This is a genomic window from Erythrobacter sp. YT30 (assembly GCF_001542875.1).
Lineage (GTDB): Bacteria > Pseudomonadota > Alphaproteobacteria > Sphingomonadales > Sphingomonadaceae > Erythrobacter.
Genome location: NZ_LMAF01000001.1, coordinates 112,414 through 343,099, shown reverse-complemented (window position 1 = coordinate 343,099; position 230,686 = coordinate 112,414). Strand labels below are relative to the sequence as shown.

General features: G+C 56.3%; 197 protein-coding genes, 6 tRNA genes and 1 pseudogene (2 of these 204 running past the window's edge). 89 read left to right on the top strand and 115 right to left on the bottom strand.

From position 1 onward, the window contains the following. From tgt to AUC45_RS01570, 8 genes are all read right to left on the bottom strand, one after another. Positions 1-461, bottom strand: partial view of a tRNA guanosine(34) transglycosylase Tgt gene (gene tgt, locus AUC45_RS01605; protein ID WP_067597185.1) — the start only. The gene continues 670 nt to the left of window position 1, outside the view; 461 of the gene's 1,131 nt are visible here — the first part of the coding sequence; it begins with the start codon at positions 459-461; its stop codon lies beyond the left edge, outside the window. Continuing rightward, the gene (locus tag AUC45_RS01600) at positions 458-1,225 is read right to left on the bottom strand and encodes an ABC transporter permease (protein ID WP_067597182.1); all 768 of its coding nucleotides are present in this window, start codon (positions 1,223-1,225) and stop codon (positions 458-460) included. The genes tgt and AUC45_RS01600 overlap by 4 nt, the downstream gene beginning before the upstream one ends. After that, positions 1,225-2,178 carry an ABC transporter ATP-binding protein gene (locus tag AUC45_RS01595; protein WP_067597180.1) on the bottom strand — a complete coding sequence of 318 codons (954 nt, stop codon included), beginning with the start codon at positions 2,176-2,178 and terminating at the stop codon, positions 1,225-1,227. Before AUC45_RS01595 ends, AUC45_RS01600 begins: the two co-directional genes overlap by 1 nt. A gap of 9 nt (positions 2,179-2,187) precedes the next feature. Next, on the bottom strand, positions 2,188-3,225 hold the full coding sequence (gene queA / locus AUC45_RS01590; protein WP_067597177.1) for a tRNA preQ1(34) S-adenosylmethionine ribosyltransferase-isomerase QueA: 1,038 nt from the start codon (positions 3,223-3,225) through the stop codon (positions 2,188-2,190). 43 nt (positions 3,226-3,268) lie between these two features. Next, positions 3,269-3,973: a peptidylprolyl isomerase gene (locus tag AUC45_RS01585; RefSeq protein WP_067597175.1), complete on the bottom strand. Its 705-nt coding sequence runs from the start codon at positions 3,971-3,973 to the stop codon at positions 3,269-3,271. A 73-nt stretch (positions 3,974-4,046) separates the two neighbouring features. Then, the gene (gene coaD / locus AUC45_RS01580; RefSeq protein ID WP_067597174.1) at positions 4,047-4,559 is read right to left on the bottom strand and encodes a pantetheine-phosphate adenylyltransferase; all 513 of its coding nucleotides are present in this window, start codon (positions 4,557-4,559) and stop codon (positions 4,047-4,049) included. A gap of 13 nt (positions 4,560-4,572) precedes the next feature. Beyond that, positions 4,573-5,484, bottom strand: coding sequence for a polyprenyl synthetase family protein (locus AUC45_RS01575; RefSeq protein ID WP_067597170.1), 912 nt, complete (start codon positions 5,482-5,484; stop codon positions 4,573-4,575). A 4-nt stretch (positions 5,485-5,488) separates the two neighbouring features. Further along, a complete protein-coding gene (locus AUC45_RS01570) occupies positions 5,489-5,758 on the bottom strand; it encodes an exodeoxyribonuclease VII small subunit (RefSeq protein WP_067597169.1) in 270 nt (89 codons plus the stop codon). 64 nt (positions 5,759-5,822) lie between these two features. On the opposite strand from AUC45_RS01570, the gene AUC45_RS01565 reads away from it, so the two are divergent. Genes AUC45_RS01565 through AUC45_RS01545 form a run of 5 tightly spaced genes read left to right on the top strand, consistent with a single transcriptional unit; the run spans position 5,823 to position 10,774 of the window. Next, the gene (locus tag AUC45_RS01565) at positions 5,823-6,230 is read left to right on the top strand and encodes a DUF2177 family protein (RefSeq protein ID WP_067597168.1); all 408 of its coding nucleotides are present in this window, start codon (positions 5,823-5,825) and stop codon (positions 6,228-6,230) included. 22 nt (positions 6,231-6,252) lie between these two features. After that, positions 6,253-6,936, top strand: a complete 684-nt coding sequence (locus AUC45_RS01560) for a hypothetical protein (protein ID WP_067597165.1) — start codon at positions 6,253-6,255, stop codon at positions 6,934-6,936. A 16-nt stretch (positions 6,937-6,952) separates the two neighbouring features. Continuing rightward, positions 6,953-9,205, top strand: coding sequence for a phosphoribosylformylglycinamidine synthase subunit PurL (gene purL / locus AUC45_RS01555; protein WP_067597163.1), 2,253 nt, complete (start codon positions 6,953-6,955; stop codon positions 9,203-9,205). Then, positions 9,190-9,528 (top strand): DUF6122 family protein, encoded by a 339-nt coding sequence (locus AUC45_RS01550; protein WP_067597161.1) that lies wholly within the window; start codon positions 9,190-9,192, stop codon positions 9,526-9,528. The genes purL and AUC45_RS01550 overlap by 16 nt, the downstream gene beginning before the upstream one ends. A 1-nt stretch (position 9,529) precedes the next feature. Beyond that, positions 9,530-10,774 carry a TCR/Tet family MFS transporter gene (locus AUC45_RS01545; RefSeq protein WP_067597159.1) on the top strand — a complete coding sequence of 415 codons (1,245 nt, stop codon included), beginning with the start codon at positions 9,530-9,532 and terminating at the stop codon, positions 10,772-10,774. On the opposite strand, the gene AUC45_RS01540 is transcribed toward AUC45_RS01545, so the two are convergent. Next, the gene (locus AUC45_RS01540) at positions 10,771-11,565 is read right to left on the bottom strand and encodes a Coq4 family protein (RefSeq protein ID WP_067597154.1); all 795 of its coding nucleotides are present in this window, start codon (positions 11,563-11,565) and stop codon (positions 10,771-10,773) included. The genes AUC45_RS01545 and AUC45_RS01540 overlap by 4 nt on opposite strands. Before the next feature lie 137 nt (positions 11,566-11,702). On the opposite strand from AUC45_RS01540, the gene AUC45_RS01535 reads away from it, so the two are divergent. After that, positions 11,703-12,389, top strand: a complete 687-nt coding sequence (locus tag AUC45_RS01535; protein WP_067597151.1) for a nitroreductase family protein — start codon at positions 11,703-11,705, stop codon at positions 12,387-12,389. Here AUC45_RS01535 and serB read toward each other — a convergent pair. Next, positions 12,386-13,213 carry a phosphoserine phosphatase SerB gene (serB, locus tag AUC45_RS01530; protein WP_197409483.1) on the bottom strand — a complete coding sequence of 276 codons (828 nt, stop codon included), beginning with the start codon at positions 13,211-13,213 and terminating at the stop codon, positions 12,386-12,388. The two genes, AUC45_RS01535 and serB, sit on opposite strands and share 4 nt — an antisense overlap. A gap of 28 nt (positions 13,214-13,241) precedes the next feature. On the opposite strand from serB, the gene miaA reads away from it, so the two are divergent. From miaA to AUC45_RS01490, 7 genes are all read left to right on the top strand, one after another. Beyond that, the gene (gene miaA, locus AUC45_RS01525; RefSeq protein WP_067597145.1) at positions 13,242-14,201 is read left to right on the top strand and encodes a tRNA (adenosine(37)-N6)-dimethylallyltransferase MiaA; all 960 of its coding nucleotides are present in this window, start codon (positions 13,242-13,244) and stop codon (positions 14,199-14,201) included. 276 nt (positions 14,202-14,477) lie between these two features. Further along, positions 14,478-16,235 carry a biosynthetic-type acetolactate synthase large subunit gene (gene ilvB, locus AUC45_RS01520; protein ID WP_067597136.1) on the top strand — a complete coding sequence of 586 codons (1,758 nt, stop codon included), beginning with the start codon at positions 14,478-14,480 and terminating at the stop codon, positions 16,233-16,235. 32 nt (positions 16,236-16,267) lie between these two features. Next, entirely contained in the window at positions 16,268-16,786 is a 519-nt protein-coding gene (gene ilvN / locus AUC45_RS01515) for an acetolactate synthase small subunit (RefSeq protein WP_067597133.1), read from the top strand. A 38-nt stretch (positions 16,787-16,824) separates the two neighbouring features. Continuing rightward, a complete protein-coding gene (gene ilvC / locus AUC45_RS01510) occupies positions 16,825-17,844 on the top strand; it encodes a ketol-acid reductoisomerase (protein ID WP_067597132.1) in 1,020 nt (339 codons plus the stop codon). Positions 17,845-17,864: 20 nt separating this feature from the next. Next, a complete protein-coding gene (locus tag AUC45_RS01505) occupies positions 17,865-18,461 on the top strand; it encodes a DUF4329 domain-containing protein (protein ID WP_067597131.1) in 597 nt (198 codons plus the stop codon). A gap of 482 nt (positions 18,462-18,943) precedes the next feature. Continuing rightward, complete coding sequence (locus tag AUC45_RS01495) at positions 18,944-20,092, top strand: alpha-hydroxy acid oxidase (protein ID WP_067597128.1); 1,149 nt, start codon at positions 18,944-18,946, stop codon at positions 20,090-20,092. 30 nt (positions 20,093-20,122) lie between these two features. Beyond that, positions 20,123-20,572 carry a hypothetical protein gene (locus AUC45_RS01490; protein WP_067597125.1) on the top strand — a complete coding sequence of 150 codons (450 nt, stop codon included), beginning with the start codon at positions 20,123-20,125 and terminating at the stop codon, positions 20,570-20,572. Positions 20,573-20,634: 62 nt separating this feature from the next. Here AUC45_RS01490 and AUC45_RS01485 read toward each other — a convergent pair whose 3' ends face one another. Further along, complete coding sequence (locus AUC45_RS01485; RefSeq protein WP_082700959.1) at positions 20,635-21,186, bottom strand: YHS domain-containing (seleno)protein; 552 nt, start codon at positions 21,184-21,186, stop codon at positions 20,635-20,637. Between the two features lie 288 nt (positions 21,187-21,474). On the opposite strand from AUC45_RS01485, the gene leuA reads away from it, so the two are divergent. Further along, positions 21,475-23,151 (top strand): 2-isopropylmalate synthase, encoded by a 1,677-nt coding sequence (leuA, locus tag AUC45_RS01480; protein WP_067597118.1) that lies wholly within the window; start codon positions 21,475-21,477, stop codon positions 23,149-23,151. A gap of 46 nt (positions 23,152-23,197) precedes the next feature. Next, positions 23,198-23,974 (top strand): glucose 1-dehydrogenase, encoded by a 777-nt coding sequence (locus AUC45_RS01475; RefSeq protein ID WP_067597115.1) that lies wholly within the window; start codon positions 23,198-23,200, stop codon positions 23,972-23,974. Positions 23,975-24,005: 31 nt separating this feature from the next. On the opposite strand, the gene AUC45_RS01470 is transcribed toward AUC45_RS01475, so the two are convergent. Next, positions 24,006-25,679, bottom strand: a complete 1,674-nt coding sequence (locus AUC45_RS01470) for an alpha/beta hydrolase (protein WP_067597112.1) — start codon at positions 25,677-25,679, stop codon at positions 24,006-24,008. Between the two features lie 359 nt (positions 25,680-26,038). Between AUC45_RS01470 and AUC45_RS01465 the strand changes: the two genes are divergently transcribed. Both AUC45_RS01465 and AUC45_RS01460 read left to right on the top strand, forming a co-directional pair. After that, the gene (locus AUC45_RS01465) at positions 26,039-27,121 is read left to right on the top strand and encodes an amidohydrolase (protein ID WP_067597109.1); all 1,083 of its coding nucleotides are present in this window, start codon (positions 26,039-26,041) and stop codon (positions 27,119-27,121) included. A 37-nt stretch (positions 27,122-27,158) separates the two neighbouring features. Continuing rightward, positions 27,159-28,163, top strand: coding sequence for a nitronate monooxygenase family protein (locus AUC45_RS01460; RefSeq protein WP_067597100.1), 1,005 nt, complete (start codon positions 27,159-27,161; stop codon positions 28,161-28,163). A gap of 187 nt (positions 28,164-28,350) precedes the next feature. Here the strand turns inward: AUC45_RS01460 and AUC45_RS16155 are convergent, their stop codons facing one another. The 3 genes from AUC45_RS16155 to AUC45_RS01450 form a co-directional block, all read right to left on the bottom strand. Beyond that, a complete protein-coding gene (locus tag AUC45_RS16155; RefSeq protein WP_156423710.1) occupies positions 28,351-28,803 on the bottom strand; it encodes an AHH domain-containing protein in 453 nt (150 codons plus the stop codon). Between the two features lie 3 nt (positions 28,804-28,806). After that, positions 28,807-29,436 (bottom strand): hypothetical protein, encoded by a 630-nt coding sequence (locus tag AUC45_RS01455; protein ID WP_156423709.1) that lies wholly within the window; start codon positions 29,434-29,436, stop codon positions 28,807-28,809. Between the two features lie 313 nt (positions 29,437-29,749). Further along, positions 29,750-30,178, bottom strand: a complete 429-nt coding sequence (locus tag AUC45_RS01450; RefSeq protein WP_082700958.1) for a flavodoxin family protein — start codon at positions 30,176-30,178, stop codon at positions 29,750-29,752. A 156-nt stretch (positions 30,179-30,334) separates the two neighbouring features. Here AUC45_RS01450 and recJ point away from each other — a divergent pair, with 156 nt between their 5' ends. The 8 genes from recJ to phoB all read left to right on the top strand — a co-directional run bounded on the left by recJ (position 30,335) and on the right by phoB (position 38,708). After that, complete coding sequence (gene recJ / locus AUC45_RS01445) at positions 30,335-32,122, top strand: single-stranded-DNA-specific exonuclease RecJ (protein ID WP_067597092.1); 1,788 nt, start codon at positions 30,335-30,337, stop codon at positions 32,120-32,122. 108 nt (positions 32,123-32,230) lie between these two features. Beyond that, positions 32,231-32,305: transfer RNA gene (locus AUC45_RS01440), tRNA-Glu, on the top strand. A 92-nt stretch (positions 32,306-32,397) separates the two neighbouring features. Beyond that, positions 32,398-33,639: an ATP-binding protein gene (locus AUC45_RS01435; RefSeq protein WP_067597089.1), complete on the top strand. Its 1,242-nt coding sequence runs from the start codon at positions 32,398-32,400 to the stop codon at positions 33,637-33,639. Between the two features lie 128 nt (positions 33,640-33,767). Further along, entirely contained in the window at positions 33,768-35,153 is a 1,386-nt protein-coding gene (gene pstC / locus AUC45_RS01430; protein WP_067597084.1) for a phosphate ABC transporter permease subunit PstC, read from the top strand. Position 35,154: 1 nt separating this feature from the next. Further along, on the top strand, positions 35,155-36,438 hold the full coding sequence (gene pstA / locus AUC45_RS01425; RefSeq protein ID WP_067597081.1) for a phosphate ABC transporter permease PstA: 1,284 nt from the start codon (positions 35,155-35,157) through the stop codon (positions 36,436-36,438). 17 nt (positions 36,439-36,455) lie between these two features. Continuing rightward, entirely contained in the window at positions 36,456-37,223 is a 768-nt protein-coding gene (gene pstB / locus AUC45_RS01420; protein ID WP_233998526.1) for a phosphate ABC transporter ATP-binding protein PstB, read from the top strand. After that, the gene (gene phoU, locus AUC45_RS01415; RefSeq protein WP_197409481.1) at positions 37,223-37,891 is read left to right on the top strand and encodes a phosphate signaling complex protein PhoU; all 669 of its coding nucleotides are present in this window, start codon (positions 37,223-37,225) and stop codon (positions 37,889-37,891) included. Before pstB ends, phoU begins: the two co-directional genes overlap by 1 nt. Before the next feature lie 130 nt (positions 37,892-38,021). Continuing rightward, on the top strand, positions 38,022-38,708 hold the full coding sequence (phoB, locus tag AUC45_RS01410) for a phosphate regulon transcriptional regulator PhoB (protein ID WP_067597071.1): 687 nt from the start codon (positions 38,022-38,024) through the stop codon (positions 38,706-38,708). Positions 38,709-38,720: 12 nt separating this feature from the next. On the opposite strand, the gene AUC45_RS01405 is transcribed toward phoB, so the two are convergent. From AUC45_RS01405 to AUC45_RS01390, 4 genes are all read right to left on the bottom strand, one after another. Further along, complete coding sequence (locus AUC45_RS01405; protein ID WP_233998494.1) at positions 38,721-39,410, bottom strand: extensin family protein; 690 nt, start codon at positions 39,408-39,410, stop codon at positions 38,721-38,723. 63 nt (positions 39,411-39,473) lie between these two features. After that, positions 39,474-43,076 (bottom strand): error-prone DNA polymerase, encoded by a 3,603-nt coding sequence (locus tag AUC45_RS01400; protein ID WP_067597068.1) that lies wholly within the window; start codon positions 43,074-43,076, stop codon positions 39,474-39,476. Position 43,077: 1 nt separating this feature from the next. Beyond that, complete coding sequence (locus tag AUC45_RS01395; RefSeq protein ID WP_082700907.1) at positions 43,078-44,538, bottom strand: UdgX family uracil-DNA binding protein; 1,461 nt, start codon at positions 44,536-44,538, stop codon at positions 43,078-43,080. Next, positions 44,538-45,767 (bottom strand): putative DNA modification/repair radical SAM protein, encoded by a 1,230-nt coding sequence (locus AUC45_RS01390; RefSeq protein WP_067597067.1) that lies wholly within the window; start codon positions 45,765-45,767, stop codon positions 44,538-44,540. The genes AUC45_RS01395 and AUC45_RS01390 overlap by 1 nt, the downstream gene beginning before the upstream one ends. 337 nt (positions 45,768-46,104) lie before the next feature. Here AUC45_RS01390 and AUC45_RS01385 point away from each other — a divergent pair, with 337 nt between their 5' ends. From AUC45_RS01385 to AUC45_RS01375, 3 genes are all read left to right on the top strand, one after another. Next, positions 46,105-46,581, top strand: coding sequence for a MarR family winged helix-turn-helix transcriptional regulator (locus AUC45_RS01385; protein WP_067597065.1), 477 nt, complete (start codon positions 46,105-46,107; stop codon positions 46,579-46,581). Position 46,582: 1 nt separating this feature from the next. Then, complete coding sequence (locus AUC45_RS01380) at positions 46,583-47,572, top strand: S41 family peptidase (RefSeq protein WP_067597063.1); 990 nt, start codon at positions 46,583-46,585, stop codon at positions 47,570-47,572. A gap of 328 nt (positions 47,573-47,900) precedes the next feature. Continuing rightward, positions 47,901-48,470 carry a phosphoribosyl-AMP cyclohydrolase gene (locus AUC45_RS01375; protein WP_197409480.1) on the top strand — a complete coding sequence of 190 codons (570 nt, stop codon included), beginning with the start codon at positions 47,901-47,903 and terminating at the stop codon, positions 48,468-48,470. 104 nt (positions 48,471-48,574) lie between these two features. Here the strand turns inward: AUC45_RS01375 and AUC45_RS01370 are convergent, their stop codons facing one another. The 4 genes from AUC45_RS01370 to AUC45_RS01355 all read right to left on the bottom strand — a co-directional run bounded on the left by AUC45_RS01370 (position 48,575) and on the right by AUC45_RS01355 (position 52,935). Then, on the bottom strand, positions 48,575-48,913 hold the full coding sequence (locus AUC45_RS01370) for a PilZ domain-containing protein (RefSeq protein WP_233998493.1): 339 nt from the start codon (positions 48,911-48,913) through the stop codon (positions 48,575-48,577). Positions 48,914-48,975: 62 nt separating this feature from the next. Further along, positions 48,976-50,604 (bottom strand): DNA polymerase Y family protein, encoded by a 1,629-nt coding sequence (locus tag AUC45_RS01365; RefSeq protein ID WP_369815211.1) that lies wholly within the window; start codon positions 50,602-50,604, stop codon positions 48,976-48,978. Beyond that, a complete protein-coding gene (locus tag AUC45_RS01360) occupies positions 50,489-51,409 on the bottom strand; it encodes an ImuA family protein (protein WP_233998492.1) in 921 nt (306 codons plus the stop codon). The genes AUC45_RS01365 and AUC45_RS01360 overlap by 116 nt, the downstream gene beginning before the upstream one ends. A 113-nt stretch (positions 51,410-51,522) precedes the next feature. Next, positions 51,523-52,935: a sodium-dependent transporter gene (locus AUC45_RS01355; protein ID WP_067597061.1), complete on the bottom strand. Its 1,413-nt coding sequence runs from the start codon at positions 52,933-52,935 to the stop codon at positions 51,523-51,525. Between the two features lie 133 nt (positions 52,936-53,068). Here AUC45_RS01355 and panB point away from each other — a divergent pair, with 133 nt between their 5' ends. Together panB and AUC45_RS01345 are read left to right on the top strand one after the other, a co-directional pair. Then, the gene (gene panB / locus AUC45_RS01350) at positions 53,069-53,941 is read left to right on the top strand and encodes a 3-methyl-2-oxobutanoate hydroxymethyltransferase (protein ID WP_067597059.1); all 873 of its coding nucleotides are present in this window, start codon (positions 53,069-53,071) and stop codon (positions 53,939-53,941) included. A 40-nt stretch (positions 53,942-53,981) separates the two neighbouring features. Then, positions 53,982-55,052 carry a DUF475 domain-containing protein gene (locus AUC45_RS01345; RefSeq protein WP_067597057.1) on the top strand — a complete coding sequence of 357 codons (1,071 nt, stop codon included), beginning with the start codon at positions 53,982-53,984 and terminating at the stop codon, positions 55,050-55,052. Here the strand turns inward: AUC45_RS01345 and AUC45_RS01340 are convergent. The 6 genes from AUC45_RS01340 to AUC45_RS01315 form a co-directional block, all read right to left on the bottom strand. After that, complete coding sequence (locus tag AUC45_RS01340; protein WP_067597055.1) at positions 55,024-55,989, bottom strand: bile acid:sodium symporter family protein; 966 nt, start codon at positions 55,987-55,989, stop codon at positions 55,024-55,026. The two genes, AUC45_RS01345 and AUC45_RS01340, sit on opposite strands and share 29 nt — an antisense overlap. A gap of 49 nt (positions 55,990-56,038) precedes the next feature. After that, on the bottom strand, positions 56,039-57,559 hold the full coding sequence (locus tag AUC45_RS01335) for a lipopolysaccharide assembly protein LapB (RefSeq protein ID WP_082700906.1): 1,521 nt from the start codon (positions 57,557-57,559) through the stop codon (positions 56,039-56,041). Next, on the bottom strand, positions 57,543-58,907 hold the full coding sequence (gene prsR, locus AUC45_RS01330; RefSeq protein WP_067597051.1) for a PEP-CTERM-box response regulator transcription factor: 1,365 nt from the start codon (positions 58,905-58,907) through the stop codon (positions 57,543-57,545). Before prsR ends, AUC45_RS01335 begins: the two co-directional genes overlap by 17 nt. Continuing rightward, positions 58,900-61,056, bottom strand: a complete 2,157-nt coding sequence (prsK, locus tag AUC45_RS01325) for an XrtA/PEP-CTERM system histidine kinase PrsK (RefSeq protein WP_067597049.1) — start codon at positions 61,054-61,056, stop codon at positions 58,900-58,902. Before prsK ends, prsR begins: the two co-directional genes overlap by 8 nt. Continuing rightward, entirely contained in the window at positions 61,056-62,441 is a 1,386-nt protein-coding gene (locus tag AUC45_RS01320) for a TIGR03013 family XrtA/PEP-CTERM system glycosyltransferase (protein WP_067597047.1), read from the bottom strand. Before AUC45_RS01320 ends, prsK begins: the two co-directional genes overlap by 1 nt. Before the next feature lie 157 nt (positions 62,442-62,598). Beyond that, positions 62,599-63,948: a short-chain fatty acyl-CoA regulator family protein gene (locus AUC45_RS01315; protein WP_067597045.1), complete on the bottom strand. Its 1,350-nt coding sequence runs from the start codon at positions 63,946-63,948 to the stop codon at positions 62,599-62,601. Between the two features lie 159 nt (positions 63,949-64,107). Between AUC45_RS01315 and AUC45_RS01310 the strand changes: the two genes are divergently transcribed. After that, on the top strand, positions 64,108-65,697 hold the full coding sequence (locus AUC45_RS01310; RefSeq protein ID WP_369815218.1) for an isocitrate lyase: 1,590 nt from the start codon (positions 64,108-64,110) through the stop codon (positions 65,695-65,697). A gap of 190 nt (positions 65,698-65,887) precedes the next feature. Continuing rightward, positions 65,888-66,073 carry a hypothetical protein gene (locus tag AUC45_RS01305; protein WP_067597041.1) on the top strand — a complete coding sequence of 62 codons (186 nt, stop codon included), beginning with the start codon at positions 65,888-65,890 and terminating at the stop codon, positions 66,071-66,073. Positions 66,074-66,188: 115 nt separating this feature from the next. Here AUC45_RS01305 and AUC45_RS01300 read toward each other — a convergent pair whose 3' ends face one another. The 4 genes from AUC45_RS01300 to efp form a co-directional block, all read right to left on the bottom strand. Then, positions 66,189-67,907 carry an SLC13 family permease gene (locus tag AUC45_RS01300; protein WP_369815210.1) on the bottom strand — a complete coding sequence of 573 codons (1,719 nt, stop codon included), beginning with the start codon at positions 67,905-67,907 and terminating at the stop codon, positions 66,189-66,191. 157 nt (positions 67,908-68,064) lie between these two features. After that, a tRNA-Leu gene (locus AUC45_RS01295) sits at positions 68,065-68,149 on the bottom strand. A 41-nt stretch (positions 68,150-68,190) separates the two neighbouring features. Next, the gene (locus AUC45_RS01290; protein ID WP_067597039.1) at positions 68,191-69,009 is read right to left on the bottom strand and encodes an inositol monophosphatase family protein; all 819 of its coding nucleotides are present in this window, start codon (positions 69,007-69,009) and stop codon (positions 68,191-68,193) included. 6 nt (positions 69,010-69,015) lie between these two features. Continuing rightward, complete coding sequence (gene efp / locus AUC45_RS01285; protein ID WP_067597037.1) at positions 69,016-69,579, bottom strand: elongation factor P; 564 nt, start codon at positions 69,577-69,579, stop codon at positions 69,016-69,018. Between the two features lie 191 nt (positions 69,580-69,770). Between efp and AUC45_RS01280 the strand changes: the two genes are divergently transcribed. Further along, entirely contained in the window at positions 69,771-70,232 is a 462-nt protein-coding gene (locus tag AUC45_RS01280; protein WP_082700904.1) for a hypothetical protein, read from the top strand. On the opposite strand, the gene thiE is transcribed toward AUC45_RS01280, so the two are convergent. From thiE to tkt, 6 genes are all read right to left on the bottom strand, one after another. Then, positions 70,229-70,867 carry a thiamine phosphate synthase gene (thiE, locus tag AUC45_RS01275; RefSeq protein ID WP_067597033.1) on the bottom strand — a complete coding sequence of 213 codons (639 nt, stop codon included), beginning with the start codon at positions 70,865-70,867 and terminating at the stop codon, positions 70,229-70,231. The genes AUC45_RS01280 and thiE overlap by 4 nt on opposite strands. A 9-nt stretch (positions 70,868-70,876) precedes the next feature. Beyond that, positions 70,877-71,767 carry a fructose bisphosphate aldolase gene (locus tag AUC45_RS01270; RefSeq protein ID WP_067597031.1) on the bottom strand — a complete coding sequence of 297 codons (891 nt, stop codon included), beginning with the start codon at positions 71,765-71,767 and terminating at the stop codon, positions 70,877-70,879. A gap of 144 nt (positions 71,768-71,911) precedes the next feature. After that, positions 71,912-72,370 (bottom strand): PaaI family thioesterase, encoded by a 459-nt coding sequence (locus tag AUC45_RS01265; RefSeq protein WP_067597029.1) that lies wholly within the window; start codon positions 72,368-72,370, stop codon positions 71,912-71,914. Further along, positions 72,367-73,566, bottom strand: a complete 1,200-nt coding sequence (pgk, locus tag AUC45_RS01260; protein ID WP_067597027.1) for a phosphoglycerate kinase — start codon at positions 73,564-73,566, stop codon at positions 72,367-72,369. Before pgk ends, AUC45_RS01265 begins: the two co-directional genes overlap by 4 nt. A 22-nt stretch (positions 73,567-73,588) precedes the next feature. Next, on the bottom strand, positions 73,589-74,596 hold the full coding sequence (gene gap / locus AUC45_RS01255; protein WP_067597025.1) for a type I glyceraldehyde-3-phosphate dehydrogenase: 1,008 nt from the start codon (positions 74,594-74,596) through the stop codon (positions 73,589-73,591). Between the two features lie 27 nt (positions 74,597-74,623). Continuing rightward, positions 74,624-76,603, bottom strand: a complete 1,980-nt coding sequence (gene tkt / locus AUC45_RS01250; protein WP_067597023.1) for a transketolase — start codon at positions 76,601-76,603, stop codon at positions 74,624-74,626. A 248-nt stretch (positions 76,604-76,851) separates the two neighbouring features. Here tkt and AUC45_RS01245 point away from each other — a divergent pair, with 248 nt between their 5' ends. The 4 genes from AUC45_RS01245 to AUC45_RS01230 all read left to right on the top strand — a co-directional run bounded on the left by AUC45_RS01245 (position 76,852) and on the right by AUC45_RS01230 (position 78,752). Continuing rightward, positions 76,852-77,175 (top strand): hypothetical protein, encoded by a 324-nt coding sequence (locus tag AUC45_RS01245; RefSeq protein WP_156423708.1) that lies wholly within the window; start codon positions 76,852-76,854, stop codon positions 77,173-77,175. Then, positions 77,175-77,636: a cell division protein ZapA gene (locus AUC45_RS01240; protein ID WP_067597019.1), complete on the top strand. Its 462-nt coding sequence runs from the start codon at positions 77,175-77,177 to the stop codon at positions 77,634-77,636. The genes AUC45_RS01245 and AUC45_RS01240 overlap by 1 nt, the downstream gene beginning before the upstream one ends. Before the next feature lie 278 nt (positions 77,637-77,914). Continuing rightward, positions 77,915-78,490 carry a 5-formyltetrahydrofolate cyclo-ligase gene (locus tag AUC45_RS01235; protein WP_067598879.1) on the top strand — a complete coding sequence of 192 codons (576 nt, stop codon included), beginning with the start codon at positions 77,915-77,917 and terminating at the stop codon, positions 78,488-78,490. Positions 78,491-78,506: 16 nt separating this feature from the next. Further along, positions 78,507-78,752: a DUF2842 domain-containing protein gene (locus AUC45_RS01230; RefSeq protein WP_067597017.1), complete on the top strand. Its 246-nt coding sequence runs from the start codon at positions 78,507-78,509 to the stop codon at positions 78,750-78,752. Positions 78,753-78,767: 15 nt separating this feature from the next. Here AUC45_RS01230 and AUC45_RS01225 read toward each other — a convergent pair whose 3' ends face one another. From AUC45_RS01225 to thyA, 6 genes are all read right to left on the bottom strand, one after another. Continuing rightward, positions 78,768-79,805 carry a hypothetical protein gene (locus AUC45_RS01225; RefSeq protein WP_067597015.1) on the bottom strand — a complete coding sequence of 346 codons (1,038 nt, stop codon included), beginning with the start codon at positions 79,803-79,805 and terminating at the stop codon, positions 78,768-78,770. A gap of 276 nt (positions 79,806-80,081) precedes the next feature. Continuing rightward, positions 80,082-80,158 (bottom strand) — tRNA-Asp (locus AUC45_RS01220). Positions 80,159-80,268: 110 nt separating this feature from the next. Next, positions 80,269-81,543, bottom strand: a complete 1,275-nt coding sequence (locus tag AUC45_RS01215; RefSeq protein WP_067597013.1) for a dihydrolipoamide acetyltransferase family protein — start codon at positions 81,541-81,543, stop codon at positions 80,269-80,271. Between the two features lie 223 nt (positions 81,544-81,766). Then, a complete protein-coding gene (locus AUC45_RS01210) occupies positions 81,767-82,765 on the bottom strand; it encodes an alpha-ketoacid dehydrogenase subunit beta (protein WP_067598876.1) in 999 nt (332 codons plus the stop codon). A 77-nt stretch (positions 82,766-82,842) separates the two neighbouring features. Then, positions 82,843-84,156, bottom strand: a complete 1,314-nt coding sequence (locus AUC45_RS01205; protein ID WP_067597011.1) for a 3-methyl-2-oxobutanoate dehydrogenase (2-methylpropanoyl-transferring) subunit alpha — start codon at positions 84,154-84,156, stop codon at positions 82,843-82,845. 74 nt (positions 84,157-84,230) lie between these two features. Further along, the gene (thyA, locus tag AUC45_RS01200) at positions 84,231-85,223 is read right to left on the bottom strand and encodes a thymidylate synthase (protein ID WP_067597009.1); all 993 of its coding nucleotides are present in this window, start codon (positions 85,221-85,223) and stop codon (positions 84,231-84,233) included. Between the two features lie 113 nt (positions 85,224-85,336). Between thyA and AUC45_RS01195 the strand changes: the two genes are divergently transcribed. Then, positions 85,337-85,413 (top strand) — tRNA-Pro (locus tag AUC45_RS01195). 7 nt (positions 85,414-85,420) lie between these two features. Here the strand turns inward: AUC45_RS01195 and AUC45_RS01190 are convergent. Continuing rightward, positions 85,421-85,891, bottom strand: coding sequence for a DUF3429 domain-containing protein (locus AUC45_RS01190; RefSeq protein ID WP_067597007.1), 471 nt, complete (start codon positions 85,889-85,891; stop codon positions 85,421-85,423). 122 nt (positions 85,892-86,013) lie between these two features. Between AUC45_RS01190 and AUC45_RS01185 the strand changes: the two genes are divergently transcribed. Further along, on the top strand, positions 86,014-87,414 hold the full coding sequence (locus tag AUC45_RS01185) for an AarF/ABC1/UbiB kinase family protein (RefSeq protein WP_082700903.1): 1,401 nt from the start codon (positions 86,014-86,016) through the stop codon (positions 87,412-87,414). Positions 87,415-87,416: 2 nt separating this feature from the next. On the opposite strand, the pseudogene AUC45_RS01180 reads toward AUC45_RS01185, so the two are convergent. Further along, positions 87,417-89,196, bottom strand: a pseudogene (locus AUC45_RS01180) (DUF885 family protein). A 64-nt stretch (positions 89,197-89,260) separates the two neighbouring features. Here AUC45_RS01180 and AUC45_RS01175 point away from each other — a divergent pair. Then, a complete protein-coding gene (locus tag AUC45_RS01175; RefSeq protein ID WP_067597005.1) occupies positions 89,261-89,722 on the top strand; it encodes a low molecular weight protein-tyrosine-phosphatase in 462 nt (153 codons plus the stop codon). Here AUC45_RS01175 and AUC45_RS01170 read toward each other — a convergent pair. Beyond that, positions 89,719-90,210, bottom strand: coding sequence for a hypothetical protein (locus tag AUC45_RS01170; RefSeq protein WP_067597003.1), 492 nt, complete (start codon positions 90,208-90,210; stop codon positions 89,719-89,721). The genes AUC45_RS01175 and AUC45_RS01170 overlap by 4 nt on opposite strands. 212 nt (positions 90,211-90,422) lie before the next feature. Then, positions 90,423-92,486 carry an ATP-dependent DNA helicase RecG gene (gene recG, locus AUC45_RS01160; protein ID WP_067596999.1) on the bottom strand — a complete coding sequence of 688 codons (2,064 nt, stop codon included), beginning with the start codon at positions 92,484-92,486 and terminating at the stop codon, positions 90,423-90,425. A gap of 53 nt (positions 92,487-92,539) precedes the next feature. Here recG and AUC45_RS01155 point away from each other — a divergent pair, with 53 nt between their 5' ends. Next, complete coding sequence (locus AUC45_RS01155; RefSeq protein ID WP_067596997.1) at positions 92,540-92,818, top strand: succinate dehydrogenase assembly factor 2; 279 nt, start codon at positions 92,540-92,542, stop codon at positions 92,816-92,818. A 72-nt stretch (positions 92,819-92,890) separates the two neighbouring features. After that, entirely contained in the window at positions 92,891-96,397 is a 3,507-nt protein-coding gene (mfd, locus tag AUC45_RS01150) for a transcription-repair coupling factor (protein WP_067596995.1), read from the top strand. 6 nt (positions 96,398-96,403) lie between these two features. Here mfd and AUC45_RS01145 read toward each other — a convergent pair whose 3' ends face one another. Continuing rightward, a complete protein-coding gene (locus tag AUC45_RS01145) occupies positions 96,404-97,234 on the bottom strand; it encodes an EAL domain-containing protein (RefSeq protein WP_067598871.1) in 831 nt (276 codons plus the stop codon). A gap of 153 nt (positions 97,235-97,387) precedes the next feature. Here AUC45_RS01145 and AUC45_RS01140 point away from each other — a divergent pair, with 153 nt between their 5' ends. Next, positions 97,388-98,236, top strand: a complete 849-nt coding sequence (locus AUC45_RS01140) for an NAD kinase (protein WP_369815209.1) — start codon at positions 97,388-97,390, stop codon at positions 98,234-98,236. Positions 98,237-98,321: 85 nt separating this feature from the next. Next, a tRNA-Asn gene (locus AUC45_RS01135) sits at positions 98,322-98,396 on the top strand. Between the two features lie 16 nt (positions 98,397-98,412). On the opposite strand, the gene AUC45_RS01130 is transcribed toward AUC45_RS01135, so the two are convergent. The 4 genes from AUC45_RS01130 to AUC45_RS01115 form a co-directional block, all read right to left on the bottom strand. Beyond that, positions 98,413-99,168: a sulfite exporter TauE/SafE family protein gene (locus tag AUC45_RS01130; protein WP_067596993.1), complete on the bottom strand. Its 756-nt coding sequence runs from the start codon at positions 99,166-99,168 to the stop codon at positions 98,413-98,415. Positions 99,169-99,192: 24 nt separating this feature from the next. Beyond that, positions 99,193-101,964, bottom strand: a complete 2,772-nt coding sequence (secA, locus tag AUC45_RS01125; RefSeq protein ID WP_067598865.1) for a preprotein translocase subunit SecA — start codon at positions 101,962-101,964, stop codon at positions 99,193-99,195. 111 nt (positions 101,965-102,075) lie between these two features. Further along, positions 102,076-102,351, bottom strand: a complete 276-nt coding sequence (locus AUC45_RS01120) for a hypothetical protein (protein ID WP_067596991.1) — start codon at positions 102,349-102,351, stop codon at positions 102,076-102,078. A gap of 77 nt (positions 102,352-102,428) precedes the next feature. After that, a complete protein-coding gene (locus AUC45_RS01115; RefSeq protein ID WP_067596989.1) occupies positions 102,429-103,175 on the bottom strand; it encodes an energy transducer TonB in 747 nt (248 codons plus the stop codon). A gap of 89 nt (positions 103,176-103,264) precedes the next feature. Between AUC45_RS01115 and argJ the strand changes: the two genes are divergently transcribed. Continuing rightward, positions 103,265-104,500, top strand: a complete 1,236-nt coding sequence (argJ, locus tag AUC45_RS01110) for a bifunctional glutamate N-acetyltransferase/amino-acid acetyltransferase ArgJ (protein WP_067598862.1) — start codon at positions 103,265-103,267, stop codon at positions 104,498-104,500. A gap of 10 nt (positions 104,501-104,510) precedes the next feature. Further along, a complete protein-coding gene (locus AUC45_RS01105) occupies positions 104,511-105,314 on the top strand; it encodes an inositol monophosphatase family protein (RefSeq protein WP_067598860.1) in 804 nt (267 codons plus the stop codon). Here AUC45_RS01105 and trxA read toward each other — a convergent pair. From trxA to ahcY, 8 genes are all read right to left on the bottom strand, one after another. Then, positions 105,311-105,631 carry a thioredoxin gene (gene trxA, locus AUC45_RS01100; protein WP_067596987.1) on the bottom strand — a complete coding sequence of 107 codons (321 nt, stop codon included), beginning with the start codon at positions 105,629-105,631 and terminating at the stop codon, positions 105,311-105,313. The two genes, AUC45_RS01105 and trxA, sit on opposite strands and share 4 nt — an antisense overlap. A gap of 51 nt (positions 105,632-105,682) precedes the next feature. Next, on the bottom strand, positions 105,683-109,234 hold the full coding sequence (gene addA, locus AUC45_RS01095; protein WP_233998491.1) for a double-strand break repair helicase AddA: 3,552 nt from the start codon (positions 109,232-109,234) through the stop codon (positions 105,683-105,685). Further along, a complete protein-coding gene (locus AUC45_RS01090) occupies positions 109,189-112,209 on the bottom strand; it encodes a PD-(D/E)XK nuclease family protein (RefSeq protein WP_233998490.1) in 3,021 nt (1,006 codons plus the stop codon). The genes addA and AUC45_RS01090 overlap by 46 nt, the downstream gene beginning before the upstream one ends. Then, positions 112,202-112,918, bottom strand: coding sequence for a nucleotidyltransferase family protein (locus AUC45_RS01085; RefSeq protein ID WP_067596981.1), 717 nt, complete (start codon positions 112,916-112,918; stop codon positions 112,202-112,204). The genes AUC45_RS01090 and AUC45_RS01085 overlap by 8 nt, the downstream gene beginning before the upstream one ends. Next, the gene (locus tag AUC45_RS01080; RefSeq protein WP_067596979.1) at positions 112,915-113,916 is read right to left on the bottom strand and encodes an aminoglycoside phosphotransferase family protein; all 1,002 of its coding nucleotides are present in this window, start codon (positions 113,914-113,916) and stop codon (positions 112,915-112,917) included. Before AUC45_RS01080 ends, AUC45_RS01085 begins: the two co-directional genes overlap by 4 nt. Further along, complete coding sequence (gene tsaE / locus AUC45_RS01075) at positions 113,913-114,377, bottom strand: tRNA (adenosine(37)-N6)-threonylcarbamoyltransferase complex ATPase subunit type 1 TsaE (protein WP_082700902.1); 465 nt, start codon at positions 114,375-114,377, stop codon at positions 113,913-113,915. The genes AUC45_RS01080 and tsaE overlap by 4 nt, the downstream gene beginning before the upstream one ends. Beyond that, the gene (locus tag AUC45_RS01070) at positions 114,374-116,755 is read right to left on the bottom strand and encodes a PAS domain-containing sensor histidine kinase (RefSeq protein WP_067596977.1); all 2,382 of its coding nucleotides are present in this window, start codon (positions 116,753-116,755) and stop codon (positions 114,374-114,376) included. Before AUC45_RS01070 ends, tsaE begins: the two co-directional genes overlap by 4 nt. A 95-nt stretch (positions 116,756-116,850) precedes the next feature. Next, positions 116,851-118,269, bottom strand: a complete 1,419-nt coding sequence (gene ahcY / locus AUC45_RS01065; protein ID WP_067596974.1) for an adenosylhomocysteinase — start codon at positions 118,267-118,269, stop codon at positions 116,851-116,853. Positions 118,270-118,422: 153 nt separating this feature from the next. On the opposite strand from ahcY, the gene AUC45_RS01060 reads away from it, so the two are divergent. Both AUC45_RS01060 and AUC45_RS01055 read left to right on the top strand, forming a co-directional pair. Beyond that, positions 118,423-118,902 (top strand): peroxiredoxin, encoded by a 480-nt coding sequence (locus tag AUC45_RS01060; RefSeq protein ID WP_067596972.1) that lies wholly within the window; start codon positions 118,423-118,425, stop codon positions 118,900-118,902. Positions 118,903-118,931: 29 nt separating this feature from the next. Next, a complete protein-coding gene (locus tag AUC45_RS01055; RefSeq protein WP_067596970.1) occupies positions 118,932-120,305 on the top strand; it encodes a M24 family metallopeptidase in 1,374 nt (457 codons plus the stop codon). Here the strand turns inward: AUC45_RS01055 and folE are convergent. The 4 genes from folE to AUC45_RS01035 form a co-directional block, all read right to left on the bottom strand. After that, positions 120,299-120,910 (bottom strand): GTP cyclohydrolase I FolE, encoded by a 612-nt coding sequence (gene folE / locus AUC45_RS01050; RefSeq protein WP_067598854.1) that lies wholly within the window; start codon positions 120,908-120,910, stop codon positions 120,299-120,301. The genes AUC45_RS01055 and folE overlap by 7 nt on opposite strands. 282 nt (positions 120,911-121,192) lie before the next feature. Then, entirely contained in the window at positions 121,193-121,684 is a 492-nt protein-coding gene (locus tag AUC45_RS01045; RefSeq protein ID WP_067596968.1) for a hemerythrin domain-containing protein, read from the bottom strand. A 136-nt stretch (positions 121,685-121,820) separates the two neighbouring features. Then, positions 121,821-121,897 (bottom strand) — tRNA-Arg (locus AUC45_RS01040). 53 nt (positions 121,898-121,950) lie between these two features. Beyond that, on the bottom strand, positions 121,951-122,355 hold the full coding sequence (locus AUC45_RS01035; protein WP_197409478.1) for a (deoxy)nucleoside triphosphate pyrophosphohydrolase: 405 nt from the start codon (positions 122,353-122,355) through the stop codon (positions 121,951-121,953). A 112-nt stretch (positions 122,356-122,467) separates the two neighbouring features. Between AUC45_RS01035 and AUC45_RS01030 the strand changes: the two genes are divergently transcribed. Then, complete coding sequence (locus AUC45_RS01030) at positions 122,468-122,653, top strand: Flp family type IVb pilin (protein ID WP_067596965.1); 186 nt, start codon at positions 122,468-122,470, stop codon at positions 122,651-122,653. A 122-nt stretch (positions 122,654-122,775) separates the two neighbouring features. Further along, entirely contained in the window at positions 122,776-122,943 is a 168-nt protein-coding gene (locus AUC45_RS01025) for a Flp family type IVb pilin (protein ID WP_067596963.1), read from the top strand. A gap of 117 nt (positions 122,944-123,060) precedes the next feature. Here the strand turns inward: AUC45_RS01025 and AUC45_RS01020 are convergent, their stop codons facing one another. From AUC45_RS01020 to AUC45_RS01000, 5 genes are all read right to left on the bottom strand, one after another. Next, complete coding sequence (locus AUC45_RS01020) at positions 123,061-124,551, bottom strand: M48 family metalloprotease (RefSeq protein WP_067596961.1); 1,491 nt, start codon at positions 124,549-124,551, stop codon at positions 123,061-123,063. A 145-nt stretch (positions 124,552-124,696) separates the two neighbouring features. Further along, complete coding sequence (locus AUC45_RS01015; RefSeq protein ID WP_067598847.1) at positions 124,697-125,641, bottom strand: acetyl-CoA carboxylase carboxyltransferase subunit alpha; 945 nt, start codon at positions 125,639-125,641, stop codon at positions 124,697-124,699. A 10-nt stretch (positions 125,642-125,651) separates the two neighbouring features. Then, positions 125,652-126,542 carry a tyrosine recombinase gene (locus AUC45_RS01010; RefSeq protein ID WP_082700901.1) on the bottom strand — a complete coding sequence of 297 codons (891 nt, stop codon included), beginning with the start codon at positions 126,540-126,542 and terminating at the stop codon, positions 125,652-125,654. A 24-nt stretch (positions 126,543-126,566) separates the two neighbouring features. Continuing rightward, positions 126,567-128,483: a hypothetical protein gene (locus tag AUC45_RS01005; protein WP_067596957.1), complete on the bottom strand. Its 1,917-nt coding sequence runs from the start codon at positions 128,481-128,483 to the stop codon at positions 126,567-126,569. Further along, the gene (locus AUC45_RS01000) at positions 128,480-128,677 is read right to left on the bottom strand and encodes a hypothetical protein (protein WP_067596955.1); all 198 of its coding nucleotides are present in this window, start codon (positions 128,675-128,677) and stop codon (positions 128,480-128,482) included. Before AUC45_RS01000 ends, AUC45_RS01005 begins: the two co-directional genes overlap by 4 nt. A gap of 68 nt (positions 128,678-128,745) precedes the next feature. Here AUC45_RS01000 and AUC45_RS00995 point away from each other — a divergent pair, with 68 nt between their 5' ends. From AUC45_RS00995 to AUC45_RS00985, 3 genes are read left to right on the top strand one after another with little or no spacing between them, the layout of a single operon-like run. After that, positions 128,746-129,312, top strand: coding sequence for a shikimate kinase (locus tag AUC45_RS00995; protein ID WP_067596953.1), 567 nt, complete (start codon positions 128,746-128,748; stop codon positions 129,310-129,312). After that, complete coding sequence (gene aroB / locus AUC45_RS00990) at positions 129,303-130,418, top strand: 3-dehydroquinate synthase (RefSeq protein WP_067596951.1); 1,116 nt, start codon at positions 129,303-129,305, stop codon at positions 130,416-130,418. Before AUC45_RS00995 ends, aroB begins: the two co-directional genes overlap by 10 nt. Beyond that, complete coding sequence (locus tag AUC45_RS00985; RefSeq protein WP_067596949.1) at positions 130,415-131,185, top strand: cyclase family protein; 771 nt, start codon at positions 130,415-130,417, stop codon at positions 131,183-131,185. Before aroB ends, AUC45_RS00985 begins: the two co-directional genes overlap by 4 nt. A gap of 291 nt (positions 131,186-131,476) precedes the next feature. Here the strand turns inward: AUC45_RS00985 and AUC45_RS00980 are convergent, their stop codons facing one another. The 16 genes from AUC45_RS00980 to pgi form a co-directional block, all read right to left on the bottom strand. Further along, the gene (locus AUC45_RS00980) at positions 131,477-133,513 is read right to left on the bottom strand and encodes an acetyl/propionyl/methylcrotonyl-CoA carboxylase subunit alpha (protein ID WP_067596946.1); all 2,037 of its coding nucleotides are present in this window, start codon (positions 133,511-133,513) and stop codon (positions 131,477-131,479) included. An 85-nt stretch (positions 133,514-133,598) separates the two neighbouring features. Then, complete coding sequence (locus AUC45_RS00975) at positions 133,599-134,009, bottom strand: lysozyme inhibitor LprI family protein (RefSeq protein ID WP_233998488.1); 411 nt, start codon at positions 134,007-134,009, stop codon at positions 133,599-133,601. Positions 134,010-134,021: 12 nt separating this feature from the next. Beyond that, complete coding sequence (locus AUC45_RS00970; RefSeq protein ID WP_067596945.1) at positions 134,022-135,323, bottom strand: O-acetylhomoserine aminocarboxypropyltransferase; 1,302 nt, start codon at positions 135,321-135,323, stop codon at positions 134,022-134,024. After that, on the bottom strand, positions 135,320-136,048 hold the full coding sequence (locus tag AUC45_RS00965) for a DUF3445 domain-containing protein (protein WP_369815208.1): 729 nt from the start codon (positions 136,046-136,048) through the stop codon (positions 135,320-135,322). Before AUC45_RS00965 ends, AUC45_RS00970 begins: the two co-directional genes overlap by 4 nt. A gap of 59 nt (positions 136,049-136,107) precedes the next feature. Next, on the bottom strand, positions 136,108-136,581 hold the full coding sequence (locus AUC45_RS00960; protein ID WP_233998487.1) for a DMT family transporter: 474 nt from the start codon (positions 136,579-136,581) through the stop codon (positions 136,108-136,110). Between the two features lie 250 nt (positions 136,582-136,831). Next, a complete protein-coding gene (gene scpA / locus AUC45_RS00950) occupies positions 136,832-138,985 on the bottom strand; it encodes a methylmalonyl-CoA mutase (protein WP_067596941.1) in 2,154 nt (717 codons plus the stop codon). A 46-nt stretch (positions 138,986-139,031) separates the two neighbouring features. Next, positions 139,032-139,817, bottom strand: coding sequence for an enoyl-CoA hydratase-related protein (locus AUC45_RS00945; protein ID WP_067596940.1), 786 nt, complete (start codon positions 139,815-139,817; stop codon positions 139,032-139,034). Positions 139,818-139,918: 101 nt separating this feature from the next. Further along, the gene (locus tag AUC45_RS00940) at positions 139,919-140,362 is read right to left on the bottom strand and encodes a VOC family protein (protein ID WP_067596939.1); all 444 of its coding nucleotides are present in this window, start codon (positions 140,360-140,362) and stop codon (positions 139,919-139,921) included. After that, complete coding sequence (locus AUC45_RS00935) at positions 140,359-140,877, bottom strand: hypothetical protein (protein ID WP_067596938.1); 519 nt, start codon at positions 140,875-140,877, stop codon at positions 140,359-140,361. The genes AUC45_RS00940 and AUC45_RS00935 overlap by 4 nt, the downstream gene beginning before the upstream one ends. Beyond that, positions 140,877-142,409, bottom strand: a complete 1,533-nt coding sequence (locus AUC45_RS00930; RefSeq protein ID WP_067596937.1) for an acyl-CoA carboxylase subunit beta — start codon at positions 142,407-142,409, stop codon at positions 140,877-140,879. Before AUC45_RS00930 ends, AUC45_RS00935 begins: the two co-directional genes overlap by 1 nt. A gap of 90 nt (positions 142,410-142,499) precedes the next feature. Continuing rightward, on the bottom strand, positions 142,500-143,525 hold the full coding sequence (locus AUC45_RS00925) for an NAD-dependent epimerase/dehydratase family protein (RefSeq protein WP_067596936.1): 1,026 nt from the start codon (positions 143,523-143,525) through the stop codon (positions 142,500-142,502). Between the two features lie 52 nt (positions 143,526-143,577). Then, positions 143,578-144,933 carry a glutathione-disulfide reductase gene (gene gorA / locus AUC45_RS00920; RefSeq protein WP_067596935.1) on the bottom strand — a complete coding sequence of 452 codons (1,356 nt, stop codon included), beginning with the start codon at positions 144,931-144,933 and terminating at the stop codon, positions 143,578-143,580. A 75-nt stretch (positions 144,934-145,008) separates the two neighbouring features. Further along, positions 145,009-146,037, bottom strand: a complete 1,029-nt coding sequence (locus AUC45_RS00915; RefSeq protein WP_067596934.1) for a hypothetical protein — start codon at positions 146,035-146,037, stop codon at positions 145,009-145,011. 77 nt (positions 146,038-146,114) lie between these two features. Beyond that, a complete protein-coding gene (locus AUC45_RS00910; protein ID WP_067598839.1) occupies positions 146,115-147,563 on the bottom strand; it encodes a DEAD/DEAH box helicase in 1,449 nt (482 codons plus the stop codon). Positions 147,564-147,831: 268 nt separating this feature from the next. Further along, positions 147,832-148,329, bottom strand: a complete 498-nt coding sequence (locus AUC45_RS00905; protein WP_067596933.1) for a hypothetical protein — start codon at positions 148,327-148,329, stop codon at positions 147,832-147,834. Positions 148,330-148,690: 361 nt separating this feature from the next. After that, the gene (gene pgi, locus AUC45_RS00900; protein WP_067596932.1) at positions 148,691-150,220 is read right to left on the bottom strand and encodes a glucose-6-phosphate isomerase; all 1,530 of its coding nucleotides are present in this window, start codon (positions 150,218-150,220) and stop codon (positions 148,691-148,693) included. 50 nt (positions 150,221-150,270) lie between these two features. On the opposite strand from pgi, the gene lepB reads away from it, so the two are divergent. The 3 genes from lepB to era are packed head-to-tail and all read left to right on the top strand — an operon-like array spanning position 150,271 to position 152,734. Continuing rightward, entirely contained in the window at positions 150,271-151,131 is an 861-nt protein-coding gene (lepB, locus tag AUC45_RS00895; RefSeq protein ID WP_067596931.1) for a signal peptidase I, read from the top strand. Positions 151,132-151,148: 17 nt separating this feature from the next. Beyond that, positions 151,149-151,835, top strand: coding sequence for a ribonuclease III (rnc, locus tag AUC45_RS00890; protein WP_067596930.1), 687 nt, complete (start codon positions 151,149-151,151; stop codon positions 151,833-151,835). A gap of 5 nt (positions 151,836-151,840) precedes the next feature. Beyond that, positions 151,841-152,734 carry a GTPase Era gene (era, locus tag AUC45_RS00885; RefSeq protein WP_067598836.1) on the top strand — a complete coding sequence of 298 codons (894 nt, stop codon included), beginning with the start codon at positions 151,841-151,843 and terminating at the stop codon, positions 152,732-152,734. 23 nt (positions 152,735-152,757) lie between these two features. Here era and AUC45_RS00880 read toward each other — a convergent pair whose 3' ends face one another. The 6 genes from AUC45_RS00880 to plsY form a co-directional block, all read right to left on the bottom strand. Continuing rightward, complete coding sequence (locus tag AUC45_RS00880; protein WP_233998486.1) at positions 152,758-153,291, bottom strand: PleD family two-component system response regulator; 534 nt, start codon at positions 153,289-153,291, stop codon at positions 152,758-152,760. Beyond that, positions 153,279-153,611, bottom strand: coding sequence for a hypothetical protein (locus tag AUC45_RS00875; protein WP_067596929.1), 333 nt, complete (start codon positions 153,609-153,611; stop codon positions 153,279-153,281). Before AUC45_RS00875 ends, AUC45_RS00880 begins: the two co-directional genes overlap by 13 nt. Before the next feature lie 104 nt (positions 153,612-153,715). After that, positions 153,716-156,262, bottom strand: a complete 2,547-nt coding sequence (topA, locus tag AUC45_RS00870; RefSeq protein WP_067596927.1) for a type I DNA topoisomerase — start codon at positions 156,260-156,262, stop codon at positions 153,716-153,718. Positions 156,263-156,337: 75 nt separating this feature from the next. Next, positions 156,338-157,027 carry a hypothetical protein gene (locus tag AUC45_RS00865; protein WP_067596925.1) on the bottom strand — a complete coding sequence of 230 codons (690 nt, stop codon included), beginning with the start codon at positions 157,025-157,027 and terminating at the stop codon, positions 156,338-156,340. Positions 157,028-157,105: 78 nt separating this feature from the next. Further along, positions 157,106-158,224, bottom strand: a complete 1,119-nt coding sequence (gene dprA / locus AUC45_RS00860) for a DNA-processing protein DprA (protein ID WP_067596923.1) — start codon at positions 158,222-158,224, stop codon at positions 157,106-157,108. After that, positions 158,221-158,802, bottom strand: a complete 582-nt coding sequence (plsY, locus tag AUC45_RS00855; RefSeq protein ID WP_082700900.1) for a glycerol-3-phosphate 1-O-acyltransferase PlsY — start codon at positions 158,800-158,802, stop codon at positions 158,221-158,223. The genes dprA and plsY overlap by 4 nt, the downstream gene beginning before the upstream one ends. Before the next feature lie 119 nt (positions 158,803-158,921). On the opposite strand from plsY, the gene murI reads away from it, so the two are divergent. The 3 genes from murI (at position 158,922) to AUC45_RS00840 (ending at position 161,894) form a co-directional block, all read left to right on the top strand. Continuing rightward, the gene (gene murI, locus AUC45_RS00850) at positions 158,922-159,722 is read left to right on the top strand and encodes a glutamate racemase (RefSeq protein ID WP_067596921.1); all 801 of its coding nucleotides are present in this window, start codon (positions 158,922-158,924) and stop codon (positions 159,720-159,722) included. 132 nt (positions 159,723-159,854) lie between these two features. Further along, the gene (gene hemA, locus AUC45_RS00845; RefSeq protein WP_067596919.1) at positions 159,855-161,075 is read left to right on the top strand and encodes a 5-aminolevulinate synthase; all 1,221 of its coding nucleotides are present in this window, start codon (positions 159,855-159,857) and stop codon (positions 161,073-161,075) included. Between the two features lie 126 nt (positions 161,076-161,201). Next, positions 161,202-161,894, top strand: coding sequence for a nitroreductase (locus AUC45_RS00840; RefSeq protein WP_067598827.1), 693 nt, complete (start codon positions 161,202-161,204; stop codon positions 161,892-161,894). A 472-nt stretch (positions 161,895-162,366) separates the two neighbouring features. On the opposite strand, the gene AUC45_RS00830 is transcribed toward AUC45_RS00840, so the two are convergent. Both AUC45_RS00830 and AUC45_RS00825 read right to left on the bottom strand, forming a co-directional pair. Further along, on the bottom strand, positions 162,367-163,572 hold the full coding sequence (locus AUC45_RS00830; RefSeq protein ID WP_067596915.1) for a type III PLP-dependent enzyme: 1,206 nt from the start codon (positions 163,570-163,572) through the stop codon (positions 162,367-162,369). A gap of 206 nt (positions 163,573-163,778) precedes the next feature. After that, entirely contained in the window at positions 163,779-164,336 is a 558-nt protein-coding gene (locus AUC45_RS00825; RefSeq protein WP_067596913.1) for a LemA family protein, read from the bottom strand. Positions 164,337-164,425: 89 nt separating this feature from the next. On the opposite strand from AUC45_RS00825, the gene AUC45_RS00820 reads away from it, so the two are divergent. Then, complete coding sequence (locus AUC45_RS00820; protein ID WP_082700899.1) at positions 164,426-165,472, top strand: DUF3137 domain-containing protein; 1,047 nt, start codon at positions 164,426-164,428, stop codon at positions 165,470-165,472. A 243-nt stretch (positions 165,473-165,715) separates the two neighbouring features. Here AUC45_RS00820 and AUC45_RS00815 read toward each other — a convergent pair whose 3' ends face one another. Further along, positions 165,716-166,906 carry a carboxynorspermidine decarboxylase gene (locus AUC45_RS00815; protein ID WP_067596911.1) on the bottom strand — a complete coding sequence of 397 codons (1,191 nt, stop codon included), beginning with the start codon at positions 166,904-166,906 and terminating at the stop codon, positions 165,716-165,718. 72 nt (positions 166,907-166,978) lie between these two features. Then, positions 166,979-168,190, bottom strand: coding sequence for a saccharopine dehydrogenase family protein (locus tag AUC45_RS00810; RefSeq protein ID WP_067596909.1), 1,212 nt, complete (start codon positions 168,188-168,190; stop codon positions 166,979-166,981). A 64-nt stretch (positions 168,191-168,254) separates the two neighbouring features. On the opposite strand from AUC45_RS00810, the gene AUC45_RS00805 reads away from it, so the two are divergent. From AUC45_RS00805 to AUC45_RS00785, 5 genes are all read left to right on the top strand, one after another. Further along, the gene (locus tag AUC45_RS00805) at positions 168,255-169,187 is read left to right on the top strand and encodes a threonine/serine dehydratase (protein ID WP_067596907.1); all 933 of its coding nucleotides are present in this window, start codon (positions 168,255-168,257) and stop codon (positions 169,185-169,187) included. A gap of 83 nt (positions 169,188-169,270) precedes the next feature. Then, on the top strand, positions 169,271-170,485 hold the full coding sequence (locus AUC45_RS00800) for a DUF3419 family protein (RefSeq protein ID WP_067596905.1): 1,215 nt from the start codon (positions 169,271-169,273) through the stop codon (positions 170,483-170,485). After that, on the top strand, positions 170,485-171,138 hold the full coding sequence (locus AUC45_RS00795; RefSeq protein ID WP_067596903.1) for a class I SAM-dependent methyltransferase: 654 nt from the start codon (positions 170,485-170,487) through the stop codon (positions 171,136-171,138). Before AUC45_RS00800 ends, AUC45_RS00795 begins: the two co-directional genes overlap by 1 nt. A 71-nt stretch (positions 171,139-171,209) precedes the next feature. Next, positions 171,210-171,662, top strand: coding sequence for an MAPEG family protein (locus tag AUC45_RS00790; protein WP_067596901.1), 453 nt, complete (start codon positions 171,210-171,212; stop codon positions 171,660-171,662). Positions 171,663-171,676: 14 nt separating this feature from the next. Then, positions 171,677-172,159 carry an MAPEG family protein gene (locus AUC45_RS00785; protein WP_233998485.1) on the top strand — a complete coding sequence of 161 codons (483 nt, stop codon included), beginning with the start codon at positions 171,677-171,679 and terminating at the stop codon, positions 172,157-172,159. A gap of 11 nt (positions 172,160-172,170) precedes the next feature. Here AUC45_RS00785 and trxB read toward each other — a convergent pair whose 3' ends face one another. Beyond that, complete coding sequence (gene trxB, locus AUC45_RS00780; RefSeq protein WP_067596899.1) at positions 172,171-173,157, bottom strand: thioredoxin-disulfide reductase; 987 nt, start codon at positions 173,155-173,157, stop codon at positions 172,171-172,173. A gap of 59 nt (positions 173,158-173,216) precedes the next feature. Continuing rightward, a complete protein-coding gene (locus AUC45_RS00775; RefSeq protein WP_067598821.1) occupies positions 173,217-174,008 on the bottom strand; it encodes a tyrosine-protein phosphatase in 792 nt (263 codons plus the stop codon). A gap of 164 nt (positions 174,009-174,172) precedes the next feature. On the opposite strand from AUC45_RS00775, the gene AUC45_RS00770 reads away from it, so the two are divergent. Continuing rightward, complete coding sequence (locus AUC45_RS00770; protein WP_067596897.1) at positions 174,173-174,643, top strand: PleD family two-component system response regulator; 471 nt, start codon at positions 174,173-174,175, stop codon at positions 174,641-174,643. Between the two features lie 18 nt (positions 174,644-174,661). Here the strand turns inward: AUC45_RS00770 and AUC45_RS00765 are convergent, their stop codons facing one another. The 9 genes from AUC45_RS00765 to AUC45_RS00725 all read right to left on the bottom strand — a co-directional run bounded on the left by AUC45_RS00765 (position 174,662) and on the right by AUC45_RS00725 (position 190,386). Next, complete coding sequence (locus AUC45_RS00765) at positions 174,662-176,053, bottom strand: trehalose-6-phosphate synthase (RefSeq protein WP_067596895.1); 1,392 nt, start codon at positions 176,051-176,053, stop codon at positions 174,662-174,664. Further along, the gene (locus AUC45_RS00760; RefSeq protein ID WP_067596893.1) at positions 176,050-177,873 is read right to left on the bottom strand and encodes a glycoside hydrolase family 15 protein; all 1,824 of its coding nucleotides are present in this window, start codon (positions 177,871-177,873) and stop codon (positions 176,050-176,052) included. Before AUC45_RS00760 ends, AUC45_RS00765 begins: the two co-directional genes overlap by 4 nt. Before the next feature lie 9 nt (positions 177,874-177,882). Further along, a complete protein-coding gene (otsB, locus tag AUC45_RS00755; RefSeq protein ID WP_067596891.1) occupies positions 177,883-178,638 on the bottom strand; it encodes a trehalose-phosphatase in 756 nt (251 codons plus the stop codon). A gap of 59 nt (positions 178,639-178,697) precedes the next feature. Further along, positions 178,698-180,338 (bottom strand): acyl-CoA dehydrogenase family protein, encoded by a 1,641-nt coding sequence (locus tag AUC45_RS00750; RefSeq protein WP_067596889.1) that lies wholly within the window; start codon positions 180,336-180,338, stop codon positions 178,698-178,700. 78 nt (positions 180,339-180,416) lie between these two features. Then, complete coding sequence (locus AUC45_RS00745) at positions 180,417-182,456, bottom strand: proprotein convertase P-domain-containing protein (RefSeq protein ID WP_067596887.1); 2,040 nt, start codon at positions 182,454-182,456, stop codon at positions 180,417-180,419. Then, positions 182,453-187,675 (bottom strand): DUF11 domain-containing protein, encoded by a 5,223-nt coding sequence (locus tag AUC45_RS00740; RefSeq protein ID WP_082700897.1) that lies wholly within the window; start codon positions 187,673-187,675, stop codon positions 182,453-182,455. Before AUC45_RS00740 ends, AUC45_RS00745 begins: the two co-directional genes overlap by 4 nt. Before the next feature lie 22 nt (positions 187,676-187,697). Next, positions 187,698-188,801 (bottom strand): DUF11 domain-containing protein, encoded by a 1,104-nt coding sequence (locus AUC45_RS00735; RefSeq protein ID WP_067596883.1) that lies wholly within the window; start codon positions 188,799-188,801, stop codon positions 187,698-187,700. 71 nt (positions 188,802-188,872) lie between these two features. After that, on the bottom strand, positions 188,873-189,376 hold the full coding sequence (locus tag AUC45_RS00730) for a hypothetical protein (protein WP_067596881.1): 504 nt from the start codon (positions 189,374-189,376) through the stop codon (positions 188,873-188,875). Between the two features lie 29 nt (positions 189,377-189,405). After that, entirely contained in the window at positions 189,406-190,386 is a 981-nt protein-coding gene (locus tag AUC45_RS00725; protein ID WP_067596879.1) for a hypothetical protein, read from the bottom strand. A gap of 605 nt (positions 190,387-190,991) precedes the next feature. Here AUC45_RS00725 and AUC45_RS00720 point away from each other — a divergent pair. The 7 genes from AUC45_RS00720 (at position 190,992) to AUC45_RS00690 (ending at position 206,760) form a co-directional block, all read left to right on the top strand. Further along, a complete protein-coding gene (locus AUC45_RS00720; RefSeq protein ID WP_197409477.1) occupies positions 190,992-192,257 on the top strand; it encodes an EAL domain-containing protein in 1,266 nt (421 codons plus the stop codon). Between the two features lie 133 nt (positions 192,258-192,390). Continuing rightward, positions 192,391-195,507 (top strand): S8 family serine peptidase, encoded by a 3,117-nt coding sequence (locus AUC45_RS00715; protein WP_067596875.1) that lies wholly within the window; start codon positions 192,391-192,393, stop codon positions 195,505-195,507. An 86-nt stretch (positions 195,508-195,593) separates the two neighbouring features. Next, on the top strand, positions 195,594-198,077 hold the full coding sequence (locus tag AUC45_RS00710) for an ATP-binding protein (protein WP_067596873.1): 2,484 nt from the start codon (positions 195,594-195,596) through the stop codon (positions 198,075-198,077). Between the two features lie 58 nt (positions 198,078-198,135). After that, complete coding sequence (locus AUC45_RS00705; protein ID WP_369815207.1) at positions 198,136-198,534, top strand: response regulator; 399 nt, start codon at positions 198,136-198,138, stop codon at positions 198,532-198,534. Between the two features lie 335 nt (positions 198,535-198,869). Further along, positions 198,870-202,091 (top strand): S8 family serine peptidase, encoded by a 3,222-nt coding sequence (locus AUC45_RS00700; protein WP_067596871.1) that lies wholly within the window; start codon positions 198,870-198,872, stop codon positions 202,089-202,091. A gap of 64 nt (positions 202,092-202,155) precedes the next feature. Beyond that, entirely contained in the window at positions 202,156-204,735 is a 2,580-nt protein-coding gene (locus AUC45_RS00695) for an EAL domain-containing protein (RefSeq protein WP_067596869.1), read from the top strand. A gap of 186 nt (positions 204,736-204,921) precedes the next feature. Beyond that, positions 204,922-206,760, top strand: coding sequence for a DEAD/DEAH box helicase (locus AUC45_RS00690; protein ID WP_067596867.1), 1,839 nt, complete (start codon positions 204,922-204,924; stop codon positions 206,758-206,760). Between the two features lie 5 nt (positions 206,761-206,765). On the opposite strand, the gene AUC45_RS00685 is transcribed toward AUC45_RS00690, so the two are convergent. Further along, positions 206,766-209,423 (bottom strand): DEAD/DEAH box helicase family protein, encoded by a 2,658-nt coding sequence (locus AUC45_RS00685; RefSeq protein WP_067596865.1) that lies wholly within the window; start codon positions 209,421-209,423, stop codon positions 206,766-206,768. Between the two features lie 446 nt (positions 209,424-209,869). Here AUC45_RS00685 and AUC45_RS00680 point away from each other — a divergent pair, with 446 nt between their 5' ends. The 5 genes from AUC45_RS00680 to AUC45_RS00660 all read left to right on the top strand — a co-directional run bounded on the left by AUC45_RS00680 (position 209,870) and on the right by AUC45_RS00660 (position 214,123). After that, the gene (locus AUC45_RS00680; RefSeq protein ID WP_067596863.1) at positions 209,870-210,085 is read left to right on the top strand and encodes a DUF2945 domain-containing protein; all 216 of its coding nucleotides are present in this window, start codon (positions 209,870-209,872) and stop codon (positions 210,083-210,085) included. Positions 210,086-210,506: 421 nt separating this feature from the next. Then, on the top strand, positions 210,507-210,992 hold the full coding sequence (locus AUC45_RS00675; RefSeq protein ID WP_082700895.1) for a host attachment family protein: 486 nt from the start codon (positions 210,507-210,509) through the stop codon (positions 210,990-210,992). A 34-nt stretch (positions 210,993-211,026) separates the two neighbouring features. Beyond that, complete coding sequence (locus AUC45_RS00670) at positions 211,027-212,079, top strand: DNA topoisomerase IB (RefSeq protein ID WP_067596861.1); 1,053 nt, start codon at positions 211,027-211,029, stop codon at positions 212,077-212,079. Next, positions 212,054-212,632 (top strand): DUF421 domain-containing protein, encoded by a 579-nt coding sequence (locus AUC45_RS00665; protein WP_233998483.1) that lies wholly within the window; start codon positions 212,054-212,056, stop codon positions 212,630-212,632. Before AUC45_RS00670 ends, AUC45_RS00665 begins: the two co-directional genes overlap by 26 nt. Before the next feature lie 57 nt (positions 212,633-212,689). Further along, positions 212,690-214,123 (top strand): phospholipase D-like domain-containing protein, encoded by a 1,434-nt coding sequence (locus AUC45_RS00660; protein ID WP_067596857.1) that lies wholly within the window; start codon positions 212,690-212,692, stop codon positions 214,121-214,123. A gap of 18 nt (positions 214,124-214,141) precedes the next feature. Here AUC45_RS00660 and AUC45_RS15655 read toward each other — a convergent pair whose 3' ends face one another. Next, positions 214,142-214,282: a hypothetical protein gene (locus tag AUC45_RS15655; RefSeq protein WP_156423705.1), complete on the bottom strand. Its 141-nt coding sequence runs from the start codon at positions 214,280-214,282 to the stop codon at positions 214,142-214,144. A 230-nt stretch (positions 214,283-214,512) separates the two neighbouring features. After that, positions 214,513-215,010, bottom strand: coding sequence for a ferritin-like domain-containing protein (locus AUC45_RS00655; RefSeq protein ID WP_067598812.1), 498 nt, complete (start codon positions 215,008-215,010; stop codon positions 214,513-214,515). A gap of 208 nt (positions 215,011-215,218) precedes the next feature. On the opposite strand from AUC45_RS00655, the gene AUC45_RS00650 reads away from it, so the two are divergent. The 4 genes from AUC45_RS00650 (at position 215,219) to AUC45_RS00635 (ending at position 217,292) form a co-directional block, all read left to right on the top strand. Further along, positions 215,219-216,097, top strand: coding sequence for a mechanosensitive ion channel family protein (locus tag AUC45_RS00650; protein WP_067596855.1), 879 nt, complete (start codon positions 215,219-215,221; stop codon positions 216,095-216,097). Positions 216,098-216,185: 88 nt separating this feature from the next. After that, a complete protein-coding gene (locus AUC45_RS00645) occupies positions 216,186-216,464 on the top strand; it encodes a hypothetical protein (protein WP_067596853.1) in 279 nt (92 codons plus the stop codon). A 149-nt stretch (positions 216,465-216,613) separates the two neighbouring features. Continuing rightward, entirely contained in the window at positions 216,614-217,054 is a 441-nt protein-coding gene (locus AUC45_RS00640) for a PA2169 family four-helix-bundle protein (protein ID WP_067596851.1), read from the top strand. 49 nt (positions 217,055-217,103) lie between these two features. After that, positions 217,104-217,292, top strand: coding sequence for a PLDc N-terminal domain-containing protein (locus tag AUC45_RS00635; RefSeq protein ID WP_067596849.1), 189 nt, complete (start codon positions 217,104-217,106; stop codon positions 217,290-217,292). Between the two features lie 108 nt (positions 217,293-217,400). Here the strand turns inward: AUC45_RS00635 and AUC45_RS00630 are convergent, their stop codons facing one another. Continuing rightward, complete coding sequence (locus tag AUC45_RS00630; protein WP_082700894.1) at positions 217,401-218,171, bottom strand: sigma-70 family RNA polymerase sigma factor; 771 nt, start codon at positions 218,169-218,171, stop codon at positions 217,401-217,403. A 177-nt stretch (positions 218,172-218,348) separates the two neighbouring features. Here AUC45_RS00630 and AUC45_RS00625 point away from each other — a divergent pair, with 177 nt between their 5' ends. After that, positions 218,349-219,752 (top strand): mechanosensitive ion channel family protein, encoded by a 1,404-nt coding sequence (locus tag AUC45_RS00625; protein WP_156423704.1) that lies wholly within the window; start codon positions 218,349-218,351, stop codon positions 219,750-219,752. Positions 219,753-219,943: 191 nt separating this feature from the next. Here the strand turns inward: AUC45_RS00625 and AUC45_RS00620 are convergent, their stop codons facing one another. After that, the gene (locus AUC45_RS00620) at positions 219,944-220,321 is read right to left on the bottom strand and encodes a YidH family protein (RefSeq protein ID WP_067596843.1); all 378 of its coding nucleotides are present in this window, start codon (positions 220,319-220,321) and stop codon (positions 219,944-219,946) included. Positions 220,322-220,544: 223 nt separating this feature from the next. On the opposite strand from AUC45_RS00620, the gene AUC45_RS00615 reads away from it, so the two are divergent. The 3 genes from AUC45_RS00615 to AUC45_RS00605 all read left to right on the top strand — a co-directional run bounded on the left by AUC45_RS00615 (position 220,545) and on the right by AUC45_RS00605 (position 223,114). Next, positions 220,545-221,390, top strand: a complete 846-nt coding sequence (locus AUC45_RS00615; protein WP_067596841.1) for a formate/nitrite transporter family protein — start codon at positions 220,545-220,547, stop codon at positions 221,388-221,390. A 92-nt stretch (positions 221,391-221,482) separates the two neighbouring features. Further along, complete coding sequence (locus AUC45_RS00610; protein WP_233998482.1) at positions 221,483-222,253, top strand: Crp/Fnr family transcriptional regulator; 771 nt, start codon at positions 221,483-221,485, stop codon at positions 222,251-222,253. Between the two features lie 87 nt (positions 222,254-222,340). Continuing rightward, positions 222,341-223,114: a Crp/Fnr family transcriptional regulator gene (locus AUC45_RS00605; RefSeq protein ID WP_233998481.1), complete on the top strand. Its 774-nt coding sequence runs from the start codon at positions 222,341-222,343 to the stop codon at positions 223,112-223,114. A 104-nt stretch (positions 223,115-223,218) separates the two neighbouring features. Here AUC45_RS00605 and AUC45_RS00600 read toward each other — a convergent pair whose 3' ends face one another. Then, positions 223,219-223,683, bottom strand: coding sequence for a hypothetical protein (locus AUC45_RS00600; RefSeq protein ID WP_067596837.1), 465 nt, complete (start codon positions 223,681-223,683; stop codon positions 223,219-223,221). Positions 223,684-223,838: 155 nt separating this feature from the next. Between AUC45_RS00600 and AUC45_RS00595 the strand changes: the two genes are divergently transcribed. After that, complete coding sequence (locus tag AUC45_RS00595; RefSeq protein WP_197409476.1) at positions 223,839-225,674, top strand: tetratricopeptide repeat protein; 1,836 nt, start codon at positions 223,839-223,841, stop codon at positions 225,672-225,674. Between the two features lie 140 nt (positions 225,675-225,814). Further along, a complete protein-coding gene (locus AUC45_RS00590; protein ID WP_067596833.1) occupies positions 225,815-229,159 on the top strand; it encodes an amidohydrolase family protein in 3,345 nt (1,114 codons plus the stop codon). A gap of 100 nt (positions 229,160-229,259) precedes the next feature. Here AUC45_RS00590 and AUC45_RS00585 read toward each other — a convergent pair whose 3' ends face one another. After that, complete coding sequence (locus tag AUC45_RS00585) at positions 229,260-230,018, bottom strand: sterol desaturase family protein (protein WP_067596831.1); 759 nt, start codon at positions 230,016-230,018, stop codon at positions 229,260-229,262. A gap of 98 nt (positions 230,019-230,116) precedes the next feature. On the opposite strand from AUC45_RS00585, the gene AUC45_RS00580 reads away from it, so the two are divergent. Further along, positions 230,117-230,686: the 5' end (the start) of a winged helix-turn-helix domain-containing protein gene (locus AUC45_RS00580; RefSeq protein WP_067596829.1), read on the top strand. The gene runs 945 nt beyond the window's last position; the window shows 570 of its 1,515 coding nt (coding positions 1-570); its start codon is at positions 230,117-230,119; the stop codon falls past the right edge of the window.

Below are 230,686 nucleotides of genomic sequence, written 5' to 3'. Positions count from 1 at the left end.
CGATCGGCTCGCGGGCATTCATCGAACGCCATCACAATATCGGAACCTAGCAGCCGTTGAATTTCCATGGACCGTTCTGGCGTCAGCATGTGTTTCGAGCCGTCAAGATGACTTCGAAATTCGACGCCCTCTTCGGTGAGTTTGTTTAGGTCCGACAGGCTCATAACCTGATAGCCGCCGCTATCGGTAAGTATCGGGCGATCCCAACGCATGAATTCATGCAAGCCCCCCAATTTCGCGACGCGTTCAGCACCAGGGCGCAGCATCAGGTGATAGGTGTTGCCAAGGATAATGTCCGCACCCAAGGCGCGCACGCTCTCAGGCTTCATCGCTTTTACAGTCGCGGCAGTGCCCACCGGCATGAAGGCCGGTGTCCGGATTTCACCACGTAGCATTTGGATAACGCCGGTGCGCGCTTTGCCATCTGTTGCACTGACTTTGAAAGAGAAGCGCTCGCTCATTCTCTGAGCCGCCATCCCGTCTTGAAGATAAATGCAATCACGGTCACGCAGATCGCAAGAAAGCCCAGCGTCAGCCCCAGTGACACCGCAATTGAAACGTCGGATGAGCCGTAGAATGTCCAGCGCAAGCCGCTCACCAGAAACGCAATCGGGTTGGCGAGTGCAATCGTATCCCAAGGTTCAGGCAGCATATCGAGCGAGTAGAATGTCCCACCAAGGAAAGTGAGCGGCGTCAGGATGAGGACAGGAATAATCCCAAGCTTCTCAAAGCTATCCGCCCATATTCCGAGAATGAAGCCAAACAGGGAAAAGCTCGCTGCAACCAGCGTGATATAGCCCAATGCGAAAAGCGGGTACTTGATCTGGTAATCGACAAACAGTGTCGCCGTACCAAGAATGATCGCGGCAAGGATCAGGCTTTTCGTGGCGGCAGCCCCAACAAATCCGATCAGCGTTTCCGCTACTCCCACAGGCGCAGACAAAAGCTCGTAAATCGTTCCTGTAAAGCGGGGCATGTAGATGCCGAAACTCGAATTGCTGGTGGTCTCGCCAAGCAGTGTAAGCATCAAAAGGCCCGGAATGATAAAGGCAGCATATTCGACACCGCCAATCGGCTCCATTCTGCTGCCGATGGCTGATCCGAATACAATGAAGTAGAGCGATGTTGTGAGTACCGGTGCAAGGATCGACTGGAATGCAGTGCGAAAGGCACGCATCAACTCGCGAATGTAGATTGACCAAGCGCCGCGGAAATTGAAGCCCATCACGCAGCCTCCTCGGGCGCATCTTCGCTGCCAAGAAGGCTTACGAAGATATCTTCCAGCGAGCTGTCGTGAATATCGATGCCAGTGTATTCGATGCCTGCCCGGGTGAGCGCCATAGTAAGGGCTGCAACTTCAGCCTTGCCACTCCCGCTGCCATCGCCGCCGCGATAGCATAGCTCGCGCCCACCATCGCGCAGCTCAACCGGGAAAGCAGCAATCTCTGGTGGCAACTCAGACATTGCCTCGGCGAGTTCGATCAGTGCCTCGGTCGTGCCGAGCCGTTCCATCATGGCGTCCTTGTCATCCACCATTAAGATTTGGCCGCCTCGAATGATGCCGACACGATCCGCCATTTCTTCAGCTTCTTCGATGTAGTGTGTGGTGAGAATTATGGTGACGCCGCGTTCTTTCAGGCCGCTGATTTGTTCCCACATTCCTTTGCGCAGTTCGACGTCAACTCCGGCGGTCGGTTCATCGAGGAACAGCAATTCCGGCTCATGTGCGAGAGCTTTTGCAATCAGAACGCGGCGTTTCATTCCACCTGAAAGCTCGCGGATCTGACTGTCACGCTTTTCCCAAAGCGAAAGTGAGCGCAAGATCTCCTCGATCCGCGCCTTATCCGGAGCATGCCCGAACAGCCCTCGGGAATAGGATACAGCCCGCAAGACAGTCTCAAACATATCCGTGCTGAGCTCTTGCGGAACGAGTCCGATCTGCGCACGCGCTTGGCGCCAATCTTTTGCGAGGTCATGCCCAAAGGCGGTGATCCTCCCAGTAGTCGGTCGTACCAGCCCGCACACCGCACCAATCAGGGTCGTTTTGCCCGCACCATTTGGCCCGAGCAATGCGAATATCTCGCCCTTGCGGATTGATAGATCAACATTGTCGAGCGCGCGGACGCCACCCTTGTAGACCTTGGAAAGGCCTTCAATCGTGAGGATCGGTTCGGACATGAGCCTCGCCTAGGGAAGCAGCAGCGAAGAGTCACCATAGGAATAGAAACGATATTCTTTATCAATCGCGTGGGCATAGGCGGCCAGCATCCGATCGCGGCCCATCAGCGCGCTCACCAGCATCAGCAGAGTGGATTTGGGAAGGTGAAAATTGGTCATCAAGCCATCAACGCCCTTGAACCGGTATCCTGGGGTGATGAAGATGTCGGTATCGCCTTCAAACGGCGAAAAGGTCCGGTCCTCATCAGCCGCGCTTTCTAGGAGACGTAGCGATGTCGTGCCGACCGCGATAATACGACGCCCCTCAAAGCGAGCCTGATTGAGCCGCTCAGCTGTCTGAGGTGTGATAATCCCGAATTCGGAATGCATGACGTGATCATCTGTGTCATCGGCCTTGACCGGAAGAAACGTCCCCGCTCCCACATGGAGAGTGAGCGTCTCGCGGGCCACTCCGCGCTCATCTAATGCCTCGATCAAGCGGTCGGTGAAATGGAGAGAGGCGGTTGGTGCAGCGACTGCTCCCGGCTTTTCCGCGAACATCGTTTGATAGTCCTCAAGGTCTGCTTCATCCACGCCGCGTTTCTGAGCAATGTAAGGCGGCAAAGGCATAGTGCCCGCGCGATCCAGCAAAACTTCGACCGGCTCATTGCCTTCGAAGGCAAGCGTGAGGGAGCCATCCCCGTGGCGTTCCTCCGCGATTGCCGTGACGCCGCCGCCAAAGATCAACTGATCCGCGATTTTCACGCGTTTGGCATTGCGAACAAAGGCTTGCCAGCGCCTCAGATCGAGCCGTTTGTGTAAAGTCGCACCGATCTTTGCATCGCCCCCTGCCCTGCGCCCTTCCAATTGAGCGGGGATCACGCGCGTGTCGTTGAAAACGAGAACGTCGCCAGGTTGAAGGCAACTAGGTAGGTCGAGAACACCCTTGTCCTCAAATGGAGTGTTATCCCCGCGCACAACCAACATACGCGCGGCATCGCGCGGGCGCACGGGGCGAAGGGCTATCCGGTCTTGTGGGAGCTCGAAATCAAACAGGTCAACTTTCATCGCGGACCGCCTCTAAAGCGAGGCGCAATGCGTGGGAAGCCTGTTAGTCTATTGGAGCGTTCAGCAGGTCCGCCGTGATCGTCTGTTCCACTGCCGGTGCAGGCGGAGCCGGTGGGGGACGGTTATCGCTCGCAAGCGAGGCCTGCAAAATCCGCGTGGGGTTTTGCGGCGGTTCGCCCCGATTTATCGCGTCGACACCCGCCATGTTATCAATTACGCGGCCAAAATTGGTGTATCGCTTGTCGAGGCTAAATCGCGGGTAGAAAACGATGAAGAATTGGCTGTTGGCGCTGTTTTCATCCGTGGCGCGAGCCATCGCCAATGTGCCGCGAACATGCGGCATTGGGTTGAATTCTTCCTCAAGGTCAGGAAGTTCCGATCCACCCTGCCCCGTACCAGTCGGGTCCCCGCCTTGCGCCATGAAGCCGTCGATCACGCGGTGAAAGATGATACCGTCGTAAAAGCCGCGCTGGGTCAACGTCTTGATCCGCTCCACATGGCTTGGCGCCCATTCAGGCATCAAGCGAATGGAGATGCGCTCTCCATTGGAGAGGTCAAGCACCCACACATTTTCGGGTTCAACCGTGGGGTCATATTTAATAGGGGCGTAGCTGAAGGTGCTCGTTGGCGCTGTTTCCTCTTCGTCCTGCGCAAACGCGTAGGAGGGGGCAAACGTCAATGCCGCAGTGGCAAGAACGGCCAGCGAAGCTTTCTTCGTAAATATTTGAGTTTTGATTGATCCAAACATGGGCCTCTCTTTATCGGGCGCAGACTGACACTTCAATGAATGAAACCGCGCTATGCCGCAGTAATCCCCCAGCTCAGTAGTCTCCACGTCTGCCGATTTTCTCGACACGCGCATTCACATCCTTGCAGATTTGCTCGCTGACAAAGGGGGTCACATCACCGCCATAGAGTGCGATTTCCTTGACCAGCTTTGACGCAATTGGTTGCAGAGAGACATCAGCCATCAGAAAGACGGTTTCGATCTCGTCATCAAGCTGCTGGTTCATTCCTGCCATCTGATATTCGTATTCGAAATCAGCAACTGCACGCAGACCGCGCACGATGACGCTAGCACCTTGAGCCTTGGCAAATTTCATCAAGAGCGCGTCAAACCCGACAACTTTGGCGTTGTCGAGGCCCATCGCTTTGACTTCCCGCTCCACCATTGCGAGGCGTTCCTCAGTCGTGAACATAGGGTTTTTGGAAGGATTGGTGGTGACGCCAATTATGAGATGATCGACCAACTTGGCGCCACGCCGGATGATATCAGCATGGCCAAGCGTGATAGGATCAAAGGTTCCCGGATAGATACCAACGCGGGTTGTCATAAAGAGCTCCTAATCACCGATCGCGCTCAACGATGAACCGCGCCAACGCGCGCAGCATATCTGCTTCCACGCCATAGCTGCCCAAGCGGGCGATCGCCTGATCGACCAGCATCCTCGCCTGATCGCGAGCCTTTTCAGCTCCCATCAGTGTTACAAAGGTCTGCTTGCCTTGCTCATCGTCCTTGCGCAGCGCTTTGCCAGCCTTTTCCTCATCACCTGTCACATCGAGCAAGTCATCGGCGATCTGGAAAGCCAATCCAATATCGCGGGCATAGGCGCGAAGGTTGGTGCGGCCTTCAGGTGGAACGCGTCCGAGAATCGCGCCCATCTCGACACTTGCAGCGAGCAATGCGCCGGTTTTTAGCTGTTGCAGGCGCGTGATGGTGTGAAGATCGTATTCGACCCCTTCCTCATCAGCGACCATATCCATCATCTGACCGCCCGCCATTCCGTGCATTCCGCTCGCCTTGCCAAGCGTCGCGATCAGCTCCGAACGCGTAAAGGGATCAGCGCTGGTTCCAGCATCAGCGAGGATATCAAAGGCCAATGCATGCAAGGCGTCGCCTGCAAGGACTGCTGTCGCCTCGTCATAGACTTTGTGAACGGTCGGCTTGCCATGGCGCAGGTCATCGTCATCCATACAAGGCAAGTCATCATGGATGAGCGAATAGACATGGATCGCCTCAATCGCGCAACCTGCTCGCAAAGCAGCATCACGGTCCACCCCGAACAATTCCGCGGTGCTAACAACCAGAAGAGGCCGGACCCGCTTGCCGCCTCCGATTGCGGCATATCGCATCGCCTCGACAAGACGCGCGCTTGTGTCATCGGGTACGGGCAAGAAAGCGTCAAAAACCGAATCAATTTCTGCCTGGACGCGTTTCAATCCCTCACTCAGGATATCGTTTTCGACCCCCACGAGCATCGCCTCAGTCAGCCTTGTCGAAAGGAGCGGTGCCGGATGGCGCCCCGCCCGGCCCGGTTACGATCTTTTCAATCCGCGCCTGCGCAGCATCAAGTCGTTTTTGGCAAGCTTCGCGAAGCTTCTCACCGCGTTCGTAAAGCTCGATTGATTTGTCGAGCGGAACGTCGCCGCGCTCCAATTGCTGCACGATCTGCTCAAGCGCAACCAGCGCGTCTTCAAAGCTCAGTTTCTCGATTTCGCCATCATCTAAGATGGAACCGTTTCCCTCATCCATGCGCTAGAGCCTTGGACATCCATTTTAACCCGGTCAAGGCGCGACCGACTAAGGACTTCAACAAATGACCAATTACCTGATCGCATTCGGCATTGCGGCGGTCGTATTCGGGGCACTCGATGCGATGTGGCTCAGCTGGGCAGGACCAAATCTCTATCGCCCTGTCATCGGTGAAATCATGGCGGATGATTTCAACATGGCCGCCGCCGGTGTCTTCTATGTCCTCTATCTGATCGGAATGATGTGGTTCGGAGTGAAGCCTGGCCTTGAAAGCGGCGACTGGACCAAGGCTCTGCTAAACGGCGCGTTGCTTGGCGCGCTGTGTTACGCAACTTTCGACTTGACCAGCCAGGCCGTTTTTAAGGTATGGGCGACGAAAATCAGCATCATGGACATTTGCTGGGGCGCGTTTGCAACGGGCACCACAAGCGCAGTGGCGACATGGGCAACGCTAAAGATAACGGGTCAATAAGAATACAGGATCGGGGCGAACATTGTTTATTGGTCATTTCGCCCCAGCGTTTCTCGCAGCATCGGTAACGCAGCGCCGGGTCAACAGCCCGGGCCTGGCGGCCATGTTTGTCGCTGCGCAATTGGTCGATTGGGCGTTTTTCGCATTCGCGCTTGTCGGGATTGAGAAAATGCGGATCGATCCCGATGCGACCGTGATGGTGCCGTTTGACCTTTATCACATGCCATACACGCACAGTCTGCTCGGCACCTCGGTCTTTGCATCGGTGTTCGCGGTGTACCTGCTGATTAAGCACAGGGATGCCGTGGGCGCTCTGCTAGCCGGGCTGGTCGTGCTTTCGCATTGGGGGCTCGACTGGCTCACCCATAGGCCGGATCTCACCCTTACGGGAAGCGGTGAGACATATGGTCTTGGTCTTTGGAACAACCCGCTGATTGCCATACCGTTGGAGCTTGGGCTGATTCTCGTTTGTTTCGCCATTTACATCAGGCGCAGCCGCGGCCCTGTTTTGCCGCCGCTGGTGATGATCCTCACGCTGCTTGTCCTTCAAGCGATCAACTGGTTCGCGCCGCATCCAGAGGCTGTCAGCGCAGCCGTCTATATTCAAGCGCTCGTCGCATTCGGTCTTTTGACTGCACTTGCATGGTGGCTTGGGGAGAACCGCTATGTGATGCGGAGAGTTGGCTTGGCCTTACCGTCTAGCTGAATTATGGGCCTTGCCCATGACCGATCAAGCAAGCGCCATCACCCCCGATATCGTCGAACAGCACGGACTTAGCCCGGAGGAATATGAGCGTGTGCTCAAAGGCCTTGGCAGAGAGCCAAACCTCGTCGAGCTTGGGATTTTTTCAGTGATGTGGTCAGAGCATTGCTCTTACAAATCATCGCGCCTGCATTTGAAGAAGCTACCTACTGAAGCGCCTTGGGTTATTTGCGGTCCAGGCGAAAATGCTGGCGTTATCGACATCGGCGATGGTCAGGCTGCCATATTCAAGATGGAGAGCCACAACCATCCTTCTTACATCGAGCCATATCAGGGCGCTGCAACCGGCGTAGGCGGGATCTTGCGCGATGTGTTCACCATGGGCGCTCGACCGGTGGCGAATGCCAATGCATTGCGATTTGGACGGCCTGAACACCCCAAAATGAAGCATCTGGTGCAAGGCGTGGTCGCTGGCATTGGTGGTTACGGTAACTGTGTTGGCGTGCCGACGGTGTGCGGGGAGACGAATTTCCACCCAGCCTATGATGGCAATATCCTCGTAAATGCCATGACCGTCGGCATCGCTGATACGGACAAGATTTTCTATTCCGCCGCTACAGGTGTGGGCAATCCCATCGTCTATGTCGGGTCCAAGACCGGACGAGACGGCATTCATGGCGCGACCATGGCTTCGGCGGATTTCGAAGAAGATGCCGACGCGAAGCGCCCGACTGTGCAAGTGGGTGACCCCTTCACAGAAAAGCTGCTGATCGAAGCCTGTCTTGAACTGATGGCGACCGATGCGATTGTCGCGATCCAGGATATGGGCGCAGCAGGCCTCACTTCATCCAGTGTCGAAATGGCGACCAACGGCAAGGCTGGCATCCGGCTCGACATGGACAAGGTGCCGTGCCGCGAGGAAGGCATGACGCCCTACGAGATGATGCTGAGCGAGAGCCAGGAACGGATGCTCATGGTCTTGAAGCCCGGCAAAGAAGAGATGGCGGCGGCAATCTTCGAGAAATGGGAGCTTGATTTCGCGGTCATCGGCGAAGTCACGGACACACAGCACATGGTGCTCGAATTCGGCGGTGAGGTCGTGTGCGACATCCCGCTTGGGCCGCTGGCTGCCGATGCGCCTGAATATGAGCGGCCTTACCTATCGAAAGAGGATTACAAGGCCTGGGCCAAGGTCAAGCCGCTCGAAAGCGTGCCGGAATGCAGCGACGTGGGCGCGGATCTGCTCAAGCTCATGGCCTCGCCTGCATTGGCCTCGCGCCGCTGGATTTCCGAGCAATATGACAGCCAGGTGATGGGCGACACTTTGCAAACCGGCGGCGATGCAGGCGTCGTGCGCGTGCACGGGACTAAGAAGGCGCTCGCGATCTCGACCGATTGCACCCCGCGCTATGTCTATGCTGACCCTTATGAAGGCGGCAAACAGGCGATTGCCGAGGCCTATCGCAATTTGTGCGCAGTCGGCGCACGTCCGCTTGCGGTCACCAATTGCCTCAACTTTGCCAACCCGCAGCGGCCCGAGATTATGGCGCAATTCGTCCATGCTCTTGAAGGCATGGGCGACGCTTGCCGCGCGCTCGACTTCCCGATCGTGTCCGGCAACGTGTCGCTCTACAACGAAAGCAAGGCAACCGGCGGCGGCAGCGCAATCCTCCCCACGCCCGCGATTGGCGGCGTCGGCATCATTGATGATGCATCCAAGATGATGACGATGAGCTTCAAGTCACAAGGCGATGCCATCTACCTTCTCGCACCCGAATTCTGGGCAAAGCCTGATCCGACCCGCTCGCATCTCGGAAAATCGCTGTGGCTGGATGTCGTGAAAGGCGTGAGCGATGGCCGCTCACCTCCAGTGAACTTGGCAGCGGAGATTGGCGCAGGGCAGATTGTGCGCAAACTGATTGGCGAAGGATTGCTCAGCGCAGTCCATGATGTGTCGGATGGCGGTTTGGCTGTCGCTTTGGCAGAAATGGCCATGTCCGGTGGTTTCGGAGCAGAGGTCACTTCGAACAATGCCTACACACCCGCCCAATGGTGGTTTGGCGAGGATCAGGCACGCTACGTAATCACGGTGCCTGCCGAAAAGGCCGAGGCATTCAACCGCATCGTCGCCGAAGGGCCCGACATCGAAGAAGCTGAAATGGTGGGCTTTACGCGCATCGGCACAGTTGGCGGGGAGAGCCTTTTGGGCGTATCGCTGACAGACATGAAAGCCGCGCATGCGAGCTTCTTTGACGAATGGATGGGGACATAGGCCTCCTCCAACCCGTTCTTCATTATGGTGGTCACTGGCTGGTCCCGTTCGCGATCGGCTGGCTGATCTGGCGCGATAAGTGGTGGCGAGCGGGACTGGTGATCGCAAGCGCCAACCTGATTGATGTCGACCACCTTCTCGCAGATCCGATTTTCGATCCGAACCGCTGTTCGATTGGCTTCCATCTGCTCCACGGCTGGATCGCCGGTCTCGCCTATCTGGCGATGCTCGCTGTGCCCAGATGGTGGGTGCGCGCGCTTGCGATAGGAGCGCTGTGGCACTTGGCAGTGGACTATGGCGATTGCGTGATGCAGACATGGTGATGTGACTGCAACCACCTCACAAACAAGCCATAATGCAACTCTGGGTCTCGTCGCCTTCATCGTGTTTGTCGACATGATGGGCATTGGACTGATCGTGCCGGTGATGCCGTCACTGCTTGAGGAGATGACGGGTCTTGGCGAAGATCAGACGGCCAGCATCGGCGGCTGGCTCTTGTTCGCTTACGCTGTCATGCAATTCCTGTTCGCGCCCGTTATTGGCGGTTTGTCTGACCGATATGGCCGACGACCAATCCTACTGGTGACCGTTTTCCTTCTCGGTATCGATTACATCATCATGGCCATGGCGCCTGATCTTTGGTGGCTTTTCGCAGGGCGCATTCTGTCGGGTATCATGGGAGCAAGCTGGGCGGCGGCTAATTCGTGCATTGCCGATATGGCTGGACCAGAGGATCGCGGGAAGCTGTTTGGAATGCTGGGCGGAGCGGGTGCGAGCGGTTTTGTAATCGGCCCGGCGATAGGCGGTGTGCTGGGCGAATACTGGGTGCGCGCACCATTCTTTGCAGCGGCAATCCTTTGCATTGGCGGCGCTGCCATTGGATACTTTGCGCTTCGCGAAACACTCCCAGCAGACCGTCGCCGCCCCTTCACAATGGCGCGCGCCAATCCGCTTGGCACGATATTCCAGATGGCGAAGACACCGCTCGTGCTGGGATTTCTTGGCGTCATCTTCCTGATGCAGACTGCCGCACAATCGACGATGTCGGTGTGGTCTTATTACACGCGGCTCAAATTCGACTGGAGCGAATTTGATATCGGTTTGGGCGTCGCGTTTTATGGATTGATGCTGGCCTTCACACAGGCGGGCCTTACAGGCGTCCTCATCAAGCGGTTTGGCGTCAAGGCAACCGCAATCGGGGGCCTCGTAATTGGTCTACAATCCTATGTGATGATGGCATTCGCGCCCACGGGATCATTCCTCATTGCCGCCATTCTTGTGGGCAGCATTGCAGGCGTCACTTTCCCCGCGATCCAGCAAATGATGAGCGAGCGCATCGCAGAGGACGCCCAAGGCGAATTGCAAGGCGCAGTTGCCTCCACAATGAGCATCACGAGCATTTTTGGACCCGTCATGATGACAGGTGTATTTGCCGCGTATGCAGACGATCAGGGGATGTATTTCCCCGGCGCGCCTTTCTTATTGTCGGCGCTTGTAGGATACACCGCGCTCGCGTTGCTCTGGCGCGTTTCGGTGCGGGTCAAACCTGCGGCAAGCCCTGCTGATTAAGCAGCTTGCGCTTCGCCCGAAAGACCCAAATCGCTTGCCGTATTGCCTTCAGCTTCTAGTTGCTTGAGGCACTCGCGGTACAGGACGGGCTTTCCAATCCTCAAACGCTCGCGCGCTGCATCGATGTCCTCGGCCATCACCGCCTCGACATCCATATGCGCCAGTTTCGCTGCAGCCGCGCCCAAACGCTGCCCTTCGCGAACGGCGGTATAGAGCGGCGCCGATGTGCCAGTGACCTTCTTCATCTGCCGCGCTGCTGCAAAAGCGATGAATTGCACACCGCGATTGTGGTTTTGCGAATAGCTAAATCCAAGGAGGCATGCTTCGCCGAGGGCATCACGGCCATAACCCGTCAGAACGTGGAATAGATCATGCGTGTCGCGCAGGCGGTTGAAATACCACTGTGTCTGATCCTGCGGTCGGTTTTCTGGAGGCGAGAACTTGTGGCTTTCTTCGACAAGGCCAGCGGCCGTAAGCCCTTCACGCTTCATAAATGCCATGTAACGTTTGCCGACGCTGTTTTCCGGCAAATCGGCCCAACGCGCGTGGTCATCCAGCATTCCGGGAATATCGGTTTCAGCGCGCAAGAAGCGCTGTCCTTCTTCTGAAAGGATGAAGTCGCGAGCTTGCTTGTGGCTCTTTTTACCCTTCACCGCTTCGATGATGTGAAAAACCTGCTCAGTGTCCTCTTTGTCCTCAACCAGCTTTCCGAAATGGTGCAACACTTTCAATGGCGCAAAGCCTGAAGTTTTGCGGTCTGGAGCGACGATGGGGAGACCAAGTACTGACATTTCAAACACTCTTAAGAGGGCAGCGATGCGTGCATCGAATCGCTAATGGTTGATTTCAATGTCCACTACTTACACTAGTGTCAGTTAAAAGTCTACTACCGTTGACGAGCGTTCATTGAAAGCAGATAGCGCCTGCCATGCGTGAACATGAAACCGTCCCCTATTCGCTGGAAAAACTCGACGACAGCGAGAGCATTAAGAGAGCTGAGGCGCTGCGTGATCGGCTGAGAACCCGGCGCACTTGCCGCTATTTCTCCGACGAAAGCGTCCCTCGCGAAGTCATCGAAGCCGCGATCGAAGCGGCCGGCACTGCCCCCAATGGCGCCAATCATCAGCCATGGCATTTCGCTGTCGTCGCATCGCCTGAGAAGAAACGCTCCATTCGCGAAGCCGCCGAAGCCGAGGAACGCCGGTTTTACGGGGAGGATGGCGAAAACCCAAAGGCGTCGGACGAATGGCTGGGCGCCCTAAAGGACTTGGGCACCGATGCGGACAAACCATTCCTCGAAACAGCGCCCTATCTGATCGTGGTCTTTGCTCAGCGCAAAGGCGGGATTGAGGAAGACGGAAAAACGCAAAATTACTACGTCAATGAAAGCGTAGGCATTGCCTGCGGGATGCTGATTGCGTGCCTTCACGAAGCGGGTTTGGCGACGCTCACTCACACCCCTTCTCCCATGGGCTTTCTTCGTGAGGCATGCGAGCGACCCGACTGGGAAAAACCGTTGATGATCGTGGTGGTGGGCCGCCCTACCCCCGATGCGACGGTTCCAGCGCACGCACTGAAGAAAAAGCCTTTAAGCCAAATTTCGAGCTGGCTTTAGTCCATAACCCATTCAGTTTCGGGAATGCCGAGCAATCGCAGGACCGAGGTCAGATCCCCGCGATCGATCCAGCCATGGGCTGCAGCACGTGCCTTGGGCTTTGCACAATAGGCAAAGCCGTATGTGGCTGCTTCGATCATGGGAATGTCATTTGCACCGTCGCCAATGGCCAGCGTAGTGGCATCAATTCCGACATTTGCCCCTTCTCGTTCAAGCGTTTGCCGCTTGGCATCGCTATCAACGATTGCCCCTTCGAGCTCTCCCGTCAGCTTGCCGTCGATCACATTGAGCCGATTACCAACAACTCGATCAAAGCCGATCTCTTCGCCCACCGCGTCGGCAAAGTGATGAAAACCGCCCGTTACAAGAACGGTTCTGCAGCCCTTTGAATTGAGCGTCTGAACGAGTGTGCGCGCTCCGGGGGTTGGCCAAATTCGATCAGAAAGGCAGCGAGTGATCGCGTCCACTTCCAACCCTTTCAATAAGGCGACGCGCTCCTTCAAGGCCTCTCTGAAATCAAGTTCGCCCAGCATCGCTTTTTCGGTGATGTCTGCGATCTTGGCTTTCAATCCAGCGTAATCAGCCAGTTCATCGATGCATTCCTGGCCGATCATGGTGGAGTCCATGTCGGATACAAAAACCTGCGGGATGGCTATGGGCGACGATGCGATCAGGCCATCTGAGGAATCAAAATGTGCATCGATCGCGTCTCGCAATCCGGCACGATTAGCATTCACGCTAACTAGCTCAACCCCGTCCTCACCCATGGGCGATATGCCCAGCGTGCCAACCGCACCGGTCATATCATCAAGGCGTGTAGCCATTCCGTCTGCGTCTGCTATCAGCCGCGCTATGAGCACTGTTGAAGACCCTCATTCAAAACCAGTCGCGCTCATCGCAGGCCCCACCGCCAGCGGCAAGAGCGCAATGGCAGTTGACCTTGCAAAAGCGCTGAAAAAGGCAGGCCAGACCGCCGTGATCATCAACGCGGATAGCGCGCAAGTCTATTCGGACCTCGCGGTGCTGTCTGCGCGCCCAACTGAAAAGGAGATGGGCGGTATCGAACATCGCCTGTTCGGTGAATGGGACGGCGCTCAGGCATGCTCGGCTGCAGACTGGGCAAAACGTGCAAGACAGGAAATCGCAGCCTGCCATGAAGCAGGCGGAGTTCCGATACTTGTTGGCGGCACAGGGCTCTATTTCAAAGTGCTGCTCGAAGGGATTGCACCTATCCCCGAAATTGATCCCAAGGTTCGCGCTGCCACGCGGGAATTGTCGACCGAGGCCGCTTTTGCTGCGCTTCAGATCGAGGATCCAGAACGCGCGGCTGACCTCAATCCTACCGATAGCCAGCGGATTGCGCGAGCGCTCGAGGTCAAGCGATCAACTGGTGTGACGCTGGGTGACTGGCAATTGTCGAAAAGCGGCGGGATTGGAGAGGAAGTGACGCTATTCCCAGCAGTGCTGATGCCAGAACGCGAATGGGTTTATCGCCGCTGTGACGCGCGCTTTGCGGAAATGGCCGAGAATGGCGCTCTTGAAGAGGTGAAAGCGTTGCTAGCGCGCGATCTTGATCTAAATCTTCCCGTCATGCGTGCCATAGGTGTGCCGGAGCTTTCAGAACACCTCGCCGACAATCTCCCACTGACCGATGCGATCGCCAACGCGCAGCAATCGACGCGCAATTATGCAAAGCGGCAATTCACATGGTTCCGCAACCAATTTGTCCCGGATTGGCCCCGCGTTACGATCGATGAAGGAAATAAAAAGACTGATCTTAACGCAATTTTTGCAGGATTATTTCAAAAGTAGGAATTGACACGCCAGATTATATCGATAAACCGAGCGTCAATCCGCCCCTGAGCCGTACGCTCAGGGATGTATTTTGTGAAGAGAGCCCCTTGGTTCGCAGCAATAGCCGCTCAACGGCACCGTAAGATTGAAATGAAAGGCGAAAGATCATGGTTGTGGTACTCCTCGTGAGGAATTGCAGGTTGATCTGACGTCTTAACGCAATAGATTGTCTCAGTCGGCCTGATGCGAAGTTTTTGGCATCGGGCCTTTTTTGTAGGTTTCGTGGAGAGATAAATGGTGGCGCAACCCTCTGGTGCCGCAATTCTGGTCGAAGGACTGATCAACCAGGGCGTCGAATATGTGTTCGGCTATCCAGGCGGCGCAGTTCTGCCCATTTATGACGAATTGTTCGGCGATGAACGCATCCGCCACATTCTCGTGCGACATGAAGCTGGCGCTGCCCACGCAGCCGAAGGCTATGCCCGCGCAACAGGCAAGCCTGGTGTTGTCCTTGTCACTTCAGGTCCGGGCGCGACCAACGCGGTGACCGGCATCGCCGATGCTTGGATGGACTCTATCCCGCTCGTGGTGATCACTGGCCAGGTCCCGACTGCCCTTATCGGCACCGATGCATTTCAGGAAGCCGACACAGTTGGCATCACGCGCCACTGCACGAAACATAATTATCTGGTCAAAGACCCGTCCGATCTCGCAGCGACGATTGAGGAAGCGTTCTGCATCGCCACGACTGGTCGGCCGGGTCCGGTCGTAATAGACATTCCCAAAGACGTGCAGATTGCGGTGCCTTCGAAAAGCCGTGCATCCAAACTGACAGCAACACATCGCTACACTCCGCAAATGGTCGCCCCGCCCGAACAGATTGCCGAGGCGGTTGAGATGATCGCAAATGCCGAGCGTCCCATACTTTACACAGGCGGCGGCGTCATCAATTCTGGCCCAGAAGCGAGCGCCTTGCTGCGCAAGTTTCAAGACATCACCGGGTCGCCCGTCACCTCGACGCTCATGGGGCTTGGCGCATTTCCATCAGAGCATCCCGACTGGCTCGGTATGCTGGGGATGCACGGCACTTATGAAGCCAATATGGCAATGAACAAGTGTGATGTCATGGTTTGCGTTGGTGCGCGCTTTGATGACCGTGTGACCGGTAGGCTTGATGCGTTCTCGCCGGGTTCTAAGAAGATACACATCGATATCGACCGCTCCTCCATAAACAAAACAGTCCCCGTGGACCTTGGCATTGTCGGTGATTGCGCAACCGTGCTTGGGCAAATGATTGAGGCTTGGGGTGAGCGGACCGCGCAGGATATGGGAGAATGGAAAGCCCGTATCGCAGGCTGGCGCGCACGCGAATGCCTCGCTTATCCGCCCAAATCGAAAAAGCATCCAGACATGATCATGCCGCAAAAAGCAGTCGAGCGGCTGCATGCGCTAACGCATGAAAGGTCACCGATCATCTCGACCGAAGTCGGTCAGCACCAGATGTGGGCAGCTCAATATTTCGGTTTCGAAGACCCAAACAAATGGCTCACGTCAGGCGGGCTTGGGACAATGGGTTATGGGCTTCCTGCAGCCATCGGCGCGCAATTGGGCGATCCGGATGCATTGGTGATCGATATTGCTGGCGAAGCATCAATCCAGATGAACATCCAGGAGCTTGGCACCGCGTCACAGTACCGCCTGCCAGTCAAAGTGTTTATTCTCAACAATGAGTACATGGGCATGGTCCGCCAATGGCAGGAACTCACCTATGAAAGCCGGTATTCAAATAGCTATTCTGACAGCCTGCCCAATTTCGTGGCCTTGGCAGAAGCCTATGGCTGGAAAGGTATCCGCATCCATGGCGAGGATGAATTGGATGCAGGGATCAACGCTATGCTTGAACATGATGGCCCTGTAATCGTCGATTGTCTTGTTGCGCCCGACGCCAATTGCCTGCCGATGATACCATCAGGCGCTGCGCATACTGACATGCTGCTTTACGGCGACTCTGTTGACGGCACCATGGATGACGAAGCGAAAGCCTTGGTCTAAAGCGCGCAAGACATCAGGAAAGACAACCCAAGATGAAAATCAAAAGCGCCGAAACCGAGCGCCACGTGCTTGCGATCACGGTTGACAATGAGCCGGGCATTCTCGCCAAAATAACCGGTATGTTCACCGCGCGCGGCTACAACATTGACAGCCTGACTGTTGCCGACATTTCAGATGACCACGCCGTCAGTCGGATCACCATTGTCACCAATGGCCCGCCCGAAGTGATAGACCAGATTGAAGCCCAACTCGACCGACTGGTACCCGTTCACAAAGTGATCGATCTTACCCAAGCTGGACCGCATGTTGAGCGCGAATTGGCCCTAATCAAAGTTGCTGGCCAAGGCGAAAAACGGGTTGAGGCACTTCGGATCGCCGAACTCTTCCGCGCCAAAGTCATCGACACAACAATTTCTAGCTTCGTTTTCGAGCTTACCGGACCGCCCGACAAGATCGACAGCTTCATCGCCTTAATGCGTGAGCTTGGCCTGGTGTCCGTTGGCCGCTCTGGTGTTGTCGGCATGATGCGCGGCGACTCCGGCACCCACTAATCCATTTCGTTTTTTCGAGTTACAGAGGAACCTCCCAGATGAAAGTCTATTACGACGCCGATGCCGATCTTGGTTTGATCAAATCCAAAAAGATCGCCGTGCTCGGCTATGGTTCGCAAGGCCATGCACATGCTCAGAATCTGCGTGATAGCGGCGTTGGCGAAATTGCCATTGCTTTACGCGATGGTTCCGCCACAGCGAAAAAAGCAGAGGCTGCAGGTTTCAAAGTGCTTTCAAACACAGACGCCGCCAAATGGGCAGATATTCTCATGATCTTGGCGCCCGATGAGCATCAGGCGGCGATTTATGCCGACAACGTCCACGGTCACATGAAGCCTGGAAGTGCACTCGCATTTGCCCACGGTCTCAACATTCATTTCGGCCTTATTGAACCGCAATCCGACATTGACGTGATCATGATCGCACCCAAAGGGCCTGGTCACACGGTGCGATCTGAATATTCACGCGGCGGCGGGGTGCCCTGCCTGATCGCGGTTCATCAAGATGCCAGCGGCAGCGCTCATGATGTCGCCCTTGCTTACGCCTCTGGCGTGGGTGGTGGCCGCTCTGGGATTATCGAAACCAATTTTCGCGAAGAGTGCGAAACAGACTTATTCGGCGAGCAGGCCGTACTTTGCGGCGGGATCACGCACTTAATTCAAGCGGGCTTCGAAACTCTAACCGAAGCTGGATACGCGCCCGAAATGGCATATTTTGAGTGCCTCCACGAAACCAAGTTGATCGTCGATCTGCTCTATGAAGGCGGCATTGCCAACATGCGCTATTCGATCAGTAACACGGCTGAATATGGCGATATCAAAACGGGTCCACGCATTATTACCGATGAGACCAAGGCCGAAATGAAGCGAGTACTTGCCGACATTCAGGCTGGTCGTTTTGTCAAAGACTTCGTGCTCGATAACCGCGCAGGACAGCCCGAGCTCAAAGCTTCACGCAAAGCCGCCGCAGCGCATCCGATTGAGAAAACCGGGGCCGAGCTCCGCGCCATGATGCCGTGGATCAGCGCCAATAAACTCGTCGACAAGGAAAAGAACTAAGGCGATAGGCGAGCGTTCTAATGAATGCTCGCACCGCTCCTATTGTCTATGGCCTGATGGCGATCATTGGCGCTATCATTGTCGTGCGCGCCTATTTGAATGTGAAAGGTCCAGAGGATTTCGTCATCACAGTGACCCAGAACGAAGTTGAGCAATTTGCTCGGCAACAGCTCGAGGAATTGCAGGCACAATCATTCTCAGATGATGTGGAACTTTGCGGTATAATCTTCGAAGAGGCAGGTGGGACGCTTGGATCAACGCCTCCGCGCCTTGGAGACGAGGCAAGTTGCGGGATCAGCTATTTCGATGAACCGGGAATGCGGCCGGTCGCCAGTTTCCATACGCACGGTTCGTTCAGCGATAAATATGACAGCGAAGTGCCATCGGTGCTCGATCTTCAAAGTGACGCCGCAAGCGGTATGGATGGTTATGTTGCAACACCAGGTGGCAGGTTCTGGCACGTCAATGCTGAGCAGCCTTCGGCGCGGCTAGTATGTGGCGCGCGATGCCTGCCTCAAGATCGCGACTACGTGCCCTGTCCTGCTTTGGAACCGCGCCAACTGTACACTCTACAAGAGTTGGCAGAGAGACAGAGCGATCCGCTCCCAGATTGCTAAGGCAAACCAGATTAATTGCGACACCAGAAAAAAGGGTGTGACCGGCGGACTTAGGAGGAAAACCCAACCGGCCACACCCAAGAAGCATGCCGTCAGGCTTTCGGCATGCAAACACGAGCCAGCAAAATCCGCCCGGCGGATGGCCGAAGCGGTCTTTGAAAATGAGCCTGTCGAACTGGCAAGAAGTGTCTCTGCGTGTGATCAAGCATGGACTGTCCCATGCTTCCTCCAAATTGTGCGACGACCATCCGACTAACCGTCAGGACTGGGGCGTCAGGGGGAAAGGCCAGCAGGGGAAACTGACCAGTGTCCTAACTGCCGCCGAATGGCCGCGCACCCACGGTATTCGCTGGCGATACGCAATTGGTGACACTTTGATCGAAAAAATATGAAATATCGATCCGAAGCTGAAACCTGCGCCGTTCTCGACATTGAAATAGGGATCGGGCAATGCAGCACGAAACGGGTGATTGCGTTTCAATATGCGACTTTCGGACTGTCACAATATCGATGATTTTCGCGCGCTTGCAAAGGCACGCCTGCCCTTCCCCGTGTTCGATTACATTGATGGGGCGGCTGATGATGAATTGACCAAAGCGCGCAACACAATGGCCTATGATATGGTCGATCTAGTGCCCGATGTTCTAGCTGGTGTTGAGGAGATAGACACCACTTGCACGATCCTCGGACGAAAAACCGCCCTTCCCCTCATGCTTTCGCCCACTGCCGTACAGCGCGCTTTCCACTGGCAGGGGGAGACTGCCGTGGCGAAAGCTGGAGAGAAATTCGGCCTGTGGTTCGGAATATCCAGCCTCGCGACCCGTTCAATTGAAGAGATTGCTGAGCTCACGAGAGGGCCGAAGCTTTTTCAGCTCTACGTCCATAAAGACAAAGGGTTGAACACGAACATGATCGAGCGATGTCAGGCTTCAGGTTTTGATGCGCTCGCTTTGACGGTAGACACCATCGTTTCGGGCAAGCGCGAGCGATGCCTCAGATCAGGATTTACGACCCCGCCCCGCTTCACTCCCGCAGGCGTCTGGAGCTATGCAACACGGCCGCGCTGGACACTCGATTACCTTTTCCGCGAGAAATTCCAGCTTCCCAATCTCAATACGCATGTGAGCGAAGGATCAAGTAAGGCAGTGAGCATTGCGGAATACTTCAACACCATGCTCGACACATCAATGAACTGGGACACTGCGGCGGAGATTAAACAACAGTGGGGCGGCACTTTTGTGCTGAAGGGCGTGATGAGTGTTGCGGATGCCCGCCGTGCGGTAGAGATGGGTGCTGATGCCATAATGCTATCCAACCACGGCGGTAGGCAATTGGACGGAAGCCGTGCGCCATTTGACCAATTGCCCGAAATTGTTGACGCGGTCGGAGGTAGGATCGAAATCATATGCGATGGCGGTGTAAGGCGCGGCACGCATGTCCTGAAATCACTTTGCGCAGGAGCTACGGCGGCCTCTGGGGGGAGGCTTTACCTGTATGCCTTGGCTGCAGCCGGAAAAGAAGGTGTTGAACGCGCCCTAATGATACTCAAAGATGAGATTGAACGCGGAATGCGATTGATGGGAGTGCACAAAGTTGATGAACTCACTCAAGATCGCATTCGGACGCGATAACACGACTATGCAAATGGAAAAGGAGCGGTGATGCAAAAGCTCGTGAAAATTGCTGTGTCTGCCACCTTGATGACGCTGGCTGCGTGCGGCAGTCAAGCTGAGCAATCAACGCCTGCCAATGCGGCGGATGATTTCGCCGCGCGCATAAATGGCGCAAAGGAAACACCGGCGCCCGAGCCTACCGGAACGGTTGCTCCCACCGTCGCAGAGCCACTGGAAGGTGCAGCGCAAGGCCCCTATGTTGCAGGCACCGCGACCGATCCAGCCAGCGCCACATGCGGCGCGAATGAAATGGGTCAATTCATCGGGCTCGAAGCCGATGACAACGTGCAGCTTGCAATCGTAAATGTCATCGACGGGGCGAACGAGGTGCGCTTTATTGCAGCGGGTAGCGATTACATTCGTCCTGATCCAACAAATCCGCGACTCAACATCATGCTGGATGCGGCAAACATCATTCGTGACGCGCGCTGCGGATAACCGATGAAAAACCCCGCCACTCGTTCGAGTAGCGGGGCAATTCAAACCGTAGTGAATGCGGATTAGTCTTGATAGTGCTCATCAGGTGAGTGCGTTGGATAGTTCGTATCAGCCTTCGCGATGAAGCCAGGAATATCTTTTTCCCAGCGATCCTGAACATCTTCGTTGAAGTTCAAGTAGAGTGTGCCGTCGACAATTTCGTAAACCTGCGGATCTCCAGGTGCGAGAGCGTCATTGGCGCCGATGGCCCATGCGCAGTATCCGCCATATGCCGGGGCGTATTTGTCAGGGTCTTCGATAAACGCCTTGGCATTGTCTTCGTTGGCAAAACGATAGTCATATCCTTGGTACTTGACCGTAAATTCTTCGGTGCCTTCAACAGGAACGCCGTCGCCGGTGAAATAGCTGACCACGTCAAATCCCGATACGGCTAGCGTGTCGCCTTTCGCTTTGCGATAAACCGGACCGTTGGGTTCACCGCCAAGATCAGCATAGACCGATGACTCGGTTGTTGCTTCAGCCGTGGCGCCAGTGTCGGCAGGTGCTTCAGCGGCAGGAGCGCCGCATGCTGCGACGGTTGCCAAAAGTGCGATTGCAAAAATTGAACGTTTCATTGGATTACCTCCTTGGTGTGTCACGTTGCCAGCGGCCTGATCGCCGGCGACACTGGGCAATTCGCACTAGGGTTGGCGTTCGTTACACTCGATACGAAATTTCTTTAAGCGCGCGCTTGCACCCATATCAAAAATCGCACAAAAGCTAAGGTGTGATGCGAACAAACGGTCTCCTGCTACGACTTACACGCCCTTGGGCGTGACTGCACGCGTGCCAACGGCCGCTTGCTGACGTTCAAGGGGCCTCACCAGACTTTCTCATCAATTCGCACGCGAGCCAATTCCATCATGCCAATGCTGAAACAGCCTTCGACAAAATACGCGCCGTTTGGCCAGATCAATCTGCCCGATCGCCAATGGCCAAGCCGCCTAATCGAAAAGGCACCGCGCTGGCTCTCAACCGACCTTCGCGACGGCAACCAATCGATCATCGATCCAATGGATGCGGTAAAGAAAAAGCGCTTCTTCGACCTTCTTGTCGAAGTTGGTGTGAAGGAAATCGAAGTCGGTTTCCCAAGCGCCGGTGCAACGGAATTCGACTTTATCTCGGGCCTGGTAAAATCAAATGCCATCCCCGACGACGTGACGGTCCAAGTTCTGACGCAAAGCCGCGAAGATCTGATCCGAACTTCGTTTGAAAGCCTTGAAGGTGCACGTTCCGCCATTGTCCACCTCTACAACGCCGTAAGCCCTGCGTGGCGCGATATCGTTTTCCGCATGTCGAAAGATGAGGTGCGCGAAATTGCTGCTCAAGGCGCTAGAGTGATGCGCGATTGTGCCGCAGAGCGGCCCGAAACGGACTGGCGTTTTCAGTACTCGCCAGAGACATTCTCGACCGCAGAATTGGATTTCTCGATCGAGGTTTGCGAGGCGGTGATGGAAGTTATCTCCCCAACACGAGAAAGACCGATTATCCTCAATTTGCCGGCCACGGTGGAAGCGGCAACGCCTAATATCTACGCGGATCAGATAGAGTACTTCTGCCGTAACCTGCCTAATCGCGAGAGCGCGATTGTCTCACTCCACACTCACAACGACCGGGGAACGGGCGTTGCGGCTGCCGAATTGGGCCTGATGGCGGGAGCAGACCGCGTTGAAGGTTGCCTTTTCGGAAACGGAGAGCGCACTGGGAATTGCTGCCTCATAACTATGGCACTCAATCTCTACACGCAAGGCGTCGATCCCGGCCTCGATTTCTCCGATATCGACCGCGTTATCGAGACAGTCGAATACTGCAACGATCTGCCAGTTCATCAGCGCCACCCCTATGGTGGTGAACTCGTCTACACCGCGTTTTCAGGAAGCCATCAGGACGCAATCAAGAAAGGTTTTGAAGCCAATTCAGCACAAAATGACGAACGATGGCGTGTTCCATACCTTCCGATTGACCCGGCAGACTTGGGCCGCAATTATGAAGCTGTTATCCGCGTCAATTCGCAAAGCGGCAAAGGCGGATTTGCGTGGGTGCTGGAGCAGGATCAGGGGCTGAAACTGCCAAAGCAAATGCAGGCAGACTTTTCCAAGCATGTCCAGCATCTGGCCGACGAGTTGGGTCGCGAATTGAATGCCGCCGACATCTGGAGAGCTTTTCAGACTGCGTATCATGTCCAGACGGACAAAAAGCACTTTCAACTGGTGGACTACGAAGAAAGCCGAGCCGCCGATGGAACTCGCCTCTTCGCTGGCAAGATTGCGGTGGAAGGCGGCGAGCAAAGTGTTTCTGGAAGAGGCAATGGCCTGATTTCTAGCGTGGTGAGCACGTTTGAGGAGGCATTCGATCTCGATATTCGAGTGCTTGATTACACCGAACACGCACTCGGTTCCGGTCGAGAAGCAAGGGCTGCAGCGTATCTGAAATGCGAAAGCAATGGCAGGATAATCTGGGGTTGCGGAATAGACGAAGACGTTGCCACCGCAAGTGTTCGTGCAGTGTTGAGCGTTGCGAACTCAGCTGTTGCAGCCTGATCCTTGCCACGACCCTTTCCCACATACTCAAGCTTTGGAGTAGACTATGAAGAACCTGTTCGACGTATCCGGCAAGACGGCAGTTGTCACTGGCGGATCCAGCGGTATTGGCGCGATGATGGCCAAGGGCCTGCTCTCAAATGGCGCTAAGGCTTATATCACGGCGCGCAAGCTGGAGCGGCTCGAAGCGATGGCAGAAGAGCTTTCCCAGTATGGCGAGTGCGTGGCAATTCAAGCCGATATGTCGAAGGTTGAAGGGATTGAAGCGTTTGTTGAGGAAGTCTCCAAACACGAAGACAGTATCGACATTCTCATCAACAATGCAGGAGCAAACTGGGCGGCTCCACTGGAACAATTCCCGGAAAAAGGCTGGGATAAAGTGATGGACATCAACATCAAATCAGTCTTCTTCACGACGCAGAAATTCATTCCATTGCTGAAAGCTGCAGGGACGAGCGAAAGCCCTGCCCGCGTGATCAACATCGCGTCGATCAACGGCATCCGCAATTCCGGTATGCCGACTTATGCCTATTCGGCGAGCAAATCCGGAGTAATCCACCTTACCGAACATCTCGCCACGGATCTTGCGTCCAGCAACATCAATGTGAACGCTATAGCGCCAGGCCTTTTCCCAAGCGACATGACGAAGCAAATTGTCGAAAATGATGGAATGGCGGATGCCGCCATCAAGCAAATACCGCGCGGCCGGATGGGTCAGCCTGAGGATATTGCCGGGACTGCAATCTACCTAAGCTCGCGGGCATCTGCGTGGCTGACCGGCAAGACTATCGCGCTCGATGGCGGAATGATCTCCACCGCCTGACCTGATCAGATGCCACATCTAACACGGTTTTCTACATCCGCCTCTCGAAGCTTTCTTGGATGTGCCGCATAACTGTTCCGGGCTCCTCAAAGAGCATGAAACCCCCGGTATCGGGAACGAAGATCGGATCGTTGAAGCCGTACCTGACGCAGGATTTTCGCACGAACTCGGCCGGCATAGCGCGGTCATCTTCGCTCGCCAGCATCTGTATAGGAATTGAGATATTCTCGCACAATTCGCTCCAGTCAGCCGCCCAGCTGAGCATGGTGTCGATCGTGCCGTCGAACCCCTTGCTAAAGATATAGAACGCCGATCTGCGGATTGATGTCAGCATGTCCGGACTTCGCAGGGCAGCCAGTTCGCGCGGGCAGTTGCGATAGAAATTCTCGACAAAGCGATAGAACTCTCCGTCGCGAATGCTAGCCAGCATGGCTCTCTGATAAATACGAGCGAAAGCTGGCACAGTCCGCGCTAAGCGCATCTGCAATTGGTGACTTTTGGGAATAGTCGCAAAGTCGGCGCGATCAACGAAAGGCAGATAGCCGGCTGCCAAGACACCCCCGTATAACCGTTCCGGTTGATACTTAGCCATCGCCATCAGATATTGGCTGCCTGCCTGCGTAGTCAGACCAACCGCGCTCTTTATCTGGAGATAGTCGAGAAGCCTGGCGACGCGCGGTGCGAAATTGATGGCGCTTTCGATCGACCAACCCTCACCAGTTGTGTCCCCGTAATACGGCCGCCATGGCGCGATTATACGAAGACCATGATCGAGAGCTTGCTGCTGCACCTTGGATGTCAATAAGGCGCCTTCAAGGGGATGGAAGTACAGAACTGGATGGCCGTCAGGATCGCCATATTCTTCCCAGGCAATCGTTCCGAACGTCGGGTCTTCGAATGTATTCTCGCAATGGTGCGGCAAGGCTGCCAGCGAGTCGGTTGGCATCTCAATCGAATGCACAAATCCGGCGTACAAAAGCAGCAACTCTTCCTTTGATCGGATAGACAGTTTTCGCTGCAATGCTTTCAACTGATTGCGAACTGTCCCGATAGACCGCCCTCGAATCTCCGCAAAGCTACGGACTTTCCCGCCGGTGACCAAATGCTTTGTTAATGCGATCTCGACATCCGTCAGATTCAAAGCCGTTTGGAAGGCTTTGCCAGCCTGCGTGTTCCACCGTAAACGAACCGCATGAAAAACAAACAATTGCCCTTGATTGCTCTTAGTTCGAACAACGGAGAACCAGCGACCTTCCAAATCAGTATCCGACACGAATATGCGAACAAATTCTGGTTCATCATCAAGCGAGAGATTGCGCAATCTACGAAACTCTTTGGTGCCTCCTGATGGATCAAACAAATACGAAGGCGCCGGGCTGCCAGCAGCAAATCCATCCGCTTCGAACATTTCTGCGTTGCTCGATACGATCATCATGGAATCATCAAGAGCAAGGTCGCACTGAATCTCGGTCGCGCGTTCAGTCGTTATCTTGCTGTAATCACTTTGGGATGCCGGATAGACAGTGTCCAGGATCCTCGCTGCATTAGTCAAATGCGCATCAGCCTTGACCGAGAAATCATCGATCTGATCCTCTGCCGTTGCCAATTCGGCAATCAGATCAACCATACCGTCGGGCTTCGCAATTGCTGCATACGCTTTGGCGACAATCTCCTGCAGATTGTCGTCATCAGAAATACTCGACACGTCCAGTTCCTTTAGCAGTGCCTGTTCAAGCGTGGCCTGTGAGCGCTACTGCCGAGCACATGAGAATTCGACTGATGCACGTTCGCCTAATTCCCGTCTGCCGCGACAGGCTAGAAAATGCGTCTGGCAGCAATTGGAGATAAAACAATAAACACCGCAGCGAGAACACCGAAGGCCGACACAACTTGATTTGGCGTTGGACGCCAATGCCAAAACCCGCCAGCTACGCCAATGTCCCATATGGGACAGATGCCTCGTTTATCTCGGGCCGCACAACACAAGCAGTGGCTCGACTACCGTTCAGAAATCGAACACTATTGCAGCGGATTGCAGAACATAAGATTTGAGGGGAGTTTGACGTGGTAGACGCAACATCAGAGCCTGTTTTGGAGCCCGATCTCGCGATTGTAGATCCGCATCACCACTTGTGGGACCTGCGCCCACTTCTCCCGATGTTCCCCGAACCACGGCACCGGTTTATTGAGGCTCTCCTTCCGGCGGCATATTACACCTTCGACCAATTCAATGCCGAGGTTGCCGAAAGTGGCCACAACATTATCGCGACGGTCTTTATGGAGTGCGGCGCATTCTACAACGCGGCGTACGGTGATCATCTCAAACCAGTGGGTGAGGTTGAATACGTCAACGGTGTCGCGGCGCAGTCTGCCAGCGGGCTGTATGGCAATGCTCGGTTGTGCGCAGGCATTGTAGGCCACGCGGATCTGATGCGCGGAGCTGCCGCTGGTGAAGTCCTTGATGCGCTGATGGAAGCATCGCCAGAACGTTTCAAAGGCATCCGACATCAAGGCGCATGGGATGCAGACCCAGAAGTCCTTGGCCCTCCTTTTCATGCACCGCCAGACCTCTATCGCGATCCCACTTTCAGAGAAGGTTTTGCCGAGCTCGGTAAACGTGGCCTTAGCTTCGATGCATGGATATTAGAGCCGCAGATTGGCGACGTGGTAGACCTTGCTCACGCATTCCCGGACACTCCTATTTGTCTTGATCATTGCGGAACGCCGCTTGGCAATGCGAGCTATGAGGGCAAGCTTCAAGAACGATTTCCAATGTGGCGCGAGGCAATTCTCGAACTTGGCAAATGTGAAAATGTCATGGTGAAACTGGGCGGCCTTGCCATGCACAATTGCGCAATGCCAGAGAAAGGGCCTGCTGCCGGCATTGGTTCAGACGAATTAGCGCCCCTTTGGAAGCCCTACATTGAAACATGTATTGAGGCATTCGGTACTAAGCGAGCAATGTTTGAAAGCAATTATCCGGTTGATCGCTGGGGGGCGACGTATTCTGTCTTATGGAACACATTCAAACGTATAACCGCGAGTGCGAGTGTGGATGAAAAAGCAGCGCTCTATGCGGGGAACGCAAGTCGTTTCTACGCGCTTGATGAGGTGACAAAAGTGGGTGTTGTGTCGCGTCAGCGCTGAGATTAACCCGCATCCAATATTTCAGGAGACAACCAGAATGCCCCTACCCGCGCCGTTTGACCGCCTTCGCCTTCCGCTGATCGGATCTCCGCTTTTTATTGTATCTGGCCCAGAACTGGTAATCGCACAGTGTAAAGCAGGGATTATCGGAAGCTTTCCTGCTCTGAATGCGCGTCCGCAAACGCTCCTGGATGAATGGTTGCACCAGATCACCGAGGAACTGGCAAAGCACAATCGTGAAAACCCAGACAGGCCTGCGGCACCCTTTGCGGTGAACCAAATTGTCCACAAGTCGAACGATCGCGTCATGGCAGACATGGCCACTTGCGAGAAATGGCAGGTTCCCATGATCATCACATCACTCGGCGCGAGGACTGAAATTTTCGATGCAGTGCGAAATTGGGGCGGGATCACAATGCATGATGTGATCAACAATCGCTTTGCCCACAAGGCGATTGAAAAAGGTGCTGACGGTCTTATCCCCGTCGCGGCAGGTGCTGGCGGACACGCAGGCACGCAATCACCTTTTGCTCTGATGCAGGAGATTCGCGAATGGTTTAATGGGCTTGTTGCACTATCTGGCTCCATTGCTCACGGCGCCTCAATCCTTGCCGCGCAAGGCATGCGGGCTGACTTTGCCTATGCAGGCAGTGCATTTATCGCGACAGAAGAGGCGAATGCTGATCCAGCCTATAAGCAAGGCATTGTTGATGGGTCAGCTGAAGGGATCGTCTATTCAAATCTCTTCACAGGAGTTCACGGCAATTATCTGCGCAGCTCAATCGAAAACGCTGGGCTTGATCCTGACAATCTGCCTGAAAGTGACCCCTCAAAAATGAATTTCGGATCGGGCGGCAATACAAAAGCAAAAGCCTGGAAGGATATATGGGGCTCAGGTCAGGGCGTGGGCGCAGTAAAATCGGTCGGAACGGTGGAAGACATGGTCGCTCGGTTGGAAAGCGAGTATCATGAGGCCAAAGCCAAATTGCTATCCGAGTCCGGATATTCACCGTGGCAGCATCTCGCAGATGCAGCCGAATAACAAAGCGCAAAAGTCCAGATCAGTCCTATGAAGCACCTGTGCCGAAGAGCCTTTCGGCCATGTCATCAAGCTCGGTGAAGTCGTATCCTGTGCCTATGGGATCGTGTCGATTGAGAATCAATGGCCTGCAGTTCGAGTTTTGGCAGGTCCCAACGAGAAGACGTCGGCGCAGGGCTTTTTGAAACCATTAAATTCTGCTTAGCGCTACCTGATTTGCCCCCTCATTGTCTTGGCTGAAACTAGTAGACCAATCTTTCTCAATGCTACCTACACGCATAATCACCACTTCATTGTATCTCTTGTGCGGACCTCTATGGAGCGGCAAGCCCGTTTCTGCCGATCGTCTCTCGGTAGAGGGAAGCAACAGGCCATTTACCCTAGAGTCATGAAAACCAATGGCATCGCTTCCAAGGTTCGAGAACATTGGCTCGAAACATTTGAGTCCGAGCAATTGCAGCGGCAACAAATGATGACACTGACTTGAATGCTTGTATTTGGGATCGCGACAATGATTGGCAGATCGAAAAGGTATTACCTTACGATCTCTTTTAGTTGATTTTGTGCAAATATAAGAAGCTTGTACGGACAAATATGCCCGATGCGAGAACGCTCGCCTACAATCCCTTTGCCCCCTGCTCATTCATTATTCAGGCCACACTCTAATAAATTTTTGGTTACGTGATGGACGCATTATTAAGGGAATACGGTCCGGACCAGTAATTCTCTCTGCTTCTGAAATACCACCGATAAGAATGACATGATTTATTATGCGAACCGCTAGGCGAGTTGCAGCTACCTTGTCATCAGACAGGGGCTTCTCAATCCTGACTTCTTGACCGACCCAGAAATCAAGGCCCACACTGACCAAAGCGCCGTCACTCGTTTCGTTAAACGCGGTTAGTCCGAGTGCGGGAAATGCCCCGCCATCAAGCCAAGCTGTTGAAATGGATTCGAAAAATCGTCTGCCGATAACACTTTGAGATGGAGGCCAGAAGATACCTGCAATCGACTCAAAGTGATGGGTAAGATCGCGCGCAAGCGCAATCATGCCTTTTACGACGGGCATGGATGCCTTTCCGCTGATCAGATGCTCGCCCGGGATTATTCGAAGCGCCTCGAACTCGGATGGGTGAAGCTTTTCATCAAAATCAAAGCGGAAACCGATTGCAGAGATTTCATCGGCATCACCCGGTTCAAGGCCCTTCAAATCGAAGGTGAGGCCGTTGTGAAGCAATTCTACCCAGACTGATTCGCTGAGTCTGTTACGCTCCAATTGTAGCTCAGAGGCTACGGTTTCTCCGTCGTCTGACGCAAGATGCAATGGCGATCCATCGCAAGGATCATGGGATATCGAAATCGCTCTCTGGCTCTTGGCAAAGTCGCGAATTGCAAACCTATTGGGCCGATTGCCCTTGGCAAACAGCAGAAAAAGCCCTTCCGACGCAACAAGATGCCCGTCTGCGATTACAAGTGCCCCCTCTTCTGTGTGAGTGAAACCTCAAGTCCAAGGACCGGAACCACGATTGCGGCGCCTCTTAGGCTTCGAATACAATTCTGTCACTCTTTCGCTTATTACAGTATGTACACTAAAAAATCCCGCTGCGCATTCCCTCGGCCAAGCCCGCACCCAAATCGCGGCACTTCTTAATCACGTTTTCTGGCACATGCTTTTTATCAAGGATTGCTTCAGGCGTCTGCGCGTCGAAGTTGACGATCATCTCCTCCGCAACCCGTTTAAGACGCCAACCCTTTGCAATCCGATCAAGCTGCGCCTGGGCCCCTGTCCCATCTGAACCAGCTGCGATGATTGAAGCGTATGGGCGGCCTTCGATTTTACCTAAGAGGGGATAATAGAGACTGTCGAACATCTCCTTCATCAAACCACTCATGCTGGCTAGGTTTTCTGGACATAGAAAGACAAACCCTGCTGCAGCCTTTACTTCGTCCAATGTGACGTCGTCAGCTCTTCGCAAGAGACCGCATTCTCCTGCACCTTTTGCCACAGCTTGTGCCATCGCTTTGCTCGCTCCCGTTCTGCTATGCCATATGATCGCAAGCGTAGGAGATGGGCTAGGACGTTCGATCATATGTGTCGTCGCAGACAGGAAGAGCTGTCGATTGTCAATCGCCCCGCCCTGTCACGCCGCGTGCTTTTGAGCTATCGGTCTACCATGGATCTCAACTCAATTTCTGCCGTCCTTGGCGTGACGAATTCCCTTAGCGGGAAGACTTGGAGCTGGCGCGGGGGGACTGGCGAACTCAACGGCGATCCACGTGAGCTAGATCGGACAATTCTTGAACAATTGCTGTTGAGCCGAGGTGTGTCGCCGCACGATCTCGCTCGACACTCTTCGCCGACGCTTCGAGAGTTTCTCCCCGATCCTTCTCAGTTTCAAGATATGGATCAGGCTGCTGAAAGGATTGCCCAAGCCATCGTCGCCAACGAGAAAATCACGATTTATGGCGATTACGACGTTGATGGGGCGACCAGCGCTGCTCTCTTGGTTCAACTGCTTCGCGACCTTGGGACGGATGCAGCCTATTACATACCCGATAGGCTACTAGAAGGTTATGGGCCCAGCGGAGAAGCTCTCGTCAAATTGGCAGAAGAAGGTTCGACCCTGATCGTCACCGTCGATTGCGGCGCGATGGCTCACGAGGCATTGACGATGGCGCGCGACGTCGGTGTGGATGTCATCGTCGTAGATCACCACAAGTGCTCGGCAGACCTTCCCCCCACTACAGCGCTTGTGAACCCGAACAGGCTGGACGAGAACGATCTCGCGGCCTCCCACGGGCACCTTGCTGCTGTAGGCGTCGCCTTTCTTTTGGCGATTGCGCTGGTTCGTTTGTTGAGAGCGCAAGGATACTTCGCCGATCGCGAAGAGCCTAATCTCATGGGATTGCTCGATCTGGTCGCGCTTGGAACGGTGGCGGATGTTGCAGCTCTTCACGGGCTCAATCGTGCATTCGTTTCGCAGGGCCTGAAGGTTCTTGCGAGACGTGAACGAATTGGAATGGCCGCGTTAATGGATGCAAGTCGGTTGAACCGTAAACCGCAGGCATCCGATCTAGGTTTTGCATTGGGGCCGAGAATCAATGCGGGGGGCAGAATCGGCGAGTCGACCCTCGGCGTCAGGCTGCTCACCACTGAAGATCGCGACGAAGCTCGAGAAATCGCCGAGAAACTCTCGTACCTTAACGATGAACGTCGCAAAATTGAAGGAGAGGTCCAGGAGCAGGCCGAGGCGCAATTGGCTAATCAGCACAATATGGCAGTGCACGTGGTCGCCTCGAATGGTTGGCACCCCGGGGTGATTGGGATTGTTGCCGGACGGCTCAAGGAAAAAACCGGAAAGCCATCGATTGTTGTCGCTCTTGATGAGGCAGATGACACCGGGAAAGGATCTGGCCGATCCATCAGCGGGGTCGACCTCGGTGCGGCCATCATCGCTGCAAGAGAGCAAGGTCTGCTCATTGCAGGCGGAGGGCACGCCATGGCAGCGGGACTGACTGTTGCATCGGGCAATTTGAGTGCGTTCACTGAATTTCTAAACGAGCGCCTTGTGAGTGATATCGAAAAAGCTCGCGCTAGCTTGTCTATGCAATTGGATTTATCACTATCGCCCGGCGGCCTAACCCCAGAGCTTGTCACGACATTGGATGCTGCTGGTCCGTTTGGAGTTGGATGGCCTGCGCCACGCGTCGCGGTCGGTCCTGTCCGCATTGTGAAGGCAGACATTGTTGGCAAAGACCATTTGCGCATCATTGCTGCAGGCAAAGACGGGAAATCGTTCAAAGCAATCGCTTTCAGAGCGGCTGATACCGAGATGGCACAAACTCTTCTCCATCGGAGCAATGGGAGGCAGTTTTACTTCGCGGGTCGAGTAAAAACCGATGATTGGGGGTCCCGTCCTGCAGCCGAACTACACCTCGAAGACGCTGCATTTGCCGATTGATTTTTGCCCACGCTAGGCATGAGAAGAGAAAAAAGCGCACTGAGCGCTACTGAGGGGCTTGACCCCTTCTCTCGTCACCCCTAGATGCGCGCTCTCGCAAACGAGCGTGGCCCGTTCGTCTAGCGGTTAGGACGCGGCCCTTTCACGGCTGAAACACGGGTTCGATTCCCGTACGGGTCACCACTTTTCCATCACCTTCATCACATAGCTTCGCTCGTTGATCGAATTTATGCGCGAGCCTTTCCACCAAGCCTCCAAGGCGGTAGAGGGCGAGCATGGATTTCAGGCACAGCCTTCCCATTGCCGGAATTGTTCTGGCCAACATCACCATCGCTGCGCTGATTATTCTCGATGTTGATCCGATCATCGCGATTTCGGTCCTCATCGTCTGGGTCGGATCTCTTTTGCTCGCTTCTGGAAAGCCTCCGGAACCACCAGCAATCATTGTCGAGCAACCCATTTCGATAGACTCAATGCGAAAGCTGGTTGAGAACTCGTCGACGCCCATGCTTGTAACGGAACGCAATACGATCGCCGCTGCCAATCGAAATGCGCGAAAAATGCTTGGACAGCATATCATCGGGCAAGACGCCAGGGTCGCATTTCGCCAGCCCGAAGCGATTTCATTATTCGCGACTGACAGCAATGGAACTGCAATCGTTCGTGGCCTCGTTCGGCGTCAGGATATCTGGCGCGTCAACCGACAGTCGATTGATGACGATCTGGCTGTGATCGAATTGATAAACCAGACTGCAGAAGCTGATATAAGCCGCGCTCACACCGATTTTGTCGCCAACGCAAGCCATGAATTGCGTACACCGCTCGCAGCAATTCTTGGCTATGTAGAAACTCTCAGTGAAAGCTCGGAAAACCTGGATTCGCCGACAGCCAAGAAGTTTTTAAGCACGATCCAGCGTGAAGCGGAACGACTGCACAGCTTGATTAGCGACCTGATGAGCCTTTCGCGCGTGGAAGCTGAAAAGCACGATGCACCACGAGACAAACTGGAATTTGCTGAAGTTGTTGAACGAGCGGCGCGCGATGCAGCTGGCTCACAGCGAACTGACCGTCTGACACTCAATCTAGCAAGCGGCGCTTATGTACACGGAGATCGTGGTCAGCTGGAGCAAGTCGTTCGAAATCTGGTCGACAACGCGCTTAAATACGGAGCACCTGAAACCAACGTGCTTGTTACTCTCGACCGCGCACGTAGCGGTGAAGCGCGCCTGTGCGTCGAAGACCATGGCGAGGGAATCGCCCCTGAACACATCCCTCACCTCACGCGCCGCTTTTATCGAACCGATCCGGGCCGAAGCCGCGCATCGGGTGGGACCGGCCTAGGTCTTGCGATCGTCAAACATATTGTGGAGCGGCACAAAGGCCGTCTCGACATCGAAAGCAAATTGGGAAAAGGGACGCGGATCACCGTAAGGATACCGATCGCCAAGTCTGATCCAGAACCTGCCAACGTATCGAGCAGACCGCCAGAACGAGTTTGGGAAGAAGAACACCCGTGAGATTGTCTTATTTCCACAACATGTAGGTTGCATGGCGACGCGCTGGGCGCTTTGACGTTGCTTCGCTTAGACAGATTGTCAAAAGTTGCTCTCACGATAACTAGGCACAGGGGAAACGGGCCTAATTCATGTCGCCGATTACGCTTATCATCATCGCCATCGGGCTGGGCCTTGCAGGCTGGCTTGCCGGGCGGGCAAAGGCGTGGAGCTTTCAAAAAGCGAGCCCGGATACCCGTCCCGTTGCACGGCCTGTTTACCATGCATGGTATGTCGCTGTTTGGGTGGTCATCCCTGTGCTCGCATTCGTGGCGATTTGGTCGATCATCGCCCCGCAACTAATAACACAAAGCGTTCTCGCGTCGCCCGGTGCGCAAAACCTCCCAAGCTTCGGCTTTGAGCGCGACGCGTGGCTTGCCGAAGCGCGCGCTGTTGCCAGTGGCAATGCCCCTGGAGTGTTTAACGACGGAGCAGAAGCTCTCGTTGAACCGTATCGTGCGGCTATCCAGCGCTACACCTGGATTGGCATTGTTCTGACAGTTGTGATCGCATTTGGCGGCGGCGTTTTCGCCTTCTTAAGAGTGCGCCCTGATTTTCGTGCGCGCACTCGCGTTGAGCGAACTGTAATGATCGTGTTACTGCTCGCATCACTTGTCGCAATCCTCACCACTTTCGGAATTTTCGCGAGCTTGGTTTTCGAGACCATTCGGTTTTTTGGCATGGTCTCACCGGTCGATTTTCTCTTCGGCACGTTTTGGTCGCCTGACCCTATGAGCAATCCGGAAAATCCCGATGGTTCACGCTATGGCGCAATACCTCTTTTCTGGGGCACCATCTTCATCGGTGCCATCATCGCGATGATTGTAGCCATTCCGCTCGGTTTAATGAGCGCGATCTATCTGACACAATACGCCGATCCAAGATTGCGTGCTTGGGTGAAACCAGCGCTCGAGATTCTCGCTGGCGTACCAACAGTTGTATACGGTTACTTTGCCGCTCTCACCGTAGCCCCCGCGATCAGAGATGCCGCGATGGCTCTCGGAATGACAAATGCATCGACGGAGAGCGCTTTGGCTGCTGGCGTTGTGATGGGGGTAATGATCATCCCGTTCGTGTCCTCGATGGCCGACGATTCCATTGCAGCCGTGCCAAGCGCGATGCGCGATGGCTCTTACGCGATGGGTGCCACCAAGTCAGAGACCATCCGCAGAGTCCTGTTCCCCGCTGCTCTTCCGGGAATCGTTGCTGGCATTATGCTTGCGGTGAGCCGAGCCATTGGTGAAACCATGATTGTGGTCATGGCTGCGTCAACTGCTGCAAATCTAAGCGCCAATCCGCTAGAACGTATGACGACGGTGACGGTTCAAATCGTGAAGATGCTGACTGGAGAAGGCAGCTTTGATCACCCGGCCACTCTCAGCGCATTTGCATTGGGTTTCGTGCTATTCCTCGTCACATTGGCCCTCAACTTCATCGCCTTGCGAGTGGTGAAACGGTTCCGGGAGGCATACGAGTAAAATGGCAACAATCGCCTCATCCAATATCGCCGATGTAAATTCGGAAACCCGTCCAACTCGTACGCAGGCGTTCGAGAGGCATCTTGCCAAGCGATATCGGTCTGAACGTACATTCAAATTCCTCGGTCAGGCCGCCATTGTCTTCTCAGTCGCTGTTCTGATTTTTCTGCTCGGGAGTATGCTGTTCAATGGAATTGGTGGGTTTCAAAGGTCAGAACTCACCGTTCCCATCGATTTTCCGGAAAGCGGGATCACCGGAGACGAGGTTTCCTTGACAGCGCCAAGCGCCGCTCAAACACTGGAAATGCAGGGTCTGCCAGACATTGTCGAGAATTTCGCAGAAGAAGCACTCGGCGAAGCCGGTGCCGAGCAATTGAGCCGCGATGCGTGGCGCGATGTGGCAACAGCATTGAGCGAGGATCCATCGCTTATTTACCGAACGCATACATTTCAGCTTCCGGCATCATCCGATCTCGCTGCAGGCTTGGATGGAGAGGGCTCGCCTGAAATGCGGGCGCTCGCGCAGGAGCTTGCTGCAGAGGGTAAGCTTGCCGAGAATTGGGATTGGGGGTTCTTGGCGAGGTCCGATGCCACCAGCCCGCAACAGGTTGGCATTTGGGGAGCGCTAAAGGGTTCAATCCTGACCATGATCGTCACTCTGGTTCTAGCGTTTCCGATCGGCGTATTGGCGGCACTGTACCTAGAAGAATACGCACCTAAGAACCGCTGGACCGATTTGATTGAGGTTTCGATCAACAATTTGGCCGCTGTGCCTTCGATCATCTTTGGCCTGCTAGGCTTGGCAGTATTCCTAGCCGTCTTCCCCAATTTTCGCTCAGCTCCCATAATCGGAGGCATGACCTTGGCGTTAATGACGATGCCAGTGATCGTGATCTCCGGCCGCAATGCAATTAAGGCCGTTCCACCATCAATCCGGGATGGAGCATTGGCCGTTGGAGCATCTCCCGTTCAGGTGGTGTTTCACCACGTCCTCCCGCTGGCGCTCCCAGGCATGCTTACAGGCACAATCATCGGCATGGCCCGTGCCTTGGGCGAAACGGCACCGCTTCTGATGATCGGAATGCGCGCTTTCGTGGCAACGCCGCCAGACAGCTTTACTTCGCCCGCCACAGTTCTGCCTGTGCAGATATTCTTGTGGTCAGACGAGATTGATCGCGGCTTTGTCGAACGTACGAGCGCCGCGATCATAGTCCTTTTGCTGTTCCTCCTGTTGATGAACGGCCTTGCCATTTACCTCCGCAACAAATTCGAGAAAACCTGGTGACAGTCATTCACGAGAATATGGAAGACGTTGGCGCGAAAATGAAAGCGCGCGATGTCTCTGTCTATTACGGCAATAAGAAAGCTATCGATGAGGTATCAATCGATATCTCGCCCGACTACGTGACCGCCTTCATCGGCCCATCAGGCTGCGGGAAGTCCACGTTCCTGCGCTGCTTTAATCGGATGAACGACACGATTTCGGTGGCCCGCGTCACGGGCAACATCGAACTTGAAGGCGAAAACATACTCGATGACACGATGGATGTCGTGCAGTTGCGCGCGAGGGTGGGAATGGTTTTCCAGAAACCCAACCCTTTTCCCAAATCGATTTACGAGAACATCGCCTACGGGCCCAAAATCCACGGTCTGGCCGAGAAGAAAGCAGATCTAGATCTGATCGTTGAGAAGTCGCTTACTCGCGCAGGTTTGTGGGATGAGGTGAAAGACCGCCTCGACGATTCCGGCACGGCACTTTCGGGTGGCCAGCAGCAGCGCCTGTGCATCGCACGCGCGATTGCAGTCGATCCAGAAGTGATCCTCATGGATGAGCCAGCGTCTGCTCTTGATCCAATCGCCACTGCGAAAATCGAAGAGCTCATCGATGAGCTTTCGGGTCGCTATGCCATAGTCATTGTCACCCACTCTATGCAGCAAGCCGCTCGCGTCAGCCAGCGCACGGCGTTCTTCCACCTCGGAAAGATGGTCGAATATGGACCCACTTCCGATATCTTTACCAATCCGATTGAAGAAAGAACGAAGGATTACATCACGGGGAGATACGGCTGATGGCTGATCATACCGTCAAGGCCTTCGATGAAGACATCACTCGCCTGCGCGGTTTGATCGCTGAAATGGGCGGTCTGGCCGAAGTTGCCATCCAGGAGGCGCTGGATGCAATGGTGCGCGGCGATGAGGAACTGGGTGACCAGGTTGTCGCACGCGATGCAAAGATCGACGCACTGGAATCCGAAGTGGATCGCCTTGCGGTTCGCATTATCGCCTTACGCGCTCCTATGGCAGACGATTTGCGCGAAGTGATTGCGGCGTTAAAGATCGGCGGTGTTGTTGAGCGGATCGGTGACTATTCAAAGAATATCGCGAAGCGCGTTGGCATGATCGAAGGGCGGGATCGGTTTGAACCATTGACCTTGCTCCCAGCCATGGGTGAAATCGCGAGCGAGATGGTGCATGACGTGCTCACCGCCTATGCCGCGCGTGACCCCAGTTTGGCGCGTGAAGTGATCGCAACCGATGCAAAAGTCGATGCGTTCTACAACAGCATCTTTCGCAATCTTGTGAGCCACATGGTTGAAAATCCGGCGACCATATCCAGTGCAGCTCAGCTGCTGTTTGTAGCAAGAAACTTGGAAAGGATCGGTGACCATGCGACCAATGTGGCAGAAATGGTTCATTTCGCTGCAACCGGTACCTATCCCCCCGAAGAGGATCGCTAACCGAGCGCAAAGACGGGCCCGATCGCTCCTGGCCAAAAATTTTGCGTCGCCATTTCTTTAAATTGTAGTCAAACTGAAACAAGCAAACTTGGTGTGGTGATCTCCTAGAGCCACAGGAGGGTGTAAGCTCATGTCCGCAAAATTGCTTCTGGTCGAAGACGATCCGGCCCTATCCGAATTGCTAGAATATCGCTTTCAGAATGAAGGCTATCAGGTCCGATGCACCAGCGATGGTGATGAGGCGATGGTCCTCGCGAGCGAAGATGTGCCGGATCTGATCATTCTCGACTGGATGATTGAGGGAACGAGCGGCATTGAGGTTTGCCGCCGTCTACGCCGCGACAAAGAAACAGCACATGTCCCCATTATCATGCTGACCGCGCGAGAAGCGGAAGATGATCGCGTTCGAGGTCTTGAAACTGGCGCCGATGACTACCTGACAAAGCCTTTTAGTCCGCGCGAACTGCTTGCGCGTGTCGCAGCCGTGATGCGGCGCATTCGCCCAGCTTTGGCTGGCGAGACGATCGAAGTGGGCGACATCAAGCTCGATCCAGTTGCCCACAAAGTGCAGCGGCGCGGTCGCTCGCTTCAATTGGGGCCGACTGAATATCGTTTGCTTAAATTCTTTATGGAGAGCCCTGGCAGGGTGTTTAGCCGTGGCCAGTTGCTTGATGGTGTATGGGGCACCGGGAGTGATATTGAGCTGCGCACAGTCGACGTACACATTCGCCGTCTCAGAAAAGCGATCAGCGTTGATGGCGCCAAAGATCCTATACGCACCGTCCGCTCAGCAGGATATGCGTTGGAAGCGATCTGAAGTATGGCAGGATTAACGACAAACTCCCGTCCATCTTGTGCTTTGATCGAAATGAAAATGGTCTGCATGTGCCGCATTGAAATCGGGTGACAGGACGGTCGCGTAAACATCGCATGCCTCATCGCGGATCCGCCTTAAAAACTGCGCCTCCTCGTCTGATCCATCCCATCCTTTAAGAAGTGAAATCCGGCGGCCGTCAGCCAGAATGAAAGCGGATATGTCGATTGCATTGGCGGTCGCATGCTGGCTCCACCCACTGCCTGATCCTGCGCCGCGCATCCTGCGGCAATTGTAAGCGCCCATATGCTCCATTCGCACAAGTTCACTGCCCAGGATTTCGCGGGCTGCCGGCTCCACGGCTTTGCGTCGCCACATTTCAAGCGCTGCTGCCACGGGACATGTGACAGCTGGCGTGTTGGGAGCGAGCGGAATATCAGTGAGTTGCGTACGGTCAGGCCGAGCACAAGGCCCCTCGCCCACGGGCTCGAGCGCGGAGTACTCTATTCCGCTGCGATCAAGCACGGCGCGACATTCCGGAACATTGTCGCGCAAAGCGACAAGTTTGGTGACCGTTGCCATCCCCACAGGGTCATTAAGGTCAAGCGGCGCCCAAGGGTTGTGCTGCGGATTAGCTTCGAGCCAGTTCCAACCCGCAAATCCCCCGATCGCGCCAATCGTCAGCAGCAGGATTGAGCGTACCAAGCGAGAACCTGCTTTCTTCGTCCTTCGCGTGCGCTTTCGCTGTGATCTGGACATTAGTGGCCTTTAGTGAAAATCGCGCGATTTGGGCAGGATACGATGGTTGCGCGGATGCCCCTGAACATTTGGTAGCTGATCGATGATCTCACGCACCTGAACAGTTTTCTGTTCCTTGCTCGCAGAGACGTTCGCTCTGCTTGCAGGCATTTTGTGGCTGCTGATCGGCGAATTGACGTGGTCTGCGCGCGCAATGGGGGCGTTCAGCATATCGTCCGACAGCGCATACAATTTGTCCGTCGCATCCGTCATATGATGCGCAATCACGTGAATGACCTCGTCATCATATTCCACTCGTCCACGCACCTCCATCAGCCGCGCGCCCATCACGACCTTGCGCTGCTTTTCCTTGAGATCTGGCCAGACGACGAGATTGATGACGCCTGTTTCATCTTCCAGCGTGATAAAACACACGCCCTTGGCGCTGCCAGGACGCTGTCGGATCAGGACGACGCCCGACACCTGCACCACAGAGCGGAATTTGCGGTTTCGAAGATCGCATGCCCGGACAAAGCCACGCTCGGCGAGACTCGCCCGCATAAAGGACATTGGGTGCGCTTTGAGGCTCAATCGGGTGGTCTGATAATCGGCGACGACTTCCTCGGATAGTGGCATTGAGGGAAGGTACGTCTGCGCATTTTCACCCCCCTCATCGCGCGTTTCGGCAGCGCGGAACAGTGGCAGATTGGGTCCCGCAATCAGGCTGCGCGCATCCCATAGCGCCCGTCTGCGCGGCAAATGGAGCGAGGTAAAGCAGTCCGCACTGGCAAGCCGCTCAATATGGGCGGTGGGAATGCGTGCACGATCCCGCAGGGCTCGCACGTCAGGAAACGGTCCATTACTGTCGCGTTCATCAATCAGCTGCGCCGCGACATGCTCAGGCAACCCGTCGACTTGGCGAAAGCCGAGGCGGAGAGCAATCGATCTGCCGCCTTGGTCCTCGCCTTCCGAATCCTGGGAAACCTCTTCCAAGGTGCAATTCCAGTCGGATCCATTCACATCTGCGGGCAGGACTATGACCCCGTGATCTCTAGCATCGCGAACAATCTGCGCTGGGGCATAAAATCCCATTGGCTGCGAGTTGAGAAGCGCCGCTGCAAAAGCAGCCGGGTAATGACATTTCAGCCAACTTGAAATGTAGACAAGATGCGCAAAGCTCGCCGCATGACTCTCAGGAAAGCCGTACTCGCCAAATCCTTTGATCTGGTTGAAACAGCGCTGGGCGAAATCCGGATCATAACCACGATCCACCATCTTACCGACCATCAAATCCTGTAACTCATCGACCATGCCTCGACTGCGGAAAGTTGCCATGGCCTTGCGCAACCGGTTGGCTTCCTTGGGTGAGAACTTCGCCGCATCAAGTGCGATCTTCATTGCCTGCTCTTGAAAAATCGGCACGCCATATGTTCGGCCCAGGATCGATAACAGCTCGTCGGCAGGCCCCTTGTCCGGTGCAGGGCTCGGCATGTCGAAGTGGAACTTCTCACCCATCTCCCGTTTTCGGCGGCGCTGTTTGAGATAGGGATGCACCATATCGCCCTGGATCGGCCCAGGCCTGACAATTGCGACCTGCACGACCAGATCATAGAACTCACGCGGCCGAAGACGCGGAAGCATGTTCATCTGCGCGCGGCTTTCGACCTGAAAAACACCAAGCGAATCGCCCTTGCAGAGCATGTCGTAAACCGCAGGATCCTCGGATGGGACAGTTGCCATGGTCAGCGAGCGTCCATGATGCCTCTCCAGAAGATTGAGCCCCTTGCGGATACAGGTGAGCATGCCGAGAGCCAGAACATCGATCTTGAAAATGCCCAGCTCATCAATGTCGTCCTTATCCCATTCAATAAAGCTGCGATCGGGCATTGCTCCATTTCCGATCGGCACGGTCTCTGTCAGTGGGCTATCAGTGAGGATAAATCCTCCGACATGCTGGCTTAGGTGACGGGGCATACCGATCATCAGGTGGGTCAGCTTAAGAACGCGCTGCAAATGCGGATCCTCCAGATCGAGCCCGGTTTCCGCGGCGTGCTTTTCTTCAATCCCGTCACCCCATGAACCCCAAACAGTCCTGGATAGTGCAGCGGTGACATCCTCGCTCAACCCCATCGCTTTACCGACCTCGCGGATCGCCATGCGTGGGCGATAGTGAATGATCGTAGCGCACAGACCTGCCCTGCGACGACCATATTTCTCGTAGATGTGCTGGATCACCTCTTCGCGCCGCTCATGTTCGAAATCGACATCGATATCAGGCGGCTCAGTGCGCTCTTCAGAAATGAAGCGATCAAACAGGAGCTGGTGCTTTGCCGGGTCGACTTCGGTAATCCCGAGACAAAAGCATACCGCTGAATTGGCAGCACTGCCCCGCCCCTGGCAAAGAATGGGTGGATCCTGGCTGCGCGCGAAATCGATGATTTCCTTGATCGTCAGGAAGTAGCGGGCGATCTGGAGCTTGGAGATTAGGGCAAGCTCTTTCTCGATCGTCGCATGCACCGACGAAGGGACACCTTCCGAATAGCGCCATTTTGCGCCTTCCCAAGCCTGTTGTGCGAGATAATCTTGCGCTGACATGCCGCCAGGATAATGTCGCTCAGGGTATTCGTAGCGCAGTTCGCTGAGGCTGAAATTGCAGGCATCAGCCACGTCGCGCGCAGCTTGGATCGCATGCGGCCAGCGTTCGAACAGGCGGATCATATCTTCAGGCGATTTCAAGTGCCGCTCTGCATTGGCGTGGAGCAGGTCCCCCGTTTCCTCCACTGTCGTCTTATTCGCAATCGCTGTCATAACGTCCTGCAACGGGCGACGCTCGGGCGCATGGTAATGCACGTCATTGGTTGCAAGCAGCCTCAGGCTATTGGTCTGAGCGAGGGCCTCAAGACGATCAATCCGCGCGACGTCGTCTCCGCGATAGAGGTAAGATGCTGCGAGATACTGCAATGCGGGAAGTTGGCGAGCGAGGCGAGGAAGGATATCAGCGAAAGGAGCGGTGAGTTCGCTGGGGCCGAAATGGTTTACACCTTCCGCCCCCTCCTGCTTGTGGGAGCTTTCCGGTTTCGTAGACCCGCCTCTAGCCACTCCCGCAAGCGGGAGTGGAATAACATTGCTTGGAACGGTGATTGTTACGCGCTGATCTAAATCATCCGGCGGCAGCAGGATCAGCTGCACTCCCTCCGAATGCTCAGCCAGCATTGCCAGACTGATTTCGCATACACCCTTTTCCTGCCACTTGCCCGACAACGTCTGCATCCGGCCTTCGCTGATAAGGCGGCACAAGCGGCCATAAGCGGCTCGGTCACGCGGGTAAGCGAGAAAAGCGAGACCTTCGACTGTCTCAATCCGCGTCCCGATTACCGGACGCAGTTTGAGCGTCGCCGCCTCGGTGTGCATGCGCACCACGCCTGCAAAACTGTTCGCATCGGCAATCCCGATTGCATCATAGCCCAAAACGCGCGCCGTCATCACAAGGTCCACCGCGTCCGAGGCCCCTCGCAGAAAGCTAAAACAGCTGACCAAGCCCAGTTCGATAAAGGGCGCGCGTGGCGGCGCGTCAATCAGGTCGGGATCGATCTCCAGCGTGCGTTTGTCAGGGGTGAGAGGGGCTTCAGGCATATCACGCTGGCAGCGCGTCCAACCGCGCCTTCACCGATGTCAGATCACGCGCGAACAATTCGGCCTGGGTCTCGCGCGCTTCTCCATCGAGCCTTAAAAGATAGGAGGGGTGCGCCGTCACCCATAATTCCGCTCCCCCTTCAAGCGGGATGGGCGTCCCGCGAGCGCGCGAAACGCTCACTGTCTTCCCCAAAAGCCCGCGCGCCGCAGAAGCACCCAAGGCGAGCACTATGCGCGGCTTCACAACCTCGCGCTCAGCTTCGAGCCACCAGCGGCACGTATCGATCTCTTTCGCTGTGGGGGATTGGTGGATGCGCCGCTTGCCGCGCTGGACATATTTGAAATGCTTGACCGCATTGGTAACGTAAGCTGCGTTTCGATCAATTCCCACCTGCGCGAGATATTCATCAAGCAATTGCCCAGCAGGCCCCACAAATGGCCTGCCTTGCAAATCCTCCTGATCGCCCGGCTGTTCGCCCACGATCATCAGCGGTGCAGTCTCAGCCCCCTCACCCATCACACCGCGCTTGCCGCATTCAGCAATCGGGCAGTCACGGCATGCGCTGACACCTGCCGCTATCGCATCGAGCGTGGCAGGCCGTTCTTTCGCCTCCCTAGCCCCCGCTGCCACCATACCGGCTTCGCGTGCCTGCGCCCCGGCGATGAGATCGGGGATCAGCTTCGCCTCAGGCATGTTCTTCCAATATTTCTTTGGCATTTCCGCAAGCATTGCGCCCACTTTCAGCCGTGCTGGATTGAAGATCGAGGAATAGTACGATTTCCAAAGCTCCTCGACAGGATCACCTTGGGGCGCATCCTCTCGCCGTGCCGGACCACTTTCGCGCATGGTTGTGCCATCCCAGTGGAGGCAACCGCGCGGGGTCAGGATCGACCAGTTCATGTTCGCAAAGCGGCGCATGAAGAACCCGGCATTGGCGCGCACGATGTGATGATCGGGCTCAAACCAAGCTACATAGTGATCCGCGCCGCTTTCATCGCGTACTTCGCGGAAGCGGACGAAGGCGTGCATTTTGTGGCTGTCACGGCGCACGGATTTGTCGAGCTCTTCAATCCGGCGGACATTCGGATCGGCCTTGTCCTCCATGATCCGGGGATTGGATTGGAGCTTCCATAAGAGCAGATAGAGCTGCGCGAAGCGTGTTTGGTCACTGTGTAGGATTGCGTTTCTTGCAAGTCTGAGAAAACGCCGCGGTACCCGTACCTCGCGCGCATCCTTACCGGGCGACGGCAAGCGCCTGGTCCTGCGAGGCGGCCCGCCCTCTGCGAACAGATCACCCGTCCCGCCCGGTTCCACCCAGCTCACACGATCAGGCGGCACATCGCACTGGATCAGCGCCCGCGCCCGCTCCCGCCAGTAAGCGAAATCATCGGGCTGAGGCATATGGACGACGTAATGCGCTCCCAAGGAGACATTCTGCATGCTGGCGCGTTGGGCTCTCATCAAAACAGCTCCAACTGCTCTTCTTTGGGAGCAAGCAGGCTGCGCAGATCCGCCCGGTCCGTCAGCGTGGTTGGCCGCCAATCGAGCGCCACCAGAAACGGGCGCACTTTCGCGATCGACTGCGTAAGCTTTGCCACATCATCCAAACGCAAAGTCCGATGCCGCCGCGCACGCAAAATCCGCTGCACTGCCACTGTCCCCAGCCCCGGTACGCGAAGCAATTGCTCTTTCGATGCGCGGTTTACATCGAGCGGAAATTGATCACGGAATTTCAAAGCCCAGGCAAGCTTGGGATCGATATCGAGCGGAAGATTGCCGTTCTTGTCGGTCGCCTGCGCCACTTCCTGCGGCGCGTAGCCATAAAAGCGCATCAGCCAATCGGACTGATACAATCGGTGTTCGCGCATCAAAGGCGGGCGCTTCAAAGGCAGCACGGCAGATGCATCGGGGATCGGAGAGAACGCGCTGTAATACACCCGGCGCAGGCCAAAGCCTTTATAAAGGCCACTTGCCCGCCCGACGATATCGGCATCATTGGCATCATCCGCGCCCACAATCATCTGCGTCGATTGGCCCGCAGGCGCAAAGCGCGGCGCGTGTTTGAAGCGCTTCCTTTCATCCTTTGCCTCGATGATGCGAGCCTTGGTCTTGCCCATCGCCCCTTCGATCTGGGTTTCATCCTTGTCAGGCGCGAGCCGGGTCAGACCTTTGCGCGTTGGCAATTCGACATTGATCGAGACACGATCCGCATAAAGGCCGGCCTGGTGGATCAGCTCCGGATCGGCCTCTGGAATGGTTTTTAGGTGAATGTATCCGCGAAAATCGTACTCATCACGCAGGATACGCGCGCATTCGACCAGCTGCTCCATCGTGTGATTGGAGCTTTTGATGATACCGGAGGAGAGGAACAGCCCCTCAATATAATTGCGCTTGTAGAAATTGAGCGTCAGGTCCGCGACTTCCTGAGGAGTGAACCGCGCACGGCGCACATTCGAGCTTTTGCGGTTGATACAGTAATGACAATCGAAAATGCAGTGATTGGTCAGCAGGATTTTCAGAAGCGATATGCACCGTCCATCGGGCGCATAGGCATGGCAGATCCCCATCCCCTCGGTCGAGCCAATGCCCTTCCCGCCCAGCGAGTTCTTCTTGGCCGTCCCCGAAGACGCGCACGAAGCATCGTATTTCGCAGCATCGGCGAGAATTTCGAGTCTATCACGAAGCGACATCTGAACCACGGAACACCTTTTTGTTCCTTATATGTTCTGATGTAGGATTTTCAAAATGCAAAGTGTGCAAGTAACAAAAAGGCCGAGCCCTTCGGTCCGTATCTGACGGCAGCATCACGGATGATTCAGTAGAGCATCGTCACCGAATGATGGTCGCAAGCTGGGGATCTCTGCTCTTGCTCAGGTGTCCGAAATTGGGGTGGGAGCGGACTGTTTGATTTCGGCCCAAGCACGTATGATCAGACGCTGACGGCCAAAGACGGCGCTCACGACTCAACCTGATCGAGTGACCGAGATATCGCTTGCGTAGCGACAAACTCATTATATAAGCGCTTATATGACTGATGTTCATAAAACTGGCTTAGGTACCCAGCTTCGCTTGTTGCTTTTGCAGCTCGACGGCGAGCTGACTGCGCATTACAGACGCCAGGGACACCAGTTTCGCCCGCGCTTCTATCCGGTTTTCCAGCTTCTTATGCGTAATGAGGGCGCGTCGGTTTCAGAGATTGCCGACCAGCTGCAATGCAGCCAGCCAGCAGCCACCCAAACTCTCGCCGAAATGAAACGTTGCGATTTCATTGAATACGCAAAAGGTAGCGACCAGCGCGAGCGGATTGTCAGCCTTTCACAGCACGGACTCTCTACAGCGAAAGAACTACAGCCGATCTGGAAGGCCGTTGCGCTCGCAGCGTCTCAACTCGACGATGAGCTACCGTATCCCCTCTCTACAATCCTCGACGAAGCCCTTGCAGCATTGACGCTTAAGAGCTTCCCAGAGCGGATTGCAGAGTTCAGTTCACGTGAGGAAGATTAGAATGAAGCGGCTTCGAATAGCTTTCTTGATCCTCTATGCAGCGCTGGGAAGCGAGCTCGTGCTTGCTGAGAATATCGATGATGCCGACCGCGCAGAAATCATCGACAATGCCGCGACGCTGTTGAGAGCTCGTTATGTCGATCCAGAACTCGGCGCTCAGCTCGCTCAGCGGCTGCCAAAGGCCTCCCAAGACTGGCAAAACATCTCGGATCCTGAAGAATTCGGACGTGTTGTCACCCAATGGCTGCGTGAGCAATCACGCGATGGTCATCTCGGTCTGAGCTATAGCGCCACACCAATCTCTGAAGACAGTGGCGAAGCAGACTACTCTGCTGCCGAAATGGAGCGATGGTATGGTCCCCATCGCAATCATGGCGTCGAGAAAATAGAGCGTCTCGATGGCAACATCATGTTGCTAGACCTGCGGGTCTTTCCTCCGCCCTCAATGGCCGCCGACGTCATTGCAGCCGCTATGACCGTGGTAGCTCAAGGAGAGGCGCTCATCATAGATCTGCGAAAGAACAGCGGCGGGGCCGAGACGGCGAACCTCATCACGGGCTATTTGTTAGATGAAGGCGAGCACCCCCTGACTGGAACGTACAATCGCCCAAAAGACCGGCACAGTGCCAGCACATCGCCCTCTTGGGTGCCAGGCCGAAAGTTTGGAGGCACGAAGCCTCTCTACATTTTGACCTCGCACCGAACCTTCTCCGCGGCCGAAGCGCTGGCCTACAATCTCCAGGCGCTGGGCCGCGCAACGATCGTTGGGGAGGTCACCGGCGGTGGTGCGCATCCATTCGAATATCGCCGCGTCCACGAGCATTTCGCTCTTGATCTTCCGGAAGGCCGATCGATCAATCCTATTACCGGGAAAAACTGGCAGAACGTAGGCGTTAGGCCCGACATTCAAGTGTCAGAAGAGCAGGCATTGGAAAAGGCGCTCGACCTGGCGCGTGAAGCAATATCTTCAGTTGATGGTGACATTCAGTAGCGACGACGAGATCACGTCCGCTTTTGGGTCCCGGACAGGTGATGATCTACGTCCGCGTTTGGGTCGAAAGCGGATCCTGGTGCTGGGAGGGCAGGAGAAACCCAATTACATATGACTATGTCCCGGCTGATCTCCTCGCCAAGTCAAATCTCCCGACTTCGCTAAGGACATCAAATATCTAATGATTGTTAGCAACTTCCGCGATGGGTCGAAAGCCATATAAGCCACACAGCCTATGCCGATCGGGCAATACCTATCTCAGCCTACTGCGCGTACTTGAGTGGCGAAAATGCTCGAATGCGCAATCGGACTATCTGGGAGAGTATGAATGAAAAAGGCTATGACTGCTTCGGTACTCGGAGCGAGTGCATTCGCTATGGCTGCGTGTGGCGGAACCGAGGCTGCTTCCACTGGGATTGACACCAGCGATCCAATCACCGGTGCAGAGGTGGAAGCAGCCCAGCAGGCATGGGGTGAAGGCATTGTCAAAATCGGCGGCGTCTTCACCGAAGAAGGTGATTACCGGCAGGCCGCTACTGATCACATCAACGAGTTCTACGCTTACGAAGAAAGCGACACAGTTCTATTCAAGCCAACACTGGCTGCAGAGGACCAGTTCCGCGGCACTTTTGAAGGCGCTTTGAGCTACTTTGTCGGCGCCGAAGGGACCGAAGATAAAGGCTTTGCGCTAGCGCCTTACACAGCTGTACGCTGGGAAAACGAAGGCACCGTCATCGATGAAGATGGCGACAAAGCTATTGCCATGGGTAATTACTACTTCACCGGCACAGACGGCAGCGAAACCAAGGTAGAATACACATTCGGCTACATGAAGGACGATAACGGCGATCTAAAAATCACTGTGCACCACAGTTCATTGCCTTTCGACCCAAGCTGATTGACGAGCCCCCCCGAGAAGGTCGTCAGTCTGCCGAGACTGGCGACCTTTTTCTTGGGGCCGGACGAAATTTGAGCAGATATGAGCGGCAGTAGTGCCCAGGGTTAAACTTTGCGCTGCTTGTCCGCTGTGTCGGTTTCCAATGGGCCGCCTTTTGTGGCGCGCAAATGATCGAGCACGGCGGGGTGGATGTTTCCTTCGAACGAAACACCGGCATATTTACCCTCGACCCAGGCGACTTTGCCGAGCGGGGCATTCACTTCGCCGACTTTAAGAATGATGCGATCACCGATTTTCGTAAATCCGGCGCTGCCTCTCACTTTGCAACCGCCCTCGGAAATGTCGACCAGATCGACATAAACGACACGAGATTGCACCCGCCCCTTAACCATAAGGCTAAGCGGGTGGCGTTCTGCGGAACGAGGTATCGAGTGCATATTCATATCAGCCTCATTGCACAAAATGGTGAACGAAACTTAAGCGAGTGGATGTTTGTTAATCCGGATCATGCGGCGAGGCCGTGCAAATACCACATCGGCACACCGCCGCGGCCATCGCCTAAAAGACCGTGGCGATAGATCCAGTAACGCTGCCCTTTCGTATCCTCGATCCTGTAATAATCGCGCAAACGCGTTGTCGATTTTTCGCGCCACCATTCAGGGGCGATGCGTTCCGGCCCTTCCACGCGCACCACATCGCGCACATCTCCGCGCCAGCGAAAGCGCTGGGGATAGCCATCGGGTGAAGCATAAAGGACGGCGATCTGTTCGGGCCTGTCGAGCATTTTCAAAGGACGCTGGCGATTTTTGACGGCATCCGCCGCGCCCGGCGGCACAGGATCGAGGGGGGCCTGCCAATATTGTGCGCGTTCCGGCAGGTGGCTCGCGCGGGCCACGGGGCGGCGCACCGCCTGAGCCCCGAGCCTGACAGTCAGCCGATCAATACACGCAGATAGCGAGATGCCATGCCGCTCTGCTGCCGCTTCGACATCGCTTTGCGACAATGCGAGGGGTTCAGCCCAGCTTGCCCGCAGGCGGACAGTTTCTATCCCAAAGCCCGCATCGATATCCTCAAGCTTGTTCGCAAACAGGCGGATGATGTGATCAGGCGCGCGCGTGGCAGCGGCCAGTTCAAGCGCGCGCACAATCACTTCGCCGTCAACGCGCCACAGGCCCACTTCAAGCCGCCGCGCGCCCTCGCCGCGCGCTTCGAGTTCGCGCTGCATGTCTTCTGCCAGATCTTCGAGCACTTTATCGAGCAGGCTGCGATGGCGGATCGGCTCTGCCAGACGGCGTTGCACCATCGGCGCGTTATTGGGGACGACGGGGAGCAAAGGCTCTGGCAGGCGGCCCAGCAATTGATCGAGCCTGATAAGCGGATTGGCCGAGGGTGATTTGCGATTGCGGAACCGGCGGTGGAGCGAATCGCGCGCATCCGCCTCGCTGCGATCGATCGTGCCTGTCGCAATGTTACCGATGTTCTCGATGCGCTTAAGCCCCAGACGGCCCAGAATGGTAAGCACGTCCTCGTTCAGTCTGAGCGCTGCCACCGGCAAATCAGCGAGCGCTCGCATGATGCATTCGCCCTCGCCAACAATGCTGGATTGCGGGCCGTAATGCGCAAGCGCCCAGGCCGCGCCCGCGGTTGGCGCGATGGCTGCGCGGGTCATGAGCTTGCGCTGCGCAAAGGCGGCCGCAACATCGGCCAGCAAGCGCTTTTCTCCGCCAAACAGGTGCGCTGCTGCAGTGATATCGACCAGCACGCCATCAGGCTCGTCAAGCGCGCTCCACGGGCCCCAGCGCTGCGACCACAGTGCAAGTTTCCGAAGGCTCGCCAGATCGCCTGCCGGATCAGCCGGAGCGATCTGGATGGCTGGGCACAGCGTCCGCGCATCGGCCAGCATCATGCCCTCTCTTGGGCCAGCAGCGTGCCCTGCCCGGTTCAGCGCTTCAATCCGCGGGCCATGCGCTGTTTCGGTGATGAGCGCGGTGGGCAGTGTATCTGCGCCCTCGCCTTCCTCACATCCTTGCGCAAGCCGCCAGCGATCGACCGACAGTCGCGCGAACCATATGGCGAGAATCCGGCGTTTTGGCTGCGGTGTCTGCTCTGCGTTTGAGCCGGTGATGTCTGGCAAGCGCTGTTCCAAGCCCGCCTTTGAGGTTTTTGTCTGACGCGCCCGGTTTGCGGGCGATGAGGGTTTTGTTGTCATGGGTGAGCATCCATTTCCCGGGCGCATGGGCACGGGCGCGGAACAATTCGGTTTGCCATTGCGGCTCACCGGGTGCTTCGCTGTTCCAGCGGGGGCGCAGCGATGGTGCGCCTTCAACACGCCAGCGCATCCGGGCAGAGGACAGGTCGGCTTGCGCATCAAGCCGCACGAGCCACAAGGGCACGCCATGCCTTTCCGCTGTCAGGCTGAGCCTGCGTGAAGCGGTGAAATCAAGCTCTCGCGGATTGCCGACAATCTCCCCGATCACGCAGGCGAGATCACGGCATTTGAGCCCTTCTTCAAGCGCAAAGAGAGCATCTTGCGCGGTCTTCGCTTCGGCATGGATCAAACGGTCCTGCCATTCGGGCGGCAAGCCATGCAGATATGGCCGCCCGCCCCGCTCAATCGCGCGCGTTTCCTGCACCCACAGGATCTTGCGCCGGTCATCGCTCTCGGCGAGTGGATCATCCTCTGGCCGTACAGATTGCAGAAAATCCTTCGCCAGAGCGAGCGCCACCCCTGCCCCGCTGGCATTGCCGGTAGCGGCGAAAATCTCGCTATGCAGCGGCTGATCGGCAAGCCCGGGTCGCCAGCGCGCCTCACGCTGTTTGGAAAGCGCCTCGATATCCTTGGCAGAAAGGCACGCGGCATTGTCTGCGCCTGCGGGGCGCTGCGGGACAGGAGATGCTTGAAGCGCGTTTGCGCCTGAAGAGTGCGTCGATTGGGTCATAGGAACAGTCAGTGAGACTCATATAAAGCCCACTTGTTCCTATTATGTTCCACAACCTGTGAGCGATTGCAATCCCGTTTTGGCCCGTTTTGGAACCGCAATCGCCCCGATCTTCAGCTGAAGAGGCCGAACGCCATGATCACGGCCAGCACCACCGGACAAACAAACCGGACAAGCGCGCGCCACGTCTGGTGCAAAATGCCATCAAGCCCGTTCTCATCATCAATCAACCGCGCATCCGCGATCCAGCCAACAAAGATGCAGGTCAAAATCGCGCCGATCGGCATGAACAGCTTGGCCGTCACCCCATCGAGAGTGTCGAAGAAGTTTGTCTCGGCAAACAGCGGTATGAAGCCGAGCGGATAGAATTCAGCCATGTCGTTAAACGAAAGCGACGAGAGCACGCCGAGCACCGCAGCGCCTGCACCAACGATAAGGGTCGCGACCATGCGCGGCATGTTGAACTTTTCAAATACATAGGCTGTCGGCGCTTCGAGCAGCGAAACCGAACTGGTGAGCGCGGCAAAGAAGATCATGACGAAGAACAAGAGGCCAATCATCGATCCAAACGGCATCGCCTGAAACGCCACGGGCAAGGATGCAAACATCAGGCCCGGACCAGCACTTGCCGAAAGCCCTGCCGCAAACACAATCGGGAAAATCGCCAGACCCGCAAGGATCGCAACGCCCGTATCAGCGCCCGCAATAATGCCCGAAGTCTTGCCCAGATTGGTGTCGCGATTGGCATAGGCGCCGTAGGTCATCATGCCAGCAACGCCCAAAGACAGCGAGAAGAACGCCTGGCCGACTGCGGCCAACATGACTTCGCCTGTCAATTTCTCAAAATCGAAAGTGAAAAGATAGCTGACGGCATCGCTGAAATTACCCGTGAACGCGCCGTAAATCGTGATCCCCAGGAACAGGACGAAGAACAGCGGCATCAAATAGACCGCAACCCATTCAATTCCGCTGGAAATCCCGCGCGAAACAAAGAACATCGTGACCGCCAGAAAGCCCAGATTGAGGCCAATCATCAATCCGGCATTGCCAAACAATCCGGGAAGCAACCCCTCGATATCCTCAGCCGGACGACCCGCAAACGCGCCGCCTGTCAGCCCCGTTTGAACAAGGTCATTGGCAAAAATACCGATGTAATAGACCACCCAGCCACCAACGACGCAGTAGAAGCTTAGGATCAGGAAGGCGGCAAAGACACCGAGCGAGGCAAGGATGCTCCACCCCTCTCCCGCATTGGAATCTCGCGCGACCCTACGCACGCTTTCGGGCGCATTGGCCTGGCCATGCCGACCGATCAGAACTTCCGCCAAAAGAACCGGCAAACCGATCAACAAAACGCAGAAAATATAGAACAGCACGAATGCGCCGCCGCCATTTTCGCCAGCCTCTGCCGGAAAGCGCCACATATTGCCAAGGCCGACCGCTGAACCGACTGCCGCCAGAATAAATGCCGTGCGCGACGACCAGTTTTCATGACCGGCTTTTGAGCCGGAACCTGCTACTGCCATGATTGGAAATCTATCCCTCTAACGCGCATCCCCCGATGCGCCCTCATTTCTGCAACCTTTCTGCAAGAAAAGCGCGCCGTCGCCAAGGGTCTTGCTTTGCCTTTATCCCAAGCGGACGCTAAATGGCGCGCTTATGTCCACCACATTCCAGCTCGATACGAGCACCAGTAGAGCCAATCCAACGCCAAAGCCGCGCAAACGGCTGACAGTGCCGCGCATTCGCGATCACAAGAAAGACGGCGAAACCAAGGAACCTTTGGTAATGCTGACGGCGTACACCGCGCGTCAGGCACAATTGCTGGATACGCATTGCGATCTGCTGCTGGTTGGGGATTCGCTGGGCCAGGTGATTTATGGGCTCGATTCCACCCTTCCCGTCACGGTTGATATGATGATCGCGCACGGCGCTGCAGTTGTTCGCGGCAGCTATCACAGCGTTGTCGTCGTCGATATGCCGTTCGGATCGTATGAGGGATCAAAGGAACAGGCTTTCGACACGGCAAGCCGGATCATGTCAGAAACGGGCGCGGCTGCGGTAAAGCTTGAAGGCGGCGAGGCGATGGCTGAAACCGTTCACTTTTTGACCAATCGCGGCATTCCGGTGATGGGCCATGTGGGCCTCACCCCACAGGCCGTGAATGTGCTCGGCGGATATGCAGCGCGCGGACGCAGCCAGCAGGAACACGACAAGATCATCGGCGATGGGCAGGCGCTGCAAGATGCAGGCGCTTTCTCCATCGTTATCGAAGGGGTGATTGAACCGATCGCGATTGCGCTCACCAAGACTCTTGAAATTCCAACCATCGGCATTGGCGCATCCGCAAAGTGCGACGGGCAGGTGCTGGTGACCGAAGATATGCTCGGCATGTTTGAACGTGTGCCCCGCTTCGTTAAACGCTATAACGACATGGCGGGAATGATCGACAAAACGGTCGAAACGTATGCTGAGGAAGTGCGCGCGCGAACCTTCCCGAGCGAAGACCAGACCTATCAACCGAAAAGCTGACACCTGCGATTATCGCGATCTCATTTAGGGTTTTGACCTGATGCAAACGCTGCTGCGTTACTACACTTTTTCTTTGGCCTTCACCGCGGTCTGCTTTGGCCTTGCCGCATGGTATGGCTGGGTGAGCACAGGCACCATTACGGGCACACTGTCGCTTCTGTGGATCGTCATTGTGCTTTCGATACTTGAAGTTTCGCTGAGCTTCGACAACGCCGTCGTGAACGCGACTGTACTGCGCGAAATGGACCCAGTGTGGCAGCAACGTTTTCTGACCATTGGCATCCTGATTGCAGTGTTTGGAATGCGGATTGTGTTTCCGATTGCGATCGTCTCCATCGCAGCCAGCATTGGCCCATGGGAAGCGATTGAATTGTCGCTTGGTGATCCAGAGGAATATGAGCGGATCGTCTCGGGAGCACATATCGGCATTGCCGGATTTGGCGGCGCGTTCCTTGCCATGGTGGGCCTCACCTTCTTTTTCGAAGAGGAAAAGGACGTTCACTGGATCGCGAGCCTCGAAAAGGCGATCAACAAGTTCTCAACCGTGCCCGCGGTTGAAATCGGGATTGTGCTGGCGCTGGTTTACGGGGTGTCGACCATGCTGACGCCGGAAGATGCGCTGACATTCATCACGGCGGGCGTTCTCGGTTTGCTCACCTTTATCGGGGTCCATGCGCTCGGCGCGATTATCGAACAGCGTGAAGCACGCAAGAAAGCCGCCGGCGAAATCGTGCGTTCCGGGCTTGGCGGGTTTCTCTATCTTGAAGTTCTCGACGCAAGCTTCAGCTTTGATGGCGTGGTGGGCGCGTTTGCCCTGTCGAACAACATGATCGTGATTGCGCTGGGTCTGTCAGTGGGCGCTATGTTCGTGCGATCCATGACAGTGCATCTGGTTAAGACGGGCACACTCGCGCAGTATCGCTACCTTGAGCATGGCGCATTCTGGGCGATCATTGTCCTCGGCGTCATCATGTTGGTATCGGCGCGCTACCACATTCCGGAAACGATCACGGGGCTGATCGGCGCGATACTGATCGGGCTGTCGCTGTGGTGGTCGATCCGGCACAACCGGGCCGAGCGGGCTAATGCTGCTGCTGAGCCAGCCAGCTAGCAAGGGGCGCTGCGATTACCAGCTGCATCAGGTGGTAGATCAGAAGCGGCGCGATGACGAACCCAGCAATCTCGGGCGCAAACAGGATCGCGGCCAAGGGCGCGCCGATGGCGACGCTTTTCTGCGGGCCAGCGAACAGGAAAGCGATCCTGTCGCTGCGCACAAAGCCCAAGGCGCTGGCAATGCCCCATGCGGCCAGCGATCCTGCTGCAAGGAACGCAAAGCACAGTCCTATAAGGATGGCCCAATCCACGCCGGTGAACATAGCGATGAGCCCCTGCTCAACCGCTCCTGAAAACGCGACATAGACCGCAATCCCGATCACGATCCGATCAAGCCAGACAATCCTTGCCTTGCGCTCAATCACCCATTCCCGCGCCCACCCTTGCACTATTTGCCCGATCACAAAGGGCAGGATCAGGATCAAGCCAATGCGGACAATCGTGTCGGCTCCAATGGTCACCGCCTCGGTCCCTGCGAGCAGCGCAAAAAGAGGTGCGGTGACGAATACGCCAGCAATATTGATCAGCGCGGCACCCACCACCGACAATGCGACATTCCCGCCAGCAAGCGTGGTGTAGGATGTCGCCGACTGGATCGTTGAGGGGAGTGTGCCGAGAAAGACGAACCCCAGCGCCACCATCGGCGCGAGGCTGCCTTGAGCGACCAGTGACATGCCAAGACCCCCGGCTGGCATTATCGCAAAGACGAACAGCATAAGCGGGCCAAAGAACCGCCAGTTCGCCAGGCCCTTCGCGATTTCCCCACGCGCAATCCGCATTCCGTTGACAAGGAACAGCGCGAAAATGGCCGCGTTTGAGACGGTCTGCATGTGGTATCGCGCTTCACCCATTGCAGGCAAAATCACCGCAAGCATGGTCGCGATCACGAGCACCGCAATCATTGGATCGGCAAAAAGGGAAAAGGCGCGCTTCATCCGAATGCGCCCCTGCCTGCGCGCTTCGCCTGTGTCGAGTGCCTAGGGACTACTCGCGAACAAGTTTGGGCGGGCGAACCGCATCGAGCAGGCTTTCATACCGCTGCGCGTCCGCATCATTGCCAAGCGCCTGTGCCGCTTCAAGCCGGGCATTGAGCACGATTGGGTCCTGACCGCTGCCGAGCAGAGCTGCATAATCCGTTAGCTCTACCACCCGCTCCCAATCCTCACTGATGCGCGCAATTTCAATCAGAGCAATAATCGCATCGGCATTGCGCGGATCGCCGAGCGCATAGCGCGTGAGGAGCGCGTTTGCGGCATTGTCCTCCCCCGTCTGGCGAGATGCTACGATCAGCTTTTGGGTCAAGCGCCAAGGTTTGCGAACCCGAGCGCTCACGCTGTAGTTCTCGATGGCCTGCGCCGCTTCAGCGTTCGCGAACGCCGCATCGCCCGCCAGAGCCAAAACGTCTGCCGATTGCGGGAACTGGTCGACAAATCGGGCCGCACGGCCGCTTGCGGAGGCTTCATCACCCGACGCAATGGCCGAGCGTATCTGCGCTGTCTGCGGCGCAAGCGCTCCGCCTATCGCACCCGTGTCGCTGAGCGAATGCCAATCCGTATCCGGTTTAGAATACGCCTTCGCAATCAGCGGAGCGGCGGCTTCCCGGTCCCCTAGCCGCTCATGGGCTCTGCCCGCCAACATGGTCAGATAAGCCGAAGCATCCGGACCTTCGACGACTTCGCTCAATTCCGAGACCAGCTTTTCATCGCGCCCCGCTTCCCACAATGCCCGCGCATACAAATCACGCACCCGCCGATTGGCTGGCTGCAGGCGACTGAGCTCTGCCAGCGTTTCAACCGCGGTGTCGGCATTGCCCTGCTGGATGTCGATCACCGCATCGAGCAGCATTGCAGATGGCACACCGGCACCGCGCCAACCGCTGCGATCAAGCAGGCTTTTGGCAAGCACGAACTCGCCCGCACGCGCGGCCAAGACGGCGCGAAGATAAAGGCCTTGCTCGTTTTCCCTATCAAGCTCGGACAAGCGCTCCACCGCGTCCAGCATCTCGCCAAATCGACCAAGATCGCCCAATGTCGCGGCGTATTCTCCCACCGCCTCTGCATGGGTTGGATCAGCAGCAACGGCCGCCTCGAACCATGGCAAGCTTTCCGAAAGCCCGTTGGCATCGCGCACCAATTGGCCGCGCATCAAGAGAGCAGGCGCAAAGCTGGGCCCAAGCTCAAGTGCTCGATCAGCAGCATCAATCGCGCCGAAATGCTCGCCGCTGCGATATCTGAGACGGGCAATCGCGACCCAGATCGCGGGATTGCCGGGCTCATCTGCCAGGGCTGCATCCAGCAGACGGGCCGCTTCCGCCAAATTACCATCGCGCATTTCGCGCCCTGCGGTTCGGATTGCGAGCGCGGCCTCGTTGCTTTCGGAAGTCTGCGCTCCGCCCTGCGTTTCTGGCGCGTCTACCAGACCAGAGCAAGCGGCGATCAGCGCGCCCGCGCACACCATCAACGCCGCTCGCAATAGGCGCGAAGAAGAGTTAGGCACTAAGATCATACTGTTTGAGCAGATCGTAAAGCGTCGGGCGGCTAATGCCCAACAGCTTGGCCGTGCTCGAGATATTCCCTTCGCTGCGCGCCAGCGCGTGTCGGATAACCTTGCGATCAGCCTGTTCGCGCGCTGCCTTTAAATTCAGCACTTCGGTGTCTTCTTCACCATCCGCGCCAAAGTCCAAATCCTCTGCGTGAACCAGCTTGCCATCTGCCATGATGACAGCCCGCTTCACCCGGTTTTCAAGCTCACGGACATTGCCCGGCCATTCATGCGCATCAATCGCGCTCAATGCGTCGGGCGCAAAGCCGGTGACGCCTGGGTTCATCTCCTTGGCAAAGCGTTTGAGGAACGCCTTCGCAAGCAGCACCGCATCACCATACCGTTCGGCAAGGCTCGGGATCCGCACCACGATTTCAGCGAGGCGATAGAACAGATCTTCGCGGAAAGTGCCCTCGCTAATCATCGCTTCTACGTCTTGGTGCGTTGCACACACGATCCGCGTGTCGACAGCGATGGGTTTGCGCCCCCCGATCCGCTCAATCGTGCGCTCCTGCAAGAAACGCAGCAGCTTCACCTGCAAAGGCAAAGGGATATCGCCAACTTCGTCGAGGAACAGCGTGCCTCCATTGGCGCTTTCGATCTTGCCTTCGGTGGTTTTGACAGCGCCTGTGAACGCGCCTTTTTCGTGGCCGAACAATTCGCTTTCGAGCAGATTTTCAGGGATCGCAGCGCAATTGATCGCGATGAATGGACCATCGGCGCGGTCGCTGACATCGTGAAGGCCTTGTGCGAGCAACTCCTTGCCCGTCCCGCTTGCGCCCAGCAGCATCACCGAAACGCTGGTCTTCGACACACGCTCAATTGTGCGCGCGACTTTCATCATCTCGGGGGCGCCTGTGATCAGGCGGCCCAGAACCGTATTGTCCTCGGCGGCATGATTGACGAGCCTGCGGTTCTCATCCTCGATCTGATGAAGATTGAAAGCGCGCCGGACAATCAGGCCCAGAGCGTCAATATCAACGGGCTTTTGGTAGAAATCATACGCACCGCGCTCAATCGCCTGCAGCGCGCTTTCACGTGCACCATGTCCGCTTGCGACGATGACTTTGGTGTCAGGTTTGAGCTCCATCACCGCATCAAGCACGGCAAAGCCCTCGGTCGTGCCATCAGGATCAGGCGGAAGCCCAAGGTCCAGCGTCATAACCGCTGGCGCTTCGCTCCGCAGGGCGGCAATTGCGCTTTCGCGGTCGCCCGCAATGACGACTTCAAAGTCTTCATAGGCCCATTTGAGCTGCGCCTGGAGGCCCTCATCGTCCTCCACAACCAGAAGCGTCGGTTTCTTGTTAGCCATTGTTCAACCTCACTGGTTTTGGCTTATCGGATTGATTGGGATCGGAGTCTGCGGAGTGACCCGTTTCGATCAGGCTGGCGGTGTCGGACAGCGGGAGCGACACGGTAAATCGTGTGCCCAGCCCCTCGCGCGATTCCACCGATACGCGGCCAGCCATCGCCTTTACCATTTCGCGCGCTTCAAACGCACCAATGCCAAAGCCGCTTTGTTTTGAAGATACGAAAGGCTTGAACAGCCCTGACCGAACGAATTCAGGTGTCATTCCAGTGCCGGTATCGATGATGTCCATCACACCGCTCAGCCGCTCTGATCGCACGCTAAGCAGGATCGGCGCATCAGGCTCGCTCGCATCGATGGCGTTCTGAACGAGATGGATTAGCGCTTGCTCCAATGCCTCAGGATCGGCGAGGACATAGACGTCGGTCACCTGATCCGTCTTGACGGGATGAACCGCCTCAAACCTCTTACAAAGCGCTTTTGCGACATGGGACAGGTTTGTTTTCACAGGCTCTTTCGCCTGGCCCGATCCATACCGGCCAAGCCGCGCCAAAAGCGCGCCAAGTTTGTCTGATGAATTGCGCAAAGTGACGAGCATGTCCTTTCGGAAAGCCGGGTTATCCGCATGCTTTTCGGCATTGGTCGCGAGCAAGGACATCTGGCTTGCGAGGTTCTTGATGTCGTGCATCACAAACGCCATTCGGCGGTTGAATTCATCGAACCGGCTCGCATCCATCAACGCCTGTTGGCCAGCCTGTTCTGCCAAGTAACTCGCCAATTGCTGTCCGGCGACACGAAGGAGATCGAAATCCTCCCAATCGAGCCGCCGCTCGATGCGCGGCCGCGCGAGCACTATTGCCCCTACAAGGCGATCAAAATGGATAAGCGGCACCAACGCCCAGGCATCTTCCGCCTCTTTTAGCCAAGACGGGACATGCTCCAATTCGCCATGCCGATCGATCCCGCCGCGCGTTTCATCAAGATCGAGGATGTGCGCATGCCGCTCCAGCAGGCCTGCCAAAGCAAAACCGCCCGCATTCGCTGGCACTTCGATCGTTGCCCAGTTCCAGCGCGCGGTGAGCTCCAATTCCGCCTCTTCATTGGGCGTTAGCAGCAATCCGGCTGGGCTTTCGGTTATATCCGCCATCGCCTTCACTGAGCGTTCGTGAAAACTCGGCCCATTGCTGGCGCTGCGTCCCATCGTTTGAGTAAAGCGCAGCCATTCTTCGCGGTAATCGTAACGGTGTTGAAACAAGTGCTTGGTCGCCGTCACGCGAAGCCATGCGCGCAGTTTTTGCGATGGCAGCCAGACAATCGCAAACAGAACCGCAAGGACAACGAAGACAATCTGGCTCGCCCGAGCGATATCGCCGCCCAGCAGTGCGAGGGATCGCGTCACCAGCACCATGGCCAGCAGATAACTGCCGATGACGAGGAGCGATAACGTCTGGAAAGTGACCGCTCGTGACGGGTTGAAATTTCGGTTCGCGCCTTTCGCATTGGAGCTCAGCGCAATCAGCACCACCATCGCCCCACTCACCGCGGTGCGCATAGCGCTCAGGATGGCGGGCTGTTCTCCGAGGAGATACGCCAGGGTGTAAAGATTAAGGTCAAACGCGAAGATACCGGCAAGGCCAATCGCGCTCCACCTCAAGAACCGGCGCGATCCGGCGGCAGCGCCCACGTAGAGATTGTGAAGCAGCACTAGTGCGCCGATGGAAACGAGCATGCTGAGCAATGTCGCCACTTCGAAAATGAGCGCGGAAACCTCATCCAGGCCTGTCATGCGCTGATCGATAACAACCAAAAGCGGCTGGAACATCTGCACCAGCGCCAGCGAGATGAGCACGGGGCGCGTTGGCTTCAGGCTTTCGTCCCGGCCATCCGCTGAAAAGAGCCGGAAGATAACAGCGATCATCGCCAGATTGCGGGCTGTTTCCGCAACCATGGTCGCAGGCTTTGCAAACCCTATCGCTGCGCCAAGGATGCACCACACAGCAGTGAGGACAACCACCGCAAGAGCCGCGCTCCAATCAACACGCTTGCGATCGCCGAAACGGACGATCCAAAGCCCCGCAATGCCGCTCAAAACGGCGCCAATCACGGCGCAGACGGCAGCGAAATCGAGCGGTATTCCGAAAAGCTCAGCCATCACCGCGCACCTTCCGGCCACAGTATGACTCGCACCGTTTGAAGGAGGATCACAAAGTCGAGAAACGGCGTGTAGTTCTTAGCGTAGTAGAGATCGAATTCGAGTTTCTTACGGCTATCCTCAATCGACGCGCCATAGGGGTAATTGATCTGCGCCCAACCCGTGATGCCGGGTTTGACCATGTGCCGTTCGCTGTAAAATGGAATATCCTGTTCCAGATTGCTCACAAATTGAGGCACTTCGGGGCGCGGCCCGACAAAGCTCATATGGCCTTGGAGAACGCTCCAGGTCTGCGGCAATTCATCGATCCGAAGCTTGCGGATGAAATGCCCGATGCGCGTTATGCGAGGATCGTCCTTTTCCGCCCACTTTGCCCCATCCTTTTCTGCATCAATGCGCATGGAGCGTAGCTTGATGAGGTGAAACGGTTCGCCGTACAGCCCCACTCGCTCTTGGCGGAAGAATGCGGGGCCTTTGCTGTCGAGCTTCACCAGGACTGCAAAGATTGCGATTATCGGTAAAGTCAGGATCAGCAGGAAGCAGCTGGCAACGATATCGAAGATCCGTTTTGCCGCGCTTGAAAACATTCTGCCCGATGAAAACCCGTCGGAGAATATCAGCCAGCTTGGATTGACTGTCTCAAGATCCACTCGCCCAGTCTCGCGTTCCATGAAGCTCGAGAAATCATTGATGTGAACGCCCTTTGTCTTGAGCCGCAAAAGGTCGTTCAAGGGCAGCGCGTTGCGCCGTTCCTGCAGGGCAAGAACCACTTCGCTGACGCCCAGATTTTCAACATATTGGCCAAGATCCTGAACCGCGCCGCGCGGGATCGCTTCTGCGAGCACCTTTTCAGTGTCGCTCATGGCGATGAAAGACACGGTTGCAAATCCGCTTTCAGGTCGCTCGCTCAGGGTCCGCAATCGCCGCGCCCTGTCGCCTGCTCCAAGCACCATGACGCGGCGTTTGAAAGCTGAGGAACCCAGAAAGCTGTTCAACAACAGGCGATCCAGCACGAGCACGAGTATCGAAAAGCCCATGGCATAGAGCAGTGTTGAACGCCAAAAGGTGCTTTCGGGCAGCAAAAAGTCGATGAAGGCGAGAGCGATAATCCCAAGGCTGATCGCGACCAGCAGACGAGCACCCGCAAACCGGAGAGATCGCAGCGCAAGCGGGCCATAAACGCCGACCCCGATCATCGCGAGCCAGACAATAAAAGAGGAACCGATGATCGGCACCCAGCGACCAGACAGCGGCCCAGGATCCATCTCGATCTGATAGGCCCGCAATTGCCATGCGAGTTCACTCGCGAGGATCAGCAACGCAAGATCTAGCAGCCCGAGCAGCAGCACGGCATGCGGAATATAGTGTTTGAATAGCCGTATCATGCGTTTTCAATCAGGCTCTTACATTGCCCATACCCACGCGCTTTACGCGGCACAGTTTAAGTGTCGGTAAACTTTACAACCATGATTAACGCAAGGGAAGATGCCAGGCCCGTTATGCTTCGTTTAGTGACGCGGTGAGTGACGCTGATCACACACTCTATCGCGAGCGGCGTCGCCGGTCTGTGCCTGCCATTCTTTCCGGCGCGGGCGTGAGGCAATCCATCCGCCCGCATCGGGGGCAACCAACACCTAGCGGCACTGCATCGGCCCGATCAAGCGAGACACCGCGCGCCTGTGCCAATTCTCCCGCGAAACGCGCTTCAATCCCCAACACGATGGCTCTTCGCGCAGAGCAAGCGACCCCGTCCACTTCAACGGTACGAGCCATGGTGAACCAATGCTTGGCCGAAGCTTCGCCCTCACCGAATGTGACAGCCTGCGTAAGCATGGTCCCGCGGCTTTCAAACGCGGCATAGGGAGCCCAGGCAGGCCAGCGCGCGCCATCCAACGGGTAGATCGCACCACTTGCGCCGGCGGTGAAGGCAACCATTCGGCCTGTACGCCCGAAACGCGCGCTAAAGAATGGCAATCCGCGTTCTCCAACGCGTTGAAGCGTGGTGAGCCGCTGTGCTACTTGATCAAAACTCGATGCGAAACGTCTCTGGAGGATGTTCACATCGTAAGCGGTTTGCTCGCACGCCCGCAGGAAACGCCTGTACGGCATCAGCAGAGCGCCCGCGACGTAATCGGTCACATGCTCGCGGAAACGATCATACGCTTCGTCAGAGGGAAGCGATGCGCCTGCAACCAGCGCGTCGATCTCATCGCGCATTTCAAGACTGCCGATCTGCCGAGCAATCTGAAACCGCCTGGCTGCACCCGGTAGCATTTCGGAAAGCTGCAATTGGCGCGCATGCAGATCGAGCCGGTGCACGATCCCCGGCATCACCTCGGTGGGTAGTACGCGCACTGACAGCTGGTGCTTTTCCCGCAGCCTTTCGCTCAGCGCAGCACTGATATCGCCGTGCGACAGGCGCAGGGTTTCGGACAGATCCTCTGCCGCGTGATCGAGATCGGCGAAGTGGTTTTGCCACCGCTCCACCGCGACCCGCGCCTCGGCCAGCGGATCTTCAGGATTGGCAAGCGGTGCGGCTGCATTGTCATAAAGGAGAGCAAAGGCTGCTGCTGCCTGCGGTGCGGCAGAAAGAAATTCCTGCACTTCCTCTCTATCGATCCCCAAGTCCGCAAAGCGTTTGTCAGCCAGACGCCGGGCGAGGCCATCAACACCGCCAATTGCCTCGTCCTCGCGCAAGGATCGCGGATCAAAATCGAACCGCTCAATCACCTGGACCAGTACGCGCGCCGAAAGCGGGCGCTGATTGCGCTCAATCAGATTGAGATAGCTTGGCGAAATGCCCAAAGCATTCGCCATTGCAGCTTGGGTGAGCCCTTCGCGTTTGCGCAAACGGCGCAAAGCAGGACCGGCGAGTAGGGTGTTGTCAGCCATAATGGCGCTGTAAATAAATTTACAACCTTACACAAGGTTTACCCTACAAAGGCGATCATTGACAAAATATTTTGTAATTTTTCCTGTTATGTTGCGCTGCACCACGGCACACCAAGGTCATTCACTCCCCAAGGTTCACGGAGATACCAAATGACCTACATGAAAAAGATCGACGAGATGCGTGGCCTCGTCAACAGCAATGGCCCAAGCTGGGGCGCCATTGATCCTGAGAGCGCCGCTCGCATGGTGCTTCAAAACCGTTTCCCGACCGGCCTCGATATCGCGAAATACACCGCGAAGATCATGCGCGCCGATATGGAAGCCTACGATGCCGACCCTGCGAATTACACGCAATCGCTCGGCTGCTGGCACGGGTTCATCGCTCAGCAGAAAATGATCTCGATCAAGAAGCATTTTGGCAGCACCAAACAGCGCTATCTCTACCTGTCAGGCTGGATGGTTGCAGCTTTGCGCAGCGAATTTGGCCCACTGCCCGATCAGTCCATGCATGAGAAAACCTCTGTGCCTGCTCTGATCGAAGAGCTCTACACCTTCTTGAAGCAAGCTGATGCACGCGAGCTTGGCGGCCTGTTCCGCGAGCTTGATGCAGCACGCGCAAATGGCGATGCTGTTGAAGCCAAGCGCCTCGAAAACGCGATCGACAATTACGAAACCCACGTCGTTCCGATCATTGCTGATATCGATGCTGGCTTTGGCAATGCCGAGGCAACCTATCTGCTCGCCAAAAAAATGATCGAAGCGGGTGCCTGCGCTCTTCAAATCGAAAACCAGGTTTCGGATGAAAAGCAGTGCGGCCACCAGGACGGCAAGGTTACTGTTCCTCACGAGGACTTCATTCAGAAGATCCGCGCTTGCCGTCACGCCTTCCTTGAAATGGGCGTTGATGATGGCGTCATTGTTGCACGCACCGATTCATTGGGTGCTGGCCTCACCAAGCAGATCGCATTCTCGAAAGAGCCCGGCGATTTGGGTGATCAGTACAATGCTTTCCTCGATTGCGATGAAGTCGATCCGGCCAATATCACAAATGGCCAGGTCTTTATCAGCCGCGATGGCAAGCTGATGGCGCCCAAGCGTCTTCCGTCAAACCTCTACCAGTTTCGCGCTGGTACCGGCGAAGATCGCTGCGTCCTTGACTGCATCACGTCGCTTCAGAATGGCGCCGACCTGCTGTGGATCGAAACTGAAAAGCCGCATGTCGAGCAAATCGCAGGCATGGTGGACCGGGTTCGTGAAGTCATCCCGAATGCAAAGCTGGTTTACAACAACTCGCCTAGCTTCAACTGGACTCTGAACTTCCGTCAGCAAGTCTATGATGCATGGGTAGAAGCTGGCAAAGACGTTTCCGCTTACGATCGTGATAAGCTGATGAGTGTCGACTATGACACGACCGATCTTGCCATTGAAGCTGATGAGAAGATCCGCACCTTCCAGGCCGATGCATCGAAGCGCGCCGGTATCTTCCACCACCTTATCACGCTGCCGACTTACCACACGGCTGCGCTGAGCACTGACAACCTCGCTAAGGAATACTTCGGCGATCAGGCAATGCTCGGTTACGTTAAAGGCGTGCAGCGTGAAGAGATCCGTCAGGGCATCGCCTGCGTCAAGCACCAGAACATGGCTGGCAGCGACATTGGCGATGATCACAAGGAATACTTCGCTGGTGAAGCGGCCCTGAAAGCGGGCGGCAAAGACAACACCATGAACCAGTTCGAGGCGGCATAAACAGCCACTTCACACGGTTGGAGAGGGGATCCTGCTTAGCCATTCCGCGCAGATGGCGATGCAGGATCCTTAATCGAATGCTGGCAATTCCGCTCGACAGAATTTACACGGTGGAAGCCTGATATTCGACCTGTTCCGGAACCATTCGATCCGGCATAGGCTTTATCTCCATACCCAAGGAGAATTACCGATGAGCGATTCCGACACCGCAAGCCGCGAACCATCACGCGCCCGCGCGCTTCTTTCCACCGCAGATATGAAGCTGCTTCGGCGCGCTCTGGAAAGCCACGCGCGCAACACGGAAGACCGTGACGAACTTGCGAAGATCAACGCGCTGCACCACCGGCTTGGCACATATGTGCCGTCATCAAGCTAGGCGGATAAGCGTTTAACCAGTTCTCCTGGGGAGGAGAAAACGGCCGTCGGAGCGGGTGAACCCCCTGCTCCGGCGGCCGTTATTTTATGCTCGTCTACTATGGGCGCGGTGCGCTCTAGAGTCCGTACCAGAGCACCAGCAGGATCGAGAGGGTCGTCACCATCAGGACGACAAGTGGTACGCCCGTGCGGATATAGTCCGAAAATTCGTATGATCCCTCAGACATGATCAGCATATTCGTCTGGTACGCAATCGGTGTCGCGTAGCACAGATTGCACCCGAACAGTACGGCCAGCACCAGAGGTTCGGCGGGGATACCCAATTGCGCGGCAATGCCAAAAGCAATGGGCGTGCCCACTGTGGCAGCCGTCGCGTTAGAGGCGAAGTTCGTGATGAAGGTCACAAATGCCATCACGGCTGCAAGAACCAGCGCTGGCGGAAGATAGACGAGGCCTATCGACAAAGCCTCTCCCAGCCACGCAGCAGCGCCGCTGTCATCGATCACTCGACCTATGGCGATACTCGCAGCGACAAGGACGATGACCTGCCCAGATAGCGCGCGCCCTACCCTGTCGAATTTGACGCAACCCGTTACGAACATCAGGATCGCGCCCGCAAGAGCGGAAATCGCAATCGGGAACAGGCCAAAAGCAGCCGTAAGGACCGAGAACGCCATGATCGCGGCTGCCAGCAGCGCTTTTGACCGGCGCGGCAATTCACGTGCGCCATCCAGCATCAAAAGGCTGTCATTGCGGGCAAACGTCTGGAGGTCTTCCTCAATCCCCATGACGAGCAGAACATCGCCTTCCGCAATGCGCAGATCACCGCCATCCGAATATTGGTTCTTTTCACCCAAAAGCCGCTCGGGCCGGTGAATGCCGAGAACCGCAACGCTGTAGAGATCGGCAATTCCTGAGCTTGGCAATGTGCGAGTGATCAAGCGAGAATCGGCCGTCACTGTCATCTCGAACACCATCACGTCTTCGCCTTGAGCAGATGCTGTTCGCTTGATGCGGTCGAGCACCCAGCTGGGCGCCAATTGGCCTTTCAACTCGCGTGTTGCATCTTCCAAGGCCTGGTGACTGCCGGAGATATGCAATTGCTGCTGTGGTTGCAAAGGGCCGCTTGGCGGGCTGTGAAGCGTGATGCCCTTTGGAAACCTCGTTTCGACCTCGGCCATCTCCTTGCCTGCCAAAAAAGAATCGGTCCCCACTCTAAGCCGCGTGTGGAATTGCCGCTCAGCCACCTGATTTTCGACGCGGTTGTCGTCAAGCAATCGCGGCATGACGAGCCACATATATGGAATTGCCACCAGGGCCGCGAGAAGCACGATCGGGGTAAAATCGAAAACTCCCATCTCGCGCATTCCCAGATCAACCGCGATGGAAACGACGAGGATGTTGGTCGATGTGCCAATCGTTGTCGCAAGCCCGCCAATCAACGAGGCTGCGTTCAAGGGCATCAGTGTTTTCGATGTCGCCATAGCCCCGCGCTGCGCGAGCGCTGCGAAAATCGGGATCATCAGCACAAGCACCGGTGTGTTGTTGACGAACATCGACAGCACCAGCGTGATGATGAGCGAAAACAGCAAGCCCAATTGCAGATTGAAGCGGAATAATTGCTCCAGCAAACGCGCCGCTGGCTCCAATGCCCCGGTGACAACCAGCCCCCTACCCATGATCATAAGCGCGCAAATGGTGATCAGCGCGTAGTGGCCAAACCCGCCAAACGCGAGTGCAAGGCCATCAGTTGGTTTGGTGCCTTCAAGCGGGAAGAAATACAGGCCCACCGCAATCACTGCGATAGTTAGCAAGCTTATGATTTCGATGGACATTCGCCCTCGGACGAACTCCACGAACATCCAAATCGTAACCACCATGGCGGCCATTGCATGATAGGAGGGCATATCCAGCATAAGCGTGTCGATGCTGATCTCTCAGGCGAAGTGCCCGTTGGCAAGCGCGATTTTCAATTTCGGCCTCGAGAAAGAGTGGTGCCCCTGGCCGGACTCGAACCGGCACTCCCGTAGGAAAGCGATTTTGAATCGCTCGCGTCTACCAATTCCACCACAGGGGCACTGCGCTTGGCGAAGCGCGGCTGTTAGCGTTGGCACGCTATTACTTCAAGCTATTCGCCAAAATCTTATGCAATTTCGAATGCAACGCATCGTTCGCCGCCAGAACCTGTTTTGAATGGATGGGTTCGGAGCGTCCGCGGAAATCCGAAACGAAGCCGCCAGCTTCGCGAACGAGAAGGCATCCAGCAGCCGTGTCCCAATCATTAAGGCCGCTTTCCCAAAAGCCATCAAAACGCCCCTGCGCCAGATAAGCGAGATCAAGCGAGGCCGCGCCGAACCGGCGAATGCCTGCAACTTCTGGGCCGATCGCGCCAAAGATGCGGCTCCACTCTGCAAAGTCACCATGCCCCTGAAACGGAATGCCGGTTGCGATCAGCGCTTCGTGCAATTGCCTGCGGCCTGACACGCGAAGGCGCGCATCCTGAAGCCATGCGCCGCGCGATTTCTCCGCCCAATATGTCTCGTCATTGATCGGGTTGTAGATGACGCCAGCGGTCACCTCGCCCCAGCCTTTGCCGTCGAGGCGTGGCTCCTGAACAGCGATGCTGATGGCAAAATGCGGGATGCCGTGGAGAAAGTTGCTCGTTCCATCGAGGGGGTCGATGATCCAGCGCGGCTTGCCCTCATCACCTTCGATGATGCCGGCCTCTTCAAGGACGAAGCCCCAACCTGGGCGGGCCGCGAGCAATTCATCATAGATCGTACGCTCAGCGCGCATATCGGCTTTTGAAACGAAATCGGCAGGGCCTTTGCGGCTGACCTGAAGGTGTTCCACTTCACCAAAATCGCGGCGCAAACGCCCGCCCGCTTTACGCGCGGCGCGCTCCATCACGCGAACGAGGCCTGAAAACATGCTCATGGCGCGTCAGCTGGCCTTACCGACGTAGGTCTGCTCGTACACATCAACGACAATGCGCGTGCCGCTTTCGATATGCGGCGGCACCATGATGCGAACGCCATTGTCGAGGACGGCAGGCTTGTAACTGGATGAGGCTGTCTGCCCCTTCACCACTGCATCTGCTTCAACTATCTCGGCTTCGATCTGAGCGGGGAGTTGCACGCTGATGGGCTTTTCTTCCCACAGCTCGAGCATCACCTGCATACCATCCTGCAAGAACGGGCGGGCATCGCCCAGAAGGTCACTTGGCAGATTGATCTGCTCATAAGTATTCTGATCCATGAATACGAGCATGTCGCCATCTTCATAGAGGAACTGATAATCGTTCGTGTCGAGCCGAACCTTCTCAACCGTGTCAGCGCTGCGGAAACGGACATTGGTTTTGCGCCCGTCCTGCAGGTTCTTCATCTCGACCTGCATGTAAGCACCACCCTTGCCCGGTTGCGTGTGCTGGATCTTGGCGACTTTCCAGATGCCATTTTCGTATTCGATGATGTTGCCGGGGCGGATATCGACGCCGCTGATCTTCATGGGCTAACGCTTTCTGAAATGTGGTTCTGATAGAGGTCTGAAACGCGACCTCTTCGGAGATTGAGCGCGCATAGACCAGCCCCTGACAGACAGCAAGGTTGGGTCTTGAGAAGATGTAAATTGGTGCGTTCCGGCTGGTAAGCAAGTGTTTACCCTGATATCAGGCAGCGCAAGGGATCGGACGGGACACCATGCGTAGACGCCACATCATCGTGCTTACCGCTTCAGCTGCGTTTATCGCCGCGTCGTCGGGAAATATGTTTGACGTTGATGGGCCAATTCTCAAACCGCTGATCGCATTGGTTCAAGGCGGCGCTGCAAAAGCCGCTGTCCCGCAGGCACCCAGTCAGGCCGATGGCGGCCCATTGGGAACCATGCCGCATGGGACATATCAATGCGCCCTGCCAGGCGATGCGGATGGAAGCGTCATCAAAGTTGTCGAATCTGAAAACTTTCGCATTGCGCGCGCTTCACGATACAGAAACGAAGAGGGCGGCGGTCTCTACCTGATGCGCGGCAAGATGCTTACGTTCACGCAAGGCCCCAAAAAGGGTGAACGTTTCATGCGTGTGGGCGACAATCAGTTGCAGCAGGTGAAGCCTGATGGTTCGCTCAGCAAGCTGATCTGCACCCGTCTGGGTGGCACGAGCTAGACGGCCTTAATAGCGGCGACAAAATCGCGCACGGCCGCTTCTTCATCGCCATTCCAGACAGCGCCGGACACAGCGAGAAAATCCGCGCCTGCCGCGACCAAGGGCTTGCAGTTTCCAGGCGTGATCCCGCCGATTGCTACGACGGGTATCTCGAACAGTTTGACCCACCATTCGATTAAAGAGGCATCAGGGCGTTCGGCATCGGGCCCCTTGTCCTTCGTGCTTGAGGGGAAGAATGCGCCGAATGCGACGTAATCCGCCCCAGCCTCTCCTGCTTCCATCGCGAGGTGCTTTGACGCGTGGCAGGTCACTCCGATCTGCGCCTCGCGCCCCAAGGCCTCTCGCGCTTCTTTCGGATCGCCGTCATCCTGGCCCAGATGCACACCCTCTGCGCCCAAGCGCTTTGCCAGCGGAACGCTGTCATTGACGATAAATGCGCAGTCATGCGCCGCGCAGATCGCTTGTAGAGGCTCTGCAAGCCGCGCGGCCTCGTGCTGATCCACGTCTTTCACGCGGAACTGAAACGCGGCGACCAGCCCTTCGCCCGCAGCAAGCGCGCGTTCGAGCCGTTGAGGAAAATCCCCGCCCACATCGAGCGGGGAAATCAGGTAAAGCTGAGTGTCGGGTGTAGTCACCCGCGCCCCTTAACCAGCAACGCTGGCCGCTGCAATCTGATCGATCGCTTTGCCAAGAGCGCCGTTGAATTCCTCATCCGACTGGCCCTTGCGAAGATCCTGCAAAAGACCTCGAGAGAAGCTGGCAATCATGCCGGGGTTCTTCGCGAGGTGTTTGCAAGCATCATCGGTTGAATAGCCACCTGAAAGTGCCACGACGCGAAGCACACTAGGATGCTCGATTGCCGGTGTGTAGTGCCCCGGCTTAACCGGGATCGAGAGTTTCAGCATCACCTTGCGGCCTTCTGGCAGCGCATCAAGGTGCTTCATGATTTCAGCGAGCAGAATGTCTTCGCCTTCTTCGCGGTCCTCTGCCGTGATATCGTATTCCGGCTCAAGCATTGGCATCAGTCCTGCATCAGCAATCTGCGCCCCAACTTCGAACTGCTGCGCGACGATGGCCGCTATGCCTTCTGGATTGGCCGACTTGATGACCGAGCGCATTTTCGTCCCGAACATTCCGTAGCCAACCGATTTTTCAAGAAGCGCGGGAAGCTTATCGAGCGGCTTCATCAACTGTACGCCGTTCTCTTCGTCGGCGAGCCCCTGGTCGACCTTGATAAAGGGGACAATTCCGCGCTCTTTCAGCGCATCAGCCGTGGACTTGCCATCGACTTCGCCATCCATCGTTTTTTCAAACAGGATCGCACCGATCACCTTTCCGCTGGAAAAACAGGTGGAGGTGATGACGCGGCTGCGCATCTGGTGGATTTGGCCGAACATTTCCTCATCGCCCGACCACTCGCTGTCTTCCACACCGTACCCGCGAAGCGCTTTGGGAGTGGAGCCGCCCGATTGATCGAGCGCTGCGATAAAGCCTTGGCCCTCGGCGATTTTCGCGGTCATTTGTTCGGTGTTCATGGCTGTCCTCTGAGTGTTGAAAGCGAAGTGTTCCGTTTTGCGAAAAGCCCTAGCCATCCGGCTTGTGGGCGACAATTGGCCACAAGTATAAGCGCGGCGGGCCTTAGGAGGGGTGCGGCGAGCCGAATTGGGCTTTGGCAGGGGTCATGATCGGGGCGAAAATTTGCGGATGATCCCGGTAAAGCTCAAGGCAGGCGCGCCATCGCCGGTGATAATGCCGCGCACGAAAATCGTCTTGCCTCCGCCCCGCGTAACTTCGCCGCGCGCTTCGACCAGAGCCCCGGGCTGGATCGCGCCAAGGAAATCACTCGACAGGTTCATAGTCACGGCATTCGCGCCATCGAGTTCATCAGTGGCGATCGCGAACAGCGCAAAATCGGCAAAGGTCATCAGGCACCCGCCATGCATCGCGCCAGCCCCATTCATATGACGATCTTCCGCACGAAAAGCGCTGAGGTAGGATCCATCTTCCTCCCGCCGCATGAAGAACGGGCCTGAGCGTGTTTCAAACGGATCGTGGTTCCAGTGATACCACCCCGCAAACTCACCTTCTCGGCACTCGACGGCATTGCCGTACCCGTATTGCGTTGTCGCTTCAGTCATTTGGAAAGTGCAGCAACTCCAGGTAGTTCCTTGCCTTCCATCCATTCAAGAAAAGCACCGCCTGCCGTCGAAATATAGGTCACATCATCGGTTACGCCTGCCTGCGCGAGAGCAGCGACCGTATCGCCGCCTCCTGCAACTGACGTAAGCGATCCTTCCTGCGTGAGTGCTGCAACATGGCGGGCAAGCGCCATCGTTGCCGCATCAAACGGTTCAGTTTCAAACGCACCGAGCGGACCATTCCAGACCAGTGTGCGGCAGGTCTTGAGAACATCTGCCAGCGCTTCTGTCGCGTTAGGCCCGATATCAAGGATCATCTCATCTTCGGCAACCTCGTGAACGTTGCAGGTGCGCAGGGATTCGGGGTTTGCGGCAAATTCCTTCGCCACCACCACATCGTAAGGAAGATGCACTGTACAGCCAGCGTGATCGGCCTCATCCATGATTTTGGAGGCTGTGTCTGTGAGATCATGTTCGCAAAGCGATTTGCCCACGTTGAGCCCGCGCGCGGCGAGAAACGTGTTTGCCATCCCGCCGCCAATGATCAGGTGCTGGACCTTGCCGACGAGGTTTTGAAGCACGTCAAGCTTGGTCGATACTTTCGCCCCGCCCACAACCGCGGCCACTGGCTGCTCGGCATTGCCCAGAGCGCTGTCGAGGGCTTTCAATTCTCGCTCCATCGCACGCCCTGCATAGGCTGGCAGGTATTGGGCAATCCCCTCTGTCGTCGCATGCGCGCGGTGCGCTGCCGAAAACGCATCATTGACATAAAAATCGCCATGCGCCGCGATGGCTTGCGCGAAATTGGGATCATTTCCCTCTTCACCCGGCCAGAAGCGTGTGTTGTCCAAAAGGCCGATATCGCCATCGCGCAGGATGCCGATGGATTGCTCCACGACCGGCCCTGCGACTTCGGGGATGAACATCAGCTCCTTGCCAAGGACCCCCTCGACATCGCCTACAACCATGCTGGTGGAAAGTACGCTGGAACGCTGGCCCTTGGGCCTACCGAAATGCGCGAGAAGCAGGACTTTCGCGCCCTTGTCTGACAGTTCCAGGATCGTTGGCTTGACTGCTTCAACCCGCGTAACATCAGTGGCTGAGCCATCCTTCATCGGGAGATTGAGATCGACCCTGACGAGCGCAACCTTACCGGTCACATCACCAAGATCATCAAGCGTTTTGAAAGCAGCCATTGCCCGGCCTTTCCGTCTCAGATCAGAGGAATTTCGCCATCACACCCGCAGTGTCGATCATGCGGTTGGAAAAGCCCCATTCATTATCATACCAGCTGACCACGCGGCCCAATTTCCCTTCCATCACGCCCGTTTCGAGGCTGTCGATGGTCGAGCTTGCGGGGTGGTGGTTGAAATCCTGCGAGACGAGCGGCTGTTCGGTGTAGTCGAGCACGCCTTTCATTGGGCCTTCGGCAGCTGCCTTGAGCGCTGCGTTCAGCTCTTCGGCGGTGGTGTCGCGGCTCGGCTGGAACACCAGATCGATCAGGCTGACATTGGGTGTCGGCACACGAACCGATGATCCGTCGAGCTTGCCTGCGAGTTCAGGCAAAACCAGGCCAACAGCGCGCGCCGCACCGGTTGTTGTCGGGATCATATTCTGCGCACCGCCGCGCGCGCGGCGCATGTCGGAGTGCATCTGATCGAGCATGCGCTGATCGTTGGTGTAAGAGTGGATCGTGGTCATGAAACCGCGCTCAATTCCAACCGTATCGTGAAGCACTTTCGCAACCGGGGAGAGGCAGTTCGTGGTGCAGCTCGCGTTAGAGACGATCACGTCATCAGCGGTGAGCAAATCGTGGTTCACGCCGTAAACAACGGTTGCCGATACGCCTTTTGCAGGCGCGGAGATCAAAACGCGCTTTGCCCCCGCTTCAAGGTGCGGGCGGCAAGCTTCATCGCTTTGAAAAAAGCCGGTGCATTCCAGCACGATATCAACGCCCTGTTCGCCATGCGGCAGATCGCCGGGATTGCGCTCAGAGGTTACGGCGATGCTCTTGCCGTTAACCACCATCGCGCCGTCTTTTACATCGACAGTGCCGGGGAATCGCCCATGGGTGGAATCGTATTGAAACAGCAGCGCATTTGATTTCGTGTCAGCAAGATCATTGATCGAGACAAGCTCAAAATCATGATCGGTCCGCTCCAGAAGAGCGCGCGCCACAAGCCGTCCGATACGGCCAAAACCATTGATCGCAACTTTAGTCGCCATGTGAAGAACTCCTGCGTGTATTCTGTTTTATTGTGATAGTTTTGAAAGGATTTGCGGAACGATCTTGTCCGCAGTGAAACCGAAATGCTCGAACAGGTCCTTAGCAGGTGCAGAGGCACCAAAGCTGTCTATTCCGATATTCAGGGCCTTTAATCCGGTGTAGCGCTCCCATCCGAAAGTCGAGCCTGCCTCGATCGAAACTTTCATAACGCCGCCGGGAATGATGTCGGTTTTATAGTCGTCATCCTGTTCGTCGAACAGTTCGGTGCACACCATCGACACGACGTCTGCCCCAACCCCTTGCTCCTCAAGAGCGTCTGCGCATTCGAGAGCGAGGCTGACCTCCGATCCGGTTGCGAGCAAAACGACTTTGCGCTCCGCTTTGGCTGATCGGACGCGATAGCCGCCTTTTCGCGAGAGGTTTTCGCTCTCTTCCGACAAGCGGAATTGCGGCAATCCCTGGCGTGAGAGCGCAAGAATGGAGGGTCGATCTTTTTCGAGCATGGCCGCTGCCCAGCATTCCGCCGTTTCCACCGCATCGCCGGGGCGAAATACGAGGAGATTGGGCATCGCGCGAAGCGAAGCGAGATGTTCGACAGGCTGGTGCGTCGGTCCATCTTCGCCAAGGCCAATACTGTCATGCGTCATCACATAAATGACGCGCGTTTCCTGGACAGCCGACAAACGGATCGCGCCGCGTGCATAATCGGTGAAGACTAGGAACGTACCGCCATAGGGCACCACGCCGCCATGCAGCGCCATCCCGTTCATGGCCGCAGCCATGCCGAACTCGCGAATGCCGTAATAGACATAGCGGCCCGAATAATCATCGGCGGTGAAAGCTTCGATGCCGCCAGCCTTGGTGTTGTTTGAGCCTGTCAGATCCGCGCTTCCACCAATCAGTTCGGGCAGAAGCGGGTTCATTTGCGCCAGTGCCATTTCGCTCGCCTTGCGGGTTGCGACTTTGACAGGTTCGGCGATCAGCGATGCGATATAATCTTTGGATGCGGTGCTTACAGGCAGATCACCCGCCATGCGGCGCTCAAATTCTTCCTTGTGCTCTGATCCAGCAAGGCGCGCAGCCCATTCGCCGTGAATATCGCGCCCTCTTTCTCCCGTGGCGCGCCAATCCGTTAGAATGTCCTCAGGAACGACAAATGGCTCGGCATCCCATCCAAGCGCCTCTCTCGCCCCCGCAATCTCTTCTGGCCCTAGGGGAGCACCGTGCGTTGCGCTCGTGCCTTGCTTGGTTGGCGCGCCTTTTCCGATAACAGTGCGGCATGCGATCAAGGATGGGCGCGGGTCGGCCTTGGCTTCGTCCAGCGCCCGATCAATGTCTTCAAAATCATGGCCGTCGCATTCGGTGACATGCCAACCTGTCGCAGCATAGCGGGCCTTCACATCCTCTGAGGTTGAAAGATCGGTCGAACCATCAATCGTGATACGATTGTCATCCCAAAGAACGTTGAGCCGCCCGAGATTCAAATGCCCGGCAAGTCCAATCGCTTCGTGATTGATCCCTTCCATCAGGCACCCGTCGCCTGCGACCACCCAGGTGCGGTGATCGACCAGGTCATTGCCGAAGACGCTGTTCAAATGCCGCTCCGCCATGGCCATCCCCACCGCCATCGCAAGCCCCTGACCAAGCGGCCCGGTGGTGCATTCGACGCCTTCCAGCAGGAAATTCTCAGGATGCCCTGCACAAGGACTACCCAATTGTCGGAAATTGCGAATGTCCTCCATCGTCGGCTTCGCATAACCGCTGAGGTGCAGGAGGCTGTAAATCAGCATCGAACCATGCCCTGCAGAAAGGACAAAGCGATCCCGGTCAGCCCAGTCGGGGCGAGCGGGATTGAATTTCAGGTGGTTGGAAAACAGCACGCTCGCAACATCGGCCATCCCCATCGGCATGCCCGGGTGGCCGGAATTGGCGGCCTGCACGGCATCCATCGAAAGAGCGCGGATGGCATTAGCCATGGGCTGAAGACGGGCTGCGTCAGTTGACATGCGGGCAAAACACTCCTGCTGATCCCATTTCATTGCCGTGGTTTTGGAAGGAGTGTGCGCTCCGAATTTTCAGCGGCCACGCACGATTGGCAATGAGCGATTCGACTTGTGTGCCTGCCATCGCCGAGCCTCAATACGAGGTCAACCGCGAGAGGCCATCTTACCCCTTTCATTCGCTCGGTTGTTCAGGGCTTTGCCGACACTGGCCGTAAGGTTCATTGGCAAGGCTTCGATGTAAGGTGTTGTAAATGAGCGACCGACCGCCCTCACTTATCAACAGTAGGGCCCAATATGGACGCATCACAATTTTGCTATGCCTGCATCGTCTTGATAAGAAAGTGCGCATTATGGGCGGGAGGCACATAGATATTGCGCTTGAGCGGCTCGAAGCTGCCTTGACCAGGATTGAGGCTGCCGAGGCCCATTCTACTACGAAATCTGATGCTGCCCCTTCCCCTTCAGAGCCAAGCTCAGAACGCGTCACTGCGCTCGTCAACGCACATGAAAAACTGCGCGAAGAAGTGAGTGAGACGCTACGCGAACTCGATCAATTGATTGAGGATCACAGCTGATGAGCACAGTGCAAGTCACGATCGGACCGCGCACCTATCCCGTTGAATGCGCAGACGGCGAAGAAGAACACATCCAAAAGCTCGCCGATCTGATCGATCAAAAGTACGCTCAACTGGGCGAAGCGCGCGCACCACAGGAAACGCAGAACCTTGTATTCGCAGCATTGTTTCTGGCCGACGAGTTATCAGAAGCACGCGGCGCGACTGGCTCTAAAGATGCTGACACGCCAAAGCCATCGGGTAAAAAGGCCGAATTGAAAGCGGAGATTGAGAAGTTGCGCGATGAGAATGCAGCGCTTCAAGCGGAAGTCGCCAAGGTAAGCGAGGCTGCGAAATCTCCGGGCGACTTGTTTAGCACGGATCAAGGCGATGATGCCGAACTTGCCGCAAAACTGGAGGCATTAGCCGCGCGCGCCGAAGCGGCAGCAGACGCGCTTGAAGCCGCAGCATCAGACGCTTAGATAAGCAATCGGCGGGGCTGCCCGGAACGAGCCGATCGAATATCCCTGAGGCTATAAGCATTCCTACGGGAGCTGTCCCTGCTCTGGAACATGGGCCACTGCATCTTCGGATGGAACCTGGGGACCGGAGTATACGGCGCCCACCTGACGTTTTCGCGTCAGAGGATTTCCGTGCAAACGACCCATGGTGGTCCCGTCATCTTCTTGTTTTTCCTGCTCGATATGCAGTGAATTAAGGGCGCTTGGCCGTCCTGATGGATCAGTTGGGACCGAAATTGATGACAGTCACAAAGTCGGCCTTGCGAAAGATCCTGCGGGCGACACGAAAAGAGCACGCCGCGGCCCAACCTGATGCGGTTCGTGCGCTGCTTTTCAATCGGCCGCCGCGCCCTCTTCTCGCCCATATAGAGGGGGAGGCCATCATCGGGTTGTATCATGCGACCGGTTCCGAAGCGCCAACCGGCGGCTATGCGCGGTTTTTTGCTGAGGAAGGTCACAGAATCGCGCTTCCGTACTTCGCGACGCAGGATGCACCCATGGCATTTCGCGAACACACCGATCCTTTTAGCCAAAGCGATCTGACAACAGGCGCTTTTGACATCAAACAGCCCAGCAAGGCCGCTGCTCAGCTCACTCCCGATATCGTGTTCGTCCCCCTCATTGGTTTCACCGCGCAAGGCGACAGACTTGGCCAGGGCGGTGGGCACTATGATCGCTGGCTCGTGGAACATCCCAAGGCGATGACCATTGGAATGGCGTGGGATGTTCAATTGGTCGAGCATCTCCCGACAGAATCGCACGATGTCACGCTTGATGCCATCGTCACCCCAACCCGCCTCTATGGCCTTGATTAAGAGAGACTAAGAACCGATGCGCGAGACCCCGACATGGCGAATCCCAGTGGGCATCGTGGGCCTTTTCCTTGTACTCATGGTCTATGCCATTTTGATTGCCCGCTATGCGCCAGAAGTAATTGGCGGATGGTCGGGAGGCGCACAGACGGTCGTATACCTGATCCTCGGAGTGATCTGGCTCCTGCCTTTGCGCAATTTCCTCATCTGGATGGAAACGGGGAGCTGGACGGCTCCCAGTGCGCCGCCGGAAGAAAACGAGTAGCACTAATTAAATCCACTATCTTCGGGTGAAAGTCCGCCCATCAATGACGAGCAAATTTCGTCCTTCACCGGGCCAGAAAAATGCAGTGTGAGCCGATCGCTGACCAGCATATTCAAGCTCGAGCCGGCAGTTCTGCCAGCGGTAACGGCCGTTTTCACCTGAATTGGCTGTGCCCGCGCCAGAGCTGCCAGAGGTACGGCCAGACACGGCGCTTTGGGACGCTGTGTAAATCCGGCCATCGTTTGTGAAACGCATCGCGCGCGAAGAGTAGATGCCAGCTTGCACTGGCACACCAATTCCTGGACCAACCGATTGCGATGTGGTCGCCTGGTATTCGCCGCTCAAGCGGACCGCACCAGGTGGGCATGCAACTTCGCTAAGCTTTGTCCCGCGCAATTCGAGTGAATTTTGTCCTATCTTGTACGTTTCATTGGCAAACGGCCCGGTGCGTTGGGGCCATTGCACTTGAATGGTCTGGTCCGATTGTCGCCAGTTGCCAACGCGCCGCTGTGCATGCGTTTCGAGACTTGCCCTGCTCGGTCGCAATTCGCCTTTGGGCGGCACGCCTGAATAGGCGGTTCCATCCGGCAGGAGGAGCAAATTGTATCGCGTAACGCCGCTCCCTCCTGCTGGCATGGAAGCTGGACGAAACTTCACCCCGACGAAGAGCCGCGCATCCCTTGATCCGGACGCTTTCTTCAAAGCTGCACCATCACGAGCAAGGCTCGATCGTGGTGCAATTGAGCGAACGGCATTGCCGACCATGCGAAGAGCCGCTTCATCGCTTAAACCGCGATCTGAGGTGATCAGCACAGCAAGCGCGGTCGTGCCATCGCGGCGTTTCACCATCGCTTTTGCTCTGGGCGCGCCATTTGCTGCTGCGAATTGATAGATTGCTCCATCGCGCAAAGGCGTCTCCCGCGTTAGCTCAACCCCCGTGCCAATCACGCCTTGGATAAATGTCTCTATACGAGCGGCGTTGAGAACCTCACCTTCGGGACGCAATCCTAGGAAAAGGGCGCTCGATGCGCCTGATTGCGGCTGTGCGATCAATAAGCTTGTCTTGCTATTCCATCGACTTGTCCAATTCGACGGTATTTCAGCATCAATTGGGGCCGTTTGTTGCTGCGCGAGTGTAGGAGACACCCAGGTCAGTGCGAGCACTACGGCCGTAGCGAAGAATGATCGGTGAAGTTTCATATCAGCCTCAAACGCATTTCTGCAGAAGAGTGATACGTTGGTGTATTATTCTAGCAATACACACTCGATCGACGCACAAGATCCGGCGATCAACACCAGACAAATCACGACAAACTGTTTCGAAAAAAGTGGCGCGAGTGACGGGACTTGAACCCGCGACCTCCGGCGTGACAGGCCGGCGCTCTAACCAACTGAGCTACACCCGCGCATGGGTGGTTCCTGAGCGAGCCTGAAAGGCACTGTTTCGCTCCGGGAGCAGCGCCATTAGGCCGCGTGTGAGAGGCTGTCAACGCCCCTCACCAACTAACCTGCAAAATTAATCCGCCAGCAGCAAAACCGGCGTCTCAATGAGCTTCTTCATCTCTTGAATAAAGCTCGCAGCATCATACCCATCAACCACGCGGTGATCGCAAGAAATCGAGATATTCATCAGCTTGCGCTTCTCTATCCGCTCACTGCCATCAGGTCCGGTGACGAACATCGGGCGCTCGATAATGCGGTTGGGGCCGATAATGGCGACTTCGGGGCGGTTGATAACGGGAGTGGTCGCAACGCCGCCCAAAGGACCAAGCGAAGTGATTGTCAGAGTGGAGCCTGAAAGCTCTTCTGACTTTGCCGATCCATCGCGCGCTGCATTGGCGAGACGGCCGATCTCGCTCGCCAACTGCCACAGATTGCGGCTCTCAGCATTGCGAATGACGGGCACGATCAGTCCGCTATCGGTCTGCGTTGCCATCCCCAGATGCACTGCGCCATGGCGCGTTACCACGCCTGCTTCGTCATCATAGCGCGCATTGATCATCGGAAAGTCGGGGATGAGCCGCGTGATTGCGGCAATCATAAGCGGCAGCATGGTGAGCTTTGGCTTTTGCCCGCGCGCGGAATTGAGATTGGCGCGCAAGGCCTCTAGCTCGGTCACATCGCATTCTTCGACATAGGTGAAGTGCGGGATGTGGCGCTTTGATGCTGCCATGTTCTGCGCAATACGCTTTCGAAGGCCGATAACCTTGATCGCTTCATCTTCGCGCGTTTTTCCGGGAGCTGCAAAACCGCCGCCCGCATTGTAGGCGAGGAATTGATCGAGATCGGCATGACGGACCCGGCCATCTGCAGCAGGCTTCACTTCGCCCAGATGAATGCCGAGGTCTTTGGCGCGCTTGCGCACGGCTGGAGATGCGAGAACTTTGTCCGCTGTCGCAACAGGAGCAGGCGTCGGGCTGGGTTCAGGCGAAGGGGCTGGCGCAGGAGCTGGTTCGGGTGCCGGCTCTGATTTGACTTCGGGCTCAGGTGCTTCATCAGGCTCCGGAGCAGGAGCAGGCGTTTCTTCGGCAACCTCCTCCTCAACTTCCCCCTCAACCTCAATCACCAGAAGCATCGATCCGACAGCGATCGTATCGCCCAATTCGCCCGCCACTTCGGTAACTTTGCCAGTAACAGGGCTTTCGATGTCGATCGTCGCCTTGTCGGTCATCACATCGACGAGGTGCTGGTCCTCTTCAACGGCATCGCCAACCTTTACGTGCCATTCGACGATCTCAGCCTCTGCCACGCCCTCGCCCACGTCGGGCATGTTGAATGTGAATTTCGCCATCGTTCAATTCATCCTTGTTGTGCGGTCAGCGCACGAGAGGCCTTGCGAAGTTGACAAAGGTGACAGCCTGTCACCCGGAGATTTCGACCTCAAATATTTGTTTTTCATCATAAAAACGCCAAAAATACGAAGTTGACACTTATCCAAATTTTTCCATTCCTTAGAGCTATCAAGCTTCATGGCGGTGGCACCCGAAACGCCTGTAGGAAACACCTGCTCGCGCCTAATCACTAAGAATCTTGTCGATGGCCTCGCCGATCCGGACGGGGCCAGGGAAATACGCCCATTCGAGGCTGTGCGGATACGGCGTGTCGAAGCCGGTCACGCGCTCAACAGGAGCCTCTAGGTGATAGAAACAGCGTTCCGTGACGAGCGCGGATAGCTCCGCACCGAAGCCCGACGTGCGCGTCGCTTCGTGCACTATGAGGCACTTGCCGGTCTTTTTGACGGACTCCTCAATCGCCTCAATATCGAGCGGCACCAGCGTTCTGAGATCAAGGATGTCGGCTTCAACGCCCTTCTTTTTGCAGACCGCTTCGGCCACATGAACCATCGTGCCATAAGCCAGCACGGTCAGCTCTTCGCCCTCGCTCACATGCCGCGCTTTGCCGAGCGGGATTTTGTAATAGCCTTCAGGAACTTCGCTGTCGGGGTGCTTCTTCCACGGCTCGACAGGGCTGTCGTAATAACCTGTGAAGGGGCCATTATAGATGCGCTTGGGTTCGAAAAAGATGACCGGGTCATTGTCTTCGATTGCCGCGATCAGCAGACCCTTCGCGTCATATGGCGTTGCCGGGATCACCGTTTTCAATCCTGCGACATGCGTGAACAGGCTTTCTGGCGATTGCGAGTGCGTCTGCCCGCCAAAAATCCCGCCGCCAAATGGCGAGCGCACCGTCATTGGTGCAATGTATTCGGTGGCTGAGCGATAACGCAGCCGCGCAGCCTCGGAAATCAGCTGATCGAGGCCGGGGTAGATGTAGTCGGCAAACTGGATTTCAGGCACGGGGCGGAGGCCATAGGCGCCCATCCCCACAGCCACGCCGATAATCCCGCATTCCGAGATCGGCGTGTCGAACACGCGCGTTTTGCCGTGCTTTTCCTGAAGGCCAGCAGTGCAGCGGAACACCCCACCGAAATATCCGACATCTTCACCCATGACGATCACGTCATCGTCGCGCCCAAGCATCACATCGAGCGCTTCGTTGATCGCTTCGATCATGTTGATGCGTCTGCTGCTTACCGCAGGGGTGTCCGGGGCCTCGCCTTCAACTGGCGCTGGAGTATTTGTTTGCGCGTTCATTTTCCCGCTCCATCCATGGGATGCTGATCGGGCCATTTGATCTTGCGCTCTCGCGTGGCCTGCTCGGCCTGTTCTTCAAGGTGCCAAGGCAGCTCCTCGAACACGTCTTCAAACATGGTGTGGAACGGGTGATGGAGACCGTGACCCAGAATGCCATTCTTTTCGGCTTCCTTCGTCGTGGCTTTGACCTCTTCAGCGCATGCCTTGTCCATCGCGGCCTGACGGTCTTCATCCCATTCACCGATTGCAATGAGGTGATCCTTGAGGCGCGTCACTGGGTCACCCAGGGGCCATTCCTCGCGTTCCTGTGCGCTGCGATAACCGGATGGATCATCCGAGGTCGAATGCCCCTCTGCGCGGTACGTGAAATACTCGATCAGGGTCGGCCCCTGATTGGCCCTCGCCCGGTTCGCTGCCCATTGCTGCGCTGCATAACAGGCAAGCGCATCGTTTCCATCGACGCGAAGCCCGGCAAGGCCATATCCCAGAGCGCGCGCGGCAAAGGTTGTCCGCTCTGCGCCAGCAAAACCGCTGAAGCTCGAAATCGCCCACTGGTTGTTGATAACATTGAGGATAACCGGTGCATTATAAACCGTCGCGAAGGTACAGGCGCTGTGGAAATCGCCTTCTGCGGTTGATCCCTCACCAACCCATGTCGCGGCGATCCGGCTGTCGCCTTTGCTCGCCGATGCCATCGCCCAGCCCACCGCTTGCGGGGTCTGTGTAGCGAGATTGCCTGAGATCGAGAAAAACGAATGCTCGCGGCTTGAATACATGATTGGAAGCTGGCGGCCTTTCAGCTTGTCGCCCTTGTTCGAGTAGATCTGGTTGATCATTTCGATCAGCGGATAACCGCGCGCGATCAGAATTCCCTGTTGGCGGTAGCTCGGGAAGACCATGTCGTCTGATGCAAGCGCCATAGACGCGGCAACACTGGTCGCCTCTTCGCCCGTACATTTCATGTAGAACGAGGTTTTGCCCTGCCGCTGTCCGCGGAACATCCGCTCATCAAAAGCGCGCACCATCGCCATATGGCCGAGCATCGTGCGAAGGGTTTCAGGATCGAGTTTCGGATCCCATGGCCCGTGCGCCTTATTGTCATCGCCCAGCACGCGGACGAGACCATAGGCGAGCTCTTTCATGTCTTCGGGCTTGGTCGCTTCATCAGGGCGCGGCTGAGCACCGGGTTCGCTGATGTCGATATCGGAGAAGTCCGCCTGATCGCCGGGGCGAAACTTGGGCTCTGGCACGTGTAGTGCGAGCGCGGGGCGGTTATCTCCTGAAGGCTTCGGATCGGCCTTGTCGGCCATAGCTATGCTCTCCCAAAAGCAGCGTTGCAGGCATGCGGGTATGCCAGCCAAAACCCTCGGTCAAGCGCGGGGAATCACACCGCAACAGGTGCCTTGATTGGGGGCAGCGGCGCGTAATCATTCACCTCAAAATCCTCGATTTGGTAATCGAAAATTGTTTCAGGCTTTCGCGTGATTGCGAGAGTGGGGTTGCCCTGGGGCTGCCGAGTCAGCTGTTCTTCGATCAAATGCGCGTGATTGAGGTACAAGTGCACATCGCCGCCCGTCCATACGAGTTCGCCCGGTTTCATGCCCGTCTGATCAGCCATCATGCGCGTGAGTAACGCGGCTGACCACAGATTGAACGGGAGGCCCAAAGCGACATCGCAGGACCGCTGATAGAGCACGCAATTGAGGCGAGCATCCTCGCCGCTTCCGCTGACATGAAACTGATAGGTTTTGTGGCACGGCGGCAAGGCCATCCGGTCAAGTTCCGCCACATTCCAGCCCTCGATTATGTGGCGGCGGCTTCCGGGATTGGACTTGAGGCTTTCGACGACTTCGGCAACCTGATTGATGCCCTCACCCCTCTCGTAAAGGCCATCCTTCCGATATCGATAGGTTGGCCAATCGACCCATTGCTTGCCATAAACAGGGCCAAGATCGCCCCAGCGCTTTGCAAACGTCTCGTCATCGGCAATGCGTGCGACGAAATCATCTAGGCTGATGTCCTCGCCAGTTTCCTTGACGTAGCGGGCATGCGGCCATTCATTCCAGATTTTGACGCCTTGCAGCACCAGCGGTCTGATATTGGTGTCACCAGTAAGGAACCAAAGCATCTCGCGCGTCGCCGTTTTCCAGTAAACACGCTTTGTGGTCAGCAGCGGCATCGCGCCATCAGCGAGATCGAACCTCAACTGCGCCCCACACACCGAACGCGTGCCAACGCCGGTGCGATCAACGCGCTCATCACCCTCTTCCCAAATGCGCCGCATCAGATCGAGATATTGCCATTCGGGATGAGCGCCAGGATTGTCTGAGCCGTGCAGTTCGGAAGGTATAGTTTCAGGTGTGTGCAGAGTCGCCATAAGGCAAACTATACGCGGCAAAACCTGCCTTGCCACCCCGCCCATCCACACTTAAAGACACGCGCCTTGCCTCGGCCCTCATACAAAGGCGATTGCGTGGGGGTCAGCACGGTCGGGGAGTAGCTCAGCCTGGTAGAGCACTGTCTTCGGGAGGCAGGGGCCGGAGGTTCGAATCCTCTCTCCCCGACCAGTTATCTTCAAACAATCGATTGCGCGACGAACCCCAAGGCAACGGTCATCACGCCGAGCCCTGCCGATAATTGTACGCGCAAAAGCAGGAAATCGCGTTCTGAGAAGCCCAGCGCGCGGTCAATTGCGGGAGACATCGCGATAAATGCGCCAAGATACATCAAAGCCGGCCCCGGCCATTCCCAGCCAAATGTCCATGGCAGGAAAAGCGCGACGGCGATCAGACTGGGCATAACAGCAATCACATAAGCACCCGCAGTCGCCTTGCCCGACTGGATGGCCTGTCCCCACCATAATCCGCCAAGAAAGCTGAAGATGGCAGCGGCATAGGCAAAGCCGCCTGCAATCGCGGTGTAGCCATATTCGTGTCCGCTAAGCGCAAGACCAAGACACAAAGCCTGCGGCAGCAAACCGGCATAACCCAAGAGCCGCGCTGCGGTGGTAAGTGAAGTGTCGGAACTGTTGTTTTCCTCGTCCATGGCCACAAAAGCGTTTCGAGGGCTGCACGGTTCCCGCTTGCACTCGGAACAGGGCGCACCACTTTGAGTTTGTTGAATACACTCAACGCTAATGCTTTCGAACAAAAGGTGCGCAACACAACGTGTCTGACGATTTCTCCGATCTGCCCGAATCCGAGCGCCCCCGTGAAAGCGGGCGTGAGGCGCGCTCTCGCCATCGCGCAGTGCCCTCTGGGCGGTTTGCTCGTTTTTCGACGTTCGGAAAACTTGTCGGCGGGGTTGCTGGCGGAATGGCTGCCGAGGGCGCAAGAAGGCTCACCAGCGGGGAGCGCATTTCAACGCGTGATCTGATCCTTACACCGGGCAATGCAAAACGCCTTACCGAGCGTCTTTCCCACCTTCGCGGTGCTGCGATGAAGATGGGGCAGATGATCAGCCTAGATGCGGGCGAGTTTCTGCCGGAAGAACTTGCCAAGATCATCGCGACCCTGCGTGATCAGGCGCATTTCATGCCTGCAAAGCAATTGGACGGCGTTCTAAAATCCGAATGGGGCAATGATTGGCGTCGGCAATTCAAGTGGTTCAACCCGCGCCCAATCGCTGCTGCCAGCATTGGGCAGGTGCACAAGGCGCTGACCCGCGATGGTCAGCTGCTGGCAATCAAAGTGCAGTATCCAGGCGTTGCCAAGAGCATTGATAGCGATGTCGACAATGTCATGACCTTGCTCAGGGTCGCGGGCTTTGCCCCGCCCGAACTCGAAGTCGACAAATTGCTCGCCGCTGCAAAGAAGCAATTGCACGAAGAAGCCGATTACGAGCGCGAAGGCCAGCAAATGCAGCTTTACCGTGACAAGCTCGCCGACGAGCCGGGCTTTGTCGTCCCTCGCCTTCACGAAGATCTGACGCGCGGATCAATCCTCGCCATGTCATTTGAGGAAGGCGTCGATATCGAGGAATTGGGCAAAGAACCTGCCGAGCGCCGGGATGAGGTGTTTGGTCACCTTCTTCGTCTTGTCGCGCGAGAATTGTTCGAATTTGGCGTGATGCAGACCGATCCAAACTTTGCAAACTTCCAATATCGCCGCGACACCGGTGAGATTGTGCTGCTCGATTTTGGAGCCTGCCGCCCTGTCGATCCTGATGTGGCGAATGGATATCGCAAGATGCTAAAAGCGGGCCTCGTCGGAAACCGCGATGAAGTGCGTCAGGCGACACTTGATGCGGGCTTTATGCAGCCAGTGGTCGTCGAGAAGCACGGCGAGCGGGTCGACAAGATGATCGACATCGTCGTCAACGAGATGCGCCGCGATGCACCCTTCGATTTTGGCGACCGCGCCTTTATTCCGGAACTACGGGAGGAAGGCTTCGAAATTGCGCAGGACAAGGACACTTGGGCCTTCCCACCGATTGAAACGCTGTTCGTTCAGCGCAAGGTATCGGGCACAGCGCTTTTGGGCGCGCGGTTGAAGGCGCAGGTCAATATCCGCCGGATAGTCGAAGACGTGCTGGCATCGACCGAGCCGATGAAAACAAAAGCGGCGTAGCTTTAGCTTTCGTCTAAGGGTGCTTCCGGCAACTGACCGGTAATCCATCGATCGACATACGCCTCAAGAACATCGAGCGGCACCGCCCCATTTTCCAAAACCGTATCGTGGAAGGCGCGCAGGTCGAAATCACTGCCCAGCGCTTCTTCGGCCCTGCTGCGAAGCTCGCGTATCTTCAATTCACCCACCTTGTAAGCCAAGGCCTGCCCCGGCCAAGTGATGTAGCGATTGACTTCGGCATCGATATTGGCGGGCGAAAGCGCGGTGTTATCAAGCATGTAGTCGACCGCCTCTTGCTTGCTCCATCCCTTTGAATGAATGCCGGTGTCCACCACAAGCCGGGTCGCGCGCCACATTTCATAACTCAGCCTGCCCATTTGTTTGGCGGGCGTATCGTAAAGACCCATCTCAATGCCGAGCCGTTCGGAATAGAGCCCCCAGCCCTCAACAAAGGCGGTGAAGTACGTGCCATTCGCGCGCAGTGGATGGATATCGAGCTCTTGTTGCAAGGCGATCTGGTGATGATGGCCCGGCACAGCCTCATGCACGCCAAGCGCTGGCAATTCCCACAAGGGCCGCTGATCAAGTTCGGTGAGGTTCAGCCGGTAAATGCCAGCCTGCCCTGTCTCCAACGAGCCGCGCTCATAATAGGCGGTGGTGTTGCCCGGTGCTTGTGCTGCGGGAATGGGCAGGACGGTGTAAGGCAGGCGCGGTAGCTTGCCGAACAGCTTGGGCATCCACAGATCGATCTCTTTTGCGAGCGCCTGCGTAAAGCGCAGATATTCCTGCGGATCCGTCATGTAATATTGCGGATCGGTGCGCAGATGCTCGATGTAAGCCTCGCGCGTGTCATACCCCGCAGACGCTGCAACTTCCTCCATTTCAGCGCGGATACGGGCGACCTCGGAAAGGCCCAATTCGTGCACCTCATCAGCGCTCATATCGGTCGTGGTGAAGCTTTTTACGCGGTAATCGTAATACTCTTTCCCACCGGGTGTCGCGAGCACGCCGGGCGTGCCAGTGCGGCAGTTTGGCGCGTATTCCTCGGTGTAGAATTTGAGGAGAGCGCGGTATGACGGCACGATCGAGTTATCGATTGCGATGCTGACATCGTCTTTGATCTGCTCCCAATCCTCTGGGGTGATTGAGGCCGGTCGCTCGCCAGCGACCGGCGCCCAAAATGGCGATGCCGCGTTGTCGTCAACGATCTGCGCTGCAATGGCTTTTTCAACGCCCTGCATCGGCTCGCACGCATGGGTCAGCCCGCGCGCCACGGCCTCACGGCTGCGCGCAATGCCTGCTTCATTGACCATACGAAAGGCTTCGAGCCTTCCGACATAACTTTCAAAATCAGTCTTGGTGAAAAAAAGGTGACCGATTGGGAAGCGAGACGAGATTTGTGAACCACCCGCCGCGATTGGTGAATACCTGATAGCGGGTGTGATCATACTGCGCGCCGCTCAATTCGTCCTGCAAGCTGCGGCGCAGGATGGCGTAATCGACTTGCAAATCCTGAGGCAATTCATTTTCATTGATCTGATAGAGCCGCGCCAGATATCCCTCGCTCTCAATCGCTAGCCGGTCGTAAGCTTCGAGCGAGAAATCAAATAACTTTCCATCTCCCCGGCGGTCACCAATGCTGGTGGCTAGCAGCGGAGCATTATCGAGTGTCGACTGCCAGATTTCTTCGCGCAATTCTTCGTAATCGCTCTGCGCGTCAGCCCAGGCGGGCGTCGAAATCGCAGCGGCAGCAAAGGCAAGAGCAAAGGCAATCGGGCGCATGAATTTCTCCTTGTGTTCCGTCTGCATATTGCCTGATGCAATGGCGGTCCAGTAGGAGGCGCTTATGCAAAACCCCGCTCTGCTGTTCGTATGCCTTGGCAATATCTGCCGCTCTCCACTGGCCGAAGGAGCCATGCGAGCGGCGGCGGAACGGCATGGCCTAGCGATCGAGATCGATAGCTGCGGAACGGCGGCCTATCATGTCGGCTCGCCGCCTGATCCGCGCTCAGTGGAAACGGCAGCAGCGAAGGGTATAGACATTTCCGATTTGCGCGGCCGGCAATTGGCGCAAGAGGACTTCATTCGCTTCACGCATATCTTCGCGATGGACCACCACAATCTCACCAATATCGAAGCGGTGATGCCGGCAGGATCAAACGCCGCGGTCATGCTGCTGATGGATATGGTGCCAGGGCGCGAAGGGGCCGCGATTGCTGATCCGTACTATGATGGCGAGGACCAGTTCGAAATCACATGGCAAGATGTGAGCGCCGCAGCTGAAGCAATTGTGCGCGCACTCACTTAGGCGGATCTTCCAAATGGTGTCCCGCCATGTTTTTGCTGAAAGTACCAGATCATTCCAATTCCGACGATGATCGGTCCAATGACATAGAGCATCTGGAATTGCGGCAGATATCCGCCAGCGGCCAGTTCCACCAAGGGCGCCCTTACTACCACAACGAAGCCCCAAATCATGCGCGAGAGATGCCGGGCAATCCTCATCTCTTTTCGCTTATCTGCATTCCTCAGCCAGTTCACATCGCCAATGAGCAAAATGACCGGAATGATCGCAATTACGAAGGGGGCGTCGAACGGGATGAATCCCTTAGCTACCGCAGGGATAGCCATAACCATGAAAAAGCCGAACGCGGCCAACTCCATGCCAAAGAGGGTTTTCTCACCAAGCCGGACTTTCGCCGTGCCGGGCTGGAGTGCAAGATATGCACCGCCAATCGCGTAGATGCTGGTAAAGACCGCCATCGCTAATGGGGGGATCGTGACTTTAATCAGCATTGCAATGGAAGTTGCGCAAACGATCGCGCAGGCGGGAATATATATATGAAGCCTGCGCGGCGATGGATGATGCTTCCCTTGCGTGAGCCAAATGCGATGAGCGCGGCGGAAAGGGCTACAACCCCAATGGCAATGTGCCCGTAGAAGGCCAGAGCCGCATAAGGCGATGGATCAAACCAATCGATCGGATCAGGACCAAACATAGCCGGTTTTCACCCCCCACGCAGTAATTGCACTCCCCAGTCGCGCTCGAACAGATACAGCAAAATGCGCGCGGCTTCACCCCTTGGTGACGTCAAGCCGCCATCGCGATCAATCAGAAGCCGCGCATCAGCGTGCGCGAGAGGTAGGAGCTTCTGTACTTGCTCAAGATTGGCGATGCGGAATGCCGCTTCGCCTGATTGGCGCGTGCCGAGGAGTTCGCCGCCGCCGCGAAGTTCTAGGTCCTTCTCCGCGAGATAAAAGCCATCTTGGGAGTCCTTCACATATGTGAGGCGCTTCTTGCCCGTTTCGGAAAGCTCATCGCCGCGCAGCAGAATGCAACGGCTTTTTTCAGATCCCCGCCCCACGCGCCCTCGCAATTGGTGAAGTTGCGCAAGGCCGAAGCGTTCGGCTTGCTCTATCACCATGAGGGTTGCTGATGGCACGTCGACACCGACTTCGATCACTGTCGTCGCAATCAGAAGTTTTGCCGCACCGCTAGCGAAGCGCTCCATGTTCGTGTCCTTGACCTCAGGGTGCAACTGTCCATGAACAAGAACAACATCCTCTCCAAAATGCTCTTTCAATTCCGCATAGCGCGCTTCGGCAGCGGCAATATCGGCGACTTCGCTATCGCGGACCATGGGACAGACCCAATAAGCTTGCTGGCCCGTGGCGAGATGGCGCCCCATGGCCGCAACCATTTCGTCTGATCGACCTTGCGGAAACACCAGAGTCTCAATCGCTTGCCTACCGGGCGGCAGCTCATCGAGGCGGCTCACATCCATTTCGCCATATTGCGCGAGAGTAAGCGAGCGCGGGATCGGTGTCGCCGTCATCGCCAGCGTGTGCGGCGCGCGCTTGCCCTTCCCCGCGAGTGCGAGCCTTTGCGCCACACCAAAGCGGTGCTGCTCGTCTATGACGACAAGGCCCAAGTCCTTGTAGCTTACGGTGTCCTGAAAAATCGCGTGAGTGCCCACTAGAATATCAATCGAGCCATCAAGCAGCCCCATCAAAATGCTCTCGCGCTCTTTTCCTTTGGCGCGCCCGGTTAAGAGAGCCACTTCAACGCCCGTGGGTGCAGCCATTTGTCGTAGCGTTTCGAAATGCTGGCGGGCGAGGATTTCTGTCGGCGCCAACATAGCGGCCTGCGTCCCGGCCTCCACCGCGATCAGCATTGAGGCAAGCGCGACCACGGTCTTACCCGCACCAACATCGCCTTGCAGCAGCCGCAGCATGGGCGCCTCTTGCTGCAAATCCCCTTCAATCTCGCTGATCGAGCGTTTCTGCGCGCCTGTCATCTCAAACGGCAATGTGAGCTTTGCGCGCAGGCTCCTGTCGCCCTTGAGAGCTTGCCCTTTGCGTCTCCGCCCCTCAGCTTTCACCAGCAGCAGGGCAAGCGAGTTCGCCAGCAATTCATCGTAAGCGAGCCGATCACGCGCCTGATCATGCTCGCTCTTGTGCGCAAGATGCAAGGCGTCGCGCCATATGGGCCAACCGGATTGATCAAACTGGCCCGGCTCAATCCATTCGGGCAGCTCGGGCAAATGCTCCAGAGACTGTGCGATGAGCCCCGCAACTCGAGGCTGGGTCAACCCTTCGGACAGGCGATAAACGGGCTCATTCAAACGCGCGAGATGGGCAGAACTTTCCTTCTCAACATGATCGGGATGCACGATCTGCAGCATGTCGCCATATCGATCGAGCCGCCCCGCAATCCAGCGCTTTTCGCCCACGGGAAGCTGTTTCTTCGCAGTGTAGGATGCGCGTCCAAAGTAGGTCAGCGCGCAGATGTTGCCCGCATCATCCTGCGCCAGCACTCTGTAGGGGCCCCGCCCCGGATTGCGGCTCGCTCGGTGCTCGGTTGGAGTGAGCGCGACAATGACCTGCTCGCCTTCTGCGCCCTCGTCGAGATCAGCAATTGCGCGCCGCGTCACAAACCGCTCGGGCAGGTGGTATGCGAAATCCTTTATCCGGGTGAGGCCTAGTTTTTCGAGAGGTTTGGAGAGTTTCGGCCCAACGCCATCCAGCGTGCTGCTCTCTGCAAACAGGGGATTGAGGATATCGGGCCGCATCAGGTGACTATAGCCGCTTGAACGGCGCTTTCGAGTGTCTTACCTCGCTCCTCATGACAGATATGCCCACCTTCGAAGAACGTATGGCCCGCGCCAAATTCCGCAGCTGGCATCGCGGCACGCGCGAAGCGGATTATATGATCGGCGGCTTTTTCGATCGCTACTCGTCAAATTGGGGCGAGGCTGAGCTTCAATGGTTCGAAGCCTTGCTCGAAGAAGATGACGTCGACATCATGGCGTGGGCGCTCAAAACGCAAGACGTGCCGGAAAAGTTCGCTGGGCCGCAAATCGACGCGATGATGAAGCTCGATTACGTGGACATTCCGCGCTAGGCGACCCGCGACAGTCCTGAATTTTACAGCCCTGTGCGGAAACGCTCAGGGCTTTTCGAGTTTGATAACCTGATGCCTGACCTCTCCCATATCCTTGGCGCGAAAGAGCCGCTCACCCTCTCCTCGCTCCCGCGCGGCGCTGTGCCCTTGGTGATGAGCGATTTGGCGCGCGCTGCCCCTAAACGCGCGGTATTCATTGCGGCGGATGATGCGGCGATGCGGAGCGTTGCCGAAGCGGCGCGGTTCTTTGCGCCAGAACTGGAAGTGATCGAATTTCCTGCCTGGGATTGCTTGCCTTACGACCGCGCCTCGCCAGCTCTGTCGGTCAGCGCCGCGCGGCTTTCGGCGCTTTTCAAGCTGCAGGCAGGTGGTGCAAAGCCGCAACTGCTGGTCACAACGATCAATGCCGTCCTGCAACGTGCGCTCACTCCTTTTCGCATTCGTGAGAGCGTGCGCGAATTCAAGCAGGGGACCGAAATCGGGCATGACAGCCTTTCGGCTCTCCTAACCCGCCAAGGGTATTCACGCACTGATACCGTTGTGGATCACGGCGAATTTGCCGTGCGCGGGTCGGTGGTCGACATCTTTCCCTCCTCACTCGACCAGGGGTTGCGGCTCGATTTCTTTGGCGACGAGCTTGAAAGCCTGCGCCTGTTCGATCCCAACACTCAGCGTTCGACTGGCGTGCTGAAAGAGCACCTATTGCTCCCTGCATCCGAGGCGCTCCTCGATGCGGACAGCATCAAGCGCTTCCGCTCACGCTACCGAGAACTCTTCGGAGCCACTGCCACGCAAGACCCGCTATATGAGGCGGTAAGCGATGGCCGCAGATTGGCCGGAATGGAGCATTGGCTGCCCCTGTTTGAGGAGAAGCTGGCGACTTTGTTTGATCATCTATCGCGCGATGATGTCTTCGTGATCGATCAAAGCGCGTTGGGTGCAGCCGAAGAACGCCTAACCGACATCTCAGATTACCACGAACAGCGCACCCGGGTGGCTGGTGACAAGAGCGGTTCCTACCGGCCCCTCCCCGCTGATGCCCTGTATCTCGCCGAAGATGAACTCAAAGCCGCGCTCGATAGCGCACCCGCGCACAAGGCCAGCGTCTTTGCCGCGCCTGATGCCGCGAACGCCCTCGATTTCGGGTTCAAGGCCTCGCGCGATTTCACACCCGAACGCGCGCGCAGTGATAACGTTTACGAGGCGGCCACCGCGCATTTCGCCTCGATTGCGAAGGCGGGCAAGAAACCGCTTTTCGCCGCTTACTCCAAAGGGTCTGCCAAGCGCATCGCTTCGATCCTTGAGGAAGCTGGCACACCCACAGCGCTTGCCGATACATGGCAGGAAGCGCTCGGCCTTGCCGCTAAAGGGCAGGCGACGGCGATGGTGCTGCCGCTCGAAACCGGATTTGCGAAAGACGATCTGGAGCTGCTGACAGAGCAGGATGTGCTGGGTGATCGTCTGGTTCGCCGCAAGAAAAAGCGCAAAGGCTCCGATGCTTTCCTCGCCGAATTGCAGGCATTGGCGCGCGGCGATCTCGTCGTCCATGTCGAACACGGCATCGGCAAATATCTGGGGCTCGACCCCGTCCCGGTTGGCAAAAGCCAACACGATTGCGTTGCCCTCGAATACGCTGGCGGCGACAAACTGTTCATCCCGGTTGAGAATATCGATGTTCTCTCCCGCTATGGCTCATCCGAAGATGCCGTTCCGCTTGATCGGTTGGGCGGAGAAGCCTGGCAAAAACGCCGCGCACGCCTCAAGGAACGCATCACGGCGATTGCAGGCGAACTGATGAAAGTCGCAGCGCAGCGCGCGCTCAAAAAAGCGCCGGTCTTTGAAGCGGAAGAAGCCAGCTACAATCAATTTGTCGACCGCTTCCCGTGGGAGGAAACCGACGATCAGGACGCAGCGATCGCCGATGTGCTGCGCGATCTTGAAAGCGGCAAACCGATGGACCGCCTTGTCTGCGGCGATGTGGGCTTCGGCAAAACCGAGGTTGCCCTGCGCGCGGCGTTCGTTGCAGCCATGAATGGCCAGCAGGTCGCGATGGTTGCGCCCACCACCCTGCTCGCGCGTCAACATTATCAGAATTTCTCAGAACGCTTTGCCGGCTTCCCGCTCAAGATCGGTCGGCTCTCTCGCCTTGTGTCTTCGAAAGAGACTACCGAAACGCGCGAAGGTCTCGCCTCGGGCGATATCGATATCGTAGTCGGCACCCATGCGATCCTCTCCAAATCGACCGAGTTCAAAAACCTCGGGCTTGTGATCGTTGATGAGGAGCAGCGCTTTGGCGTGACGCATAAGGAGAAGCTGAAACAGCTGCGAGCCGATGTTCACATGCTGACGCTCACCGCGACGCCCATCCCGCGCACTCTGCAAATGGCGATGACGGGACTTCGCGAGCTTTCCACCATTCAGACCCCACCGGTCGATCGCCTCGCCGTGCGGACTTACGTCATGGAATGGGACGATATGGTGATGCGCGAGGCTTTGCTGCGCGAACACCATCGCGGCGGGCAAAGCTTCATCGTGGTCCCGCGCATCGCGGATATGGCAGCGGTCGAGGAATGGCTGCGCGAAACCGTGCCCGAAGTGAAATCGATCAGCGCGCATGGCCAGATGGGCGCAGGTGAAATCGAAGAGCGGATGAGCGCCTTTTACGAAGGCAAATACGAAGTGCTGCTATCGACCACGATCGTTGAAAGCGGGCTCGATCTGCCCAGCGCCAACACCATCATCATCCACCGCGCGGACCGGTTCGGGCTTGCCCAGCTCTATCAATTGCGAGGGCGCGTGGGCCGATCAAAGCTGCGCGCCTATGCCTATCTGTCTTACGAGAAAGACGTGCAGCTTTCCGAAGTTGCAGAGAAGCGGTTGAAAGTATTGGGCGATCTCGATTCGCTCGGCGCCGGGTTCCAGCTTGCCAGCCACGACCTCGATATTCGCGGCGCGGGTAATCTATTGGGTGATGAACAATCCGGCCACATCCGCGAGGTTGGCTTTGAGCTCTACCAATCCATGCTCGAAGACGCGATCATGGCAGCAAAAGCTGGCGAAGCCGGGCTGGAGGCAGCGAAAGATGCAATCTCGCCCCAGATCACTGTCGATGCGCCGATCATGATCCCGGAAGACTATGTGCCTGATCTCGCGGTGCGCATGGCGCTCTATCGCCGATTGAATCAGGCGCAAGACAAGGCCGAGATCGAAAGTCTGGCCGCGGAAATGATTGATCGTTTCGGCGACCTCCCCGCCCCCACACAAAATCTTGTCCGCCTGATCGAGATCAAGCATCAGGCGATTATCGCCAACATCGCCAAGATTGATGTCGGAGCGCGCGGGACGCTTGTGACGTTCCACAAGGATGATTTCCCCGATGGGCCCGGCCTTATCGCCTATGTCGACAAGCTCAATTCGGGCCGCGAGGGCACAGCCAAACTGCGCCCCGACATGAAGCTGGTCATCAATAGGGCATGGGGCGATCCGCAAAGCCGATTGAATGGCCTATTCCAGCTTACGAAAGGATTGTCGCGCATCGTCCAGAAAGCCGAAGCGAAACGGACGAAAAAGGCCGCTTAGACCTGCTTAAACCTGTGCCGAGCGGGCTATGCCAAGCATGTCTTCGCTGCTCATCGGCTCGGCTTTCAGGAAGCCCTGCCAGAAATCGCACCCCTCGCTGATGACGGCTGCGCGTTGAATCTCGCTTTCGATTCCCTCAGCGTAAACATCTAATTCCAGCGCCTTTCCAAGCCCCATAATCGCTCGCAGCACCGCAATCGCCTTGGGATCGCCCGGTATCCCTTCGACCATCACGCGGTCCAGTTTCAGTGCATCGAGCGGCAATTCACGCAGGTATCGAAAATTGCAGAACCCGGCGCCAAAATCATCAAGCGCGGTTCGGAAACCCAGATTGCGCAAACCTGACAAGGCAATACTCGCCTGCTCCAGATTGCGAAGCAGCAGGTCCTCAGTGATCTCAAGCATCAGGCGCGCTGGGTTAATCCCGCTTGTGCCGATCAATTCCGCAAAGTCGGCAGGGAAACGCGGATCGCCCATTTCCTCAGGTGTGATATTGAGGGAAAGGCCCAGATTGTCAGGCCACGCAGATGCCTCTTCCAGTGCGCGGGCCACAACATGGCGCGACAACGGAGCTACTAGAGCTGCGCGCTCAGCAATCGCAAACAGATCACGCGCCCCAATTTCACCCAGAGTCGGATGCTGCCAGCGCGCCAGGGCCTCCGCACCGCTTACCGTATTGTCCTGACAATTGAATTGCGGCTGAAACCGCACTTCAATTTCGTTGTGATCGAGCGCTCGCAGCAAATCCTGCTCCAGCGCTCCTGAAGGAACGCCTGAAAGGATGCTGTGCTGTGTGCCTCGTAACGATGATCTATTATATTTTTGACCCGAAGACATGACTAGCCTCATAGGCTCGCTTTCGCGCGTGTCGCCATCAGAATTGCAAATCGACCGAAATTGGAACATCAGGACAAGTTCTTAATCGCGTAAAGGCGGCAGACGCTCGCAATAACTGTCAAATGCGAGCTCAGATAAAGTACGCTTGGGGGAATGATGGACACGGACACAGCATCCAGCAAAGCCCTGAAACGTGGCGAGGCGGCAGCGGAGCTTTTAGGCGATGGCCACCCGCGCATCGCGCTGGTCGCATCCGATACCCACCGGGCACAAACGGCACGCGGCGCGCTGCTTGATCAGCACAATTGGTGCAAGCTGGAAGATGCCCGCGTTGCCGTGGTTTTGGGGGGCGATGGCTTCATGCTGCAAACCCTCCATTCGATGCTGGATGCGGGCCGGATCATACCCGCCTATGGCATAAACCTCGGCACAGTCGGGTTCCTGATGAACCCGTTTGAAGAAACCATGTCGGTCCTCGATCGCCTGTCTCGTACCAAGGCGAAACGCATCGCTCCCTTGCGGATCAAGGCTATCACGCAAGATGGAGCCATGCATGAATTGCGCGCGATCAACGAAGTTTCATTGCTGCGTGAAACCCGGCAGACCGCCAAGATCGAGGTAACGGTTGGCCCACGTGTTCGGATCAAGGAATTGGTGGGCGATGGCGTGCTGGTTGCCACCCCAGCGGGCTCCACAGCCTATAACCTGTCGGCCAATGGCCCAATCCTGCCGCTCGACAGCCAGTTACTAGCGCTCACCCCGATCAGCCCCTTCCGCCCCCGGCGCTGGCGCGGTGCCATCCTGCCAGACAGGATGCGCATCAAATTGCGCGTGCTCGATCCCAAAAAGCGCCCCGTATCTGCCGTGGCCGATCAGAAAGAGGTGCGCGACATTGCCGAGCTGACCATCGATGTCGCCCATGAAACCGAATTGGAGCTGCTGTTCGACCCCGGCCAGTCCTTGGAAGACCGCATTGTTTCAGAGCAATTTGTGGTGGATTAACAATTCTGCACTATACCCCCTTGCATTGAGCAAAGCGCGCCCATATACGCGCGCTCTCGCACCGGAGAGAAAACCCGCGTGCTGCTCCCCGATAGCTCAGCGGTAGAGTAGGTGACTGTTAATCACTTGGTCGTTGGTTCGAATCCAACTCGGGGAGCCATTTTATTCTGCGGGCCTTAGCCCCAGAAAAGCACTCTCACCCCCACAACCAGCACCAGCACAGCCGTCAACCAGCGCACCCAGCGTTTTGGGAGCACTTTGACCGCCATATAGCTGCCGATTTGCCCTCCGATGACGACGGCAATCAGCAAGGGCAGGCTGTACCCCATCGCTCCCACGAACGCGGTTGGCCCCTGCTTTAGCAATTGGCCCGCGAGGCCGAAAAGCGAATTGATGAGGATAAAGAGGCTTGCGGTGGCTGCGATCGCTCGGGCGTCTTTCCAGCGGGTGAGGTGAAGCAGCGGAGCAAGAAATATGCCTCCGCCGATCCCCACAAGCCCTGCGACAAATCCCATGGGTGCAGCGATCAACGGCATGGCCTTGGCAAACCGCGTTGGGGCTTCTGCCTGGGCCTCTCTTACCGGGATGAGCAAGGTCGCGCCTGTCAGGATCAGGCTCGCACCCAGCAGAGACATGAAAGCCGCCTCATCCAGCGGGATCAACCCTCCGACAAAAGCGGCAGGCGCGGCCAGAGCTGTCAGCAGCAAAGCGCCTTTCCATGGGGTGACGCCTGCGCGGGCAAAGCGGACCGTGGAGCCCGCCACCACTACGATATTGCACGCAAGCGCCACGAGCGGGAGAAGCCGGTAATCGAGCCCCGAAATCGCAAGCAGCGCTGCATAGGTCGACCCGCCGCCGAACCCGACGCTCGCATAAAGCAGCGCCGTCAGCGCGAAAGCGAGCGCGAGCAGCGCCGGGACAGCACCGATCATTTTCGCTCGCCCCTAGTCAGCTTGTCAGACGGGCGCAGCAACAGGCGGGATGCCCACCGCGCCGTGGCAGTGTTTATACTTCTTACCTGATCCGCATGGGCAAGGTGCGTTGCGCGAAATGTTCAGATTGGCATAAGGGTTGTGCGTAATCGCCCCGCCAGATGAGGCTTCTGCCGCAGGCGATCCTGCGAGCGATCCGAACAGGTCCGGACGCTTCTCAGAACCATCGCCATCATTGGAATTATCAAGCCCTGTCAGCGGATCAATGTGACCGGTGAGGAAATCGGGAAGGTCCGGCAGTGCTTGTGGTTCAGGCTGTTGCTGGACCAGTTCGGCGCGGAACAGGATCTTCGTCACTTCCTCCCGCAGAGTGTCGAGTAGACCTTCGAAAAGGCCAAAGGCTTCCTGCTTGTATTCATTGATCGGTTGTTTTTGCGCAATGCCGCGCATCCAGATCACCTGACGCAGGGCATCGAGCGTTGCCAGGTGTTCTTTCCAATGGAAATCGAGCTGACGCAGCAGCACTTCTTTCTCGACGCTGCGCCATGCACCCTCGTCATACTTGCCGACTTTCTCATCCATCAACTGATCGGTGATGGTGCGAATACGCTCTTCGAGGATTTCGGGTTCAACCTGGTCTTCTTCGAGCCATTCATCGAGAGGTACTTTCAGATTGAAGACTTCCTCAAGCTTCTCTTCAAGGCCGGCAATATCCCATTGTTCGGGATAGGAACCAGGAGGGCACGCTGTGCCCACCATCGCGTTGACCGTGTCGTGCCGCATATCGAGTACGACGTCATCAACTGCTTCTGAATCCATGATTTCTGAGCGCTGTTCGTAAATGACCTTGCGCTGATCGTTCATCACATCATCGTATTGAACGACCTGCTTACGCGCTTCGTAATTGCGTCCTTCAACCTTCTTCTGCGCAGTTTCGATCGCTTTCGAAAGCCATTTGGAGCCAATCGCCTCGCCATCTTCGAGGTTCGAATTCATCATCTTGGCAAACAGCGTGTCCGGGCCGAAGATGCGCAAGAGATCGTCTTCGAGGCAGAGATAGAAACGCGAGAGGCCAGGGTCGCCCTGACGGCCAGAACGGCCGCGCAGCTGGTTATCGATCCGGCGGCTTTCGTGGCGTTCGGTGCCCAGAACAAACAGACCGCCTGCATCAAGGACCTGCTGCTTTTCCGCTTTCACTTCTTCGGTGAGTTTGGTGATGGCGGCGTCCTTATCGGGGCCATCTTCCATCTCACCCAGTTCATCATCAATCCGGAATTCAAGGTTACCGCCCAGCTGAATGTCGGTTCCGCGGCCTGCCATGTTGGTGGCAATTGTCACCGCACCCAAACGGCCAGCCTGAGCCACGATATGTGCCTCACGCTCGTGCTGGCGCGCGTTCAGGATTTCGTGCTTCACGCCTTCCTTGTCGAGGAATTGGCTGAGCAATTCAGATTTCTCGATCGAAACCGTACCGACGAGGATGGGCTGGCCAATCTCGTTCTTTTCCTTGATGGCTTTCGCAATCGCTGCGAATTTATCCATCGTGTTCTTGTAAAATTCGTCTTCCTCATCAATCCGCTGCACAGGCAGATTGGTCGGGATCTCGACGACATTGACCTTGTAGATATCCCAGAATTCAGCCGCTTCGGTTGCGGCCGTACCCGTCATCCCGGCAAGCTTTGGATACATGCGGAAATAGTTCTGGAACGTGATTGAGGCCATCGTCTGGTTTTCAGGCTCAATCTTGACGCCTTCCTTGGCTTCAATTGCCTGATGCAGACCGTTGGAGAGGCGGCGACCTTCCATCATGCGACCGGTGAACTCGTCGATCAGGATAACCTTGTCGTTCTTGACGATATAGTTGTCGTCGCGCTTGAACATGTGAACGGCGCGCAGCGCCTGATCGAGGTGATGGACGACCTGCGTGTTCTCAACGTCATAGAGGTTATCGGTTTCGAGCAATTCCTTCTCGATGAGGATCTTTTCGACTTCCTCAAGCCCATCCTCGGTCAGTTGGACGTTGCGAGTCTTCTCATCCTTGTCGAGCCAATCGTCGGGGATTTCCTTGGCGACTTCATCGAGCGAGACGTAGAGATCGGACTTGTCCTCTGTCGGGCCGGAGATGATCAGCGGGGTGCGCGCTTCATCGATCAGGATGGAGTCGACCTCATCGACAATCGCGTAGCTAAACGGACGCTGCATCATCTCTTTGCGCGAATGCTTCATATTGTCGCGCAGGTAATCGAAGCCGAATTCGTTGTTCGTGCCGTATGTGATGTCGGCGTTGTACGCATCGCGCTTGGTGAATTCGTCCATGTTGGGGACGATCACGCCAACGCTGAGCCCCAGCCAATTGTAGAGCTGGCCCATCCATTCAGCATCGCGGCGAGCGAGGTAATCGTTGACTGTCACAACGTGGACACCCTTGCCCTCAATCGCGTTCAAGTAGACGGCGAGCGTCGCCATCAGCGTTTTACCCTCACCCGTGCGCATCTCTGCGATTTCGCCGCGGTGAAGCACGATACCGCCGATCAGCTGGACATCGAAATGGCGCATGCCAAAGACGCGCATCGATGCCTCACGAACGGTTGCAAACGCCTCAGGCAGGATGTCATCCAGCGTCGCGCCGGCATCCAATCTCTCCCGGAAAGCATCAGTCTGCGCGCGCAATCCATCATCACTGAGCGCTTGAATTTGCGGCTCAAGATCATTGATTTGCTTGACGATTTTGGAAAGAGATTTGACGTAACGGTCGTTCGATGAACCGAAAACGGATTTGACGAGAGCTTCAAACATGGATGGATTCCTGAAGAGGATCAGCCCCATTTGCAGGGCGTGGAATTATCATAGATGCGGAGAGTGGCGTGCTATTATTGCACGCTAAAGAAGAACGAGAAGAGGCGCGCGCTATTCGTAGGCGCGATCAATTCCCATCAGAACCGGCAGGCGCAGGCTTTCAGGTACGCGGCCTTTCGCCTTTTCAGGTTCCCTCGCCTCGCGCTGGTCAGCTTTTTCAGAAGCTGCCTTAACGCCGACATGGTCTGCCTTGTCAGGCGCATCAGCCCTTGCCTCAACGCCAGCATCGCACTCAGCAGAAGCCTCAGCCAGGTGCGCGTGCACCGGATAGCTGATCGCTGCGAGCCCGGATAAAAGGGCGAGAAGGGCAAAGATGTGCCTAGTCATCGTTCGACAAGATAGTCCTATTTGCCGCCGGCGTCCACCGACAGGTGTGTCTTATCGCCAAAACATGAAGGAATTTGCTATTCCTCGACGTCGGTCACATCGACATTCAGCCTCAATCGAATGCGTTTGGAGACGGGATTGCCGTTGTCGTCACGGTAAACAGAGCGCGGCGGGCGATCGATGCCAGGACATGGCTCCCGTTCAAAGCTCCGCCGCATGGAATCGCTCATAACGCCGCTCAATTCAATGACATTGCAGTCCGTCACCTCACCCGTGGCAGATATCGTGTACTCAACATCTACAGCGGAAGTTCCGGCAAACTCAGGCTCGCGCTTGCGCCACGTGTGATAGTCGCGGTGGAAACCTTCGACAGGCACGCCATCCGCATTGAGGGACGGCTCGAAGTCAGCCCGTTCGAGTACGATTTCGCACGTTTTTGCGTCTAAAGCCTCGGAATCGGAACTTTCGAGGATGGTGCAATCAGTCGGCTTGCCTTCAGCGCTTACCTTGATTTCAAAGCGAACCGAACCTTCGATGTCTTCGCGCCACGCTTCAACAGGATAATCCGCAGGTGTGGGATTGATAGCTTGATACGATACAAGCCGTGGAGGCGTTGAATAGTCATCCGGTGGTAGCCGCGCCGGCGGTGGTGGGGGAATCACCAAAGCTGGCGGCGGAGGCGCCAGCTTTGGCTGCGTTGCGAGCTGTGATCCCTGCTCGGCGTTTTCGTATGCTTCTTGGTCCGAAACATCTTGCGCGGACAAAGGTGACACGAGAGTGGCGAAAAGACCGATTGACGGCACGAGCAGTATTCTTTGCGGCATCTCTGCAGCTTAGGCCAAAATGGCGTGCGGCGAAAGCGGCGAACATTCAATTGATCGAACTTTGATTGCTCCCTAGAGCCCATATGATTATGGATCTCGCTCCTTCCCCCCTCTCACTCCCCTTTCCAGAACTTCCCTTGATCGACGGGGTCACGCTTCGAGTAGCGCATGCTGGGTATAAAGACGGCACTCCCAAAGACCGTGCCGATCTCACATTCATCGAAGTCGATGAGGGAACCGCAATTGCAGGCGTGTTCACGCAATCGGCCTGCGCGTCATCCGAAGTTGAGCTGGGGCGCGAGCAGGTGAGATCGGGCACCGCACGCGCGCTCATCGTCAATTCTGGCAATTCGAATGCGTTTACCGGGTATCGCGGACGCGAAGCGGTCGAGCAGATCATGGCTCAGGTGGCTGATCGGCTGGGTTGCGCGGCGGACGAAGTTTTCGTCTCCTCGACAGGAGTTATCGGCGTGCCCTTGCCCAAGGATAAGGCACGCGAAGGTGTTGCGGCAGTCCTTGATGCGGAACCTTGCACCTGGGAAGCGGCAGCTCGCGCGATTTCGACCACAGACACGTTCCCAAAGGGTGCGCGCACTTCGGCGATGCTGGGTGAAACGCGCGTTGAGCTTTCTGGCATCATCAAGGGTTCAGGTATGATCGCGCCGGACATGGCAACCATGCTTGGCTACATCTTCACCGATGCCGACATTGCGCCAGGCTTCCTGCAAGAGCTGCTGAACACTGCCAATGCGCAGACATTTAGCTGCATCACGGTGGACGGCGACACCTCGACCAGCGACACCGTGCTGGCCTTTGCGACTGGAAAAGCAGGCAATGCGCGCATCGAAGGATGGGAAAGCCCCGGCGCAGATTCCTTCGCAGCGGCTCTTGCCGATATGTGCCGTCAACTGGCTCAAGCCGTTGTGCGCGACGGTGAAGGCGCAACGAAATTCATCACCATACGCGTATCCGGTGCCGTGAGCGATGAAAGCGCACGCCGTGTCGGCCTAGCGATCGCAAATTCACCGCTCGTCAAAACCGCCATTGCAGGAGAGGATGCCAATTGGGGCCGCGTTGTGATGGCTGTGGGCAAAGCGGGCGAACCGGCAGACCGTGACAAGCTATCAATTGCCTTCGGTGGCGTCTGGGCTGCGCGCGATGGCGTTCCAGTGGACGATTATGATGAAGCGCCCGTGGCGGAACACCTGAAGGGTGACGAAATCGATCTCGCAGTCGAACTCGGTATTGGCGAAGGCCACGCAACGGTTTGGACTTGCGATCTCACCCACGGCTATATCTCAATCAATGCGGACTATCGTTCATGAAAGGGCGATCATGAGTGAACTGGGCGCGCTTGATGCGGAAATCCTCGACCTTATGCGCTTTGCGGCACGGCGGAGCATGCTACCACGGTTCCGCGACCTTGCGGATGGCGATGTCGAGATGAAAGGCGAGGATGATCCCGTTACAATCGTCGACCGCGAAGTCGAAGCCTTCCTCACTGAAGCTCTCACCAAACTTGCGCCCGGCGTTGCCGTGGTGGGCGAAGAAGCCGTCCATGCCGACGAAACCGTCCTCGAAAAGCTGAAAGAGCAATGCTGGATCATCGATCCATTGGACGGCACCGCAAACTTTACCGAGGGCAAGGAACCGTTCGGCATCATCATCGCACTCGCTGATGCGGGCAAAGCTGTTGCGGGATGGATTTACGATCCCAACAAAGACCGGCTGTGCCACGCGCGCGCGGGTGAAGGCGCTTTCGTGAATGGGGAACGCATCGCTGCGCAAACAACGGGTGAGGCAACGCCAGTAACCGCCGTAAGCCGCATGTTTTTAACCGAAGAACAGGCCGCGATGGTCGATGCGAAGCTCGCTCCGCATTATCGCCTGGTCGACATTCCGCGCTGCGCTGCAGAACAATATCCGCGGCTCGCCTTGGGCGAAAACGATGTCTCCAGCTTCAAGCGCACTTTCGCCTGGGATCATGCGGCAGGTGTCTTGTGGCTCAATGAGGCAGGCGGAAAAGCCGCGCGTCTGGACGGAAGCGAATACCGTGTGGATGAGCAAGACAAGCCGGGCCTGGTGGGTGCATCAAGCCCGGCGATCTGGGATGAGTTTGTGGGCCGTGTGCTGGCTTAAATCGCGCTTTCGATCCACTCTTTGAGTTGGCTTTTGGGAGCCGCGCCGACTTTGCGCGCGACTTCTTCGCCATTCTTGAACAGCACCATCAGCGGGATCGACTGAACGCCCATATCAGCAGGAACGCCCGTGCTTTCCATAATGTCCATTTTCGCGATGGTGACGCTGTCGCCCAGCTCTTCGCTAATCTCTTCAAGCGCGGGTGCGATCATCTTGCACGGGCCACACCAATCGGCCCAGAAATCGACGAGCACAGGCTTGTCGCTGCCGAGAACCTCGGACTGGAATGTTTCATCGGTGACATTGACGGTGGCCATTGTGGCTTCTCCTGAATTTGCGTTGTGTGTGACTTAGGGAGCCAAGCGCATTCACTCAACACCAGTGAGTGGATAGCTTTCCTGCGTGTCACCCAAAGCATTCTTGTGCGGCTCGAGAAGGGCGTCTGAAAGCTCGAACAATTGCGGCGCGTGCGTGTAGAGCAATCCTGCGCGAACCCGCCGACCGGGATAGATGACTTCAAGCGCAGCGACATAGGCGGCCATCTGTTTGAGCGTGCCCTTCGGAATAGCCTCTATCGCTGCCGGCGGACGCCGGGTCGTTTTGTAATCAACCACGAGGATATCGCTTTCGCTGACGAGCAAACGATCAATTGTTCCCGCGATGACTGTCCCGTTGACTGTGGCGGTAAGAGGCACTTCAGCGAGAGTATCGGGTGCGAACAGTGTGGCAAAAGCAGGCTCTTCAAGCACTAAAAGCGCAGCTTTCAGCATCTCATTGCGCGCGTCTTGGGCAAGGTCATGCGCTTGACGATCGAGCCACGCTTTACCTGCCTGCTCGCGCTGCTCTTTCGCAATATCGGGCAGCCGTTCGAGCAAGCTATGGATCAATATGCCGCGCCGCGCTGCTGCCGGATCACCGGTGAGAGGCATGGGAGGGTCGGCTCCCATATCCTCCCCCGCACTACTTGGCGCGAGCGGGCGCGGGGGTTTGGGTTCTGGCCCGACCGGGGTTGTCGCCCATTTTGGAAGTACCGGAACAGTTTGCTCTGAGGTGCCTCCATCCTCGAGCACCAGCGGATCGGCCCGATATCCCCATTCACGGCGGGCACCCCAGATATCATCGGCAAGCTCTTCGTGTTCGAAGATGGGTTCGAGCCGGGTGTACCAGCTGTCCACGTGCGGAGTGCCCGCTTTGGATTCGGTTTTGCCCAGAGCGCCGCCCAGAAACAGCGCTTCCTCAGCACGCGTCAGAGCAACGTACATCAACCGCCAATGCTCTTGCATCTCGGCTAATTCGGCCTGTTTTTGAGCCTCCTCGACCCTGCCGGCTTTCTCGTCCTTGGATAAGCTTGGAAGCGGGATCACGCGGCCTGTGTCCTCACCCAAAACTCTCTCGTCCAGTTCCAGATCGCCGGTCTTTCCCGGAGCTCCTGCCGCATCGGCAAGGATGACGATCGGTGCCTGCAAGCCTTTGGAGCCATGGACCGTCATCACTCTCACCTGCCCGCTCGCGCTGTCCGCATCGCGTTTGAGCTCGCTCGAACCGGCCTCAAACCACTGGATAAACCCTGCAAGACTTGGCGTACCTGTCACCTCATACGCGAATGCGGCGTTGACGAATTCATCGATCGGATCATTCACCTCGCGCCCCAAACGCGCAATCAGCTTCTTGCGACCTTGCCACGGACCGACCAGGAGCCAAGAAAGCAATTCCTGTGGTGTCTGAAAATCTGCAAAGCGCAGCAATTCCCGCAATGCATCAACAGCTTGTGCGACGGAAGGATCTTCCGACTTGCGCAAATGATCCCACAATCTGACCCCATGATCACGCGGGACATGGGCTAGCAGATCGTCCTGCGACCACCCCATCAAAGGCGATGCGAGCAGGTTCGCAAGTGAAAGATCATCATAAGGTTGGCTTGCGAATTTCAGCGCTGCCATCAGGTCTTTGACAACCAGTGGATCGCCCAATCGCAGCCGGTCCACACCTGCGACCGCCACGCGCTTTTCATGAAGCTTGGCGACGATCTGGCTTGCCAGTTCTTTGCGCTTCTGGACCAGCACCAGGATATCGCCCGCCTGTGCGTGGCGCGATTTATCGCCCTTTTCGAGAACGAACGGTTCTTCAAGGCTCACCCAGCGCCGCACTTGCTCGGCAATTTTGTCAGCCAGCACCGTATCGTGCCGGGGCAGCCAATTTCGCTCATCCGAGTCCTCGGGCGCAGTGTCATCATCATCGAGCTGAGCCAGAACGGGGTTCCATAGCGTGACCATTCCCGCTCGCTCCGCTCCGATATGCGGCTCTGGTGGATCATCAAGACCGAATGCCTCGTGACCCAGCACCTCTATCGCTCGGTTCACAAAGTGAAGAACGATATTCGAGGTGCGGAAAGACTGTCCCAGATCAAGCGGACGCCAGGTTGGCACGCGCCGATTGCCGCGCAAACCCTCTGCATTCTCCTTCGCGGCCTCTATCTGCCTTCGGACTTTCTCCCTGGCGCGTGAGAAATTTTCAGGGCTTGTCCCCTGAAATCCGAAGATTGCCTGCTTGTAATCACCCACGGTGAAAATGGTGCGTAGGTCATTGCCTGCAGCACCCTCGCCGCTAAAGAAATCATCGATCAGCGCAAAAACAATATCCCACTGCGAACTGTTGGTGTCCTGGGCCTCGTCAATCAGGATGTGGTTGAACTGGCGATCAAGCTTGTAGCGAATCCAGTCAGAAGTATCTTTGTTCTCAAGCAGGTCGGCAGCTTTGCGAATAAGGTCGTCAAAATCGATCAGACCTTCGCGGGCCTTGGCCTCTTCCCACTTGCGCGCAAACGCCCCGCCAAGCTCATATGCAGCGGTGAGCAAATCGGCGAGGCGCAGCAGTGCGAGCCGTTCAGAAATCCCTGCGAGCGCATCCGCAACAAGCTGTTGCCATTCGGGCAAACGAGGCTCATCTTTTGATGGCTTTTCCATCTTGCGCGGCTCGCCATCTTTCTTGAGCACCGTATCAAAAAAACGGCGAAATTTATCGCGGCGCTCAGTTGGGTCGAGAAGCAGCCAGCGGGTGATAAACTCCGCTGTTTCGGCCCCCGTCTTCGCGCTCCACGCTTGCATAGCTGGGAGCATCGCCATCAAAGCATCATCCGGGAAAACGTCCGGATGAAGCCCTTCGAAAGCCCACTCCTCATCCGCATCAGCAGGTATCTCAATCAGCTGGCAAACACGCGCTCGCATGGGCCTTTGCCACGCAGATCGCCCCTCCCACATCCAGCTCGCCCCCGCACAGCGCATAAGCCATTTCTGGACAGCGCCGGGATCCTTGCGTGTGGTGAGCATATGGATTGCATCGAGCAGCGCGATGTCCTGAGCATGCTCCGCTTCAATCAGCACATCGGCCAACACGTCGCGCGCAAGCAAATCTCGCTCTCGATCTTCCATGGGCCGTGCGCCGGGGGTGAGATCGGCTTCTTCCGGAAAGTTGGCGAGCAGCCATTGCGAGAACGCGTGGATCGTATCGATCCTGAGACCACCGCCGGGGCAATCGAGAACACTTGCAAACAGAGTTCTTGCTCGGGCTTGTGTTTCGGGGCCGATATCTGCGCCCAGCGCGCCAAGTTCGTTCGCCAATTCTCCCGGTTTCATCCGCACCCATCTTGCGAGCACGGCGTTGATCCGGTTCGCCATCTCGGCAGCGCCCGCTTTGGTGAAAGTAAGGCACAAAATGTCGGAAGGTTCGACATCGCGGCGCAGCAACATTCGAAGAACGCGCGCGGAAAGCACTTGCGTCTTGCCCGTTCCTGCCGAGGCGGAAAGCCAGATATTGTCCTCTGGCTCCGCTGCCCTCAGTTGATTTCCGGCAAGCGGGTAGACTTTACCGTCTCCGCTCATCCGTCCGTTACCTCTCCAGAATCGAACAAGCGGATCGCCCATTCTTCGAGCCGCATAAGCTGATCGTAGTCGGAATATCCCTCGTAATCAGGGTTTTCGCGCGCTTTGAATGGATCGCTACCCCTGATGAACCTGCTGATCGCTTCTGCTAGCTTGTTTTCGTGGAGCGGGGTGAATTCAGTTTGGTCGATGCCTCTGGAGCGGCTGCTCGTTTTTACAGGCGTCTTTATGTAGCCAAATTCGCCCTTGTCCTTGGCAGAAGACCAGTATTCGAAAACGGTTGTCTCACCACTTAGGAGTTCGCCCTCTTCTCCTTCGAAGCTGCCATGCTGCGCGATCAGGCCGAGCAATCCCAATTGCAGTGCATATCCTGCCTTCACTTGATCAAGCTTGGGCGGGGAACCAGTTTTGTAGTCGACTATGGCGAGGCTGCCGTCTGGCATCCGATCAATGCGGTCTGCCCTGCCCATAACCTTGACGTCATTAAACCGCATGGCGCCTTTAATCTCAGTAGCGAGGATCACGCGCCCATCGGCTTTGGCATCGGTGATCCATTTTTCGAAACGCTCCAAAGCCTCCAGAATCCGCGGCTCCCACAGGCCACGAAACAGCGGATGGACATTGCGCGCAGCAAACAGCTTCTTTGCAAAGGGAACCAGGCCTTCACCAGCGCCATTGCGGTGCCATTGGTCAAAAACCTCGTGCACCAATGTGCCGCGCAGCGCGGGATCGCTGAACGGGTCTGCGCCCAAAGGATCGAGCCTGCGAAGCCGCAATATCTCCGACGCGTAGAATTGATACGGATCGCCGAGCAACCGGTCGAGCGCGGTCACTTTGATGGGCACATCGCGCTGTTTGGATGAAGGCATCGGCGCCGGGATCGGGTATTCGGGCGCATTATCTGGCGGTGTCCGATCAAGCTGCGGGAGAATAGCCGGAATTTCATCCAAGGCATGGTCTTTGGCGAGCTTCTCGCCCAAAAGAGCCGAAACCCGCATCCAGAACCGCGAAGGCAATGTCGGCCCTTCGGCATCGCGAAGACTGCGCGTTAGCACGACTTCCTTCGACCCCATCGCGCCCGCCAGATCATGCGCGGCAAGGCCAATGCGAAACTCTGCTCCCGGCACTCCCAATGCGCGAAGGATTGCTGGAGCGAGCACAGGATCAGGCCCCGGTATTTGCGGCCAACTGCCTTCGTTGAGGCCGCCGCAGATTACGAGATCCGCCCGCGCCATGCGCGATTCCAACAGGCCATAGACCGCAATGCGCGGATGGCTGCCATAGGGTGGGCGCACTGCGATCTCGTCCATCGCATCGCGCAGGACGAATGCTATGTCGGAAGCGTCGATTTGCGTTCCCACACTGCGTGCGTGCTGGCGCATATTGTCGACCATTTGGGAAAGAGCGCGGCCGTCTTCTTTCGCCCAAACGGCTTTACCAGCCAGCTTTTCGGCTGTCTCGGCGCAGACATTAAGTGCATCGACTAGAGGCAGCTCAGACGGCCAATCGAGCAATGGAGCAAGCAGGCTTTCAACCTCGCCCCACCATTCCGCCTGATCGGCAAGGCCAGCAATCTCCCGCAAGGGTTCAAGACCAGGCGCAGGCGCTGGACCGCGCAGCTTGTGATCGAATGCACGAAGCGAGGACAGCCAGGCTCGGCGCGCGTCGCCATCCTCCGCCATCACCAATGGATGCGCGAGGGCAGCGATCAACTTGGCTGGCTCAAGCCCGTCTGCCGCAATCTCTGCAAGCAATCCGAACAATCGCCCCGCTGGCGTGAGAGACAGGGCACGCCCTGCGGAATCGTCTGCCTGGATGTTCCAGCGTGACAGGTGCTGCGTGACGCGCCGTGCTAGCGATCGATCTGCTGTCACCACCGCGATGCGTTTCTCCGGCACGTCCAATGCCTCACGCACTTGCAGGGCGATAGCTTGAGCTTCTTCCTCAGACGTTGCCACTTCGAGCATTTTAAGACCCGGCATCCGGCGATGTTCGGGCTCAAGCTCTACCCAGATTCGGCTGGCTTTTGGCGGGAGGAACAGCGAGCTGATCGCCTTGCTGCGTTGCGGAGGTGCCGCACCCTCACCCCGTCTATGCCACGCAGAGACTTCACCGCGCGCAACGCCCATGCGCTGCAGCAGCAATTTAAGATGGTATTGCGGGTGGGTCACCGCATCGCGTTTGCCAAAGGCTTCCCCGCCAACTTCATCTGAGGCGCCTGCGCGGCCCAATTCCTCCCACGCTTCATCGGAGAGATTGAGGTCCAGATCAGGCAACACCACCGAGCCTTGCGGAAGTCCAGCGATCACGCGCAACAGCCACGCCAGCGCGGGCGCTGCGCTCGTCACGCCAGCGGCGATGATAGGAGCATTCGGCGGATCGGCGCGCCATTCCTTGGCGGCGCGATTGAACAGCTGGTTTCGCCGCGTCGCTGCATCCACTTCGCCGGTTTCGGCAAGCCGCGCATGCCATCGCGCCTGAACCCGCGCGAAAATGCGGATCGACTTCTGATAGTGCTCAGAGACATTGCCGAGTTGATCGATCACCGGGTCAGAGATCAAATCCGCGGGAGTTTTCTCCTCCACCAGCAAGCGATCCATCACTCGCCCAAAATCGCGAGCCATGCGCAGCCTGGCGGCACCGGGCAGCGGCGTTTCGCTCTCGCTCGCGCGTTCTTCTGCAATCAGCTCCGCAAGCTCAAGCCAGCGCCGTCCCGGCTCAACTGCAGGAGCAATGTCGGATGCGCGGAGCGGGTCGAGCAGCGTGCCGAGCGCCTCATCCAGCTCCAAATCGCCAATCGCAACCATCCGCGGCATAAGCAGGCCCGTCTCGCCTGAATGCCGCACAAATGCCTCTGATAAAGTGCGCGCCGCGCGCGTGCTGGGTAAAAGCAAGGTGACTTTCGCAAGACCTAGCAGGGGATCGGAATATCGCGGAACAAGGCCCGCAACCAGTGCATCAGCAAAACCGAGATGCGCAGCGATGGAATAGATGTTGAGTCCGCGCGAACTATCCACGCTGCAAAGCATCTTCCGTAGGACGGATGGCCTGCGGTGTGCCGACTTCAAACCATTGACCGGTAAAGCAAAGGCCGAACAATCGCTCTTCTTCTATCGCTCGGTTCCACAAGATGTTGGTCGAAAATTTGCCATCTGGCGCATCGCGCAGGAGACGGTGCGATACCAACTGAATGCCGGTGTAGATGAAGGGTGCAATTCGCCCAGCTTTGCGCCGTGACAGCTTACCATGCGGGTCCATGTAAAAATCGCCCTGGCCTGTAAAATTGGCAGCGCGCGTATGTGGCACGGTGAGCAGCAGCGCATCCATCTCATCCGCATTCCAGCGTGCAGATAGATCGGCGAAGGCATTGCGCGGGCCATCAAGCCAGATGTTATCAGCGTTAAGGCAGTAGAACGGATCAGGCAGATGCGATTTTGCCTTGATCATGCCCCCGCCCGTCTCGAGCAGTTCATCCCGCTCATCCGAGATGGTGACTTTGGGTGAATGGCGCTCGCGAACATGCGCTTCCAACGCATCGCCAAGGTAATGAACATTGACGACGGCCTTTGCCACGCCAGCTTCTTCGAGCCGATCAAGCGCGTGATCGATCAAAGGCTTTCCCGCCACGCGCACAAGCGGCTTGGGCTGGCTTGCGGTGAGCGGACGCATGCGTTTGCCAAGGCCAGCGGCCATGACCATCGCCGTGTCGCTGACAAGCTTGCTCATACGATCCTTCCGCCGCCTGATCGGCGCAATTCTTCGGGGATGTTGGCATCAAACCATCGCGCGACAGGCTTAAGCGCCGAATGCGCCAGATCGCGCTCCATCGCTGCCCAAACGCGAGGGATCATGGACAGGTAACGCGGCTTTCCATCGCGTTTGTAAAGGCGAGTGAAAATGCCAACAATCTTGGCATTTCTCTGCGCACCAAGCCGCGCGTAGTCGGCTGCAAAATCACCGCCTGGCTGGGCTGACTGAATGTAGCGATCGAGCATCTCCTTTTCGAGTTGCAGCGACACGTCGCGCCGCGCATCCTGAAGAAGTGAAACCAGATCGTATGCCGGGTGTCCGACAAGCGCATCCTGAAAATCAATCAGCCCCTGCGTTGCAGATGGCGAACCGTTTAAGAGCATGATGTTTTCCGCGTGATAATCGCGCAGAACGGTGACGGGCTTTGCCTGCCGCGTGATCAAAGGGGCGAGCGCTTCTTCCCATGCGGAGACGTATCCATCCCCGTCCACATCAAGGCCTTGAGCGGGCGCATACCATTCAGTGAGCAGCCCAACCTCGCGCTGATAGGTCGGCATGTCATACGTGTCGAACGGGCCTGCGGGGCGCTGATGCAATTCAACCAGAGCATCGATTGCTGCCTTGTAAGCTGCCCTCTCGCTATCAGGATTGAGGTCAAGCCAATCACGCATCCGATCGTTGCCAAAGTCTTCGAGCAGCACCCAGCCCTTCGCCGCATCCTCAGCCAGAATTTCGGGTGCGCGCATACCGTGATCGGTCAACCAGTGCGCGACTTTGAGGAAGGGTTCGGGATTTTCATGCGGTGGCGGCGCATGCATCAACATTGCCTTATCGCTATCAGGTTTTGCGAGGCGAAAATAGCGCCGGAATGATGCATCGCCTGGAATGGGATCGATTGCCGCATTGTCCCAGCCCGCTTTTGCGAGAAAGTCGTGCAATCCCTCAGGCAAATCATTCTTGGCATTATCCGTCATGGAAGGCGCCCTACCCAATCAGCCCCGCCTCTCGCAATCGCAATTCGCGTTTGATCCTCAGGGTCTTCGCCGCGCTTGATTTCAATTTCGAGGCAGCCGGCCTCATGCGCAAAGCCGCCAGCTTGATCGGGCCATTCGGCGATGAGTGCTGCGCCCTCGCGGTAATCATCGAGGCCGATCTCCGCGAGTTCGGATGGATCGTCTAGTCGGTAGAAATCCGCATGGACCACCGGGATCCGCATATCGGGCGCATCGTAAGTCTCTATGATTGTGAACGTCGGACTGGGCACATCGCCTTTATGCCCCAAAGCAAAGAGGATTTCGCGGGCCAAAGTCGTCTTTCCTGCGCCCAATCCCCCAGAGAGGGCAACAACGTCGCCAGCCCGCAGATTGGCTGCGATGCGCGATCCGAAGCCGGCCATTGCAGCCAGATCCGGCAGGGTGCGGCGCTTTTCACTCACGGAAGGAGGATGATCGCAGTCGTGCCCACGCCTTTCTCGCTCTGGAGGTCAAACTCGCCGCCGTGCGCTTCGATCAATTGGCGAGCGAGCGGAATACCAAGGCCGGTGCGTTTCTTGACTTCGCCGTCGGAGTCAGGGTCATCCCCCTCGAGCGCGCGGGCCAGCTCTTCTTCGGTCATACCAGAACCATTGTCGGAGATAATGATTTGCGCGGCCCATTCCTTACCATCGGCATTGTCTTTTGGACCGGGGTGAATTTCGATGAGGATCTTGCCATCTTCAGGCGTGCCAGTGATCGCATTATCGAGCAAATGGCCGATGGCGCGGCCCATCTGGCGAGGGTCAAGCTCAACGATGCGGCCACTGCGCCCTTTCAGATCGAGACCAAGACCCGCCGCAATGATGGCCTCCTCTCGTGCGCGCACGAGCCCTGTGAGGAATTTGAGGAGATCGGTGTCTTCTTTGTTGATGGGCAGCAGTCCTGCCTCGCTTTGCGAGAGGTCGAGCACGTTTTCGACCTGCTCGGTAAGGCGCGCAACAGCCACCAGAATGGCGTCTAGATATTCATCCACCTGATCGCTCAATTCCCCGGCTGCCCCGCTCTTAATGAGCTCGGCAAATCCGCCAATAGACGTGAGCGGTGTTCGGAATTCGTACGACATGTTGGCAAGGAAGCGCGCTTTCACCGCGTCTGCTTCTTCCAGAGCAACAGCCCGGTCGCGCAGAGCCTGCTCAGCCTTTTGAGAATCGGTGATATCGAGCACAGTCAAAAGGCCGTTGCCATCGGGCAAAGGCACACCGGCAAAACGCAATGTGCGCCCATCTGCGAGCACCACCTGGCCATCTTTCTCCCGACGATCGAGTGTCGCCGCACGCACCACTGCGCCAATCGTCTGCGCCTCTGCCGGGCGCTTCAAGTTCGCGCCGATAGCATCGAGTAAGCCGTCTGCAGAAGGATGAGTATCGAGAAACTCCGCCGTCAGTCCCCAAGTTGGCGCAAAGGTCCGGTTCCACAGCTGCACGGAACCATCGGGCGCAAAAATGGCCAGAGCTTCAAATAGGCTGTCGAGCGTCGCGGTGCGGGTCCGTAAAAGCGTGTCACGCACGGCTGACAAGGCGAGGCTCTCAGTGCGATCCTCAGCCACCATCACTAAGCCCCCATCAGGCATCGGCTGTGCGACAATGCGCAGGTGCGTCCCGCCCGGAAGTGGCCATGGTTCCTCGATCATCTCGGTCGCGCCGAACCAGGCCTCGCGTTCGCGGCGCCATTCGGGAAAATCGCGCACTTCGGGCGTAAGGCCGCGTTCTCTGGCATCGGACAAGAAGCGATCAAACGGCTGCTTTTCCTCGATCGCTTTCTTGGTCAGCGCGAAAAGTCGCCGCACAGGACGGTTTGCAAACACCAGCTGTTCAGCCGCATTGAATTGCGCCACGCCCACCGAAAGCTGATCGAGCATGGCGCGCTGGGCTTCGCGAAAGGCGCGAAATTCACGGCGCACCTGCTGCTGCTCTTCGATATCGATCGCGTATCCGGCAACGCCCTCTCGCCCAAGCGGCAGATCGCTCACTCGCAATGTCCTGCGCGCGCCATGGATAGTCGTAGCGATTTCGCGCTCTGTCTTTTCCTGGCTCATCATCGCGGCTTGCGCTATTTCCGCAGGGCTCTTGCCTTCCTCGGCTTCGACAAGCTCAAGCTGCTGGGACACCACCATATTGGCATCTTCCGCGCCCACCGCATCGACATAAGCTTGGTTGACCAGCTGCAGCTTCATTTCGCGCCCACGAAACCACATCGGGACGGGCGCTGCCTCAATCAGGCCGACGAGTGCCGCAAAATCCTTCTCAGCCCGCGATTTGCCAAGGCGCAGCTGCGAGATTTCATCTTCGCTTTCGGTGAAGTCGAACACCCAAATCAGCGCTGCGCCGCCGGGCGAAACCTGCGGATCAGCCAACGCGCCCTGAAGCGCAAGCGAACGGCTGGAACCGGGCGGGGTCAGCGCCATGTGAAACGGGGCAGCCGTTTTCTGCGTACGCCGGATGTTCTCTGTCAAAGTTTCGAGTTGTTCTGGCGATACTCCAGTGCTCGCCCCTTGGTAAAGGTTCTCATCTGCCGCAAGCTCGCTCAGATATTCTGGCAATTCATCAAGCCCCAGCCACCGGGCAAGACGAATGGGCGCTTCAATCCGGCCATCCACTCTCACCAGCAACGGCACGGAAGGCGCAACATCCAGCATATGCTGCATGCGTTTGAGCGATGTTTGCACCGCAGTCATGCGCCGCGTTTTGGCGTTGGCGCGGACAATCGCGAACGTCGCCGCCCCCGCCCAGGCGGCAAGCAGCAAGCCAATCAGCACCAATGCAAGCGGCGACAATTCCATCGTGTCTCAGCTATGCAAGCGAGCGCGTTGATGCAATGTCTGGAATGAGAAAAGCCCCCGCACATTTGCGAGGGCTTTTTCCGTGATCCAAAGGCTTAGTACCGATAGTGATCGGGCTTGAATGGCCCTTCTTTCGGCACACCGATGTAATCGGCTTGGCTTTGGCTCAGTTGGCTGAGCTGAACACCCAGCTTTTCAAGGTGAAGCGCAGCCACTTTCTCATCGAGATGCTTGGGCAGCACATACACGTCGTTCTCGTAGTCTTCAGACTTGGTGTAGAGTTCAATTTGAGCAAGCACCTGGTTGGTGAAGCTCGCGCTCATCACAAAGCTCGGGTGGCCCGTCGCGCAGCCAAGGTTCACAAGGCGGCCCTTGGCGAGAACCAGGATGGACTTGCCATCGGGGAACGTCACCATGTCAGTGCCGTCCTTGATTTCCTTCCACTCATAATTGTCGAGCGCGGAAATCTGGATTTCGCTATCGAAGTGGCCAATGTTGGAGACGATCGCCATATTCTTCATGGCTTTCATATGCTCACCGGTAATGACGCCTTCATTGCCGGTTGCGGTCACGAAGATATCAGCGCGCTTGACCGCTTCATCCATGGTCACGACTTCATAGCCGTCCATTGCGGCCTGAAGCGCGCAAATGGGGTCAATCTCGGTGACCATTACACGCGCGCCGCCGTCACGCAGCGAAGCGGCAGAGCCCTTGCCCACATCGCCATACCCTGCAACGCAGGCGACCTTACCGGCCAGCATCACGTCGGTTGCGCGGCGGATCGCGTCGACCAGCGATTCCTTGCAGCCGTAAAGGTTGTCGAACTTCGACTTGGTCACGCTGTCATTCACGTTGATCGCGGGGAAAGGCAGCTTGCCTTGCTTTGCGATCTGGTAAAGGCGCATCACGCCCGTCGTGGTCTCTTCGGACACGCCTCTGATGTTCTGAACCGACTTGGTGAGATAGCCGGGCTTTGCTTTCACATAAGCTTTGAGGGCGCGCTGGAATTCAATTTCTTCTGCGTTGGCTGGCGCAGGCATTTCCTCGCCCGCTTCAAGCCGTGCACCCCAAAGCGCAAACATGGTCGCATCGCCGCCATCGTCGAGAATGATGTTGGCTGTCTGATCGGGATCGCTTGCAGTGGACCAGTCAAAAATGCGGCCAACATAATCCCAGTAATCAGCCAGCGTTTCGCCCTTGATGGCGAACACTGGAATACCCTGATCGGCAATTGCGGCAGCGGCATGATCCTGGGTCGAGAAGATGTTGCACGTGGCCCAGCGCACTTCGGCACCGAGTGCCACAAGCGTTTCGATCAGCACCGCTGTCTGGATTGTCATGTGCAGCGATCCAGTGATCCGCGCGCCTTTCAGAGGCTGCGATGGACCATATTCCTCGCGAAGAGCCATAAGCCCCGGCATTTCGGTTTCTGCAATCGCGATCTCGTCGCGGCCGTATTGAGCAAGGCTGATATCCTTGATGGTATATTCGTGAGTGTGGGCAGCGGTGGCCATAGGGAGTCTCCGTTTCGTATTGCCCCGCGCCCTAGCGGCGTGGCTGCGGGTACGCAAATATAAAGTTATCTTTATATCTGTAATTGTTGCCGCGCTTGTCAATCCGCCTATAGCTCGCCCAAGAGGTGTTTAATCAACTTAAGGAGCTCCCCCATGACAATTTCCGTAGGCGACAAACTGCCCGACGTTCAGATGGTGAAAGCGACCGCTGAAGGCCCGCAGCCCGTGCAATCATCTGAGTACTTCGCGGGTAAGAAAGTGGCGCTCTTTTCGGTTCCTGGTGCGTTCACGCCCACTTGCTCTGCCAAGCATCTTCCCGGATTTGTAGAAAAGGCAGCCGACCTCAAAGCCAAAGGCGTCGATGAGATTGTCGGCACGGCTGTAAACGATGCGTTCGTAATGGGCGCATGGAACGATGCTGCCGGGTCAGATGACATCACGATGCTTGCCGATGGCAATGGCGATTTTGCCGAAAGCGTTGGCCTAACCATGGATGGATCAGGTTTTGGCATGGGCAAGCGCGGTCAGCGTTTCTCGATGGTGGTGAATGACGGTGTGGTTGAACAGCTGAATGTCGAAGCGCCAGGCGATTTCAAAGTGTCGAGCGCTGAACACATGCTGGATCAGCTCTAATATCTGACGGCAAAACCAAGGGAGCTGGAATGGCGCGACGCGTAGTTTATCGCTTGGGCCTTCCGGCTGCCTTCGCAGCGCTTTCCTGGCCTGCCTTGGCGCAGACGCCTGTTCTGCCGATGAGCGAGGTAGAAGAAAGCGCCCCCACCCTCCCCTACATATTGTCGATGCGAGAACGCGCTGACGTCATTGACGCCATCCTCGCAAAGCGGCTCGACACTATCATCCCGCAAATCATGCGTGAGGAAGGTGTTGATCTCTGGCTTCTGATGTCGCGCGAGTATTTTGAGGAGCCGGTGGTGGCTTCCATGCTCGATGCAAAAAGCATGAGCGCGCGGCGTCGAACAATCCTTATCTTCCACGATCCGGGCAATGGCGAACCTATCGAGCGGTTGACGGTAAGCCGTTACGGCCTCGCGGGCCTGTTCGAACCATCATGGGATCCCGAAGAACAGCGGGACCAATGGCAGGCGGTTGCCGACATCATCGCAGCGCGGGATCCGCAGAAAATCGCGATCAATTATTCCGATTGGACCGCGTTTGGCGATGGCATGACGCTCAGCCAGTACAGAGCCATGGCAGCGAAGCTTGAGCCCAAATACGCCGATCGGCTTGTCTCCGGCGAAACGCTATCGGTGCGCTGGCTTGAAACCCGAACGCCAGAAGAAGTCGAAATCTACCCCTGGATTGTGCGCATCGCGCATGCTTTGATCGCGAAGGCTTTTTCGCGCGAGGTCATCACTCCTGGGAAGACCACCGCCACCGATGTGCAATGGTGGTACCGCGATACTCTTGCAAATCTCGGGCTCGCGCCATGGTTTCACCCCTCTATCGGTATCCAGCGCGAGGACGAGGAGGACATGTTGCGCGGCGATGTCGTGATCCAGCCCGGAGACCTTTTGTGGACCGATTTCGGCATCACCTATTTGCGGCTCAGCACCGATACTCAGCATCTTGCCTATGTCTTGAAGCCGGGAGAAACCGAAGCGCCTGCGGGTTTGCGCCAGGGCCTCGCTAATTCAAACCACATTCAGGACATCCTCGTCTCGCATTTCAAAGTCGGACGCAGCGGCAACGAAGTTTTGGCTCTTGCCAGGGAACAGGCCATCGGAGAAGGACTCGATCCGTCGATTTATTCCCACCCCATCGGCACGCATGGCCATGGAGCGGGAACCTCTATCGGATTTTGGGATAATCAAGGCGCTGACCCACGCGGCGAATACAGCCTCCGAGCCAACACCGCTTGGTCAATCGAGCTTACAAACTATTACGAAGTCCCCGAATGGGGCGGCCAACGCGTCGACTTCCGAACGGAAGAAGACGCGTTCTTTGACGGCGAAAGCGTGCGCTATCTGGATGGGCGCCAGACCGAACTGACGCTCATACCATCCGGCGATCAATAGCCCATCAGGCTCATAACTTCCTTGCGGCTGCGATGATCTTCGAGGAAGCAGCCCATCATGCGGCTGGTGAGCATCTCAACCTCGTGCACTTTCACACCGCGGCCTGTCATGCATCCGTGCTCAGCCTCAATCACAACGGCGACGCCGCGCGGTTCAAGGTTATCCCAGATGCAGTCCGCAACCTCAGCAGTCAAACGCTCTTGCACCTGAAGGCGATTCGCAAAACCGTGAAGCACGCGCGCAAGTTTTGAGATGCCGACAACTTTCTTGTCAGGCAGATAGGCGATGTGCGCTTTGCCCGTGATCGGCGCCATGTGGTGTTCACAGTGCGACTGAAAGGGGATGTCCTTTAACAGAACGATCTCATCATATCCGCCTACCTCTTCGAAAATGCGGGCGAGGTGGATCGAGGGGTCTTCCTGATTGCCGCGGCAATATTCAAGCCATGCACGGCCAACACGCTTGGGCGTGTCGATCAGTCCTTCACGGGTCGGATCATCACCAGCCCAGCGCAGCAAGGTGCGGATCGCTTCCTGCACATCTTCGGGTACATCTGGCTTGTTCAATGGATTGTCCGGGTCAAATTCGTCGGCCTCGTGATTCATGAAATTCATGGCATTACCTTTCTGTAGCCGTTTCCAGCCTATTCATGGCAAGCAAAAAGCCCGGAATTGTGGCCCGTCACTCCCTTTTCGATGATCCCAAGGTTAAAAACTTACGACGCTTCAGTAGGTTCCGTGCGAAAAATGCAACCTGCCAAATTTGTTTCTGGAAGGTGGTCAACTCCCAGCAAGCGGGCCGAACATCAGCGCGGGAAGTTTTTGATCGCGCATAAAAAAGCGCTCCCCATACGGATGGGAAGCGCTCTTCAAATTCGCTGATTAAACTTACTCTTTTGCGTCTTCGGCTTTTTCTGGAGTGACTTCAGCCTTGGCTATTTCGGCCTCTTTGCGCTCTTCGAAGATCTCAGTCATTTCCGCATCAGTCTCTTCATCGATGCGCTCTTCGAAGTGTGGGAAGTGGTCTTCCTCTTCCTCATTGATGTGGTGACGATAGCGGTCGTCGAACTCTTTGAACTTTTGCAGCCAGGCAGGCGAACTCATCTCGATCGCTGCAAGATCGTTGAGCATCTCGTCAATTTCCTGGTGCTCCGCAACTGAGTGACGCGTTTCATCGTTTGCTTTGGGATCGGCCAGCATTTCTGAATAAACCGATTGCTCCTCAGCCGCTGCGTGGCTCTTCAGCTCCTTGGTAAGCTTTGTGAACAGCTCGCGGCGCTCTTCGCTGTCGCCTTCTGTCCTAGCGATCTTGTCCAGCAAATCGCGCTGGCGGTTATGGTCTTCTTCAATGCGTTTAAGAACTGTCGTCTCGGCGTTCATGGTTGCTCCAATGATTTGAGTTGGTCTTTTTCCACCAAGGAGCGAGAACGCCAATCGTTCCAAATTCGCCCGTTCAAGCGGGTTCGAAACTTCTTAACGCAACAAAAAAGCCCACCCCGCAAGGGATGGGCTTTCTTGGCGCGCCAGGAAGGATTCGAACCTCCGGCCGCCTGATTCGTAGTCAGGTACTCTATCCAGCTGAGCTACTGGCGCGCTTGAGGAGCGGCACATAGAAAAGCTTATCGGGCTTGGCAATCCCTCATTGTCTATCCTTCTGCTCCAGGTGCAAATAAGCGGGCAGTCAGCACTTCATCCAACGGTGGTTTGGCCAGCGAATCCGTTTCAGCTGGCGTGAACCAGCCCAATTCACCGCCTTCCAATGCTTGCGGTGAGCCCGACCATCTGCGCAAAATGTAAAGCAGGATGACAATGTGCGGATTGCCATTCTCCGGTGAATTTTCAGCGAAACAGAAAGGCTCGCAATCCGCTGCTTCGATTTCAATTCCTAGCTCTTCATGCAATTCTCGGATAAGGGCTTTTACTGGGATTTCAGAGACTTCAACCTTTCCCCCGGGAAATTCCCATAGCCCGCCGTGGTGCTTATCAAAGGGTCTTCGATGCATAAGCCATCGCCCGTCCTCCCCCAAAAGTGCACCTGCAACAACAAGCATGGCATCCCCCGCAATGTCGGAATTTTTTCCAAACGAATGCATCGCATCAATCTTTTCTTAACCCGCTTCGACGATTTCAAGAGGCGTCAGGAACGTACAAACGGGTGAAACCATGAAATTGACGACTTTCCTAAAAACCATTGGAGCCGACAATTCCGGGGCGACAGCCGTGGAGTACGGGCTGATCGTAAGCTTGATCGTGCTGGCCATGATTGGTGCTTTTACGAATGTCGCCGATTCCAACAACGGAATGTGGAACAACGTTTCCACTGCGTATGAGGAAGCCGCGTCAAATTAATTGTTTTGAAAGCTTGCGAATTAGGAATTTTTCAAGAGCTTCCATTTAAACCATCCATCGTCTGCTGGATTACTTCGAAAAAGCAGGCACGGGTAAAGAAGACCAATACCAGGAGACTACAAATGAAATTCTTCAACAAAATGCTTCGTGACGAGCAGGGCGCAACCGCTATCGAATACGGTCTGATCGCTGCACTTATCGCTGTTGCTGCTATCACTGCAATGAGCAGCCTCGGTGACACCCTCGGCAACACTTTCAACCAAGTGTCTGACGAAATGGAAGGCTCGTAAGCCAACCTTAAGCTCTCACGAGCTTGTTAAAAAGAGCGGCGGAGGGAAACCTCCGCCGCTTTTTTGTTGTCTTCCGTTTGCTTGAAGTGATCGCCGAACCGATCGACCAAACCGCGATCAGCGCGCGCGCACCACCAGCTTTACTTTCTGGCCTGCAACCAGCGTGTCATTCGGCCCGAGCGCATTCAGCACACGAAACCTTTCAATCTGACCGTCCGTGAACGCCATACGCCGGGCAAGTCCGCTCACGGTGTCGCCGCGCTGGACGGTAACCACGTCAATTTCTCTCGCCACGACCGAATTGGCCTCTGCCTGAGTGATTCGGCGCATGGATTGGAACATCGGATTGAACGTCCCAGCCCTTCCAGCAGGCGTAATCGCTGCAAAATGATACGCGCGGTCGTTCGAAAATTCGTAGGCGAACACCACCAGATCAACCTGGTTCTGCCCATTGTTGACCCGCGCCGTGCCGAAGGCTGCATTCAAACCATTAACGCGCGTGCGTTCGATGCTGGCTGGCGAAAGATTCGCGTTTTCGCCGCTTAAAGCGCTGAATTGCTGGCGAATATAGCTGTCCAGATCACCAGCATAGGGGGCCAAAGTGAGCTGCGCCTTGCCGCTCTGGCCATTGATGCTCACCGCCCGCGTCCCATTCACCATGTAAAAACCCTGCGGCGCGGTGAAGCTTAAGCGAAGAACTGGGTGGATGAATTGATTGCCCTCGATAATCCCTTGCTCGGGATCGTCGCCGTAAAGCATCCCATCGATCCGGGTTAGGAAAGTGTCGCGATTGCTTACGGTCCCCGGCAGGCCCTGCGCCTTGCCCAGCGCCCCGCGAACCCGGCTTGCTGGATCAGGGTGGGTTGATGCCCATTCGGGCACAGTCGCATTCCCGCGCCCCTGGAGCTGGGCATCCAGTGAATTCTGCGCTGCAAGGCTGGCTAGTACCGTGCCCATTGCCCGCGGATCATAGCCCGCCTTTGTCAGATACTGGATGCCCAGATCATCAGCCTCCAACTCCTGACTGCGCGAAAAGCGCAATGTCAAAAGCTGTGATCCTTGCAGAAATCCGCGCGACACGGTGTCAGCCAATCCCGTATCACCAAGCAGGATGGACGAACCAATCGCACCCAGAACGCCGAGAATGGAATTGCGCTGCGCCCTTTGCTGGCGGCGCTGCGAATGGCGGGCAGCAACATGGCCAACTTCGTGACCGAGAACAGCAGCAAGTTCCGCCTCATTGTTCATAAGGCCGACCAATTGCCGTGTGGTGTAGATGTAGCCGCCCGGTACAGCAAAGGCGTTGTTCACCGGAGAATTGAGAAGGCTGACCGTGAAGCTTTCGCGCGCATTGCCAAGCCCTGATTGGACTGCAATATTCTTGCCCACCTGCTCAACATAGGCCGCCTGCGGCCCGGTCATCGCACCGCCAAATTCGTTGAGCAATTGCGGGTGATATTCCGCGCCTTGCTTCGCTTCGGACTGGGTGATCGGGGTAGATGCCGAGGGAATTGAACCGCCGCCCATGCATCCGGAAAAGGCGAGCACTGCCAGAGCAGCACCGGAAAAACGCGCTGCCGATTTCTTTGAAAACTGGACCTTGGCCATACAATCTCTCCTGCTCCGGCAATCGCTTTTGCCTGCTTCCCACCTTTAAAGCCTATCGGCATCCAAGGCCCAAGGGCAAGCTCGGTAAAGTGAGTTAACCTTCGGTGCGGGGCGCAATACCGCCGGTAATGCTGCTTCTGGCAGGCTAACCACCTAGCTGGAGAAATCGTTCCTCACGCATCCGGATAAGCTTGTTACTCGGCATTTCGGCAAGCGTGTTGAGTTCTTCAGTGAGCGCTTTCCCAAGATTGCTAGCTGCACCAGCAACATCGCGGTGTGCGCCGCCAGCGGGCTCTTTCACGATCCGATCAATCACGTTCAAGCGTTTGAGATGCTGCGCGGTCACTTTCATTGCCTGCGCTGCATCGGCGGCCTTTTCGGCAGTGCGCCATAGGATTGACGCGCAGCCTTCGGGCGAAATCACTGAGTAGACTGCATGTTCAAACATCAGAACGCGTTCCGCACTGGCGAGTGCCACAGCGCCGCCCGAACCGCCCTCGCCCACAATCACCGCGACCATCGGAACGGGCAAAGCGAGACAGGCTTCGGTGGAACGAGCAATCGCTTCGGCCTGGCCGCGCTCTTCCGCCTCGATCCCAGGAAAGGCGCCTGAGGTATCAACCAGCGTGACTACTGGGAGGCCAAACCGCCCGGCAAGCTCCATCAATCGAATGGCTTTGCGATACCCTTCCGGTTTTCCCATGCCAAAATTGTGCGCAATGCGGCTTTGCGTGTCGTGGCCTTTCTCATGGCCGATCAACATAACGCGCCGGTCATTCAGCTTCGCAAACCCGCCCATGATCGCGAGATCATCGCCGAACAGCCGATCACCGCCAAGCGGCATGAAATCGGTAAAGATGTGCTTCACGTAGTCACGAAAATGCGGGCGCTGGGGGTGCCGGGCAACTTGCGTTTTTTGCCAAGGCGTCAACGATGCATAAGTGCTGGACAGCAATTCCGCGCTTTTGTTTTCGAGCCGCGCTATTTCTGCGGCAACGTCCACGCCTTCCTTAGCGTCGACATCGCGCAGTTCAGCAATGCGTTGTTCGAGGCTTTCGACGGGCTTCTCGAAATCGAGATATGTAATCATGGATGGCTCGCTAATCGGATGCGCCGCGCCTTGCAAGCGGATGCCGCTCATTCACCAATGCGACCAGACGCGCAGCATCGACGTGAGTGTATATCTGGGTTGTGGCGATGTCGGCATGCCCAAGCAGCGTTTGTAAAACGCGCAAATCCGCCCCGCCTTCCAACAAATGGGTCGCAAAAGCATGGCGAAGAACATGCGGGCTAACACCGGCGGGATCGATCCCAGCGCGCGCAGCCAGGTCTTTGAGCATCTGGAAGAGCCGAACACGAGTGAGATGCCCAGCTTTCCCGCGCGATGGAAACAAGAAGCCAGAAGCGGGCTCGGATGGTCGGACGCTGAGCCATTGATCAAGCGCTTCGCGAGCGCGCTCGCTAACCGGCACCATGCGTGCCTGGCCGCCCTTACCCATTACCGTCAGCAGGGGCGCATCGCGCGGAACCGCAGAAAGTGGCAAAGAGACGAGTTCACTTGCTCTAAGGCCGGATCCATAGAGCAATTCAATAAGAGCAAGTTGCCTTATGGCTGTGGGCTTACCTGATGCCGCTTCTTCCTCGGCCCGCTCAAACAAGGCATCCACATGATTATGCGAAAGAATTTTGGGCAAAGGACGCCGCGCCTGTGGCTGGGGCAAGGCACCGGAGGGATCATCATCCCGCCAGCCTTCGTCCACAGCAAATCCGAAAAACTGGCGCAGCGCTGACGCTTTGCGAGCGACGCTTGACGGCGCAAGGTCGGACCAAATTCCTGCAAGCTTTGCGATGTTTGCCCGCGACGCCGCGGCGAGATCGCCAATCGCTTCTTCCGCGCCTTCCAGATCGCGCCGATATGCCGCCAGCGTGTTCGCAGCGGCCCCTCTTTCCGCGGCAAGCATATCGAGAAAGGCCGATGCAGCAGGCGACACGGCGCGCGCGGACCTACCTAGAGACTATCCACGTGCGACCGCTTCGGCAGCGATCATGCGCGCTTCTGCGTTCAGCCCAGAACGATCGAGCGCGCGGACAACGTGGTAGAGGTGCAGCGGCGTCATCTGGCTCCAGTCCGAACCTTGCATGCCCAGCCCTGCCAAAAGCGACACCAAGGCGGGATTATTCACATCGGCAGCACGCGAAATCATGCGCGTCCACTTGCTTGTACGGTTGAAGTCCACGTCGAAATCATTCGAAAAATTCTGCAAGTCTTGCGATCCGATGCGCCCCAGACCCGCAAGGCCTGCGATCAGAAACTTCGACTTGCGCGATCCTTCGCTGTAATCATTGTCGGCAAAAGCCTCGATTGCTTCAGCGCCCGCGCGGCCCGCATCAGCGCGAGCTAGCGCGAGTTGCGCCCAGGCGGAGGTTCCCTCGGTAACTACATTGCTCCAGGTCGCAGCATCGCGGTCCAACCCGGCCGTAAGCATCGAGGCTATCAGCCGATCGGCTTGATCGGAAATGGAGCTCGATGGTGCAATTCGCGCCGCAGCATAGGCTGTCATCACGGCGCCGGCATAATCATACCCATCGCCCTCGCCCCACAATGCGCGCATGGCGCCAAGCCGGGCCGCTTGATTACCGCCGATATAGGCTTGCCGCAAAAGATCAGCGCGCTGAGCAGCATCGCCTGTTGCCGACGACTGCGTGTAAACCGAACTGAAAAGATCAACCATCGCGCGTGATGACAAGACGCCCTGCTCTGCCGCTCGGTCGGTAAACTGGACCCTTCGCACAACCGGCACCATCGGGCTGTTGGCCGCAGCATTGGCGTAATATCTGCCGTTGTCGCCCGCGAGCGCGTCTTCAACCAAGCCTTCGGGCATTTCTTCGCCCACCGCATTCGCGAGAGCAAAACGCCACGGCGTCAGAGTTTCGACAGGCTCCCAATCAATCTCGGCAGCGCGGCGTCCCCTTCCGGCAGCTCCCGCATATCGAAGTGCTAGGATCAGATCGACTTCGGGCGCGACGTCTTCTGTCAGCGCATTATCAAGATTGGCATTCGCCCGCGCGGTTTCGCCGCCATAGGCTTGGCAAATCGCTTCAAGCATCAGCCATTGAGTGTCTTCCGAAGCCTTTGATGGCTGCCCACGCACGCCTGGACATGCGCCCACCAAATCGGATGTCGCGATATATGATCGAAGCGCTTCGCTAGTGAGGTCACCGTCCCAGTTGCCAGTATCGATGTCCTGCACCAGCGCACGGGCGGCGGCAAATTCGCCCATCTCATTCAGCACGCGCGCCCTAAGGGTGGCAAATTCGATGGCTTCCATCCCCTCAGGGGCTTTCAACCGGCTCGCAAGAGCGCGGCGAACCAAGATGTGCCCCCATCGCGAAACCAGCGGGCCTTTCGTCCCAGCCAGGGCTGCACGCACCAAGCTCGCCGGTTGGTTAGCGAGGGATTCGGTTGGCATGCCGCCTTCTTGCGGGGCGATGACCCCAACTTGTGACAGTGTGCGGCGGGCAGCAAGCGGAATGTCGAACTTGGGCGTCAGACCCAAGAGATCATCCAATTCATCGGTTGAAAGATTCTCCAGCTCTTCGAGCGACGGAACCCGGCTCAACTGGTCCTGCGAAATCGAGGGTATTTCAGGAGCATCCCCGCTCGCCGGTCCGGGCACGGATACCGATGGAGACGCACCGGGGCTCGCCGGGGTCGTGCCAACCGAAGGCGGCGCGCTGGTCGGCGCAGCAGTCGGCCTAGGGGCTGGAGTTGGTGTAGGAGTTGGGTCATCAAAACCCGGCGGCAAAATCGATTCCGGTGCTTGCTGTGCGGTTGCATTACCGGTCAGCGTGGCGCCACCAAGCGCACCAATTACCGCAAAGCCAGCAATCGAAGCCAGCCACACACGCTTTGATCCCCGATCAGTGGTCATGTCGCATCCACACCCGTCTGCGGCACGGATACTTCCTGAATAATCGGGTGCAATGGCTCCTCACCGCCATCGATATACGCCGCGATCAGAACGCCTACAATCAGCAGCGCGACATAAAACGGAATGCGCCGACGCAGCCCGGACTTGCCGGATTGTTCAGAGATCGGCAGCGGAATGATACGATCGTGTTTCAATTTCGTCCGGAAACCATAGTCGTTTGAAATGTTGCTTGCGCTCTAACCCATCTATAGGCCCTGTCGCAATGACCCACGAGGTAACTTTAGACGATGGCGAAATCGCGCGGATCGCTGGTCGCATAGACCGGCCGATTGTGCTGGTCGGCCTTATGGGTGTCGGCAAATCAACCGTCGGCAGGCGTTTGGCAAACATACTCAACCGCGAGTTTGTCGATGCTGATGATGCAATCGAGGAAGCGGCCCAACGCTCCATCCCTGAGATATTCGAGGAGTTCGGCGAAGACTACTTTCGCGACGGTGAGCGCAGAGTGATCGCACGTCTTATCGAAGAAGGCAGCGGCGTGATCGCGACAGGCGGCGGTGCATTTGTCGATACGGAAACGCGCGCACTGATCCTTGAAAAGGCGATTGCCGTCTGGATCGATTGCGACATTGAAATCCTTGTCGAACGGACGTCAAGGAGGGACACACGGCCTTTGCTGAAGAACGGCGATCCGCGCGAAATACTCACCAATCTGTTTGAAGCGCGCGAGCCGTTTTACAAGCAGGCCCAAGTTCGTGTTGTAAGCAAGAACGGGCTGCATGCCGACACCGCGCACGCAATTATTGAGGCGATTGACGAATGGATGTGATCCGCGTGGAATTGGCCGGGCGCGGCTATGATGTGACGATTGAGGAAGGCTGCGTCCTGCAAGATTTCAGCGCCAATGCGCGCGAGTTTCTGGCGTCGTACAAGGGCCGCAAAGTGCCATTCGTTGCCGACACCACCACACATAGTCTATTTCATGAGACAATTGATGCCAGCCTCCAAACAAATGGTCTTATCGCCGACTGGTTCATCGTCGAGCCCGGTGAAGGCGCGAAAAGCTGGGGCATTCTTGAAAAGCTCACCGATTGGCTTCTCGCCCAAGGCGTCACCCGATCGGACCACGTCTTCGCGCTTGGCGGCGGCGTCGTGGGCGACCTCACTGGATTTGCCTGCGCCATCACCAAGCGCGGGTGCGGCTTCGTTCAGATCCCGACCACTCTGCTTGCCCAGGTAGATTCTTCTGTCGGAGGTAAAACGGCGATCAACACAGGTGCGGGCAAGAACCTCATCGGAGCGTTTCATCAGCCCTCAGCTGTCCTCATTGATCCGCTTGTCCTGAACACCCTTCCGACCCGCGAAATGCAGGCGGGTTATGCAGAAGTTTTGAAGTATGGTCTGCTGGGAGATGCCGAGTTCTTCAATTGGCTCGAGGAAAACGGCCCCCACGTTCTCGCGCGCGAAACTGGGCCTCTGCGCCATGCCATCGCAACCAGTATCAAGGCGAAGGCGCGCATTGTGGCAGAAGACGAACGCGAGACATCAGGCGTGCGTGCTTTGCTCAATCTAGGGCACACTTTCGGCCATGCTCTCGAAGCTGAAACAGGGTTTTCAGCCGACTTGTTGCACGGAGAAGCCGTCGCGCTCGGCATGGTGTTGGCCGCGAGATATTCCGCGCGTCGAGGTGAATTGTCCGAGGCAGATGCGGCGAGGACGGCCAAAGCAATTGATGCGGCGGGTATGCGCAGCGAGATCGCACAGCTTGGACTTTCGTGCGACGGCGAGCGCCTTGTCGATCACATGCGGCATGACAAGAAGATGGAGACCGGCACCCTTCCCTTTCTACTGATGAAAGGCATCGGAGAGGCCTATCTAGCGCGCGATGTTGCGCTTGATGAAGTAGCTGCCTTTATGGACGAGCAACTCGCGTGACCCAATTCATCGATCTGTCCATCCCGATCACGAATGATGTGATTTCCGATCCCGAAGTGATGCGGCCCAAGATCACCTACATGACGCACGAGGATACCTGGGAACAGATCGCGATGTTCTTTCCAGGCCTTGAAAAAAAGGACTTGCCTGATGGCGAGGGCTGGGCAGTCGAAATGCTCGAATTATCAACGCATAATGGCACGCATATGGATGCGCCGTGGCATTATCATTCAACCACGGAAAGCGGCACTGTTGCTGCGCCCAGCATCGATGAAGCGCCGCTAGATCGCTTCTTTCGCCCCGGCGTGAAGCTTGATTTTTCGCATTTGCCGCATGGACATGTGGTTTCCGCCGCTGAACTTGAGGAGGCTTTTGCGAGTATCCAATACGAGTTGGAGCCACTCGATATCGTGCTGATCCAATCAGGCGCAGTCTATGGCACAGACAGTTTCACTGATCAGGGAGTGGGCTTGGGCGCAGAGGCCACGTTATGGCTAACCGAGCGCGGCGTCGAAGTCGTCGGCACAGACGCGTGGAGCTGGGACGCGCCCTTTAGCCACACTGCGCGGCGCTGGGCCGAAACTCGCGATCCTTCAATAATCTGGGAAGGCCACAAGGCAGGCCGCGTCAGGCCCTATTACCAGATCGAGAAGCTAACGAACCTCGCCTCGCTTCCGCCGCACGGATTTATGTTCAGCTGTTTCCCCGTGAAGATTGAGCGAGCAAGCGCAGGGTGGATCAGAGCTGTGGCAATTGTGGGGGACTAGTCGTCGCGCGCTTCATACTTTCCTACACGCCTGCATTTTTGCAGGTCCGTAGCCGGTCTTTGAAAGTGTAAGTCTCTGCCATATCTGCTGCAGCTACATTTTTTCAGCTGGACGCGCTTTTCGGGTCAAAATTGCCCAAAAAGGCTCTCAGCCCCCTGTCCGTCACCCTCGCAAATTTCACAATAAGTTATTGTATATATGCACTTTTAATCAAGATTGCTTGGGTGACACAGTGTAGCCTTTGTCACCTACGTTTAGGTCTGTGACCGGAATGTTCGGGGTCCGCGCGCGTTATTCCAGTTCCAGAATAACCGCATCCACAGCAAGGCTCTCGCCCTCTTCGGCATTGATTTTCGCAATCGTGCCTTCTTTTTCAGCGCGCAGGATGTTTTCCATCTTCATCGCTTCAACCGTCGCAAGCGGTTGGCCCGGTTGCACATCCTCGCCCTCGCCCACATGCAGTTTCACCAGCATTCCCGGCATCGGGCAGATGAGCATCTTTGAAAGGTCTGGCGGCACTTTTTCGATCATGTGCTCGGTTAGTGGAGAAAGATCGGCCGGCAAAACGAGGGCTTCATGCGATGCGCCCTGCGTTGTCATCCGCCAGCGCACACCGATCCGTTCGACTTGCACAGCCATGTCTTTTTCGCCGGTGACGTTGGCCAGTGACTCGCCAACGCGCCAATCCCAAGTGCCGCGCAGAGTGTGGCCATCAACATTCGCGCCGCCTTCTTCAAGCAGCACATCAAACTTGCGGCCAGCAAGCGAAACCATCCAGCGCGAGGGAGGATTCTCGAGGCCATTCAACTGGCCCGATATCTTGCGGGAGCGAACCTGATGATCGAACTCAGCTCCCGCAAACAGGGCCGCCATCAGCCGCAAATGCGCATCATCGGCAGGCGCCCCAGTGAAACCATCGGGATATTCCTCGGCGATAAATCCCGTTGTCAGCTCACCAGACCGGAACCGTTCGTGCTGCATGATTGCAGAGAGGAAATCGACATTGTGCCCCAGCCCCTTGATCTGGAAGCGGTCGAGCGCCTCGATCTGCAAATCGGCTGCTTCCTCACGTGTCGGTGCCCACGTGATAAGCTTGGCGATCATTGGGTCGTAAAACATCGAGACTTCGCCGCCTTCAAATACGCCATCGTCAACCCGGATGCTGCCCGGGCCATGAGCAGTCCCCCGGCGCGCCTTGCCGCCAACCATCTCGTCTTCCGACCAGCCCGGAATGGGCGGCTGATAGCGAATAAGACGGCCCGTTGACGGAAGGAAGCCGCGATAAGGGTCCTCTGCATAGACGCGGTTTTCGATGGACCAGCCATCAATACCGATATCGTCCTGCGTAAGGCTCAATTCCTCGCCCGCGGCGACCCGGATCATCTGCTCCACTAGATCAACGCCGGTGATTGCTTCGGTGACGGGGTGTTCCACCTGAAGCCGCGTATTCATTTCGAGGAAGTAGAAACTCTCACCCGTTGGGTCCGCCCCGCTGACGATCAATTCCACCGTGCCTGCCGAATGGTAGCCCACTGCACGAGAGAGAGCGACGCATTGCTCACCCATCGCCTTGCGCATTTTCTCAGTGACAAACGGCGAAGGCGCTTCCTCGACAACCTTTTGGTGGCGCCGCTGGATCGAGCATTCGCGCTCATTCAAATAGAGGATATTGCCGTGCTTATCGCCGAGGATCTGGATTTCGATATGGCGCGGGTTTTCAATAAACTTCTCGATAAAGACGCGGTCATCGCCGAATGAATTGAGCCCCTCGCGCTTGGTCGCTTCAAACCCCTCGCGCACGTCCTTCTCGCTGTAAGCAAGGCGCATGCCTTTGCCCCCGCCGCCGGCAGAGGCCTTCATTATCACCGGATAGCCAATGCCATCCGAAATCTCGACAGCATGATCGGTGTCGCGAATTTCGCCGACAAAACCAGGCACGACATTTACGCCTGCTTCCTTGGCGAGTTTCTTCGATTCAATCTTGTCGCCCATTGCAGCGATGGCATTGGCCGGCGGACCGATAAAAGCGATGCTTTCAGCTTCCAAAGCTTCAACAAAGCTCGCGCGCTCCGAAAGAAAACCATAGCCTGGATGCACCGCCTCGGCGCCCGTTTTCTTGCAGGCTGCAATGATCTTTTCCGGCAGCAAATAACTCTCTGCCGCGGGCGCAGGGCCAATATGCACCGCCTCATCCGCCATGCGCACAAATGGCGCGTTACGATCAGCATCGGAATAAACCGCAACCGTCGCGATCCCCATTTTGCGAGCGGTCTGGATCACACGGCAAGCAATTTCACCGCGATTGGCAATCAGGATTTTTGAGAACAAGCTGTGGGCCTTTCGAAACTCTGATATTTGCAGATGCCTATGCCGCCTATGAACCAAGCGGGCAAGCTATCGGAAATGCGTGTGATCAGGCGGGGCCATCTGCGAGATTTTTGAGCTGCTCCGTCCGCGCCTCGGTGAGAGCAGTCTTGCATGTTGAAACGAGCAACGGCTCAAGACTACCGCCGCGGGCCGTGTAACCATCCACCCGGCAATGCGCGTCGCGAAATGCAATCCAGGCACGCTGCGCTTCGAGGAGGCTTGCGAAATAGCCAGGGCGCTCATCCCAATCGGAGTTCCAGCTTTCGTCTCGCTCTTTCATGGTTGCACTTGTCAGCTTCCACTGCGCGTTGAGCTTTTCATCAGCCAAGAGATAATCGCGATGCGCGCAGATGTTCATTTCTTGCTGAATGCCTCGATCAGCCGCCTCCTGATTGCACTCAGGATTGTACGTCTCTGCCGAAGGCGCCATCAGCAGCAATATTAATTCAGCAATCACCAACCCCTCCAATCATAGTTCTGCGAAGGCTGCTGAAAGGTCAGCCTTGATATCGTCAATATGCTCAATACCGACAGAAATGCGAACCACGTCAGGTCCCGCGCCTGCTGCTTCCAATTCCTCAGCAGAGAGCTGACTGTGCGTTGTCGACGCCGGGTGAATGATGAGCGAACGCGTGTCACCGATATTTGCAAGGTGGCTGAAAAGCTTGACGCTGGAAACAAGTTTGACGCCGGCATCGTATCCGCCTTTCAGGCCAAAGGTGAACACCGCCCCGCCCTTTCCGCCGAGGTATTTCTGAGCGTGCGCGTGATAGGGATTATCCGGCAGACCAGCATAACTCACCCAGGCAACTTGCGGCTGCTGAGTCAGCCACTCGGCGAGCGCCTGCGCATTTTCGCAATGGCGTTCCATGCGGAGATGAAGCGTTTCCATGCCTGTCAGCGCCAAAAACGCATTCATCGGCGCCATTGCCGGTCCCAAATCGCGCATACCAAGAACGCGGCAGCCGATTATAAATGCGATTGGGCCGATCGGTTCAAGCGCGTCAACCAGTACCGCGCCATGGTACGAACCATTGGGCTTAGTAAGCGAAGGGTATTTATCTTCGTGCGCCTTCCAATCGAATTTGCCGCTATCGACCAGCACCCCGCCGATTGCGTTCCCGTGGCCATTCAAGAACTTTGTGGTCGAATGCACCACAATATCTGCGCCATGCTCAATCGGGCGGGAAAGAGCGGGCGAGGCCATGGTGTTGTCCACTATCAGCGGGACGCCACCTTCATGAGCAATCTCAGCAATCGCTTCGATATCGCTCACTACACCGCCCGGATTGGCCAGGCTTTCGATGAATACGACGCGCGTCTTGTCATCCATCGCAGCGCGCACTTCGTCGAGATTATCGGTATCGACAAAGCGAGCTTCCCATCCAAATTTCTTGATCGCTTCGCCGAGTTGATTGAGCGATCCGCCATACAGCTTCTTCGCCGCCACGATGTTACAGCCCGGCTCCATCAGAGTGTGGAAAGCCAGCATTTGCGCTGCATGGCCAGATGCACACCCCAAAGCGCCCACGCCGCCTTCAAGCGCGGCTACCTTTTTCTCCAACGCATCATTGGTGGGGTTCATGATGCGCGAGTAAATATTGCCAAATTCGGCGAGCGAGAACAGGTTTGCCGCATGTTCTGCACTGTCGAACACGTATGAGCTTGTCTGATAGATCGGCGTGATCCGCGCATTGGTCGTGGGGTCAGGTGCGCAACCGGCATGAACTGCCAAGGTCTCGGGACGAGTATCTGCGGGAAGATCGGTCATGGCGTGGTCCTCTGATGGTATTGCAGCAAAGCATCGGCATAATACGTAGCGCCGCGGCGGTCACCCTCCCCGCTCACAAGATTTCGGAGCGCATCGGCAAGCCGGGACCGGTTGTCCGCGGTAAGAGCAGCGAAAGGCTCGACATAAATCCCGATGGTGAAAAGGATTGCCCCGGTTTCGGGAAGGCGTCGCAACGTCTGACGCTCCGACCTGACAAAAAGGCAATCGCCTGCGTTTTTAGGTGTTATGTGTTCAAATTGCTTTTGCGGGTCGCCTCCTGCAATCCAACGCTTTGCCCGCGTGGGCGCGATAAACCAATTGCATCGTCCATAGATCACGCCCGATTTGAGCGTTGCCATAAACCGATCAACACCAGTCGCGAGTTGCTCTTCATAGCCTTGTATGGGCGCATGAAGCGCGCGCAACGGCAGTCCAACCTTGTGTTTCGGGTGCCAGTCAGAAGGCCAAGCAACTGCTGCTCCAATCAGGCGATAGACGTCTTCACCAGGCCTTCTTGTTAGAAGGCACATGTCTTCATGCGCATTGAGCGCAGCTTCAGGCAATCCGCCCGCCACATCCAGCATACCAGCCAATTCACGCCCTGGTTCTTCGCTTGCAGACGTAATTTGGATGCCTTCTGGCCAATTGGCAAACGCCTCGCGCCGTGCAGCAAGATCAGGCGCGGGCTGAAGCCATTCTGGTTCGGTCAGTCTGACAAGACCCATCTTCAATTGCCCTCCCCCGCGCGTTTTTGGGAGCAGGGAATTGACCGAGAAGCCGAGTGTCAAGGCAACGCCACAGGCGGCTTGCGCGCGAGATAAACACCTGCCGCCATAAGCAGAATGCCAATAATCCGGCGCACCGTAATTTCGGATTTGATCGCGCCCCACAGGCCGTAATGGTCAATCACTGCCGCCGCGACCAACTGGCCGAGCAACACGAAGAACACCGCGTTTCCAATTCCCATTTTCGGCCCCGCCCATGTGATCGAAAGGATGTAGAATAGAAAAAATGCACCGCCCGCATAGAGGACGGGATCTTCGAACGTGAAGCTGGCAGCAGCGGGCGCGCCGCCCGTCATGAGCATAATGATCCCCGCCAGCCCGGCCGCGACACCCATCAAGACGAGGCATGCTGCACCAGGGCTCTCCAATTGCATGCCGAGCCCGCTGTTCAGAGCCGCCATGATGGGGATCCCGACACCGGTGAGAAACATCAGGAAAGCGAGCGCTGCAAAAGTGTCTGTCGAGAGGTTCATCGTCCGAAAGCCCAACGGGCGAAGACGAGTAAGCCTAATCCAAGAAACAAGACTGGCGAAGCATTCATGATCGCTTCCAAAAGTCCTGATGGAGGCGCACGGTTCGCTTCATCTACTTCCGACTGCCCAATGGATGGATAAAGCTGGATCAATACAAAAATCGCATGCGTGGCGAGCACAATCAGGCCCAAGCATCCAGTCAAAAACCCAATTAAGCGAGTTAGGCTTAACTGGTTCCTTTCGGAATACCTCACTCAGCCGCCTCATCCATAACGCTATCCAATGGCGGCATGTTATGTCCAAGCAGCGTCAAAATGTCCGCTGCGCATTCAACTACATTCGAACCCGGCCCATAAATGCCCTGCACGCCCGCCTCACGCAGGAAGTCGTAATCCTGCGGCGGGATCACGCCTCCTGCGGTTACCTTGATATCCGGACGCCCCGCTTCTTTCAGCAGGCGGATCAATTCAGGGATCAGCGTCTTGTGCCCAGCCGCAAGTGATGACGCACCAACAATGTCGACATCATTCTCAAGCGCCATTGCGCAGGCTTCATCGGGCGTCTGAAAAAGCGGACCTGAAACCACTTCAAAACCCATATCAGCGAAGGCACTCGCAATCACATTAGCGCCTCGATCATGACCATCCTGCCCCATTTTCGCGACCATAATGCGTGGTTTGCGGCCCAAGCGGCGCTCAACGGCATCAACGCCGTCCGTGACCTGCGCCCAGCGCTGATCGAACTCGTAGGCGGACTTGTAAACGCCCGAAACAGGCTTTGGCGTGGCATCATGGCGGCCAAAGACTTCTTCCATGGCCGACGATATCTCGCCCAAAGTCGCATCGTGACGCGCAGCTTCGACTGCCAGTTCGAGAACGTTTCCGCCATCCCGGCAGCCTGCTGTCAGCGCATCAAGCGCCGCGCGGCAGGCTGCCTCATCACGTTCCTCGCGCACCTTGGCGATCCGCTTGATCTGGCCCTGACGCACTGCCGCGTTGTCGATGTCGAGCGTTTCGATCTGGTCTTCTTCGGCAAGCTTGTATTTGTTGACGCCGACTATCACCGTCTCGCCCTTGTCGATCCCAGTCTGCTTTTCCGCTGCCGCGCGTTCAATTGCCGCTTTGGGGGCGCCAGTATCGACGTAAGCTGTCATGCCGCCCGTCTCATCGACCTCCGCTATCAGCTTTTCAGCTTCTTCGACCAACGTCGCTGTTAGCGTCTCGATGTAGTGCGAGCCACCAAGCGGATCGACGACTTGCGTGATCCCGCTCTCTTCCTGCAGGACAAGCTGCGTGTTGCGCGCAATCCGCGCGGAGAAATCGGTCGGGAGCGCGATGGCTTCGTCCAGAGCATTGGTGTGGAGACTCTGCGTCCCACCAAGCGTCGCCGCCAGCGCCTCGATCGTCGTGCGGATCACATTGTTGTAGGGGTCTTGCTCTTGCAGGCTCACACCGGATGTTTGGCAGTGCGTGCGAAGCATCTTGGAGCGCTCTTTCTGCGCGCCCAGACCATCCATGGTGCGATACCAGAGCGTGCGCGCGGCACGCAGTTTGGCAATCTCCATGAAGAAATTCATGCCAATGCCGAAAAAAAACGATAGCCGGCCGGCAAACGCATCGATATCGAGCCCAGCATGCATCGCGCGGGTCACATACTCCTTGCCGTCTGCTATGGTGAAAGCGAGCTCTTGCACCGCTGTAGCCCCTGCTTCGTGCATGTGGTAGCCGGAGATCGAAATGCTGTTGAATTTCGGCATATTGGCCGAGGTGTAGGCGATGATGTCCGAGATAATCCGCATGCTTGGCTCGGGCGGATAGATGTAAGTGTTGCGGACCATGAACTCTTTGAGAATATCGTTCTGGATGGTCCCAGAAAGCTTCTCCGCTGACACACCCTGACGTTCACCAGCGACGATAAAGAACGCCATCACCGGGATCACCGCGCCGTTCATGGTCATCGATACGCTCATCGTATCAAGCGGGATCTGGTCGAACAGGATTTCCATATCGGCCACGGTATCGATTGCGACGCCCGCCTTGCCGACATCGCCAGTTACGCGCGGGTGATCGCTGTCATAGCCGCGGTGTGTGGCAAGATCGAATGCGACCGATAGCCCCTTTTGCCCCGCCGCCAGATTGCGACGATAAAATGCGTTCGATTCTTCCGCGGTAGAAAAGCCCGCATATTGCCGGATCGTCCACGGGCGTCCTGCATACATGCTGGCCTTCACCCCGCGCGTGAACGGCGCAAAACCGGGAAGACCCGCATCCCAATCCGCATGATCCTGCGCAGTATAGAGCGGCTTGACCGTGAAGCCTTCGGGCGTTTCGGTCGTCAGATCACGGCCCTTCGCTTCCTTGTCGGCGAGAGCTTTCCAGTCGGCGGGTGTCGGTTTTTCAGTCATAGGACAGCCACTAGCACAAAGACGGCAGGACGAAAGTTGTCCGGACCTATTTTCCTTTAAATTCGGCCTTGCGCTTTTGCAGGAAAGCCATCCCACCTTCCATCGCATCGGCGCTCGCACCGGCAAGGCGCTGGCCTTCGGCTTCAGTGACGAACACTTCCTGCACACTGCCATCAAGCGCGGTGTTGAGCTGTTTCTTCATGGTCTTTAGTGCGAGTGTCGGGCCATTGGCGAGCTTTTCACCCAGTGCGCGCGCCTCATCCATCAGGCTCTCAGCTTCGACAGCCTTGTAGATGAGCCCCCAATCCTCAGCCTGTTCAGCCCCGATCTTTTCACCCAGCATCATCATCCGCGTGGCGCGAGCGCGGCCGATTGCACGGGCGAGCAGCCAAGTCGATCCGCCGTCGGGCACCAGCCCGATATTGACGAAGGCCTGGAGAAAATAGGCATTCTTCGAAGCGATGGTAAAATCGGCAGCAAGAGCCAGCGAGCAACCCACACCCGCAGCCGGACCATTCACAGCGCAAATGACTGGTACTTCTGCGCGCAAAACCTGACTAATTGCTGGATTGTAGTGGTTCTGTAGAGCCTTGTGGCTGCCGCCTTTACTGGTTAGCGCCGATGCCTCGCCACGCGCAGCCAGATCCGCACCAGAGCAAAAGCCCTTCCCCTCGCCGGTGATAAGAACAGCGCGCGCATCACCCAGATCGTAGAATGCCTCGCCCAGCTCGTCTGCCATTTGCGGCGGCATGGCGTTAAGCCGGTCTGGCCTGTTCAAGGTGATGACTTTGAGCGGGCCTTCGGCCTCGACGCGGATGGTTTCGTAGGTCAATGAAGCTCTCCCAAGGGTTTCATTCGGCAACTGTTCTGCCCTTACGCTCGCGTCAACACAAGTCCGCTACGGCGCCCTTGGTCAAGAGAGCGTGGAACGGATCAGTGCGCGCCGGATTTGGGCGTTTCCATGATCTCGGTAAGCATGCCCTGCATATCTTTGGGATGGACGAAAAAGATAGGTGTGCCATGTGCGCCGATTACGGTTGGGCCAAGAATGCGCTTGCCCTTCCCTTCGAACCACGCGCGCGCTTCCTCGATGTCCTCAACCTCGAAACAGACATGATGCTGCCCGCCGAGCGGATTCTTCGCGAGAAAAGCGGTGATGGCGGTTTCGCCGGGAGTGAGCTCTTCGATGAGCTCGATCTGTGTGCCATCCATTCCAGAATGCGTAGGCGTATCGACAAAGACGACCTTAAGGCCCCGGTCTTCGAGGATGATCTCATCCGAGATCGAAGTTGCACCCATTGTGTCGCGGTAGTGAACGATGGAGTCTGCGATGGAGGGGGTTGCGACCCCGACGTGGTTCAGGCGGCCTAGTTTCATTGCTTTATCCTTGGGACAATTGCATTCAGTTCTTTTCTCAATTCCACTACCAGATCTCGCGAAATAGCTTGGTGCTGAGTGACAAGACTAATTGTCATCGCTTTAATCGCGTTTGCCCCTAGATCGCCGTCATTCATCATCTTCCTCATCTGATTGGTGGTCTCTATCCCTTGCTCTCGGACAGCGTTTTCAAAACGCACAACTGCGCCTTGACAGGTCGGGAAGTACACAGTGGTGATAGCGCGTATCTTTCCGAGATCAGGAACTGGTTGGACCTCAGACTCCTCAGATCCCACTCGCTGCATGGTACTAATCATTGAACTATGTGATCCGATCGTTAGCCGATCTAACTCATCAAATAGTTCCTGCGCCTTATCTCTCAACAACTGTTCGTCAGCACGGCGAGCTTTCCATTGCTCATGCTTTCGTTGAAATAGCGGCCCGATAACCGCCCCACCAAGGGTTCCAAGAACACCGACTATTGCGACAATGACAAGTGCGACTTCGTTACCCATCACAATGGAATGTTGTCATGCTTCTTCCAAGGGTTTTCCAGCTGCTTCGTGCGCAGCTTCCTTAAACCCAATGCAATCCGCTTCCGCGTTGAGTGTGGGTAGATCACTTCGTCGATGTAGCCGCGCTGCGCTGCCACGAACGGGTTGGCGAAGCGGTCTTCGTATTCCTTCGTTTTCTCCGCGATCTTGTCCGGATCATCGCGGTCCTGGCGGAAGATGATCTCCACCGCACCCTTAGCGCCCATAACCGCGATTTCGGCAGTGGGCCAGGCGTAGTTTAAATCGCCCCGCAAGTGCTTGCTCGCCATCACATCATACGCGCCGCCATAGGCCTTGCGGGTGATGACGGTGATCTTGGGCACGGTCGCCTCAGCATAGGCGAAAAGCAGTTTGGCGCCGTGTTTGATGATCCCGCCCAATTCCTGCGCGGTTCCGGGAAGGAAGCCGGGGACATCGACAAAAGTGACAATAGGGATTTCAAACGCATCGCAAAAACGAACAAAACGCGCGGCCTTTTTCGATGAGTTGATATCGAGTACGCCCGCCAGCACCATTGGCTGGTTCGCGACAACTCCCACAGTGCGCCCCTCCACTCGGCCAAATCCGCAGATGATGTTTGCAGCGTGTCCCGGCTGGATTTCGAAAAATTCGCCCTCATCCAGTGTCTTAGAAATCACCTCATGCATATCATAAGGCTGGTTTGCATTGTCCGGGATCAGCGTGTCGAGCGAATGTTCCAGCCTATCCCACGGATCATTTGTGGGAAGCTCTGGCGGCTCCTCGCGATTGGATAGTGGCAAGTAATTGAAGAACTCGCGCGTTGCGAGAAGCGTTTCGATGTCGTTCTCAAACGCGCAATCAGCAACGCTCGTTTTGGTCGAATGGGTGATCGCTCCGCCCAATTCTTCTTGTGTCACGACTTCATTGGTGACGGTTTTCACCACATCCGGCCCGGTCACGAACATGTAGGAGCTGTCTTTCACCATGAAGATGAAGTCTGTCATAGCGGGCGAATAAACCGCACCGCCCGCGCATGGCCCCATGATAAGGCTGATCTGGGGCACAACGCCTGACGCCAGCACGTTCTTTTGGAACACCTCAGCATAGCCGCCAAGCGATGCGACGCCTTCCTGAATACGCGCGCCGCCTGAATCGTTTAGCCCGATAACAGGCGCACCCACTTTCATCGCAGTGTCCATCACCTTGCAGATTTTCTCCGCATGGCGTTTTGACAGCGATCCGCCGAACACGGTGAAGTCTTGGCTGAAGACATAGACCAACCGCCCGTTGATCGTGCCCGATCCAGTGACGACGCCGTCGCCGGGGATTTTCTGATCTTCCATCCCGAAATCGATGCAATCGTGCTCAACGTAAGTGTCGAGTTCTTCAAAGCTGCCTTCATCCAGCAGCACATCCAAACGCTCACGCGCAGTGAGCTTTCCCTTGGCGTGCTGCGCAGCAATACGCTTTTCCCCGCCGCCCATCTTGGAGGCTTCGCGGCGGCGTTCCATTTCAGCAATGTTGGCGGACAAATGGTTTCCCCTGATGGCAATTTCGAAATCGAGCTTTGCGATGCCGCAGTGTTGCAAAGGCGTCAATCACACAAGTGTGAGGTTGCCTGATCAGAACTTCACGATCCCATGTTCGACCAAAGATCGCGCGGTCGCTTCAACCGATTCAGCCGCTGGAATGTAATCGAACCCCAGCGTGGACGAGGCGTGCTCTCCCGACACATCGCGTGTTCGCCCCAGTTCGGTTTTTACCTGCTTTAGATCGGCGGAGAACGGAGCGAGCAATGTCACCATGATGCTTGGCAGGCCGCGCTTGGGCACTTTGCCTGCATAGGCGGGCACCCGGTCGCGCAGGATATGAGCGATATCGCGCATCCAAAGGAATTTGTCCGACACAGCGAAGCGTCCGTTTTTTACCGTCTCATGGGGAGCATCAAGCGCGAGCCTGTGCGCCTTTGCAACGTCGCGAACATCGACAATGCCAAATCCAACATCAGGGATCGCCGGGATCTCACCCGTCATCAACTTTTCAACCAGCGCAATGGATGTCGATAGATCATCGTTCACGACAGGTCCCAGCACCGCCACCGGGTTCACAGAGCAGAAAGCCATATCAGGCGCGTTATCCTTCACCCACTCGCGCGATTCCCTTTCCGCGACGGTTTTGGAGCGGTGATATGGCGGGACAGATGGGTTTTCGAGCACAGTCCAATCAGCTTCGGTGAAGTGACCTTTCCCAGGCGGATGGCCATACGCGATTGCTGCGGCGGAGCTGGTAAGAACAAAGCGTTGGACGCCTGCCTCATGGGCGAAACGCAGTGCTCTTAAAGCACCTTCACGTGCGGGGATGACTAGCTCGTCCGGGTGTTTTGGAACTGTCAGGGGAAAAGGGGATGCAACATGCGCAACACCGTCGCACCCGCTGCATGCCTCTGCCCAACCAGTATCTGCCTCGAGGTCTGCTTCAAAGACTTTCAAACGCTCGCCCGCATCCGGCCAACGGGCGCGAAGCCTTGGTTCGCCTTTGGCTTTATTGCGCACGGTCGTGTGAACAGTCTTGCCAGCTTCCAGCAGCTGATCGATTAATTCACCGCCGATGTAGCCGGTGCCACCCGTCACCAAGATAGTTTGCCCCATGATCGCTCTCCCTTTTTTATTCAGCCTATTGGGATGAGTGGCAGGTGGCAATCTATCTCAGCAGGACCAGCTCTTCAGCGACTGTGGGGTGGATCGCTGTCGTAGCATCAAAGTCTGACTTGTTCATGCCGGCCTTCACTGCAACCGCTGCAGCCTGCATGATTTCAGGAGCATCCGGGCCGATCATGTGAATGCCAAGGATCTTTCCGTTCGCATCATCGCAGATCATCTTCACAAGGCTGCGCTCATTGCGCCCAGCGACCACATTCTTCATCGGGCGGAAGTCGGAGGTGTAGACGGCGACCTTGCCATACTGGTCCTTTGCCTCGCGCTCATTGAGACCGACCGAGGATATTGGGGGGTGGCTAAAGACGGCGCTCGGAATGCAGGAGTGATCGACGCAATAGGCTTCGCCGGGCCCAAACATGCTGTCGGCAAACGCTTGGCCCTCGCGAATGGCAACGGGGGTTAACTGCACCCGATCGGTGACGTCGCCAACGGCATAGACGTAATCGACATTGGTTTTCGAATAGGCATCGACCTTGATCTCGCCCTTGTGGCCAAGCTCCACACCGATGTTTTCAAGGCCGAGACCTTTTGTGTTCGGCACACGCCCGGTTGCGATCATTACAAGATCAAATTCGCGCTCTTCATGATTGGTCATCTTCACCGCGAAGCTGCCATCATCGTTCTTACGCACATATTCGAATTCCGCATGGAAGCAGAACTCAATTCCTTTGGTCATGGAAATCTGCATGAGCCGATCACGCAGAGAGAAATCGTATTGGCGCAGGATGACATCGGAACGGTTGGCGATTGTGACCCTGGCACCGAATTGATTGAAGATGCCCGCAAATTCATTTGCGATGTATCCTCCGCCAGCAATCAATATCCGCTTCGGTATCCCATCAAGGTGAAACGCTTCGTTCGAGGTGATGCAATGCTCTGAACCTTCAAATTCTGGCACATGCGGCCAGGCGCCGGTCGCAATGAGAATGTACTTGGCGGTCACGACTTTTCCGCTAGCCAACGTGATTTCATGATCACCCGTGATCTCGGCGCGCTCATGAAAGATCGTCACGTCATGCTTGTCGAGAGTGTCGGTGTAGACATCTTCTATGCGGTCAATATCGCTTAAGACGTGATCGCGCAGCTTTATCCAATCGAAGCTCTTGCCTTCAACGGTCCAGCCAAATTGCGTTGCATCTTCCAAGTCTTCTGCGAAGTGCGCGCCATAGACCAGCATCTTTTTCGGTACGCAGCCGCGGATCACACATGTCCCACCAACCCGGTGCTCTTCCGCTGCGGCAACCCGAGCGCCGTGCGCAGCCGCAACGCGGCTTGCCCTCGTTCCGCCAGAGCCTATCCCGATGGTAAAGAGATCAAAATCGTATTCGGTATCGGCCATTGCGCTCGATCACTCCTGTTTCATTACGGGAGCGATATGGCCTGCCTTAGGTCTATTGCCAACCAGAGTGTTGATTTAGCTTTCAAGGAGAGGCGCGTTGTCGCGCAGCAACTCGTAAGAACCACCGTCGTGATGGGTGAACAGGTCATCGTGGCTGATACCTGTCTTGCGTTTGATCAATCTCGCAATCGCGTCGCGTTGCTCTTCAACTGTACCGGCAAAAGAAACCAGCACTTCGGGATCGTGGTCCATGGGCGATCCGAAAATCATCGCAAGTTTTAGCGGATCAAAATCGAAGCCGAGCATGCCGAGCCTTTTGCCCTGGGCCATTTCAGCGGTCATGTAGCCTGTGAATTGGCGGTTGGAGCTTCGCTTGCCGAACGTGAAGACAGCGCGCGTCAATTCGGCGTAATCGTCCGGCTCAACCTGTCCCCAATCGGCAACGGGTTTATCATCCTGCTGCCACGGCAACTGCCCTGCCATCCCAAGTGGATGGACGATGCGAACGTGCTGATCGACAAGAGCGCGCGCTTCATCGATGTCCATTCCGAACGCCATTGCCGCAACCCATGGCAAGTAGTGTTCAATGGCGCGATCATAAGTGAAGGCGATAATCGAGAGTTTGTAAAAGCAGTTTTCCGCTTCCCTGCGGGGCGCGCCTGTCACGATCATCTGCCCCAGCTTGAACAGCCAGTTCTCCGTCCCTCGCAATGGCATTTCGCCGGGGTTGCGGGGTTCTCTTGCGAGGGTTGATTTCGATTCTGCCTGAAGCGTGTAGTAAATGATGCCGACTTTGCCCGCCACGGTTACCAGCGGATCGTCAGACAGCTGCTCCATGATGGACTCAATCGAGGTAGTCACGGTCCCGGCGGCTCGGATCTTTCGACCCGCATTCATCAGCTCTTCCGTTGTGGTATCGTAACGCGGCGCGATGCTCTCGAATATCTGGGCCAAATTAATCAAATCACGGCTTTGCACCTCAGAACCGAGCCTATCAAAGTCGTAGCCTGCAACGATGCGGTTCAGAAGCTCTGGGCCATCCGGCATCTCAATCTCGCGATTGGCGCCTGAACCCACGACGAGTGTGGTCTCCGTTCTGAACATGATTGCGCGCGCATTCCTTTTTTCGTAAATGCGCAAAGCCTTAATAGTGGTTCGTTAAGAACGCTTTACGCTGCAGACTAAGCGCCGCCACGCCGGGGACCACCACCAGCACCTTTACCTCTGCGTTTGCGAAAGCCGCCGGGGCGCTTGCCAGGATTTCTTCCGCCCGTGCCTGCGCCTTTGCGCTCGGCAGAGGGACCGCCTCCAGGCTTGCCTTTTCGCGATGGATGCTTCGATTTAGGTTTGGATTTGGGCTTCGCACCGTCAGCCTTCTTGCCACCTGCTCCTCCGAGCGGTTTTGGCCGGACTTTCTTCCTCGAAACCCGCGTTGCCCCGCGTGGCGGCGGCTTTGTCGGACCAACCCCCTCGACGACAGCGCGGAAGTTTTCTGGTAGCTCCAGTCGTTCGAGCTCGGCATCGGTGTTGCGCTGAAGGTCCTTAAGGTAAGCGCGCTCATCTTCAGCGCAAAAAGCAATCGCGATGCCATCGCGGCCTGCGCGCGCAGTGCGCCCGATGCGGTGAACGTATTGTTCCGGCACATTGGGTAGCTCGTAATTGATGACGTGCGATACGCCCGGAATATCTATCCCGCGCGCGGCAACATCGGTTGCAATCAGGATCAAACAACGACCAGCGCGGAATTCATCGAGCGCGCGTTGCCTTTGACCCTGCGATTTATTCCCGTGAATGGCGTTTGCCCTAATGCCATTCTGGCCAAGCTTTTTGACGACCCGGTCTGCGCCATGCTTAGTTCTGGTGAAGATCAATACCCGTTCCTGCTCACCGGGTATCGGGTGACGACCCGACAGGATCATCTGGAGCAGAGCCTGCTTTTCGTCCTGCTGCACCATGAACAAATACTGCTCGATCCGTTCTGCCGTGCTCGATTGCGGAGTAACGGAAACCTTTACTGGATCATTGCAAAACCCTGTCACCAGCTCGCGAATTGCCTTGGGCATGGTGGCGCTGAAAAAGAGCGTTTGACGTTCCTTGGGCACCAATTGATTGATCCGGCGCAGCGCATGAATAAAGCCCAAATCGAGCATCTGATCCGCTTCATCGAGCACGAGCACTTCGACGCCGGAGAGATTGAAAGCCTTTTGATCGATCAGATCGAGTAGCCTGCCGGGTGTGGCTACTAAAATATCGGTCCCACGGTGGAGCTTGTTGCGGTCCTTATTCACCGATGTACCCCCCACAATCACTTGCACTTTAAGACCTGCCATAGCGCCGTAATCCTTGGCGCTGACCGCAATCTGCGTCGCCAATTCGCGGGTCGGCGCGAGCACCAGCATACGGCAGCTTTTGAAAGGAATGCGATTGTCGGCTTCGCGCAATCGATCAATGCCCGGAAGCATAAACGCGGCTGTCTTACCCGTTCCAGTTTGCGCGATGCCAAGAAGGTCTCTCCCTTCTAGCACCGGAGGAATAGCTTGCTCCTGAATAGGTGTTGGGTCCGAATACCCCTTTAGCTCAAGCGCTTGGAGCACGGGCTGAGAAAGACCGAGTTGGTCAAATGTTGTCATAACTTGCTCGCGGTAATCATGCGAGGCGATCCATACAGGGCGCGCGCCGCGGGAGGTCAAAACCGCCCGCGTGAAAAGGGAAGTCTCTTAGGAGAACAATTGAAACGCCGCCGGGGCAGTCGCATTGCAGCGACGCCGCTTCACGCTGGCAGCTACGTTTCGAATGCCGCGCAAATGGTCTTCAACTGTGCAGGTGTCAAGTCGCAGCGTCAGACGAGATAAAGATCGCGGACATCAACCTTGTAAGAGGAAATCGAGGCCTCGGACCTTATTCTCCGAGCTCTTTCCTCATCTCAAGATAATTCAAGCTCGAAGTGTACTCACCTTCCATCGGAGCATCATTTGAGTCGTGCGCCGGTTCGAAATGATGGTGTTTGCTGAGAACATCGCAGAGCTTTTGGTTCACGTAAGTCCGACGAAACTTCTCAGTAATCTCGCAAGACGTCACTTCACCATCAGCCCCCACTGTAAGAGTGTAGGCAACGTCTGGACGCCAAATGCGCAGGCGGCGCGAGGTTTTTAGGAATTCCCACGATCCGTCAAATGAAACTAGCTGAGGGTTGCCCGACCGTGGGATTGAACGACTACGTGGCGACAGCAGAGCCATTTGCAGGCGCTGTTGTGCCTCATAATATGCAGCTCCGCCTTCAAATTCTCCCACTTCAACCACCTGCAGCGCATATCTGTCCTGGATCGGCTGAGCATTTGCAGCCGAAGCGACAGACATTGCGGCGGTGGCTGCTGCAAGTGGAATAAGTCGGTTCATAAAGGCTGCCTTAAAAAGAGAGGAATGTGAAAAAGCTGAGCGCACACTACGCATAATTATCAGGAGTGCAAATGTGACTCAATCGCTGCGCTGCACCGCAACATACATGGCGCATCATTACGCCAAAGCGTCATAATATTTTTCTTACGCGCAAATTTACCATAAACACTGGATTCGCCGACCGGGCCTGCACCGGGCCTATGTGACCCCAGGGCCTGGTTGCGAGCCAGAATGACCTCATAATTCTGCGAGTAGTGATTGAATTACCACGCTTCAGCTGAGTGCATCATGAATAAGCGCTCACACAGCATTGTAAAATAGTGATAATTTCAGCCTTACGCACAAAATCCGAATGCGCTCACTAAAGCCCGGCAGCTTCCATCAGCGCTGTCGTGCTTGCATCAAACACACCTTCGCCTGCATCGAGCTGTTTTGCGATCCCTTTGCCCAGTTCGACGCCGAATTGATCGAAGGGGTTGACCTGCATGAGTACGGCATTTGCAAATGTCCGATGCTCATGAAAAGCGATCAGCGCGCCCAGTGTTGCTGCATCGATATCATCGACCAGAAACATCGTGGATGGCCTGTCGCCCGGATAAAAGCGCGATGGATCTTCAGACGACTTGCCTGCCATCAAAGCAGCTCCCTGTGCGAGGCAGTTCATCAAGAGTGCTTTGTGATGCGCCGGGTCAAGCATGTCTCCCGGCGCGATGCTTGCGATGAAATCGACAGGGATCAACACTGTGCCTTGATGGAGCAGCTGAAACACCGCGTGCTGCGCATCTGTCCCTACCCCGCCCCATGTCACAGGAGCGGTAGGCGCTGGCACATCTTCGCCCGAGTACATCACCCGTTTGCCGTTCGATTCCATCTCTAATTGTTGAAGATAGTCGGGAAACAGCGTCAATCGCTCATCATAAGCAAACACAGCACGCGTCTGACATCCACGCAGCCGCGTGTAGTACTGGTCCGCAAATGCTGCGAGGAGTGGAAGGTTGCTACGACCCGAGTTTTCTCGGAAATGCTCATCGATTACCTTGGCACCTGCGAGCATTGCGCGAAAGTCTTCCATCCCCGCCCCAAGAGCGATGGGAAAGCCAATCGAGGACCATAAGGAATACCGCCCACCTACACTTTCGGGGAAAGGCAGAATGCGCGTTTCATCTACGCCCCATTCAACTGCCCGTTCTGGATTAGCAGTCAGCGCGATCACCCGGCCGCCCGGATCATCGACACCGTTTTCCTGAAGCCACTTCAGCGCGCTCGCTGCATTGGTCATCGTCTCGGTTGTGGTGAACGTTTTCGATGCGACCGCAATCATCGTTGATTGCGGGTCGCACTTAGCAAAAGCTTGCTCAAGTGCGAGGCCATCTATGTTCGATACAATATGGCATTCCACCAACGCCAGATCGCGAGTGAGCGCATCAACTGCCAGCGCTGGGCCAAGCGCTGATCCGCCGATCCCAATGTGGATTAAGTGCTTGATCTCGCCAAACACGCCTTCGTGGATGGCCTTCACGAGGATTTCCATGCGATCAACCAGAGCGGCCGCCTCTTCGACCTCAGCTTCCGGGCCAGTCCCACGTAAGGCGGCATGACTTGCCGATCGTCCCTCAGTCGGGTTCACGATCCCTCCCGTAAACAGAGCCTCACGCTGGCCATCAAAATCGCACGCTTTCGCCAACTCTTCAAAAGCGTCAAGCGCGGCATCATCCAGATGTGTTTTCGAGAAATCGACCAGCATTCCAACCGAGCCGAGTTCGCCCAAAGAACTGTCGATACGGTGGCTTAGCTTTTCTACGCGTGCCGCATCATTCTCAAACAGATCTACAAGTGTTCGATGTTGCAAGCCTTCAAGGCTGTTCCAGGCGGCGGAAATCGGGTCAGTCATTGGGCAAATCCCCTTTGCGCGTTTCAATAGCGCGCCTAAGGGGGGATGCGATGGATGTTAAGACCCAATCTGATGCCGAATTCGGTGCACCGCACAATACGGTCGATAACTCGGCTCATGATCACGCAAACGATCAAAGCTGGTCGAGCTTTGCATTCTTCCTGCTCAAACTGGTTTTGGCAGTTTTGATTTTCCGCAGCTTCGTGTTTTCACCTTTCTCCATTCCTTCCGAAAGCATGCTGCCGCGCCTTTGGAATGGGGATTATCTGCTCGCTGCCAAATGGCCCTATGGATTTTCGAACTATTCGCTGCCTTTCTCAGCCCCGCTGATACCTGGCCGCGTCCTTGCTGGAGAGCCGGAGCAGGGAGACCTCGTCATTTTCAAACACCCGGTCGACAAACAGGACTACGTCAAGCGTGTGATTGGTCTGCCAGGAGACACTGTGGCTGTGGTCGGCGGTCAGATCGTCTTGAACGGCGAACTCGTCGCACGCGAACAGATCGCTGATTTCGATGTTCCTATATCCGCCAATACATCGTGCGCATGGGGCGGTGATGAGGTTACCCTTGATGAAGGAGGCATCATTTGCCGGTATCGCCGGTTCCGCGAAACGCTTCCTAACGGCACCACCTATGAAGTGCTCGACTTCGGGCTAAAGCCTTCGCATGACACGTTCGCGGAACAGATTGTTCCCGAGGGTGCTATGTTCGTGATGGGTGACAACCGTGATTACTCCCAAGATAGCCGCTTCAAGGCCTTGTCAGGCGATGGCGTCGGAATGGTCGATCAGGATCTACTGGTGGGCCGCGCCACTATTCTGATGTGGTCTACCGATGGCAGTGCCGAATGGGTAAAGCCTTGGACATGGTTTACTGCTGCACGCTGGAGCAGGATTGGAAACATGCTGTGACAGCTTCGAGCGGAGCCATGCCCGATGAGACGCGCGATTGGCTGTCGCGGAACGGTTTTGCCGTCACCGAAGAGAGCCAGTGGGTAGAGGCTTTGACCCATGGCAGCTTCAATGGCGGAGGCGGCACATCAGCCGCGCTCGAACCCGACTATCAACGCCTGGAATTTTTGGGAGACCGAGTGCTTGGTTTATCGGTCGCAGGCTGGCTTTATGATCACGGCACCTTTCCCGAAGGCAAACTGTCACAGCGCCTCAATGCTCTTGTCAGCGGCGCGACATGCGCTCGGATAGCGCGGGAGATTGGTCTTCCCGATCATGTCCGCCTCGGCAAGCAAGCCCGCGAGGATGGCGGCGCAGACAGCGACAATATCCTTGGCGATGTAATGGAAGCGCTGATTGGCGCGAGCTTCATCGAAAACGGTTTTGACCAGACGCGCGATCTCGTGCTGCGCTTGTGGGATACCGATTTATCTGGTGATGCTGGCAAGGCGAAGCATCCCAAAAGTGCACTGCAAGAATGGGCTGCGGGCAACCGCCGGGCAATGCCCAACTATGAAGTGATTGACCGATCGGGGCCAGACCATGCGGCGCGCTTTACCGTGCGCGTGTCGATCCACAATGTCGGCGAGGCCGAAGGGGTAGCCGGCAGCAAAGGCGAAGCAGAGAAACGCGCAGCGAAGGCGTTCTTGGAGAAATTTGGGTGAGCGAAGTGTCTCAAAAATGCGGCGTAGTTGCGGTCATTGGTGCTCCCAATGCCGGCAAATCCACTTTGGTGAACCAGTTGGTGGGACAAAAGGTCGCCATCACGAGCGCGAAGGCGCAAACAACACGCGCGCGGATGTTGGGGATAGCGCTGCACGGCGACACGCAAATGATCCTGGTTGATACGCCCGGAATATTTGCGCCACGTCGACGGCTAGATCGCGCAATGGTGAATGCAGCCTGGGAAGGCACTGACAGCGCCGATGCAATCCTGCTTATCATAGACCCGATCAAACAGCGCCGTCATGAGCTGGAGCCGATCCTCGAGGCTTTGGAACATCGCAAGGAACGCAAAGTTCTCGTTCTCAACAAGGTCGACAAAGCAAAGAAAGAGCCGCTGCTCGAACTGGCACAAGAGATGGGCCAGCGGATCGAGTTTGCTGAGATATTCTTTGTTTCTGCCTTTACCGGTGATGGCGTTTCGGAAATGAAAGAGGCGCTCGCAGGGCTTATGCCCAAAGGCATCTGGATGTATCCCGAAGATCAGGTTTCCGATGCTTCGGAACGATTGCTGGCGGCCGAAATTACTCGCGAACAGCTCTATGCGCAGCTTCACGAGGAATTGCCCTATGACAGCGCTGTCCGGCCTGAATTGTATCAGCACCGCCCTGACGGAAGCCTTGAGATACACCAGCAAATCGTTGTGGCACGCGAAAGCCAGCGCCCCATCGTGCTTGGTAAAGGCGGCAGCCGGATTAAAGCCATTGGCGAAGCGGCGCGAAAGGAGTTGTCCGAGATATTGGGCGTGAAAGTCCATCTCTTCCTGCACGTGAAGCATTCAGAAGGATGGAGCGAGGATAAGGAAGTCTTCGAAGAAATGGGGCTCGACTGGGTGCGCTGAGGATCATCCTCAAGCAGCGCGGCTTACCCCTGCGCGTGCTTCTCTAACTTGGCGCGTAGCGTCTCTTCCTTGAATGGCTTCACGATATAGTCATTTGCGCCAGCGCGGACCCCTGCGTTAACGTCAGCAGCAGTGCCTTTCGACGTACAAAAAATGACCACAGGAGGATTGGGCGTGGGGATTGCGCGGAGCCTTTTTACAAACTCCAAACCGTCCATTTCCGGCATATTCCAGTCGGTAATGACGAACTTGGGCATCGCCTTCTTACAGCGTGCCAAAGCATCCTCGCCGTCCTGAGCTTCCAATGCGACATAACCCATGGATTTCACGATCTTGCTGGAAATCTTTCTGATAACCCTGCTGTCATCCACAATCAGGCAGACATTGGAAGCTGCCTCGGCGTTGGGTGCGCGCGCTTCATCCAGCGCCTCTGACACATCTTGTGGAGTCTCAATCTCGCTTACACCATCAGGTGAATGCGCTGCTTGATCGACCGACGCCTCGCCATTTTGAGCGTCCTTCTTCGCGTGAAAATTGCGCTTAATCAGATGTTGCACGGTTCTGGCTCCCCTACCAATGAGCCAAATGCGCCCTCATCGCCGATTTCCTCTTCATGGGGAAAATCGTCTTCGAAATAGCCCAGCCCGCCAGCATTCTCTTCTTCTTCGACTTCGGGAGGCGTCAATCGAATATGGATGTAAGGCATCCAGATATCGCCGTACTCGGCCTTCTGATACCAGACATCGATGACGTCATAGCTTGCCCAAAGACCATCGGGCTCACGCAGGCGAATGCCTTCGCCAATGCGCGGTACCGCCGCAAAGCGGACGCGGTCTTGAGTTTGGTGTGTTTCGTTCTGTACTTCGATTTCGATCACGGCTCACATCCCGACTGTTAGGGATGAGATATGCGATAATACTAAACGAAATACGAACGCCGATCCTTGTCCGCCACAATAACCTCGATCTTGACTGGCCAAGGTCACTTTTTCTTGGCTGGTGCCTTTTTCTTAGCCGCAGTTTTCTTCTTAGGCGCAGCCTTCTTGCGCTTCTTCTTTGCCGGCCCTTTCGCAGCACGCGCATCGATTAGCTCGATCGCTTGAGCAGCCTCGACATCTTCAGGCTTCACATCCTTAGGCAAAGTCGCATTTGTCGTTCCATCGGTCACATAGGGCCCATAGCGGCCTTCCATGACCTTGATCTCGCCGCCGGATGTGGGGTGCTCGCCCAGTGTCTTGATCGGCTCACGTGCAGCACCTCGTCCGCCGCCTTTGCGATTTGCCGCTTCGGCGAGGAGCGTGACGGCCGCGTTCATGCCTGTATCGAAGACGTCGCGGGTCGAGGAAAGCTTGGCATATTTACCATCATGGCGGAGATAGGGCCCATAGCGACCGATTGCCGCCTCGATCTCTTTGCCTGTTTCCGGGTGCGCACCAATAATCCGAGGAAGGTCAAGAAGCTTGATCGCCCATTCGAGATCGAAATCATCCAAGTCTTTGGGGATCGATGCACGCTTTTTCTTCTCGTCGACTTCCATCTCGACATAAGGACCGAAGCGGCCCGATTTGCGATGGATTTCTGCGCCTGTTTCCGGATGTTCCCCCATCAAGCCGTCTTGGCTGCCATCGTCTCCATCGCCGCCCGGCTGCGCAAAGCGACGAGTAAATTTGCATTCTGGATAGTTCGCACAGGCGATGAACGCCCCGAAACGGCCGCCGCGTAATGAAAGCCTGCCCCCCTCGCGCCCTTCTGTTTCGCACAGCGGACAATGGCGCGCATCCTTACCGTCTTCGCGCGGAGGAAAGAGGTAAGCAGAGAGATATTCATCGAGAACTTCGGTGACTTCGCTCGGCAGCTTTTCCATGACCTCTTCGGTCTTTGGTTTGAAATCAGCCCAGAATTTGGAGAGAAGATCCTTGTAATCCTCTCGCCCGTCAGAGACCGTATCGAGCTCATCCTCCATCCCCGCCGTAAAGTCATATGCGACGTAGCGAGGGAAAAAACGTTCCAGAAACGCTGTCAAAAGACGGCCCGAATCCTCTGCAAAGAATCGGTTTTTCTCCACTCGTACGTAGTTGCGATCGCGCAGAGTCTGGATGGTCGATGCGTAGGTGGATGGACGGCCAATCCCGAGCTCTTCGAGGCGTTTTACGAGCGAGGCCTCGGAAAAGCGGGGCGGTGGCTGGGTGAAATGCTGGTTAGCCTCAACCGACTTTTTCGCTGGGCTGTCGCCCTTGCCAAGTGATGGGAGCAGTCCGTCCTCGTCCTCTTCCGACTTATCGTCAAAGCCTTCCTGATAGACCGCGAAGAAGCCGGGGAACTTAATAACCTGGCCTGTAGCGCGCAGCTCATGTTGGCCGGTCGCATCGCGCAGCGTCACCGTAGTACGCTCCAATTGCGCAGCGGCCATTTGTGAGGCCATCGCGCGCTTGAAGATCAACGAATAGAGTTTTGCCTCATCACCAGAACCGGCGGCATCGCGTCCGAAATTCGTCGGCCGAATTGCTTCATGAGCTTCCTGAGCGTTCTTTGCCTTGGTCGAATAAAAGCGCGGCTTTTCCGGCAGATATGCGCTGTGATAGCGCTCACCAATTTCAGCGCGTACAGCAGCAATCGCGCTGCCATCCATCTGCACGCCGTCAGTCCGCATATAAGTGATCGCACCGGCTTCATACAAAGATTGAGCACACCGCATCGTATGGCTTGCGGAAAAGCCGAGCTTACGCGCTGCTTCCTGCTGCATGGTCGAGGTGGTGAATGGCGGCGATGGATTGCGTTTGAGTGGCTTTGTCTCGACTGCTTCCACGGTGAAACGCCCAGCTTCGACAGCCGCTTTCGCTTCTTCCGCCACGCCTTGTGTACCAAGCGAGAGCTTTTCCAGCTTCTCACCTTTGTACTTCACCAGCCTCGCATCGAACTCAGTTCCATCCTGCTCCAGTTTGGCGAGGACGGACCAGTATTCATCGGGCTTGAATGCCTCAATCTCGCGTTCCCGCTCAACGATCAGTCGCAAGGCTACCGATTGTACGCGTCCTGCCGATTTTGCACCGGGCAGCTTGCGCCAAAGGACCGGTGAAAGTGTGAATCCGAAGAGGTAATCAAGAGCGCGGCGACCGAGATATGCATCGATCAGGGGTTGATCGAGCTCGCGCGGGGCTGCCATCGCATCAGTCACCGCCTTTTTGGTGATCGAATTGAAGGTAACCCGGTCCACGTCTTTGGGCAGAGCTTTGCGCTTCTTCAAAAGCTCCTGCACATGCCAGCTTATTGCTTCACCTTCACGGTCAGGGTCGGTTGCGAGGACCAGCCGATCTGCATCCTTTGCCGCATCCGCGATTTCCTTGAATCGCTTTTGCTTATCGCGATACAGTTCCCAATCCATCGCAAAGCCTTCATCGGGCCTCACGCTGCCATCCTTGGGCGGCAGATCGCGGACATGACCATAGCTGGCGAGGACTTTGAAATCCTTGCCCAGATACTTCTCGATAGTCTTCGCCTTCGCGGGCGATTCAACGATAACAAGCTGCATGAGAGTGGTCTGAGAAATCCTTACACGTGTACGTACGCGCGAGAGTGGGATGGGTTTCGAAGCGGCGTCAATAGTCTATTCGAAAATTGCGACAAGACTTTCCGCTGGATCGTTGAGCGCCTTATACGCCGTAACAGAGAGCCCCATCAGGAGCACTGGCAGGATATGGGCGATGACTGAGCTCACCCCGCCGTCAATACCCGATCGCGAAGCGCCACCAATGGCGCCGAGCACACCTTCAAGGCCCCCACCAAGTGCGCCGCCAACGATGGCCATGGTCAGCCAAATCAGCCAGATCAGAAGAAATGTGAGCGATAGAGATCCCAGATTGCCTTCGCTTCCCCGCCAGCTGGCGCTGATGGCCTCAAAGACATTCATTTCTTCAGCGGCAAAGTATGTGGGTGCCATCACCCATTTGGCTCCCAAGAGTACGGCGGGAACGACAAGAAAGAAGACCGCAATATAGAGCGGGATGGTAAGGATCACCGCCATAAGAAGAAAACCGAAAACACTGGCAATGTCATCGGAAGTCAGGTTCCCGCGACCAAGCGCCTGCCGGTACAGATGCAATTGTCCGGCGAAGTAAGCGATGAAAAGCGGGATAGTGGCCAGTGCGCTCAAGGTGCTGCTCAATGATGTCAGCAATCCTGCGACAAAGAAAAAGCCGAAATAATAAGCGAGCGGCTGTTTGATCGCGACGAGTTCGCGAAACGTGCCGTTGATCAATTCGCCCGTGGAAACGCGTTTATCCTGAATGTATCCCATGCCATCCCGTAATTTTGCTTCTTCGGACAAGCTGTTAGTCAACGAAGGTGCGCTTCTCGTTAACGCCGAGATTGGATCTTATTGCAAGCTTACAAGCCCGCCCGAATGCCGTTCAAGCTCACCAGACAATTCCAGTTCCAAGAGCGCCATATGCACATCTGCTGCGCCTGCACCCGACTGCCGGATAAGCTCATCGACAGCGACCGGCGCTTTCGTGAGGAGCTTTGAGATATCGGTGCTCTGATCGACTTTCGCCTCGCCCCACTGAAGCTTGCTAAGCTCTGCATAATCAAATGGCTTACCAGCGTCCTCTACTCGGAAGCGCGGGCGCGGAGCCCCGGTAAAACTCTCGAGGACCTCGGCAACGTCTTGGGCCGTTTGAACAAGAACGGCGCCGTCACGGATAAGCTGATTGCATCCCAAAGATCGCGCATCGAGAGGAGAGCCTGGAATGGCCATGACTTCGCGGCCCGCTTCGCCTGCGAGCCGGGCGGTGATGAGCGAACCGGATTTGGGGGCCGCCTCAACCACCAAAGTACCACTCGCGAGACCTGCGATAATGCGATTCCGGCTAGGGAAATGGCGTCCGCGTGGTTCAGTGCCAGGCGGTTGTTCCGCAATGAGCAGGCCGTCCTCGGCAATGCGTTTCTGCAAATCTTTGTGCTGCGGCGGATAGGTAATGTCGATCCCGCTTGCGATCACCCCAATGGTGCGCGGCATCGCCCCTTCGTGACATGCGCCATCAATTCCTCTCGCAAGACCCGAAACGACTGTGAAACCAGCTTGCGACAATTCTGAAGCAAAATCACGCGCCAGCTTTACGGCAGCGCCTGATGCGTTTCGCGCGCCCACCATTGCCACACATGGCGCGGACGCGAGTGCTAGGTTTCCCCGGCATGTGATAATCGGCGGAGCGCTTTCGAGCTCTCCCAAAAGTTCCGGGTAATCCGGTTGATCGTGGAAGAGATATCGTGCGCCGGCTCCGCGCACTGCTTCGACTTCGCGTTCAATTCGCTGGACGGGAGCAGGCCTGTATGCAGTTTTCCCACGTGATCCTAAATCAGGAAGCGCCTCAATCGCAGCTTTTGCGTTTCCGAACCGGGCGAGCAATTGGCGATAGCTTACAGGTCCGATGTTGGGCGATCTAAGCAGCCTGATCCGGGCAAACGCCTCAGGCTGCGAAAGGGCTTCGCTCATGATTTGGAACCCACTTTCGGCTCTTCGCCCCTCATAAGCCTTCCGATATTTGCGCGGTGTTGAACAATCACGATTCCTGCGATTGCGATGAGGGGCGCAATCAGGGCATGTTGGCCGAATGCCGCTGCTGCAATTGGCGCTGCAATAACCGTCGTCATTGACGAAACCGAAGAGATTTTGCTCATCGCTATCATAGCTGCCCAGATGCCCGCGCACAGCAGCATCAATGGCCAATTGAGCGCACCCAGCACGCCCGCTGCCGTTGCAAATCCTTTACCGCCTTGAAATTTGAGCCATGGCGTAAAGCAATGCCCTGCGACAGCAGCGACAGCCGCAACGCCCTCCGTCCCCGGTGCAAATGCGCGAGCGATCAATACTGGGAGCACACCCTTGCCTGCATCGAGCAGAACTGTGCTTGCGGCCAGCGCTTTATTCCCGGTGCGCAGAACGTTGGTCGCGCCGATACTTCCCGATCCAATGTCGCGCACATCGCCGAGGCCAGCGGCTTTCGTGAGGAGCAGGCCGAAAGGGATCGAGCCGCAGATGAACCCAAACAATGCCGCGTAAATGTGTTCCACGTGTTTCCCTGTCCCAAAGGCCCGCAAGCTTGTGAAAGAGCCGCTTTTCCTTTTAAGGGCGCGCAGCAAAAAGAAAAGGATAGCCCTCGGACGATTTCGAGGCAGGCGGGACTTAAAAGTTGGAAAACGATGCACCCATTCTGATCCTCGACACCGGCGTGGGTGGTTTAACCGTGCTTGAAGAGGTCCAACGCGCTCTCCCCGATGCCCCGCTCATCTTTGCAGCAGATAGGGCGGGTTTACCTTATGGAACCAAGACCGAAGCTGAGGTTGCGGCCCGCGTCGCTGGGCTACTTGGTCGCATGAGCGAGCGATACCAGCCGCGCCTTGCCTGCATTGCTTGCAACACAGCATCGACGATTGCACTCGGGATGGTGCGCGAGGTCCTGGAAATCCCGATCGTAGGGACCGTCCCAGCGATCAAGCCTGCAGCGACAATGACAAAGACGGGCGTGATTGGCCTGCTTGGCACTGCTGGCACAGTGAGACAGCCTTACGTTGATAGGTTGGAAGCCGATTTCGCCAGCGACAAGCGTCTCATCCGTCATCCCGCACCCGGCCTTGTCGACCTCGCTGAAGCAAAGGCCGCTGGCGAACCAATTTCAGTCGATGACGTTAAGCAGGAGGTATCCGGACTGCTAGACGCACCCGATGCTAACGAAATCGACACCATCGTGCTTGCATGCACCCACTTCCCGCTCCTTGAAGCAGAACTAGCGCAAATCTTCGGCCCAAATGTGAATTATGTCCACGGCGCCAAAGGTATCGCACGCCGGATCGCCTTTCTCACTGAGGATCAGACTTTTGAGCGTTCGCAAAAAGACTTTGCCGTTGTGACGGGAAAGCACAATCCTGCTCAAATGGAGCGATTGTCGCGCCAATTCTCGCCCTATGGTCTCGACGAAGTTCGAGTTTTCTAAGTGCGAGCGGCTCGCAAAGATGCTTATGGAAAAAGCGATCACTCTAACCTAGGTAACCGCGAAACCATCTTTGAAGCTTTGAGTTATAGTCTCAGGCCTTCGGCACGTCCGGTCTGAGCGCACGAGGTAACGGTGAATTACGATCTGATCTTTGATAAGGCGATAGACCGTCTGCACGAAGAAGGACGCTATCGCGTTTTCATCGACATCATGCGCAACAAAGGCTCCTATCCCAATGCGCGCTGTTTTCACGGGCACAATGGCCCGAAACCAATCACGGTCTGGTGCTCCAACGATTATCTGGCCATGGGTCAGCATGAAGTCGTCATCTCCGCCATGGAAGATGCGCTGCACGATGTCGGTGCTGGCTCTGGCGGTACCCGCAATATTGGCGGGAATACGCACCTGCATGTTGAGCTGGAGCAGGAGCTTGCGGAGCTTCATGGGAAGGAAGGCGCGCTGCTCTTCACAAGCGGATATGTGTCCAACGATGCGACGCTTTCGACGCTCGCGAAACTGCTTCCCGGATGCATTATCTTTTCCGATGAACTGAATCACGCGAGTATGATCGCAGGGATCCGCAACGCAGGCTGTGAGAAACGGATTTTCCGCCACAATGACATGGCGCATCTGGAAGAATTGCTCGCTGCCGAAGATCAAGACACGCCAAAGGTGATTGCATTTGAGAGCGTCTATTCGATGGACGGCGACGTCGCCCCGATCCACGCGATTTGCGATCTCGCCGAAAAGCACAACGCCCTTACCTACATTGACGAAGTTCACGCGGTGGGCATGTATGGCGAGCATGGCGGCGGCATTTCGGAACGCGATAACGCAGCCCACAGGATCGACATAATCGAAGGCACTTTGGGCAAAGCCTTCGGAGTAATGGGCGGATACATTGCCGCTGATAAGCGCGTGATCGACTGCATTCGCTCGTATGCTCCCGGCTTCATCTTTACGACTTCCCTTTCGCCAGTTCTAGTCGCAGGTGTTCTCGCTTCGGTGAAGCATTTGAAGTCCAGCAGTGTTGAGCGCCGTCAGCAGCAAGCGGCCGCAGCCATGCTTAAACTGAAATTTGCTGAGAACGGTCTTCCAGTGATGGATTCGACCACGCATATCGTGCCGCTAATGGTCGGCGATCCGATACGCGCGAAGAAGATCAGCGATATCCTCCTCGCAGAATACGGCGTTTATGTGCAGCCCATCAATTTCCCAACCGTGCCGCGCGGCACAGAGCGTTTGCGTTTTACCCCCGGCCCGCATCACACCGAAGAGATGATGGACGAACTGGCTGAAGCTCTCGTCGAGATTTGGGACCGCCTTGATCTCGCATTGGCCAAGGCAGCCTGATCGGAACCTGATTTCGATGCACCTATCCTCGATTGAACTACGGTGCACCCGGCCCAACCCTAGCGTCCTTTGAGCGAGCCTAAGCCTGCGCTACCTCTCGTTCAAACAGATTCGGGAGAAGGCCACGTGGGCGGAAATGAAAACCAGACTTTTGCAGAAGTGGTCCGCGGCCGAAAATCCATCCGCGGCTATCTCGACAAGCCAGTTCCGCGCGAGCTCATAGAGGAAGTTCTTGCCCTCGCCATGCGTTCACCAACGAGCATGAACACGCAGCCATGGCATTTCCATGTAATCACTGGCGAGCCACTTGATCGCATTCGCAAAGGCAACACCGAGCGCATACTTGCGGGCGAGCCGGATAGCCGGGAATTTCGCCGAGGCGAGCCCTTTGCAGGTGTTCACCGTGAACGCCAGATCGAAGTTGCAAAACAGCTCTTTGCAGAAATGGGCATCGCGCGCGACGATAAGGATGCAAGGCAGGATTGGGTGCTGCGCGGCTTCCGCCAGTTCGATGCGCCGGTCTGCGTGATCGTCACCTATGATCGGGAATTGGGCACGAGCGACGATACCGCTTTCGATTGCGGCGCAGCAACAACGGCGCTTGTAAATGCTGCCTGGTCAAAAGGGCTTGGCTGCGTCATCAATTCGCAAGGGATAATGCAATCTCCGGTTGTGCGCAAACATGCCGGCATCCCCGATGATCAAGTGATCATGAAAGCTGTTGCGATGGGCTGGCCCGACCCAGAATTTCCTGCCAATCGCGTCTACTCAAATCGCAAGCCTCTTGAAGAAGCCGCTCGGTTTGTCGGGTTTGAATAGCCCGCTTGTGCGGCCAACTCGAACTCCCGTCAGTTAGCTTTCTACACTCTTTGGTTGCGCATTCGATAACTCGTCGCGCCACGGGAGTGCATCAAACGCGGGGGTGTTGATCAGGGCCACATATTGGATGCGAGGAATTTCAATCTCGGTCCCGTCACCATAGCGTACACAGACGCTATCATCGTCCGCCCAGCTATTCTTTGTTCTGAATATCCCTCTTGCCATGAGTGATGGCTCCAAAAAGTGTCTGATGTCCCAATGCATTCCTGAACACCCTCGCTTGCGTTCGGGCGCGGATATACAGGTTTCATATGAAACTAAACAAACATTTGTGTAAACACTTGTTGCGCGCTGAGGAACAGAAAGTCAAACTTGACGGAAAACATGTGTCGCGCTGCGCTCACTGCTAGCTAGCAGCAACTGCTAGCTGATCACCCATGTGCTAAAAGCGAGCCGGACCACTCGCCCTCGCTTAGCGCAGGCTTACCACATTGTCTGAGGCTTCACGGCGACGGTCGCCTGTGAAAAGGCTCATCATAGGTTCGTCCGTGACGATAACGCACTCGGCATCGCCAAAGCCGTTAAAGCCGGTTTTCATGGCAGCGCCGTATGCTCCTAACATGCCGATTTCAATATAATCACCGGCCTGGATATCGCCCGGCAGACTGAAGGGCCCGGCCATGTAGTCCGCATCATCACAGGTCGGGCCATAGAATGCGAAATCCACTAGGCCATCGCGCAGATCATCCTCCAGCGCCCGGACCGGAAAACGCCAGTTCACGTGCGCTGCGTCGTAAAGCGCGCCATATGCGCCGTCGTTGATGTAGAGTTCATCGCCGCGCCGTTTGGTCACTTGGACAATCATCGACGAATATTCAGCACACAGTGCCCTCCCCGGCTCGCACCACAGTTCTGCGTTATAAGCGATCGGGAGCGCTTCGAAGTGCTTGGCGATCATGGCGAAGTAATCCTCGAGTGGTGGCGGCTCCATCTCGGGATAGATGCTTGGGAAGCCTCCGCCCACGTCGATCATGTCGATGACGACGCTTGCCTCGGCAATCGCAGCACGGGTGCGGTCGAGCGCTTGGACGAACGCAAAAGGCGTCATCGCCTGGCTGCCGACATGGAAGCAAACACCCAGCCAGTCGCTATGCTGGCGAGCTGCTTGAAGGAGCGCCGGCGCCTCAGTCAAATCGCAACCGAACTTGGCCGCTAAACTCAACTCAGAATACTCTGACGACACTCGCAATCGCACACACAGGCGTAAGTCAGTCGCAGCCTCGCCCGTTTCAGGATCGCGGCACGCTTCCACGATCTTTGCCAGCTCTTCATGACTGTCGAGGCTGAAGGTTCTGACGCCATGCTCAAAATACGCCTCTGCAATCGTCTTGCGCGTCTTGATCGGATGCATGAAGCACAATTGCGCATTCGGCAGCAGGCCGCGCACCAGACGCACTTCGGCAATCGAAGCCACGTCGTAATGCGTGATCCCCGCATCCCACAGGCATTCGATCAGATCGGGCGCCGGATTGGCTTTCACCGCGTAAAGTGTCTTGCCCGGAAAATTCTCTTTGAAGAACGCAGCAGCGCGTTTCGCCGCGTGCGGGCGATTGAGAATGATCGGTTCATCCGGCGAAAGAGCGCGGGCTACAGAAGCGGCGTCAGGAAAGGTGTGCAACTCAAGGGACCCCCAGAAGGTTTAGTTTCTGATCACTCCTGAGCTTGGACCCAAGAGCAAATTGGGCTGCCTTGCGGTAACGTCTTAATCAGACGCTGACATAAGTCCCTTGGGGCAGCGGAAGCGCGCATATAGTCGTCGCGCGCGCATTCGCAAACAAAATCGTCAAACGGGCCTGTGGTTCCAACCCATAAGGCAAATAGTTATCAGAACGCGATGGCGGGCGCCTGATCGACTGTGCCGCGTTCGCTGTCGTCAAGCTGGTTGAAGTCAGCCTGCTGGAAACCGAGCGCCCCTGCAATCAGCACCGCCGGGAAGTTTTCGCGCGCCGTGTTGAAACGGGCAACAGCAGCGTTCAGAGCGCGCCTCGCAGCCGCCAGTTTGTCTTCTACATTGGCCAGCTCGCGCTGCAATTCCTGAAAGTTCGCACTCGCTTTAAGGTCTGGATAGGCCTCACCCAAAGCCAGTAGGTTGTCGAGCGCCACCCGCAAACCCTGCTCGCTTGATGAGCTCGGCGAGCCCTTCGCAGCAATATTACGCGCCTGGATGACCGCTTCGAGTGTTGCGGACTCGTGCCCCGCATACCCTTTCACGGTCTCAACAAGGTTTGGGATCAAATCGTGGCGCTGCCGCAGTTGCGCATCGATATCTGCAACGCCCTGACGCACATTCTGACGCAGTCCGACGAGATTGTTGTAGATGCCGATGACGAGCACCAGCAAAAACCCAACAACACCGCCAACAATCACATACGTCCAGAACATATTTACCCCTCCTTTGGTAGACATAGGTATATTAGCGTGAATTAGTTAAGGGAACCTCAGGTTTCGGGGTGATTGGGGAAACAGATAAAATGCGCGCAGACGTGCAAGGATTGATGGGGGGCGAACTTGGGCAATGGCTCGATGAGCAATCCACCATGCGCAAAGAGGCCAAGGAAAAAGCGTATTGGCGCTGGACAGTGGGGGCCTGCATACTTCTCCCCCTGCTTGCATTCATGTGGTTTGCACCGGTTGGTTTTGGCGACTTCAAGGTCATCATCAGCGTCGTCGCTGTCGGCGGTGTGAGTGCTTGGGGCTATATGCCCATCAACGAAGCGAAAAAGGCGATCAAGATCGGCATTAATTCAGCCATCGCGAAAAGCCTTGGCGTATTTTACGAACACGATCTTGAACCGGGTCGCGAATTTGAAATCTGCAAGACTTATCAATTGGTTCCGAGCTATGATCGTGACGATTTCGAGGATCGCTGGCATGGCCAACTCGAAGGGCATGGCTTTGAACTTTACGAAGCGCATCTGGAAGAACGCCGCGGATCGGGAAAAAACCGCCGCTGGGTAACCGTTTTCAGAGGCGCCATTATCCAGATGGAGTTTGGCCGCGCCTTTCATTCGACCACGCTCTTGCAGCGCGCTGGCAAACACAAATCGTGGTTCGGCCTTGGCGGGCGCAAAGACCAGGTCCGCTTCAAAGGCCATGAGCTTTCCATAGTCGATCAGGTCCACCCCTCTTTCGAGGACGTGTTTGACGTATACACTGACGATCAGGTCGAAGCGCGCGTGATTGTACACCCGAGCTTTGTCGAACACTTGCTGACTATCGAGGCAGCGTTTGAAGGCGATGCGGTTCGTGCCGCTTTCAAAGAAGGAAAAGTCATCATCGCTGTCGAAAGCGGCAATCTGTTTGAGAGCGGTTCGCTCGATTCCGCTGGCGATCATGCCCGGGCGCAAGAGGCTGCCGAACAATTCGCCTCGCTTGCGAAATTAGCGCTCGCCATCAACCAGACCGAGCGGGGACAGGCCATGGGAAAAGCGGGGCCAAGCGATCCGGGCGACTTTGGCGCGCAAGACGGACTTGATACGGCGCGGCGCGTTGGCGGATTTGGGCGAAAAGGGGTCTGAAGCGAGACGCAAACAGGGTGACAAAGGTTACACCCTGTCACCCTCACTCTAAGTCTATTCTAATCTTCTTTTCAATGCCTTACAGATCGTTTCCGAAGGTGACGGACACGGGGGACGAGATGTAAAATAAGCCTATTTACTTGCATGCGCACCAAGCTAGGCAATGAAAAACGCATAACAGGCTTCAACGATGCGAAAGAGCGGGCATCGAAATCGCACAGTCTTAGCGATTAGGAAAACGGCTTAGCTCAGCCGGTCCCTGAAATCGCGATACTCAAACCGTTTCACGCATTCGAGCGCGTCAGTCTCGCTGTCCCACAGCCAGATACTTGGCAATGGCACACCGTTGAAAGTCGTGGTCTTCACCATCGAATAATGCGCCTGATCCAGAAAAGCGAAGCGCGCACCCGGTTCAGCGGGCACTGGCAGGCGGTATTCGCCGATCACATCGCCAGCAAGGCATGACGGCCCACCAAGGCGGATCGGAATGCTGTCATCGGAAAGCTCCCCCAGCATGGCCGGACGATAAGGCGCCTCGAGAACATCGGGCATGTGGCAGGTGGCTGAAACATCGGTGATCCCGATCGGGCCATCGTTGAACATCGTATCGAGCACGGTGCCAACGAGGATCCCAGCATCAAGAGCAATCGCCTCTCCGGGCTCAAGAATGATCTCTGCACCCGTATCGGCGGCCGCGTCTTTCAGGAATTCAACCAGCTCATCACGTTCATAATCGGCGCGCGTAATATGGTGCCCGCCCCCCATATTGATCCACTTCAATTGCCCGAAATAGGGTTCAATCGCGTCAAACACTCGGTCCCACGTGGCGCGCAACGGCTCGAATGTCTGCTCGCACAGATTGTGGAAGTGGATGCCCTCTACCCCTTCCATATGCTCATCCGTCAATTGATCGAGCGGGAAGCCAAGCCGCGATCCGGGCGCGGATGGATCGTATTTTGGGACTTCACCCGTCGCAATCATCGGATTGATGCGAAGACCGGGCGAGACATCGCCGCCGGTAGTGGCTGCTGCGTCTAGGATCAGCCGCGCCCTTCCCATTTGCGCTGGCGAATTGAAAATGACGTGCTCGGAAAGACGGCAGATTTCCTCGAGGTCTTCTGGCTTGTACGCTGCCGAGTAAGTCGCGATCTCGCCGTCATAGAACTCCGATGCGAGCTGCGCTTCCCAAAGGCCGCTGGTCGATACCCCATCCAGATACTCACCGATAAGCGGCGCAACCGACCACATCGAAAACGCCTTGAGCGCGGCGAAAACCTTGACGCTCCCACCATCCTCCGAGGCCCGATCGCGTATTTCGGCCAAGATCTGGCAATTAGAGCGCAGCTTGCTCGCATCCACGACAAAAGCAGGGCTATCGACACGGGAGAGATCAAATTGGGCAAAAGCGCCCGGATCACCTGCTTTGGTTTGCATTTCTGTGTCGCTCTTCTTTGCTTCGTAAAGTCTGCGCTGTGTCGTTTGGTGTCTCTGATCTATGCGTACGACTTAAAACCCGACCGGCCCATCAAGCTCCTTCACGTGCCACGGCAGACCGTGCGCATTGAGCATTTCCATAAACGGGTCTGGGGCCATTTCTTCCATATTGAAGACGCCCTCCCCGCTCCACACGCCCTGCACCATCAAAGCTGATCCGATCATTGCAGGCACACCAGTCGTGTAGCTCACCGCCTGATTGCCGGTTTCCTCATATGCCGCTTCGTGGCTGCATATATTGTTGATGTAGAACGTCTTCTCGCCCGATCCATCCAACGCGTCACCGGTGGCGATGCAGCCGATATTGGTCTTGCCCTTGGTTGTTTCACCGAGTGTCTCAGGCTTGGGCAGTACAGCAGCGAGGAATTGTAGCGGGATGATTTCCTTGCCCTGATACTTCACCGGCTCGATGCTTGTCATGCCGACGTTTTGGAGGACTGTGAGGTGCTTGATGTATTCATCACCAAAGGTCATCCAGAACCGTGCGCGCTCTATTTCAGGGTTGAATTTGGCGAGGCTCTCAAGTTCCTCGTGATACATGAGATACGCCTGCCGCGTGCCCACCTCCTCAAATTCAAACGGTGTTGATACCTGCATGGCGGGTGTCTCCACCCATTCGCCATTCTCCCAGTGCCGCGCGGGAGCGGTCACCTCGCGGATGTTGATTTCGGGATTGAAGTTGGTGGCGAAAGCCTGTCCGTGATCGCCGCCATTGCAATCGAGGATATCGAGCGTGCGAATGGTTTTGAGCTTGTGCTTCTTCAGCCACATAGTGAAAACGGACGTCACGCCCGGGTCAAAGCCTGAACCAAGCAGCGCCATCAGCCCGACGTCTTTGAAGCGATCATGATAGGCCCATTGCCACTTGTACTCGAATTTTGCCTCATCCTTGGGCTCGTAATTTGCGGTGTCGAGGTAGTTCACGCCAGCTTCAAGGCACGCATCCATGATCGGCAGATCCTGATAGGGAAGCGCCAGATTGACCACGAGGCTGGGCTGCACCTTACGGATAAGCTGCACCATGGCCGGCACTTCTTCCGCGTCGATTTCATAAGTCGCGACGTCGACGCCTGCGCGCTCTTTAACGCTAGCGGCAATCGCATCGCATTTCCGCTTGGTGCGGCTCGCGAGGTGGATGTCGGAGAAGATATTCTTGTTGAAGGCCATTTTGTGGACACACACCGAGCTCACGCCCCCGGCTCCGATTACGAGTACTGTCGACATGTCTGTGGGCCTTTCTAATTCGAATCTTGGCAAGCGCCTTAGTCCAATGCTTTAGGGGCTACAAATGATCCACACACCCACAGCAAAAGGCGTTGCCGAGGCCGCAAAGGCAATCGCCGCGATCCTTCCGCCGACGCCGCTTTTGCCCGTGTCGATCAATGGGATGGACTGCTGGGTAAAGGCGGAAAATCTCCAACCCATCGGCGCTTTCAAAATCAGAGGCGCATGGTGGGCGCTTTCCAATCTCGAAGGCGATAGAGTTGTCGCTGTTTCGTCCGGCAATCACGCGCAGGGTATCGCCTGGGCTGCCAAGCGGCTTGGCATCAAAGCAACCATTGTGATGCCGCGCGATGCGCCGCAGGTGAAGCTCGACAATACAAAGGCGCTAGGTGCAGAAATTGTGCTTTATGACCGCCCCGGCGAAGACCGTGACGAAGTGGCCTCCAAGGTGATTGAGCGCGAAGGCGGCACCTTGGTCCACGCCTTTGGCAATCCGTGGGTGATCGAAGGGCAAGGATCCTCCGCCATTGAGATGACGCACCAATTGGGCCGCGAGCCGAGCGCAATTGTCGCTTGTTGCGGCGGTGGCGGGCTCGCAGCTGGTGTCTCGCTTGCGTGCCCCCAAGCGAAAGTCTTCCCGGTTGAACCGGAGGGGTGGGATATGGTTGGGCAAGCTCTCGCGTCAGGCGAAATCGTGCATGTGGGCGAAGATGCGCCCCCCACCATTTGCGATGCGCTGCAACCCGCGGCCACAAAGCAGCTCAATCTCAATGTGCTTCGTGGCCGCGCGCAGCCTGGTGTCACGGTGACCGACGAAGAAGTGCGCGATGCCCAGCGTTGGGCCTTTGCCAATCTGCGCATGGTGATCGAACCAGGAGGCGCAGCAGCGCTTGCCGCTGCCCTTGCAGGAAAAGTGCCGCTCGATGAAAACACGGTTATCCTTCTGACTGGTGGCAATGCCGATCCGCAGAGGTTCGCCGAAACGATCGCTGCGTAAGATCAAGCTGTGCAAAACCGCCTTTGAAGCGTCACACAATCGGCTTATGACAATCTCTTGACGTAACGTAAGGCTCCGATTTCATGACCGTTCAACCCAAGCGCATCATCTCTGATGCCGTGGTGCGCAAAGACGCCAAGACCAAGGACAAGCTGCTAGACAAGGCATTTGCCCTCGCTTTCAAAGGCCTCGTCTACGCGCAAATCTGGGAAGATCCGGTTGTTGATATGGAAGGCCTTGCGATTGAGCCTGACAGCAGCGTCATGTGCATTGCGAGCGGATCGTGCAACGCGCTGAGCTATCTCACTGCAAACCCTGCGCAGATCACGGCTGTTGATCTGAACAGGGCACACGTTGCGTTGGGCCAGCTAAAGATCACGGCGATCAGGCATCTGCCCAATTACGAACGCTTCCACCGCTTCTTCGGCCATGCCGATCACAAAGAAAACAAAGCGGTTTATAAGGAGATGATTGCCCCTCATCTCGACGCGGAAAGCCGCCGGTATTGGGAAAAGCGCGATATCAAGGGGCGCAAGCGGATCAGCTACTTCACCAAAGGCCTGTACCGCAAAGGTTTGTTAGGCAACTTCATTGGATTGGCGCATCTTTTTGCCAAACTGTATAAAGTCGATCTCCACAAGCTTTTGGAAGCCGAAACGCTCGAAGAACAGCGGGCAGTTTTCGAAACCGAGCTAGCCCCCGTATTCGACAGAAAGTTCGTGCGTTGGCTCACCGACCAACCCGCATCCCTATTCGGCCTTGGTATCCCGCCAGCTCAATTTGATGAGCTCGCAGGCGATGAACGTATGGCTGAGGTGCTGAGACGGCGCCTGGAAAAGCTCGCCTGTGATTTTGAGATCAAGGACAATTACTTTGCCTGGCAGGCCTTTGGTCGCGGCTATGATCGAGCCGAAAGTGCACCCATGCCGCCCTATCTTCAGCGCGCAAACTGGGAGGCGCTGCGCGAACGGATTGATCGGATCGACGTGGTGCGCGCCAATATGGTGCAGTGGATTGGTGATCGCGATCTGGCATCAATGGATCGATTTGTCCTGCTGGATGCACAGGACTGGATGAACGATGCTCAATTGGATGACCTTTGGGGCCGCATAACGCGTGCCAGTCGCCCGGGTGCGCGCGTGCTGTTCCGCACCGCGGCAGAGCCATCCATGTTGCCCGGTAGGCTAAATGACGACATCCTTTCCCGCTGGCGATATCTTGATGAAACCTCAGCCGATCTGACAAAACGCGATCGCTCCTCAATTTATGGCGGCGTGCACGTTTACGAGCTTGCGTGATGGATGCGAGAATTGCCGAGGGCGGCCACGCCGCGTTAATGGACAGCGTCTATAAGGGCCAGCGCCACATTTATGATGCGACCCGCAAGTACTTCCTGTTCGGGCGCGATACACTGATCGAGGGGCTTGGTGCGCGGGTCGGAATGCGCGTTCTCGAAGTCGCCTGCGGCACGGGGCGAAATCTGGCCAAGATCGGCAAGACATGGCCCGGAGCCCAGCTGTACGGTCTCGATATCTCTGCTGAAATGCTCAAGAATGCGCGCAAGGCGGTGGGGGACAATGCCGTGCTTGGCGAAGGTGATGCATGCTCTTTTGACGCAGTGGGGTTGCTGGGAGAGCCTGCATTTGAACGGATTGTCCTTTCCTATTCGCTTTCGATGATCCCCGACTGGGAAAGCGCCCTTGATCACGCCGCGTCCTTGTTGGCACCGGGCGGAGAGTTGCACATCGTCGATTTTGGCGATCTGGACGGCCTGCCCCGCCCCTTCAAGCGCGGCCTTCAAGCTTGGCTTGCGAAGTTTCACGTCAAAGCCCGCCAATCTCTGCCAGATGCTGCAAAACACATCGCAAGCGAATGCGGGCTTACCCATCGGCATGAACGGGGGAGGCTCGGCTATTTCCAGCTGCATGTGCTGACGGCTCCACAGCCGTGATGGGTTGCAATTGACAATTTACCCGCTCTCTCGCAGGTAAGTCGCCAACAAGAGAGAGGGGATCGCTCACCATGCAAGCGCAAATGCTCGCGCCCGCTGCCGTACTGGTTGTCTGGACGCTTATCATCCTGTTCTGGATCATCCCATCGCGCTTTGGGGCCATAGCAAAGCTTGAGGACAAGTCGAACCTCGGTAAAGTCGGAGGCAGAGGCCAGGACCTCGAAGGCAAGATCCCCGACAAGGCGAATTGGCCCGCGCATAACCACACGCATCTGCATGAGCAGCCTACGCTATTTTACGCGGTGGTGATCATGCTCACCATCATGGGCCCTTCGGCGTTCGATGTGCTGGTCGCGTGGATTTATGTCGGCATTCGGATCGTGCATTCGCTGTGGCAGATCCTGGTCAACAAAATTCCGCTGCGCTTCCTGCTGTTTCTGGCAAGCACAATTGCGCTGATTGTCTTGGCGGTCCGCGCGGTTATGGCGACCCTATTCGCCGATCCGACCGTGGTCACAGCCTGAGGAAGACAGACTTCATGAGGGAGCAAATCATTCTTATGGGCATGGATATTCTGCAGCCCGCAGTCGCATTGATGATCTGGACCATGGTGATGTGGGTCTGGATGTACGCGACTCGTATCCCAGCGATGCAGAAAGCGAACTTCGATGCTGAGAGCTTATCAAAGGGAGTGACGGCAGACCTTGACCGAGTCCTCCCACCGCAAGTGCAGTGGAAAGCTCACAATTACAACCACTTACACGAAGCACCCACGTTGTTTTATGCGGTCTCAATTGTTCTGGCGCTTGTCGGGCATGGCGATGGCCAAGCCGCGTTGTTAGGATGGATTTATGTTGGCCTTCGCGTGGCGCACAGCCTTGTTCAGGCGACCGCGAACCGGGTGATGGTGCGCTTTGTGCTGTTCGCTCTGTCGAGCGTTGTGCTGATCGTGCTGATCATCAAAGCGGCCCTAGTGGTATTCGGCGCTGGCAGCGAAGTGCAGACTCAGGGGCTGATCTAGCCCCCGCTCTCTTACTCCGCCGCTTCGGCAGTCTCTTGGGGTGCTTCCTCCATGGTGTCCTCGCGCGCTGCGAGGAATTTCTCGCCATCAAGCGCTGCCATGCAGCCCATGCCGGCAGCTGTTACCGCCTGACGATAGGTGTGATCAGCCACATCGCCAGCAGCAAAGACACCGGGAATGGCGGTTTTGGGCGTGCCGGGCTCCACGTCTAGGTATCCCGCATCGTCCATCGCAAGCTTGCCTTTGAACAGTTCGGTAGCAGGCGCGTGGCCAATCGCGACGAACGCACCGTCGACTTCGAGCGTGGAGGTTTCACCTGTTACGGTGTCTTCGAGCACGAGATGATCGAGCGTGCCATCCTCGCCAGCTTCAAAGCTCTTCACCGTCTTGTTCCAAAGAACATTGGTCTTTTCCGATTTGAACAAACGGTTTTGTAAGATTTTCTCCGCGCGCAATTCATCGCGGCGGTGGATCAGCGTCACATCGTCGGAATGATTGGTGAGGTACAGCGCCTCCTCAACGGCGGTGTTGCCGCCCCCGATCACAGCGACTTTCTTGCCGCGATAGAAGAAACCATCGCAGGTTGCGCAGGCTGATACGCCCTTCCCGCCCAATTCCTGTTCACCCGGTGCACCAAGCCATTTCGCCTGCGCGCCTGTCGCGATTACCAGCGTCTCGCCGATATATTCATCACCGCTATCGCCAATCGCGCGGAACGGAGGACCATTTTCAAGATCAACCGAGACAATCGTGTCCCACATCATACGCGTGCCTACATGCTCTGCCTGCGCTTTCATCTCTTCCATCAGCCATGGGCCCTGGATCACGTCGCGAAAGCCGGGATAATTCTCGACCTCGGTCGTGATTGTCAGTTGGCCGCCGGGCTGAAGGCCCTGCACCACAATCGGCTCCATCATGGCGCGCGCGGCATAGATTGCGGCTGAATAGCCTGCAGGGCCGGAACCGATGATGAGCATTTTGGTGTGATGGGTTGCCATTGATTGTCTCTTCGAGTCTTCGCGTGTTGAGCGGAATATGGGATCGCCCGTCCCCATTGTCACGTCAGGAAACGGTCCTTCAGACGAGCTTTGCTTGCATCATCCACACCTAAAGTTTGCGCGAGATAGGCGTCAGGCGATCCGTGACTCTCTGTGATCGCGTCAAAGTAGGTCTCGATGTATTCGGGAAGCACGCCCATCAGATTGCGAATGGCGCCCTCTTCGATGGTGTCATAATGCGCCTCCATCCGAGGAAGCGATTGCCGTTTAAGGATGTGCTGGGTGGGCGCGTCGTTTGTTTTGAGGAATTCCGCGACGACATCGTCGCGATGCGCGCCTAGAGTGTGCATCAGCAGAGCCACCGCAATACCGGTGCGATCTTTACCCGCAAAGCAATGGACAAGACTGCCGCCATCGCGAGCTTCAAGCGCTGCGAAATAGCGGGTGAACATATCGATCATCGCCGGATTGACCGGCATCCGGGTGTAAACGGCTATCATGCGTTCGCGGGCACGATCCGCAGTCATATCGACCTTATCCCAGCCCCCTTCATGCGGAGGCGAATTGCTGGTCTCCCCATCATAGGCGATCACGTGCGCATCGAAATCGGAATGGCGACGGCAGGGGAAACTGGAGCGCTCGCTGTTCCCGCGAAGATCGATGATAGTCCGCACATCAAGAGCGTGAAACGTGTCGAGATCATCCTCGGTCGCCTCGATATGCTGGCCCGAGCGGAATAGCAGCCCCGTTTTGATACGCGCACCGTCTGCGGCGGCATAACCGCCGTAATCGCGCAAGTTGTGAATGCCCTCGGTCGGGATGAAGGGAGTGTCTTCGCTTTCTAGAATCATCGCCAGCGTAAGTGGCAGGTGCACGGCGGCGGGGCAACCATAGGCAGGCTCGAAATGCGGCCAATCACCTAGGCAAACCTCCTAAGGCCTCTCCAAAGCGGGGATTGGCAACTTGTCGCTAAACATCGGGTCACCAACAACACGAAGAAAAGGTGCGCGTCCTCATGGCACGAATCCTAATTGCCGATGACGATGAATTGGTTGCTGATCTCGCCAGTCAGGTCTTGATTGATGCAGGTCACGCCTGCGGATGGGTGACGACAGCAGAAGATACGCTTGCCCTGCTGGTTCGAAAGCGACCTGATCTTCTGCTTCTCGATCAGGATATGCCGGGAATGTCAGGTCTCACGATGCTGCGCCAATTGCGCGGATCGCCTGAGTTTTATGATCTGCCAGTTATCATGTTCACCGCGATGACGGGGATCGATGACGAATCTCAGGCAATCTATGCAGGCGCGCAGGATTACATTCGAAAGCCATTTGATGCTGCAGGTCTGAAAGGGCAAGTTGATCGTTTACTTCAAAAACATGCTGCCCGGCCCCAGCATACCGATCTGAAAACACATCTGGCGCAAAGCGCGGGATTGGAAACTGCATCACCGCCCGCGTCTGAGGCGCGATATCGAATGCTTTGAGCTGGCAATTAGCCTAGCTTAATCCGCTGCCAAATCATCGCAGAACCGGCGCGTCCACTCCACGACATTATCATCACGAACCGTCGCGATCATTGCTTCGAAACGGCTCTTGCGCTCGTCTAGCGGCATGTCGAGCGCCTGCCGGATGGCATGGCAAAGAGCATCGGGACTGTGCGGATTGACCAGCACCGCGCCCTTGCCGTCGCAATCAAGCTGACGCGCGGCCCCAGCAAAATCGGACAGGATGAGAACGCCGGGATCCTCTGGATTTTGCGCTGCGACATATTCCTTCGCGACTAGGTTCATTCCATCACGCAAAGGCGTCACCAGTCCGATCTTCGCTGCCCGGAAAAAACCAAACAGCTCTGCATGACTATACCCGCGGTTCACATAGCGGATCGGGACAATATCGACTTCGGAGCGCGCTCCGTTGATCTGCCCGGTCTTCTGCTCCAGCTCAGCGCGGATTTTCTGATAACTTTCAACATCCTCCCGGCTTGGCGGGGCGATCTGGATGAACACAAGATCGCGCGTACTTTCCGGATACTCGTCAAAAAAGCGCCCAATCCCGTCGATCCTTTCCGGCAGACCCTTCGAATAGTCGAGCCTGTCGACCCCGATCATCCCGGTGCGGCCCCTTATTGAGGCCAGAAAGCGTTCCTCGGCTGCCTTGGCCTCGTCCTTCTCGCCCTGCGCCTGAAAGTGATCCCAATCGATACCGATCGGATAAGCGCGCGCGATGACAGTGCGCCCTTCGTGCGTAATCTCGCCCGTTTCGTGATTGACGTCCGCGCCCAATTCATTGGCGCAGTAATGCACAAAACTGGACAGCCATTCCTCAGTCTGAAAACCCAACAGATCGTAATCGAGCAGCGTTCGCACCAAACGCTCATGAAATGGCAGCGATGTGAGCAGTCGCGTGGGCGGCCATGGAATGTGGAGGAAGAAACCCATCCGGTTCTTATGACCGCGACCGCGCAGATTCTGGCCCAATGGGATCAGATGGTAATCGTGCACCCACACCAGATCATCCGGCTCAATCAGCGGTGAAACGCTATCGGCGAAACGATCATTGACCCGTTCATATCCCTGCCCCGTTCGCTGCTCAAAGCGAGCCAGATCAATGCGATAGTGAAACAGCGGCCACAGCGTAGAGTTGGCATAGCCGTTATAGTATTCGTCGACTTCTTTGGTGGTGAGGTCGATAGTCGCTGTAGTCACGCCGTCATTGCGCTGAAGATGCAGAGTGTCGCTCGGCTCTTCATTTTCCTCGCCCGACCATCCAAACCAGATGCCGCCGCGATCTTTCAACGCCGCGTTTAGCGCTCCAGCCAATCCGCCCTGTGCACCCGCAACGCCGCGCGCTTTTGGTACGGCGACGCGATTGGATATGACAACGAGACGGCTTATCGCACTTCACTCCACGGCTTGGACAAAAGCCCGGCACAATTAATTACACCTACCAGCGAATAGGTTTGGGGGAAGTTCCCCCACAACTCTCCAGTTTCGTAGTCCAAGTCTTCGCTCAGCAGCCCTGATTTGGTCGTATGGCTCAGCATGGTGCAAAACAGAGCTCGCGCTTCGTCACTGCGCCCTGCAAGGTGAAGCGCTTCGATGAGCCAGAAGGTACAGACATTGAACGCCGTTTCCGGCGCGCCGAAATCATCTTCGGCAGCATACCGCAGCATGTGATCGCCGCGCCTTAGGTGTTCCTCGACAGCGGCAAAGGTTTGCTTGAAGCGATCATTTTCGGGTGAAAGGAAACGCAGTTCCACCATTTGCAGCAGACTTGCATCCAGATAGTCGCTTTCAAAGCTGGCACCGTAATGGCCGCCCTTTCCGTTTTCCTTCCAGGCTTTCTCCTCAATCGTCTGCGCAATAGCATTGGCGCGATCACGCCAGACTTTCGCCCGGTCCGCTTTGCCAAGATGGGTCGCGACATTGGCGAGCCTGTCGCACGCCGCCCAGCTCATGACAGCTGAGTAGGTGTGAACTTCCTGCCTGGTGCGAAACTCCCAAAGCCCCGCATCAGGCTGATCGTGCATGGCCCAGGCCATTTTACCGACCTGTTCAAGATTTTCGAAGTCGAGCTCATCTGCGGGTCGTAGCAGGCGGGTATCGAAGAAGCCCTGAGCGCTCGGCAGCACGATTTGGCCGTAACAATCGTGCTGGATCTGCTTGTACGCAGCATTCCCCCGGCGCACGGGCCCCATACCGCGATAGCCTGCCAGATAGGCAGCGGTTGTCTCATCAAGCTCGCATTCGCCCATCACTGAATAGAGCGGCTGTATCTGCCCTCCCCGCGCTCCATCGACGATATTTCGAAGGTATCCGAGATACTTTTCCATCACATCGAGCGCGCCCAACCGGTTGAGCGCCTGCACGGTGTAATAAGAATCGCGGATCCAGCAGTATCGGTAATCCCAATTGCGCTCCGAATGCGCAGCTTCAGGGATTGATGTGGTGAGTGCCGCCACGATTGCCCCGGTTTCTTCGTGCTGGCAAAGTTTCAGCGTGATGGCGCAGCGGATGACCTCTTCCTGCCATTCAAGCGGGATGGCAAGCATGCGCACCCAACGCTGCCAGTATTTGCGGCTCCGCTGTTCCATGCCGCGCAACTCGTCCTGCACATTGCCGACAAACGGCTCATCAGGGCCGAGGAAAAAGTGTGTGTCGTCTTCCAGCCTGAAGGTGCGCCCTTCGAGCACATATCCAATTGGCGCATCGGTTGATAGGCGCATGGCCTGTGCACCGACGAGATAGCGAATGTGATTGGTGCCATTGGTGGTTTCAGCGATCTGCGCACCGTAATTCTTGGTCGGCTTCAGAACGACGCGGATGCGCGGCGTGCCCGCAATGGGGCGGACCATGCGAACATAGGCGACGGGGCGATACATCCGCCCTGATCGTTCATAGCGCGGGCAGAAATCGAGGATTTGGACCGCGCTCCCATCATTGGCGGTCAGCGTGGTAAGCAGATGTGGCGTATTACGAACATATTCTTGCGTGCTTGAGGTCTGCCCCTCCAGTTCAAAGCGCCAGATTCCCGCATCCTCGGTGTCGCCATTGAGAAGCGCTGAAAAGACAGGATCACCATCGACGCGCGGAACGCATCCCCAGACAAGGGCGCCTTTCTCATCGATCAGGCCAGATACCTGGCAATTGCCAATCGGCCACAATTCCAGATTGCGGTCGTTCTGGGGTGATGCTTGCTCGGGAGAGGATGTCATGTGCGGCCTCTATAGGCCGAGCCAGCGATGGACGGAAGCCACATCGGGCAATCTGTAGTGTGCTTTCGTAGGCGTACGGTCACCAACCAGAATGCCGCCCCCGCCAAGCGTCTCACACGCGGCAAAGCCTTTTTCATCTGTCAGATCATCGCCGATGAACAACGGCTTCGTTCCGGCAAAGGGCGCCTCTTCCATGAAGGCGGCAACGGCTGTCCCTTTGTCCGAATGCCCCTCGACGAGCTCAACCACGCATTTGCCATGTTGCAGTTCCCAGCCATGGTCCCTGGCCAATTGCGCGGCAAAGCCTTTGGCAGCATCCTCCTGATCAGGAGAAGAGCGGTAGTGAAGCGCGCCGCCATGCGGCTTGTACTCGAAATCCAGCCCGTTCTCTCTCGCGAACGCGCGCAGCCGCGCTTCCATCGCTTCGGGTAAAGCTTGGGGCGGGTCGCCCACATTGCTGCCATCTGCGCGGCGGATATCGCTCCCGTGCGATCCAGCCGCTGCGACCTCTATGGGACCGATGTGCTTTTCGATATCAGCAATACCCCGCCCGCTGATGATGGCGAGTGCGCCTTCCAACTTTTCGGCAAGTCTGCAAAGGTCTTGGGCCAAACGCTGTCTTGGCTCAATCGCATCTGGCCCGCTTGCGATATCAACAAGAGTGCCATCGAAATCGAGAAACAGCGAAGGCCTGCCCGGGGCCGCCCAAGCCGGTAGTGAGGGCGGTGCGGGAAGCGAAGGGCTGTTGGGATCAATCAAATCCATCGCCGGGCGCATTAACCAACCTTACGGCTCCGTCAATTGGCCTCATGGGTTAGTGCGAATTAGGCGGCAACTTTTGCCCGCTGATCCTTCAAAAGACCGCGCCCGATCACCTGCGCCTGAATTTCCGCTGCGCCTTCAAAGATGTTGAGGATCCGGGCATCGCACAAAACACGGCTTATCGGGTACTCGAGCGCGTACCCATTGCCGCCATGGATTTGCACGGCCTGATCCGCTGCAATCCAAGCTGTCCGCGCTGCCAGCAGTTTGGCCATGCCCGCTTCGATATCGCAGCGGTCTCCGCGATCTTTTTGCCGCGCGGCAAAGTAAGTAAGCTCCCGGCTCATCACGATTTCGCACGCCATCAGCGCCAGCTTGTCCGAAACTCTCGGGAATTGGGTGAGCGGCTCACCAAACTGCTTACGTCCCTGCGCGTAATCTAGCGCCAAGTCGAACGCATTCCAGGCAACGCCAATCGCGCGCGCTGCTGTCTGGATACGCGCGCCTTCAAATGTGCGCATCAGCTGCTTGAACCCTTGCCCTTCTTCACCGCCCAGCAGGGCATCGCTGGCAACTTTGAAATCGTCAAAGCCCAGCGCATATTCCTTCATTCCGCGATAGCCCAAGACTTCAATCTCGCTCCCATCAATTCCGGGATCGGGGAAAGGATTGGCGTCGCTTCCGCGTGTTTTCTCCGCAAGCAGCATTGATAGCCCGCGATAGCCCGGCGCTTCTGGATCGGTGCGCACCAGCATTGTCATCACATCAGCGCGTGCGCCATGCGTGATCCAGGTTTTCGCGCCGTTTACCCGCCAATGATCGCCGTCGCGCTTTGCTCTGGTGCGAACACCGGCGAGGTCTGATCCAGTGTCTGGTTCCGTGAACACCGCAGTGGGCAGGATTTCGCCTGACGCGATACCGGGGAGGAATTTGGCCTTTTGCTCCTCGGTTCCGTTCTCTCCGATCAGTTCACCCGCAATCTCTGACCGCGTGCCGAGAGAACCTGCACAAATCCAGCCGCGCGACAACTCTTCTGAGACAATCGACATGGCAAGCTTGCCCATGCCCAGCCCGCCGAAGCGTTCATCTATGCAAATGCCAAAGACGCCCAGATCGGCCATTTGTCCAATCACAGCGTCAGGTATCAGCGCGTCGTCGAGATGCCATTGGTGAGCATGAGGCGTGATCCTGTCGGCAGTGAAGCTGCGGAATTGATCGCGGATCAGATCGAGCGTTTCTTCGCCGAGGCTTTCATCAGGACGAGCGCCTTCGCCTAGCAGTACGGCAAGCTCCACCCTGTTTTGCGCTGTATTGCCATGACTGATCACATATGAGACCGTTTCATTTGAAGCGAACCGGGACGCCGCATCTGCCGCGCCCAATGCTTGCGGCCGCACAACTTCACTCGCGCTCATGGGTACGCCATGCGCAAGCTGCGCGCAGTATTCACCAAACCCGATGGCGAGCACCAATTCCTCGATCCTGCCAAAGCGGCCCTGCGATTGTGCCCTCACAGCCCAATCGGCAGTCGCCTCAAGTGCCGCCACGCTCGAGGCAATCCACGCAAAGCCATGAACGGCGTGCTGTTCGCGGTTGAGTGCATCAGGGCCATCCAAACGGCCCGAAACTGTGGCCCGAACCACATCACAATAAACCCGTGCCGCGTCGCAAGCGGACTGCACCTTTGATACCCAATCAGTCATGGGAATCGCCCTAGCAAAGCAATTGCCGCAAGTGGACCAGTCATTTTTGCTCATCACCCCGTGCGGGGAAAAGCGAGCCTATTTGACGATATAGCGCACTCGCAGGGTGAAATTGCCGCCAGCTGAAAGCGCTCCGCCAAGTGTTACGCGGAAATCGGTGACCGCCTCGTCGCAGCCATCCGGATCAGCGACAGGGGTGTAGGCAAAACTGCCCGCGTCATTGTTGGAAAATTCGATATCGTCAGTGCCAGAGCCAATGCTGACAAAGCTATATGTCAGACCAGAATTGCTTCCCGGATCCCCAAAGACCACCGGCCCAATGGCTTGGTCAACTTGGCAGAATTTTGCATCAGCAGGGCCATCGTCCCAAACGATGACGCTGTCTGCATCGGTTGCATCCGTGCCTGAATTGGCGACCGTGATCAGGTATTCGACGATAGCACCGGGAATAGCCTTTGGATTGGTCGTGCCATTGGTGGGGTCTGATATGACCGAGCTGATCTTGCTCACTGTCACATTGGCAAAAGGATTGCAGACCGTAATATCGTGGAGGCCAATACCCTGTTGTCCCGGATCAGCGGGTGCTGTGGAATCGTTCCCATAAGTGACCAGCACCCTGTCTACCGGCTGCGTGAATGTTACAACAACATTGCCCAGTGCCTGATCGTTGTTTGAACCGCCATCACCCACTGCCACATTGCCGGTAACCTGATTGACGTTTCCGTTGGTCAGCGTGGGGATGACTGTCGCTGCGCCATTGAAACCGACAACTTCCACACGGTCGGTAAACTGACCTGAATTGAAATCGACATCGAAGATGGTGAATTGCAGGCTGGAAAAACTGCGCGGCAAAGTGATGTCGATATCAACCGCGCCAGCAGTGTTCGCCTGATTGGCTAGTACAGTCAGACTGTCTTCAGCAGGGTTCAAACCGCCCGTAAAAGCGTTGAAAACGGTGGGAGACTGTCCGCCAAATGCCGCGTTGTTGACGTAGGCACCATCATTGGTGAGCTGGAAACGGATATTCCCAAAGGTCTGAAACGCATAAGAATTGTCGATCGATCCAGCTGTCCAGCCCGAGATGGTATCCCAGTCGAATACGGAAAAGCCTGCCGGGCAGGAAAGCACTGGCGGGACGCCCGGAGGTCGCCCGGCTTGAACAACAATGCTGGAAGAAGCGTAATCATCTTCGCTCGTCACGCCATTATTCACGGCGGAATCGATATCAGCCTCATTCGCGGAGATTATCTCAGCGATGTTCGTGACAGTCGTGCCGGCTGCAGAAGATACCGTGCCTGATATAGTGATGGTCGCGCTGGCGCCGGGAGCAAGATTGGGCAAAGTCCAATCACCTGTTGCGGAATTGAACGAACCATCGCCGCTCGCGCTTCCGAAAGTAAAGCTTGCGGGAAGAGTGTCGCGCACAACCACGCCAGTCGCCGCCAGGTTTGAAGACGCGTCATTGGTGACTCTCAATCGCCACGTCGCGGTGCCTCCCTGAACAGGCGGCGAGCCGATTGGTGACTTGGTCAAGGACAAGTCAGCGAAGTTTGTTGGCTGCGATCTTAGATAAAGCTCGGCATGGCGGAATGTCCCGTTATCCTGCCCCGAAAAAATGTCGCAGATTTCAAGCCGCCAAGTGCCGCTGCTCGCCAAGCTATTGAAAGCGGACAAGGCAGAATTGGGCACACGAAAATTCTCAAAGGGCGGCGGATTAGCGGTCGAATGTGCGGCAGTGATGTTCGTTGAGTTCACCGTGACCGTCGCTGCATCATCCAGCAGCACATTGATGTTGTCGCCATTGGTGTTGTTGACCTCGCCATCCACCAGTTGCACTCGCGTGCCATCAGGCGCTTGAAGCGTGACGCGAATGTCGCCGCGCCAGGTGTGCGTCGCGAAAAAGCCCAAATTGACATCCGCGACAGTGAAAGCATCGGATACGACGAAATTCCGCACCAAAGGCGCGGTGCATGTGGTCGACCCATTGATAGCACCGTCATTGGTGACGACGTAGGTGAATGTCGCCTGGGCAAACGCAGGCTGCGCAAACGCCAACGCGAGCGCTGCAAAAAACAGTCTCGTAATCGCTTGCACAATCTGATTACCGCGCCCGGTCACCGACCCAATCCAAGGAAGCTAAATGAGTTGAGGTCAAACTTGGCGCGGATCGCAGCGTACACGCCCTTGTTCGTGTTGCGCGCTTCGGCAAAATCGCCATCGCGGAAACCATCGACGTTATAACCAACTGTCAGCAATACCCCATCAGTCGGTACAAACCCAATTTGCGGCCCGTAAGAGAAGCTCGTCACATCGTCTTCCAAATTCGCGCGGACCGTTCCGGTCACTCCCAGCTCGAACCGCTCGCCTACGCCCATGCGCGCATCAAGGCCTGCGAGCACGGTTGTGCCCGAAAATTCCGTGCCCTCGAATTCGTCAAGATTGTAGCGAGCGCCGAGGAACAGGCCGTATTCATCGCGGCGCGTTTGATGCTCGATGCCAAACTCATCCTCGTCCCAACCGCGCGGGGACCAGTTGCCAGACCAGCTGCCTACCAGACGGCGCGATTTCGCATCGCCATCAACGATCAGTGCGCTGAGGCCCGCGCCAGCAACTTCGCCCGCGATGGCATCGGTCACAAAATCGCTGCGGTATTCTAGCTTACCGAGCATGGCGACTTCGGAATTGTCCGGACGGTGCGCGAAAGCGAGGCTTGCATCGAAGATTTCGGTGGTTGCGCCATTCGGCGTTTCCGCACGTGTCCATGTTGCGCCGGATCCCACAATGCTGCCCTCGCCCAGCTGGCGGATGGCGCCAAATGTCACCCCGGTGCGATCAGCCAGTTCGCCATCGCGGTATTCGCCGCGCGCCGTCAGGCTCCAGCGATCCTTGCGCCAGGCAGCACCGAAAGTGACCGCGGTGAAATCTTCAAAATTGAGGCCCGATGTCAGCTGACCGCCGCTTGCAGCCGGCTGCAGCGGATTAACAAGATCGCTGTCATCAGGCGCACCGTTAAGAGTGCGGCTGCCATCAAGCGTCGCATCGAGCGTCAGTTCTTTCGAGACTTGGAGCGTCTGCGAGAGGCCAAATGCAGCGAAAGAACGATTGCCGAATTCATTGATGCTTTCCTCGCCCAGCTGCGTGATTATGCGCCCGCCCTGCCACGGCGTCACTTCGACACCGGCACGCACTGAACGCGCATCGATATTCTCGCCATCGGCGATCTCGTATGTGCCAACAAGCCGAACATCAGGCGTAATCGCATAACGCACGCCAAAGCGATGGCGCGCGGGCAGATCAACGCTCTCGGCTTCATCTAGTGCGATGGCAGTCGATGCGCTCAATTCCAGCTTGTTCTCAAACAGGCGCTGCGTCACGCCCGCTTCTGCGACGGTCGAGGTGTTGTTGGTCCCATCGTTCAGACGATCGTTGAAATGCGTGAGGCCTACCCGGAAATCCGTCGTCTGCTTGGTGTACGTGACCTGCGCCTGCGCAGCACGGCGACGCGTGTCATCGGTCAGGCTGTCATCTTGCCAAACGCTGCCAAGAACGCTGAGATTGTCATCGATCAAAACGCGCGCATCCAAGCCGAAACGGCGGCGGCCCAGATCAACGCCGTTCTGCTGACCAACGCCGTATTCCTGATCCAGCTGGCGTGCATAAGCGAGTAAGTCGAGCTTGCCGGTCTGGTGTTGCGCTTCAACGAGCCAGCCCAGCGAATCTTCATTATCGCGGCGACTGACGGCAAACTCGGCGCGAACTTCTGTGTTCTCGGTTACGGCAGAGCGCAGATCGACCGCCCCGATTGTGGTGCGAGCCCCCTCGCCCTTGTCAGTGATTGCGCTGAAGCCAATGCGGTGATCGCCATCGTCGCTGGTCCAGTCGACACGGGCGCCCGCGTTAATCTCAGATTGGCCCAATCCATCAACTTCGTATTCAATTACAATGAATTGCGGGTTGAGATTCGCATCACGGCTCAAGACTGGTTCAGCAAAGGTTATCGTACCCGTCAAAAGGTCGAGATCGTAGTCAATGAAGCGCGTAAGCTGGCGTTCTGTAACGATAATCTCTGAACGGAAACGGTCGCGCACTTGCAGAGTAACGATCTCGCTGTTTGCGAGTACGCGGCGGCTGCCAAGCTGATACGGGCCTGAGATACCCTGCCCCTGAATTTCCTCGCGCTGCAGGCGGCTGGAGATATCAGCAGCAAATGCCTGCGCCTGAATATTATCGCCAAGGCGGGCTTCGCCGTTGAAACCGGTTGCGGTGCGATTGTAGCGAGCAAGACGGGTCTGATCGAAGGCAGTGACGAAATCGCCATAGAGCGCGTAGAAGGTCGATGTCTCGATCCGCACATAAAGCTTTTCACGGCTCGCGGCATCAAAGCGGCGCAGCGATCCATCGGCGAACACGGTGTAGTAGGCTTGAGGATCGATGGTGCCGAGCACACGCTGATCTTCGCGCTGTTTGGCGCTATCATAGGCGAGCGTCAGCAGGTATTTGCCCAGCACGCGCCCTTTTGCATACAGCGCCACGCGAGCATCTTCGCCCAGATCGCTGTCAAAATCGCTCGCACGCTCCATATTGTCGGCAACCGATTTTGCACCAATCGTCCCCTCAGCAAGACCAACGATGGTCCATTCGATATCTCCAGGCTCAATCCACGCCTCAAGCTGCTGCTCGCGCACGATTTCGCCATCATCAAACAGGAAATCGAGGCGTAGCGAACCGCTGACCATGGTCGGTGCAAGTTCGATAAGGGCAATGCCTTCTTTGCCTTCGACGACCCAGCGCGCAGAACTTGGGGCAAGCCCCGTGAGCTGGTTCAATTGCTGACGGTCGAGCTGCTCAGCGCTCTCATAGGGCGCGTTGAGCACGAAATTACCGGCGATACCCTCACGCAATGGACGATCATTGCGATCAAGCACGCGGATGGCGACAACGGGACGTGTGCGGCCATCTGCTACGAGGTTTGAAAGTTCAGGCACCAGCTGAACCTTGGTCGGTGTGGTAGTGAAGAACACCTCGCGCGTGATCGTTTTGCTGATCTCACCAAACGAATTGATAATGTCCGCCTCAAGCACCGTACGTTCGTTCTCGAGCATAACGCCGCGCCATGTGCTGACAGCGTGCTTGCCCTGCGTCGCATTTAGAGTGCCATCAAAGGAAAGCGGGTTCACTGGCTCGCCGTCAACACGAAGCTCAATTTTTTGGCCCTTGCGGTGGCGGATTGCGACATTGATGGCCGGAGCACGTGGGTTTGCATTCTCTGTCGGAGAGAGGAATCCATCGGGCCCATCGCCCAGCGAAAGCCAGTTCGTCTCTTTTGCCTCTTCTGCCTTTTCCTCGCTCGTTGCAGCCTTGGCGGTCGATCCCGGGACGCCAGCGGCCACAAGTGCCTCAGCACCGCGTTCAGGCAGCAATTCGCCTGTCGCGATAGCGTTGACGGCGAGAGCCCCTGCACCATCTGGCCGGGTTTCTGCGCGAGGAGCCGCCTCAGGAAGCGAACCTTCAGGCACGACGGCGTGGAAATCGACCACGACCAGCTGCCCACCACGACCCAGAACGAAGCGTGAAATGGCGCTGCCTGCGCTCCGCGTCGAGCGCGTGCAGTCAATGAATTCAGAGCCTTCCGGCAGGGTCATCGGCGAAACCGCGACGACATGCGTGCCAGGAACGACGCCTTCGAAATGGTAGCGACCATCCGCATCAGTAATCGCAAAACTGCCATCTTCGAGCATGACGCGAACGCCCGGAATGCCGCGGCGGTCCTCATCGCGCACTGAACACCGGCCGTCGGTGACGCGGCCAATAATCGTAAGCCGATCTGCAATGGTGTCGCGTTCAATATCGATGGCGACATTGGCGCGCGCGGTCCGGCCAAGAGAGTCTTCAACGATCGCGTCATTGAGCGCTCTACCCGGTGCAGCATCTGGACGCACAGTCATCGCGTAGGTGACACGCGCTGCGGACCCTGCGGCAAGGTCGCCAAGGCTTACTTCAAAGCGACGTCCAGCGCCAGAAATGGTAACGCCATCAGTGACTTGTTCGCCATTCACACGGATCGTGTCCGGTCGCAAACGAAGATCGCGTGATGGAATATCGGTGATCACCACGTTACGTTTCACGCGCGCTGGATCGGGGTTTGTCGCCGTGATCGAATAGAACACAACATCGCCTGCAACCACCCGCTGGCGCGAAGCGGTTTTGATCAGCGTTATATCGAGGCTCGGCCGGTCAAGAGGAATGTCGACCTGCACAGGGATCGGGCTGTCGAGCGTGAAACTCGCGCCATACGACGCATCAAGAATGACAAATTCCCGGCCGTCCGGACGCGTAATTTGTGCAAGATCTTCTGGCGAAACGACAGATGGCGCCGTGTATGGATCAGGCGGTTGGATATCAAGGCGATATTGGCCGAGGAATGTGAGCGGGAACCAAAACTCACCCGCGCCCAACTCAATGACATTACCCGCACCATCTGTTACCGGATCGCCCGAAATAACCGTTGAGGGCCAGGAAGTTACGCCATCTTCGGCAAAAACCGTTGCCGGCTGACCAGTCGCTACATCAATCAGCGTAACGACCGCGCCATCAACAGGCTCGCCCGTCTCACTATCAAAGACGACGCCGAACGGATCCGCCATAACTTCGACATTGGTTTCGACCAGAATGTCGGTTCCGCCCGGCAAGGACGCCGAGATGGTGATCGAATTGCCATCAGCGATGCTGAGACGGCAATCGCCCTGTACAGGAGCAGGCGGAATGCGAGACGTTGCGATCTGACCGACGAAAACACCCGTGTTCTCGCCGGTTTCAAAGATCGTTTCGGTCTCTCTGTCGCCGCTGGATGTCACAATTTCGATGTCCAGGGTGTCAATCGCATCAGGATCGACGTTTGCACCCAGCGCCCTGATCTCGAAGAACAGCGTTTGGCCAGCACGAATGACGGTCGTCTGCTCTGCGTTCGTAGTCTGTGGGTCTTGGGTGTTGCTCGTCACTGGTGCGTTCGGTGGAACGTTGGCAAACGACAGCGTTCTGCCATCGCAAACCGGCTGAATGAAGGTGATGGGTTCACCTCCATCAGTGGTGGGACGAAGCGTTCTGATTTCTGGCGGCGGTAAAGTCACATCAAGCGTAACTTCATTGGACTGAATATCAAACCGGGTGCCGCCAAACTCCCAGCTTGCCTCCGCAATATTGGAAATAGTGCGAATAACATCAGCACCTTGGTTCGAACCATTGTTCTGCGCAAGTGCCCCCTCTCCGAGCACGGCAAAAGGCAGCAACACTGCAAGCAGTGCTGCTGCCCAACGCCTCAGAGAGGGGGGTACACGCATAGGTTGAACCAGCTCGGTCAGCTTACGGCGTTGGAGCCGTGGCTGCCGGGATCGTCACTTGGAAGTAGAGCGCGCCAGTGGATCCGCCAGCGATATCGCTGAGCGAACCTGAAACGCGATCAAGACCACCAGTGCCGCCGCCTGCGCTGAATGTACCGCCAGACGATCCACTCGGAACCGTACAGGTTGCAACACCGCTGGCGATCGTTGCTGTTGCATCAACGAAGATGCCAAACGCGCTGTCGAAATCGACTTCGGCAGGCAGGTCATCGAGTACGTTGATGTTGGTCGCGGTTGCAGCGCCTGCAGCGTTCTCAACTGCGATGCAGTAAAGAATTGTCGCCCCAGGAATGGCTTTCGGGTTCGTGGTCCCGTTTACCGGATCGCTCACGACGAGGCTGGATTTGACGACTGTCACCTGAGCGCCCTGGACGTTCAGAGTGTTTTCGTCGGAATCAGCACCGTCATTGTCGATTTCTTCGCCCGTACCGCCATTGCCGTCGGCCAGAACCGTGTCAACAACGCTTGGATCGGTAGAATCGCCAGCGCTTTCAGTAAGTTCCGTACCTAGACCGGCAGCACCTGCAGCGTGTGCATCAGCCACCAGAGCGATGTCGAACGAGTCGCCATTGGCTGCGGCGAGATCAATATCGCCGACAACAATAACAGCTGTTGTCACATCGGTGCCAACCTCATCAAGGAAAGTGATCGGGCCGGCTGCCAATTCAGCAGCGCTCAGAACACGGTCACCATCGGCATCGAGATAGATCTCGATGTTAGAGATGTTGCCTGCCGTGCCCGCGGTCAATGCCGTGGTCAAAGCAAGATCAATATCGTCGTTCGAAAGGTTGGTAACGTCAAACGCCAGAGCCGCATTCTGTGCCCCTGGGCTTGTGTTCACAGCACCGCCAATGGCTGTGACATCGACATTGACGCGGCGGTCAACCGCGAAAGTATCGCTGTCAGTAGCATCGGTCTGCTGCACACCGCCAACTTGATATTGGACAGTGACATTGTTGGTTATGTCCGTCCCCGCGCGGATACCCTCCGCGAAGGCCGGACTGCTGGACATGACAATGAGCGCCGTTGCACTCACTGCACCCAGCAATTGGGTGGTTTTTCTCATTATAGTGGTCCTTTGCGTGTGCCCCATGTCAAAATGCCCGCCCACGGAGCTTGGCGGTTACCTTTCGCTTGTCAGCGAATGATCACTGGAAAGGCGACGCGTCCGCTTTCACCCGGTGCAATGGCGGCGATTGTCCAGCGGACATGCGTCACATCATCATGGGTGGCAGGCCGCGTGGCCCCTGTTTCGTCTGCAACTTGAAGATCGGCGAGGATCCCGAAGGTTGTGCCTCCGTCGACCGATACGATCAGCGCCGGATCAGCATCAGGCGCAAGCTGCACTGCTTCGTGCAGCGGATTGGTCGCTGTCACGTCGGTTGCAGGTGAATTTCCCTTATTTTCATAGCTTAAGCCGAAGCTGAGGCGCGTGCCCGGCGTGAAAACTGTCGGCTCGACAAGTTCACTCGACACATTGCCATCGGCGTCTGTGGTTTCTTTGTAGGCTTTCACATCGCTCTGCAGGCTCACATTGGGCTCAGCAGCCTCGGTTGGAGCGGTTGCTTCCTGGGCGGTTACCGGCACTACGGGGAGTGCGGCGACCAGAGCAGCTGCGACTATTTTTGTTAGCTTGGTCATGAGGTTGGTCCCTTGAGGGTTGGTCAAAATCAATCGATGGTCACATCGAAGGTGATGGCTTGGGTGGTTCCGCCGGCTACGGTGCCGAGATCGACGCTGATGCCGGTGGCATCGCTTGCTTCGCCCACGTCGGTGTCGGTGGCGTCGGTTAACGGCGCTCCATTGAGCGCGAGCGTGCCGGGCACGTAAGTCGTGTCGTCGGGAATAGCGTCGGTTACGGTCAGATTGTCGACCGATCCGCTGCCAACTATGGCTGCGCTGATGGTGAAGGTAACGACCGATCCGGGAACCACGCTGGTTCCACCGAATGGATCTATGACCGCTGCTGACTTGGTTAGTTCAACGTCGGTAATGCCGACGATCAGTGATCCTATCGCGCTGTCCTCCGCACCGCCTGTGCCGACAATCGCATCGCCGCCGTCAGCGCCAGCCCCTGCGAAGGTTGTGCCCGGCGCGCCGGTTCCGGTGACGGCGCTTGCCGTCAGCTCGACGTCGCTTTCATCGGTGTCAGAAGCGCCAGCGGGCACTGTAACGATGACGAAAACCGTAAGACTTTCATCAGCTTGCAGAACGTCGGTCGTCTCGGGTCTGGTCAGGATTACATCAACGCCAGGATCAAAAGTTCCGTTGCCATTGGTATCGACAGCAATGCTTTCGATAGTCGTGTCAAAGTCATTTCCAGCGACCGCAGGATTGGCTGTCAGCTCGAATGCTTCGGGGCCGTTGCCTTGGTTGATGATCTCGAACGTAAGCACCGCTTCACCCGGACCAGCGGAGATTGGCCCTGGATCAAGCGAGGTAACGGTTACGGCGAGGAGCTCGTCCACACGCACGACTACGGTGTTGGAATCCACCGTTTGAACGCCGGTCCCGTCATCGTATGTGGCGGTGGCTGTGTTCTCGATAAGCGTGCCTGCGCTGATCCCGTCTGCAAGCGCAGGCGAGCCAGTCGTTAACGCAGCGGCAGTTAACGTAGCAAACAGCGACCTATTGAGTACCTTCGTATTCATACACAGGGGCGAATACGAGTTAATGGTTAGCGAAAGGTTAGGGTTTGGGCTGGACCGCGCAGAAAACCTTGGATTTTACAACTTTTTTCGTGGTTGAACCTCAGGTAACAAATTGGCGATCTTAACCGATTTTGATCAGCCCAGATTTGTGTGAGAGCTTGGGCAAGCAGACAAATCTGCTTTGCGAGTTACCTGCTCAGAACGCCGTGAGCAACGCCGTGGCAAATCTCAATTGCAGCCTTACAGCGGCTAACCTTCGAATGTAGGCGTGTTCGGCCAGCGTCTATGGGTACTCTTAATTATGAACAAGTAAGGTTAAGTGACGGTAAAATTTTGATGTTGTGGACGTGACCCTTGATCAAATTCAATGAGATCAAAGCAAGCAGGTATCCTTGCCGCAAGTTAGTCAATGCTTCAGACTTTCACGCTACCCGCGGCTTATGACTGGCGAAGAAATTGCTCTAATTTGCGGAATATCAGCAAGCGCTGCCACGCTTGGCTGGTGTGCTGCGCGCCTAACACTAGAAAAGGACGCACCCGCCTCCTCCGCCGTAAAAGCAAATGCTTCCTCCAAAGAAATGGTAACTGCCGACACAAAGGGTGGCGTGGGTATTGCCACAACCTCGCCAGCTGGCGGCGACAGGAGTTTCGCGGCGGTAATCTGCTTCCCCTCCCTCGCCCTCCTGCGCAAAGCAACTGGCGATATGGCAACCGACCATGCCATTTCAAACTTTGCCCAATCGATTGACGGCCAGTTTGAAGATCTGCGTATTCAGCGGATTGGTAAAGAGACCATTCAATGCATTCTCACAGCCGACACGCAGGATGACGCAATCGCGAAAATGCAGGCTGTGGTAAGCGTGCTCGGCGAAGATACCTACACCAATGCAAAACAGGGCTTTGAAAAGCCGCGAGCCGGACTGTCGGAGATCGAGCATTTTCCCGCAGCACAATCAGCATTTGATCTCGCTTTGGACTCAATCGAGCAGGACAAGGACAGGCTCGTCAATTTTGCGGGTGGATTTGGTTCGAGTTCAGGACGAAAATCATCGCGCGAACTCGCGAACGATCTGCGAGAAGCCTTGAAAACTGACGAAGTATCTCTCTCTTATCAGCCGAAATTAGACGTCCGCAATCAAACATTTAGAGCGGCCGAGGCGCTGTTCAGATGGGATGGAGGATCGGCCCGCTCACACACGATTGGCGATGTCATCCTGTGCGCAGAAAAGCACGGCGTAATTCAGGATCTAACGATGTGGACGCTGAAACGCGCGGTGTCCGACCAGCTTCAACTGATTGATGCAGGCGTTGAGCTCAAGACCTTTGTAAACCTGTCAGGCGCGGTGATTTCAGATAGCGAGTTCACTTTGAAAGCCGTCGAGATCATCAAAGGCGCGTCGGGCAGGATCGGGATCGAGATCACCGAAACCTCTGTTATCGAACACGCAAGCAATGCACTTTCTAATCTTGAGCTTTATGAGGCTGCCGGAGCCGAAATCGCCATTGATGATTACGGCACCGGGCTTTCTTCCCTGCGGTATCTCAAACGTATTCCCGCACAAGAGCTCAAGATCGACCGCGAGTTCATCAAGGATCTGACGCGTTCACATCGTGATCCGATGATTGTGCGCTCGACAATAGACCTTGCTCACGCACTGGGATTGAGCGTCACTGCAGAAGGCGTCGATGATCCGACAAAATTGGCTCTGTTAAAGGTGATGGGCTGCGATCAATTGCAGGGCTTCTACATCGCCAAGCCGATGTCTTTAGAGGCATTAATCGCGTTCCTAAATGATCAAAATGCACTTATTTCCTCATTGGATTCAGGCCCTTCCCTGATGCTGAAGCGGGCCGACGTGATCGGGCTGTAAACGATCACCATCAGGCCTCACATAGGTGGGCGATAACCCAGAATTAACGGTACCCGTTTCGCCAAGCGCAAGTCTTCTCCGGCATGTTGCACTGTCAAAGATAACCAAGAGTCGCATTGTCAGGACACTCGACATGATAAAAAGCCGGGCCGTTAGAAAAACTCTCCTAACCAGCGTTGCCATCGCCGCTGCTGCTACAGCGCAGCCTGCACTTGCGAAGGGTTTCAGTTGGTTCCAGTTTCCTATCCCATCACAGCCCGCGCTTCCCGCGACTCAACCTGCGCTACCCGGCGGGCAGCCTGTACTTCCATCCGAGCCGGTGGCGCCTCCGCCCCCTTCAGAAGAGACAACAGACGATACGCGTCCTCTCGATCCGCTTGGGGGCCGCATTCGTTCATTCGGAGAGCGCGAGCTTGATCCACTTGGCGGGCGCATCCGCACCTTCGAGGGCGAGATCGATCCAAACGGTGGGCGAATTCGCAGCTTCGAAGGCGATCTTGAGCCATTTATCGGGCGCATCCGGACATTCGAGGGTGATATCGATTCACTAGGTGGCCGAATTCGCGCATTCGAAGACGATATTGATCCATTTAAGGGCAACATCCGTTCTTTCTGGGGCGACTTAACGCCTGAAGGCGGCGAGATTGATCCCAAAATCGGGCGTATCCGGACATTCTCCGACAAGTTCGTCCCACAAGCCTCGGATCTACTTGTCGCTTGGGAATATGGCGATGTCCCAGCCATGGAAGCTGCGCTCGACAAGATGTATCGAAGCGCCCGGAACAAATGGAAAGATCCGATCAGAGAGCGCACGGGCAAAGGCTTCAAGGGCGGCTTTGCCAATGCCTTCTTTGCAAAGTGGGGTGTTAACCGCGACGATCTGAGCGATCTGCCGAATTGGACACGCTATGAACGCCAGGCATTCGTTCTCGACTGGTATGACAATCTGCTGAATTTCAGCGGGATGGATCAGGTCGATCACTGGATGCACGCGGTCAATTGGAATCCAAGCATTACCCAAGCGCAGAGCGGTGGTTCGAAATCCATTATAGGCCTGATCGACTTCTTCGTCGCTGAAACCGCCGACATTTCGCAGAAAGTGATCTATTCGGGCGGGTACGAGACTCTCGATCAGTCGCACGGCGCAGCTGTTGGCAGCCTTATCGCGGCCCCCCATGACGGCTTTGGTGTGATGGGTATTGCCCCCAATTCACTCATCGCTGCCTACAACCCGTTCGACGAAACCTACACGGCTAGCTGGGCAGATGTAACCGAGGGTATTAAGCAAGTACGCCAGCGCGGCGCAAACGTCATCAACCTTTCGCTGGGGGTCAGCGGCGAAGCGATGCCCGGTGAATGGCGCGATGTGTTCGTGGAATCTCCCGATACGTGGCTGAACACTTCGGTTTTCGTGATTGCAGCAGGCAATGACGGCATTACGCAGGCCAACGATGTCGAATTTGGTGGAGCGTTCGACGCGAACTTCATCCTTGTCGGTTCGGTCGACACCAATCTGGAAATCTCTGCATTTTCAAACCGCCCCGGAACGGCATGCTTGCTCAACAACGGTGTTTGCGAAAACAATGCTGCCTTCGATGGCTCGGACCCTGCATTTGCCGATGGGTCATACCTCAGCCAAAGCGGTCTGTTGATGAACCATTTCATTGTCGCTCCGGGTGAGATGATCCTGGCATCGGATGGCCAAGGCGGCACCACCCGAGTTTCGGGAACTTCGTTTGCAACGCCGCTCGTTTCGGGTGCCATCGCGCTTGTGCAGGATCGCTGGCCGTGGCTCCGCTATTTCCCCGAGGATGTCGCCAAGGCGATCTTGGAAAGCGCGACCGATCTCGGCGCGCCGGGTGTCGATGCGGTTTATGGCCACGGTCTTCTCAACATCGAAGGCAGCCAGGCTCCGCTCGATTTCAACAATCTGACGTATTATCTGAACAATCGAAATGGCAATTGGTGGGACCAGCCGGAGCAATTTTCATCGGCTCAGTTGCTCGAAGGCGGCTTCCAATCTTCTTGGACCGCGCAGGATATGTATTTCAGCGTGTTCGAAGATCTGGTGAACACGCGCCGCGACTTCCTGATCCCTCTTTCATCACGCATGTTTGATACGTCGGTCGGCGGCGTCACTCTGTCCGAGTTCATGTACAATCGCTTTGTCGGCTGGCTGGGTTCTGGCCCTTCGGGCGGCACCGCAGGCTTCTCAGACATGCAGCAGACCGCAGCAATGCCATTGGGCGATGGATGGTCTTTCGCATTTAGCGGCACACAAAACGTCGTTGTTGGGAACCAGTTTCTCGCTCGGCCTGATCTTGAAACATCAGTGATCGTCAATGGCCCAGACAGCTCATTTGGATTTGCTTTCGGCTATGGCGACGGCACTGCCCTTTTGGGCGGTCAGCGCAGTCTGGGCCTCACGTCCGATTACAACCCCATCACTGGTGGCGCGAACCCACTCTTGGGCTTTGCATCAGGCGGCGCGCACATGGCTGCCCGCGCTGAATTGGTTGACGGATTGAACCTCAGCTTTGCAACCAGCCGCCGCGATGGCGCACTTGAAGAACGCATTGCACGTGAGGACTTTGGTCTTGCCGATCGCGCGCTCATCCAAGAGCGCGGCGACTATGAGGCGCAAGCTAGCACCGTTCGTTTGGACTATGCCTTTTCTGGCGCATCGACCATATCGCTTGCCTACACCATGCTGGATGAGCGCGATGCGCTGTTCGGCGTGCGTTCGTTGGAGCCGTCGGATTTTGGCAATGGCACGCGGACTACAGGCATGACGGTTGCGGCCGATTTCGACCTCGGCAGCGGGCTCAGCGTCTTTGGATCGGCAACAGGTTCAACAAGCAGCTCTTCACGCAATGCGGCATTCCAGGTTCGCGATGATTTCTCCAGCGCATTTCAGCTGGGAGCATCGAAAGTTGGGGTGTTGGGCGAAAACGACAGGCTGCGCTTCACCATGGCACAACCGCTTACACTTGAGCGTGGTTTCATGGAGATCGACCAAGTCGCCGTTATTGACCGTCAAACAGGCGAAATCGGCGTTGTCACGCAAAGCTTTGACATCGCCAATGACGTGCCGCGCCGCTATGTGGCCGAAGGGCACTATGCTGCACCAGTGATGAACGGCGCAGGCGAATTTAGCCTGTTCGCCCGAGCAGAACTGCGTCCGCAATCAAACCTTCGGGCTGATAACCCCGACTACGTCGGCGGCATGAAGTTCCGGATCGCTTTTTGATGAATTTGACAGGCCCCTCGCGCCTTTATGGGTGCGAGGGGTTCTGTTTGGCGGTTTGTTAACGGCGTATGGTTAAGGCCTGCAGCATGAGAGCTTTTTTCGCCTTCACGCTTCTAGCGTCAATCTTTGCGAGCAGCGCACTACCGTTGGCGGCGCAGGATCGCGTACAAAGCGAGGCTGCGGCTTCTGCGTTCGACGAGGCTATCGAGGCGGCCAAATCGGACATGATGGCCGATCCTGAAAAGGCTCTCGCCAGTTCCGAACGCGCGCTCAAACTTGCTGGAAACCGAGCTAACAGCGAAAACAGTGTGAGGCGTGCGACAGCGCTGTGGTTAAAGGCCGAAGCGCTCATCTTCCTAAATCGTCTCGATGACGCCGGCGAAATCGCGACCGAGGCTCTTTCCGTCGTCGAGAAAGCTGCACCCGGCACCAAGCTGAACGGTGATCTGTTGCGCTCGCGAGGTGCCGTTCGTGCCATGTCGGGCGATGTGCAATCTGCGATGTCAGATTATCAGGCCGCATTCGAAATCTTCCGCGAAGCAGGTATCACGCGGTCGCAAGCCATTGCACTGCAGGACCTCGGCCAGATCTATTGGGAAGCGGGCGATTACGAGCGTACGCTCAATTACTACGAGCAGGCTGTTGATCTCTACAACGATGACCCAGGCTTCGCGCTTTCAAATCACAACAACCTCGGCGAGACCTACAAGATGCTCAGCCGCTTTGATGAAGCAGAGCGTGAGTATGGCCTGGCAATCGAGGCCGCGCGCGAGCTCGAGAGCCCGCTTCTTGAAACGCGCATCCTGAGCAATCTCGCGCTTGTTCAGGTCGAACAAGGCAAACTGGCCAATGCCAGCGCGACCGCCGATCGCGCACTTGCCCTAGCCCGAAATGGGGAAGCGGCCGATTGGCGCAACTTTGTGTACGGCGTTCAGGCACGTATTGCCTATGAGCGCGGAGCCAAAGCTCGCGCAGCGCAATTTCTTGATCAGGCGTTTGCAGGTGCGGATTTTGAAACCACCGATCTTGTCTATCGCGAATTTCACGAACTTGGCGCGAAGGTGTTCGACGAACTTGGTCAGCAAGGTAAAGCCCTCGCCCATCTGCGCGCATTCCAACGGCTAGATAGTCAGGCGCGCGATCTTGTGTCTGATGCCAGCACGCAATTGCTTGCCGCCCAGTTCGACTTTGCAAACCAGAACCTGCGCATATCGCAGTTGAAACAAGGTCAGCTTAAGCGCGACATCCAGATTGAGCGTGAACGATCAGAATTTCGAACCATGGCCTTTGTCGGCGTTGCCGTCGCGTTGATGATCGTTCTGGGCCTTACGCTCGCCGCTTTCTTCAGCATCAGACGCAGTCGCAATGAAGTGCGCGAGGCCAACAACGAGCTGACTGCGGTTAACACCGATCTTGAGCACGCGCTGAAAGCCAAGACCGATTTCCTGGCTATGACCAGCCACGAAATCCGGACGCCTTTGAACGGCATTTTGGGCACAGCGCAGGTGCTTGTTGCAAGTCGGACGATTGATGAAGACAACCTCAAACGCGCGAAGCTGATCCAGAGCGCTGGCCAGACGATGAAAGCGCTGGTCGATGATCTGCTTGACGTTGCGAAGATGGAAAGCGGCGAGGTCAGCATCGATCTTGCACCGACTTCCGTGAAGGCGATCCTTGTAGATGCCGGCAATCTGTGGGGCGATAAACTGAGAGAGAAGGATCTCGATTATCAAGAGCAGATTGGCGAGCTTCCAGATCTGATAGAGACTGATGGCGGAAGGCTGCGCCAGGTAATCTTCAACTTGCTTTCAAATGCCGTAAAGTTCACTCGCGAAGGCTCAGTCGCCTTACGCGCTCTTCATAATGAGGAAGCAGGCCAGATCACAATTGAAGTGGCGGACACAGGGATCGGCATACCCCAGAACCAGCAAAGCCAAATTTTCGAAGCTTTTCATCAGGTTGACAACGCAACTACACGCGAATTCAGCGGCACAGGGCTCGGCCTTTCCATCTGCCGCAATCTCGCTACTGCTCTTGGCGGCACGATCGAGCTTGAAAGCAAAGACGGAGAAGGATCAACATTCCGGCTGCTTCTTCCCGTGACAGAAGTTGAGGCAGCGGCGCATGATGACGCGGCGGCGCCTGAAAACCTATCAGAATGCCGCCTTGGCCTGATTGAAGCTAACCAGATGAAGCAGGCCATTCTTGCCGGGCTGATCGAACCGCATGTTAAATCGATCAGCGGTTTGGAAACGGCAGAGCAATGCATCGCCGCAATCGATGCAAAGCAGGTCGATCATGTCGTGCTGGATGCAGGGTCGGTCGCCGAGAATGAGGAGAACCTTTCTCGTCTGCGCGACCTGTTGAGCCATGCCTCTTTGGCGGGCGTGACAACAACCGTTCTTCTCTCTCCTAACGGGGAGCTTCCCATTGATCAGATCACGCAGCTGGCGCACTCGCAATTGCTGCTGAAGCCGATTGCCGGGGATGCATTAATCGCCGCTCTTGAAGAGCACTTTGACCGCCAGGAAGATATGGGCGATCCGACCGATTTGGCTTCTGCGGCGTAGCGACGTAACACTTCGTGAACAGTTTCTTCGTAAGGTAAATTCCTCTTAACCGGAGAATGTGCCCGTGCGCGTGTTATACGTGGAAGACAATGCAATGAACCGGCAAGTCGTGCGCGACATGCTGGACGTTGCAGGTGCATCCATGACTGAGGCAATCGATGCCGAAGCGGGACTGAAGGCCGTCCAGGAACAGGAATTCGACATCGTTCTGATGGATGTGCGCATGCCCGGCATGGACGGGCTTACTGCGGTTAAGGAAATGCGCAAAATGCCCGCGCCCATCTGCAATCTGCCAGTCATCGTCGTCACTGCCGACACCTCAGCTGACCTTCGTGAACGCTGTGAGGCGGTCAAAGCTGACGATGTCATCATGAAGCCAGTGGCGCTTCAGGAATTGCTATCATCCATGGGCCGCGTTCTGGCCCAGGGCAAAGGCGCAGACATCGTTCTCGATTGAACCGTCGCCCTTGGCCTCATGCCGCGCATTCAGCCAACTAACACCCGCCGATTCCCCCCTCGAAAGTTCGTCGCGAAACGGTTTACCCGTTAATTGATTTACGATTGGCTCAGTCGCCGCATGGACACTTCCGTTGCCGTTTACCCCGCCTTAACGATTGGAGCGCCCGCCTTGCGCGGATCCTGGCAAAATCGAGGCGAAAAATCCCCGCCCCACGTGCGATTTAACTTCTTAAAATCTTAACCAACCGCATCAACGAGGTTCCCACATTCCCTTCGTATTGGGTGAGACGTGACAGGTGAAAGTTTCGCCAAAAGGGAATTTGGGTAAGTATTATGAAGACCGCTCTTACATATGGCACTGCAAGTGTTGCCTTGATGGTCTCGCTGATGGGCACAGCCCATGCTAGCGACGCCGAGGTTGCCGAAGCGATTGCCGAGGTCGTCGAAGAAACAGCCGAAGACCAAACGGCTAACGATGACGAACAGAGCAATGATAGCTTCCGGATCGGACCAGTTGCACCGGAAGCTTTGGTTTTGGCTCCAGAGCCACCGCTTGCACCTTTCCAATATCCGGCGATCGCTGGCTACAGCGCGCCCGCGCCAACCGCTGGCAACCTGAGTGCAATTGAAAGCGCGCCCGTCACAGCGCCAATACTGCCAACGCTTAGCGCAAATGCTACGAACACGCCGGATGGCACAGTAACGCTGCGCAGCGTCGATCCTCTCTATGGAAACATCGATCCGTTCTACGGAAACATCAACCCGTTCTATGGGAATATCGATGCGTTCTGGGGCGACATCAACCCGTTCTACGGGAACATCAATCCATTCTATGGCGACATCAACCCATTTTACGGCAATATCGATGCGTTCTGGGGTGACATCAATCCGTTCTACGGCGACATCACCGCGTTCTGGGGCGATATTAATCCCTTCTATGGCGATATCGTCGCGTTCGAAGGTCATCTCGATAATCTGAGCACCTTCTGGCAGTCGCACTATCAGAGCATCGATTTGGTGGAGGAACGTTTCGGCCTCATCCTTCTCGATGGGAATGGCGTTATTATCCGTGACGGCGCTCCATCGCGCATGATGACGGCTCTTCAATCCATGATTGACGAAGGCAGAACCCAATTCGGCGCAGCCTACACCGAGAAGACCGGCCAATCCTTTGACGTGCTGGTGAACGAAGTGTTTGCTCGCCATGGCGCCAATCCAAACGATCGTGCCTCGCTCGAATATATGACGAAGAGCGAGCGCGCGATGCTTTATCTCGATTGGCATGATGCGTTGAACCAATATGCCGGTATCGACGCGGTCGATCACTGGATGTCTGCGATCAACTGGACGCCATCCGTCACCGAAATTCAAGGCGGCGGCAGCGACACGATCATCGGCATCATCGACGGAAGCTTTGCCGCAGACGCCGATCTTGGCAACAATGTCATCTATAGCGGTGGTCACTTCAATGAAGTGGGCGGCCACGGCGCCGGCGTTGCCAGCCTGATCGCAGGCGCGCACGATGGCGAAGGCGTTATGGGCATCGCGCCCGACGTGAACATTGCGACCTATAACCCTTTCAATCAGCAAGGCACGTCCAACTGGGGTTCGGTAAAGGCCGGTATCGAGGAGCTGCAGAACCTGCATCTGCACGGCTACAATGACACCGGCAAAGTCAGCATCATCAACCTCTCACTCGGTGAAAAAGGTTCGGTGCTCTCGCAAGGCATGGCTAATTTGCTGTCAGACAAGGATCTCGCGCAATATGCCGATAACACTGTCTACGTGATCGCAGCGGGTAACGAAGGCCTGACGCAAACCAAAAATCTCAACTGGGATTTCCAGGTCGACCCGACCTTTATCATGGTTGGTGCGATCGATCCTGCTGGCGATATTGCAGCCTTTTCGAACCGTCCGGGCAGCGCATGCCTCGTGCAAAACGGCGTCTGCAACGCTGGTAACGAACTCTACATGCGCACCGTTGTTGCACCCGGTATGCTTCTCGCAGTCTCAGATGGCCATGGCGGTGTCTCGCGAGTTTCAGGCACGTCTTTCGCAGCTCCTCTGGTGTCGGGCGCGATCTCGCTCTTGCATGATCGCTGGCAATGGCTTGCAGCGCACCCTGAAGCGAGTGCGGAGATCATTTTCCGTTCTGCTCGCGATCTCGGCGCTCCGGGACCGGATGAAGTGTACGGCTGGGGTCTTCTCGACGTCGCAGCATCGCAATCCCCGCTGAACTTCAACGCAATGTCCTTCACTATGTATCAGCGCGCTGGCGGAACCTATTTCTCTGTCAATCACAGTGCGCAGTCATTGCTCAACATGGGCATTCCGGCTTGGTGGGAAACGAACGATGTGTTCTTTACCGGGTTTGAAAATGTTGGGGACACGTATCGCGACTTCAGCATTCCCGCATCGGCATTCACGATTGGGAAAAGCACCGACGCGCTTGGTCGCGGAATGGAGCGCTTCCAGGATTACATCAACAATCGCTTCGCAACATGGATCAATTCGGGTGGATCTGATTCGAACGGTGATGGCCTTCCAGGCTTCACAGAGTTGCGCTCAAGCGACTCAAATCTGAACGGCGAGTGGGCGCTGCGCTATGACGCCATGGCGCCGCAATATGCGCCCAACGGCGAATTGCGCTTGGTCCATGGTGCTGCAACGATCACCGAACCTTCAGGTCGTGCATCGTTCACATTCGGTCACGGTCAGGGTGCAATGGCGCTGTCTGGTAACCGCTTCGGTGTCATCAGCGATCATGATCCCTTCACCGGCGGCGTAAACCCGGTTCTGGGTCTCGCTTCTGGCGAAACCTTTATGCAGATGGGCTATCAGATCACGCCGAACACCAAAATCAGCGTGGGCTTTTCTGAGAACCGCGATGACTGGGACGAATTCAACAACACAAATCCAGAAGAAGCACTGCTTCGTCAGGCTATTGGTGATCGCCCAGCGCAGGCATTTACGCTCGATATCGAGCAACGTGTCAGCGATCGTGTGTCGGTCAACGCGCAGTATACTCGCCTCAACGAAGTAAACGCATTGCTGGGCACGCAGACCGCTTCTGCAGCGTTGCTCGGGGGTGGTTCGCAAACCGATGCTATGACTGTTTCGGCCACGATTGATGCTGGCAATGGCTTCACCTTCGACATCTCGGCCACCGGTGCACGCACCGAAACGGCACGCGATCAACTGTTCACAAATGCTGGCGCAGTATGGAGCACTGCTGGTCAAGTCACCGCCACCAAGCGCGGTATCTTTGCCGGAAACGACACTCTGCGTCTTTCTATGGCACAGCCGCTTCAGGTCGAAGACGGATCGCTTGAGGTTGTTAGCGACCAGGTCATCAACCGCGAAACGGGCGAAATCGGCGCAGTTACGCAAACTTTCGGTATCGAAACTCGTCGCCGGATCACCACAGAAGCAGTTTATGCGATGCCATTAACCCAATCTTCTGAGTTCGGTGTTTTTAGTCGCTACGTTAGCGCGGGTGACACCTTCAACGAAGCCGGCTTCGTTGTTGGAGGGAATTTCAACATCCGCTTCTAAACGGGAATTAGAACAGCGTCGGGGCACAGACTCTGCCCCGGGGCACCGAAATGGAGAGCTTGGAATGGAAAGGGCTGTCGCCTCGCGCACGCTGATGCTGCTTGCTGCTCCATTCCTGATGGCAGCTACGCCCCTCAGCGCCCAAGGTCCCGGCGCAGACCAAGCTTACGAAAAAGCGATTGGCGAAGCCAAAGCTCAGATGATGGCCGATTCAGAATCGGCGCTGGCTCATGCAAGAGACGCGAAATCATATGTCGTCGGCAGCGATGATACAGCTCGCAAGGCACGCCTGACCGCGCAATGGCTCGAAGCAGAAGCGCTGATGCGCCTCAATCGAGCTGACGATGCAGCACAGCTGATTGCCAACTCGCTTGAGGAAATCGAAAAGGATTTCGACGGCTCAAAACTCCACGCCGACCTGCTTCGTTCGCAAGCGGGCCTTTATGTACGCAAGGCTAAGTATGGCGAAGCTCTTTCGGACTTTCTGACAGCGAACGACATCTACAAGGAACAAGGCGAGGACCGCAGCCGTGCGCTGATCCTTCAAAACATCGGATCGCTTTATTCCGATGCGCGCGACTACAATCGCGTCCTTTCCTATTATCGTCAGGCAAGTGAAGCATATCCTGACGATCCTGCCCTTGCCTTGTCGGAACACAACAATGTCGGCAATGCGCTCAAGGAACTGAAGCGCCTGGACGAAGCCGAAGCGGAATTCCGCGAAGCACTCGCCGTTGCTGAAAAGATGGACAGCCCGCTTCTCGAAGCGCGGATCCTCACCAACATCGCATCAACGCAATATCTGGCCGGAATGTATGATGAGGCGGAGCAGACCATTCGCACGGGCCTTCGTATTGCATCGGCCAATGCTCCAGAGTGGCAGCCATTCCTGTATGGCGTGCGTGCCCAGATCGCGCTTGCACGCGGTAATCAGGATCTTGCCGAAAACTATATCTCGCAAACCTTCCACAACGAAGACCTGTCTTCAACCTCGCCGTTTTTCCGTGATTTTCACGATACCGCTTACAAGGTGTATTCGCAGCGCGGCGATTTCGGCTTGGCTCTGAAGCATTTCGAAGCGTTCCACAGGATTGATGACCAGGCGCGCGAGCTCTCATCCGCCGCCAACAACGCTCTTTTGTCCGCACGCTTTGATGCGGCAAACCGCGAGCTCCAAATCTCGAAACTCTCGGTGGAAAAAGAAGCGAACGAGGTTCGACTGGATGCTGCGCAAAACCAGAACCTGTTTTTGACGACCCTGATCGGTGTGGTCATTTTCGCGTTCTTGCTGGCGCTCTTCCTTCTGCGAATGGCGATTAAGAGCCGCAAAGGTGTGCAGGAAGCCAACGCCAAGCTTACGCACGTGATCCAGCACGATGCTCTGACGCAAACATACTCGCGCGATCACTTCCGCACCTTAACGGAACAGGCGATCACTGAGCGTGTGAGGAGTAATCAGACTCCCATCCTTGGCTTTATCGATCTTGATCGCTTCAAGCAGGTCAACGACGTCTATGGCCATGCAGCGGGCGATCAACTGCTGATGAAAGTCGCCGACCGCTTCCGCGAAACTGCAGGTCCAGATGCGCTTATCGGCCGTCTGGGAGGCGACGAATTTGCCATCCTAATGCCATTAGGCATGTCGATTGACGACGCCGAGGAGCTTTCCAATCGCGTCATCGCTGAAGTGAGCGAGCCCTACCGGATTGAGGATTTTGAAATCTACATTGGTGCGTCCATCGGCCTGACCGAGATCACCGAAGAGGCCTCAATCAGTGTCTACATGACCAATGCCGATCTTGCGCTGTATGAAGCGAAGAATCGCGGTCGCGGCACGACGGTTGTTTATCAGCCTAACATGCGTGCCAAGCTGGAAGACCGCTCAAGCCTTGAACGCGATCTCGAAGATGCACTGAACGATGATCAGCTGTTCGTTTCGTATCAGCCGATCATCCGCGCTGAAGACAATTCTATCATGGGTTACGAAGCGCTGATGCGCTGGACACATCCGGAACGGGGCATTGTGCCGCCAAATGTGTTTATCCCTGTCGCTGAAGAAGCTCGCTTGATCGAAAGCCTAGGCACCTGGATGCTGCGCACGGCCTGCGATGAAGCGACAAATTGGCCCGAGGATGTGAAGCTCTCGGTGAATATCTCGACTTTGCAATTGTCGGATGCATCCTTCCTGCAGACAGTTGCCCAGGCACTTGCATCATCCGGCCTCGAGCCCAGCCGCCTGATGCTGGAGCTTACAGAATCGCTGGTCCTCGAAATGACACCGCAGCTTGAACGCCTGCTGATCAGCCTAAAAGAGCTTGGCGTTTCGCTTGTACTCGATGATTTCGGACGCGGATATTCCTCGCTCAACTACATCGAGAAGATGGATTTCTCGATGATCAAAATCGATCGCGAGTTCGTCCAGTCCGCCGCTGTAGGCTCATCGCGCAGCCAGGCGGTTGTTTCCGCCATAGTTGCTCTGGCCCAATCGCTAGAAATTGACGTTACGGCCGAGGGGATCGAGGACCAGTCGCAAGCTGATGCCATGGTCGAATTGGGCTGCACCTGCTGTCAGGGCTATCACTACGGGCGTCCCTCGCGCACGATCAAGCCAGTGCGCGAAAGCGCCAAGCGCGTCGCGGCGTAAGACAGCGTTTCGCTTCGCACTCGCGAATTAGCACAAGCCAAACCACAATTTTCCCGCTATGCGCGCTGCCATTGCGCAATTGGCATAGGCCAATGCAATCATGAGGCAGGTGCTGGTTGATGCACATTCTCATGCTCGAACCTCCCCAGCTCCGCCCGTTGCGCAGCCAATCTAGCGAAATGCTATATGTCTTTTGAATCCCTCCCCCCCGCCCTTGGCGAGGCCCTGGCCGATCGCGGCTATTCGGAACCCACTCCTGTCCAAGCAGCCGCAATGGATCCCGAAACGGCAGGCCGTGATCTGATTGTTTCAGCGCAGACCGGCTCTGGCAAAACCATTGCTTTCGGTATCGCACTCGCTGATCAGTTGCTGGATCAACTAGGCGGCTCAGCCTTGGCTGAGAGGCCCCTCGCCCTGATCATCGCGCCTACGCGCGAACTCGCTCTTCAGGTTAGCCGAGAGCTTGGTTGGCTCTATGCAAAGGCAGGCTTGCGCATCGCCACGTGCGTTGGTGGTATGGATGCGAGCAAGGAAAGGCGCGCGCTGCGGTCCGGACCGGCGATTGTTGTGGGAACGCCGGGGCGCCTGCGCGACCATCTTGAACGCGGCGCGCTTGATCTCTCCGGCCTGATCGGCGTGGTCCTCGATGAAGCAGACGAAATGCTCGACATGGGCTTTCGCGACGACCTTGAGGAAATTCTCGATGCGACGCCTGAGACGCGCCGTACTCTGCTGTTCTCAGCAACGCTCCCCCCACAAATCGTCCGCCTTGCAGAGCGATATCAAACGAACGCTTTGCGCCTTTCGCTCGCGGGTAAAGATCGCGGCCATGGCGATATCAGCTATCAGGCCATTACCATTGCGCCGTCCGAGATTGAGAACGCCGTGGTCAACCTTCTGCGCTTTCACGAGGCAGAGACCGCCATCTGTTTTTCCGCCACGAGAGACAGCGTTCGGCGGCTGCATGCGACCTTGCAGAATCGAGGATTTGGCGTTGTTGCGCTATCGGGTGAACACTCGCAATCAGAGCGCAATCAGGCGCTTCAGGCATTGAGGGATCGCCGCGCGCGCGTCTGTGTAGCCACCGATGTCGCGGCGCGCGGGATTGATCTGCCAACACTCAGCCTCGTGATCCATGTCGACACCCCGCGCGATGCGGAAACCTTGCAGCACCGCTCTGGCCGGACCGGGCGTGCCGGCAAGAAAGGCACCGCCGCGATTCTCGTTCCCTATAATCGCCGCAAGCGGGTTGAAAGCATGCTGCGCAGAGCCAAGATCGAGGCTGAATGGCTAGGCGCGCCCACACCTGACACGATCCAAAAGAAGGATCACGCTCGGCTGATGGAAACGCTCACCACCCCTGCCGAATACGAGGATGATGACCGCGCTATTGCATCAGAGCTGATGGAGCGGATGTCAGCCGAGGACATCGCCGCAGCTCTAGTGAAAGCCCACAGGGCAAAGATGCCGCAGCCCGAAGAAATGCTCGCCAACACGCCCGAAGCGCGCGCGAAGGCCAAAGCTGACCGGCAGCGTCCCGGATTTGAAGATGTGGTATGGTTCAAGATGGATGTAGGCCGCAGTCAAAACGCCGAACCGCGCTGGCTTCTGCCTCTTATTTGCCGCCGCGGGCACATCACGCGCAATGAAATCGGCGCGATCCGCGTTGGCCCTGATCATAGCTGGTTTCAGGTACCGCGCGCTATCGCTCAGAAGTTCGCCGATACTGTCCAGAATACGGCAAATAGCGACGACAAACAGGACGCGATCCTGATCGAAGAGTCCGCCGATGGTCCGCGTGTTGAAGCGCGCAGTAACCGCCGGAAATCGGCGCCGAGCGTGCGCGCGAAGCCTCTTCGTAAAGGGCGCGGCGATAAGCGCGAAGCCAAACGCAAAGCAGCCCCAAACGCGAAGTCGAAACCGAAAGCCGAGAAAATCTTTGCGAAGAAAGGCAAAGCAGCGCCAAATCGAAAAGACAAAGGCAAGCCAAAGGGATCGAAGAAGCGCGATCAAAAGCCCGAATAGCGGGGTCAGAGCCAGGCTGATCGACGATCAACCGATCTTTGGAACCCCGCTGCAAATGATCGCATCCTAGCTTTAAGCAGCATCTGACGACCTTCCGCGCTTCGAGTGAAAACCAGCCGCGATGATCCAACCCTGCTGTTCCAACGCTCAGCAAAGTCTTCTGCCAGCTCTTTCTTGGCGCCGAGCGCGGTAGGCACCGCGTGATAATCGGTACGCCCGATCAGGCCCAGCCATGAGCGCCGCACCAGTAGATATCGCGGATTTTGCACCGGACCCAAGACCTCAGCGATGGCAATCATGATCTGCCGCTCCGTCGCTCGGTTCACACCCGTTACAATGATGTCCTTACGGCCATCCAAACTGGATTGAACGTCAAACCTCGCGCGTGCAAACTCCTCTGGATTAATGACACCCACAGCACTCAGGGACCCAGCCACGGCCTGGGCCACTTCCATCAGGCTGCCTTCCAGCGAGCCATTGCGCCACGCCAACCGGCCAGCCTGGAGTAGGCTTGGCAAGCTCGCGGCTGTGGCAACGCCTGCAGCGCCGAGAGCGACCCAAGCCAGACCCTCTAGCGATGCCACAGCGCGAAGCTCGTTGGCCCCCGCCACTCCCGCAGTCCCGGTAGCGGTCCACGCCAGCGATTGGAGCGTGTCAGACCAGCTGAGCGCGCGAGGCGCGTAATTGGGAGCCGCCGTCTCGCGCACCTGCGAGCGTTCCTCACCTTCGCCAAGCGATTGCTGCCATTTGCTCGCTATGCTGGCTCTATCGTTGGCGAGCGCGATTGTGGCGGCATTCTGATTTTGCACAGACAGTGATGGATCGAGACCAAGCCTCCCCAACCCGCTTTCGATCAGGTTTGAATGTCCATTCGAAATACACTCAAACGCCCTGAACCGTCGCGCCACCGTTCCAATATCCGTGAGCCCAGAGCTGCTGTCATTGAAAGCGCCCCATTCGAGCGAACTCGCAATAGCATCAACCAATCCGTCCATGCCCGGCTCAATCGTTGCAAGATGCCAGATGTTCGACACCTTCTCAGGATTGCGCGGATCAATTCGAATAGCTCGCCCGCGCATCTGATTGGACAGCACGAATGATGCAGTGTTGCTCGCCAAGACCAGCGAATTGAGCGCAGGCGCGTCCCACCCTTGGCCCAACAAAGATTGCGTGCCTACCAGAATGCGGATGTCCCCTCGCTGGAAAAGCGCGGTGATCAACCGGGTAAGGTTGGCCGAATTGGATGATTGAAGTTCAACATGACCGGGGCAAGCCTTGATGGCTTTTGTTCGGATGTCAGCCGTCGTCAGCCCCAGTTCTTCGAGCGCGCTCCTTAACCCCGCTTCTGCACGCTTGGGAACAATGACAAGGCTGCCGGTCAGAACCGCAAGCCCATCGGGACAGACATCTGCACGGCGTAGCGTCTCGAATATTGGTATCACGCCCAGCTTTGCGGGCTCGAATGGATCCGTTGGGCTTTTTGGCAATTCTCCCGCGCGAATGTGGTCCGAGAGCACCGCCATCCGCAATCGGTAGCGAAGGAAAGCCTGCTCAGTTTGGGCGATCTCGCAGATGCTTTGCATCTTCCCAAGGCTTGATGCGAGCAATCGGAAAACCGAGCGCGTGTGCCGTAATCGTACTCGCTTGCCCTCAATCAAGCCGTGCTGATGCAGTCTATTCTCCAGCGCCTTGCGCCGGGACGCATCGATCGAAAACGCCTCGCGATGCTGGAACACTAATCCATCAAGCAAGCGCTCAAGCCAGAATTCCGATGGAATAGGGAGGTCCCGCGCAGTTACACCCAATAATTTCAATGGTTTCTTCGGTAGTGGTCGCCCTGCTGACCCGAGCATAACAAGGACTGCAGAAAGCATTTCCGGCGCATCAAGGATGGCTTCAAGATGCGCGTCAGGATCGATAAGCCAAGGATGCACGGCAAGCCAATCAAGCAATGCATCATCACCGCGGAGATCGACTTGCAGATCGCTGATCGCCGTGCGGCGACGTTCAAGCAACTCAAGCGCATCTTCAGTTGGTTCGGATAGGATTACGTGATCCTGATGCGGGCACAGATCTCCGTTTCTCACAAGCTCGGGGATGCCGATCTCTAGATCAATCGGCCCGCACAGCGTCTCGTACCGGTTCCACTCGGCAAGGCTTGCATCATAAGGCGGCGTGGCTGTCAGCGCGACGATTGTCACGCCAGTAAGTTCATTCGCAAGACGATTTAGGCAATCCCACCACGCCTTTCGCAAATGGTGCGCTTCATCAAGCACAAGCGTGAATTGTCCATGGGCGTTAAGTTGGTCGATGAGCGAGGAAAGATCATCCGAACGTCGGAAGCTGTCGAGCGATTGATAGGTCGACAGCGTGAGTGTCTTGCGATCATCCAAATCGCGCGAGAAATCTGCGTGGCCGGGCAGCTCAGGCATAAAGAGCGGCGAGAGCCTTTCGCGCCATTGATCCCGGATCGCGAGGCTGGGCGCGAAGACCAGCGCAGGTTTTCCAAGCTTACGCACAATCTCCAGGCCAAGAACGGTCTTGCCTGCTCCGGGAGCCGCGACAATATGCAGCCGGTTATCGCTGAGATGCTCGTCCATCTCTTTGAGAATTCGGGCCTGATAGTCGCGCCAAATCCCTGAAAACCGCATCCGTTCGAGCATGGGAACGCGATAGGCTGAACGGAAGCATCAGCAAAGCTCACTGAAGTATATGTCCAGAAGTTCGTCGTGAGATCTGAGGGACCTTCGAGATCGAAGCCAGATACCTAGACCAACTGAATTCGCGTCCTTGCCGAAAGTGGCTGAGCTAATGCCCCTTATCGGATTGCCTCAGTAAGAGGAGCTTCTCCCATGCATAAAAGACCGATTTTTTCCGGCAGAGTGGTGGCCGCTTCGGGAGTTCGATGAAATTGGGATCAAGGATTGGAGATGCCTTTGCTACCGCCCTCACCCCCTTGATACCTTATGTGAGAAACGGGATTACACGCGTAGCTTCTGCCGCTTTTGCATCGCACCAATTTTGGAACTTTTGCCCATCGAAACTCGTATCGCAGATGCGATGTCGGCCCTTAGGCCGGCACATCTTACTTAATCGAATGGAGCAACACATGACTGGATACGAGGAAGGAACAAAGATCGAATGGGATTGGGGTAATGGAACTGCAAGTGGCACCATTGTGGAGCGCTATACTCAGAAACGGACGCTGAAGATTGACGGCAACTCCGTCACGCGCGACGCGAGCGAAGACTGCCCTTCGTACAAGATTGAGCAAGCCGATGGTCAAGAGGTTTTCAAGAGCCACTCAGAGGTTCGCAAACGCTGACCTTCGAAGTCAATCAGAGACGGCGCGCGGGAGGCCCGCTGAGATAGTCAAAAGAAATATTGGAACCAATCACGTCCAAAAAGCCTATTCTGATTACAAGTTGTCGGCACCCTGAGACAAATAAATTTCGCATGACGATTAGCAGCATGCGACAAGAATTCTCGGGGTTGCCACCACACTACAATTAGGAGAATGGATATGACCTGCGCGTCGATCTTTAAAAGTAAGCCGGATCAATGGACACACCCGCGTCCATTTAGCGATCCATCAACCCGTCTTCGTAAACACGGCCCCATTAGGCCCTTACAAGAACCGAGCTTTCTTGAGCGACTCTTTCTGGCTGACTGAAGACACTAACCTCGCCCGATAAAGCAATGAACTGGCGCCCGGTAACTGACGTGCGCTCAAAGGAAGCCCAATAATGGTTTACGAAACCAAGAGCCTACCCGATCTTGATGCGGACAAAAGCAACGTACCGCATGACTGTTTGGTACTGATTGCCGACGGTGAAAAAGCGTTGTTCTTGCGAAACGAAGGTGATGCGAAGGCACCAAACCTCTCTGTCGTGCGCACAAAAGAGCAGGATAATCCACCAAATCGCGAACAGGCCGCCAATCGTCCGGGTCGGATGTTCGATGGTACAGGACACAAGTCTAAGGTTGACGACACCGATTGGCACCAGCTCGCCAAAGATCGCTTTGCCAGCGATCTGGCAGATCTCCTCTACGAACGTGCACATCGCGGTGAGTTCGAAGACTTGATAATCGCTGCTGACCCCTCCACGCTCGGCGAACTGCGCAAAGAGCTTCATCAGGAAGTAGAAAAGCGGATAATCGCGGAAATCGACAAAGATCTCACCAATCACGAGGTCAGCGACATTGAAAAGCTGATCGCAGAACACGCCTGACATAGACTTGTTGGGAAGCCGATTGGGACAAACAATGAAGTTGATTTCGGATATTCAGCAATCCCAAGAATTGCTTACGCGCGTTCCGCCTCCTGAAAAGCTGCGTTTCGTTGCGGACACAGTGCCAGGAATTGCCCGCCAAAAAGAAAAGGACGAGTTCGTATACTTTTCGCCCGACGGAAATCGTATCGATAGCGAGGACGAACTTGCTCGGATTAATTCACTCGGCATCCCTCCCGCCTGGAGTGATGTCTGGATATGCACGGATCCCACGGGGTATTTACAAGCAACGGGCATCGATGCCGCCCAACGCAAGCAATATCGATACCACACCGCGTGGAGAGCTTATCGTGAGCGGACCAAGTTCAGGCACTTGGTTCGTTTTGGTGTGCGACTGCCGCGTATCAGGCGCCGCATCAGACGGGCGTTCCGCAACAGCAAGTTCGCTGATCGAGAACTCGTGACAGCCGCTCTTGTCAGATTACTCGATGATGCACCGCTACGGATTGGGGCAGCAGACAACGATCAAAACGCGGTGGGCGCATCGACTCTCAAACGGCGCAATATTTCCATGTCGGACGACACCATCAGGCTCGACTACACGGCGAAAGGCGGAAAGCGAGTGCGCCGCCAGATTAAAGATGCGCGACTTCTGAGCGTGCTGGACACAATCGACGATTTACCGGGCCGCACCGTCTTTCAATATGTTGGAGACGACGAAGAGGTTTATCCATTGCGATCCGAGCAGGTGAACGAGTGGCTGAAGGCGGTAACCGATGATAGCAATGTCAGCGCCAAGATGTTTCGGACGTGGTCTGGATCGCTCGCCGCTTTCACTGAAGCCGTAAGTGAAGAAACAATCACGATCAAAGCGATGAGTGAGGCAGCATCAAAGCGGCTTCGCAACACTCCAGCGGTTGCGCGGCGCAGCTACATTCACCCTGCGATAATCGCTCTCAATGAGGCCACCTTTGATGAGCGAAAAGGCCTTTTGAGCCGGCTTGACAATAGCGCACGCGATTTGACGCGGGTCGAGACTGCCATGCTGCGCTATCTGGCTGATGCGGAAAAATGCAGCTCTGATTGACCGGATGTTCTTCGCCAACGCCCCTGAACTTGATCTTGCCCTGCGAATTCTCGTGTTGGGGCCCCTCGCCCTTGTAATAGTTGTTGTTGCCACAAGGGTTGTGGGGCTCCGCTCATTCTCAAAAATGACAGCCTTCGATTTTGTGACGACGGTCGCAATCGGCTCTCTTCTTGCGGGGGCGGCGGCAGCGAGCAAATGGCCAGCATTTCTGCAAAACACCGGAGCTATTCTCGTGATCCTCGCTGCGCAGATGGCGTTGGCAATATTGCGCAGGAAAAGCGATACAGCGCAGTCTGCGATCGCAAATGACCCGCTTTTGCTTATGGAGGATGGGGAATGGTGTTCTGAAGCCATGGACACCACCCGCGTTTCGAAAGCGGATGTGTGGGCGAAACTGCGCGAGGCCAATGTCTGCGATCTGTCGCGCGTGCGTGCAGTCGTGCTCGAAGCCACTGGCGATATCTCGGTGCTTCATGCGGATAGACTTGATGACGCTTTGCTTCACGACGTGCGCAGCATAGGAAGCACGAAACAGCCGTTGAGCAATGGGTAGCGACATCTGCCGCGAGCATTGGGCATTGCCGTCGATGGACAAACACGAGCCGACTGAATGACACTTCTCGAACCTGGCAAAAATTGCTGGACGATAGCGCAGGCCGACACGCTCAGCCTGTTGATCGATGGCGAGAACTATTTCCGCTCCGTACGCCAAGCGATGAAGCAAGCGCGCGAGCGTATCGTTCTGATCGGCTGGGATTTCGATGCGCGCGTCAAGATGTACGACACGCAGCACGAGGTCGAGGGACCGCTTGAGATTGGCGAATACATCGATTGGCTTGTTCGTCGGACACCCGAACTCAACATTTACATTCTTCAATGGGATCTGGCCGCGCTCAAACTTGCGAAGAGAGGTAAAACGCTCCTCCAGGTTGCAAAATGGTTGCCCCATCCGCGTGTGCACTTTGCGTTGGATGGCGCCCATCCAACAGGCGCTGCGCAGCATGAGAAGCTTATTGTTGTCGATGAGGATGTCGCATTTTGCGGCGGTATCGATATTACCGAAGACCGATGGGACACCCGCGAGCATCCCGATGAGGACGAGCGGCGCGAACAACCCAATGATCACGATGCTGGTCCATGGCACGATACATCTGCTCGGCTGACGGGTGATATTGTTAAGAGCCTGTCGCAGCTCGCCGAAGATCGATGGAAAAGAGCGACGGGCGAGGATTTGCCGCAGGTCTGCTCTCAGCGGCATTCGATGTCCGGGAAATCCGACCGAACAACAGCGGCGCCGACGCTGTCCAACGTGAACGTCGCAATAGCACGAACACGGGGTGCAACTGAGGACCAAGACGCAATACGTGAGATCGAAGCGCTCTATTGCGAGGTGATCGAGTCTGCTCAAAAATGGATCTACGTCGAAACGCAGTACTTTACGTCAAAGCGGGTTGCGCGCGCCTTGGCCAATAAGTTGCTTGAAGATGATGGCCCTGAAATCGTCGTCGTGCTTCCCGCAACGTCAGACGGGTGGCTGGAAAGTCAGATGATGGATACGACCCGATCCAGAGTGATCGAGGCTCTACGCAAGATCGACAAACACGGCCGGTTTCAGGCCTATCATCCCGTCACTTCATCCGGAACCGAGATCTACGTTCACGCAAAGATCCTGATCGCAGACGATCGGTTCTTGCATCTGGGTTCATCCAATCTCAGCAATCGATCCATGGGTTTTGATAGCGAATGCGATTTGTGCGTGGACGCAAAAATGGCTCGCAAACCCGATGAGGCGGAGCGAGCGATTGCTGATTGTCGGAATGATTTGCTTGCAGAACACCTTGGCCAAAGTGTCGCTGAGATCGCCGATCATATTCAGCAATCGGGATCAGTCATCCAAACCATCGAGGCTGCGGGCCAAACGGGCCGAAGGCTGCGCGAATACAAGCACCCCGACTTAAATGCGGTCCAGGAATGGCTCGCGACCAACGACATACTCGATCCCGAAGGATCAGAAGAGGAATGGCCGAGCATCAGCTTTGCCTGATGCCCGGCGATTATCGAATTAGCCTGCAGAAATAGCAGTCGGTGATTTCTGCTTTGAGCTGTCTTTGTTGTTTTGAGCTTTGCGCATGACGGCGCGCACGGCGAGAGACACAGCAGCAGATGCGGCAGCGGCCACGACAGACCGAATAACATATTTCATCGGAATTGATCCTTTCGAGCTTGATTGATTGCGAAACACCGGCGCGTGACCACGTGATGATTGTCGTGATTGGCAGGGCGGATCGTCATCACAGTTACACCGCAACTTCACCAGAGTTCCGACAAACAAGGCCTTTCTCTCACCAATGGAAAAGCCGGACCATGCCTAGGCTCGATCCGGCTTTATTTTTGTATTTGGCCACCCACTTTCCTGGGCGCAAGACGTGTGATTTAGGCAGCTGCTGCCTTGTTGATTTCACCGGTCGCAATGCGGGTCATTTCGCGGTCACCGCCATAGGTGTTGTCGAGACACACTTGCAGTTTTGCTGCATCGCTATGAAGGTCAAGACGCTTCGCAAACGCGACGAGGCAGCCATATCCGGCAAGACCATAGTGTGTCATGCGCTGATATTGGGTGATGATCGATGCATCACGAACGTCGTCATCGGTGATGTCCGCATCGAGCGTGTGTGCCCGGGCTTCTTTCACGAGCCCTTCCATGCCCTTACAAAATTCACCGTTCGGATCGGCGTCGTGTGACTTGATGATGGTTTCGAGCGTGTCGATACCTTCCTGAATTCCTTCGACACCATTTGTGAGCGCCTGCTTCAATTCAGAATCAGTCGCTGCGTCACGCATCTTACGCGTCGATTCCAGCGACTGTTTGTCGGCACTGTAAAGGTCTTGAAGTTGGTCGATGTAGAGGTCTTTGAGGGTCGAGATTGTCATAATTACCTTGTTCGGTTGAATGTTATCGTTCGGGGTTTCGATGAAGGCAGCGGATTTAATCGCGCCATCCACTTCGCCTACAAATCCAAACTGCAAACCGTTCCAAAAAAATGATTTTTCTGTATTCGACGCGACGCAGGACATGCATCGCGCTCAACACATATTGAGTGAAATGGAACTTTGAGACCACAACTCTGGTTGTTGTGGCATGACACAACAGAACTCTTCATTCGAACCGATCGCCATCTTGACCAATCAGCTATCAGAGATGGGTCGCGGCGTGATTGCCATGCTTCCGAATATCGCAATCGCAGTCGTTCTTTTAGGCATCACCTGGGCTGTCGCGAGGTTTGCTAGCCAGATCTCCGAGAAAATCACGAAGGGCGCTGATATGCGCCAATCCTTGCGCGAATTGATCGAACTGGCGGTCAAGTTCTCGATCTGGGCCGTGGGCTTGCTGATCTCTGGAACCGTGCTCCTCCCGAACCTCACTTTGAGCAGCATCATTGCCGGGCTTGGCGTGGGAACCGTCGCCATCGGCTTCGCCTTTAAAGACGTATTTGAAAACTTCATGGCCGGCATACTTTTTATGCTGCGCGAAAAGATGCGCATCGGCGATTATATCGGTTGTGATGGCATAGAAGGACGCGTCGAGCAGATTTCCCTTCGCGAAACTCATTTGCGCAAAACTTCGAACGAGCTCGCGGTTGTGCCCAACTCAGTGCTCTTCAAGAATCCCATCGAAATTTTGACCGACAAAGACAAACGCCGCTTTGAACTGATTATTGGCGTTAGCTACGACACCGATCTGGCACGGGCATCTGACATTATAAGCAAAGCAGTCGAAGGTTCTGACGCTATCGATCAGGAAAAACCCATCGACGTCTTCGCGACCGAGTTCAACTCAAGCTCTGTCGACTTTCGTGTCCGTTGGTGGAGCGGCTCTGAAAAGCGTGACGAGCATGTGAGCCGTGATGCAATGATCCGCACGATCAAAAGCGCACTCGATCGCGAAGGTATCGAGATTCCCTATCCGTATCAGACCCATACATTCAAAGAGCCGATGAAACTCGCATCCAACGATTGATCGGCAATGCAGCAATGCCGTCGCCTGGCCAAGTTTCTTGGAACGAAGATCAACTGAAACTCTATCCAATTTTGAAAGGAGCACTTTTATGAAAAACCGTATTTCTATCGCAGCAATCGCGCTCTCCTCCATTGCGCTTGCCGCATGCGACGTTGAGCAGACCGAAGAAGGCGAAATGCCAGAGGTCGACATGTCCGTCGAAGAGGGCAATCTGCCTGAGTATGACGTTGACGCACCTGAGGTGAAAGTCGGCACAACCGAAACTGAAGTTGAAGTTCCCGAGGTAGATGTTTCGACCGACACGGAAACCGTGGACGTGCCAGTCGTTGGGGTCGAACTTGGCGATGTTGACGAAGAGAACAACTAAAAACACCATCTAGGTTACACTTAGGCCTGAAGACGAAGGCGGCTGCCCGATGGGCGGCCGCCTTCTTCGTTTTATCCATTAAATTCAATTATTTGGAACGAATTCGAAGTCCGCCTGTAAGTGGGGTATAAACAGGAAAGGAGCACTTGATGACCCGATCGAATACCACTTCGCTTCAAACAGCACTCAATTACATTTCCGATTCTCAAGAAGGCTATTTGAAAGCATCTGAGACTGTCGAGCGCGGCAGTTTTCGCCGAGCGTTCGCAGCACGTGCCGCTGAGCGTGGATCAATGATCAAAATGATCGACGCTGCCATCCGCGAAAATGGCGGTGAACCCGAGACAGGCGGCACTACCATTGGCGCGATCCACCGCAATCTAATCTCCGTCGTATCGCTCGTTCAAAACGATGAAAAAGCAGCCGTAAAGATGATCGATGATGGCGAGGAACGTCTGCGTGAAAAGATCGCCGATATACTCGAAGACGGCGAACTCTCACCGCGCGATAAGATGATGCTCGAAGCCATCAAGCGCGAACTCGAAGCCGACGCACAGATCCTCGAACGCATGGAAGAGGCGGTCGACTGATACGCGTCGCAAACAACCCCCACCCCAACTTCAAACAAAGGAAATCATCATGGAATATGGAATTATTGGATTACTCGTTCTTGCTCTCAACATCTGGGCATTGTTCAACGTCTGGACATCAGGTTCGTCAATCGCTGCAAAGCTCATCTGGTCGATTGTGATTTTCGCGCTGCCCGTCATCGGTGTAGTGCTGTGGTTGGTCTTTGGCCCCCGCGGCGGAAGCGCAGTCACCGCATAACTCGGTACCCTGGCAGACAATCGATCTTTGATTGATGACCAAACGACAAAACGCCCCGCTCTCCCGATGAAGAGCGGGGCGTTTTGGTTCGTGGAGAACTGAGAGAATTTAAGCCGAACGCTTCAGATTTATTACATCCCCAATTGTACCTCCACTCTCAATCTGAGCGATGGCAGCAACAAATGTGTCAGCAATATCGACGGCGTCAGCAGTATCTTCCAACTGCATTTTCAGCCTTCCGGTTTCGAGAATACCATTGAGCGTCGCCCGGGCGCGTGACGCACGGCTTTTCACGGTTCCAGCTGCACAGCCAAGGATTTCGCCGGCTTGGTCGTAGGTGTGATCGCCCGGCCCTACCAACATCAACGCTTCGAGTTGATCGGTTGGAAGCTCCGACATCGCGCGTTGCAAATCCGCAAGCTCAAACGGGGCAGTTTGTTGAGCTGGTGCGGACAGAATTTGCTCAGCAACATTCTCGTCAAAATCAGCAACGAACTTTTTTCCACGCCGCAATTGATTTAGCCAGGTGTTACGCAGAATTGTAAATGCCCAGCTCAAGAACTTGCTTCCCGGCTTGAACTGATGGCGAGCAGCCCAGGCTTTCATAAGCGTTTCCTGGACAAGATCTTCGGCCATATCTTCACGGGCGCAAAGTCTGAAAGCAAACCGCCGAAGCGCGTCTTGCGATTCCACCATTTGCTTCTTGAAAGAACGGGCTGAAACAGACTTTCTGCGCTTAGCTTTGTCGGCTGGCCACGGATTTTTAGGTCCGGCTTCCGGACCTTTTTTCGCGATCGACGATACTTCAGAGAATTGAGAGATAGTCGCAGGCACAGCGTTAGAACTGGCAGCTTGCGAGGTTACAGGTTTGGTCTGCATCAAGGCCTCCGGGCCGTTATGTGTTTTTGCGGAATGCCATTATGGAATGGCTGCATTTTATGCAGGTTCCCAAATTAATGCTGCGCAGTTTGGGCTCTATTTGAAAGAATTTGGCGTCGCTATAGCCGCGCATGACCTTACGTGCGGAAAAGTCATTAAGACGTTAGGACAGGATCAGTGACGAGAATATCTCTGGGAATGAAAGCCTTACTCGCCAGCCTAGCTGCGCTTATGATGGGGAACGGATTATTCGCACAGGACGAAACGAGCGCCGACGAGGCTCAATCTGATCCGATCGAAATCACAGTTCCAGAGATCGGCAGCGAAGAGACGATTGCGGAAGAACGCGATCAACTCGACGAATTGATTACGCAGCGCCTGCGCGCGATCTATGACGAGATCGAAGGCCTAGAAGGTGTCTCGGTAAAGGCGCAATCGGGTGTCGTCACATTAAGCGGCGAAGTCGCCAACAGCCAGGCAGCAGAAGACGCGATCGCCCTTGCCGAGCGTGTAGACGGCGTCATCCTAGTGCGCGATTCCATCGAACGGTTGAGGGACATTGAAAGTAACATTTCACCCGCTGTCGAAGGACTGTCCGACACTGTCGATGCCGCCATAGCCGGCTTGCCTCTTTTGGGTGTCGCGTTTGGCGTTTTCTTTTTCATCGCGCTGATTGGCCACCTCCTCGCCCGCTGGAGTTCGCTGTGGCGGACAATTCTGCCCAATGTTTTCCTTGCCGAACTGGTGTCGCAGGCGGTCAGAGTGATCGCATTTATCGCCGGGTTGGTTGTCGCCTTAAATCTGCTTGGCGCAAACACACTTATGGGTACCATACTGGGCGGTGCAGGCGTCATTGGTATCGCTATCGGTTTTGCAGTGCGCGACACACTCGAAAATTATGTCGCATCAATCATGCTGAGCCTTCGCCAGCCATTTCGATCAAACGATCACGTGCTCATCGGCGATCATGAAGGCGTCGTAATTCGGCTTACCTCACGCGCAACAATCCTGATGACGATGGAGGGCAATCATCTACGCATCCCCAATGCCGACGTGTTTAAGGGTGTCATTCTCAACTACACCCGCAATCCAGAGCGCAGGTTTGACTTTACGCTAGGCGTCGACGCGGAAGATGACCCTGCAAGCGGTATGGAAACGGGCGTTGCAGCGCTGAAGGAGCTTCCCTTCCTCCTTGAGGACCGACCACCTTTCGCAGCGATTGAGGAAGTCGGCGATTCCAGCATCATTATCCGCTTCCATGGCTGGATTGATCAGACCGAAGCTGACTTTTTGAAGGCCCGGAGCCTTGCCATCAGAGCCGCCAAAGATGCGCTGGAAGCTGATGGCTTCACCTTGCCCGAACCGATCTATCGTTTGCGGTTTGACCAGAGCGGAGTGCCTGTTTCGAAGGCGCAGAAACCATCGGTGAAAGACGAAGGCAAAACCGCGGGTCCTGCGCCAACCGATGGAGATATCGCGACAGATGTAAGCCCGGATGAGTACATCACTCAGACCGTTGAAAAGGAGAGATCGCAAGGCGGCGAAGACGACTTGCTCGACGGTTCGCGCCCAATTGAATGAGCAGAGCTTTACCAAGCCTTTAGTAAGTCGGCTTTGTCCTACGTAATTTACCAAAAAGTGGTTGCCGCCGCCGGGCGCACATTGATGCGAAACAATCGATCTGGCTGTAATCCGCTTTCATTGGTGTCATTCATTGGGAGGGTTTTCCCGTCCATTTGTTTTTGAAAGTTGGACTGGCGATTGGCCTGCAATCACATCAGGAACCAGATCGCCATCAAGAGAAGCGCAGATGCGAGCGACATCAGGCCCGCAATCAATCGCATATTGAGCGTCTCGATTGGTTTGATCTCGTGCGAATCCATCCTCTGGATGACCTGACAAGATTTTCGCTGCGCGATGTAGAAGATCATGATCCCCACAAAGACAAAAAGCGACGCGATTGAGCGCGCGATCCAAGCTGGGTCAATTTTCGTGAAAACAGCATTGAAAGCGAGACCGATACCCACCGTTGCAAGGCCAGTCCGCATCCAGCCAGCAAACGTGCGCTCATTGGCAAGGATGGTTCTGTCCTCAGCGAGATCGGTTCTTGTTTCGCTCTCTGTGTTTCCTGAATCTCCTGCACTGGACATACACACTCAACACGCGGGGCTGCTTGTTGGTTCAAATTTGCGCGTCCTTCGAGCACTTCTCAGCGTCCGCATCTGCCCCTGCCCAGGAACCGCGACCGGACAAAACCGTATCTGCAAGACAGTTTGGATGGGGAGAATGTGGGGCTTCACGCGGCAATGCCGCGATACCCTCCGCCTCATGAGATTCGAATTAGAGAAGCAAGTATGAGCAAAGCGACGCCGCATGGAGAATGACGATCTGATCGGCCCCTCCTCAGAGGACGAGCTCGAAAAAGTAGAACAACCCACCTCCCCCGAAATCTACATTGAGATTGCGCGGGAGGGGATTGAAGAGATGAGCCGTCCAACGCTCTCTCTGTTTTGGTCAGCTGTTGCTGCGGGAATTCTCGTCAGCTTTTCGTTTGTCGCAAAAGCGGTGTTGCACGCCGATGTCGGCGACATGCCGCTGGGCCACGCAATTGAAAGCCTGGGCTACACGATCGGTTTCATCCTCGTGATCTTTTGCCGACTGCAACTGTTCACCGAGAATACGATCACGCCGGTTCTGCCAGCCATCGCGGCACCCTCCTCGTCCAATTTCCTGAACATGGGCCGGGTTTGGGGAATAAGCCTCGTCGCAAACTTCATCGGCACAGCCATTATGGCGTGGCTGTTCATGTCGACGCCGATTGTCACACCCGAAACGCTGGAGGCTATGATTGCGATCAGCAAGAAAGTCGAAAGCCTCTCGTTCGCGGAGTCGCTCGCGAGAGGAATGCCATCGGGGCTGCTGATCGCCGCGCTCGTGTGGATGCGACCAAGCTCTGGGAACAACTTTCTATGGCTTGTTTTCCTGATGACTTACGTAATTGCTGTGGGCGATTTCACGCACGTTGTGGTGGGATCTTGCGAAATTTTCCTATTGGCATGGCGCGGCGATCACAGCCTCATGGCAATGGGTCTAGACAATATCCTGCCAACGCTGCTCGGCAATGTCATCGGCGGCACCGCTCTTTTCGCACTGCTCGCTTGGGCACAGGTCAAGAATGAGCTTAAAGACACCATCAGGCGTCTGCGCTCTCAGCGGTAATCTCTTCCCAAAACTAACATTGGTTCAAGATATCGCGCCGCGGGCCACAACCTGCTACGCGGTCCATCGAATCTGAGGGAGAGGGGACGTTGTTGCCGGGCACAATCACACATGAACTCGCACGTTTCCCAAACACTGGCCGCTTCCTTGCAGGCCGATTGCGCCACGATATGTCCGAGGTTGAAAAACGCATCTTGGAGGATGCGATCTACGAAGTGGCCGTTTTGGACAAGCCCAAGCGCATTCTTGAACATGGCAAAGTCTACGATCACTCGACAATGCTGATTGAAGGGTTCGTGCTGCGTACCATTGATGGCGAAGAAAACAGGTACGGTGTCAGCTTTCACGTGCCCGGAGACTTTGTCGATTTGCATTGCTTTGCGCTCAAGCGTCTCGACCACAACATCGATACGATTGGAGAGGTGAAAGTTGGATACGTGCCGCATAAAAAGCTGCGCGAGATCATGGCAGATCACCCTCACCTCGCGCGCCTACTATGGTTTTCGACACTGCTTGATGCGGCAATGCACCGCGAATGGGTGATGAAGCTTGAACAGCTCACGACTGCACGGCGGCTAGCGCACATCTTTTCCGAAATCTGGTGCAGGCTCCGAATGGTCGAATTGGGTGATGAGACGGGGTTCGAAACCCCTCTAACCCAGTCGGATTTGGCCGATATGTGCGGTGCTACATCCATTCACGTCAATCGCGCTCTCAAGGAATTGCGTGAGAAGGACATCGCGCAATTCGAGCGCGGACGTGTCACCATTCGTGACAAGAGGCAGCTCGAGGAATTTGGATGTTTCCAGGCCGACTATCTCTACGGCGAAGGCGCGATCCACCTTCGTGAGGGCTATGCTTAACCTAGATTAAGTTGCTCAAAAAAAACGACGCGAAGCTAACATCTGTCAATAGACTGCGTTGGAAAACGGGCTCTATGTCCAGCGCGTATGTTGACACCACCAGAAGCCTCAAGTGAAATTGCGTTTCCGCAGACCGCCAATTTCTTGGCGGGCAGGCTGCGCAAGCATCTTGAGCACGATGATCTGCAATACGTGGAGAGCCTGATCGACGGCACCCTCTCTCTTCCCGCGCGTGAAACCCTTGTCGAGCGCGGTCAGCGGACTGATGTAAGCAGCATTCTCATCTCAGGCTTTATGTTTCGTACGATCGAAACAAGCGATCGCCGGTACATCGTCGGCGTGCATCTGCCGGGTGACTTCGTCGATCTGCACGGATTCGCACTGAAACGGCTCGATCATTCAGTCGTGGCGGTTGATGATGTGAAGATAGGGATCGTGCGCCACGCCACACTTGAAGGCGTGATGCAGGAAAGACCGAAAATCGCGCGTGCCTTATGGTTTGCAACGCTGCTTGATGCATCGATCCACCGCAAATGGATACAAATGCTTGAACGGCTCGATGCGCCCCGGCGAATTGCGCATATCTATTGCGAGCTCCAAACGCGCCTGGAGCTGACAAATCGCGCGAGCGAGCGGGCCCTTCGCACACCGTTCACGCAGCAAGACATCGCCGATATGTGCGGAGTTAGCCCGATCCATGCCAATCGAGCGGTGAGCAAGATCAGAGAATTGGAACTTGCAGAGATCCGCCGCGGGACACTCTACACCGATAACTGGGACGCACTGCGCGAATACGCCGACTTCGATCCAAGCTATCTCTACGGCGATGGCCCGCTCAATTTGAACGAGGGCTGGGACTAGTTCGCTTCGTAAAAGGAACGGCCCCAGCAGATAAAGGGTCGCAACACAGCCTGCCGGGGCCGTAAGACCGGCGCTCTTGCGCTCGGCACGAGCCGAAGGGTTCTTCAGTCTTCGATGAGCTTCACTTCGCGAAGCAGCGCTACGCTCTGAATTTTGCGGATCTTGTTATAGAGTTCGAGAACCGTTTTGTTGCCTTGGTCGATATTGGCTTTGCCGAATGCCTCCAAGAAATTCATGTAGCGTTCCTTGTTCGGCTGCAGCATTTCCCCGCTCGGAAAGCTCACCCTCAGCACCATATTATATTCTTCCTTGTACGGAACCATGTAGATGCCGAAGCTGGAAATGACGCCCTGCTCTTGCTGGATCTTGTTCGCGGCAACCCAGGTGGATTTGAGACCTTCAACATAGGTTTCTTCCTGCCCCTGATCGACTTTCACGAAAGTCAGTTCAGTCACCTCTTCGGCCGGCTCCCAATTTTCATAGATTTCCATCTGAGCGGCAGCTGGCGCGGCCATAGGTAGCGTTACAGCCACCACGGCAGCAGCAAGCATTTTATTGAATTTCTTCATGATATTTCCCCTCTGTACAATCCAGAACGCCGCCCTGCCATCAAGCCGCTAACCTCGTCCTGTGGGAAAGGTGAGGGAAATGTGAGGGGATTGAAGAATTGGCGGATTTCCGTATGATTGACGTTGCGGAAACTGCTGCTGTCAGGGGGGCAATCGTGGAAGCATTTTCGGTGGGACAGTGCCGTGTGACCCCGGCTTTGAACGCCATTGCATGCGGCGATGACAGTGTTTCACTCGAACCCAAAGTGATGGCGGTTCTGGTCGGCCTCCAAAGGCGCGAAGGCGAAGTTGTTGAGCGCATTACTCTACTTGATGAAATCTGGAATGACGACGAAGCTGCCGATGACAGCCTGACGCGCGCTATTTCTCTGCTGCGAAAGGCCTTGGGCAATTTTGATGACGCCTCTTGCATCGAGACCATTCCCAAACGGGGGTACCGGCTAAAGCCAACGCAGACCCTTGCCGTTCCAGAGATGTCAGCATCGAAGCTCGCGCGGTCCATTGCAGTGTTGCCATTTGCCGACCTCAGCCCGCACAGCGATCAGGGGCATTTTGCCGACGGTATGGCGGAGGAAATTCTCAACGCTCTTACCCACATGCCCAATGTAACCGTGATTGGCAGAACGTCATCTTTCGCGGTCGACACCAGCACTAAGACAGCTCAGCAAATCGGCGCGCTTTTGAATGTTGGCTACCTTCTCGAAGGCTCGCTTCGCAAGTCTGAGAGCGACGTGCGGATTACTGCAAAGCTGGTGCGATCAAGCAATGGCGAACAGCTTTGGTCGGAAACATACGATGGTGTGATTTCTGATATTTTCGAATTTCAGGATCTCATTGCGAAATCCATTTCGCATCAATTGGCAGGAATACTGGGCGTCGAAACGACGCCGCTTCCAATTGCCAAGCTTACTCGCTCGCCCGAGGCATACGCGCTCTTTCTGCAAGGCCGCAAACTCGTTCATCGGCTAAATGGACAGACAACGATTCCAAGCGGGATCGATCTCCTGGAACAGGCCGTAATCATCGATCCGGAGTTTGCAGATGCGCATGCATGGCTCGCCTTGGCGCATTTCATCCTGCCAGAGTTCTCCCGCACGCCGGAATGGAAGAAGCATTTTGATTACAGCGATGCAGCGCTCAATCATGCCCTCGCACTAAACCCGCAATGCAGCATGGCGTTGCTTGTAAAAGCCATGAGAGCCGCACATCGTGGGAAGCTTGATGATGCGCTCGAGATTTTTGAAGAAGCCGTCACGCTCGATCCCAACAATGTAGAAACAATGGCTGGCTTTGGGCTCGGTCTGATGTCGGTGGGACTTCACGATCAGGCTCGCCCGTATTGGGAGCGCATTCTGGAGAAAGATCCTTTGTGCGGGATCTGGCATACGACCTATGGCGGCCTGCTGCTGACGATTGGCGAGTTTGAAGAAGCAGAGGCCGCGTTTCGTCGCTCGTTTGAGCTAGGTTTTGGTGCAGCCGCCTTTGGTGTTTCGCATCGCATGGCCGAACGCGGCGCTGCTGATGCGGCGATCGAATTCATGGAAGCCAACTTTGATGGCCTCGCCCCGATCGAGCAGGCCGAACTTCGCTGGCCCGTGGTCCGCCGCCTCGTATACCGGGCGTATCTCAAGAAAGCGCCAGTGGCGAAGCTGATAGTGAGCGCGGCTCTCAAAAGCAGACTGAACAATCCCAAAGCGCAGCCCACAGCAGCTTCTGTGATCGGCTTTCTCTTTCTTGGCGATGCGGCATCTTACATGCAGAACATTCTCGACAAGCCAAACCCCTATGTCGGCTATTGTATCGCGCGCATCTGGGAGCCGACACTCGAATCCGAAAGCGTTCGGGCGCACAAGGATTTCGGAGCGTTTGCAGAACGCCTGGGGCTTACGCGCGTCTGGGCAAAACGAGGCTGGCCAACGAGCTTAATGGGGCCTGCCCCAAGCAGAACTGCGAACCTCTTCGAAAGCTCTGCGACACAACTTACTGGTTGAGCTTTAGCCTTTGTCCAGTGCCTGCCACCTACGCGGCTAAACTCTTGCGCAAGCTCGCCAATTTACCAGACGCGCCTCGTGACAATTCTCATTGCCAATTCTAGAAGCATGGCTCGGGGTCCGACACGGGAGATACTTACATGCGTCACTTCACCACGCGCCGCTTTGTGGCGGCTTTGCTAACGGGTTCATTTCTGGCGAGCGCCGGCGTTGCCCTTGCAAATGATCAGGATGGTGAGGACACTGAGGAATGGGATGTCGAAGCACCTAAAGGCGCGACGATCAAGCAAGTCCCCATCCAAACCGATGAAGGCACTTGGATGGATGTCGATGTCTCCCCCGATGGCCAGACCGTCGTGTTCACAATGTTGGGCGACATCTACACACTTCCAATCACTGGTGGCAGCGCTCGCCGAATTTCCGAGGGCATGGCGTGGGAAGTGCACCCTCGCTTTTCGCCCGACGGCTCGCGTATTGCCTTCACATCCGATCGCGGCGGCGGTGACAACATCTGGATCATGAATGCAGACGGTTCAGACAAACGCCAACTTACCGAAGAAAGCTTCCGCCTGCTCAATCAACCAACTTGGTCGCCCGATGGTCGTTTCATTGCTGCCAAGAAACACTTCACGACTCAGCGTTCGCTCGGCACTGGCGAGATCTGGATGTACCATGTTTCTGGCGGCGGCGGAGTGCAAGTGGTGGAGCGCCGCGATGAGGCTCTCCAAAAAGAGCTGGGCGAGCCGATCTTCGCACCTGATGGCAAAGCTATTTATTACACTCGCAACACAACCGGCGGAAACACTTTCATTTACGCACAGGATTCCAATTCTGGCATCTTCGCGATTGAGAAACACGATCTAGAGACCGGCGAAGTGACCACTGCGGTCGATGGCTATGGTGGTGCAGTCCGCCCTGCCCCCTCGCCCGATGGAACTGAAATCGCGTTCGTCCGACGCGACAAGGATACTTCCCAGCTCTGGACCAAAGACATCGCCAGCGGTCGCGAGCGGATGATCTATGATGCGCTCGATCTCGACGTACAGGAAACCTGGGCCGTCACCGGTGTCTATCCAAACATGGATTGGACGCCTGACAGCCGTAGCATTGTTTTCTGGGCAGGCGGGAAATTGAATAGGGTGGATCGCGATGGGTCAAACCATGCTGTCATCCCTTTCAGCATCAACGACACACGCGGCATTGCCGATGCGCCGCACCCAGCGATTGAAGTCTCCCCTGAACGCTTTGCCACGAAGATGGCAAAGTTCGGTACGCTATCGCCCGATGGCACTCGAGTTGTGTTTGAAACACTGGGCAAACTAAACATCAAATCTGCACGCGGACGCGATGGTGCGCGGCCGATGACAGGGGATAGCAGCGACGCAATTGAGGCCTATCCCGCATTCAGCCGTGATGGATCAAAGCTCGCATTTGTTCGGTGGACAGATGACGGATTGGGCCAGGTCATGGTTGCCAATGCCAATGGGCGCAATGCGCGGGTGGTATCGAAACTACCCGGCCATTACGCCAATCTCGCCTGGTCGCCCGATGGCCGCATGATCGCTTATGAAAAGCGCACCGGCGGTTATCTGACGGCTCCCGAACAGTCCGAAAACCCCGGCATCTACCTCCAGCCCGCCAATGGCGGTGATCCAGTATTGGTGACCCGCTCAGGCTCTACGCCGCAATTCGGCGCGGCCAACGATCGCATATTCATGATCGATCAGTCCGGCGATAAGTTGGCGCTAATGTCAGCCGATCTGGACGGTGAGAAGCGTCGAACCCATGCAACCGGCAGTCTGGTGAACGACTTCCGCATTGCGCCTGATGGCAAGACGATTGCCTTTCGACAAAACTACGAAGTGTTCGCCATGCCCGTTATTCCGGGTGGCAAACCGGTAGACGTTAATGAAGACAAAGGGCCGGTGCCGATCACTAAAGTCTCTGATGGCGGTGGCGATTTCATGGGCTGGGCACGCGGCGGAGAGACATTGTTCTGGTCTCTCGGTCCTGATCTCAAGCAGGCGCAAGTGAGCGACTTCTTCCGTTCCGCCCCTAAGAATGACGACGATGAAGGCGGCTACGAAACGCCTGACAGCGCAATTTCGATGGCGGTGACGGTTAATAAAGCCGCACCCACGGGCACAGTCGTCATCACAGGCGCGAAAGTGCTTACCATGGCGGCTGGTCTCGATAAGGAAGATGCAGGCGTCATTGAAAACGGCGTGATCGTCATTGAAGGCGATCGGATCGCTGCCATCGGCGCTGCGGATCAAATCGCGATCCCTCAAGGTGCAACCACGATTGATGCCAGTGGCAAAATCGTGATGCCCGGTTTTGTCGATGCGCACCATCACGGTCCGCATGGCACTGATGAGCTGATCCCGCAGCAGAACTGGAGCCTCGTCCAGGACCTGGCCTTGGGCACAACAACCACGCACAACCCCTCGAGCGATGCGAGCCTGATCTTCGCTTCCGCAGAGCGACAACAGGCGGGCACACTTCTCGCACCTCGCATCTTCTCGACCGGTGAAATCGTTTACGGCGCCAAAGCACCCAGCGTTTATGCGCGGATCGACAGCTATGAAGATGCCCTAGCGCATGTTCGCCGAATCAAAGCGCAGGGCGGTATCTCGATCAAGAACTACAACCAACCCCGCCGCGAACAACGTCAGATGGTCGCTCGCGCTTCGGCCGAAGAGAATATGCTTGTGGTCGCGGAAGGTGGCTCACTGTTCGGAATGGATATGAATCTGATCGCCGATGGGAATTCGACGATGGAGCACAACGTTCCAGGTGATGTTTTTTACGAAGATGTGCTGCAATTCTTTGGCCAGTCCAACACTAATTATACGCCCACTTTGGCCGTGACTTACGGCGGGCTGGCGGGTGATCCCTATTGGCGGCAAGCAACCGACGTTTACGATCATCCCCTCATGATCCATACGCCGCCCAAGGCCCTGCTCGCCAGCACTGCGCGGCGCACAAAGGCACCTGAATGGGCGTTCGTTGATGACAACGCGGCGCGCGAGGCGAAGAAAATCTCTGATCGCGGCATCAAAGTCTCGATCGGCGCGCATGGCCAACAGCCTGGCATTGGAGCACACTGGGAAATCTGGAGCTTTGCTCGCGGCGGTTTCAGCGCGGTCGAAGCGCTCAAGACCGCAACCATCTATCCCGCACAATCGCTAGGCATGGAAAAGGATGTTGGCAGCCTGGAAGTTGGCAAGCTCGCCGATCTGTTGGTGCTCACCGCTGACCCCACCGCAAACGTGCGCGACAGCGACAAGATCGAAAGCGTAATGCTGGGCGGTCGCATGTATGACGCAAAGACCATGGCCGAAGTCGCGACAGGCGATGGCGGCAGGCGCGCCTATTGGTGGGAAGCTGGTCAAGGCGGCAGTGCCGGCGGCTCAGAGCAAGCGACGCACTCTGGAGGCGGCCACAATCACGGCGACGGCGATGGAGACAGCCACTCGAACTGAGAATGCAATGGGGTGGACTAAACCACCCCGCCGCCACTTAGTGCTGTCCCTTTCGAATTCCCGGCATCGCTCAAAACGAGCGATCGGACACGACTATTGATTAATCGTGCGAAGCGACTTTTTCACGTTTTGCCGGCGGGGTGTCAATCCTTCGACCAAGCAGCAGATCAACCACACGGTCTGCACCGCCATCGACAATACCAGCCTTTTGTGGGGCCTTCGTCGGATTGCGATAGGTCCCGAATAGCATGTCGAACCACGGAAGATCAGCGTAGTTATAACGATGGACGTCGCGCTCGTGATGGACTGCGTGCATCTCTGGCCGCGAGATAAAATAGCCCAGCCAGCGCGGTGTTGAGATGTTTGCGTGGGTGAACATAGCCATGAAGCTTCCGATCAGATTGATCGCAATGCCCGCTTCAACCGAAATTCCGAAGACGCCGACAAAAACGAGGCTGCCCAAAAGCGCCCAGCCAGCCATGTCGATCGGGTGGAACCAGTATGCTCCCCAGATGTCGACACGCTCTGCGGAATGATGTGTCTGATGGACATAACGCCACAGCAGATCGGATTCGTGCATTGAGCGGTGCCACAGGTACATTCCGAAGTTAAAAAGAACATATCCGCCACCAATCTGGGCCCACAGCGGGAACTGTGATGCATCAAGAAGTGTATGCTCCGCTAGCAGGCCGTCCCACAGAATAGGCGCAGTGAATGCAATCGCGTAGTAGAGGGCAAAACCGATCAATCCTCTGACCTTCCAGAGCTTTTGATCTGGCTGCGGACGTGCCGGTGCCACGCGATCAAGAATGGCGAATATGGCAAACATGCCGATAAGGCAGGCAATGAAAACAAGCATTGATTGATCCTTCGATAAGGGGGGTGTCTCGCCCTTTGTTGCCCGCAACCCGAGGGATCGATAGGTTCTGGAACCGATGATTTTCCGATGAAGGTCCGATGACCATTGAGCTTGCAAAGACAGACTCGTTTTCGCTCGCAGAACTGCGGGTTCAGCCACGGCTGTTGAATGTTGAAAAAGGCGATCAGACGGTCGCGCTAGAACCCCGCGTCATGCAGGTATTCGTCTTGCTGGCCCGACATACCGGTGATGCTGTCGACCGGGATACCTTGATTGAGGAATGCTGGGGCGGTGTCATTGTCGGTGATGATGCGATCCAAAGGTGCATCGGCCGATTGCGAAGACTTGCAGCCCAGCTTGGTGGCTTTGAAATCGAGACGATCCCCAAAATTGGCTATCGCTTGGTCTCCCAGGGACAGGACATACCCGATGGCTCTGTAAGCCGCAGTCCGACAGATGGTCCTGCAAAACCGGTTGTGAGCCTTTCCCTTCCCAGTTTCATCGGCCAATCTGAAAAGGGCAAGACACTTTCTTTGCTTCTTTCTTCCGACGTGTCCGCGGCATTATCGCTCAATCGCGAGTTGATCGTACTCGCGCCAAACTCCGATCAGTCGCCTGAATTCCTCGTCGGTCTGGAATTGCGTGAGATTGAGGATCAGCTTCGGGTG

Excerpts from the sequence above, each read along its gene's own strand:
- AUC45_RS01600 (WP_067597182.1), bottom strand. The coding sequence starts at position 1,225 with ATGGGCTTCAATTTCCGCGGCGCTTGGTCAATCTACATTCGCGAGTTG.
- AUC45_RS01595 (WP_067597180.1), bottom strand. The coding sequence starts at position 2,178 with ATGTCCGAACCGATCCTCACGATTGAAGGCCTTTCCAAGGTCTACAAG.
- queA (WP_067597177.1), bottom strand. The coding sequence starts at position 3,225 with ATGAAAGTTGACCTGTTTGATTTCGAGCTCCCACAAGACCGGATAGCC.
- AUC45_RS01585 (WP_067597175.1), bottom strand. The coding sequence starts at position 3,973 with ATGTTTGGATCAATCAAAACTCAAATATTTACGAAGAAAGCTTCGCTG.
- coaD (WP_067597174.1), bottom strand. The coding sequence starts at position 4,559 with ATGACAACCCGCGTTGGTATCTATCCGGGAACCTTTGATCCTATCACG.
- AUC45_RS01575 (WP_067597170.1), bottom strand. The coding sequence starts at position 5,484 with ATGCTCGTGGGGGTCGAAAACGATATCCTGAGTGAGGGATTGAAACGC.
- AUC45_RS01570 (WP_067597169.1), bottom strand. The coding sequence starts at position 5,758 with ATGGATGAGGGAAACGGTTCCATCTTAGATGATGGCGAAATCGAGAAA.
- AUC45_RS01565 (WP_067597168.1), top strand. The coding sequence starts at position 5,823 with ATGACCAATTACCTGATCGCATTCGGCATTGCGGCGGTCGTATTCGGG.
- purL (WP_067597163.1), top strand. The coding sequence starts at position 6,953 with ATGACCGATCAAGCAAGCGCCATCACCCCCGATATCGTCGAACAGCAC.
- AUC45_RS01550 (WP_067597161.1), top strand. The coding sequence starts at position 9,190 with ATGGATGGGGACATAGGCCTCCTCCAACCCGTTCTTCATTATGGTGGT.
- AUC45_RS01540 (WP_067597154.1), bottom strand. The coding sequence starts at position 11,565 with ATGTCAGTACTTGGTCTCCCCATCGTCGCTCCAGACCGCAAAACTTCA.
- AUC45_RS01535 (WP_067597151.1), top strand. The coding sequence starts at position 11,703 with ATGCGTGAACATGAAACCGTCCCCTATTCGCTGGAAAAACTCGACGAC.
- serB (WP_197409483.1), bottom strand. The coding sequence starts at position 13,213 with ATGGCTACACGCCTTGATGATATGACCGGTGCGGTTGGCACGCTGGGC.
- miaA (WP_067597145.1), top strand. The coding sequence starts at position 13,242 with ATGAGCACTGTTGAAGACCCTCATTCAAAACCAGTCGCGCTCATCGCA.
- ilvB (WP_067597136.1), top strand. The coding sequence starts at position 14,478 with ATGGTGGCGCAACCCTCTGGTGCCGCAATTCTGGTCGAAGGACTGATC.
- ilvN (WP_067597133.1), top strand. The coding sequence starts at position 16,268 with ATGAAAATCAAAAGCGCCGAAACCGAGCGCCACGTGCTTGCGATCACG.
- ilvC (WP_067597132.1), top strand. The coding sequence starts at position 16,825 with ATGAAAGTCTATTACGACGCCGATGCCGATCTTGGTTTGATCAAATCC.
- AUC45_RS01505 (WP_067597131.1), top strand. The coding sequence starts at position 17,865 with ATGAATGCTCGCACCGCTCCTATTGTCTATGGCCTGATGGCGATCATT.
- AUC45_RS01495 (WP_067597128.1), top strand. The coding sequence starts at position 18,944 with ATGCGACTTTCGGACTGTCACAATATCGATGATTTTCGCGCGCTTGCA.
- AUC45_RS01490 (WP_067597125.1), top strand. The coding sequence starts at position 20,123 with ATGCAAAAGCTCGTGAAAATTGCTGTGTCTGCCACCTTGATGACGCTG.
- AUC45_RS01485 (WP_082700959.1), bottom strand. The coding sequence starts at position 21,186 with ATGAAACGTTCAATTTTTGCAATCGCACTTTTGGCAACCGTCGCAGCA.
- leuA (WP_067597118.1), top strand. The coding sequence starts at position 21,475 with ATGCCAATGCTGAAACAGCCTTCGACAAAATACGCGCCGTTTGGCCAG.
- AUC45_RS01475 (WP_067597115.1), top strand. The coding sequence starts at position 23,198 with ATGAAGAACCTGTTCGACGTATCCGGCAAGACGGCAGTTGTCACTGGC.
- AUC45_RS01460 (WP_067597100.1), top strand. The coding sequence starts at position 27,159 with ATGCCCCTACCCGCGCCGTTTGACCGCCTTCGCCTTCCGCTGATCGGA.
- AUC45_RS16155 (WP_156423710.1), bottom strand. The coding sequence starts at position 28,803 with ATGAGCAGGGGGCAAAGGGATTGTAGGCGAGCGTTCTCGCATCGGGCA.
- AUC45_RS01450 (WP_082700958.1), bottom strand. The coding sequence starts at position 30,178 with ATGGCACAAGCTGTGGCAAAAGGTGCAGGAGAATGCGGTCTCTTGCGA.
- recJ (WP_067597092.1), top strand. The coding sequence starts at position 30,335 with ATGGATCTCAACTCAATTTCTGCCGTCCTTGGCGTGACGAATTCCCTT.
- AUC45_RS01435 (WP_067597089.1), top strand. The coding sequence starts at position 32,398 with ATGGATTTCAGGCACAGCCTTCCCATTGCCGGAATTGTTCTGGCCAAC.
- pstC (WP_067597084.1), top strand. The coding sequence starts at position 33,768 with ATGTCGCCGATTACGCTTATCATCATCGCCATCGGGCTGGGCCTTGCA.
- pstA (WP_067597081.1), top strand. The coding sequence starts at position 35,155 with ATGGCAACAATCGCCTCATCCAATATCGCCGATGTAAATTCGGAAACC.
- pstB (WP_233998526.1), top strand. The coding sequence starts at position 36,456 with ATGGAAGACGTTGGCGCGAAAATGAAAGCGCGCGATGTCTCTGTCTAT.
- phoU (WP_197409481.1), top strand. The coding sequence starts at position 37,223 with ATGGCTGATCATACCGTCAAGGCCTTCGATGAAGACATCACTCGCCTG.
- phoB (WP_067597071.1), top strand. The coding sequence starts at position 38,022 with ATGTCCGCAAAATTGCTTCTGGTCGAAGACGATCCGGCCCTATCCGAA.
- AUC45_RS01400 (WP_067597068.1), bottom strand. The coding sequence starts at position 43,076 with ATGCCTGAAGCCCCTCTCACCCCTGACAAACGCACGCTGGAGATCGAT.
- AUC45_RS01395 (WP_082700907.1), bottom strand. The coding sequence starts at position 44,538 with ATGAGAGCCCAACGCGCCAGCATGCAGAATGTCTCCTTGGGAGCGCAT.
- AUC45_RS01390 (WP_067597067.1), bottom strand. The coding sequence starts at position 45,767 with ATGTCGCTTCGTGATAGACTCGAAATTCTCGCCGATGCTGCGAAATAC.
- AUC45_RS01385 (WP_067597065.1), top strand. The coding sequence starts at position 46,105 with ATGACTGATGTTCATAAAACTGGCTTAGGTACCCAGCTTCGCTTGTTG.
- AUC45_RS01380 (WP_067597063.1), top strand. The coding sequence starts at position 46,583 with ATGAAGCGGCTTCGAATAGCTTTCTTGATCCTCTATGCAGCGCTGGGA.
- AUC45_RS01375 (WP_197409480.1), top strand. The coding sequence starts at position 47,901 with ATGAAAAAGGCTATGACTGCTTCGGTACTCGGAGCGAGTGCATTCGCT.
- AUC45_RS01370 (WP_233998493.1), bottom strand. The coding sequence starts at position 48,913 with ATGAATATGCACTCGATACCTCGTTCCGCAGAACGCCACCCGCTTAGC.
- AUC45_RS01360 (WP_233998492.1), bottom strand. The coding sequence starts at position 51,409 with ATGACCCAATCGACGCACTCTTCAGGCGCAAACGCGCTTCAAGCATCT.
- AUC45_RS01355 (WP_067597061.1), bottom strand. The coding sequence starts at position 52,935 with ATGGCAGTAGCAGGTTCCGGCTCAAAAGCCGGTCATGAAAACTGGTCG.
- panB (WP_067597059.1), top strand. The coding sequence starts at position 53,069 with ATGTCCACCACATTCCAGCTCGATACGAGCACCAGTAGAGCCAATCCA.
- AUC45_RS01345 (WP_067597057.1), top strand. The coding sequence starts at position 53,982 with ATGCAAACGCTGCTGCGTTACTACACTTTTTCTTTGGCCTTCACCGCG.
- AUC45_RS01340 (WP_067597055.1), bottom strand. The coding sequence starts at position 55,989 with ATGAAGCGCGCCTTTTCCCTTTTTGCCGATCCAATGATTGCGGTGCTC.
- AUC45_RS01335 (WP_082700906.1), bottom strand. The coding sequence starts at position 57,559 with ATGATCTTAGTGCCTAACTCTTCTTCGCGCCTATTGCGAGCGGCGTTG.
- prsR (WP_067597051.1), bottom strand. The coding sequence starts at position 58,907 with ATGGCTAACAAGAAACCGACGCTTCTGGTTGTGGAGGACGATGAGGGC.
- prsK (WP_067597049.1), bottom strand. The coding sequence starts at position 61,056 with ATGGCTGAGCTTTTCGGAATACCGCTCGATTTCGCTGCCGTCTGCGCC.
- AUC45_RS01320 (WP_067597047.1), bottom strand. The coding sequence starts at position 62,441 with ATGATACGGCTATTCAAACACTATATTCCGCATGCCGTGCTGCTGCTC.
- AUC45_RS01315 (WP_067597045.1), bottom strand. The coding sequence starts at position 63,948 with ATGGCTGACAACACCCTACTCGCCGGTCCTGCTTTGCGCCGTTTGCGC.
- AUC45_RS01310 (WP_369815218.1), top strand. The coding sequence starts at position 64,108 with ATGAAAAAGATCGACGAGATGCGTGGCCTCGTCAACAGCAATGGCCCA.
- AUC45_RS01305 (WP_067597041.1), top strand. The coding sequence starts at position 65,888 with ATGAGCGATTCCGACACCGCAAGCCGCGAACCATCACGCGCCCGCGCG.
- AUC45_RS01300 (WP_369815210.1), bottom strand. The coding sequence starts at position 67,907 with ATGTCCATCGAAATCATAAGCTTGCTAACTATCGCAGTGATTGCGGTG.
- AUC45_RS01290 (WP_067597039.1), bottom strand. The coding sequence starts at position 69,009 with ATGAGCATGTTTTCAGGCCTCGTTCGCGTGATGGAGCGCGCCGCGCGT.
- efp (WP_067597037.1), bottom strand. The coding sequence starts at position 69,579 with ATGAAGATCAGCGGCGTCGATATCCGCCCCGGCAACATCATCGAATAC.
- AUC45_RS01280 (WP_082700904.1), top strand. The coding sequence starts at position 69,771 with ATGCGTAGACGCCACATCATCGTGCTTACCGCTTCAGCTGCGTTTATC.
- AUC45_RS01270 (WP_067597031.1), bottom strand. The coding sequence starts at position 71,767 with ATGAACACCGAACAAATGACCGCGAAAATCGCCGAGGGCCAAGGCTTT.
- AUC45_RS01265 (WP_067597029.1), bottom strand. The coding sequence starts at position 72,370 with ATGACTGAAGCGACAACGCAATACGGGTACGGCAATGCCGTCGAGTGC.
- pgk (WP_067597027.1), bottom strand. The coding sequence starts at position 73,566 with ATGGCTGCTTTCAAAACGCTTGATGATCTTGGTGATGTGACCGGTAAG.
- gap (WP_067597025.1), bottom strand. The coding sequence starts at position 74,596 with ATGGCGACTAAAGTTGCGATCAATGGTTTTGGCCGTATCGGACGGCTT.
- tkt (WP_067597023.1), bottom strand. The coding sequence starts at position 76,603 with ATGTCAACTGACGCAGCCCGTCTTCAGCCCATGGCTAATGCCATCCGC.
- AUC45_RS01245 (WP_156423708.1), top strand. The coding sequence starts at position 76,852 with ATGAGCGACCGACCGCCCTCACTTATCAACAGTAGGGCCCAATATGGA.
- AUC45_RS01240 (WP_067597019.1), top strand. The coding sequence starts at position 77,175 with ATGAGCACAGTGCAAGTCACGATCGGACCGCGCACCTATCCCGTTGAA.
- AUC45_RS01235 (WP_067598879.1), top strand. The coding sequence starts at position 77,915 with ATGACAGTCACAAAGTCGGCCTTGCGAAAGATCCTGCGGGCGACACGA.
- AUC45_RS01230 (WP_067597017.1), top strand. The coding sequence starts at position 78,507 with ATGCGCGAGACCCCGACATGGCGAATCCCAGTGGGCATCGTGGGCCTT.
- AUC45_RS01215 (WP_067597013.1), bottom strand. The coding sequence starts at position 81,543 with ATGGCGAAATTCACATTCAACATGCCCGACGTGGGCGAGGGCGTGGCA.
- AUC45_RS01210 (WP_067598876.1), bottom strand. The coding sequence starts at position 82,765 with ATGATCGAAGCGATCAACGAAGCGCTCGATGTGATGCTTGGGCGCGAC.
- AUC45_RS01205 (WP_067597011.1), bottom strand. The coding sequence starts at position 84,156 with ATGGCCGACAAGGCCGATCCGAAGCCTTCAGGAGATAACCGCCCCGCG.
- thyA (WP_067597009.1), bottom strand. The coding sequence starts at position 85,223 with ATGGCGACTCTGCACACACCTGAAACTATACCTTCCGAACTGCACGGC.
- AUC45_RS01190 (WP_067597007.1), bottom strand. The coding sequence starts at position 85,891 with ATGGACGAGGAAAACAACAGTTCCGACACTTCACTTACCACCGCAGCG.
- AUC45_RS01175 (WP_067597005.1), top strand. The coding sequence starts at position 89,261 with ATGCAAAACCCCGCTCTGCTGTTCGTATGCCTTGGCAATATCTGCCGC.
- AUC45_RS01170 (WP_067597003.1), bottom strand. The coding sequence starts at position 90,210 with ATGCTGATTAAAGTCACGATCCCCCCATTAGCGATGGCGGTCTTTACC.
- recG (WP_067596999.1), bottom strand. The coding sequence starts at position 92,486 with ATGCGGCCCGATATCCTCAATCCCCTGTTTGCAGAGAGCAGCACGCTG.
- AUC45_RS01155 (WP_067596997.1), top strand. The coding sequence starts at position 92,540 with ATGACAGATATGCCCACCTTCGAAGAACGTATGGCCCGCGCCAAATTC.
- mfd (WP_067596995.1), top strand. The coding sequence starts at position 92,891 with ATGCCTGACCTCTCCCATATCCTTGGCGCGAAAGAGCCGCTCACCCTC.
- AUC45_RS01145 (WP_067598871.1), bottom strand. The coding sequence starts at position 97,234 with ATGTCTTCGGGTCAAAAATATAATAGATCATCGTTACGAGGCACACAG.
- AUC45_RS01140 (WP_369815209.1), top strand. The coding sequence starts at position 97,388 with ATGATGGACACGGACACAGCATCCAGCAAAGCCCTGAAACGTGGCGAG.
- AUC45_RS01130 (WP_067596993.1), bottom strand. The coding sequence starts at position 99,168 with ATGATCGGTGCTGTCCCGGCGCTGCTCGCGCTCGCTTTCGCGCTGACG.
- secA (WP_067598865.1), bottom strand. The coding sequence starts at position 101,964 with ATGTTTGAAGCTCTCGTCAAATCCGTTTTCGGTTCATCGAACGACCGT.
- AUC45_RS01120 (WP_067596991.1), bottom strand. The coding sequence starts at position 102,351 with ATGACTAGGCACATCTTTGCCCTTCTCGCCCTTTTATCCGGGCTCGCA.
- AUC45_RS01115 (WP_067596989.1), bottom strand. The coding sequence starts at position 103,175 with ATGCCGCAAAGAATACTGCTCGTGCCGTCAATCGGTCTTTTCGCCACT.
- argJ (WP_067598862.1), top strand. The coding sequence starts at position 103,265 with ATGGATCTCGCTCCTTCCCCCCTCTCACTCCCCTTTCCAGAACTTCCC.
- AUC45_RS01105 (WP_067598860.1), top strand. The coding sequence starts at position 104,511 with ATGAGTGAACTGGGCGCGCTTGATGCGGAAATCCTCGACCTTATGCGC.
- trxA (WP_067596987.1), bottom strand. The coding sequence starts at position 105,631 with ATGGCCACCGTCAATGTCACCGATGAAACATTCCAGTCCGAGGTTCTC.
- addA (WP_233998491.1), bottom strand. The coding sequence starts at position 109,234 with ATGGGCGATCCGCTTGTTCGATTCTGGAGAGGTAACGGACGGATGAGC.
- AUC45_RS01085 (WP_067596981.1), bottom strand. The coding sequence starts at position 112,918 with ATGAGCAAGCTTGTCAGCGACACGGCGATGGTCATGGCCGCTGGCCTT.
- AUC45_RS01080 (WP_067596979.1), bottom strand. The coding sequence starts at position 113,916 with ATGACGGATAATGCCAAGAATGATTTGCCTGAGGGATTGCACGACTTT.
- AUC45_RS01070 (WP_067596977.1), bottom strand. The coding sequence starts at position 116,755 with ATGGAATTGTCGCCGCTTGCATTGGTGCTGATTGGCTTGCTGCTTGCC.
- ahcY (WP_067596974.1), bottom strand. The coding sequence starts at position 118,269 with ATGGCCACCGCTGCCCACACTCACGAATATACCATCAAGGATATCAGC.
- AUC45_RS01060 (WP_067596972.1), top strand. The coding sequence starts at position 118,423 with ATGACAATTTCCGTAGGCGACAAACTGCCCGACGTTCAGATGGTGAAA.
- AUC45_RS01055 (WP_067596970.1), top strand. The coding sequence starts at position 118,932 with ATGGCGCGACGCGTAGTTTATCGCTTGGGCCTTCCGGCTGCCTTCGCA.
- folE (WP_067598854.1), bottom strand. The coding sequence starts at position 120,910 with ATGAATCACGAGGCCGACGAATTTGACCCGGACAATCCATTGAACAAG.
- AUC45_RS01045 (WP_067596968.1), bottom strand. The coding sequence starts at position 121,684 with ATGAACGCCGAGACGACAGTTCTTAAACGCATTGAAGAAGACCATAAC.
- AUC45_RS01035 (WP_197409478.1), bottom strand. The coding sequence starts at position 122,355 with ATGCTTGTTGTTGCAGGTGCACTTTTGGGGGAGGACGGGCGATGGCTT.
- AUC45_RS01030 (WP_067596965.1), top strand. The coding sequence starts at position 122,468 with ATGAAATTGACGACTTTCCTAAAAACCATTGGAGCCGACAATTCCGGG.
- AUC45_RS01025 (WP_067596963.1), top strand. The coding sequence starts at position 122,776 with ATGAAATTCTTCAACAAAATGCTTCGTGACGAGCAGGGCGCAACCGCT.
- AUC45_RS01020 (WP_067596961.1), bottom strand. The coding sequence starts at position 124,551 with ATGGCCAAGGTCCAGTTTTCAAAGAAATCGGCAGCGCGTTTTTCCGGT.
- AUC45_RS01015 (WP_067598847.1), bottom strand. The coding sequence starts at position 125,641 with ATGATTACATATCTCGATTTCGAGAAGCCCGTCGAAAGCCTCGAACAA.
- AUC45_RS01005 (WP_067596957.1), bottom strand. The coding sequence starts at position 128,483 with ATGACCACTGATCGGGGATCAAAGCGTGTGTGGCTGGCTTCGATTGCT.
- AUC45_RS00995 (WP_067596953.1), top strand. The coding sequence starts at position 128,746 with ATGACCCACGAGGTAACTTTAGACGATGGCGAAATCGCGCGGATCGCT.
- aroB (WP_067596951.1), top strand. The coding sequence starts at position 129,303 with ATGGATGTGATCCGCGTGGAATTGGCCGGGCGCGGCTATGATGTGACG.
- AUC45_RS00970 (WP_067596945.1), bottom strand. The coding sequence starts at position 135,323 with ATGACCGATCTTCCCGCAGATACTCGTCCCGAGACCTTGGCAGTTCAT.
- AUC45_RS00965 (WP_369815208.1), bottom strand. The coding sequence starts at position 136,048 with ATGGGTCTTGTCAGACTGACCGAACCAGAATGGCTTCAGCCCGCGCCT.
- AUC45_RS00960 (WP_233998487.1), bottom strand. The coding sequence starts at position 136,581 with ATGAACCTCTCGACAGACACTTTTGCAGCGCTCGCTTTCCTGATGTTT.
- scpA (WP_067596941.1), bottom strand. The coding sequence starts at position 138,985 with ATGACTGAAAAACCGACACCCGCCGACTGGAAAGCTCTCGCCGACAAG.
- AUC45_RS00940 (WP_067596939.1), bottom strand. The coding sequence starts at position 140,362 with ATGAAACTAGGCCGCCTGAACCACGTCGGGGTCGCAACCCCCTCCATC.
- AUC45_RS00935 (WP_067596938.1), bottom strand. The coding sequence starts at position 140,877 with ATGGGTAACGAAGTCGCACTTGTCATTGTCGCAATAGTCGGTGTTCTT.
- AUC45_RS00925 (WP_067596936.1), bottom strand. The coding sequence starts at position 143,525 with ATGGGGCAAACTATCTTGGTGACGGGTGGCACCGGCTACATCGGCGGT.
- gorA (WP_067596935.1), bottom strand. The coding sequence starts at position 144,933 with ATGGCCGATACCGAATACGATTTTGATCTCTTTACCATCGGGATAGGC.
- AUC45_RS00915 (WP_067596934.1), bottom strand. The coding sequence starts at position 146,037 with ATGTTCAGAACGGAGACCACACTCGTCGTGGGTTCAGGCGCCAATCGC.
- AUC45_RS00910 (WP_067598839.1), bottom strand. The coding sequence starts at position 147,563 with ATGACAACATTTGACCAACTCGGTCTTTCTCAGCCCGTGCTCCAAGCG.
- AUC45_RS00905 (WP_067596933.1), bottom strand. The coding sequence starts at position 148,329 with ATGAACCGACTTATTCCACTTGCAGCAGCCACCGCCGCAATGTCTGTC.
- pgi (WP_067596932.1), bottom strand. The coding sequence starts at position 150,220 with ATGACTGACCCGATTTCCGCCGCCTGGAACAGCCTTGAAGGCTTGCAA.
- lepB (WP_067596931.1), top strand. The coding sequence starts at position 150,271 with ATGGATGTTAAGACCCAATCTGATGCCGAATTCGGTGCACCGCACAAT.
- rnc (WP_067596930.1), top strand. The coding sequence starts at position 151,149 with ATGCCCGATGAGACGCGCGATTGGCTGTCGCGGAACGGTTTTGCCGTC.
- topA (WP_067596927.1), bottom strand. The coding sequence starts at position 156,262 with ATGCAGCTTGTTATCGTTGAATCGCCCGCGAAGGCGAAGACTATCGAG.
- AUC45_RS00865 (WP_067596925.1), bottom strand. The coding sequence starts at position 157,027 with ATGGGATACATTCAGGATAAACGCGTTTCCACGGGCGAATTGATCAAC.
- dprA (WP_067596923.1), bottom strand. The coding sequence starts at position 158,224 with ATGAGCGAAGCCCTTTCGCAGCCTGAGGCGTTTGCCCGGATCAGGCTG.
- AUC45_RS00825 (WP_067596913.1), bottom strand. The coding sequence starts at position 164,336 with ATGTTCTGGACGTATGTGATTGTTGGCGGTGTTGTTGGGTTTTTGCTG.
- AUC45_RS00820 (WP_082700899.1), top strand. The coding sequence starts at position 164,426 with ATGCGCGCAGACGTGCAAGGATTGATGGGGGGCGAACTTGGGCAATGG.
- AUC45_RS00815 (WP_067596911.1), bottom strand. The coding sequence starts at position 166,906 with ATGCAAACCAAAGCAGGTGATCCGGGCGCTTTTGCCCAATTTGATCTC.
- AUC45_RS00810 (WP_067596909.1), bottom strand. The coding sequence starts at position 168,190 with ATGTCGACAGTACTCGTAATCGGAGCCGGGGGCGTGAGCTCGGTGTGT.
- AUC45_RS00805 (WP_067596907.1), top strand. The coding sequence starts at position 168,255 with ATGATCCACACACCCACAGCAAAAGGCGTTGCCGAGGCCGCAAAGGCA.
- AUC45_RS00800 (WP_067596905.1), top strand. The coding sequence starts at position 169,271 with ATGACCGTTCAACCCAAGCGCATCATCTCTGATGCCGTGGTGCGCAAA.
- AUC45_RS00795 (WP_067596903.1), top strand. The coding sequence starts at position 170,485 with ATGGATGCGAGAATTGCCGAGGGCGGCCACGCCGCGTTAATGGACAGC.
- AUC45_RS00790 (WP_067596901.1), top strand. The coding sequence starts at position 171,210 with ATGCAAGCGCAAATGCTCGCGCCCGCTGCCGTACTGGTTGTCTGGACG.
- AUC45_RS00785 (WP_233998485.1), top strand. The coding sequence starts at position 171,677 with ATGAGGGAGCAAATCATTCTTATGGGCATGGATATTCTGCAGCCCGCA.
- trxB (WP_067596899.1), bottom strand. The coding sequence starts at position 173,157 with ATGGCAACCCATCACACCAAAATGCTCATCATCGGTTCCGGCCCTGCA.
- AUC45_RS00775 (WP_067598821.1), bottom strand. The coding sequence starts at position 174,008 with ATGATTCTAGAAAGCGAAGACACTCCCTTCATCCCGACCGAGGGCATT.
- AUC45_RS00770 (WP_067596897.1), top strand. The coding sequence starts at position 174,173 with ATGGCACGAATCCTAATTGCCGATGACGATGAATTGGTTGCTGATCTC.
- AUC45_RS00760 (WP_067596893.1), bottom strand. The coding sequence starts at position 177,873 with ATGACATCCTCTCCCGAGCAAGCATCACCCCAGAACGACCGCAATCTG.
- otsB (WP_067596891.1), bottom strand. The coding sequence starts at position 178,638 with ATGGATTTGATTGATCCCAACAGCCCTTCGCTTCCCGCACCGCCCTCA.
- AUC45_RS00750 (WP_067596889.1), bottom strand. The coding sequence starts at position 180,338 with ATGACTGATTGGGTATCAAAGGTGCAGTCCGCTTGCGACGCGGCACGG.
- AUC45_RS00740 (WP_082700897.1), bottom strand. The coding sequence starts at position 187,675 with ATGCGTGTACCCCCCTCTCTGAGGCGTTGGGCAGCAGCACTGCTTGCA.
- AUC45_RS00735 (WP_067596883.1), bottom strand. The coding sequence starts at position 188,801 with ATGAGAAAAACCACCCAATTGCTGGGTGCAGTGAGTGCAACGGCGCTC.
- AUC45_RS00730 (WP_067596881.1), bottom strand. The coding sequence starts at position 189,376 with ATGACCAAGCTAACAAAAATAGTCGCAGCTGCTCTGGTCGCCGCACTC.
- AUC45_RS00725 (WP_067596879.1), bottom strand. The coding sequence starts at position 190,386 with ATGAATACGAAGGTACTCAATAGGTCGCTGTTTGCTACGTTAACTGCC.
- AUC45_RS00715 (WP_067596875.1), top strand. The coding sequence starts at position 192,391 with ATGATAAAAAGCCGGGCCGTTAGAAAAACTCTCCTAACCAGCGTTGCC.
- AUC45_RS00710 (WP_067596873.1), top strand. The coding sequence starts at position 195,594 with ATGAGAGCTTTTTTCGCCTTCACGCTTCTAGCGTCAATCTTTGCGAGC.
- AUC45_RS00700 (WP_067596871.1), top strand. The coding sequence starts at position 198,870 with ATGAAGACCGCTCTTACATATGGCACTGCAAGTGTTGCCTTGATGGTC.
- AUC45_RS00695 (WP_067596869.1), top strand. The coding sequence starts at position 202,156 with ATGGAAAGGGCTGTCGCCTCGCGCACGCTGATGCTGCTTGCTGCTCCA.
- AUC45_RS00690 (WP_067596867.1), top strand. The coding sequence starts at position 204,922 with ATGTCTTTTGAATCCCTCCCCCCCGCCCTTGGCGAGGCCCTGGCCGAT.
- AUC45_RS00685 (WP_067596865.1), bottom strand. The coding sequence starts at position 209,423 with ATGCTCGAACGGATGCGGTTTTCAGGGATTTGGCGCGACTATCAGGCC.
- AUC45_RS00680 (WP_067596863.1), top strand. The coding sequence starts at position 209,870 with ATGACTGGATACGAGGAAGGAACAAAGATCGAATGGGATTGGGGTAAT.
- AUC45_RS00675 (WP_082700895.1), top strand. The coding sequence starts at position 210,507 with ATGGTTTACGAAACCAAGAGCCTACCCGATCTTGATGCGGACAAAAGC.
- AUC45_RS00670 (WP_067596861.1), top strand. The coding sequence starts at position 211,027 with ATGAAGTTGATTTCGGATATTCAGCAATCCCAAGAATTGCTTACGCGC.
- AUC45_RS00665 (WP_233998483.1), top strand. The coding sequence starts at position 212,054 with ATGCGGAAAAATGCAGCTCTGATTGACCGGATGTTCTTCGCCAACGCC.
- AUC45_RS00660 (WP_067596857.1), top strand. The coding sequence starts at position 212,690 with ATGACACTTCTCGAACCTGGCAAAAATTGCTGGACGATAGCGCAGGCC.
- AUC45_RS15655 (WP_156423705.1), bottom strand. The coding sequence starts at position 214,282 with ATGAAATATGTTATTCGGTCTGTCGTGGCCGCTGCCGCATCTGCTGCT.
- AUC45_RS00655 (WP_067598812.1), bottom strand. The coding sequence starts at position 215,010 with ATGACAATCTCGACCCTCAAAGACCTCTACATCGACCAACTTCAAGAC.
- AUC45_RS00650 (WP_067596855.1), top strand. The coding sequence starts at position 215,219 with ATGACACAACAGAACTCTTCATTCGAACCGATCGCCATCTTGACCAAT.
- AUC45_RS00645 (WP_067596853.1), top strand. The coding sequence starts at position 216,186 with ATGAAAAACCGTATTTCTATCGCAGCAATCGCGCTCTCCTCCATTGCG.
- AUC45_RS00640 (WP_067596851.1), top strand. The coding sequence starts at position 216,614 with ATGACCCGATCGAATACCACTTCGCTTCAAACAGCACTCAATTACATT.
- AUC45_RS00635 (WP_067596849.1), top strand. The coding sequence starts at position 217,104 with ATGGAATATGGAATTATTGGATTACTCGTTCTTGCTCTCAACATCTGG.
- AUC45_RS00630 (WP_082700894.1), bottom strand. The coding sequence starts at position 218,171 with ATGCAGACCAAACCTGTAACCTCGCAAGCTGCCAGTTCTAACGCTGTG.
- AUC45_RS00620 (WP_067596843.1), bottom strand. The coding sequence starts at position 220,321 with ATGTCCAGTGCAGGAGATTCAGGAAACACAGAGAGCGAAACAAGAACC.
- AUC45_RS00615 (WP_067596841.1), top strand. The coding sequence starts at position 220,545 with ATGGAGAATGACGATCTGATCGGCCCCTCCTCAGAGGACGAGCTCGAA.
- AUC45_RS00605 (WP_233998481.1), top strand. The coding sequence starts at position 222,341 with ATGTTGACACCACCAGAAGCCTCAAGTGAAATTGCGTTTCCGCAGACC.
- AUC45_RS00600 (WP_067596837.1), bottom strand. The coding sequence starts at position 223,683 with ATGAAGAAATTCAATAAAATGCTTGCTGCTGCCGTGGTGGCTGTAACG.
- AUC45_RS00590 (WP_067596833.1), top strand. The coding sequence starts at position 225,815 with ATGCGTCACTTCACCACGCGCCGCTTTGTGGCGGCTTTGCTAACGGGT.
- AUC45_RS00585 (WP_067596831.1), bottom strand. The coding sequence starts at position 230,018 with ATGCTTGTTTTCATTGCCTGCCTTATCGGCATGTTTGCCATATTCGCC.